Origin of the sequence: Streptomyces sp. NBC_00448, from assembly GCF_036014115.1 — a bacterium.
In the GTDB taxonomy this organism is placed as follows: Bacteria; Actinomycetota; Actinomycetes; order Streptomycetales; family Streptomycetaceae; genus Actinacidiphila.
The window spans coordinates 1,952,663-2,179,132 of sequence record NZ_CP107913.1 but is presented as its reverse complement, the minus strand read 5'-3'; the positions used below and the strand labels follow the sequence as shown (position 1 = coordinate 2,179,132).

The window sequence follows — 226,470 nt, the reverse complement described above, 5'->3', positions numbered from 1 at the left end:
GACACGGGCACGCTGCGCCCGGAGCAGGTCAGTTTCGGCAAGCTCAACAACGTGCGCGAGGCGATCGAGATCTGCCGCACCGCGCGCACCATCCTGGGCGCCAACGGCATCTCGCTGGAGTACCCGGTGATGCGGCACGCGACCAACCTGGAGTCCGTGCTCACCTACGAGGGCACGGTGGAGATGCACCAACTCGTACTGGGCAAGGCACTCACGGGTTTCGATGCCTTCCGCGGGTGAGGCGTTGCCCACGGAAGGCGGTGGCCACCGGTCCCGGCCGGTGTGCGGCCGGAACCGGTCTCAGTTCTGGTTGAAGAAGCCGTCGCCACCGCGGCGGGAGTCGGCGTTCATCACGGAGTAGTCGGCCGGGGTCAGCAGGAACACCCGGGTGGCCACCCGCTCGATGGACCCGCGCAGGCCGAAGGTCAACCCGGCGGCGAAGTCCACGACGCGCTTGGCGTCGGAGGGCTCCATCGCGGTGAGGTTGACGATCACCGGCACGCCGTCTCGGAACAACTCACCGATACCGCGCGCGTCCCGGAAGCCGTCGGGCGTCACCGTGGCGATCCGCCGGCCCTCCCCCTCGGCCGACTCGGTGGCGATCCGAACCCGCGGGTCGGTCACCCACGTGTCGGCGCGCTCCGGGCCCTCGCCGTAGTCGGCGTACTCCTCGTCGTAGTAACCCTCGCCGCCGTTGTCGTCGACGAGGCCAAGCCAGGCACTCGCCCGTCGAACCGAACCCATGGACGCCTCCTCTCTCGCACGCGGTCTGTACCGTCCGCTTAGTCCTATCGTCATCCATGATGAGGGTGATGCGCCAAGGGGATAGGCGCCACGCAGGCGCTTTGTGACGGTACTGGCACACACGATAGTGGCGCACCGTCAAGCAGGGGCAGGCATCGGAGAGCTGACGATGCGATGGGAACGTCCTCCACGATCGGGTGATTTCGGGGGCCGTACGGCCGTACGGAAGCGGGGGACCGCACCGATAACATGACCGCCGGTCGGGTTCTGAAACCTGACCGAAGGTCAAAGTGCAGGTGGCGGTGGGCGCATGGCGGCCGGCGGACCATCCGAGGGGTGGTCGCCGCCCCGTCCCGCCGCACCGCGAGTTCCGGGTCCGACGGGGGAGTGGGAAGCGTGTTCGGAATCATTCGGCCTTGCCGGCATCGGATGTCGGAGGGCATGGCGGCTTCATGGCTGGCGCATCTGTGCGGTCTGTGCCTCGCCTTGCGCGACGGACATGGGCAGTTCGCCCGTGTCGCTACTAATTACGACGGTCTGATCATCTCTGTGCTGGTGGAGGCGCAGTCCACGCTCACCGCCGACCAGCGACGCACCGCGGGGCCCTGCCCGCTGCGCGGCATGCGCACCGCGCCCGTCGCGAAGGGCGAGGGCGCCCGGCTGGCCGCGGCGGTCTCGCTGGTGCTGGCGTCGGCGAAGGTGCGCGACCATGTCGAGGACGGGGACGGCGCGTTCGGCCGCCGCCCCGTCGCTCGCGCGGCTCGCAAGGTCGCCCGCCGCTGGGACCAGGCCGGCGCGCGGACCGGCGGCGACCTCGGCTTCGACACCACGCTGCTGCTCGACGCGGTCGGCCGGCAGGGCGAGGTCGAAGCCGCGGCCGGGCCCGGCAGTTGCGTGCTGGCCGTCACCGAACCCACCGAGACCGCCACCGCCGCGGCCTTCGCCCACACCGCGGTCCTCGCCGGCCGGCCGGGCAACACCGCCCCGCTTCAGGAGGCCGGACGGCTGTTCGGCCGCCTCGCCCACCTCCTCGACGCGGTCGAGGACCTGGCCGAGGATGCCCGAACAGGCGCCTGGAACCCGCTCACCGCCACCGGCACCGACCTCACCGAGGCCCGGCGACTGTGCGACGACGCCCGCCACGGCATCCGGCTCGCCCTCCGTGACGTCGACTTCGCCGACACCGCCTCGGCCCGGCTGGCCCACACCCTGCTCGTCCACGAACTGGAACGCTCCGTGGACCGGGCGTTCGGCGCAGGCAACTGCCCGCACGGCCCGGCGGCGCAGGACGGCAACCCGTACACCGGGAACCCGTACACCGGCAGCCCCTACGCACCGGGTGCGCCGAACCAGCAGCCCTACCCGCCCGGGCAGCCGGGTGCACCGGGCGGCCCCGGAGGCTTCCCGCCGCCGCCCGAACCGCCGCGCCGCCGCGGCCTGCTCGCCGGTTGCCTGGTCTACACCGGCCTGTGCTGCACCTGCCGGCTGTGCTGCACCGACCACGAGGACGCCTGGACCGGCCGGCCGCGCGAGTCCTGGTGCAGTTCCTGTGGGGACTGCGCTGACTGCGGCGACTGCTGCCAGTGCTGCGAATGTGGCGACTGCTGCGATTGCTGCGACTGCGGGTGCGGGTGCGACTGCTGAATCGGGCTGCCGAGGGCAGAGGTGTGCGCCGGTGGCACCCGGCACCTGGCAGCCGCTCCGGCCTCGCGCCCCGGATGCCGCCGGGCCCCGCGCCCCGGATGCCGCCGGGCCCCGCGCCGAGAATCACCCCGGGCCCCGCAGCGGACCGCCCCGGCCACGCTGTCCTGCTCTTCGTCGATCGATCACATCGCGGTCCACTCCTGTCCTGAATCGCTGCCAGACTGAACGACATGCTGGAAACGTCGGCACGCCTGCTGCGTCTGCTCTCCCTCCTCCAGTCGCGTCGTGACTGGACGGGACCCGAACTTGCCGAGCGCTTGGAGATCACCGCCCGCACGGTCCGGCGGGACGTCGAACGGCTGCGTGCGCTCGGCTACCCCGTCCACGCCACCCCCGGCACAGCGGGTGGCTACCGGCTGGGTGCGGGCGCCGCCCTGCCGCCGCTGCTGCTCGACGACGAGGAGGCCGTCGCGGTGGCGCTGTGCCTGCGGACCGGCGCGGTCGGCGGCGTCGAGGGCATCGAGGAGACCTCGGCGCGGGCGCTGACCAAGCTGGAGCAGGTCCTGCCGTCACGGCTGCGGCACCGGGTGCAGGCGATGCAGGCCGTCACTGTGCGCCCCGCGCCCGCCACGGCGACGGTCCGCCAGGAAGTGCTGACCTCCATCGGCGCCGCCTGCCGGGACCGTGAACGGCTGCGGTTCGACTACCTCGACCACGGCGGCGCCGGCAGCCGCCGCACTGTCGAGCCCTACCGGCTGGTCCATCACGGCCGTCGCTGGTACCTCCTCGCGTTCGACACCGACCGGGACGACTGGCGGACTTTTCGCGTGGACCGGATCGAGCCCAAGTCGCCCACCGGCCCGCGCTTCACCCCGCGTGAACTTCCCGACGACGCGGCTTCCTATGTCGCCGAGGGCGTCACCTCCCGTGCCTACCGCTTCCAGGCCAGGGTGGTGCTGCACGCGCCCTTGGAGACCATCGCCGTACTCGCCTGGTCCGGTTTCGGCTCCCTCACGGCACGGGGGCCCGACACCTGCGAACTGACCACCGGATTCGAGTCAATGGACGCGCTGGCGATGTTCATCGGCATGACCGGGGTGGAGTTCGAGGTGAAGGAGCCACCCGAACTGGCCTCGCACCTGGCGACTGTGTCCGGCCGGCTGGCCCGCGCGGCGCGACGCGGAGAGCCGGGCGACGGACCCTAGTCCAGGGCGCCGCTCGTGCCGCCCTGCGTGCGGCCCCAGCCGTAGGCACGGTCGGCTCGCAGGCGTATGACCAGCCTCCCGTCGGCCACCATCGCCGCGCGGTACTCCTCCCAGTCCGGATGCTCACCGGCGATCGCTCGATAGATCTCGACCAACTCGTCGACGGTGGCGTCGTGCGGATCGGCGGCCACCGGGGTCAGCTCCGCCTCTCCCTCGGCGACCAGGTACGCGCCCAGGTCGGGGGTCGTGACATAGAAGCTCGCCCGCGGATCGCGGCGCAGATTACGGGTCTTGGCCCGGCTGTCGGTGGCCGAGACGCGGATGTACCGGGTCGATTCGTCGTAGATGAACGTCACGTTGGACAGCTGGGGCCTGCCGTCCTTCTTGAGGGTGACGAGCACTCCGTTCCGCTGTTCCTTGAGCAGGTCCAGCAGCGGGCTGGTGGCGGGGGCCGGGCTCATGATCGCTCCTGGGTGGGGTGTGGTGCTGACGGATACCGGTCGATTACTGCCTGTGCATGGGAAAACGCACCGTGACCGGTTGTTGTTCCTGCTCGAATGCCGAATCGCACGGATTCACTCTTCCGGGTGGCCGGAGTTTCGCGAGTCCGGCTCCGCCAGCGGAAATGCCATCACGGACGCCCCGATACCGACCGTGCCCGCGGCGTGCGGTGCCTGGGCGGCGTCGTGCAACTCGTCGAACAGCGCGGCCAGTCGCCGCCGGAAGCCGTCCCACACCTCCGGTGCCACCCACAACTCCAGGTCCGACGTGACGCCTTCCGCGTCCGGTGCCCGCCGCGCCGCGCGATCCCGCATGTTGTGGGCGAGCGCCTCCGCGAGCAGCGGGGCGGCCTCGTGCCGCTGGTCGGACAGCGGCGAGGCGTGCACCGCGCGATAACGCCGTTCCCTGCCGCCGCGGTTGGACCGCACCTCGGCGAGTTCGACCAGCCCGACCGCGTCCAGCCGGCGCAGGTGCTGACTGGCCAGAGCGTGCGATACGCCCAGTTCGCGGGCGAGTTCGGCGGCCGACAGCGGCACGTTCCAGACCAGGGAGACCATCCGCAGTCGCAGCGGGTGGGCCAGGGCGCGCAGGAGGGGGTCGGTCGCCGTCATGGGCCCATTACACCGTGCCGTCGGGTGACGCGCCGACTGCCATGTCGAGCAAGGGCCCTGCCGGAGTGGTGGAGGACGCGGGGGTTGCTCCCGAACTCCCAATCAATATATTGGGAGTCATGACGGTAAGAAGGGTCCTGGGGGACCGCACCGCGACCACGTGCCTCGGCGGGGTACTGGTCTCCGGATTCGGTGACTCGGCGATGATGCTGGTCGCCGGGATCTGGGTGAAGACGCTGACCGGCTCCGACAGCCTTGCCGCCGCGGTGACCTTCTGCGTGTGGGGGCCCACTCTGGTGGGCCCGGTGCTCGGCACCGTCGCCGACCGGGTGCGCCGACGGTCGCTGCTGATCTGGACCAACGCGGCCCTCGCCGCGCTGCTGCCGGTCCTCCTCGCAGTGCGCACCGGACGGGACGTGTGGCTGCTGTTCGCCGTGTTCACCCTGATCGGGGCCGCCTCGGTCCTGACGGACGCGGCGGAGGCCGGCATCGTCACCGCCGCGATCCCGCCCGATCTGCGCGGCGACTTCAACGGCCTGCGGATGACGGTGAACGAGGCGATGAAACTGCTCGCCCCGCTCGCCGGCGCCGGGCTCTTCCTGCGCTTCGGCGGCGGCTCGGTCGCCGTGCTCGACGCGGCCACGTTCGTGCTCGCCGCCCTCGCCTTCGCCGCGCTGCGGGTCCGGGAGCAGCCCCCCGCCCCGGCTGCGGGCGGTTGGCGCGAGCAGACCGCGGAGGGCATCCGGCACCTGCGGAGCGACAGGTTGTTGCTGCGGCTGGTGGCCGGCGGCGCCGTCGCGATGTTCCTGTCCGGGGTGAGCAGCGCCGCCATCTACGCGATGACGGATTCGGGACTGCACCGCCCGCCGGCGTTCGTCGCCGTTCTCTACGCGGTGCAGGGCAGCGGTTCGATCGTCGCCGGTGTGGTCTCCGGAGCGGTCATGCGCCGCCTGCCGGAACGCGTCTTCGCCGCCACCGGGCTGATGCTGTTCACCGCGGGTGCCGCCGTGCGGGCCGTACCGTCCCTGCCGGTCTGCCTCGTCGGGACCCTGGCCATCGGGGTCGGGCTGCCGTGGGTGATCGTCGCGGCCTTCACCACCGTGCAGCAGCGCACCGGTCCCGAACTGGTCGGGCGGGTGGCAGCCGCGGCGGGCACGGTCGTCTTCGCGCCGACCGCGGTGGCCGCCGCGGTCGGCGCCGGAATGGTCGCCGTCGTCGACTTCCGCGTACAGCTCGTTGCGGTCGGAGTCGCGGGCTGGCTGGCGGCCTGGTTCGTGCTGCTGCGTCGTCCCCGGACCGGCCTCGCGGAGGCGGAGGGCGTCCTTGCGCCCGATCCTGATCCCGTGCCTGGTCCTCGTCCCGTTTCCGGGTCCGGCTCCGAGACCGATTCCGGCACCGGTTCCGTTCCCGCCGCCGGGCCTGTTCCCGGGGCGTGAGCCCGCGGTCGCCGGGCTCGGTTCCGGGGACCCGCCGCCGCCGGGAAGCGTCCGTCCGGCGTCAGCGTCGGGGGAACCGGCGGCGGACGCGCTCCGGGCGGCGCGGACACGGTGAGCGGAGTGAGGGCATGTGCGAGGACCCTCGGCGCGTATGTCGACCATCGCCTCGGTGGCTGAGGCGCCCGGCTCTCGCACCATGACCCGACCGAGCCGAACCGCTGCGCCTTCGACGGAGGCCGGATCGGGCTCCGTCCCCGTTTCCGCCCCGGAACGTCGCCCCTCGACACCTTCGCGCCCCTCGTCACGTGTGGGGCGCTGAATGCGGCTCGACGGACTCGGCATATTGTGTGGGTATCTGCCGCTCATGGTCTCCGCCCGGTTCGTCGCGCCGAGGGAACGGGCGGGCTGGTCCTGTCGTCTGTCCTGGCTGAGAGCTGGTGGAGTGTGCGCGGTGGCGTCGAACTCGGCCCCGAGTCCCTGACGGTGCTCTCCCCGCCCGCTGAGACCTTCGCGGACGGCTGCGCCGCGGAACTGACCGCGCCTCTGCTCGGGTATCTGGAGTCCGTGTGCGCCTCGGACGACAGGTTGGGCGTGCTGATGCGCCATGCCCTGCTGCCCGGGGGGAAACTGCTGCGCCCGCTGCTCCTGCTGGAGACCGTCGCGGCGCTGGGCGGCGATCCGGGCGCGGCGCTGCCGGCTGCCGCGGCCCTGGAGATGCTGCACGCCGCCACGCTCGTGCACGACGACATCATCGACCAGGACGCGTTGCGGCGTGGCCGCCCCAGCGTGGCCGAGCGGTTCGGCCAGGCCGACGCCCTGGTGGGCGGGGACGCAATGATGTGCGCCGCGCTCGGGCAGGTCCGGGCGCTCAACTCCAGCGGTTACGGCTCGGAGCAGGCCCTCCGGGTGCTGGATGTGATCAGCACGGCCGCTGTCGAGGTCAGCCGGGGCCAGATGATGGAAGCCGATCTGGCCGGGCGCATGGACTGCGCCATGGCGCAGTACCTCCGGATGGTCAGGCTCAAGACCGGCGCCCTGCTCGACGCCGCGACCCGTGCCGCCGCCGTACTCACCGGTGCGAAGGCTCCGCACGCCCGCGCGCTGGCCCGGTTCGCCGACCATCTCGGGGTCGCGTTCCAGATGCAGGACGACCTGCTGCCGTATGCCGACGACGTCCGGGCGGCGGGCAAGCCCGCGCTCAGCGACCTGCGCAACCGGCGCCCGACCCTGCCGGTACTGATCGCCTTCGGCAACGCGGCTCCCCAGCAGCGTCTGTTGCTGCTGGACTTGTGGCGGCGGCCCGCGGAAGACGCCCAGCACGCCCTGGCCGAACTCCTGGAAGCGGGCGGTGCGCTGCGTGCCGCCCGGGCCACCGCGGCCGACCACCTCGCGGCCGCGCTGGCCGCACTGGAGGACCTGCCGCCGGGCCGCCACCGCGACCATCTCGCCGCCATGGCCGGATGTCTGGCCGCCCGGCGGTCCTGAACGTGTGATGCCCTCGGGCGGCATCGGTATGCCTTTGCCCCGCCGCCTTCCATCGACGCTCGCCGGCTCCTCGCTCGCCCGTGCCTCACTGCCCCGGCCCGGGGACCAGAGCGCCGCCGCCCGCCCGGTCCCCGTGACGCCCCGACCCTGCCGCCACGGGCAACCGCCGGCCCTCCAGCAGTCCGTGGCCCACGCCCTGCGTCCGAGGCGGTCGGTCCGCCGAGTTATGGCAGTCCCAGGGCGGCCCAGATCCCGCGGCGAGTCGCTCCGCCTCCCAGCGCAAGCGGTAGCCGCAGGTCGCCGTCTTCCACCGTCGCCGAGGAACCGCCCCGTAGGACGTCGTCGGCAGCAGGGGGTGAAGTGCGGGTGGTATGGGCAGGGACCGCGTGCCGCCCGAGCTCACCGGCACGCCGCCTACGGAGAGGGTCGACATTCTTCTGAGAACCGAACGCACAGACGCTTCACGCGGCTCTATGGTCAGGAGCTTCTCGACTCCCTCGTCGCCATGGGTGCTTGTTGGGGGGCGGCCGAGTCTGTTCGGCGCGGCATTTTTTACTCACGCGTAGCTAGTCAGCGGCTTTCTACTCATGCGTAACTTGTCACGAGTCCAGCAAAGTGATCCGGATCACACGCTGTTGGGTGTCGTTGTCGTGCCCACCTTCCCTGACCTGTGAGGAGATCACATGAGGCTGCCCTGGAGACGGCTTCTGGCCGTGTTCGCGCTGACGACCGTGATGGCGGTCGCGCCCACCGCTGTCGCCTCCGCGTCCGCCGGCTCCGCACCGACCAGCGGTTGGAACAACTACTCCTGCCGACCTTCCGCCCAGCATCCCCGCCCCGTCGTCCTGGTGCACGGCACCTTCGCCAACGGCACCGACAACTGGCTGGTCTTCGCCCCCTATCTGGTGGCGCGAGGCTACTGCGTCTTCTCCTTCGACTACGGCATGCTCCCCGGTGAGAACCTGATCGGCGGGCTGGGTCCGATCGCCGACTCGGCGCAGCAACTCTCCGACTTCACCGATCGGGTGCTGTCGGCCACCCACGCCGCCAAGGTCGACATCGTCGGCCACTCGCAGGGCGGCATGATGCCGCGCTACTACCTGAAGTTCCTCGGCGGCGCGGCCAAGGTGAACGCCCTGGTCGCCCTGGCTCCCGACAACCACGGGACCACGCTTGACAGGCTGACCGCGCTGCTTCCGTACTTCCCCGGTGCGGCCGACTTTCTCCAGGCCGATCTCCCCGGTCTCGCCGACCAGGTGGCCGGATCGGACTTCCAGCGCACGCTGAACGCCGGCGGCGACACCGTGCCCGGCGTGCACTACACCGTGATCTCCACCATCTACGACGAGGTCGTCACGCCGTACACGACGCAGGCGCTGTCCGGTCCGAACGTCCGCAACGTGGTGCTTCAGAACCTCTGTCCGGTCGACGTCTCCGAGCATGTCGCCATCGGTCTGACCGACCGCATCGCGTTCCACGAGGCGGCGAACTCGCTCGATCCCGCGCACGCGACCCCGACCACCTGCCTGTCGGCGTTCAGTTAGCCCAGGGCGGGGATATTCGCGAGCCGTCGGCCAGTGAAGCCTGCAATCCGATGCTCGTGGTCACCCAGAGAGCGGCCGGCTCCTCCGCGGGATTGGCGATCCCCAACGAGGAGCCGGGCGGGGCGACGGCGGCGTCGCCGGCCGTGAGGGTCCGGGTCTCCCCGTCGATGGTCAGCTGCAGAGAACCGGACAGGACGAGGAAGACCTCCTCGCGTGAGATCCGGTGTGCCGGCGCGGAGGAGGCGGCCGGCAACTCGCAGCGCCAAGCGCACAACTCCTCGCTGCCGCGGGCGGGCGATGCGTACGAGACGAAGCGGGCACCGTGCAACTCGTGGACCGCGGCGTCTGCGGCAGGGATGAAAGACATGACGAACCTCCTCCGGGCGCGGCCCGGCGTCGCTGGATGAGCAAGAAGCTTGCGCAATCTCCTTGCCTATATGTTCAAGGAGCTTGCGTTCTGTGTCAAGGTGATTTCGTGAAGGACTCCGATGCAATGAGCCTGACCGCCGCGCTGCTCGTCGCCGCCGGGTCGCTCGTCCAGGACATACACAACGGTGTGGTGGCGAGGGGTTTCACCGACCTGCGCCCGACCCACGGCTTTGTCTTCGCCCGGCTCGCCCCGGCCGGTGCGACGGTCACCGAGGTCGCCGAACACCTCGGGTTCACCCGTCAGGCCGCCAGTCAGATCGTGGACGAGCTGGAGCAGAAGGGGTACGTGGAGCGGCGGCTGCACCCGGACGACGCCCGTGCCCGGCTCGTCCTGCTCACCACCCGCGGTCGGCGCTGCACCGAGGCCGCCGAAGCGGCCGCCGCCGAAGCCGTGTTGCCCTGGGAGGAGATCCTCGGCGAACGCCGGCTGCTCACACTGCGGGACGAACTGGTACGCCTCGCGCCCACCGGACCGATCCGCCCCACGTGGTGAAGGCCGTTCGGCGGAGCCGCTGAAGGTGTCGGTGGTGGGTGGGAGGCTCTTCCCATGAGCATCGATGCAGACGCGCGACAGTACTGGGACGCCGCCGCCGACCACTTCGACGACGAGCCCGACCACGGCCTGCGCGACCCGGATGTCCGCTCGGCATGGGCGACGCGGCTGCGGTCCTGGCTGCCCGCGACGCCGTCCGACGTGCTCGATCTCGGCTGCGGCACCGGAAGCCTCGCGCGACTCGCGGCCGCCGACGGGCACCGGGTCACCGCGGTGGACCGGTCGGAGCGGATGGTCGCGCTCGCCCGCGCGAAACTCTCCGGCACGGACGCGCGGGTGGTCGTCGGTGACGCGAGCCACCCGCCGGTAGGGGGCGGTGGCTTCGACGTCGTCCTCGTCCGCCATGTGCTGTGGGCCCTGCCGGACCCGGGCGCCGTACTGCGGCGGTGGGCCGACCTGCTGCGACCCGGCGGGCGGCTGGTCCTCGTCGAGGGCCGGTGGGGGACACCCCCGGTCGGTATCTCCGCCGGCATCCTCGCCGAACTCGCCGCGCCGCTCGGCGGATCGACCCAGGTCGAGCAGCTCGGACACGACACGGCGCTGTGGGGGCAGGAGGTCTGCGACGAGCGGTACGTGGCGGTGGTCCGGCCCGCGCCCCGAGCCTCCCGCCGGCACACCGAGGTCGTCGACGTCCATCTGCTCCTGCTGGGCGGCGAGGACGTGCTGCTCGCCCGCCGGGACGGCACCGGCTACGCGGACGGCCTGCTGCACGCGCCGTCCGGGCACCTCGAGGACGGCGAGGACGTCAGGGCCGGGATGATCCGTGAGGCCCGCGAGGAGATCGGGCTCGAGTTGGCCGCCGGCGAGTTGGACGTCGCGATGGTGATGCAGCACCGGGCGCCTGACGGACGGGCCAGGATCGGTTGGTTCTTCGTCGCGCACCACACGACCGGCGACCCCGAGCCGGTCAACCGCGAACCGGACAAGTGCTCGGAGCTCGGCTGGTATCCGCTGGACGCGCTGCCCGACGACATGGTCGCCTACTGCCGGGCGGCGATCGACGGTTATCGAGCCGGACACCGCTTCCTGCTCCACCTGCACGAGAGCGGGGACGCCATCGCCTACGCCCCTGACGGCCCGGCCCGGGCGGTGCCGCTGGCAACCGCGGCTGTGCCAGTATCCGGCGTATGAGCCTGAAGATCACGATCGATCCGGACGCGACCACCGCCCCGTACGAGCAGGTGCGCGGTCAGATCGCCGAGGAGGCCCGTGCGGGGGTCCTCCCGGTCAACTACAAGCTGCCCACCGTGCGGGGGCTGGCCGAGCAGTTGGGGCTTGCGGCGAACACCGTCGCGAAGGCGTACCGCGCGCTGGAAGCGGACGGGGTGATCGAGACCCGGGGCCGCCACGGCACGTACATCGCGGCGGGCGACGCCAGGACCCGCGAGGTGGCGGACGCCGCGACCGCTTACGCACAACGGGTCCGCCGCCTCGGCCTGGACCGCGACGCCGCCCGCGCCGCGATGGAGGAGGCGCTGCGCGCGGAGTACGGCGAGTAGGCCGTCGTCAGAGGTAGAGGCCGCCTTCCACCTGGGGCGGCACGGTGAGGGTCGGCGAGGCGCCGCGGCGCAGGGCGTACAACTCGGCGAGGCTGGCCCCCTCGCGGCCGATGCCCTCGCTGGTGCCGAGCCACCGCACCGCCTCGTCCCGGTTCAGTGGGCCGACCTCGATGCGGGCAAGGCAGCGGCCGGGCCGCACGACGGCCGGGTGCAGGCGCTCCAGGTCCTCGTTGGTGGTGATGCCGACCAGGACGTTGCGGCCCTGGCCGAGCAGCCCGTCGGTGAGATTGAGCAGTCGCGACAGTGCCTGGCCGGTCTCGTGCTTGGCCTGGCCGCGGATCAACTCGTCGCAGTCCTCCAGCAGGAGCAGCCGCCAGCGGCCGCCCTCGCTGTCGTCCTCGCCGATGGCGATGTCCATCAGGTAGCCCACGTCGGTGAAGAGCCGCTCGGGGTCCAGGACGCAGTCCACCTGGCACCAGTCGCGCCATGAGCGCGCCAGGGTGCGCAGGGCGGACGTCTTGCCGGTGCCGGGCGGCCCGTGGAGCAGGAGCAGCCGCCCGGTGACGTCGTCGGCGGTCATCTTCATGAGGCCGTCCATGGCGTCGGCGACCGGCGCCGAGTAGTTGCCGCGCAGCTCGTCCCAGGTGCCGGCGGAGATGTTCCGGGTGGTGCGGTGCGGGCCCCGCCGGGGGGAGACGTACCAGAAGCCCATGGTGATGTTGTTCGACTGCGGCTCCGGTTCGTCCTCCGCGTCATCGACCGCCGACTTCAGCACCCGCTCGGCGAGTTCGTCGGAGGTCGCCGTCACCGTGACGTCGGCTCCTCGGTTCCAGCGCGAGACCAGGACCGTCCAGCCGTCTCCCTCGGCCAGGAGGGCGCTGCGGTCCTTGTCGCGCGCCTGCCGCAGCACGGACGCGTCCGGCGGCAGCAGGGTGAGACCCGGCTTGACGCTCTCCAGCGAGCTGCTGCGGGCGAACGGCTGCTGCCCGGAGGTGAAACGCCCCAGGAACAAGGCGTCGACGACGTCGGACGGCGAGTCGCTGTCGTCCAGCCGCAGATGGACGGGCAGGGCCTGGAACGGATCGGCGGCCGCGGCGGCCTTCCCGTCCGTGGCGGGGGAGGTGGGCGGCACGTGCCTCCTCGGTGGGCGGGATGTGGCGGACATGCGGCCCATGATCCGGCACGGCGGGGCAATCGCCCAGCGCTTTTCGGTCCGAGTCGGACTTCCGTACAGACGTCCAAACCCCTCGATAGGGTTGATTTGCCGCACAACTGTCCGGGGATGAATCCAGTGAGGTCGACGGGGGTCGGGTGGCGGCTTCACGTTCGCCGACGTCCGGAGCGTCTTCGCCGGTCACGAACCGTGTTTCCGGTGTCGCCCTGGCCGAACAGCGTGACGCTTCCGACAGACGTGACCTGCCACCCGGCCGCGGCGGGCGGTCGGACGGTTATCTGCGGGTTTTCCGTGCACGGGCACGTTGCGGCACTGTTCCCCGCACGCCCGTTCCCGTGCCAACGCCCTTGAACGGAAGGTGAATCGGGCGACAGAGGTGGACGGGGGATGCGCACGTGACGTGACGGGGCGATAGGGTTAGCCTGCCCGTGCTGGGTACCCTCGACAGGGTGGGGAGAGTCATGGAACAGATAGCGATGCACGGCAGGCCCAGAGTGCCTGCCATCAACTGCGGTACTACGGCGTCCAGTGCGCGCCTGGACCGGCATCTCTCGATACTGGCCGGCCCTGCCGTGCCACAGCGCGAGACCGAGGAAGCCACCGTGCTGTTGCGGGAGTTGACCTCGCGCGACACCGTGCACACCAAGACCAACAGGGGTGCTCGGGTGTCCCTCTTCGCGCCGTTGCGCCGACTGCGGAGGTCGCTCTTCGGCAACCGTCGTTGAATCACGAGCAGTTCGCGTCCGTCCTGCTGTCCTTATGGTGGGGTGCGTGCGGCCGTCCTCCCCAGCGGCCGCAGCAGACCCACTGCACTCGCAGTCACAGCAGGGCGAACTGCCCGTCCGGGCCTTCTTCGTGGTGCTCCAGTACCGAGGCCGGCCTCCGCCTGGCCGCAGGCACCGGAAGGATTCCGGCCGACCGCAGCGTCACCGCGCCCGCTGTCCCCGTCCTGTCGACGCCCGCAGCCGCCACCAAACGCGCGGTGAAGTCCCGCAGCTCTTCCCGAAGCTGGGCCAGTAGCGTCAGCACGCTGATCAGCTCCAGCAGTTCCGAGGTCGTGGCCCGGGTCCAGGCGGCCGGGCGCAGGGCCTCCAGCGACCCCGGCTCCCCGGCTGCGACCCGCCGCCCGTACCACGCCTCCAGCACCCTTACTCCGCCTGTGGTGGCCTCCCAGGCTTCGGGCGCCACAGGAGCCACCTGGCCGGTGCCGATCCACAAGGCGCGCTCCTGGGGGTCGTACCTCAGATCGTCCGGCTGCGGCCGAGCGGGCAGCGGCGCCCTGACATAGGGCCGGCTGCCGCCGGGCGGTCGCAGCAGGCCGGTATCGCGGCCCTGCGCGGGATCGGCGTAACGGGTGCCTCGGGTGTGCAGCCACAGGGATCTGCGGCCCAACGCGGTTCCTTCATGCCACTGCTCCGGAGTGCGGGGGAGCGGTACGGCGCAGCCGCGGTGGCCGGGGCGGGCCACGGCGGCGATCCAGGCGAGCATGTCCTCGGCGGTGACATCGGTGCCCAGACGGGAGGCGAGCCAAGGGGTCAGGCCCGGCGCGACGTTCGGGTCGCGGCCGCCGGGACGCCGGTACAACGGCCGGATCAGGGCGGGCTTGCCGGCCGGTGAGCGTCCGTCGGGCAGCAGGGCGCAGAAGGCCACCGCGGCTTCCTCGGCGTCCGGCAGCGGGCTCTGCTCGATCGCGAAGACCTGCCGGTCGTCGGCGATCCGCCACAGTTCGGGCCGGGCGACGTCGATCAGCCGGTGGTCGGGTATCAGCCACTGCTGGTCGAAGGGTCCGTGCTGGATGCGTACCGGCTCCGGGCAGCGGCCGTCCTCGCGGGCGATCGCGGTGGTGGGGGTGTGGTGGCCGGGGAGTTGGGCGACCGGGGTGTGCGGGCCGCGGGCGCGGGTCGGGTGCAGCAGGGCGGTTCTGGCGGCGTCGTCCTGCGCGGCGGTGAGGAGTGTCCAGCGTGCTCGCAGGCAGGCGGGCTCGGGTGCCATCGGCCAGCCGCGGCCGATGCGCAGCGGGCGTACCGACCATGGCATCAGGTCGTGCAGCAAAGGCGCGTCATCGCTCACCGCATGCATGCTACTGACGGCCCTCAGGGTGCCTCCATCGTCACGGTGAAGGAGAACCGGTCGCCGCGGTAGTGAATGCGCACCACGTCGACGGCGCGGCCGGTCTCGTCGTAGGTCACACCGGTGTAGTGCAGTATCGGGCTGAGCAGCGGTACTTGCAGCAGGCGGGCGGTGTCCGGAGCGGCCAGCCTGGCCTCGACGGTGTCGGTGATCCGGCTGATCCGCACCCCCAGCACATCGCGCAGGACCTTCGTCATCGGCCAGCGCTCCAGGTCGGCGAGGTCGATACGAGCGGCGAGTTCGGGACGGACGTGGTTCTCGGCCCAGTTGGTGGGCTCGCCGGACTCGTCATGGCGCAGCCGCCGGAAGAAGACGGCCTCGGTGAGGTCGGGGAAGCACTCGGTCACTTCCGGAGGCAGGGCGGCGGGGCCGTGCGCCAGGATCGTGGTGCGCTCCCCGGACTGCTGGGCGACGATGGCGTCCACCGAGCCGAGGAGTTTCACGGGCGCTCCACGCAGCGCGGCCGGTTCGATGAAAGTGCCGCGCCTGCGGTGCCGGGATATCAGGCCCTCGGTCTCCAGTTCCTTCAGTGCCTGGCGCATGGTGAGCACGCTCACTCCGTAGTGCTGGGCGAGATCCTCCTCGGTGGGAAGGCGCAGCGGGGCGTCCTGTCGTCGGCCCAGTATCGAGGCGCGCAGGGACTGCGAGACCTGGTACCACAGCGGCAGCCTGCGGTTGAGGACCAGCGAGTCGGGGGCGAAGGCGTTCACGGTCGGAAGTTTCTCTCAAGGCCCTCCCAGACCGCGTCGTATTGCTCCTGCCGGTGCCCCGCGCCCAGGGCGAACTCGGTCGGCACCACCGGCCAGCGCGTCTCGAACATGAACGCCAGTCCGTCGTCGATTTTCTGCGGGCGCAGTTCCGCGGCGCTCGCCCGGTCGAATGTCGTGCGGTCCGGGCCGTGCGCGGACATCATGTTGTGCAGCGAGGCGCCGCCGGGGACGAAGCCCTCGGCCTTCGCGTCGTACGCCCCCTCGACCAGGCCCATGAACTCCGACATCACGTTCCGGTGGAAGTACGGAGGGCGGAAGGTGTCCTCGCCGACCAGCCATCGAGGTGCGAACACCACGAAGTCGGCGCCCGCGAGCCCCGGGGTGTCCGACGGGGAGGTGAGGACGGTGAAGATGGACGGGTCGGGGTGGTCGTAGCTGATCGATCCCAGGACGTTGAAGCGGTGCAGGTCGTAGAGGTAGGGCACGTGGTTGCCGTGCCAGGCGACCACGTCGAGCGGGGAGTGGTCGTAGACGGCCGCCCACAGGTTGCCGCCGAACTTGTTGACCACCTCGGTGTCCTCCTCGCGGTCCTCGTAGGCCGCGACCGGGGCGAGGAAGTCCCGGGCGTTCGCCAGGCCGTTGGCACCGATCGGGCCGAGGTCGGGGAGCTGGAAGGGGCGGCCGTAGTTCTCGCACACGTAACCGCGGGCGGTCGGATCGAGGAGTTCCACCCGGAAGCGGACGCCGCGCGGGATGAGCGCGACGTGACCGGGTTCGGCCCGCAGCACGCCGAGTTCCGTACGCAGGAGCAGGGCGCCTTCCTGGGGGACGATCAGGAACTCGCCGTCGGCCGAGGAGAAGACGCGGCGGTCCATCGAGGTGTTCGCCGCGTACCAGTGGATGCCGATGCCCTCGCGGCGCAGCACGTCGCCGTTGCCCCCCACGGTGACCAGGCCCTGGACGAAGTCCGTGGGTTCGCCGGGGAGCGGGAGCGGGCCCCAGCGCAGCCGGTTGGGGTCGGGCTCCACGTCGTGGAACGGGGCGCTGCGCAGCGCCCCGTTCGGCACGCGGCGGAACGGGGGGTGGGCGGCGGACGGGCGGATGCGGTAGAGCCAGCTGCGGTGGTTGTGCGACCGGGGCTCGGTGAAGGCGGTGCCGCTGAGCTGCTCGGCGTACAACCCCAAAGGGGCCCGCTGCGGAGCGTTGCGCCCCACAGGGAGGGCGCCCGGCACCGCCTCCGTGCTGTGTTCGTTGCCGAACCCCGGCTGGTAGTCGAGGTCATTGTCGTCGTCGCTGTGCCTGGTGCCTTGCAACTCCATGCTCCACTCCCCGCCTTGCCGTCGTGATTCCTATGCTGAACCATAGGAATCACGACGGCAAGCCTCACCGCTCGCCTGTGGAAAACTCCGCGGCCGGGATGCGCGAGGCCAGTGCGCGTATCGTCGTCGCGGCGATCACGGCGTGGCCGCGCGCGGAGGCGTGCACCCGGTCGGCGCTGAACAGGTCGCGGTCGGCGGACGCCGGGTGCCCGTGCATCTGCACGACCAGGGCTCCGTGCCGGTCGGCGACCTCGCGGGTCACCTCGTTGAGCACCTCCACGCCCTTCTCCAGCGGTCCGCCGCGCAGTTCGGGTATGGCGTCGACGACGTTGGCGAGGGCATAGACGAAGAGTGTGGTGCCGGGCGCGCCCAGCGTGTCGAAGAGCCGGTCGAGTTCCGACGCAAGGGCGCGCGGGTCGAAGCCGGGCAGCAGCAGGTCGTTGCCGCCGCAGACGACGCCCAGCAGGTCGGGGGAGAAGGCGGCCGCGGGTTCGGCCTGTTCGGCGCGGACCTGCTTGGCGGTGAGCCCGCGCCTGCCCAGATTGAGGTAGGCCAGGTCGGGCACGGACCGGCGCAGCGCTCGGGCGAGTCGATCGGCCCAGCACGCGGTGCGGTAGCCGGGCACCGGATCGCCCAGGCCCTCCGCGAGGCTGTCCCCGACGACCGCCAGGCGCCTCCAGGGCGCGCCGTGCAGGACGGCGTCGCTCTCGGTGTCGCTCATGCAGTGCGGGTCGGTGGCTTCGCGCTCGAAGTCCTGGGCGCCGTCCACGGGAGGTGCGGTGTCGAAGGGCGGGAGCGGGTCGGCGGTCATGTCAGGACTCCTTGCCTGTGGACATGGTGCGGGACATGGCGAGGCCGACCACGGCGGAGGCGCCGGCCAGCAGCACGCAGGCCAGGTAGACGTCGCGGAACGCCTGCGGGCTGCCGAGCCGGTGGGTCGCGATGATCGCGCCGGTGGCAGCGGCACCGAGCGCGCCGCCCAACTGGCGCGCCGTGGTGCTCATTCCGATGCCTGAGGCGAACCGTGACGGCGGCACGGAGGTGGCGGCCGCGGTGGACAGGGCGGTCAGCGTCGCGCCGAACGCCGCACCGCCGATCAGCCCCATCGGCAGCCAGAGGGTCAGGAAGCTTGGTTCCGAACCGAGTTGCTGCCAGGTCCACACGCTCACCGCCGCGAACGCAGCCATTGCCGCGCCGATGACGAAGGGAAGCTGATGCGGCTTCGCCCGCTTGCCGACGACGACGGCTGCCAGCGCGGAGGTCAGGGCGCCGGGCGTCACCGCGAAGCCGGCCTTGAGCACCGAGTAGTGCCAGACGGTGGTGAGGAAGAGCGGGCCGCTCAACAACCAGGCGAAGAGGGCCGCGCCGGTGAAGGCGGACGCCGCCGACGCCACCGCGAACGTGCGGTTGCCGAAGAGGCCGGTCTCCACCGCCGGCGCGGGGTGGTGCGCGGAACGCCCCAGCGCGAGCGCGCCCAGGACGGCTCCGCCGGTCGTGGTGCCGATGGTCGCAGCGGAACCCCAACCCCAGTCGCTGCCCTTGGTGAGTCCCAGGACGAGCAGGGCGATGCCGGCGGTGAAGGCGGCGGTGCCGAGCGGGTCGGGCGGCTTCTGCCCTACGTCGGCGCGTTCCGGCAGACCGCGTATGCCGGCCGCCACGAGCGCGATGCCGACGGGGACGTTGATGAAGAAGACGGAGCGCCATCCGAAGACGTCGACCAGGACACCGCCCAGGGCCGGTCCGGCCGCGGAGGCCATCGAACCCGCCGCGCCCCAGGCGCCGATCGCCGCGGCGAGGCCGGCAGGCGGGGTGGTGGCCAGCAGCAGCCCCAACGCCGCCGGGATCATGCCCGCCGCGGCTGCTCCCTGCAGGGCGCGGGCGGCGATCAGGAACGGCAGGTCGGGCGCCGCCGCGCACAGCGCGGACGCGACGGTGAACGCGGTCAGCGAGAGCAGGAACACCCGCTTGCGGCCCAGGGCATCGGAGATCCGGCCCATCGGGGTGAGCAGGGCGGCGAAGAGCACCGCGAAACTGCTCACCACCCAGGACAGGTCGGAGATCCGCTCCGACGGAAACGAGGTGGCCAGGTCCGGGAAGGCGACGTTGACCACAGTGGTGTCGAGGAACGCGATGAAGGTGGCGCCCGCGCTCAACAGCAGGACGAGACCGGGCCGGAAGCCGCCGGCCGGTGCGCCGCGCGGCGGGTCGGCCGGCGTGTCGGTGCGGGAAGGGGGCTGGGGAGAGACGGGTGAAGCAGACGGGGTGGACGAGGCGGGTGAGGACATGGCCGTCCTTAGCCTTGCAGGGCAGATACATACTTGCGGTACGGAACATACATACCGAAGGTATGTATGTGTCAAGCGATGGCCTTGGCTAGGGTGGAAGCGGGCAAGGCAGCCGGTTCGATCGGCGGGCAAGAGTGGGAGGCAGGCCGTGGCGGGACCCAACGCAGGCGGAAGCGCACGGCGCGCCACCGGACAGGCGCGCGGCGTCGACGGCGACACCGTCTCGACGGCGCCGCGCCAGCGTCAGCGCGAGCGCTCCGACGCCACCGTCGACGACCTGGTCACCGCGGCCCGAACCCTGTTCGCCGCCGACGGGTACGGGGCGACCTCGCTGGACGCCGTCTGCGAGCGGGCCGGAGTCACCAAAGGCGCGCTCTACCACCACTTCGCCGGCAAGCGAGAGCTGTTCGGCGCCGTGTACGCGCGCGAACAGGAAGGACTCGCGGCCGCCATCTCCGCCGCCTACCTCAAGGTCGCCGACGACCCGTGGGAAGCGGTCTTCGCCGGCGGTCGCGCCTATCTCGAAGCCTCGCTCGATCCCGAAGTCCAGCGCATCACGCTCTTCGACGCGCCCGGTGCGCTCGGCTGGGAGACGATGCGCACACTCGGCGTCGACTGCCGCGAGTTGACCCTGCGGGGGGTGGCTCGAGCGATCAGGAAAGGGGCGATCCCGGACCGCCCGGCCGACCCCCTCACCTCGATGCTCTACGGCGGCCTCAGCGAGAGCGCGATGGCGGTCGCCCGCGCCGACGACCCGCGGGCCGCGCTCGCGGAGACCCTGGACGGCCTGCGCAGGCTCTTCGACGCCATCGCAAGGGGCTGAACCGCCGTGCCCGGGCCGGAAAACGTCCGCGGCGCACTGCGCCGTGCTCCCGTCCAGCGCCGCAGCACCGAACGCCTCGCCCGCATTCTCGACGCGTGCGCCCGCGAACTCGACGAAGGCGGCTACGAACGGCTCAGCACGCGCGCGGTGGCCGCGCGTGCGGGAGTGCCCATCGGCTCCGTCTACCGCTTCTTCTCCGACAAGCGCGCCATGACCGACGCGTTGGCCCATCGCAATCTCGACGAGTTCCTCGACCGCACGGCGGCGCGGCTGGCCGAGCCGGACGCCGGGACGGACTGGCGTGCCGCCGTCGACGTGCTGGTCGAGGAGTACACCGCGATGAAGCGGACCGCGCCCGGATTCGCGCTGGTGGACTTCGGCGTGCCGGGCGAAACCAACCAGGACCTCGCCGACCGGTTGCCGGCGCTGCTTGCCGACCGGCTCACCGTGGACCCGGCCGACCCGCGCTTGCGACTGGCGCTCACCGTTGCCGTCGAGGCCGCCGACGCCGCGATGCAACTCGCGTTCCGGACCACTCAAACAGGTGATTCGCGCGTGATCGCCGAGGCGAAAGTGCTGGTCAGGGCCTATCTCGGTACCGTGCTCGAATAGCGAACCAATTTTCGACGGGTGGCGGTGCCTACCGCCGGGTAGGTCGTTGTCGGAGCCACTCGGCACCCGTCGGGCGTGATCGACGAGGGTCGGCGAAGGGCGCACGTGGCCATCCATCACCTACGCGAACCCGGGGCCGCCGGGCAAGCACTGGTCATTAAAAACTATCGGCGCTAGTTTGGGCACTGGGCGCAGAGCAGCGATCTCGGAGGGCAGCGTGGACGGCAGGACGGATACGGCAGGCGGTGGCGAGCAGGTCCACCAGGGGCGCGACGAGCTCTACGTCGACGGGCGCTGGCGGCCCGCGGCGGCCGACGGGCGGATCGACGTCGTCAACCCGGTGACCGAGCAGGTCATCGCCCAGGTGCCGGCCGGCGACGCCCGGGACGTGGACGCGGCGGTGCGGGCGGCTCGGCAGGCGCTGCCCGGATGGGCGGCGACCGCACCCGGCGAACGCGCGGCGGTGCTCGCCGCGGCGGCGGAGCTGATGGCCGAGCGCCGCGACGAGATCGCCGCGACGATCGCCGCCGAACTGGGCGCGCCGCCCGCGTTCGCGACCGCGGTGCACACGGACATGCCGACCGCGGTGATGGGGCTGTTCGCCAAGCTTGCCGCCGAGCACTCCTTCGAGGAACGCATCGGCAACTCCCGGGTGCTGCACGAACCCGTGGGTGTGGTCGGGGCCATCACGCCGTGGAACTACCCACTGCACCAGGTCGTGGCCAAGGTGGCGCCCGCGCTCGCCGCGGGGTGCACCGTGGTCCTCAAACCGGCTGAGGACACTCCGCTCGTGGCCCAGCTGGTGGCGGAGATACTGGACGCGGCGGGCCTGCCCGCCGGGGCGTTCAACCTGGTCACCGGCCTCGGCCCGGTCGCGGGCCAGGCGCTCGCGGAGCACCCGGACGTCGATCTCGTGTCGTTCACCGGGTCCACCGCGGTGGGCAGGCGGATAGGTGCGGCGGCCGGCGGCGCGGTCAAGCGGGTCGCGCTCGAACTCGGCGGCAAGTCGGCGAACGTGATCCTGCCGGGCGCGGACCTGGCCCGCGCGGTCAATGTCGGTGTGGCGAACGTCTTCGCCAACTCCGGGCAGACGTGCAGCGCCTGGACCCGGATGCTGGTGGACGCGGCCCGCTACGACGAGGCGGTCGAACTGGCCACGAAGGCCGCCGCGAAATACGTGCCCGGCGAGCGGCTGGGCCCGGTGGTCAACGCGAAGCAGCGCGACCGGGTCCGCGGCTACATAACGAAGGGCGTCCAGGAAGGCGCCAGGATAGCGGCCGGCGGCAGCGACGCGCCCGACGACCTGACCACCGGGTACTACGTGCGCCCCACCGTCTTCGCGGACGTCGCCCCCGATATGACGATCGCCCAGGAGGAGATCTTCGGCCCGGTGGTGGCGCTCATACGGTACGAGGACGAGGAGGACGCGCTGCGGATCGCCAACGGCACGGTTTACGGACTGGCCGGGGCGGTGTGGGGCGCGGACGAGGCGGAGGCCGTCGCGTTCGCCCGGCGGATGGAGACCGGGCAGGTCGACATCAACGGCGGGCGGTTCAATCCGGCGGCGCCCTTCGGGGGCTACAAGCAGTCGGGAGTCGGGAGGGAGTTGGGCCCGCACGGGCTGGCCGAGTACCTCCAGACCAAGTCGCTGCAGTTCTGACCTTCCGGGTCCCCGCCCTGGGGTGCCGACCCTCCCTGGCTGCCGCCAGCCGGGTCCGCCCCTGGCACCCGCCAGCCAGGTCCCGCCCCTGGGTCCGGCCGCCCCCGGGTCCCCGCCCCCGGGTCCTGGCGCCCGGGAAAGCCGACAACTCGACAACCTTCGCAAGCAGCCCAGGAGACACCGTGGTCCGCGCCGCCGTACTGCCCGAAGTGAACGCCCCGCTGGTGGTCACCGACATCGAGTTGCCGCAGCCCGGGCCCGGCCAGGTGCGGGTGAAGCTGGCGGCGGCCGGGGTGTGCCACTCGGATCTGTCGCTGTCCAACGGCACCCTGCGACAACCCGTGCCCGCGGTGCTCGGCCACGAAGGGGCGGGCACGGTCGTGGAGGTGGGGGAGGGCGTCGCGCACGTGGCGGTCGGCGACCGGGTGGTGCTCAACTGGGCTCCGGCCTGCGGGTCCTGCCACTTCTGCGGGCTCGCCGAGCCGTGGCTGTGCGCGAACGCGGGCGCGGCGGCGGCGGCACCGTACGCGACGCTGGCCGTCGACGGGAGCGAGCTGTACCCGGGTCTGGGTACCGCGGTGTTCGCGGAGGAGACGGTGGTGGCGGCGAACGCGGTACTGCCGCTGCCGGAGGGGGTGCCGCTGGGCGATGCGGCGCTGCTCGGTTGCGCGGTGCTGACCGGTTACGGCGCGGTGCACCATGTGGCGGGGGTGCGGCCGGGGGAGTCGGTCGCCGTGTACGGAGTCGGCGGGGTGGGCCTGGCCGTTCTGCAGTCGGCCAGGATCGCCGGGGCGGACCGGATCATCGCGGTCGATGTGGCTCCGGGCAAGGAGGAGTTGGCCAGGGCGGCGGGTGCCACGGACTTCGTGGTGGCGGGTGAGGACACCGCCAAGCGGGTCCGCAAACTCACGGGAGGCTACGGTGCCGACGCGGCCGTCGAGTGCGTGGGCCGCGCCGACACGATCCGTACCGCGTGGTCGTCCACCCGGCGCGGCGGGCGGACCGCGGTCGTCGGTATCGGCGGACAGGATCAGCAGGTTGCTTTCACGGCGCTGGAACTCTTCTACTTCGGCCGTACGTTGTCCGGTTGTGTGTACGGCAACTGCGACCCGGCGAAGGATCTCCCCGTCCTCGCCGGGCACGCACGCGAAGGGCGGCTGGACCTCTCCGCTCTGGTCACCGACCGCATCGGCCTCGACGGCATACCGGATGCCTTCGAGGCGATGACTGCCGGGCGCGGCGGCCGGGCCCTGGTGGTGTTCTGACCGGCCGGGGTAGCCGGACGGACCGCCTGGCCGGTCGCGGAGCTAGGCGACCTGCGCCAGCCACGGTTCGTGCGCGCCGTCGAAGGGGCCCGAGTGCTCGGCGATCGCGTGCATCAGCCAGGACGCGGCCTGGCTGGCGGCGCGGATGACGTCGATGGGGTAGCCGTAATGCACCTGGTGCTCGGCGAACTCGTCCTCGTCGACGAGGACCGGGAGCGGGGCGTCGCGGTGGCGCAGGACGTCGAGGTCGAGGTCGACCATGGTGACCTCGGCTGCGGAGGGCCACTGTGGTGGGGTGGTGATGTCGCAGTAGATCTCGGTCTTGCGCGGGGCCGCGTTGAAGGTGGCGGTCCACCAGGCGTCGCGCGGGAAGAGGATGACGTGGGCTTCGGGCAGGGCCAGGGTCCGGCTGTGACCCTTGCATATGGTGCTGTCCGCGGGGAGGCCGAGCCAGGTTCCGTGTGCGTCCTCACCGAGCCGGCGCATCCGAAGGTTCCAGTGCAGGGAGCCGTCGTACTTGGTGTAGTTGACCTGGACGTGGGCGTCGGCGGGGATGTCGTCGAAAGCGGGCATGCGCGTCATCCTGTCATCGGAGGCGCGGCGGACTCAGCGGAACTGGAGGGCCAGTCCGTCGATGAGGGCACGTAGGCCGGTTTCGAACGCCCCCTCGTCGACCTGCTCGCGATGGCCGGCCAGCAGGTGGGCCTGGCCGAGGTGGGGGTAGTCGGCCGGGTCGTACGCCTGGGGGTCGCCGACGAAGCCGCCCGCGAAAGAGCCGAGCGCCGAGCCGGTGACGAAGTAGCGCATCAGCGCTCCGATCCGGGTCGCCTGGGCGGCGGGCCATCCCGCCTCGACCATGGCGCCGAAGACGGCGTCGGCCATTCGCAGTCCGGCGGGCCGCAGTCCGGGGCCGGTGGCGAGGAAGGGCACGATGTGGGGGTGCTCAGTGAGGGCGGCGCGGTAGGAGCGGCCCCAGGCGAGGAGGGCGGCACGCCAGTCGGGTCGGCCGTCCGGCGCGGGCGCGAACATCGACAGGTCGACCTGGGCGATGACCGTGTCGGCGGCGGCGTCGAGGATGGCCTCCTTGGTGGCGAAGTGGTTGTAGAGGGACGGCCCGCTGACCCCGAGCTTGGCGGCGAGGCGCCGGGTGGACAGCGCGTTCAGCCCCTCCTCGTCGATGAGGGCGAGCGCCGCCGTCACGATGCGGTCGCGGCTGAGGAGGGGCTTGCGGGGGCGGGCCATGCGGCACATAGTAGAGGCTGCCGGCGGAAAACTAGCGCCGGTAGTTTAGGGAAGTCCAGAAGGGCCGGGTGACCGCAGTGGACCTTGAGCTGTCCGAGGAGCAGGCCGCCGTCAAGGCGCTGGCCAGGGAGTTCGCCGACCGGGAGATCGCTCCGCACGCCGTCGAGTGGGATCGGGCGGAGAGCGTGGATCGCGGCATTGTGAAGAAGCTGGGCGCGCTGGGCTTCCTCGGCCTGACCATCGGCGAGGAGTACGGCGGCTCGGGCGGCGACCATCTCGCGTACTGCCTGGTCACCGAGGAGTTGGGGCGCGGTGACTCCGCGGTGCGCGGCATCGTGTCGGTCTCGCTCGGCCTTGTCGCCAAGTCGATAGCGCGCTGGGGCAGCGACGCCCAGAAGCGCGCGTGGCTGCCGCGGTTGACGGCAGGCGACGCGATCGGCTGCTTCGGCCTCACCGAACCCGGGACCGGATCGGATGCCGCCAACCTCACCACCCGCGCGGTGCGGGACGGTGACGCGTACGAGATCAGCGGCAGCAAGATGTTCATCACCAACGGCACCTGGGCCGATGTCGTGCTGCTCTTCGCGCGCACCGGCGGCGAGGGCCACCGGGGCGTGAGCGCCTTCCTGGTGCCGGCCGACGCCCCCGGGCTGACCCGCCGCGAGGTGCACGGCAAGCTGGGCCTGCGCGGCCAGGCGACGGCCGAGTTGGTGCTGGATGCGGTACGGGTACCGGCGGACGCGATGCTCGGGCCCGAGGGCAAGGGCTTCTCCGTCGCCATGTCCGCGCTCGCCAAGGGCCGGATGTCGGTCGCCGCGGGCTGTGTCGGCATCGCGCAGGCGTGCCTGGAGGCAGCCACCGGGTACGCCGGTCAGCGCGAGCAGTTCGGGGTGCCGATCGCCCGGCATCAGCTCGTCCAGGAGATGCTCGCCGACATCGCCGTCGACGTGGACGCCGCGCGGCTGCTCACCTGGCGGGTCGCCGACCTCATCGACCGCGGGCTGCCCTTCGCCACCGAGTCGTCGGTCGCCAAGCTCTACGCCAGTGAGGCCGCGGTGCGCTGCGCCAACAACGCGCTCCAGGTCTTCGGCGGGTATGGCTATATCGACGAATTCCCGGCGGGCAAGCTGCTGCGCGACGCCCGGGTGATGACGTTGTACGAAGGCACGAGCCAGATACACAAACTGCTGATCGGGCGGGCGCTGACCGGCATCTCCGCGTTCTAGCGCCGCAGCGGTTCCGGCGGCATCGGCATTGGTCGTATCGGCTCTGGCTCTGGCTCCGGCTGCCCTGGCCGGCCCGCCCGGCACGCCCCGCCCCGGTGCGGTCGCCGGCTCCTTCGCCTAAGCGCTTGCTCACCCATGGCGGTAGGGTGTGGCCCTGTCGACCAAGTGGGTGTGACGGGCGTGAGGAGCGTGCGATGACTGCGGAGGCGGCAACCGGCGAGGCGTGGGGTGACATCACCCCCGACGCCGCGAGGCGGCTGGTGATCGCCGCGGTCGAGGCGTTCGCGGAGCGCGGCTACCACGCCACCACCACCCGGGACATCGCCGGCCGGGCCGGGATGAGCCCCGCCGCGCTCTACATCCACTACAAGACCAAGGAAGAACTGCTCTACCAGATCAGCAAGGTCGGCCACCACCGGTCGCTGGCCATGCTGGAAGAGGCCCGCGACGCCGACGGCACTCCGGCGGAACGCCTCGCGGCGGCGGTCCGCGTCTTCGTCCGCTGGCACGCCGAGCATCACACCACCGGCCGCATCGTGCAGTACGAACTCGGCGCGCTCGCCCCCGAGCACTACCGCGAGATCGTCGTGCTGCGCCGGCGGAGCGAGGACGCGATCCGGACGGTCATCAAGGACGGTGTGGCGACCGGCGAGTTCGACGTGCCCGACGTCTCCGGGACCACGCTCGCGGTGCTGTCGCTGTGCATCGACGTGGCCCGCTGGTTCAGTCCGGGCGGCAGCCGTACACCCGACGAGGTCGGCGCGCTCTACGCCGACCTCGTGCTGAGGATGGTCCGCCGGATCGGCTGATCCGATGATCTTCCCGGCGCCCGGCGCCCGGCGCCCGGCGCCCGGCCCCCCGGCGGTGCGCCCGATGAACGCCTCGTAGATCCGAGGCCGGTTCAGAGGTAGAACCGCGCCACCGTCTCCGCGACGCACACCGGCTTCTCGCCGCCCTCGCGCTCGATCGTGACCTGGGTGACGAGCTGGACGCCGCCGCCCGCCTCCGACACCTCGGCGATCTTCGCGGTGGCCCGCAGCCGCGAGCCGACCGGCACGGGGGCGGGGAAACGGACTTTGTTGACGCCGTAGTTGACGCCCATCCGGACGCCTTCGACGCTGAACAGCCGCGGGGTCAGCGACGGGATCAGGGAGAGCGTCAGGAAACCGTGCGCGATGGTGGTGCCGAACGGGCCCTGCGCCGCCCGCGCGGGGTCGACGTGAATCCACTGGTGGTCACCGGTCGCCTCGGCGAACTGGTCGATCCGCTTCTGCTCGATCTCCACCCAGTCGGTCCAGCCGAGCTGCTCGCCGACGGCGGCACGGAGTTCGTCGAGCGACGCGAAGACGCGGGGCTGCGGCATGGCGGTGGCCTCCTGGGTAGCTGGTTTCCAAGCGCTTGCTCAGCATGGTTCGGCCCACCCGGGCATGTCAACGTGCCGCGGCCCCCACCCGTCGCGGTCGTCCGCCCCGTCGCGGTCGTCCCGCCCGTCCAGGCCGGCCGGTCACACTGCCACCCGCACCAGCGCGTCGAGCCGCCCCCGCAGCTCCGCCAAACCGTCGAGCTGCGCCGCCTGCCCCGCGATGTCCAGCGCGGCGATCCGGAACACCAGGTGACGGGCGCCCGCGGCCACGTACCGGCCGAGCTTGTCGACGACCGCGTCGGGCGTCCCCGCGGCGTTCGCCTGTATCTGCTCCATCTCCTCGACCGGGCGCCCGTAAGTGGCCCGGGCGTACGCGTCGAGTGCGGCACGGCCGCCGTCCGCCGCGCCCGTGAGCAGGACGTTCACGAACAGGGCGGGGGTGAACGCGGCGTCGGAACGTCCCGCAGCGGCGGCCGAGGCGCGGATCGCGGCCAGCCCCGTACCGTAGTCGGCCGGGTCGGGCGGGTAGGGGAACCAGCCGTCGTAGTGGCGGCCGGCGCGGGCCTGGGCGGCGGGGGTGGCGCCGCCCAGCCAGATCGGCGGACCCTGCGGGCGGAACGTGGGCGTGCCGGGCGCGAGGTCGTCGAAGTGCAGCACCTCGCCGTGGAAGGAGATCGGCCCCTCTCCGGTCCACAGCCGGCGCCACAGGGCGACGGTCTCGTCCAGGCGGGCGAACCGCTTCGGCCAGGGGGTGCCGGCCATCGCGTAGACGGGTGCGCCGAAGCGGCCGGGGAAGCCCGCGCCGACCGCGAGGACCAGGCGGCCGCCGGACAGCTGGTCCACCGAGGCGATGGTCTGGGCGGCGGTGACCGGTGGGCGCAGGGCCGGCAGCAGGGTGCCGGTGCCCAGCGTCACTCGTTCGGTGGCCGACGCGAGGGCGGTCAGCGCCGTCAGCGCCTCGATCCTCGGCGTCAGCAGCGAGTCGGTGACCCACAGGGAGTCGAAGCCGGCGCGTTCGGCATGGACCCCGAAGCGCAGCACGTCCCGCGGGCCGTCGTGCGGCGCCCACTGCGCCAGGGTGGTGGGCACGAAGACGCCGAGCCGCAGCGCGTCGTGATCCACGGGACGGGAGCCGGAGCCTGAGCGGGGGCCCGAGCTCGAACCGGAGCCCGGCTCGGTCGCAGAGCCGGCCGCAGAGCCGGTCGGGGAGCCGGCCGGGGAACCGTCGGCCGGAGAAGTGCACGTGTTCGTCATACGGCCGAGCGTCCGCGATCGAGGGCATGTCCTCAATTCCCGGCAGGGAATGGCAGATGGGCGGCCGCACCCGTTACAACGGGGGCGTGGACTTCCCCGAGGCGCTGCGCGCCAGCCGCAACCGGCGCCACCTCAGCCAGCTCGAACTCGCCTCCCGCGCGGGCACCACCCAGCGCCACATCAGCTTCATCGAGAACGGCCGCTCGGCGCCCGGCCGGGCCCTGGTGGCACGGCTCGCCGACTCCCTCGCGCTCCCGCTGCGCGAGCGCAACGGGCTGCTGCTCGCCGCCGGTTACGCACCCGTCCACCCCGAACACGACCTTGACGACCCGGCACTCGCCCCCGCGCTCGAAGCGCTCGACCACGTGCTCGCCGGGCACCTGCCCTACCCGGCGATCGTCGTGGACCGGCACGGCACGCTGGTCCGCGCGAACAGCGCGTTCGACGTGATGACGGAGGGCGTCGACCCGGCGCTTCTCGGCCCGCACGCCAACATCCTGCGGCTCGCCCTGCATCCGGGCGGACTCGCCCCGCGCATCCGCAACTTCCCGCAGTGGGCCCGGCACGTCATCGAGGCGCTCCGGGACGAGCAGCGCCGCAACCCCGACGCCCGCCTGGCCGCGCTCCACGCCGAACTGGCGTCCTACGTCGGCGAGTCCGCGCCCGGGGACGCCCAACTGCTGGGCTTCGCGGTGCCGATGGAACTGGAGACGGCGAGCCGCGGCCTGCTGCGCCTGATGACCACGGTCGCGGTCTTCGCGACGGCCGCGGACGTGACGATCGCGGAGCTGAAGCTGGAGGCGTTCCTGCCCGCCGACCGGGCCACTGCCCGGGCGCTCACCGAAGGGGCGGCGCGGGCCGCACCGGTGAGCTAGTTGTACTGACCCGTTAGGTTGGGGACGCGGCTGGCGGGTGGTTGGCCTTTGAGTGCGGTGTGTCCGCGGTGGTGATTGTAGGTGTGGAGCCACTGCTGATAGGCGGCGCGTCGTTCGGCGTCGGTGCGGTAGGGCTTCGCGTAGGCCCATTCGTCCAGCAGGGTGCGGTTGAACCGTTCGACCTTGCCGTTGGTCTGGGGCCGGTAGGGCCGGGTGCGTTTGTGTGAAATACCTTGCTCGGCAAGGGAGTTGCGCCACAGATGTGACTTGTAGCAGGAGCCGTTGTCGGTCAGGACCCGCTGGACGGTGATACCGGCGGCGGCGAAGAAGGCGTGGGCGCGCTGCCAGAACCCGACGGCGGTCTCTTTCTTCTCGTCGGCCAGGATTTCGCTGTAGGCCAGGCGGGAGTGGTCGTCGATGGCGTTGTGCAGGAAGCTCATGCCCGCCTTGGTGCGGTTCTTGCGGCCTGCTTGCCGGCCGAGGACCTTGTGGCCGCCGCCGTCGGGGATGTTGCCGAGTTTCTTGATGTCGACGTGGACGAGGTCGCCGGGGGCGGCGTGTTCGTAGCGGCGGATCACCCGGCCGGTGGCACGGTCCAGGTGGGCCAGACGGGCCAGCCGGTAGCGGGTCAGGACACGGTGCACGGTCGCCGGGTTCAGCCCGAGAAGGTAGGCGATACGGGCCGGTCCCCACCGGCGCAGGACACGGACCTTGATGATCCGCCGCTCGGTACGGGTCGGTGTCCGGCGCGGGCTGGAGTGCGGGCGCGAGGAGCGGTCGACCATCCCGGCCTCGCCCAGCTCCCGGTAGCGGGCCGCCCACCGCTGAGCCGTGGTGGGCGAGACCTGGAAGCGTTCGGCGGCCCGGCGCAGGGTCCACCGGTCGTCAACGATGCAGCGGGCCAGCCGCAGACGGCCGGTCTCGGTCAGAGGTGCATTACGGTGGGGCATGAGGGCCTTCTGATCGTTCGATGTCGATGTCGCAATCCACACCGAACCCGGAAGGCCCTTACTCGTTCAAGATCACCCCACCGTGATCACTGTCACCAACCTCCGTGGACAGAACAGCTAGTCCGCGGTGCGGGCTCCCCGGGCTCCACAGGCTCCACAGGCTCGGCGAGTTCGGCGGGTTCCCCGGGCTCCACGGATTCGGCGGAGCCGGGAGCTTCCGCCGGCTCGAGGCGCTCCGCGAGATGCGCCAGGAGCTGGAGCCGTTCGTACGAGGCCGTCCCCGGTTGCGCGTGGTACGTGATCAGCATCTGCCCGGGCGCCCCCGGCAGCGCCAACTTCTCGTAGTGCAGGTCGAGATCGCCGACCTGCGGGTGCCGGAGCAGCGTGACGCCGCTGGTCTTGAGTCGTACGTCCTGCCGGGCCCACAGCGTGCGGAACCGCTCGCTGCGCACGCTCAACTCGCCGATCAGCTCCATCAGTCGGGGGTCGTCCACCCCCGCGACCATGGATCTCAGGTAGGCGACGGTCTTCGCGGTCATCGCGTCCCAGTCACGGTAGAACTCGCGCATCTCCGGGTCGAGGAACGCGGCACGCAGCGTGCTGACCCCCGGGGCGAAGCACGGGTTGAGCGCGACGGCGAGCGGGTTCGCGGCCAGCGTCGTGAGATAGCGGCCGGCCACCATCGCGGGAGTGGTGGTCCAGTTGTCGATCAGCGACTGCACGCCCGGGCTGACCCGCTCCGGCCGTACGGGCCTGCGCCGGGCCGCCGGGCGCCGCGGCCGGGCGAGCGTACGCAGATACGTCTCGGCGTCGGCGTCCAGGTGCAGCGCGCGGGCGAGGGAGTCGAGCACCTGGTCGGAGGGGTGCTGGTCGCGGCCCTGTTCCAGCCGCAGGTAGTACTCCACGCTGATCCCCGCCAGCAGCGCGACCTCCTCGCGCCGCAGCCCGGGCACCCGGCGCCTGGTCCCCGCGGGCAGCCCCACGTCCTCGGGCCGCAGCCGCTCGCGGCGCACCCGGAGGTAGTCGCCCAGCTCACTCCGGGCCGCAGCCGCTCGCGGCGCACCCGGAGGTAGTCGCCCAGCTCACTCACCGTAGCCATGCGTCCCAGCGTACGGCGGGCGTACGGGGGTGTGCGCGGCTCAGCCTGTCCCTGCGGCTACCAGTGTCAGCAGGGTCTTACTGTCCGTGACGACCGGCCGCATGCTCGACAGCGTCGGCGGATGTCGACGCATCCCGCACCCGTCGGCAGTCGGGTCGGCCGGGCCGAGGACAGGAGCGAAGGACATGAGCGGCGAACGAGTACTGGTCACGGGTGGCTCGGGCTTCATCGGGGCGCACTGCATCGTGCGCCTGCTGGACGAGGGCTACCGGGTACGGACCACGGTCCGTTCCCTGGCGCGCGAGCCGGAGGTGCGCGCCATGGTGAGCGCGGGCCGGGCACAGGCGGCACGTGGCGCGGGCACGGCGGACGGCGGCGCGGACGCGGCAGACCCCGGCGCGGGCACGGCGGACAGCGGCGACGCGCTGGACTTCGCCGTCGCCGACCTGAGCGCGGACGACGGCTGGGCGGAGGCCGTCGCCGGGTGCGCGTACGTCCTGCATGTCGCCTCGCCCTTCCCGCCCGGCGAGCCCGAGCACGAGGACGACCTGATCGTGCCGGCCCGCGACGGCGCGCTGCGCGTCCTGCGCGCCGCCCGTGACGCGGGAGTCGAGCGCGTGGTGCTCACCTCCTCCTTCGGCGCGGTCGGCTACGGCCACCCGCAGACCGACGAGCCCTTCACCGAGGAGACCTGGACCGACGTCGAGGGCCCCGGCGTCAGCGCGTACGTGAAGTCCAAGACCCTCGCGGAGCGCGCCGCCTGGGAGTTCGCCGCGCGGGAGGGCCGCGGCACGGAACTGGTCGTGGTCAACCCGGTCGGGGTCTTCGGTCCCGTGCTCGGGCCCGACTACTCCGCCTCGATCGCGCTCGTCCGGCGCCTGCTCGACGGAGGGACACCGGGAGTGCCGCGGATGTACTTCGCGGTGGTGGACGTGCGCGATGTCGCCGATCTGCACCTGCTGGCCATGACCAGCCCGGCCGCGGCGGGGGAGCGGTTCGTGGCGGCGGCCGGCGACGTGACGTCCATGCGCGAGATCGCGGTGCTGCTGAAGGAGCGGCTGGGCGCGGACGGGGCGCGGGTGCCGACGAGGGAACTGCCCGACCGGCCGGTGCGGGCGGCGGCCCCGGTCGGCTCGGACGCCTCGGGCACGGTCCCGCACCTCGGCACGATCCGGCGCACGAGCAGCGCGAAGGCCCGCCGGCTGCTCGGATGGTCGCCCAGGTCGAACGAGGAGGCGGTGCTGGCGACGGCGGAGAGCCTGCTGCGGCTCGGCCGGGAGTAGGTGCGGCCGCTGGGGGACACGGGGGACCGGGGGGCGGCGCCCAGCGGACGGCCCAGGGGATATTGGGTGGCACCCAGGCCCCGGATCAGGCACGATGCGCGGGTTCCGCCCCCGTCGGGGGCCTGTACGGCCGAGGAGTCGCATGAGCCTGCGCCATCACGAGATCGCCGAGTCCGGGCACCGCATCCTGAACCCGATCACCGAGGAGAAGCTGATGCTCCTGGGTGAGGTCTGCCGGCTGGAGGAGGGGCAGCGGCTGCTCGATCTGGCCTGCGGGAAGGGGGAGATGCTCACCCGGTGGGCCGAGCGGTACGGCGTCGGGGGCGTCGGGGTCGACCTGAGCGAGGTGTTCCTGACCGCGGCCCGGCTGCGGGCGGCGGAGCTGGGGGTGGCCGAGCGGGTCGGTTTCGAGCGCGGGGACGCGGGGGCGTACCAGGCCGAGCCGGGGGCGTTCGACGTCGTGTCGTGCATCGGGGCGACCTGGATCGGCGACGGGGTCGGCGGGACCATCGAGCTGCTGCGGCGGGCGCTGCGCCCGGGCGGGTTGATGCTGATCGGGGAGCCGTATCTGACCGAGCCGGCGCCCGAGGAGGCGTTCGAGGCGATGGGGTTCGACCCGGAGGAGTTCACCTCGCTGGTCGGCACGCTGGACCGGTTCGAGGCGGCCGGCATGGAACTGGTGGAGATGGTGCTGGCGGACGGGGACAGCTGGGACCGCTATGTCGCGGAGCAGTGGTTCGCGATCTCGGACTGGCTGCGGGCGGTGCCGGCGGACCATCAGGACGCGGCGGACATGCGGGAGTTCCTGGCACACGGCCGCCGTACGCATCTGGAGTACCAACGCCGGTATCTGGGGTGGGGCGTGTTCGTGCTGCGGGAGGCGGCGCCGGGGGAGTGAGCGGGGAGAGGATGTCGGCTGGCGGCGCGAGCCGGGACAGGGCGGCGGCGCCGGGGAAGTGAGCGCCGGGGCACGGGTGATGTGCGGGGCTATCGTCACGTTCGCGGCATGTGGGGCGCCAGAGAAAATGAAAAGCTGACGTATGTTCATCTTCCGGGGAGCTGCGTACCGGCGGTAACCTCCGCGCACCGGTACCCGGAAGGAGAAGATATGCCGCTACGGACCCCACGACGGATCGGCACGCGCATCGGCAGGCGGGTCGGCACCTTGAGAACGGCGGCCGCCGCCGCGCTGCTGGCCCTCGGCGCCACACTGATGGCGCCCGGCGCCATGGCAGCGCACGCCGCGGACCCCACCACCGACTACTGCGGAGGCCAGTGCTCGGACATCCTGCCGCCCGGCGAGAACGGCAACGCCACGCTCGCCGACATCCTCGCCAACAAGGCGCTGGGCACCCGCCCCGCGCACACGATGGACCAGCTCGGGCCGTACTCCTCGCTCGCGACCGGGTATCAGGGCCTGACGGACGCGACGTTGAGCAACTTCTTCAACTCCTCGTCCTTCGGGGTGCCTTCGGACCAGGTGGCCTCGGTGATCAGCCCGCGCTCCGACGTCACGATCACCCGGGACAAGGCGACCGGGGTGCCGCACATCAAGGGCACCACGAGGGACGGCACCGAGTTCGGCGCGGGATACGCCGCGGCGCAGGACCGGTTGTGGCTGATGGACCTGTTCCGGCACGTCGGCCGGGGGGAGTTGTCGTCGTTCGCGGGCGGCGCGGCGGCCAACCGCGGCCTGGAGCAGGAGTTCTGGCAGCAGGCCCCGTACACCGAGGACGACCTGCAGGCGCAGGTCGACTGGCTGAGCAACAACAGCGGGGCGCGCGGGAAGCAGGCGCTGGCCGACGCGCAGGACTACATCGACGGCATCAACTCCTACATCACCGCGTCGAAGAACGGACGGTACTTCCCCGGCGAGTACGACCTGACCGGGCACGTCAACGCGATCACGAACGAGGGTGACATCGAGCCGTTCAAGCTGACCGACCTGATCGCGCTGGCCTCCGTGGTGGGCGCGCTGTTCGGTACCGGCGGCGGCGGAGAGGTGCAGTCGGCGCTGTCGCTGATGGCCGCGCAGCAGAAGTACGGCGTGCAGGACGGCACGAACGTCTGGGAGTCGTTCCGCGAACGGGACGACCCCGAGGCGACCTCGACCGTGCACGACGGCACGTCGTTCCCGTACGCGGGCAAGCCGGCCGACCCGCAGGGCGAGGCGCTGCCCGACCCGGGTTCCGTGGTGCCGGAGCCCCTGGTCTACGACGCGACCGGCGGGGCGACCCAGACCACCACCAAGAGCCCGGGGGTGCTGCCCTCGAACCTCTTCTCGGACCCGCGCAAGGGCATGTCCAACGCGCTGGTGGTGAGCGGCGCGCACACCGCGAGCGGCCATCCGGTGGCCGTGTTCGGCCCGCAGACCGGCTACTTCGCGCCGCAGTTGCTGATGCTCCAGGAACTCCAGGGGCCGGGGATCAGCGCGCGCGGCGCGTCGTTCGCGGGGCTCGGCATGTACGTGGAGCTGGGCCGCGGCCAGGACTACGCGTGGAGCGCCACCTCCGCGTCGCAGGACGTGACCGACACCTACGCGGTGCAGCTGTGCCAGGACGACACGCACTACATCCTGCACGGGAGTTGCGTGGCCATGGAGAAGCTGGAGCGCACCAACTCCTGGACGCCCACGCTGGCGGACTCCACGCCCGCCGGGTCGTACCGGATGCAGGTGTGGCGAACGGCGTACGGGCCGGTGATCTACCGGGCCACGATCGACGGGAAACCCGTCGCGTACACGCAGTTGCGCAGTTCCTACATGCACGAGGCCGACTCGATCATCGGGTTCCAGGAGTTGAACGATCCAGGGTTCGTGCATGACGCGGCGTCGTTCCAGAAGGCGGCGCAGGACATCAACTACACCTTCAACTGGTTCTACGCGGACTCCCGGCAGACCGCGTACTACAACAGCGGCACCAACCCGGTGCGGGCGGCCGGCGTGGACGCGTCGTTCCCGGTGTGGGGGACCGGCCCGTACGACTGGCAGGGCTGGGACCCGACCCACAACACCGCGGACTACACGCCGCCTTCGCAGCATCCGCAGTCCATCGACCAGGACTACTACGTCAGTTGGAACAACAAGCAGGCCCCCGGCTACACCTCGGCGACCTTCGGCAACGGCTCGGTGCACCGGGCCGATCTGCTCAACGACCGGGTCAAGGCGCTGGTGCAGGCCGGCGGCGTGACCAGGGCCTCGCTCGTCAAGGCGATGTCGGACGCGTCGCTGACCGACCTGCGCGGTGAGGACGTGCTGCCCGACCTGCTCCAGGTGATCAACAGCTCGCCGGTGACCGACAGCCAGGAGGCCACCGCCGTACAGCAGTTGACCGCGTGGGGTGCGGCGGGCACCAAGCGCACGGAGACCTCGGCCGGTTCGCACACGTACGCCAACGCGGACGCGGTGCGGATCATGGACGCGTGGTGGCCGCTGCTGATCCAGGGCGAGTTCGAGCCCGGGCTCGGCACCGACCTGTACAACGCGCTGGCGACGAACCTGACCATCGACGAGTCGCCCTCGGCCGGGCACGGTCCGACCGGCTCGCACGCGGGCAGCTCGTTCCAGTACGGCTGGTGGTCGTACGCCGACAAGGACCTGCGCAAGGTGCTCGGCCAGAGCGTGCAGGGTCCGCTGGCGCACACCTACTGCGGCGGCGGCCAGCTCGCGGCCTGCCGGGACATGCTGCTGTCCACCCTGAAGCAGGCGGCCGCCACCCCGGCGACCACCGTCTACCCGGGCGACGACGGCGGCTGCTCGGCCGGCGACCAGTGGTGCGCCGACTCGATCGTGCAGCGGCCGCTGGGCGGCATCACGGACGACCGGATCAGCTGGCAGAACCGGCCGACCTACCAGCAGGTGGTGGAGTTCCCCTCGCACCGCTGAGCACACCGGAGCCGCGCCGCTGAGCGCATCGGAGCAGATCTGCTGAGCGCACCGGAGCCACACCGGCACCCCCCGGGCTGCCGGAATCGTCAGGCGGCGCGGAGCCGTACGGCAGGAAGGGCCGGGTCCCGAGCAGGGGCCCGGCCCTTCCGCACGCCTCACGCGGCCCTTCCGTACGCCCCTTCCGCAGCGATGACCGACCGCTTAGTATGCAAAGGGCAGGCGAAGGGTCGAAACCTCGAGTCGAAGGAGACACGTCGTGGTCGTGGAAGCGCTGCGCGACGCCCGGGTGGTCGTCACCGGGGCCGGAGGCGGCATCGGCGCCGCGCTGGCCCGCCGATTCGCGGCCGAGGGCGCCCGGGTGGCCGTCAACGACCTCGACGCCGAAGCCGCCCGCGAGACCGCCGCCGAGATCGGCGCCGCGGTCGTGCCCGGCGACGCCTCCGACGTGGTGCCCGCCGCCCGGACCGCGCTGGGCGGCACCATCGACGTGTTCTGCGCCAACGCCGGTGTCGGCACCGGCGGCGGCCCCGAAGCGGACGACGCCGCCTGGGAACTGGCCTGGGACGTCAACGTGATGAGCCATGTCCGCGCCGCCCGCGCGCTGCTCCCCGACTGGCTGGAGCGCGGGTCGGGCCGCTTCGTGTCCACCGTGTCGGCCGCCGGGCTGCTGACGATGATCGGCGCGGCACCGTACTCCGTGACCAAGCACGGCGCGCTCGCGTTCGCCGAGTGGATGTCGCTCACCTACCGGCACCGCGGCATCCATGTGCACGCGGTCTGTCCGCAGGGGGTGCGCACCGCGATGCTCGCCTCCACCGGCCCCGCCGGGGACCTGGTGCTCGCGCCGACCGCGATCGAGCCCGAGGACGTCGCCGACGCGGTGCTCGACGGCATCGCGGCCGACCGCTTCCTGATCCTCCCGCACCCCGAGGTCGCCGGGTACTACGCGACCCGGGCCGAGGAACCCGAACGCTGGCTCGGCGGCATGAACAAACTCCAGCGGCAGTACGAGGGACAACTCGCCGCCGCCGAGGGAGGCGAGCGGGCATGACGACCTACGCCGACCAGCCCTGGCTGAAGCACTTCACCGAGGAGCAGCGCGCCGGGACCGAGCACCCGCCGTCCGTGCTGCACACCTTCCTCGCGTTCGCCGAGCGCGCGCCCGGCCGTCCCGCGCTGCGCTACTTCGACGGCACCCTGTCCTACGGCGAACTCGACACCCTCTCCGACGGCCTCGCCCGCCACCTGACCGTGCACGGCTTCGCCCCCGGCGACCGGCTCGCGATCATGCTCCAGAACGTGCCGCAGTTCGTGATCGGCCTGCTCGCCGCGTGGAAGGCCGGTGGCGCGGTGATCCCGGTCAACCCGATGTACAAGCGGCAGGAGTTGGCCCACATCCTCCGCGACGCTGACGCCGCGGCGATCCTGTGCGCGAACACCGCCTGGCAGGCGTACGTCCGGGACACCGCCGCCGACTCGCCGGTCCGGATCGCGCTGACCGCCGACGAGCACGACTTCCAGAGCCGGGACGACGCCCGGGTGCTCGGTGAGCGGCGGCCGCCCGTGCCCGCCACCGACGGCGCCCGGCCCGAGGACCCCGCGCGGGACGTCCTCGCCGTCGCCCGCGCCGGGGCCGGGGCCAGTCCCGTACGATCCGCCGCGGACCTGCCCGCCGCGGACCTGCCCCTCGCCGACCTGCCCCTCGCCGACCTGCCCCTCGCCGACCTGCCCGCTGCCGGCGACATCGCGCTGGTCAGCTACACCTCCGGCACCAGCGGTCGCCCCAAGGGCGCCCTCAACACCCACGGCAACATCTCCTTCAACGCCCACCGCCAGGTCCGCATCCAGCAACTCCCCGACGGCGCCGTGGTGTTCGCGCTGGCGCCGCTGTTCCACATCACCGGCATGGTCTGCCAGCTCGCCGCGGCCCTGGCCGGCGGGCACACCGTGGCGCTCACCTACCGCTTCGAGCCCGGCGTGGTGCTCGACGCGTTCCGCGAGTACCGCCCGGCCTACACCGTCGGCCCGTCGACCGCGTTCATGGCGCTGCTCGCCCGGCCCGACGCCGCGCCCGACGACTTCGCCTCCTTCCAGCTGATCTCCTCCGGCGGCGCCCCGCTGCCGCCCGCCGTCGTGGAGTCCTTCCGGGCCCGCTCCGGCGGCCGCTACCTCGCCAACGGCTACGGCCTGACGGAGTGCACCGCGCCGTGCGCGAGCGTCCCGCCGGGCTTGGAGGCCCCCGTCGACCCGGAGTCCGGCACCCTCGCGGTCGGCGTGCCCGGCCCCGGCACCGTGGTCCGCATCCTCGACGACGCGGGCGCCGAGGTGCCGATCGGCCAGTCCGGCGAGATCGCGGTCACCGGGCCGATGGTCGTACCGGGGTACTGGAACAAGCCCGAGGAGTCCGCGGCGGCGCTGCCCGGCGGGGAGTTGCTCACCGGCGACATCGGGTTCATGGACGAGGACGGCTGGCTCTATGTCGTCGACCGCAAGAAGGACATGATCAGCGCGTCCGGCTTCAAGGTCTGGCCGCGCGAGGTCGAGGACGTGCTCTACACCCACCCCGCCGTGCGCGAGGCCGCGGTCGTCGGGGTGCCCGACGCCTACCGCGGCGAGAGCGTCAAGGCGTACGTCAGCCTGCGGCCCGGCGCCGCCGCCGATCCGGCCGAGCTGGTCGCGTACTGCAAGGAGCGGCTGGCGGCGTTCAAGTACCCGCGGCAGGTCGAGGTGCTCGCCGAACTGCCCAAGACCGCCACCGGGAAGATCCTGCGCCGGGAACTGAAAACGGCGGCCGGATAGGGTCCATACCGGTCGGAATGCCGGCCGGCCGACCACAGGGCACGAGGAGAGGGCAGCAGCCATGGCACGCAGGGCGACGAGCGGCGGCAGCGCCGGCGACGGCGGTACGGGACCGGGCGCCACGACGGGTGCGGGACCCACGGGCGCCGTGCCCGAGCGGCTGCTCGCCGAGGCCACCCGGCTGTTCGCCGAACGCGGCTACGACCGCACCTCCGTCCAGGAGATCGTGGAGGCCGCCGGCGTCACCAAGGGCGCCCTCTACCACTACTTCGGCTCCAAGGACGACCTGCTGCACGAGATCTACGGCCGGGTGCTGCGGTTGCAGACCGAGCGGCTCGACGCGATCGCGGCCCGGCCGACCCCCGTCGCCGAGCGGATCGCCGAGGCCGCCGCCGACGTCGTCGTCACCAGCATCCAGAACCTCGACGACACCAAGATCTTCTTCCGCTCGATGCACCAACTCAGCCCGGAGAAGCAGAAGGCGGTACGCGCCGAGCGCCGCCGCTACCACGAGACGTTCCGCTCGCTGATCGAGGAGGGGCAGCGCGACGGCCACTTCCGGCCCGAGCTGCGGCCCGACCTGGTGGTGGACTACTTCTTCGGCTCGGTGCACCACCTCGGCACCTGGTACCACGCGGACGGCCCGCTCACCGCGGAGCAGGTCGCCGCGGAGTTCTCCGACCTGCTGCTGCACTCGGTGCGGCGGCCCTGACCCCTGGGAGACCCCCTGTGAAGGCATGGCGCGTCCACGAGACCGGCGAACCGCGCGAGGCGATGCGCCTCGACGACGTCCCCACCCCGCGGCCCGGCCCGGGCGAGGTGCTGCTGCGGGTGCGCGCCGCCAACGTGAACTTCCCCGACGCGCTGCTGTGCCGCGGCCAGTACCAGATCCGGCCGCCGCTGCCCTTCACCCCCGGCGTCGAGATGTGCGGCGAGGTCGCGGAGACCGGGGAGGGCGTGACCGGACTCGCCCTCGGCGACCGCGTCATCACCCCGGCCGCGCTGCCCGCCGGGGCGTTCGCCGAGTACGCGGTGGTGCCCGCGGCCGGGGTGCTGCCCGCGCCCGAGGCGCTGGACGACGCGGAGGCCGCCGCCCTCCACATCGGCTACCAGACCGGCTGGTTCGGCCTGCACCGCCGGGCCGCGCTGCGCCCCGGCGAGACGCTGCTGGTGCACGCGGCGGCCGGCGGGGTCGGCAGCGCGGCCGTACAACTCGGCAAGGCCGCGGGCGCCACCGTGATCGGCGTGGTCGGCGGGCCGGAGAAGGCCGAGGCCGCACGGGAGTGGGGCGCCGACGTGGTCGTGGACCGGCGCGCCGAGGACTTCGTGGCCGTCGTCAAGGAGGCCACCGGAGGGCGCGGCGCCGACGTCGTCTACGACCCGGTCGGCGGGGACGCCTACACCCGGTCCACCAAGTGCATCGCCTTCGAGGGGCGGATCGTGGTGGTCGGCTTCACCAGCGGGACGGTTCCCGCGCCCGCGCTCAACCACGCGCTCGTGAAGAACTACACGATTCTGGGGTTGCACTGGGGGCTCTACAACACCCACGACCCGGCGGCCGTCCGCCGTGCTCACGACGACCTCACGAACCTCGCTGCCGAGGGTGCTGTCAAGCCCCTCGTCAGTGAACGCCTTCCGCTCACCGCTGCCGCTGACGCGGTCCAAAGGGTCAGCGACGGCACGACGGTGGGCCGGATCGTCGTCATTCCGTGAGGCGCCGTCGCGGCTGCCCCGTCCTGTGAGTTGCCGGACCTTGCGGTCAAACTTGTGGCTGGTCGCGCAGTTCCCCTTGGTAGGTGCGGCTTTCTCCGCGGAATGAGCGTCACCTACCCAGGGGCGCTGGGGGTACCTCCCAGGCGAAGCTCTGGGGGAGGAACTGCGCGACCAGCCACCCACTCACAGGTGGCCCCTGAACCGACAGAACGCACCACCGCGGAGGGTCAGGCGTACCGCCCAAGCTCGCGCCGGGCGAGCGACCGCTTGTGCACCTCGTCCGGGCCGTCGGCCAACCGCAGCGTCCTGGTCGCGGCCCACAACTCCGCCAGCGGGAAGTCCTGGGAGACCCCGCCCGCGCCGTGCAGTTGGATCGCGCGGTCCACGATCCGCTGCACCGCCGCCGGCGTGGCGATCTTGATCGCCTGGATCTCGGTGTGGGCGCCCTGGTTGCCGACGGTGTCCATCAGCCAGGCCGTCTTGAGCACGAGCAACCGCAACTGCTCGATCTCCACGCGGGCTTCGGCGATCCACTCCTGGACCACGCCCTGCGCGGCGAGCGGCTTCCCGAAGGCGGTACGGGCGTTGGCGCGCCGGCACATCAACTCCAGCGCGCGCTCGGCCATGCCGATCAGCCGCATGCAGTGGTGAATCCGGCCCGGCCCCAACCGGGCCTGGGCGATGGCGAATCCGCCGCCCTCCTCGCCGATGAGGTTGCCGACCGGCACCCGCGCGTCGTGGAAGACGATCTCGGCGTGCCCGCCGTGGTCGCCGTCGTCGTACCCGAACACCCGCATGCCGCGCCGGACTTCGACGCCCGGGGTGTCGCGGGGGACGAGCACCTGGCTCTGCTGGCGGTGCCGGTCCGCGGCCGGGTCGGTCTTGCCCATCACGATGAGGATGGCGCACTTGGGGTTCATCGCCCCGGAGATGTACCACTTGCGGCCGTTGATGACGTACGAGTCCGCGTCGCGCTCGATCCGGGTCTCGATGTTGGTGGCGTCGGAGGACGCGACGTCGGGCTCGGTCATCGCGAACGCCGAGCGGATCTCGCCGGCCAGCAGCGGCTCCAGCCACTCCTTGCGCTGCGCCGGGGTGCCGAACTCGGCGAGCACCTCCATGTTCCCGGTGTCGGGCGCCGCGCAGTTGAGCGCGGGCGGGGCCAGGTGCGGGCTGCGGCCGGTGAGTTCGGCCAGCGGCGCGTACTGGAGGTTGGTCAGCCCGGCGCCGTGCTCGCCGGGCAGGAAGAGGTTCCACAGGCCCTGCGACCTGGCCTCGGCCTTGAGCCGCTCCACGATCGGAGGCGCGGTCCAGCGGTCGTCGCCGACGGCCTGCTCGCGCTGCTCGGCGAAGACCGGCTCGGCCGGGTAGACGTGCGCGTCGAGGAACGCCGAGAGCCGGGTGCGCAGCTCCTCGGTCCTGGTGTCGTAGCCGAAGTCCATGGGCGCTCAGTCCTCGTCTCGGGTGGTGGGGTGCCGCACGGTGGTGGACCGGCGCAGGGTGCTCAGGCCGCGGTCGATGAAGACCGGGACGACGCCGCCGATCCGGTCGAACCCGGCGCCGACGGTCTGGCCGAGGGTCCAGCGGTAGTGGATGCCCTCCAGGATCACGGCGAGCTTGAAGAAGGCGAAGGCGGTGTACCAGTCGACCGCCGTCACGTCGCGGCCGGACCGCTCGGCGTAGCGCGCGACGATCTCGCGGGAGTCGGGGTGGCCGGGGGCGCCGCCGGTGGTGGGCGCGGAGAGCAGGTCGCTGCTGCGCTGCTCGGTGTACATCACCAGCAGTCCGAGGTCGGTGAGAGGGTCGCCGAGAGTGGACATCTCCCAGTCCAGTACGGCGGTGAGCCGGCCGTCGGTGTCGATCAGCACGTTGTCCAGGCGGTAGTCGCCGTGCACGATCGCGGGCGCGGGGGAGTCGGGCATCGCCCGGCCGAGCGCGGCGTGCAGCTCGTCCACGCCCGCCAGTTCGCGGCTGCGGGAGGCGTCGAGCTGCTTACCCCAGCGGCGCAACTGCCGGTCGAGGAAGCCCTCGGGCCGGCCGAAGTCGGCCAGGCCGACCGCCGCCGGGTCCACCGCGTGCAGGTCCACCAGGGTGTCGACCAGGGTGTGCACGGCCGCCCGGGTGCGCTCGGGACCGATCTCCCGCAACTGCTCCTCGCTGCGGTACGGGGTGCCGGGCACGAACTCCATCAGGTAGAAGGGCGCGCCGATGACCTCCGGGTCGTCGCACCGCAGCAGGGTGCGCGGCACCGGCACCGGGGTGTCGGCGAGCGCGCTGATCACGCGGTGCTCGCGGCCCATGTCGTGCGCGGTGGCCAGCACATGGCCCAGCGGCGGCCTGCGCACCACCCAGGTGTCGGTGCCGTCGGTGACGCGGTAGGTGAGGTTGGAGCGGCCGCCCTCCAGCAGCTCGGCCCGCAGCTCGCCCCGGGCCAGGCCCGGGTGCTCCCGGTCCAGGTGGCGGCGCAGGCGGTCGAGGTCCAGGCCCGGGGGGTTGGCGGAAGCACTCATGCCGAGATCATACCGACTGGTCGGTATGCAGTCCAGTTCTTCGACGGTCGTCGCGGTCCGCCGCCGGGTCGCCCGGCCGCATTGACGGTCGCCGGTCCGCCCGCCTACCCTCGGTTCCATGGGTGAACGCGATTCATATATGCAGACGGCCGGTTCGGTGGATGCGACAGCCACGGCCCGCTCGGCGACCATCGCCGAAGTGCGGCTGACTCCCATCCTGATCGCCGATCCGCCGCTGCTCAACACCCAGGGTGTCCACCAGCCCTACACCCCGCGTCTCGTCATCGAGGTGGTCACCGCCGATGGCACCTCCGGCGTCGGCGAGACGTACGGCGACACCCGCTACCTGGACCTGGCCGCGCCGCTGGCCAAGGCGCTGCCCGGCCACCGGCTCAGCGACCTGAACGGGCTGTTCACGCTCGCCGAGCGGGTGTGCGGCGACCCCGAGCAGGTCTCCGACTCCGTCAGCAGCGGTGGGCTGCGCGGGGTGCAGACCGCGGACAAGCTCCGGCTGTCGGTGATCTCCGGCTTCGAGGTGGCCTGCCTGGACGCGCTCGGCAAGTCCCTCGGCCTGCCGGTGCACGCGCTGCTCGGCGGCAAGGTCCGCGACACCGTCGACTACAGCGCCTACCTCTTCTACCGGCTCGCCGAGCACCCGCAGGGCGCCGGCGAGCCCGACGACTGGGGCGCCGCCCTCGACCCGGCCGGCGTGGTCGCCCAGGCCCGCCGCTTCGCCGACACCTACGGCTTCGGCTCCTTCAAGCTCAAGGGCGGCGTCTTCCCGCCCGAGCAGGAGATCGCCGCCGTCCGCGCGCTCGCCGAGGCGTTCCCCGGCAAGCCGCTGCGGCTCGACCCCAACGGCGCCTGGTCGGTGGAGACCTCGCTGGAGGTCGCCCGCGAACTCGGCGACGTGCTGGAGTACCTGGAGGACCCGGCGAGCGGCACCGACGGGATGGCGCGGGTCGCCGCGGGCACGTCCGTACCGCTGGCCACCAACATGTGCGTCACGACCTTCCCGGAGATCCAGGAGGCGTTCACCCGCGGCGCCGTCCAGGTCGTGCTCTCCGACCACCACTACTGGGGCGGGCTACGCAACACCCAGCACCTGGCGGCGATCTGCCGCGCCTTCGGGGTGGGCCTGTCCATGCACTCCAACACCCACCTGGGCATCAGCCTCGCCGCGATGACCCACGTGGCCGCGACCGTGCCCAACCTCGACTACGCCTGCGACTCGCACTACCCGTGGCAGGTCGAGGACGTCATCACCGAGCGGCACGTCTTCACCGGCGGCCGGCTCACGGTCTGCGACCGCCCGGGCCTGGGCGTCGAACTCGACCGCGCCGCACTCGCGGCGCTGCACCAGCGCTGGCTGGACGACGACGGCACGATGCGCGACCGGGACGACGCCGCCGCGATGCGCAAGGCCGACCCGGAGTGGCGCACGCCGTCGGTGCCGCGCTGGTAGTCAGTGGTACGGCAGCCGGCGGTACGGTAACGCGCCGCGCGGCAGCCCGCGATACGGTGGCGCGCCGCACGGGATCGCGCCGCTTGACCGGGCCGCCTGACCGGGCTGCCTGACCGGACCGCGCCGGCCGGACCCGCTCATCGGGCGAGCGACTCCAGGATCTGCCGCACCGTCAACTCCGCGTCCCCGTCGATCGATACGACCGCGCCTGCCTCGCCCGGCTCCAGCGGCTCCAGCGCCTCGAACTGGGACTCCAGCAACCCGGCCGGCATGAAGTGACCGGTGCGGGCGCCCAGTCGGGCCGCGACGAGTTCCGGTGCCCCGTCCAGGTGCGCGAAGAGCAGCCCGGGCGCCGCCGCCCGCAGCCGGTCCCGGTAGCGCCGCCGCAGCGCGGAACAGCTCACCACGCCGCCGCGCGGCCCGCGGTCGGCGAGCCACTGCGCGATCGTGTCCAGCCAGGGCGCGCGGTCGAGGTCGTCCAGGGGCCGGCCCGCCGCCATCTTCGCGATGTTCGCCGCCGGGTGGAAGTCGTCCGCCTCGGCGTACGGCACGCCCAGCCGCGCGGCCAGCATCCCGCCGATCGTCGTCTTGCCGGACCCGGACACCCCCATGACCACGATGAGCGGGAGCGTTGCGGCAGGTCGGGCTGTCATGGGCCCCACTGAACACGTATGCGGGGTGCGTATTCAAGTGCGGGGCGGCCGGCGCCGGTGAGATCGTCGTCATATCGGCGTGCGGGCGTGCGGGCGTGCAGGGGTGCAGGCGTGCACGCGGTCGGTCGGTGGGTGGGCGGGCTGCTCGCGGTGGAGACCTACTTGCGGCGGCGGGCCGCGAAGACCAGCGCCGTGATCGCGACCACCAGGATCACGGCCACCACGACCAGCACCACGACGTGCCCGCCGCCCCCGCCCCCGCTCTCCCGCGGTGCCACGTCGGCCAGGATGATCGAGATCACTTCTCCCCCTCCGGGTTCCGGGGCGCGAGCCCCAGGATGAGCATGAGCAGCACCGGGAACTCCAGATACGCGTGGTAACTGGCGATCGCGGAGTAGAGCGAGGTGCCCTGGTCGTAGTCGCTGACGAAGAGGACGGCGAGCGCGGCGGTGCCGCCGATGCCCAGCGCCCAGGCCCAGCGCCCGGTGACCACCGGGACCCGCCGCTCGAAGGCGGCGGTCGCGTCGGGGGCGTAGCGGGGCATGAACCACACCCACACCAGGTAGTGCATCAGCGCCATGAACGCGAAGACCGTCACGAACCGCTGCCCGGCCTCGGTGTGCTGCCAGGCCGGCGGGGTGTACGACGACGACAGCCGCGCGGTCCACCCCGAACCCGCGCCCATCAGGCCGTCGAAGGCGCCCGAGAGCACCAGCGCGGGGATCAGCACGATCCAGCCGCACTGCACCGCGCGGAACAGCGTCCGGCCGCGCGGCATGTCGCGCGACCACTCCCACAGGAAGACCAGCGGCACCACGTTGTGCAGGTGGGTCAGCACCACGAAGTGGTAGGCGGGGAAGGCGAGCGAGGTCGCGGCGGCGCCCGCGATCACCGGCAGGGCGGCGGCCAGCCGCAGGGGCCGCGAGCGCAGCGCGTACCAGCAGGCCACGGCGAGCAGCACGTAGGCGAGCAGGATCTCCGCGGCCCGGCTCGCGGTGGACGGTGGCAGCAGCCGGACCAGCACGATGCCGGTGATCAGCGCGCCGAGCAGCCGCAGGAACGGCCCGTGCAGCAGACCGTCGAAGCGGCCTGCCATGTACCGGAGTTCGAGGACGTTGTGCAGGATGCCGAAGGTGGCGAGGCCCACCACGGCGGTGCCGGCCGGCAGCCGCAGCGCCAGGGCGAGCGTCACGCAGATCAGTACCGCGAAGCCGGCGATCGGCCGCAACCGGCCGGCCCGGCCGAGGTGTCCGCCGAGCCCGACGACGGGCAGCCCGCCGCCACGGCGAAGGGCGGCGCTGCCGCCTGTGCCGCCGCTCATGCCGCCCGCGCCGAGCCCGATCCCTGTACCCGTCGCGGCTCCGGCGCCCGCCACCGATCCGCTCGCCATCGGTCCCCTCCCCGTGACACGATCCGGTCGTGTCCTACCCGTCGGCTCTCGCGCTGACCATGGCGGTCGAGGTGCCGGTGTACGTGGCCGCGATCACCACGGCGTCCCCCGCGCGGTACGGCCGTACGGCGGCCGTCGCCGTCATGGTCAACCTTGTGACGCACCCGGTGCTGTGGTGGTTCCTGTCCCGGGTGCCGGCGGGCGGCTACTGGCCGGCGTTCACCGTCGCGGAGGGCGTGGTGTGCCTGGTCGAGGGCGCGTTGGCGGCGTGGTGGCTGCGGCTGCGCGGACCGGTGCCGTACGCGGCGTCGGTCGCGGCGAACGCGGCGTCGGTGATCGCGGGGATGCTGCTGCTGACGTGAACGGGCGTGAATGAGCATGAACGGGCGTGAACGGACCTTCCGGGGAGGCCAGTTGAGGTGCGACCGGGCGGCGGCGGGGCGTGTGGTGCGGCGGTCCGGCACCCCCGTGTGCGCCGGACCGCCGGTCGAGGCGCCGTGCCGGCTGCCCCGTTCCCTTCCCGCGTCGCCAACGGCCTTACGCGGAAGCTGTGTTGCGCTGCTCAGCCCGGGCCAGTCCCGGTCGTAGCGCCAGAGTGCCGACGCCCCCCGCGACGCCGAACGCCCCGACCGACCACCACAGGGCGCCCGGGCCGGCCGTCGCGTAGAGGGCCGGCCCGACGACGAGGGAGAGGAAGCGGGCCACCCCGCGGGCCCAGCTGAGCGCCGCCTGGTAGCGGGCCCGGGCGTGGCCGGGTGCGAGGTCGGCGACCACCGAGGTGCTGATGCCGCCCGCGCACACCTCGCCCGCACTCCACACCACGGCGGTCAGCACGAAGCCGCCCGTCGAGTGCGCGGTACCGGTCGCCGCCACCCCGACCGCCACCAGCGCGGACGCCGCCGCCCACACCACCATCCGGTCCCTGCGCGCCAGCCAGGCGTTGGCGAACGGCTGGCAGACCACCACCAGCAGCGCATTGACCACGGCGACCAGGCCGTACGCTCCCGCGGAAAGCCCGTGGTCGCGGATCGCCAGCGGCACGGTGAACTCCGTCTGCGCGTAGACGCATTCGCCCGCGACCGACACCACGACCAGCGCCAGCAGCATCCGGTCCCGCAGCACCACGCCGTAACCACCGGACGCCGTGGTCCGGTCGGCGTGACGCGACGGCTCCTTCGGCAGCGCGACCGCGGCGACCACCGCGAACCCCAGACAGGTCACCGCGTCCACCACGAACAGCAGCCAGAAGCCGTGGGAGATGAGGAAGCCGCCGAACGCGCCGGCCGTGGCCGCGCCGATGTTGATCGCCCAGTGGTAGAGCCCGTACGCGGCCCGGCGGCGGTCCGCACCGGCCGAGTCGGCGATCACCGCGGCCACGCCCGGCGTGTGCAGGTTCGCGGCGGCGCCCAGCAGCCCGGCGGCGATCGCGAGCGTGACCAGGCCGGGCGAGGCGAACAGCAGCGCCTGGCTGAGCGGCGTCGCGACCATCCCGGTCAGGATCGCCTGCCGCCGCCCCAGCCGGTCCGCGAACCACCCGCCGAGCACCGGCCCGACCAGCCCGCCCGCGCCCAGCGCGCCCAGCACGTAAGGCGTCTGGTCCGCGGTGACGCCGCGCGAGCCCAGGTAGAAGACGAGGAACGGCACGACCATGGTGCCGACCCGGTTGATCACGGTGCCGCTGAAGACCACCCAGAACGGGCCGGGCAGCCCGCCGAAGTGGCGTGCGGCGGCGGCCCGTACCCGCCGCGCCCCGCGGGGGCCGCCGCTCGGGAGCGGGTTCGGGTTCGGGTTCGGGTTGGGGAGCGGGGTCGGGGACGGCGGCGGGAGGGCGTCGGCAGTCCGAGGAGCTTGCCGTGGCGGAGCGGTCATGCGGGAATGGTGCGGTGGCCGGGCGGGTTGACGGCATTGATTCAGGCAGGGCTGAATCCGGGCCGGCGCAGCGCGCCGGCGGCGGGCGCGCGAGGCGAGCGGTGGGTCACCGCCGCAAGGGGGAAAGTCATGGCGGGAGCGGTCCGGTTCGCCTTCTCCGCGAGCGATGTGGCGCGGACCCGGTTCGCGCTGTCCCCGCTGTGGGAGGTCGTGGCGAGCGTGCGCACCTACCAACTGGCGGGCGGGCGGTCGGCCGTCGGCAGCGTGGCGGGCCGCCGATCGGCGCACCGGCGCTGGCTGGAGGCCGCGGTGCCGAAGGTCGCGGCGGCCGGGCTGGACCGCGGACTGCTCTTCGACCTGGTGCCGGCCACCGGCTACACCCCCGACTTCATCACCCCGCCACCGCCCGCCGCCGGCGCCGACCTCGCCGCCGAACTGCGGATGGTCGCGGCCACGCCGGTCGCCGAGATCCACCGCGAACTGCGGGCGTTCGGGCTGCGGACCGAGCGGATCGAGGCGATGTACGCCGACCCATCCGCCGGGATCGCCCGCCTCGTCGCGGAGCTCGACGCGTACTGGGCGGCGGCGCTCGCGCCGTGCTGGCCGCAGGTGCGGGCGGTGCTGGAGGCCGACGTCTTCCACCAGGCGCGCAGGCTGGCCGCCGACGGGGCCGAGGCCGTGCTCGGCGACCTGCACCCGCACGTGCGGTGGTCCGCGGGCACCCTGACCATCTCCGAGATGGCCTGTGCCGCAGGTCTGGACCTGGCGGGGCAGGGCCTGGTGCTGGTGCCGTCGGTGTTCACCCGGTCGGGGGTCACCACGTCGGCCGGCTCGCCGGCCGCCAAGCAGCTCTTCTACCCCAGCCGCGGGTGGGGCTCGGTCTGGTCGGCGGAGCGGCCCGCGGTGCCGGACGCGGTCGCGGCGGTGCTCGGCCGTACCCGGGCGCTGCTGCTCGCGGAACTGGCGGTGCCCGCGTCGACCAGCGACCTCGCCGGGCGGACCGGGCTGTCCGCGGGCGGGGTCAACCAGCACCTGACGGCGCTGCGGGACGCGGGCATCGTCTCGGCGCACCGCTCGGGGCGGTCGGTGCTGTACATGCGAACGGCGGTGGCGGAGTCCCTTCTGGCGGCGGCGGTCGGCTGAGCGGACCCTCCGGGGCGCCTCCGGAGCGTACTTCCGGCGCGAACACGCGGCGAGCCGGCCGTCCTGCGGGGCACCGTCCTCAGGTGCGCCGGTGCAGGAGTTGGCGGTACGCCTCCAGGCCGTCGGGGACGAACTCCCAGTCGGCGAGCCGCCGTTGGAGCTCCTCCTCGGGGAGGAAGTCGTGCCAGGCGACCTCTTCGGGCTGCGGGCGTACCGGGCCGTCGACCTGTACCTCGTAGACCGTGGACCACCAGCTGCCGGGGCCGGGGTCCCGCGTGTAGAGGAACGTGAAGAGGCGGGTGGGCTGCGGCAGCCCGGACACGCCCAGTTCCTCCTCGGCCTCGCGCAGCGCCGTCGCGTCGTAGGACTCGCCCGCGCCGACCACGCCGCCGACGAACATGTCGTACAGGGACGGGAAGACGAGCTTGCGGGCGGTGCGGCGGTGCACGAAGATCCGGCCCCGCGGGTCGCGGGCCAGGATGAACGCGCAGCGGTGCCGTAGCCCGCGGGCGTACGCCTCGCCGCGCGGGGAGGTGCCGATGACGTTGTCGTCCTCGTCGACGATGTCGATGACCTCGTGCACCGACAGCAGGCCGCCGTCGTCGTCGGGACCGGAGGGGCTGCCGGGGGCGGGGTTCGCGGGCGGTTGGCTCATGCCGTGATTGAACCACCGGCCGGCCGGGCCGCTCCGGTCGGCACCGCGGGCGCCGCGGAGCGCAGTTCGCGGATCAGGGCGCGTACCGGGAGGGTGCGGGCCAGCTCCGGGGTGGTGGCGTAGCCGACCTGGCGGGTCGGGCGGCGCGGTCCGAGGTCGGTGACCGCCACGGTGTCCGGCGCGCCGACCAGGGCCAGCGCGGGCATGACCGCCATGCCCAGGCCGCGGGCCACCATCGAGAGCACCACGCTGTCGTCGCCCGCGTCCACCGTCGCCCTCGGTATCCAGTCCTGCTCCGACCACCAACGGCGGGTGTAGGAGGAGCAGTTCTCCGCCCAGTCGATCAGCGGCAGTCCGCGCGGGTCCGCGGCGCCCACCGGGTGCACCAGCGCGTACGGCTCGTCGAACAGCGCGGCCGCGACCAGCCCGGTGGTGTCGGTGGCGGCCGCGTCCAGCGTCGCGATGGCGAGGTCGGCCCGCCCGTCGGCGACCTCTCCCACGGTGCCGCGGCCGAGATCCGGCACGATCCGCACCTTGGGGACGAGGCCGGGATGGCGGGCCGTGAGCCGCGCGAGCGCCACGGGCAGCACCTGTACGGCGGCGCTGCGGAACGCGGCGATCCGCAACGGGCCGGTCACCTCACCCGTTGCCGCGCCCCGCGCCTCGTCGCCCAGCGACTCCAGCAGCCGCAGGATACGGCGGGCCTGCGCCGCGGCTGCCTCGCCCGCCGCGGTCGGACGGGCGCCGTGCCGGCCGCGGTCGAAGAGCACCACCCCGGTCTTCCGCTCGCACGACCGGACCGCGTGCGACACCGCCGACTGGGTCATGTCCAGGTGGCGGGCGGCGGCGGTGAAGCTGCCGTCGCGCGCCACCGCCACCAGGACGCGCAGTTCGGGGACGGCGAGCAGGCGCGGGTCGGGCGAGGGGGACACGGCGGATACGGCGGACACGGTCACACCCGGCAGCGTACGTCGGGCAGCCGCCTTCCATGAACACCGCTCATGGAAGCCGGCCATCCATCGACGGCGGCGTCTGCCGGTGCCTGCCGCGCCCGCCTAGCGTCACCCGCATGACCGCACCGCAGACCGGCCCCAGCCGTAGGACCACGGCCCCCGCCGCCCGCCTCGCCACCACCGTCCACCAGGTCGCCCGCCCCACCGGGATGCCGACGCCCGCCGACTTCGCGTACGTCGAGCACCCCGTGCCGACCGCCGAGCCCGGCACCGCACTGGTCGAGAACATCCTCCTGTCCGTCGATCCGTACATGCGCGAGTCGATGGAGGAAGGCGGATGGCAGCTCGGGACGCCGCTCGAAGGCCGCTCCGTCGGCCGGGTGCTGCACTCCCGCACGCCCGGCCTCGCCCCGGGCGATCTCGTCTTCCACCGGGCCGGCTGGCGGACCCACGCCGTGCTCACCGCCGACGAGGTGCGGGTGCTGCCGCGGGTCGACGGGGCGCCGCTGCGTGCCTGGTTGAGCGTGCTCGGCGGAACCGGCCTGACCGCGTACACCGGCCTGACCCGTGCTGCCCGACTCCAGCCCGGGGAGAGGGTGTTCGTGTCGGCCGCGGCCGGGGGAGTGGGCACCGCGGTCGGCCGGTTCGCCCGGTTGATGGGCGCCTCGGCCGTCTACGGGAGCGCCGGCTCCGCCGCGAAGGTCGAGCACCTGGTCCGGAACCTGGGCTTCGACGGTGCCTTCGACTACCACGACGGCCCGTTCGCCGAGCAGTTGGCGCGGATCGCGCCCGAGGGAATCGACGTCGGCTTCGAGAACGTCGGCGGCTCCCAGTTGGAGGGGCTCATCGCCAACATGCGCGAGCACGGCCGGATCGCGTGGTGCGGCAGCATCGCCCAGTACAACCACCCCGACCGCCCGCCCGCCGCTCCCCGCAACCTGTACGACCTCGTGCACAAGGCGGTCCGGCTCGAAGGGTTCCTCGTCCGGCACCACCGCGCGCTTCAGGGCGAGTTGGAGGAATTCCTGGTGCCGCACCTGCGCTCGGGCGCCGTCGTGCCGGACGACACCGTCGTCGAGGGCGTCCGCGGCACCGTGGACGCCTTCATCGGGGTCTTGCGCGGCGACAACACCGGCAAGATGATCGTCCAGGTCGGTGACCCGGAAGCGAAGTGACGGGAGAGTACGGTGACCAGTGCGGCGAACGGTCCGGTGGGCACGACCGCTCCGGGTGAGGCGTCGACGTCCGGCCGCGGCCGGACCGCGCCGCTGCGGATCGCCAACTGCTCCGGCTACTACGGCGATCGGCTCGCCGCCGCCCGCGAGATGGTCGAAGGCGGCCCGATCGACGTACTGACCGGCGACTACCTCGCCGAACTCACCATGCTGCTGCTGTGGAAGGCCCGGCGGCGCGACCCCGACGGCGGCTACGCGGTCTCCTTCCTCGCCCAGATGCGCGACGTGCTGGGCACCTGCCTGGAGCGCGGCATCAAGGTCGTGGTCAACGCCGGCGGCCTCAACCCCGCCGGGCTCGCCGCCAAACTCCGCGAACTGGCCGCGGCCGCGGGGCTGCGGCCCGCCGTCGCCCATGTCGAGGGCGACGACCTGCTCGGCCGGCTGCCCGAACTCCAGTCCCGCGGGCACGAGTTCGCCCACCTCGCCACCGGCCGCCCGCTGGCCTCCGCCGGTGTCGAGCCGGTCACCGCCAACGCCTACCTCGGCGGCTGGGGCATCACCCAGGCGCTGCGCTCCGGCGCCGACGTGGTGGTCTGCGGCCGCGTCACCGACGCCTCCCTCGTCGTCGGGCCCGCCGCGTGGGCGTTCGACTGGGCCGCCGACGACTGGGACGCGCTGGCCGGCGCGGTCACCGCGGGCCACATCATCGAGTGCGGCACCCAGGCCACCGGCGGCAACTACTCCTTCTTCACCGAGATCCCCGACCCGGTCCACCCCGGCTTCCCGATCGCCGAGATCCACCCGGACGGCTCCAGCGTCATCACCAAGCACCCCGGCACCGGCGGCGCCGTCACCGTGGGCACCGTCACCGCCCAACTCCTGTACGAGACAGGCCATCCCGCCTACCTCAACGCCGACGTGGTGGCCCGCTTCGACACCGTACGGCTCACCCAGCAGGGCACCGACCGGGTCGCGGTCGGCCCGGTGACCGGGGAGCCCGCGCCCGACACCCTCAAGGTCTGCGTCAACCACGTCGGCGGCCACCGCAACTCCGCGGTCTTCGTGCTCACCGGCCTCGACCTCGACGCCAAGGCCGACTTCGCCGAAGCAGCGCTGCGCGACGCCACCGGTGGCCCGGCCGCGTTCGCCGGGTACGACCTGCGGCGCGAGCACGGCCACGAGGTCGACCGGCTCACCCTCACGGTCAAGGACCCCGACCCCGGCAAGGTCGGCCGCGGCTTCTTCTCCGCCGTCGCCGGCACCGCGCTGGCCGGCTACCCCGGCCTGTACCTGGAGCACGCCACCGCCCGGCCCACCGAGTACGGCGTGTACTGGCCCGCGCTGATCCCGGCGCAGGAGGTGCGGGCGGTCACGGTGCTCGCCGACGGCACCCGGCTGCCCGTGCCGGCGGCACCGCTGCGCGGGGACCCGTCCGGGGGCCGTCCTGACGACGGCGCGCCCGGCCGCGGGTCCGCCGACCCCGGGTCGCCCGGCCGCGTACCACCTGGCCGGGGAGCGCCCGGCGGGGTCTCCGCGGGCCGCGTCCCGCCCGGTCTGCGCCCCGACGCCGTCCCCCCGCCGCCGTCGCCGGTCGCGGGCCCGCAGCGGCCCGAGCGCGCGGAACCGTACGGCGGACGGCCCGGCGCGGCGCACGGCAGGACCGTACGGTTGCCGCTCGGCACGCTCATCGGGGCGCGGTCGGGGGACAAGGGCGGGGACGCCAACGTCGGGCTGTGGGCCCGCGACGACGACGCGTACGCCTGGCTGCGCGAGTACCTCGACGTGCCCCGGCTGCGCGCGCTGCTGCCCGAGGCCGCCCGGCTGCCGGTCAGCCGCTACGAACTGCCCCACCTGCGGGCCCTGAACTTCGTCGTGCACGACCTGCTCGGCGACGGCGTGGCCGCGTCCACCCGCGCCGACCCCCAGGCGAAGGCGCTCGGCGAGCGGCTGCGCGGCCGCTTGGCGGACATACCGGAGCGGCTGGTGGAGCCGCCTCGGCCGCCGCGGGCACGTCCGGGGGCATGATCGGGCCATGAGCAATCTCGATGTGAAACCGTCCGCCAGCGTCTGCGGCGGCCGCGAGGACGTCTCCGCCGCTCCGGTCCACGAACTGCTCACCGGCCGCACCGTGCCGCTCGGCGAGAGCACGCAGGTACGCCGGTTGCTGCCCAACCTCGGCCGCCGGATGATCGGCGCCTGGTGCTTCGTCGACCACTACGGCCCCGACGACATCGCCCGCGAACCGGGAATGCAGGTGCCGCCGCACCCGCACATGGGGCTCCAGACCGTGAGCTGGCTGCACGACGGGGAGGTGCTGCACCGCGACAGCCTCGGCAGCAAGCAGACCGTACGGCCCAGGGAGTTGGGCCTGATGACCTCGGGGCGGGGCATCTCGCACTCCGAGGAGTCCCCCCGCGACCACGCCCGCTACCTGCACGGCGCCCAACTGTGGGTCGCGCTGCCCGACTCCCGCCGGCACATCGCGCCCGCCTTCGAGCACCACACCGAACTCCCCGAGGTCACCGCGCACGGCCTGCACGCCACCGTAATCCTCGGCGAGCTCGACGGCGCGGCCTCGCCCGGCACCATCCACAGCCCGCTGGTCGGCGCCGACCTCACCCTCGCCGAGGGCACCGCCGCGCGCCTGCCGCTCCAGCCCGACTTCGAGTACGCCGCCCTCGCGATGTCCGGCCAGGCCGACGTCGACGGGGTCCGCCTCACCCCCGGGTCCCTCCTCTACCTCGGCGCGGGGCGCCGGGACCTCCCCCTCCTCGCCGACACCTCCGCGTCCCTCATGCTCCTGGGCGGCGAGCCCTTCGCCGAGAAGATCGTCATGTTCTGGAACTTCGTCGGGCGTTCGCACGAGGATATCGCAGAAGCTCGCGAGGAGTGGAATGAGAGCACCAGATTCGGCGAGGTCCACGGCTACGACGGTGACCGCCTACTCGCCCCGGAACTCCCGCCAACTCCTTTGAAGGCGCGCGGCCGTGAGCGCTGACCTGCAGTTTCCTTGATACTCCTGGCCCGCTCGGCGCAATCGCATCGAGCGGGCCCGGAGCCAGATCGTGTCCGCCGACAGGCTTGGGCTCGCTGGGCTCGGAATGCCCGCAGGGCGCTTCGCGGGATTCGTATGTGCGTACGAGTGTGACAGGGTGCGCCAGGACCGATGCTGACCCAATGCTGACTTTACTGACTCGTAGTCAGCTCGGTTCCGGCTGTGCTTTCGCCCCGTCACCCCACCTCGTGGGCTGGGATCGCCAGGGTGGCGACCAACCCAAGATGCGCCGTTGCCGGTCCCTTGAGCTCGGCGGGCAAGGTTCGGCCGAGCGGTGACGATCTTGCAGGGAGAGGCGGTCTGAACCGACACGGCGCGTTGCCTGCCGTTGTCGGTTACAGGAGATCGCGCAGAGCTGCGCCGGCGTGGTTCACGGCTGCGGTGAGGGTTTGGAGATGACTTGCTGGGAGATGCCCGGCGCCGAGTCCTGAGCTGGTGAGTACGGACTGGAGCTTTTGCGTCTGCTCGGTGTCGCGGTACAAGGGCGCTGCGCCGTGGTTCAGGACTTCCTGGGCGGCGTAGGCGTCGAGGACGGCCGCGTTGGTGATGGCGTCCGGTAGGAGAGCAGCGTCGGGGTGGGAACAGTCGGGGAGTAGTTCGAGTGCGGTGAGTGCGTTGTGGCAAAGGGAGTCCCTGTTCGATGAGCAGGGGCTTCTTCGTGTGCGGGGCATGGTCGCGGAGGGGTAGGGGCAGGCAGCGGGCGGCTTGTTGTTGATCGAGGAGGTTGTGATGCCGTCGGTGCTGGGGTTGATGGAGCGGCGTGAGGCGCGGGCGAGGCAGGAGCTGGAGTCCTGGACGGAGGTCCTGGAGCAGGCTCAGGCGGAGGTGGATGCCGCGCGGGAGCGGGTCGAGCGGGCCCGGGTGGGGCGGGAGGAACTCGTGTCGGTGCTGGCCGAGGAGAGCGCGGTGAATACGCCGGTTTCTGTGCCGTCAAGTGGTGAGGTGGCTGCCGCTGGGGGATCGAACGGTTCAGGCCCGGTGCGTGGTGGACGGCCGCCGGTGTGGCGGCCGGGCATCGGTGAGGAGGTGCTCAGCGGCGTGTATCGGGAGGTGTTCGCCGCGGTGGTGGCCGCTTCGGGGCCGGTGAACGGGGTGGAGCTGACCCGGGCGGTGGGCCGGGAAGCGGAGATCAAGAACGAGGTAGAGAAGATCCGACACCGTGCCTACGTGCTGGAGAAGCGGGGCTGGCTGCTGCGGGCGGAGGACGGACGGTTCACGCCGCCGCCGGAAGCAGCCGCTCGGGACGCTTCTCCGGCCAGCGCGGAGCGTCTGCGGCCAGGCGCCGGGACAGCCTGATGGTGGCTGCCCACCACACCATCTGGGCGTGGTGATCGGGGCGGCGTTCGTGGTCGCGGTTGAGGCGGCGTGAGCGGGAGAGCCAGCTCAGCGTGCGCTCCACCACCCACCGGCGGGCCAGTACAACGAATCCGCGTTGTCCCTCGGAGCGGCGCACGACCTCGATCCGCACCCCGCGGCGGGCGAACGCCTTCGCCAGCGCCGGGCCCTGGTAGGCGCTGTCGACCCACACCAGCTTCAGCAGCCGGCCCGGCTCGGCCATGAATGCCTCCAGCAACGCCGGGGCGGCTTTGGAGTCGTGCACGTCGGCCGTGGTCACGGTCACCTCCAGGAGCAGGCCCTCGGTGTCGGTCAGGATGTGACGTTTGCGGCCGTCGCGTGACTTGCCGCCGTCGTATCCGCGACTGCCCTCGCCGACGGTTTCGGAGGCGTCCACCGACTGACTGTCGATGATCCCCCACTGGGCTCGGCGTTGCGGCCTGAGCGTTCCCTCGCCGAACGTCGCAGGCGTTCGTACAGCTCACGCACGTAGTCGTAGGACCGCCAGCGGCGGAAGAAGTCGTAGACCGCCCGCCAGTACGGGAAATCGACCGGCAGGGCCGTCCACTTCACACCGTTGTCGACGAGGTAGCGCACAGCGTCGAGCATCTCGCGATGGCAAAACGCCTCCGGGCGTCCGCCCCGTTTCAGGAGCCAGGCCGGCACCGGCATCACGGAGCGGACCTCGGCCCACTCCGCGTCCGTCATGTCACTCGGATAGCAGCCTGCCCGTCGCCCCGCGGCGATCGAACCGAACCGGTGCACGTAGCAGTGACACCCAAGGGTGACCGTGGTGGACGCAGGCACGGCAGAGATGGTCAACTCGTCCGACAACGGGCCTCCTTGCTCGTGACCGGCCTCAACAACCACGTCACTACCAAGGGGCCCGTTTCTCTATGCCCACGACCGCACCGGCATCTCTGTCCGAATGATCACCCGCACCGCGGGCTTCGAACGAGATCCGGTTTGCCACAACGCACTGAGTCTCCTGTCATGGCCAATCGCGGCAGCGGCCGGTGGGTGTGTCAATTTAACGGCTGATCTTGGTTGTTGGGGTTCAGTTGTTGGCCGGGGTGAGCCGGCCTTCGAAGGCGATCTGGAAGGCGTTCAGGGGTGCCTTCCAGCGCATGGTCCAGCGCTTGCGGCCCTTGCCGGTCGGGTCCAGGCTCATCAGCGCCATGTAGACGCACTTCAAGGCGGCGGCCTCGGTGGGGAAGTGCCCGCGGGCCCGGACAGCCTTGCGTATCCGGGCGTTGACGGACTCGATGGCGTTCGTCGAGCAGATGACGGTCCGGATCTCGACGTCGAAGGAGAGGAAGGGCACGAACTCCGCCCAGGCGCTCTCCCAGAGCCTGATGATCGCCGGGTACTTCTTTCCCCAGGCGTCCTGGAACTCTGAGAAGCGTTCGGCGGCAGCGCTCTCACTCGACGCGGTGTAGACGGGCTTGAGCGCCTTGGCGATCTTGTCCCAGTCCGCGCGCGAGGCGTATCGGAAGCTGTTGCGCAGAAGGTGAACGATGCAGGTTTGCACAATCGTTCGAGGCCAGACCGTCTCGACCGCATCGGGCAGGCCCTTGAGGCCGTCGCAGACCAGCATCAGCACGTCGTCCAGGCCGCGGTTCTTCAGCTCGGTGAACACCTGCAGCCAGTACTTCGCGCCCTCGCCGCCGTCGCCGGCCCAGATGCCCAGGATGTCCCGGGTGCCCTCGACGGTGACGGCCATGACGACGTAGACGGGCCGGTTGGCAACCTTCCCGTCCCTGATCTTCACGTTGATGGCGTCCACGAACAAAACGGGATAGACGCGGTCGAGCGGCCGGTTCTGCCATTCGGCCATGCCTTCCATCACCTGGTCGGTGATGGTGGAGATGGTCTGCTTGGAGACCTCGGCGCCGTAGATCTCGGCCAGGTGAGCGGAGATCTCCCCGTGGGTGAGGCCCTTCGCCGACAGCGACAGCACCATCTCGTCCACGCCGGTCAGCCGCCGCTGCCGCTTCCTGACGATCTGCGGCTCGAAGCTGCCCTCCACATCCCGGGGCACCTTGACCTCGACCGGCCCGACATCCGTCAGCACGGTCTTCGCCCGGGTGCCGTTGCGGCTGTTGCCGCTGTTCCGGCCAGCTGCATCGTGCTTGTCGTAGCCGAGGTGATCGGTAATCTCGCCTTCCAGGGCGGACTCCAGCACCCGCTTGGTCAACTGCTGCAGCAGCCCGCCCGCACCGGTCAGCTGCATGCCCTCCCTCCGGGCCCGGTCGACCAGCATCGCGATCAACTGCTCGTCCGACGTGGCCGCACCGACCGGCTCAGCCACGGACTCGTGCTCGATCGTCATCTCACTCACTTGGCGTCTCCATGATCAACAGATCCTCCGTTTATTAGACACTCCCCGGCCGGTGTATTCCGACGACGTTCGCAGGTGGAAGGCTTGGGAGGGAGGCGAATGGTCGGCACTTGTTGAATGGCTACAACCTACGTGTTGGGTCCGAACCGGGCGATCCATCGGGTTCGACTCCGGACGCTGGTTCTCTGAGTTGTGCCCCCAGAACATTAGTCTCTCCGGGCAAGACAGTTGGTCGTGGCCAGGATCATCCCTCTGACAGTCACGTGGGAGAGGGCATGGGAGCGCAAGGGGAGCGCGGACGCCTTTGGACGTCCCAGCATGAGCCAACATGACTGAGCCTCATGCATGCTTCCTGATCAGGCAAAACGAGACTCAGCGGTACTGCCAGACATAATGTGTCACGATCGCTGGCGTACTCGTAATGCGTAGGTCCCCTGCGGACCGTATTGGTTTCTGATCGTCGCGGGGAGGGCGGAGGTCAGTGAGGTTTTCTCAGCGAAGATCATTTCCAGATTCCGTTGAGGACGAGTGCGGCGCGGGCTATGTCGCCGATCCGGCTGGGGCTGAGTGAGACGTGCTTCAGCGCCCGCCAGCGTTCCTTGAGTTCGGCGGCGGCGCGTTCGCCGAGGGCGCGCAAGTCCCTGATCAGGGTGTTCGTGGTGCGGGTGTCAGTGTGGAGGGCTTGTTCGGACTTGCCCTTGGGGCGGCGGACCGGGACGTGGATGCCGATGCCGGCGCCGATGTAGCCCTTGTCGGCGAGGGTCGGTAGCCCGTCGGTAGCGGCCTTGTACAGGGCGGGCAGGGCGTGGATGCGGGCGGCGGTGATGTCGGGTGTGGAGCCGGGCTCGACGTCGGAGACCCACAGCGGGGTTCCGTCCGGGGCGGACAGGAACTGCACGTTGCCGCCGAATGCCTTGTGTTTCTGGCTGAACCAGAGGTCGTTGCCGTTGTCGCGGACGCCTGCGAGGCGGTCGGACTCGATGAGCGTGCCGTCCAGGATCACGTGCGTCATTCCGTCCCGCCTGCAGCGGTTGAGGACGTCGTGCAGGTCGGGGGCCTGTTCCGCCAGGACATCGATGCCTTCGTGGAGGTAGCGGTAGCCGGTGGCCTGCGAGACGCCAGCGTCGCGGGCCAGGCAGTGCACGCAAGCCTTCCCGCGGAACCAGCGCAGGACCAGCAGGGCCTGGCGGAACGGACCCAGCGCCCGCGACCCCCGCGGGGTGCGCAGCCGTCGCCGGTGGGCGGCCAGCAGTCGTGAAAGGTGCTCCACGACGTGGCGCGGGACGTCGAGCGTGGCAACATAGGTGACCAACGTGAAGCCTCTGGCGGTTCGGACGAGTTCTTGTGGTGAGACCTGTCCTACCAGGGGCTTTACGTCTGCCCACGACCAGGATGGGTTCGTCCGATCCGCCCAAGGGCGAGCGGTTCACAACGTTTCGCGAAGATCATTTCGCTGAGAAAACCTCAGTGCCTCCGCCCTCCGTAGGGGTCACCTTCGAGGCCGATTTGGCCGTCATCGTGGGGGAGTGGGGCAGCTGTTGCGGTGCGCCCTCGGTGAGCCCGGTGTGAGCCCGGACGCCTTCGGAACTGGTGATATCACGTGCCGCGAGCCGGATCGTCTGTTCTTCTGGCCTGCACAGATGGGATCAGGGAGGACTACGCGTCATCGTCCGGTACGGAATCTGGGCGACTCATAAACCCTAGGTCCGTGATCGGCGGTGACGGAGCTGCTGCCACGTGGCTTTGCCGGGCGGATGGGTTCGCCGACGGTCGGGTGCGAGCCTTGGTGCGCTGCACTGCCCTGCCAACGTCGCCTCCCCAGGACCTGATCCCAGGGACTTTTCAGGGACTTTCAGCTCTGTCGGAGGGACTTCCGAGGGACTTTCCGCCGTACAGGCACGAAAGGCTCCGACAGAGCTGAAAGACGGGAAGCCGCAGGTCAGGGCCTACGCGGTCAGCACTCGATGACGTTGACGGCGAGGCCGCCGCGGGCGGTCTCCTTGTATTTGACCTACATGTCAGCGCCGAACGGGGCGGCACGCCCCATCTGCCCGTTTCGGCAGCCCGGGCGGGATCCAAGACCGCGCCCGCGGCTTCACAAGGTCCTTCGGTCCGTCACCAAACAGCCACGTCTCGGTGTACGGCACACCGGCGTGGTTGGTCCACTCTTGCGTGGCACTCGGACAGGTCCGCGGGGTCAACTCGTACGCCCTGTATGACACGAGGTCCGGGAGCTATTCGATTCCCTTTATCGAAGAGTCTCGGCTGTGTCAAACCTCGGGCTGCGGGACACCGTTGTTGCTCCAGACGGTCGCCCCGGGTTCCGGTTGGCCGCGAGCGAGAGCGAGGAAGACATGGCGAGGCAGTTCATGGACGTCAAGGAGACGGCTGAGTATCTCAACGTGTCGGTGCAGTGGGTGTATCGGGAGGGGCCGCGGGTGGGGCTGGTGCCGTATCGATTCGGCAAGGGGGCGAACTCGAAGCTCCAGTTCAGGATTGCCGAGGTGCAGGCGTGGGTCCGCCAGCGGTGCGACAGCGCCTGAGGAACACTCTGGCGGCAGAAGCGGGGCCGGGCGCGTGGTGCGTCCGGCCCCGCGGTGTTCTACGCGGCGAGGCCGATGTCGAGGATCTTGGCGGCCTTGCTGATCGAACCGGGCATCAGGTGCCGGTAGACGCGGAAAGTGATGTCGACGCTCTTGTGGCCCATCCACTCCGCGACGTCGGTGATGGGGATGTTGTGGGAGAGGCAGTTGGACGCGAAGAAGTGGCGGAACCCGTAGACGACCATTCCGTCTGGGATATGGGCCTTTTCGTTGTTCTTGATGGCGCGCCACTGGTTCGACAAGCAGTAGTACGGATACGGGACGTCCGGGTTGCGCGGGTTGCGCAGGAGGTAGCCGTCAACCGTGCCATGTGTGTCGGCATACCACTCGATGGTCTGCTTCACGCGGGCGGGCAGGGGGACGTCCCGGTACTCGTCGGGCTTCCGGTGCTTGAGCCGAGCGTAGGTGTTCGTCGTCTGGTTGACCTGTTCGTGGACGCGGTAGACGTCCTCGGCGACGAGGTTCGCGAGGTTGACCGCTGCGGCTTCGCCGTTGCGCAGCCCGCATCCGCTCATGAGGTCGACGACTAGGCGGAAGGCGTCGTCGCCGGCGGTGCGGAGGTGGTGTAGTTGTTGCGGGGACGGGATGACCGCGCGTTTCGCGTCGTACTGCGGCGGCTTGACGCCCAGCACAGGGCTGTCGGCGTACAGGCCGAGACGGTGGGCGTCCAGGAGTATCGACTTGAGCTTGTCGAACGTGTTCGCCTGTGTCGCCAGCCCGACGTTGTTGCGTTCCATGGACTGGATGAAGCGGTCGACCACCTTGTGGTCGAAGCTGCCCATCCGCCGGCTGGTGAAGGCGGGAAGAAGGTGGTGATCGAGGAGTGAGTCGAGGTGGCGGAGGGAAGCCTGCGCGAGGTGCCGCTGGCTCGAACGCCACTCGGCGCTGTAGTCGGCGAAGGTCATGGCGCTGTACTTCTTGATCCGCTCGGCCTTGCTCCGGTTCTGGCGTTGGGCCTTCTTGGACGTGTAGATGTCCATCAGCCGTTCGACGGCGGCGTCCTGGGTCGGGAAGCCGGACTCCTCCGTCTGCTTGCCGGCCGCGTCGCGGTACCTGATGGTGTACGGGTGCGGGCACTTGGACCAGCGTGCCTCCGGGTGGTCGCAGGTCTTGAGGAACGTGCCCATTCCGCGTGCGAGAGTCCTGGTCGCCATCGTTCGTGCCCCTCCTCGGACCAATGCTGGCCCTTTGCTGACCCGCGATGGTCCATCACCCCTCTGACCTGGGGAGAGTCCACAAGTACGTGGTATGTTCTGGAACTTCGTCGGGCGCACCACCGAGGACATCGCGCAGGCCCGCGAGGACTGGCACACCGGCGACCGCTTCGGTGAGGTCCACGGCTACGACGGCGACCGCCTGCTCTCCCCGGACCTCCCGCCAACTCCTTTGAAGGCACGCGGGCGTGAGCGCTGACCTGTTGTTTCCGTGACGCTCCCGACCCGCTCGGCGCCTCCCTATCGAGCGGGTCAGGGGCCGGCTCGTGTCCGCCGACAGGCTTGGGCTCGCTGGGCTCGGAATGCCCGCAGAGCGCTTCGCGGGATTCGTATGTGCGTACGAGTGTGACGGGGCGCGCCAGGACCGATGCCGACCCAATGCTGACTTTGCTGACCAGCAGTCAGGCCGGGTGCTGCTTCGGCTGCCATGGGCAGAGACCCCGGCGTGCGAGCCCCGCCGTAGACGTGCCCCTGTCGGCCGGCGCATGCGAGGGCTGATCATGCTCACATCGGATGGGTGGTGTCGATCCGTGGCCCGATTGACGACGAGGCCGCCTCACCGACCCAGGGCCGTAGTCCAGCTCGGGGTGGCGGGCGGAGATCTCGATCAGCCGGTTGTACTTGGCGACGCGTTCGCCCCGGGCGGGCGCTTCGGATTTGATCTGGCCGCAGCCGGCGCCGACGGCCAGGTCGGCGATGAAGGAATCCTCGGTCTCGCCGGATCGGTGCGAGATCATCGCCGCGTAGCCGGCCTCACGGCAGACGTCGATGGGACTGCAACCCGACGGCCGCCGCGCCTTTTCCTCCACCTGGTTCCAGAGCGGCTTCCGCAGCTGGATCGCCGAGCTTGACCTCGGCGGTCACTACGTCGCCCACCAGGCCCGACATACGCCGGCCACCCGGCTGCTGCGGCACGGCGCGAGCCTGACGCGCATCCGCCGCTACCTCGGTCAGGTCTCCGACCGCATGGCCGAGCACTACGTCCACCTGACCCAGTCGGACCTGGACAACGTCCTCCAGCACGTATGGGTCACCGGACCCGGCACCGCCCACCCCGGCGAACTCCTCACCAGCGACACCACCCCGCTCACCCGCGAGCAGGCCCAGGCCCTGGCCATCGACCGCTCTCGCCGCAGCACCCCCGCCGAGGGCGGCTTCTGCACCTTCCAGCCCGTCGTCAACGGCGGCGGCTGCCGGCCGAGGGCGCCACGGACGACGCCACCGCCGACTACCTCCACCGCTACTTCGAGCCCACCGCCCGCGCCATCGACGGCCTGGACGAGGCCCTGGCCGGCCTGGGCCTCCTCGACGACGCCCTCGCCCTGGACCTGCGCAAACCCCAGGACTACTTCCACCGAGTGTGGTCCACGCCTTCCGCGCCGCCGACCTCGCCGACGCGGGCAGCGACGAGCCGGACGAGTACAGAGATACGGGCACAGCCGACGGCGATGCCCCCGAACAGGAAGCCCCATGAACACCGTCACTGTTCCCGAACCCCGCACCGCGGCGGCTCCGGCCGCCCGCCGCACGACCGAAGCCGCCCTTGAGCGCCTCCACCAGGCCATCGCCCGGCTCCGGCGCGAGAAAGCCCAGGTCAGCGTCGCCGCCGTCGTCCGCCGAGCGGACGTCTCACGCACCTTCCTCTACGACAACGTCGAGGCCGGAGCCGCGGTCGCCGCAGCGATGACGCAGGCCGGCGAACACCAATCCCGCACGCTCGCTGAACAGGACGACGAACGCGAGGCGACCTGGCGCGAACGCGCCCTGAACGCCGAGGACGCCCTCGAGGCAGCCCACACGGAGATCTTCACCCCACGCATACGGACCGGCGAACTCATCGGCCAGATAGGCGACTTGCAGGCTGATTGGCCCGAGGAAACCGTCCAGCGGATCGCCACCGAGAACACCAACCTCAAACAGCGCGTCCGCCAACTCACTACCGACAACCGCACCCTCGACGAACGACTCAAGGCCGCCGGCTCGAACCTGCGCTTCCAGGACCGGCGCGTCGCCGACCTCGAAGCCCGCATCGCCGAACCGGCACCGAAGTCCTGACCCTTCCCGCCCAGCCACTTCACGGCCCGTCCGCCGTCCTGGTGGGCGGGCCGTCCCACCGCCGGGCGGCGGTGACCGGATCGATGCCAAGTGGTCGGCCGATCAGTTGCTGTTCAGGCCGGTCCGTGAATGGCGGTCAGCTCATCAGGGCACGAGCACGATGCGCCCGCGCAGGCCGCGCGAGGCCAGGGTGTCGTGGGCTGCGGCGGCCTCCGAGAACGGCATCGTCCGGTCCACCCGCAGGGTGACAAGGCCGGCGTCCGCGAGGGCAGCCAGCTCGGCGAGTTGCACCGCGTCGCTGTGTACCTGGACCTGGGAGACACGGATACCGCGTTCCGCTGCTGGGCCGGCGCCGAGAACACTGACGAACGTGCCGCCGTCGCCTAGCGCACCGATCACTGATTCGCCCAAGGCCGCGGCGTCGACCAGCCCGGCGACTCCGCCGGGAACGGCCGCGCGGATCGCAGCGGCGGGGTCGTCAGAGCGCGGGACGAAGAGGCAGGCACCCAACTTGCGCACCAGTTCCTCGTCCTGGGCTCCGGCGACGGCGACGACGTGCAGGCCACGCTCGGCCGCCAGCTCGACGAGATAGCCGCCTACGGCGCCTGCGGCACCGGTGATCGCCACGGTCGCGCCGTCGGCCGCGGCGAGCAGGTCCAGCGCCTGCCGGGCGGTGAGTCCGTTCAGCGGAAGCGTCGCCGCCTGCACCGGGCTCGCGTGCCGGGGTGCGGCAGCGACGCCCGTGGCGGGCAGGACGACGTACTCGGCGTGTGTGCCGGCTTGGGTGTCCGGCCAGTCGGACAAGCCGATCACGGCGTCACCGACATCGAAGCTGTGGACGCCGCCGCCGAGGGCATCGACGATTCCCGCGACGTCGAGACCGGGAATGTAGTGGTCCCGCACGGGGACACGCGAGGCAAGTGCGCCGGAACGAATCAAGGCGTCGGCGGGGTTCAACGCGGCCGCCGAGACCCGGATACGGATCTGACCGTCGCCCGGCTCAGGGGTCGGGACCTCGCCGACGCGGAGCACGTCGGAGCCACCGTATTCGGACAGGATGACCGCACGCATCGTCACATCTTCTCTCTGAAGGTGTCCTGACCGGGCAGGCCCCGGCAAACTGTCCCTGGAACCCTGACGACTGGTTTCATATTCCGCCGGGGCCGCATGAGAAGCCAGTCGCCGCTTGAGCCGGTCGCGTCGGTGACGGTCCACGCGACCCGGCGCCCTGATGCCAGAACACGAACAGCAATACGAGAAGCTCGGGTTGATCCCTGACTTGGCCGACCCGTGGTCGCCTTGGCCGACGTGTCCGGCTATACCGGGGCCGAGGGCGTCACGCTGCTGATCGGCGGCACCGAGGCGCGGTCCACCGCCCCAAGCGGCCGGCCGCAAGGTGTCCGTGTCGGGTACGAAGAAGCCGAGCACCGAGAAGGCCGTGAAGTTCAGCGGCGGGCAGGGTCGTGAGCCATGGCCCGGCGCGATACGGCCCGGGCGGATGCAGCCGGTGGCCCGCCCGGCTGTCCGAGGGCGGCAGGCGGTCACGACGGGCGGCTCGGGCGCCCTGCCGAGTGGGACGATGTCGCGAAAGTGGGGGTCACTCGCGTTTCGGCAGAACGAAACTGCTCAGCGCAGGACGGCCGCCAGCAGGTCCGTGCCCAGCGTCGTCATCTCGGGCAGGTTGAGGGTGTACTGGACGTAGCGCCCGTGTCGCCGGGTCGTGAGCAGACCCGCGCGGCGCAGGACAGCGAGGTGGCGGGAGACCTCCGGAGGCGAGAGTTCCCAGGCGTGCGCCAGTTCACCGGTGGTGTGCGGGCCGCGGGCCAGGGTGCGCAGCAGCCGCAGCCGTACCGGATGCGCGAGTGCTTCCAGCCGTAGCGTGACTGTTTCCAGCGGCACCGGCTCCGAGGGGCTCGGCTCGGTCACGGGGTACTGCACCACCGGGTGCCACCCGGGCGCGTGGACCGCTACCAGGTGCGGGCGGCCGAAGACGCTGGGGACGAACGTGACCCCGGTGCCGTGGGCGGTGGTCACTCTGTCCTGGAGCTTGTCCACGATGATGCAGTTGCCGTCCGGTGCCAGGGTGACGGCGCCGGAGACCGATGCGAGCGCCGCCCCGACGCCCTGGCGCTTCAACAGGTCGTTCTTCAGGCGCAGATCGGTGGCGAGTTGCACGGCGACGCCCGTCCAGGCGGTGTCGAAGAATGCCTCGGCGCACTGTTCGAGGGTGTGACGCACCCGTGCCCGCACCGCGGCCGGGTCCGCGAGCAGCCGTTCCGCGAAAGCCTCTTGGAGTGCGCCGCGGGCCTGGGCCAGGTCCAGGGCGCGCTCGCGCGCCGTCGCGTCGGCGAGCGGCGACGGACCGGCGAAGTGGACCCGGTTGCTGCCGCACGTGGTGATGAGCGCTGCGGTCACATAGGTTTCGTCGTCGATCCGGTCCACGTCGTCCAACTCCTCGGCGAGGGTCGGCCGGGGACGGGCAGGAACCAGGAAGTCGGCTCGTGAGGAACGCCAGAGGAACTCCGCTTCCCTGAGCCGCTCGGCCAGTTCCGGCCGCAGCCCGGCCCAGACACCCCCGGCCCAGCCGGCGAGTTGCGGGTGATGTGCGGGTTCGGCCAGCACGTGCAGCATCGCGGTCAGCTCGGCCAGCGGGGAGGCGGCGAACCGCAGTTGCCCCGACGGCGGGCCGCCGATGTCGATTCTCAACGTCATCCCCACATCATGGCTGGTCGCATGGCCGACGACCGCGTCGATTGACGGTGTCCGTCAACTGACGTGCCCCTGCCTGGGGGCCGAACGCACCGTTGGCTCCATGGCAACCACCAGCAAGATCCATCCGCGTGCTCTCGTCCGTGCCTCCGGAGGCCCCCGCTATGCCGTCGCCCTGGCCGTGGACGCGCTCGGCACCGGCTTGCTGCGTCCCTTTCTGCTGCTCTACGGGGTGGCGGTGCTGAGGCTGTCCGTGTCGGCCACCGGCATCGCCATGACGGCAGGCAGCGTCGTGGCTCTGGTGTGTATGCCCGCGGTGGGGCGATGGCTGGACCGGGGCGCACGCAGCACGGTCGTGGCGGCGTCGATGCTGGTACGGGTGCTGGGGGTGGCGCTGCTTCTGGCCACCCCGGCGGGGCACCCCTGGCTGTTCGGCACAGCGGCGCTCTTCCTCGGCATCGGCAACCAGGCGTGGCCGGCTGCCCATGCGGCCCTGGTGGCCACGGTGGCCCACGGCCGCGAACGCGACGCCGCTCTCGCAGGGGGCCGTGCGCTGCGCAACGCCGGCCTGGGCGCCGGTGGACTCCTTGCCACCGCATGTGTGGCGGGTGGCACCACCGCGTTGCAGGTGCTGGCGGCCCTCACCGGCCTCGCCTACCTCGCCGCGGCGGCCTTGGCATGGTCGGTCCGTCTGCGCGCGTATCCGGCCGCTGCCGCGGCCGAGGACCGGGACGACGAGCCCGCACCCCGGATGCGCGTGCTGCTGGCTGCCAACGTGATCTACGTCTTCTGCCTCAACATCCCCGAAATCGCGCTTCCCCTGGTCCTGGTGACTCGGTTGCACGCTTCCCCGGTGTGGTCGGGGGCCGTTTTCGTGGCCAACACGGTGCTGGTGGTCACCCTGCAGGTTCCGGTCACCGTCTTCATGTCCCGCTTCTCCCGGCGGACCGTGCTGGCCCTCTCCGGCGTGGTGCTGGCCGCGTCCTACCTCGGCTTCCTCGCGGCCACCTCACTGGGACACGGCTGGGGTGCCCCGGCCGTCGCCGTGGTGTCCGTGGTCTGCACCATCGGCGAGATCATCTACGCCGGCAGCGCCACCGCACTCGTCACTGTCCTCGCCCCGGCCCATGTCCTGGGGCGCGCCCTCACCCGCTTCCAGCTCTCCACGGGCTTCGGCCTCGCCGTCTCCCCGGCGATCGTCACCGCTCTCGCCTCCCGCGGCTCGGCCGCCCTCTGGGGCAGCCTCGCCGCCGCGACCCTCCTTTCCGCCTCCGCCGTCGCCACCGAGAAGGATCAAGGAACGCGGCCCAGCGATTACCGCCGTCCGGCGCGAGCCGGCGCGTGAGCCCGGCGATCGATGCGGGAGACGGTTCGAAGCAGAGGCGAACACGCCGACGAGTTCCGAGGAGAACCCCATGCCGAACACCGCACACCGCCCGCCGGAGCGCGCGGACGGTCCCGTGTCCGACACTCCGGTCGTCCTGGTCCACGGCTCTCATCAGCAGCCCGCCCCGTACGAGCCACTGGCCCCCGCCTCGAACCGATGCCCACCAGCGCGACCGTGCCCGGCGTCGGCACGCTCCCGCTGCCGGACAGCACCGCGGTCGTCCAGGACTTCGCCAACCGGGCCGAGGTGCCACCTGTGGTCGTGGGGCATTCGTTCGGCGATGCGGTCGCCGACATCACCTTCCGCGTCCACCGGCACCTGATGCCCGGTTCGATCAGCAAGGCAGCGGTAGACGTCCTCAGTATCGACTTGAGCTTGTCGAACGTGTTCGCCTGTGGCGCCAGCCCGACGTTGTTGCGCTCCATGGACTGGATGAAGCGGTCGACCACCTTGTGGTCGAAGCTGCCCATCCGTCGGCTGGCGAAGGCGGGAAGAAGGTGGTGATCGAGGAGCGAGTCGAGGTGGCGGAGGGAAGCCTGCGCGAGGTGCCGCCGGCTTGAACGCCACTCGGCGCTGTAGTCGGCGAAGGTCATGGCGCTGTACTTCTTGATCTGCTCAGCCCTGCTCCGGTTCTGGCGTTGGGCCTTCTTGGATGTGTAGATGTCCATCAGTCGTTCGACGGCGGCGTCCTGGGTCGGGAAGCCGGACTCCTCCGTCTGCTTGCCGGCCGCGTCGCGGTACCTGATGGCGTACGGGTGCGGGCACTTCGACCGGCGTGCCTCCGGGTGGTCGCAGGTCTTGAGGAACGTGCCCATTCCGCGTGCGAGAGTCCTGGCCGCGATCGTTCGTGCCCCTCCTCGGACCAATGCCGGCTGTTTGCTGACCCGCGATGGTCCATCACCCCTCTGACCTGGGGAGAGTCCACAAGTACGTGGTATGTTCCGGAACTTCGTCGGGCGCACCACCGAGGACATCGCGCAGGCCCGCGAGGATTGGAATGATCCTTTGAAGGTCCGCCGAGGAGGTCCTCGTTTACAGCGCGGCGCCGACGGGTGCGTCCTACCGGAACTCGGCAGGGGGGGACGACCGGAGATCGGATGATCTCAGACCTCGGATCGGCCGCGCACGTCAGGCGGGCGGGCCGGCGGCTGCTCGGTGAGCGACAGACCGGTCAGGGCTGCCGCCGGTGCGGTGTCGTCCACGCTGGGGCCGAGCCACTCGCACATGAACACGGTGGCGTCGTCCTGGAGGTCTCCGTCGTGGTAGTCCATGACGGCCTGGATGAGGCGGCGCAGGGTTTCCGGGACCGGCAGTTGGTCGGCGTGCCGGCGGATGAGGAAGTCGGTGAAGCGCTCGACGCCGAACTCGCTTTCCCCGGGGCGGTGGGCGTCGGTGATGCCGTCGGTGTAGAGCACGATCCGGTCGCCCGCCTGCAGTTGCTCGCGGCAGACGGTGGTGGGCAGGCCCAGCTCGGTGCCCATGGGATGCCCGGGGGGACACTGCAGGTGGCTGCTCCAGCGGCTGCCTCGGATGAGGATGGGCGGATGGTGGCCGCGGTTGATCCAGCTCAGCACACCGGTTCGGGTGTCGAGGGTGGCGAGGATTCCGGTCACGTACCGACGGTGCTCGTACTGATCGACGAGCGCGGCTTCCACGGCCTCGCCCTTGGCGACGAGCCCGGCCCCCTGGCGGCGGGCGTTGCGGCAGGCGCCCAGCGCCAGCGCCCCGCACAGCCCTGCGGCCGTGTCGTGCCCCATCGCGTCGAAGAGGGTCAGATGCACCAGGGGACCGTCGAGCGCGTACTCGTACACGTCTCCGCTGATCCGGTAGGCCGGCTCCAGCGCCGCGGAGATCACGACGCGTCCGTCGGCGTACGTGCTCGGCGGCATCAGGTTCCACGCCATCTCCGCTGCGATGGTCATCGGCTCCGTCCGGGTCAGCCGGGCCAGGGTGTCGCTGGAGGTGCGCTTGGCGACGATCAGCAGGGCGAGCAGTGCGGCGAGACGGTCGGCGTCCTCACGGGCGCGGTCGTCGTCGTATGCGGAACACACGCGCAGCGCACCCAGGCGTTCGGTGCCGTCCACCAGTGGGAGCCACCATTCCGTCTGTGCCGCTTCGTGCGGCACGGCGGAGATCGAGCGCCCGTACTGGTACGCCCGGCCGGCAGCGGTGCCCTCGATCCGGATGTCCGTGTCGCTCCCCGGCGGGGCACCGTCCTTTCCGGCCAGCAGGTGCAGTTGATAGCGAGTGACGTCAGCCACGTAGATGAGCACGTCGGTGAAGCCGGCGGCCCGGGCGAACTCGCTCGCCTTGTCCGCGACCGCGTCGAGCGGCATGAGGTGGCTGGCGTCCAGCAGGTCGGCGAGCATGGCCCGCCCACCGGCCTCTCGGTCCGTGTCCACGGTTTCCCCCTTCGCGGGAGGCTAGGACAGCGCCGTTCCTGACCAGGCTACGACGAAGGCGGTGCCGACCTGCCGGGCGCGAGTGCTGAGCCGGCAGGCCGGCCCTGGATCATTGCGGAGAGGAGCGGGCCGGTCGCAGTACGCGTCGGGCGGAGCCGCTCATGATTCGGGTGGTGGGGCCCGCGGAGCGGCGCGGGAGGCGTTGGCACCGGGGGCGCCGTGGACCCCGCCGCCCGGGTGGTCGGTCGACCAGGCGAGACAAAGGCCCCTGACCGGGGTCTCGGGGCCCACACCTGCCGCGGGGACCGCTCGATCAGTTGGTACCGAACCGCCATCACCCCTCCAAAGGGGAATCCGCATTCCGCCCACACGTACGCACGCACCGAGGATCTGCGGGCCTTTGTCGAGGGTACGAAGGGTCGCCGGTTACCGCCGGAAGACCGGTGCCCCGGGCGCGGGGGTGGCCCTGGAACTGGGCGGGGAACCCTTGAGGTCGCCCCGGCGGGAGAGGGCGACGTCCGCGTCCGTCCGGTGACTGATCCGGCCGGGCCGGTCGAGGAGGCCCTCGCCGGGTCGTGCGGCGCGCATCCCGGCGAGGGCCTCCTCGTATGCGCCCCGGTTCCGCCGGGGAGTGCGTCGAAGACGGCGTGTGACCAGCCGTCCCATGGCGCGGAGCACCCTGTCGAGGTCGCGGAGCGTGCGCCGAGCCTGGCGACAGCGGGCGGAGAGCGACGGGGGTACGGCCCCGTCAGCCGGTTGCGCCCGTGCCGCCGTCGTCGGCGCCGGCGATGACGCCCACGGTCCCGCCGCCGTCGTCGCCGCCACCGGTGACGCCCACGGTCCCGCCGTCGTCGCCGCCGCTGGTGCCGCCGCCCGTGCCGCCGTCGTCTCCGGAGGTGGCACCGTTGATCGCGCCCTCGACCACGCCGACGGTCCCGCCGTCGTCGCCGCCGCTGGTGCCGCCGCCCGTGCCGCCGTCGTCGGCGCCGGCCGTCACACCCGCGGGCCCGCCGTCGTCGCCACCACCGTCAGTGCCGCCACCGTTGCCCGTGGAGCTCTCGGGAGTGGGGAGCCCCGGGGTGAAGTCGGCCGCGTTCTCATCGGTGTCGCCGAGCAGGACGCCGCGGGCCACGGATGTGGTGGCGCTCGCCCCGACGGCCGGGCCGCTGCCCTCGTGCACGACAGCGTTGCCGTAGCCCACCAGGTCCTTGACCCGCGGGTCGGCGGCACAGTCGGCGGCCGTCAGGCAGGTGAGCGGAGCAGTGCCCGAGACCAGCGCGACGGTCCCGTCCGTGGCGGACAGGTTGATCGAGCCGGCGGCGTCGGGGGCCGGGAGCGGAAGGGAGCCGCCGGTGTTGGCCCACTCCTGCACCAGATATCGGGCGCCCCCGACGAGCGTGCCGGTCAGCGGCGTGGCGCGCCACGTGGAGGTCTCGGCCGGCGTTCCGCGCAGGTACTGCACGCTGTAGCCACTCAGATCCAGCGTCGACGCACCGGCGTTGGCCAGTTCGATGAAGTCGTTGGTGTACGTGGCACCGGAGTTGCCGCCGCCTCCGTACACTTCGGCGATCACGGCGTCGGAGGACGGCGTGGCGGACGCCGAGTGCACCGCGATACCGGCCAGCACAACGGCGCCGGCCACTCCGATCGGCACGACGCTCCTGCGAAGCCGGAGCCGGGATCTGGCCGCCGTGACGTCGGCATGCGTACGTATGGAGTGAGGCTGCGTGGCCTCCGAAGGGCGCGACACCGTGGTTCTCCTTCACCTGCGAGGGACATGACGGCGCGTCCGGCCCGGAGGGGCGGGTACGTGGGCGCCCAAACCCCAAGGTATGCGCGTAGACGGGGCGGTGCAGGGATTCTTCGAAGTTCACCGGTGAATCCGTGCATTTCCTCGACACGGGACCGTGGGCCGGGCTCACCACGAATGACGCCTTCGCGTCGTACCGCGGCGGTTCGGCTCCCGGCGCCAGGGTGTACCGCCTGCTCTCCCCGAACCTCCCGCCGACGCCCCTGAAAGCACCCGGGCGAAAGCGCTGACCTGTTGTTTCCGTGACGCTCCCGACCCGCTCGGTGCCTCCATGTCGAGCGGGTCGGGGGTCAGCTCGCGTCCGCCGAAAGGCGTGGGTTCAGCACGCCCTGCTCAACTCGGCAGGTTCCACTGCTGAGCGGCGGTGCCGTTGCACGTGTAGGTCTGCACGGGGGTGCGGTCGGCGTTCGACGCGGCCTTCATGTCGACGCACAGGTCGGAGATGCCGGTGACCTGGCCGGTCGGGCCCGAGACACCGGCGGCGGGTGAGACCCAGGACTGGCCCGCCGTGCCGTTGCAGGTGTAGAGCTGGAGCTGGGTGCCGTCGGTGGTCGAGCCCTTCGGGAGCAGTTGGTCGACGCGGCTGCTGACCGGGGCGTTCGAACCGACCCAGGGGCATGCGCTCGACGCAGCGGGGGCGGCGTCCGCACGCGTCCGGGCGGAGGCCGGGACTTCGGCCGCCACGAGTCCGGCCGCGCCGAGACCCAGAGCGGTCACGGCGATGAGCACCTTGGCTCTCACACCTGGTAGGTGAGGCATGGGCATGGGGGGACATCTCCTTCTGGTGTGGGGGGAGTTGATACCTGGGGGGTGTGCCCGGACCACATGTGTCCTCGACCGCCCCGCGGCCCGCACCCGCCGGCGCCGGCGGCGCGACGGGCGGGCGCGAGCGCGCGGGTGGCGGGGTCAGCCGGCGGGGCCGGCGCTCAGTGGTAGGACCAGGACCACTTCTGGTTGGCGTCGCCGTTGCACGTCCACAGTTGCAGCGGGGCGCCGTCGGCGGTCTTCGCGCCGGTCGCGTCCAGGCACAGGCCGGACTTCTGGGCGACGATGGTGCCGTCGCTCTTGACGGTCCACTTCTGGGCGTCGCCGCCGTCGCAGTTCCACAACTCCACCTTGGTGCCGGGGGTGGTGTTGTCGTTGTAGACGTCGAGGCAGTCGGTGGCGCCCATGGTGCGCAGCTGACCGGAGTCGGTCAGGGAGAACTCCTGGTTGACGCCGCCGTTGCAGTCCCAGAGCTGCTCCTTGGTGCCGTTGAAGTAGACGTTGCCGCCGTCGGCGTCGATGCACTTGCCGGACTGGGCGCCGACCAGTTCGCCGGTGCCGCCCGTCCCGGAGGTGGGAACCGCGGAGATGCGCTTGGCGAAGACCTGTTCGTTGCCGCTCTTGACCACCCGGACGGCGGGGATGCCGTCCTGGTCGATCGCGATGAGCCGCTTGTTGGTCAGCAGCGCCTTGTCACCCGCGTCGAGATGGGTCAGGTCGGAGCCGACAGCTTGATCGTGCCGTAGCCGTAGCCGTAGCCGTAGCGGCCGCGCCGCTGCCACCGCGGACGATGTGTGCGGCGCGTTCTGGCAGGGGCGCGGATCAGGGGCACTCCGCGGTGAGGACCGCGAACTCCCACTGGCCGAGCGGACGGCGCAGGTCGAGGGCGCCGGCGGCGTACCCGATCGGACGGCGCGTGCCGCGAGCGTCGATCTGTACGCCGCCGGCCGGTGCGGGCATGCCGGCCGGCAGCCGTACGGTGACGGCGTCGACCTCGTCGGGCCCGGAGTTCCACACCACCAGCCGCCAGCGCGTGCCGTCGGTGAGGGCCTGCGGCGTCAGCCAGGGACCGCCGGAGACCCGGGCGTGGGTTCCCGCGCCGAGCCAGTCGACGGCGGCGGACAGTTGCGCGGCGCGCTGCGGGGTCATCCGCACCGCGGTGGTGGCAGGCCAGGGGCAGACCGCGACCCGTCCGCCCAGCGTGTTGCGGTGCAGCACCAGACCGGGGCCGACCGGGCGGCCCGCGCCGTCCACGATCCGGCTCGCGACCCGGGCGCCGGGCACGGGTTCACCGGTCACGACCGGCGGGTGGCCGTTGATGTGCGGGTCGACCGAGATCATCGCGCCCACCCGCAGCGAGAAGTCGGGGTCCTCGCACACCTCGCGCACCGGCAGCGGGTCCGTCGGGCCCAGCCGGCGCACGCCGTTCAGCCCGATCAGCTCTCCGTAGCCGCGTTCGGCGAGGATGCGCGCCGCGGTGCCGTCGAGCAGCAGGCCGCCGGCGAGCCAGCCCCGCACGGTGGCGTCGTCGTACGCCCACGCGGACTCGCCCGCGACCGCGTTGACCGGCGCGTCGCCCCGCAGGGTGACGGCGTGGCCGATCGCGCCGAGCCAGCCGGCCCATTCGCGGTGCGGTACGGCCAGCGCGCGCCAGTCGCCCTTCGCACCGCTGCCCTTCGCGCCGTCGCCGGTTCGCGCGGCCCGGCCGGTCTCCTGTGACCAGGGCACGCCGATCCCGACGGTGCGCAGCGACGTGTCGAAGGTGTCGGCCAGCCAGTCCAGCGCCGGGCGGACCTCGGCGAGGAAGCCGGCGCGCCCGGGGTCGTCGTCGGGGTGGTTGGTCAGGAAGTCGTAGAGGCTGATCGCCAGCCCGTCGCAGCCGAGGATGTGCGCGGTCGCCATCTGGGCGAAGGTCTGCCGGTAGGACTTGTTCCACTGCCCGTACGGCCAGCACTCGATCTCCGGATAGCTGACCAGGCCGGGCGGTTGCTGTGTGCGCTGGGCGTCCAGCAGCGCCGCGTACGTGGGCAGTGCCTCGGCGCCGGAGTCGGAGTAGCCCCAGAAGTGCGGCCGGTGCAGGTCGAATCCGGGCAGCCAGTCCGGCCGGCGCCGTCCCTCGGCCGCGTGCGCCTCGGGGGTGGAGGACATCAGTCCGAGGCGGACCCCGTGATCGGCGGCGATCTTCCGCCAGGCGCCGACCAGTTCGAGCTGGGTGCGTTCCCACATGTCCAGCCACAGCTCGCGCCACGGGTGGGGCGGGCCGGGCGCGGTGCATGCCGCGACCACCTCGTCGCGGGTCGCCCGCGTGCCGCAGGACCGGGCGAACTCGGCCAGGTGCAGCGGGCAGAAGCAGCCGCCCCAGTCCAGCGGTTCGTGGTTGTGCAGCCGGATGTCGTCCTCGATCCAGACCGCGTCGACGTCCTCGGCGACGTAGCGGCGCAGGGTCTCGGCGAAGTAGGCACGCCACCCCGGGTCCAGCGGGCAGACCACCACGTCGGCGGCGGTCCCGCGCTGGTCGACCATGGGCTGCCAGTCGTCGCGGCGCGGGCGCCCCCAGTCGCAGTGCCCGAGGGTATGGCCGGGGTTCAGGCTCACCGCGATGCCGGCGGATCGTACGGACGCGCGCCACGGCCGGGTGCGGTCGAGCCAGTGGCCGATCCGGTCGAGCGGCTCGTTGCCGTCGTTGAACTCCATGCCGAACAGGAAGACGCAGAGCTCGTCGGCGCCGGCCCGCTCGGCCAGCGCGACCATTCGCGCGGCGACCGCCGCCGGCTCGTCGGCCGGGTCCGCCTGGACCCGCAGGACATACCGCGTCCCCATCCGGCTCACCTCCACTCCGCAACCGGGCGGGAGGCCACGCCGCGGTCCTGTCGCCACCGGCTCGGCCGAGCCGGTCTTGCCCAGGGATCGTGTTACTTAGCTGCTAAGTTGTCAAGGGTGGCCCGGAAGGAGCCGCAGCTCACCGGCCGGATGTGGAGGAGGCGTTGTTCGCTTGCGGGTCGGATTCCGCCCGTGGGAACCCTCGGCTGTCCGGTGGGAACCCCGGCTGGACGGGCGACGCGGTCGGTTTGAAGGGGCGGGTGCCGGCCGGCCGAGCCCACGGTCTCCGCTGTCCGGACGGTGACCGTGGGAGGTGGGGCGGTCGAACGGACCCTGTCGAGGCGTCCGGTGCTCATGCCGACATGCTCCACGCGCACCCTGCCACGCGGGAATGCACGGATGCGGCAAGGACTTGGACGATTGTCGACAGGAGTGGTCGGGTGGATTCCGTCGCGCACTACCGCACGCCGCCGGAGGAGGTGCGGGCGCTGGGAATCGCCGTGACCGGCGCCGGCCGGATTCTGGACCACCCCCCTTCCCGGGTCGAACGCGCCCTGAACTGCCACGCCGGGGTCCTGGTGTACCAGGGATCGGGCTCCCTCGAACTGCATGGCCACCCCGGGCGCTACCGGGTGCGGCCCGGATCATTCATCTGGCTGCCCGCCGGCGTGCGCCACCGCTACGGCCCGTCGGGGAGCGGCTGGAACGAGTACTGGATCCTGTTCGAGGGGCCGGCGGCCAGGAGCTACGCCGAACTGGGATACCTCGGCGCGTCCTGCCCGGTCGTCGAACCGGCGGACGCCGCCGAGACCTTCGCCCAGTGCGTTCGACTGCTGGACCTGCTCGCCCGGCCGGAGTCCCTCGGCGGCCATGTGGCCGCCACGAGTTCGCTCCACGCGCTGATCAACGCCGTGGGCACCGGCCGGCGGAAGTCCGCCGAGCCGGGCCGCTTCCGGCGCGACCTCGGCCTGCGCGCCCTGCGCCTGCTGGACAACGCCGAGGGGCCGGTGCGGATCGGCTCGATCGCCAGGGAGTTGGCGGTCTCCCGGGACAGCCTCGCGGTGGCGGTCCGCCAGGCCACCGGCTCCACCCCGACGGTCTACCTGATGCGGCGTCGGATCGACCGGGCGAAGGCGCTGCTGGCCGATACCGACAGTCCGGTCTCCCGCATCGCCCGTGAGGTCGGGTATCCCGATCCCGCCTACTTCACCCGGGTGTTCACCCGGCAGGTGGGAGTCGCGCCGTCGGTCTTCCGCAGGCAGCAGCGCCGCTGATGAGCGGACGGCCGGGACCGGCGGGCACCCGGTCCTGGCCGCGCGTGGGACCGGCGCGCTCCTGACGGCTGTCTTGACAGGCGCAGCGCCCGACTCCAAGCTGTCCCTGCGTGAGCGGCCCTGCGCGGAACTGCCATTGTCCAAGCAGTTCCGATCATCCAGGGCTCTGCTCGCAGCGTTCCTGCCGCGGTGTCCGGTTGCCCATGTACTGCACGCAGCGAACCGACGTGATCGCCCCACCGGTTCCCCCGGCAACGACAGCCCCCGTCCCGGTCCCGCTGACGGCCGACGATCCTGCGCCTTGCCTGCCCTGTCCGCCCGCCTGCCCCGGCTGCCCGCTTGGTCACCTGCCTGTGCCGGGGCGGGGCCCCAGAGAAGGGACCACCCTTGCCACGCCTCCGAAGGGCGCTCGCGGCTGTCGCCGCGACCGCCTCGCTCCTCACCGTCGGCACCGTGCTGCCGGCCGTGGCGTCACCGGCGCCGGCCGCCGCCTCGTACACCGTCAGCATCGGCTCGACCAAGCCGTACGCCTACGCGGACGACACGCCCGCCAGCGGCTACATCGACAAGAACGGCACGTTCTACTTCCAGTCGTCCCACTCGCTGTACGGCGCGACCGACCCCCGTGAATGGGGCTTCTACACCGGGACCGACTTCGACACAGCGACCCCGGACACCACGCTCGACACCGCGGTGAACCCGGCCGACGCCAAGGACGCCAACAACGACACGACCTGGCGCTGCAACAACAGCCCCACCGGCCTGGAGGCGACGCCGGCTCCCACCGGCTCCGGCTACTCCCAGGCCAACTACTGCGACCTGCTCGGGGTCTGGGTCGACCCGGACACCGGCGACTGGTACGGCCTGGTGCACAACGAGTTCACCCCGCAGCCCTTCGGCGACGGACTGCACTACGACTCCATCGACTACGCCGTCTCCACCGACCAGGGGAAGGTGTGGAGCATCAAGGGCCACGCCATCACGTCCCCTTACCGCACCACCCGCGGTGACACCGCCACGTTCCCCCAGCAGACCTATGACTACGGCGACGGCGACCAGCGGTTCTACGTGGACACCGCGTCGGGCTACTTCTACGTCTACTACGGCTCGCGCATCGTGCCCAAGGGCGGCGTCGGCGGGAGCATGGGCGGCCTGGAGAACGTCGCGCGCGCACCCATCTCCGGCAAGATGGCGACCGGCAGCTGGCAGAAGTGGTTCGACGGCTCCTGGTCGCAGCCCGGTGTCGGGGGCAGGGAGAGCAACCTGGAGCCGGTCACCGCGGCCGACCCGACCGGCTACACCCCGGTGGCGGACGACTACGACCCGAAGAACACCGGGACCGTGGACCAGCAGATAGCGGCCGGTGAACTGCCCGACCAGTCACCGCTGTTCATCATGAACATCACCTACGACGCCTACCTCGGCCTGTACATCGGCGAGCCCGCGGTGGCCGCCGGAACGACCCAGTCGCAGAAGTACTACGCGACCGACAACCTGGCCACGCAGAAGTGGCACCTGATCGGCGACTCCGGCGGTTACACGTCCGGCTCCTGGTACCGCTGGTTCCTCGACAGCGCCAACAACACCAGTTCCACCATCGTCGGCAGGTCCTTCCGGTCGTACTGCGCCATCGCCTGCTCCCACTCCGACGGTGAGTACGCCAACGAGACGATCGACTCCAGCGCTCCCGCCGCCCCTCCGGTGGACCCGGCCGAGAGCTACCGCATCAGCAGCGGCACCGGCCGGGTGCTCGCGCAGGTCTCCGGCGGTTCGGCCACCACCTCGCTGACCGCGGGACGCCGTTCCGAGCGGGCGGACTGGTCCTTCGTCAGCAACGGCGACGGCTCGTACCAGATCGTGAACGCCGCCACCCGCCAGGCGCTGGGCGTCGACTCCCGCTCGACCGCGAGCCGGGCCTGGGGCACCGGGCCCACCGTCACCACGGTCGGCAAGAGCGGTCCCACCGTCGGCCAGGAGTGGTTCGTCGTGGCCGGCACCGATCCCCGTACCGGCAAGCCCACCGGGACCTACCGGCTGGTCAACCGGTACAGCGAGCTGGTGCTGGGCATGTCCGCGCAGCCCGGCCGGCTCGCCGAGACCACCCCGACCCGCAGTTGGACCGACCGCACCGGCGACGCTGTCGGCGGCAGCCGGTCCGCCGCCGAGCAGACCCTGTCGCTGACCGCGGCCGGGCCGGTTCCGGGTCCGGAGCAGGTCAGCGTCTACACCCCCGGCGCGCAGACCGCCACGGTCGGCACCGCCGCGTCGGTGCAGGTCAACGCGACCGACTCGGCGGGCCGGAAGCTCAGGTACGCGGCGTCCGGCCTGCCGACCGGACTGACCATCAGCTCCACCGGGCTGATCACCGGCACACCGACCGCCGCCGGCACCTACACCGCCACGGTGACCGCCTCCTCCGGCCGGGCCGGCGGCTCGACCAGGTTCGCCTGGACCGTCGACCCGCTGGCCGGGGATCTGAGCGGAACCCACACCGTCAGCCTGTCCGGCCAGGCACTGGAGGACCCGGACTCCTCGCAGGCCGAAGGGACGCAGCTGGACACCTCGGCGCTGACCGGAGGGCAGAACCAGAGCTGGACCTTCACCCGGCTGCCCGACGGCTCGTACACCCTCACCAACGGCTCCTCGGGCCAATGCGCCGCGGACAACGGGGGCTTCACCACGCCGGGCACCACCGTGATCCAGTGGCCCTGCCCCAGCAGCGTCAACCTGGACTGGCGGGTGACCGAACTCCTCTCCGGCGCCTACACCCTCACCAGCGTCAACAGCGGCCTGCTGCTGACCACCGCCTCGACCGCGAACGGTGCGCCGGTGACCCAACAACCCGACACGGGTTCGGCGTTGCAGCAGTGGACCATCGAGTAGATCCGCGGGAGAAGCAGGCGCTCGGCAGGGCTTCTCACCGGCAAGGCCCCCGGCGCACCAGCGCCGGGGGAGTTCTCCCCCCATCGGAGGAACGTGCATGTCCGCACGCGCAGCAGCGGCGATTCTCGGCGCCCTGACCGTCGCTCTGGCGACCCCACTCGTCCTGGCATCACAAGCGTCGGCCGCCACCGCGCCGACCACGATTCACGCTCCCGCGGCCGCGTTGCCGGTCGGCTCCTCCCACGCGGGCGCCGCGCTGCGCCCGGTGGTCGCCCCGACCCGTACGTCGTACTACGTCGACTGCGCGGCGACCACGGACGGGAACGGCACGTTGGCCAGACCGTGGAACTCGCTCACCGATGCCAACGCGCACACCTACCACGCCGGCGAGGCGCTGCGGCTCATGCGCGGCACCACCTGCACCGGGACCCTGTCCCCGAAGGGCTCCGGCAGCGCCGCGGCTCCGTTCACCATCTCCGACTACGGAACCTCCTCCGCGCGGGCCGTCGTCGACGGCGACGGCGCCCCCAACGCGGTCTACCTGTACAACGAGCAGTTCATCCAGCTCACCAACCTGGAGATCACCGATCAGGCCGCCCCGGGCACCAACCGGCGCGGCGTCGAGGTGGTGGCCCAGGACATCGGCGCGGCCCGGAACTACCTGCTGTCCCACCTGTACGTCCACGACATACGCGGTGACACCACCAAGGGCACCGACGGCTCGGCCGGCATCGACTTCGAGGTGCACGGCACCACCACACCCACCTGGTTCGACGGCGTGGTGATCCAGGACAACACCGTCGACGACGTCGACCGCAGCGGTATCACCGAGTGGTCCACCTGGGGCAACGACGCCGCGGTCAACGACCCGACCGACATGCCCGAGCCCCGCCACCCGACCAGGGGCCTGGTGATCCAGGGCAACACCCTGCACCGGATCGGCGGGGACGGCATCGTGGTCATCGACGCCGACAACTCCCTGGTGCAGTACAACACCCTGGCCGGCTTCCACCTGGAGCCCACCGGATACGACGCCGGAATCTGGCCGTGGGACGCCGACGACACCGTCTTCCAGTACAACGACGTCTCGGGCGGGGCCAGCACCAACGACGGTATGGCCTTCGACGTGGACCAGGGGACCTCGGGAACGGTCTACCAGTACAACTACAGCCACGACAACGACGGCGGCTTCATGCTGTTCTGCAACGCCGACGGAAGCACGACCGACGCCGTCGTCCGCTACAACATCAGCCAGGACGACTCCTACCGCGGCTTCGAGAACTGCTCGGGCGCGGTGTCCGGCATGCAGGTCTACAACAACACCCTCTACATCGGCCCCGGAGTCACCCAGACCGTGGTCAACGAGAACAACACCACCCCGCGCGACGTCTCCTTCAGCAACAACATCGTGGTCAAGTCAGGCAGCGGAAGCGCCTCGTTCAACCTGCGGTCCGGCGGCTACACCTTCCACAACAACGACTTCGTGAACCTGGGCGGCCTCCCGTCCGATCCGGGCGGAACCACCGCCGATCCGGCCTTCTGCGACCCCGGCGACGCCGGCGGCATCCGCAGCGCCACCGGCTACCGGCTGTGCGCCGGCTCCCCGGTGGCCGGCATCGGCGCGGCCGTCCGCGGCAACGGCGGCCGGGACTACTTCGGGGCCGCGGTGGCGCCCACCGCCGCCCCCAACATCGGCGCCTCCGCCGCGGCTCCCTCGGCCGGCGCGCCGAACCTGCTGCCCGACGGCGGCCTCGAAGCCGGCGACCTCAACGGCTGGAGCACCCGCGGCGCCACCGCCGCGCAGGACCCGGCGGCGCACAGCGGCGCCTACGACCTGTCCCTGAACGCCCCGTCCGGCAGCGCCGCGACCGCCGAGTACACCGTCACCGGCCTCCAGCCGAACACCGCCTACCAGTACACCGGTTGGGTACGCACCACAGGCGCCCCCACCTGGCTGGGCGTCAAGAACCACGGTGGCGCCCAGGTGTCCGCGTCCACCACCGCGACCGGATGGACCCGGCTGTCCGCGTCGTTCACCACGGGAGCGGGGGACACCAGCGCCACCGTCTTCTGCTACCTGCCCTCGACCGGCCGATCCACCTGCGACGACCTGTCCCTCACAGCCGGCCCCTGACCGCCCCGCGCAGGCGGGGGTGGGGTTTCAGCCTGAGGGCGAGCTCGCCGTGGTGGGCGTCGTCACGGCGGGGTGCGGTTCGGAGGGCGTGGGGGAGGGGCGGACGCCGGTGCGGGTGGCGCCGATGCCGGCGGTCACGACGAGGGCGACGCCCGCCGCGGAGGCGAGCGCGGGGACCTGGCCGAGCACCAGCAGGCCGGCGAGGAGCGCGACGGCCGGCTCCAGGCTCATCAGGGTGCCGAAGGCGGAGGTCGTGAGGCGGCGCAGGGCGAGGAACTCGAGGGCGAAGGGCAACGCGGCGCTCAGGGCGGCCAGCCCCAGCATCGCGGCGAGCAGCCTCCACGTGACGTGTGCCAGGTCGGAGGGCGCCGCGGCGAGGAGGCCGATGAGGCCGGCGACGGGCATGGAGACGGCCAGCCCGCCGAGGCCGGTCACGGAGTCGCCGACCCGCTGGGTCAGCAGGATGTAGGCCGCCCAGCAGGACGCGGCGGCCACGGCGAAGCCCGCGCCGGCCGCGTCGATGCCACCGTGCCAGGGTTCGGTCAGCGCGACGACACCGAGGGCCGCCAGGGCCGCCCAGCGGGTACGACCACGGCCCGGGCCGTGGAAGGAGCCGTAGAGGGACACGGCCAGCGGGCCGAGGAACTCCAGCGCGCTGGCTGTGCCGAGCGGCAGCCGCGCCACGGCGAGCATGAAGCAGATCATCATGCCCGCGCTGACCGCACCCAGCGCGGTGCACGCCCGCAGGTCGCGGCCGGTGAAGTCGCGCGGGCGGGGCCGCACCAGTACCAGAAGGAGCACACCGGCCCACGCCATACGCAGCCCCGTCGTACCCAGGGCGCCGAGCTGATCCACCAGCGGAACCGACAGCGCGAGCCCGAGCTGAACGGCGGACATGGAGGTCACGGCCATCAGGGCGCCGGTCGCGGACGCGGACAGGCGCGGACCGGTGGCGCGGTGGTTCGGCAGGCTCATGCACCCGAGTACATGATGTCCGGACCGTTCGTGTCCACGTGCCGATCATGAATGAACCGTTCGCCGCTCCGCGACAATCCAGGGATGGAGACACGACGACTGCGGATGCTGGTGGAGCTGTCCCGGCTGGGGTCCATGCGCGCGGTGGCCGACGTGCTGGGCACGACCACCTCGACGGTCTCGCAGCGGATCGCCGCCCTCGCCGACGACATGGGCACCGCGCTGACCGAACCGCACGGGCGCCTGGTCCGGTTGACGCCCGCGGGCCGCCGGCTGGCCGAGCACGCGGTGACGATCCTCTCCGCCGTCGAGGCGGCGCACCACGACCTCGCTCCGGGAGCGGAGCCCACCGGCACCCTGCGCGTCGCAGGCTTCGCCACCGCCATCCGCGCCCACCTGCTGCCCATCGTCACGGCCCTGGCCACGAGCCATCCCCGCCTCCGTGTCCTGGTCCGCGAACACGAACCCGCCGAGGCGCTGCGGCTCCTGGCCGAGGACGCGACGGATCTGGCCCTGACCTACGACTACAACCTGGCGCCCGCGGCCGAGGACCCCGTGCTGCGCGCCACTGCCCTGTGGACCGCGCGCTGGGGTCTGGGCGTCCCCGCGCATGCCGACATCCGAGAAGGGACGGCCGCGGAGGTCTTCGCCCGGTTCGCCGGGCAGGACTGGATCGTCAACTCGCGCAACACCGCGGACGAGACCGTCATCCGCACCCTTGCCTCCATGGCGGGCTTCACCCCGCGCATCACCCACCAGGCCGACAGCCTCGACCTCGTGCACGCCATGATCACCGCCGGGCTGGGTGTGGGCCTGCTCCCCGTCGGGACGGTCACGCTCCCCGCGGTGCGGCTCGTCCCGCTCGCCGCTCCCGACGTGGAACTGCGCGCGTACGCCGTCGCGCGCCACGGCCGCCTGGACTGGCCCGCCCTCGCCCTGGTCACCGACCTCCTGGTCAGGCGGTCCGCGCCCGGGGCGATGCTCAGTTGAGCGCCGGCCCGCACGACGCTGTCGCGGGTGGAGCCGCGCCCTCGTGAAGTGTCCGGCCGGCGGTCCGGTCCTGCCGATGAGTTCGCCGTCCTCGGACGGTCCACCCCACGACTCGACCGCTCTCGACAGGAGTGCCATGTCCACCATCCAGCCGGTGATCCTGACCGCCGCCCAGGACGTTCTGCTCGGCTTCTACACGCAGTTGTTCGGCGCCGAGGAGGTCTTCCGGGTGCCGGCGGAAGGCCCCGCCTTCTACCTCGGCCTGCGCATCGGCGACACCGACCTCGGGCTGGTGGCCAAGGACGACGCGGAGACCGGGGCCGTGCCGCGGATTCTGCTCAGCATCGCTGTCGACGACGTCGACGAGACGCTCGGCCGGGTGGTGGCGCTGGGCGGCTCGGTCAGCGGCGGCCCCAACGACATGCCGTGGGGACAGCGCGTCGCCCACATCCAGGACCCCGACGGCAACCCGTTGAACCTCACCCAGCCGATCCCGCAGGGGTGACGCCGCCGGACCGGGTTTCCCCAACCTTTACCGGCGCCGCCTTGTAGCCCCTGTGAGGGAGCTGTGAAGATCGCGGGGGTTTCTCGACGCCCTGGGGGTCCTGCGCATGTCGGCTCGTTCGGCGCGAACAACGGTGGTCGTGGCCGTCGCGGTGATGGTCATGGCCACCGCCTGCAACGGGCAGCGGGACGACCCGAACTCGCCGTATCGCGTGGGCGATCACTACACGGTGCTGCAGAGGTACGTCACCGACGGCGTCCACTGGCAGTTGGACGCCTTCATCGACGCCGATCAGGACGACAGCTTCTGCATGAGCCTTGACGACTCGCGGGGGCCGGACCACTCCGAGACGTTGCCGTGGGCGAACGGTGCGTGCGGCTTCGACGGTTCGGACTCCGGTGGGTACTACGGAGGGGGCCAGGCGCCGGGGCGCAACGCCTTCGCTTCCTACGGACCCGTTCCCGACGCGGCCGTAGGAGTGCGGGTGTCCACCGAACAGGTCGTCCCCACCCACCCGCTCCCGAAGGGGCACGGCCTGCCGGACGGGCGGTACTGGGTCGTCTACCAGCCGGCATCGTGGCCCGGAAAGGGCGCCAGGTCGGTGGACCCCCAGCCCCTGGACGCCTCGGGGCGAAAGGTCGCGTTCACCACGTTCTGAGCGGTGCGCGGCGGCTGTAGCCGGCCCTCGCAGGGCTCGGCGTGCGGACATCGGCGTTGCCGCTCGGGGGGAGTCGGGCCGAGCATATTCCAAGCACATGCTTGACATTGCCGGAAGCGCGGCCCATATTCCAAGCATGTCCTTGGAGAGAGATCCGCGGCGGGCACGGTTCCTGGACGACCCGCTGGCGATCCGGGCGATGGCACACCCCGTCCGGCTGGAACTGCGGGCCCTGCTCGGCAGGGAGGGACCGATGACCGCGGCCGAGGCCGCGCGTCGGCTCGGGATCAGCCAGGCCCTGACCTCGCACCACCTCCGTCAACTGGCCAAGTACGACTTCGTGGAGCCCGCGCCGAGCAAGGACAACCGCGAGCGGCCGTGGCGGCTGGTGTCGACCTCGCAGTCGTGGCGCGGTGCGGAACTCACGCCGGAGGGCGATGCCGCGGTGAGCGTCCTCGAACAACTCCTCGCCGAACGCGCCCTCGACCAACTCGCCACGTGGCAGCGGCAGCGGCCCGCCGAGGAGCCGAACTGGCGGGAGCACGCCGGCATCGACCACACCGGGGTCTACCTCACCGCCGACGAACTCGCCGACGTGGCCGGGCAGATGGCGGACCTGCTCCAGCGGTACGTCGACGAGCGTCCTATCGACGACAAGTCGACCCGCCCGCCGGGCAGTCGGCACGTGCAGTTCACCCGGATCGTCACGGTCTCGCCGCCCGTGCCCGCGGAGGAGCGATGAAGGACCACCGTCCGCTGCTCGTACGGCAGTTGGCGGCCCGAGCTGTTGCCGATCCGGGGTGGTCCCCGTGCATCAGGTAGCGCCTGCGGCACCGAGCACCGCCGGGGCGGGCGCGCGGACCGACCGCCGGTTCGCCATCTTCTGGTCGGGCCAGACCGTTTCGCAGTTCGGCGACCGGATCAGCGAGCTGGCGCTGCCGCTCATCGCGGTGGCACTGCTGCACGCGGACGCCCGGCAGGCCGCGCTGCTGACGGCGCTGATCTGGCTGCCGAACACCGTCGCGCCGGTGGTCGGCGCCTGGATCGACTCGCGCACCCACAAGCGGCTGATGATGATCGCGGCCGATGTGACGCGCGCCGCCGCCCTGTTGAGCCTGCCGGTCGCCTACGGGGCGCACGCGCTCGGGCTCGGGCAGCTGTACGTCGTCGGCGCGGTGACCGGGGTGGGGCAGACGGTGTTCGACGTCGCGTACCCGGCGTTCTTCGTGACGCTGATACCGCGGACCGGCTACGTGGCGGCCAACAGCCGGCTGAACATGAGCCGTTCGCTGTCGTACGTGGTCGGGCCCGCGGTCGGCGGCGCCCTCATCCAGGCGATCACCGCACCCGTCGCGGCGGCCGTGGACGCGGTCTCCTTCCTGTTCTCCGCGACCATGATCAGCCGGATCAGGACGGAGGGGCTGCCGCCCGCCTCGGACTCCCACCTGCCGTTGCGCAGGCGGATGGCCGCCGGCGCCCGGTTCATCTTCCGGCACCCGGTGCTGCGCGCCAGCCTCGCCTGCTCGACCACGATGAACTTCTTCATGTACGCCGCACAGGCGATCGTCATCCTGTTCGCCAACCGCGCGTTGGGCCTGCCGGCGGGCATGATCGGACTCTCCCTCGGGGCGGGAGCGGTCGGCGGCCTGGCCGGCGCGGTCCTGGCGCGCAGGGCCATCGGGGTCCTCGGCCTCGGCCGGACGATCATGCTGGGAGCCGCGCTGTACCCGAGCCCGCTGGTGCTGCTCGTCATGGCCGGCGGCCCGCACGGGAAGAGCTTCCTGCTGCTCGGCGCGACGGAGTTCCTGTCGGGACTCGGCGTGATGTTCTTCGACATCGGCAACAACTCGCTCAGGGCCGCCGTGACCCCCGACCATCTGCGCAGCCGGATCGCCGGCGCCTACAGCTCGATCAACTACGGTTCCCGGCCGCTCGGCGCGCTGGTCGGCGGCTGGCTGGCGACGGGGATCGGCATGCGGCCGACGTTGCTGATCGCGGGTGTCTGCGGCGCGGCGGGCAGCTTGCTGCTGCTGCCGTCCCCCGTTCCCGGCATCAAGGTCGTGCCGGAACCGGTCGCGGCGGGGGATCGTCCGGGGCCGGGAAGCAGCGGCTGAAGGATGTCCGGCCGCGGTGTCAGGGTTCCACCGGGCCGGTGAACTGCGGTTGCGCGGGGGCCCGGTCGGCGTGCGTGCGCAGCTCGTCGGCGTAGGTGCTCCAGTCGGCGCGGAAGAGGAAGTGGCCGACGCCGGGTACGAGGCGCAGGCGTGCGGTGGGGACTGCGGCGGCGATGGCGCGCGCGGCCGACGTACGCAGCAGCGGGTCGCGTTCGCCGTGCAGCACCAGGGTCGGCGCGGTGATCCCGGCCAGCGGCCCGCCGTGCCACTTCGCGCCGATCTGGCGGCTCTGCGCCTTCGCGTCGCGGAAGCTGGTGACCTGGTGTGCCGCCTCCTTGTCCACGAACTCGCGCACGTCGTGCTCGTCGATGTGCCGGTCGGGCGCGGCGAGCAGGCGGGCGACGGCGACGGCCAGGTCCAGGTTGCCCTGAGGGGTGTCGGGGTGGTGGAGCCGGGAGAACCGGGGCAGGAGCGGCAGGCGCACGTAGCGCAGGACGTTCAGGCCCTTCGCGTCGCTGGGGACGGCCGAGGACGTGATCAGGCTCAGCACGCGCTTCGGGTGGCGGATCGCGGTGCGCTGCGCCACGAGTCCGCCCATCGAGTGGCCGAAGAGGTGGGCGCCCTGCCAGCCGAGGGCGTCGAGGACGGCGACCGCGTCGTCGGCGAGGTCCTCGGCGCCGTAGGCGGGGGCGTCGCGGCGCAGCAGGGCCTTGAACGGCGAGCCGGCGCGCCGGTCCGGCAGGTGGGTGGACTCGCCCGCGTCGCGCTGGTCGTAGGCCACGACGTGGAAGCCGCGGCCGACCAGTTCGGCCACCAGGCCGTCCGGCCACCAGAACCGTGAGGTTCCCAGCCCTATGACCAGCAGGAGCGGGTCGCCGCCCGCACCGCCCAGGTCCTCGAAGGCGATCCGGATCTCGCCGTTGTGCGCATAGCGCGTCATCGTGTCCCTCCCATTCGCAAACGTCGTTCGCGAACAGCGTATGCGATAGATAGGCTGGCGGCAACGCGGGAGGTGGCGATGGCGGTGGCAGGGCAGAACGAGCCGGTGATCTGGATGCGGCCGGAGCAGGCGGCGGTCGGACGCCCGGCCGAACGCAGCCGCGCCGAGATCACCGCCGCCGCGGTGGAACTGGCCGACCGCGAGGGCCTGGACGCGGTCTCCATGCGCCGCGTCGCGTCGGCTCTGGGCACCGGCGCCGCCTCGCTCTACCGCTACGTGGCCACCCGCGACGACCTGCTCGACCTGATGACCGACAGCACCGCGAGCGAGTACGACCTGCCCGCGGCCAGCGGCGACTGGAAGGCCGATCTGCTCGCCATCGCCCACCAGGCCCGGCAGATCATGCGCCGCCACCCGTGGCTGCCCGCCATGGTCATGAGCCGTCCCACGCTCGGCCCCCACGGGATCGACCTCCTGGAGCACGTGCTCGACGTGCTCGCCGACCACCCGGCCGGCCCCGCGCGCAAGTTCGAGGCGTTCGCCCTCCTCAGTGGTCTGACCGCGTTGTTCGTACAGAACGAGATGGCTGCCGCGGACACCGGCGCCGCACGCCAGGCCGCCTACCTCCACCACGTCGCCGCCGCGGGCGACCACCCCCGCATCACCGCCCTCCTCGCGGCTTCCCCGCCCCACGGCAAACCCCGCGACCGCTTCGACACCGTCCTCGCCCGCACCCTCGCCGGCGTACTGGGCTGACGTCCACGGCGTTCACCGGCATCCGCCGCGGGCGATCACGCGCTTTGGCGGCGCGGGTCTCAAAGGTGGCTGGGCGCCGGCCGGGAAGGGCCCGTGGCAGCCGGTGGAGCGGGTGTGGGCAGCGGTTCGCGGTGCGGCCGGTGGGGGGCCGTGCCGGCTCTGCTCCGAGCGGCGCAGGAACGCTCCCACGCGATCCCGACAACGGCGGTGACCTGGCCTTACGAGTCCCGACGGCCCTACTGTCCTCCCGTCAGGAGGGGATGGCCGATGCATCAGGACAGGCGGTGTTGCGCCGTGGCGAACGAGCAGCCCGGAGCCGGGACTTGGACCGGAACCGGGGCCGGGGCGGTCGCGTCGGGGCGTGACCCGAGGGCGCTGCCCAAGGCGGAACTGCACCTTCACCTGCTGGCGGCCATGCGCCCGGCCACGCTGGCGGAACTCGCGTCGGATGCCGGACGTGAGGCCCCCGACCCGCGGGGGTTCGCCGACTTCGAGGGCTTCCAGCAGGTCTACGCGGCGGCCTTCGACGCGACGTCGGACCGCCCCGCCAACCTGCGGCGGGTGGTGACCGAACTGGTGGAGGACACCGCGGCCGACGGCGGCGTCTGGGTCCAGCCGCACTTCGACCCGCGTTCCTACGCGCACTTCGGAGCGCCGGAGGACGTCCTGGACCTGGTCCTCGACGCGGGCCGGCAGGCGGGCGCGCGCTGCGGCGTCGGGTTCGGGCTGACCCTGGCGGTGTCCCGCCACGCGACCCCCGCGGCCGCCGTGCGGCTTGCGCGCTTCGCCGCCCGGTACGCGGGGCGCGGCGTCCACGCGCTGGGGCTGACCGGCCACGAAGGGGCCCGCGGCACCGGGGAGTTCGCGGAGGCGTTCGCCATCGCCCGTACCGCAGGACTGACGTCGGCGCCGCATGCCGGAGAACTCCGCGGACCCGACAGCGTCCGCGCGGCGGTCGACCGCCTCGGCGCGACCCGCATCGCGCACGGCATCCGCGCCGTGGAGGACCTCGCCCTGCTGGAACTCCTGGCCGCGCGGGGCGTCTCGCTGGACGTCTGCCTGACCTCCAACCGGGTGCTGGGTCTGGTCCCCGACCTGGCCCGGCACCCGCTGCCCCGGCTGCTGGAAGCGGGTGTCCGGTGCTCGCTGGGGACGGACGACCCGTTGATGTTCGGGGCGTCGCTCACCGACGAGTACCGGACCGCCCGCGCGGTACTCGGGCTCACGGACCACCAGCTCGCCGCGATCGCCCGTTCCTCGCTCGAAACCAGCGACGCGCCGGCCGAGTCGATCACGGCGGCCACCGCGGGCGTCGACGCCTGGCTCGGCTGACGTCCGCGCCGGCCCGCGCGGGGCGTTCACCAGGAAGGCGGGGCGAATTTCGGGGGTGCGTACGCCGGAAGGCACCGCGGGGGGCGCGGTGCCTTCTGGTGGGGCTCGGTGGGTCAGGCGCTCAGGAGGAGCCAGCCCCCGAGGCCGCTGCACATGCTCGCGTTGAAGACGTCGGTGCGGAAGCCGGGCGGTACGGGTACGCCGGGGCAGATGTACTCGCCGACGCGGGCGAGTTGCTGGTACCAGATGCCGATGTTGCCGCAGCCGGTGCTGATGTGGCCGGTGAGCACGTAGCCGGTCGGGATCGGCGAGCCCGCGCAGACGTACTGGCCGTCGCGGGCCAGCTCCAGGAACCAGGTGTCGATGTTGGCGTTGCAGCCGTTGGCGGTGTGCATGGTGAGGACGTAGCCGGTGGGGATCGGTGACGTGGCGCAGATCCAGATGCCGTTCTGCACGGGCTGGATGTACCAGGCGCCGGCGCCGTTGCACCCGTTGGCCGCGCGGCTGGTGATCACGTAGCCCGCCGGTATGGGCGTGCCGGGGCAGACCCATCCGGCGTCCGCCGGAGTGACGTCCGCCGGAGTGGCGGCTTCGGGGGTCGAGGCGGAGGACGCGGAGGGGGAGGAGGCGGCGACCGGTGCCGCCTGGGGCGTCCGGGGCGCCGCACCGGCCGTGCCGGCGGCGGTGCCGGTGAGGACGGCCGCCAGCAGCGCGACCACCCCCACCGCGGCGGCGAGCCGGCTCCGGAGTGCCGTCGCCAGGGAACGGCCGAGCAGATGGCGATACTTGAGGGTCACTTCACACCAGTCCAATCGACAGGTCGATGAAGCGCCGGACGACGACCGTGCGGCACCGGGCTGTGGAACTGAAGTGACCCTAGTGGGAAGTGATGCGAATGGTCATCACCGGGTAAAGACGTCATCAACCTGGCCGGAAATCGACCGGGGAACCCGAGCGGGAAGCTGACCGGGGAACCCGAGCCGGGAACCCGAGTGGGGATCGGACCGCGGATCAAAGGTGCCGCGTGGACGGGAGTTCCCCGCGGTCCGACGCCGACACGGCAGATCGTCGCGTCAGAGGATCTGGATGGAGGCGACCTTCGGGGGGTTGTTCGGGAACGTGATGTCGTGCCAGCGATCGATCCTCACCGAGTCGCCGTTGGCGTCGTAGTAGATCAGGTCGTTGTTGCCCGTGACGATCCGGTCGACCCACCATCCGCCGAAGTCGGTCCGCCCGGCGTTCGCGTAGCAGTCCACGCTCTGCTGCCCGTCGAGGTGCGAGTAGATCTTCAGGAAGTTCTCCCCGCCGACGCACTCGACGTGGTCGATGGCGAAGGCGTTGCCGCTGGGCACGCCCAGTGTGAGCGTGGCGGCCGCGGCGAGCGCGAGAGCCAGGGACCGCGCCACCTTCTTGACTTTCGAGATCACGGATTTCTCCTTGCCTGCGCGGACCGGCGCACCTGCCGGCCCTGTCGGCGACGTCGCGCCATGGCGGAACGGTGCTTCGTCGAGCCGGCAGAGGACCGGTCGCGCACCAGGCCGGCCCCTCCGGCCGCACCTGTCAGGGAGGCGGCCGGAGGACCCGATGCACTCAACGTAGCGATCGCCACGCGCAGTTGGGCGGTAACACTCCGTGTCCGGACCGCCGCGCCGAAACATCACCCGACCGTGGCGGCCCGGGCGACCGACCCTAGGAACCCCCGTTGACGCAGAACAGTGCGGCGCTCGCCGCCTGCGCGTTCGCCGCCTCCCCGTTCGGCGCCGGCCAGCCGGTCACACGGAAGACCGCGCGCTCCCCGGGCAGCAGGGTGACCCTGCCCTGGTCGGTCTCGGCGTCAGGGTGCAGCCGGTCCGCCTGCAGCAGCAGGTCGCGTACGAGGCTGTGCGCGGTCACCTCGACCCGGGTCTCCTGGCGCGACCGGACGACCTCCACGGAGAAGTCGGCCCGCGGGTAGGCGAAGTCCTTGTCAGCGGCCCCGAACCACAGCGCCCGCAGCCCGTCGCAGTCGCCGACGAGGAACTCCTTGTGCCCGTCGAGAGGCAGCAGCTCGGCGGGGACGGGGAAGTGCGACACGCCGCGGGGCGCCACCTCGGCGCGGACGACCGCGTGTCCGGCCACGCTTCCGTCGGCGTGCACCCGCCGCAGTTCGATCACGGCGGTCCAGGGCCGCGCGGCCTGGTTCACCGCCACCAGCCGCGGGGAGTCCTCGCCCTGCTGGAACGTGAGCAGCCGGTCGGCGTAGAGACGGCGCAACTCGTGGAAGAGCGGTTTGCGGCGGCCGTAGCTGTCGACGGCGGCCCAAGAGGTCACCGGCCAGCAGTCGTTGAGCTGCCACAGCACCGTACCGGCGCAGGTCGGCCAGTTGGCACGCCAGTGCTCGACCCCGGTGGCCACCGCGCGGGCCTGGTTGAGCTGCGTCAGGTAATGCCACTCGTCGAACGACCGCGGTTCGCCGAAGACCGGTGCCAGCCCGCGGAGAAGTTTCCCGTTGCCGTCCTCCGCCTTCTGGTGGTGCAGCATGCCGGGGCTGTCGGCGCCGAGCGGCCGGTCGTGCACGGACTGCGTGATGGTGGCCATCGCGGGCGGCGCCTGCCAGCCGAACTCCGCGACGAACCGCGGCACGTCCGCGAGGTAGTCCGTGTAGGGGCGGCGGTTCCACTCCTCCCAGCGGTGCGCGGTGCCGTGCCGGGCGTCGTTGGGATGGATCGCCTCCGAGCCCGACCACGGCGAGCCCGCCCAGTACGGCCGGGTCGGGTCGAGTTCGGCGACCACCCGCGGCAGCAGGTCGAGGTAGTAGCCGCGCCCCCAGGAGGCCCCGGCCAACTCCTCCTTCCACGCCCAGTCCTCGTGGCCCCACAGGTTCTCGTTGTTGCCGTTCCAGAGCACCAGCGAGGCGTGCGGCATCAGGCGTACGACGTTGTCGCGGGCCTCCGCCTCGATCTCCGCGGGCAGCGGCCCCTCTTCGGGGTACGCGGCACACGCGAAGAGGAAGTCCTGCCAGACCATGAGGCCGAGTTCGTCGCACGCGTCGTAGAACGCGGCGTCCTCGTAGATGCCGCCGCCCCACACCCGGACCAGGTCGACGTTGGCCTCCTTCGCCTGGGCCAGCCGCTCCCGGTAGCGGTCGGCGGTCATGCGCGACACGAGCGCGTCGTCGGGAATCCAGTTGACCCCGCGGGTGAACACCGGCACGCCGTTGACGACGAACCGGAACGCCGAACCCCCCTCGTCCTCGGCGGTGTCGAGCTCCACGGTACGGAAGCCGATCCGCCGGCTCCAGTTGTCGAGCGGCTCCCCGGTGTCGGCGTCGGCCAGGTCCACGGTCAACGCGTGGAGCGGCTGGGCGCCGAGCGTGTGCGGCCACCACAACTCGGGCGCGGGCACGTCGAGTTCGACCGTCGCCCTGGCCGCGCCCGCGGGAACCGCCACCGTCGCCCGCACGCCGGCCACCGCCGCGTCCAGCCGCAGCTCCCGGGCGCCGCCCGCGGCAGTCCGCTCGAAGCCCACCTCCACGCGCACCCTGCCGTCCCCGCCCACCACGGTGACCTGCGGCGCCACCGAGTCGAGCCGGGCCGTGCTCCACCGCTCGATCCGCACCGGGCGCCATATCCCCGCCGTGACCAGCGTGGGCCCCCAGTCCCAGCCGAAGCTGGACGCCATCTTGCGCACGTAGTTGAAGGGCTCCGGATAGGCGTTGGGCCGGGCGCCGAGTTCGTCCTTGAGCGCTTCGGCCACCCGGTACGCCGAGGCGAACGCCACGACCAGGTCGGCCGCGCCGCCGGCGGTCGGCGCGGAGACGTCGAAGCGGTACCGGCGGTGCATGTTCGCGGTCTCGCCGAGCGGGCGGCCGCCCACGGACACGGTCGCGAAGGTGTCCAGCCCCTCGAAGACCAGGTCGGTCCGCTCGAACTCCGGCTCCGCGGCCGGCAGTCGGGTCCGGTACGACCAGTCGGTGCGGCCGATCCACGCGCACCGCTTCTCGTTGTCGTCGACATAGGGGTCGGCTATCGCGCGGGCGGCCAGCAGGTCGGTGTGCACGCACCCGGGCACCTGCGCCGCGAACTCCGCGCCGGCCACCCTCGCCGGCACGGCAACGGCGTCGTCGACCGCGGGGTCCGCCCGCAGCGTCCAGGGGTGGGGCAGGGGTGAAACGACCAGCATGGTGGGACTCCCGGAATCAGAGCGGCTCACGTCGTCGGTGCCCGTACCGCGAGGTCGGGCGGCTCCGGACCAACGTAGGCGTTCATCTGGACTCTGTCCATTAACCGCTCTAGTAGCAATGGGCGGCACGCGAGACTCGGCTTTCCGCGAGTGGGCAAAAGTGGTGAACTGCGCCTGGTGGTGGGGCTGCTGTGTGGCAGTGATGTTCGGCGCTTGGCCCTTCATGGAGCGGTTGAGCCAACAAAATGCCTGCTCGGAGCGGATGTTGACGAGCGATGGGATTCAGCCCTCGTAACGTTTAGATATCGGGGGGGATTCGCCCTCTTTACGGCCTGGAGTCCGCGTGGAACAGTGCCGGGGAACTGAACCGCTTCAGTGTTCGGTGCCAGGGGCTCGATGTGCGGGCGCGCGATGAAGGAGAGACACATGCGGAGAAGTGTTCTGTCGGCGATGGCGCTGGCCATGGCCGTCGCGGCCACGGCGACGGCCTGTTCCTCGTCGGGCAGCGGTGGCTCCGACACGGCCGTCGCGACAGCTCCGTCGGACCCGGCGTCCGTGTCCGGCACCATCACCGTGCTGACCAACCGCACCGACCTCATCGGCGACGGCACCATGAAGAAGTACGCCGCGCAGTTCGAGAAGGTCTATCCCAAGGTCCACGTCAAGTTCCAGGGTCTGACCGACTACGAGGGCGAGGTCAAGATCCGCATGAACACCAAGAACTACGGCGACGTGCTGCTCATCCCCACCGCCGTCGCCCGCACGGACTACCCCAAGTTCTTCTCCCCGCTGGGCAGCGCCGCCGACCTCGCCGCGAAGTACGACTTCACGGACTCCGGCACGGTCGACGGCAAGACGTACGGCATCGTCTCGTTCGCCTCCGCCAACGGCTTCGTCTACAACAAGAAGGTGTGGACTCAGGCCGGCATCACGACCTGGCCGACGACACCGGCGCAGTTCCTCTCCGACCTGAACAGCATCAAGTCGAAGACCAAGGCCACGCCCTACTACACCAACTACAAGGACGGTTGGCCGCTGACCGCGTGGACCAACGTCCTCGGGTCGGCGACCTGCGACCCGCAGGCGAGCAACGACCTGACCACGCAGGACCCGTGGCGTTCCGGCAGCGATCTGCGCACCGGCGACAGCCTGCTGTACGGCATCGTGCACGACAAGCTGTCCGAGGACGACCCGACCACCACGAACTGGGAGAACTCCAAGAACCTGCTGGCCACGGGCAAGGTGGCCTCGATGTGGCTCGGGACCTGGGCCGTCCCGCAGATGCAGCTCGCCGCGAAGAAGGCCGGCGTCGACCCGCAGGACATCGGCTACCTGCCCTTCCCCGCGCAGGTCGGCGGCAAGTACTGCTCGGTCGAGGCCCCCGACTACCAGTACGGCATCAACATCCACTCCGGCCACAAGGCGGCCGCTCGGGCGTGGATCGACTGGGTGGTCGACAAGTCCGGCTTCGCCACCGCCAGTTCCGGCATCTCCAGCGTCAAGGGCGCGACCCTGCCCGGCATCCTGAAGCCCTTCGAGTCCGCCGGTGTGAAGCTGATCGTGGAGAGCCAGTCGAAGACCCCGCAGGTCAACACCATCGACAAGGCGTCCGAAGTCGGCCTCCAGGCGCCGGACTACCGGCAGAAGCTGATCGACGCGGCGCGCGGGGCGGGAGGCGGCAGCCTCGACTCGATCCTGTCCGGCCTGTCGAAGAAGTGGAAGTCCGGCCGGCAGGGCGCCGGACTGTAGGGCGGCGGACCGGCCAACCCAGTTACGGGGAGCAGGAATTCAGGTACGGCGAGCCGCGACCCCAAGGTTCCGGGACGAGCAACCCAGGCACGGGGAGCGGGCCCGCCCCCGCTCCCCGTCGCCGCGACCGCCGCAGTCAGAGGAGCGAACCCTCATGAGCAGTACCCGTACGACCGCAGGCTCCGCCGACCGGGCCGGCGCGCCGCCGCGCAGCGGACGGGAGCCGTCACGACGGCGGCCCGAGCCCGGTGGCCGCGGACCACGGCCCCGATGGGCATGGGCGACACCGTGGCTCTTCCTCGCCGTGCCGGTCGGCATGCTGGCCGTCTTCACCTACGTACCGATCGTCAACATGATCGAGTACAGCTTCACCAACTGGGACGGCATCAGCCCGGAGCGGAACTGGGTCGGCTTCCGGAACTACACCGAGATCTTCACCCGGTCCGAGCTCTTCGAGGTCTTCTACGTCAGCATCTACTACCTGGTCGCGTCGGTGCTGCAACTCGTGCTGGCGCTGTACTTCGCCACCGTCCTCAGCTTCAACACCAGGCTACGGAACCTCTTCAAGGGGATTCTCTTCTTCCCCTACCTCATCAACGGGGTCGCGATCGGTCTGGTCTTCCTCTACTTCTTCCAGTCCGGCGGAACCCTGGACACCCTTCTGTCGATGTTCGGATTCCACGGCAGGCACTACTGGCTGGGGAACCCGGACCTGGTGAACATCTCGCTCTCCGGCGTTTCCGTATGGCGCTACATGGGCCTGAACTTCGTGCTCTTCCTCGGCGGAATACAGTCCATCCCCGGCGAACTCTACGAGGCCGCGGCCCTGGACGGGGCGAACAGGTGGGCGCAGTTCCGGTACATCATCGCGCCCAGCCTTCGGCCGCTCATCAGCCTCAGCGCCATCCTCGCCATCTCCGGCTCGCTCTCGGTCTTCGAGATCCCCTACATCATGACCGGAGGATCGGGGAAGAGCGAGACCTTCGTGATCGAGACGATCAAGGTGAACTTCGAATTCAACAAGACCGGGCTGGCGTCGGCGATGGCCGTGGTGCTGCTCGGCTTCGTGCTCCTGGTGACGTGGGTACAGCGTCGCCTCGTTCCCGACGAGAAACCGGATCTGGCATGAGTGCCCCAACTGCTGCCGCCCGCCGTCCCGCGCGGGCGGCGTGGGTCGCGCCGACCCTGAAGTACCTGTCGCTGGTGGCGGTCAGCGTGGTGATCGTGCTGCCGCTGGTCGCGGTCTTCCTCACCTCGCTGAAGACCCACAAGGAGATCGCGAACGGCAGCGGCGCGCTGACCCCGCCGCACGACTGGCTCAACTTCTCCAACTACAAGGTGACCTTCGACCAGGGGCACATGCTGCGCGGCCTGTTCAACACGGCCTTCATCCTCGTCGTCTCGGTGGCCGGCAGCGTGCTCATCGGCTCGGCCGCGGCCTACGCGATCGACCGGTACCGGTTCCGGTTCCGGCGGGCGATCCTCGCGGCGTTCCTGGTGGCCACCCTCGTGCCCTCGGTGACCACGCAGGTCGGCACCTTCCAAGTGATCAACCACCTGGGGCTGTTCAACACGCGGTGGGCGCCGATCCTGCTCTACACCGGCACCGACATCGTGTCGATCTACGTCTTCCTGCAGTTCATGCGGTCGATCCCGGTGTCGCTGGACGAGGCCGCGCGGATCGACGGCGCCTCGGCGTTCCGGATCTACTGGACGATCATCATGCCGCTGCTCAAGCCCGCGATCGCCACCGTGGTGATCATCAAGGGAATCCTCGTCTACAACGACTTCTACTATCCGTTCCTCTACATGCCGTCGGACGATCTCGGCACCATCTCGACCTCGCTGTTCCGCTTCAAGGGGCCGTTCGGCGCCGAGTGGCAGGACATCTGCGCGGGCGCGATCCTCGTGATCGTGCCGACGCTGCTGATCTTCCTCTTCCTCCAGCGCTACATCTACAACGGCCTGACCCAGGGGGCCACCAAGTAACGAGGCCCGCCGGGTCAGGCCGGCGAACGCGCCGGTCATGGGGGCCCGATCGCGAATGCGCGGGCCACGGAGGGGCCGGGATCGGCGAGAGCGCCGCGGCGCCTTAGGGTGCGGGGGAGCGATTCGACCGACGATGGGGATGGCCATGGCTGAGGCGTTGGTGCTGGGCGGCGGAGGCGTCGCCGGGGTGGCGTGGATGACCGGTCTGCTGGCGGGGCTGGCCGACGCGGGTCAGGATGCCACGGCGGCCGACCTGATCGTGGGGACCTCCGCGGGCTCGACCGTCGCGGCGCAGCTCGGGAGCGGGCTGAGCCTGGCGGAGCTGTACGCCCGGCAGGTCGAGCCGCAGTCGCAGGCCGCCGAGATCATGGTCGAGGTGGACCTGGCGGGCTTCGGTGCGCAGATCGAGGCCGTGCTGCGGGAGGCCACGACCGCGCAGGAGATCCGGCGCGCGGTGGGCGCGTTCGCACGGGGCGCCACCACCGTGCCGGAGGCGGAGCGACGCGCGGTGATCGAGTCGCGCCTGCCGTCGTACGACTGGCCCGCCCGCGCGATGAAGATCGTCGCGGTGGACGCGGAGAGCGGGGAGCCACGGGTGTTCGACAGGACGTCGGGCGTGGACCTCGTCGACGCTGTCGCGGCGAGCTGCGCCGTGCCCGGCGTGTGGCCGCCGGTGACGATCGACGGGCGCAGGTACGTCGACGGCGGGGTCCGCTCCAACGACAACGCCGACTACGCCGCCGGCGCCTCCCGCGTGCTGGTGCTCTCCCCGCTGGGAAGCGTCCAGTTGCTGCCGAGCGAGAAGCCGCTGGCGCAGGCCGTCGACGAGTTGCGCGCGGGCGGCGCCGAGGTCGTGGTCGTCGAGCCGGACGAGGCGTCGCACACGGCGATCGGCGAGAACCCGCTGGACCCGTCCACCCGTGGTCCGGCCGCGGCGGCGGGCCGCACCCAGGGTCGTGGCCTGACGATCGAGTGGACGACGGCCTGATCCGCTTCCTTCGCTGATCCGCCGACCCGATACGGCCCCGTCCCCCGGGACCGTACGACTGCCACGCCGGCGCGATCACGGTCGACGCCCGGAGGCCCTACGCGGGCCGCGCCGTGGAACCCCGCGGCACGAGGACGGGGCCCGGAGCCGGTTTCGACTCCGGCTTCTCCCCCTTCAGCGTCTCGAAGAGGGTCCTGGCGACGATGGCGCCGAAGCGGAAGACGTCGTGTCTCATCGCCGACAGCTTGGGCCGGACCAGTTCGCACAGTTGGGAGTCGTCCCAGGCCAGCAGCGACAGGTCGCGCGGCACGGCCAGGTCCATCTCGGTGGCGACGCCCAGACCCGCGACGGCCATGATGTCGTTGTCGTAGATGATCGCGGTCGGACGGTGCGCCGAAGCGAGCAGCTTGCGGGTGACCCGCGAGCCGTCGTCACCGGAGAAGTCGGTCGGGATCACGCGTACGTCGTCCATGCCCAGGTCCGCGGCGACGGCCAGGAACGCCTCGGTGCGCAGCGCGCTGTGGCCGAGCGCCTCAGGGCCGCCCACGCGTGCCACCGAACGGTGTCCCAGCGCGAACAGGTACCGTACGGCCTCCTCCATCGCACCGGCGTCCTCCGTCCACACCGCGGGAAAGGGGCCCGCCAGGGAGGGGTGGCCGACCGCCACCGCCGGCAGGCCGGCCGCCGCGAGCTGCTCGATCCGGGGGTCGTCCACGCGCAGGTCGACCAGCAGGCTCCCGTCGACCCGCCGGCTGCGCCACCACTCGCGCTGCACCTCCACCTCCGCCTCGACGCTGTCGACGAGCCGGAGCAGTAGCGAGTGGCCGTGCTCGACCAGCACGGACTCCACGCCGGCGATGAACTCCATGTAGAAGGGCTCGCGGCCGAGCATCGCCGCGGGCTTGGCGAGCACGAGCCCGATCGTGTGCACCCGCGCGCCGGACAGCGAGACCGCGGCGGTGTTCGGCGTCCAGCCCAGGCGGCCGGCCACTTCCATGATCCGGCGGCGCGTCGTGTCGGACACGCCGGGTCTGTCGTTCAGGGCCAGTGACACCGCCGCAGAAGAGACTCCCGCCTGCCGCGCGACGTCGCGGATGGTGACCCGACGTCCGACCTCCATGGACACAGCCCGTACTCCTCACAGCCAGAGACGACGCAGCCCGAGCCCGACGTCACATTCGTCCGCACCAACGTAGTTCGCTCCGACGGACTCTGTCCATAAAGCGCTTAAGTTGATCATCGTCCCTGCATGGCGCGGCGCCTCGGCGGTCGCCGGTCCGCCAGGTCAACGCTCCGGTCGCAAAGGTGACCTAGGCAGACCAACACGGCACCTTCGCGGGCCCTACGGTGATGCGGTCGGGGAGTTTCTGCCCAACTACTTGACACGCGTGCGGCATCCAGGCACTTTGCTGAAGACTTAACCGGTAAAGGCGGCAGCCCACCGACACCTCGACCGACGGCTCCATCGAACGGTTCCCCCGACCGCTCAGGACACGAGCGTCGGGGCCGGGTCCCCACACCCGTCGGGCCCGCCCATGCCATGCGATCAGGGAGAGCAAGTGACGTCGAGAGCGAAGCGATCGCCCACCGCGCTGGTGGCCGCGGCCGTCACGGTCCCCGTGGCGGCGCTGGTGTCACTCACCGGCTCCGCACGAGCGGGAGCGGCAGGCGCCACGGGCTTCGTACAGCGCTGCGGCACCGACTTCCGTGTGGACGGCAGGACCGCCTTCTTCGCGGCAGCCACCTCCTACGACCTGTTCACCCACGGCAGCGGCTCGGGCGACACCGAGACCCGGTACATGGACAGGTCCGCGATCGACCAGGGCATGTCCCGCGAACTCGTCTGACCCTCCCGGGTCCCGGGGCGGCTCCGCACCACCGCCACCCCGGGACCCGTCCCGCGACCTCGAACCTGTCGTCACCGACCAAGGAAGGCCCGTCCATGCCTGCTCACGACCGGCGCCATGACGAGACGCCGGCGGGGCCCTTGACCGCTGCCCTCGACATCGGCGGGACCAAGATCGCCTCGGCCCTGGTGACCGGCGAAGGCCGTATCGTCGCCCGTGCCCGGCGGGACACGCCCCGCACCACGGACGGCGCCGTCGTGCAGCGTGCCGTGACCGACTGCGTGCTCGCGCTCGCGGACCACCCCGAGTGGGGCCGCACCACGGCGCTCGGCGTCTGCAGCGCCGGCCCGGTCGACCGGGTGCTCGGTACCGCGAGTCCGGTGAACATCCCCGCCTGGCGCGACCATCCGCTGCTCAAAGCGCTGCGCGAGGTGCCGGCGCTGGCGGGGCTGCGGGTGGTCTACCACGGTGACGCCATCGCCATGACGGCCGCGGAACACCGCTTCGGCGCCGCGCGTGGGCATGCGAACGCCCTGTGCATGGTGGTGTCCACCGGCGTCGGCGCGGGCCTGATCCTCGACGGCCGGGTGCGGGCGGGCAGTACCGGGAACGCCGGGCACCTCGGGCACGTCACCGTGGATCTGGCGGGCGAGGACTGCCCCTGCGGCTCCCGCGGCTGCCTGGAGCGGCTCGCGTCGGGCGAGGGGATCACTCGGCACGCCCTCGCGTCGGGCTGGCGACCGGCCGGTGGCGAGCCGGCCGGCACCCGGTCCGTCGCGGACGCGGCACGCGGCGGCGACGTCCCGGCGCTGGCGGCGTTCGACCGCGCGGCGCGCGCCCTCGCCGCGGGCATCGCCGGTTGCGCCACCCTGCTGGAACTGGAGACCGCCGTCCTGGGCGGGGGAGTGATGCACGCCGCCGACCTGATGCTGCCGCGGATTCGCGCGCACCTCGTGCGCTACGCCGCGCTGCCGTTCGCCGGCCTCACCGTCCAGCTCTCCGCGCTCGGCGGCGACGCCGGACTCCTCGGCGCGGCCGCCCTCGCGCAGGACTGACGAGCGGGGGCCGCGGGGTCGTACCGCCGGGCGGGGCCGGCGGCAGCGCGGCGGCTCCGGCCGGCGGCACGACCGCGGGCCAATCCGGTTGCCGGGGCGCCGCAGGCGCTCCTACGGTGGGCGGGGTGACGGACGAATCCACGTGCGCGGCGCGGCTGTTGGACGCTCAGGCCAAGGCGGCGCTGCTGTTCGCCGAGATCGAGACCCGCAACCTGGTCGCATCCGGCCTGGGTGAACGCGAGGTCAGCGACCGGGTGCGCGACCTGGCGAACGAGATGTTCGGCACCACGCACTACTGGCACAAGCGGATCGTACGGTCCGGGCCCAACACCCTCCTGCCGTACCGCGAGAACCCGCCGGACCGGATCATCGGCGCGGACGACATCGCGTTCGCCGACTTCGGGCCGATCTTCGAGGAGTTCGAGGCCGACTTCGGGCGGACCTACGTCCTCGGCGACGACCCCGTCAAGCGCCGCCTGCGCGACGACCTGCCGCTCGTGTTCGCCGCGGGCCGGCACGCCTTCGAGGCGGACCCCGAGATCACCGGCAGGAAGCTCTACGCCGAGGTCGAACGGCTGGCGGCCGACGCGGGGTGGCAGCTCGGCGGCTGGCACGTCGGCCACCTGGTCGGAGCTTTCCCGCCCGAACACGACGACTTCGCGGACGTCGACTCCCACATCGTGCCCGCCAACGGCAAGCCGCTGCGCCGCACGGACGACGCGGGCCGGCTGCTGCACTGGATTCTGGAGATCCATCTCGTCGACCGCGAGCGCGGGTTCGGGGGGTTCTACGAGGAATTCCTCGACCTGTGAGGTGGGTTCGGCGAAGCCGCTGGAGCCCGGTGGGCGGGAGCCCGGCGGAGTCCGGTGGAGCCGTTGAAGCAACGACCGCTGCGGGGAACCCGGTTGACCCCCTTGACCCCGTTGACCCGGTTGGCTTCGGTTGACCCGTTGGCCCCCACCCCCTTCCGGTGACGCGCGCGGCTCCGGCCGACGGCAACCCGCCGTAGTGGAACGATCACGGCATGGACTTCACCGCCTGGCCCCCGCTGCTCGTCGTCGACGTCGAGAGCAACGGCCGCACCCCGCCCGACCTGGTCGAGGTCGCCGCCCTCCCGATCCGCGACGGCCGGCCGGACCCGGCCACGGCGGGCGCGTGGCTGATCCGCCCGCCCCGGCCCGTGACCCCGCGCGCCGGCCGGGTGCACGGCCTGACCGACGACGTCCTCGCCGGCCACCCCGCCTGGGATCGGGTCGCCGAAGAGGTACGGGGCCGGCTCGGCACGGCCTGGATCGCCGCGCACAACGCCCACGTCGACCACCGCGCCCTGTCCGCGCACCTGCCCGGCTGGACGCCCGACGGCGTCATCGACACGCTGCGGCTGGCCCGGACCACCCTGCCCGGCCTGCCGTCGTACACCCTCGACCACCTGATCGACCATCTCCACCTCGACCTTACGGCTGCCCCCGCGCGGCGCCACCGCGCGATCTACGACGCCTACGCGGCCGCCCGGTTGCTCCTCGCGCTCGCCGGGCGCTACCCGACCTGGCCCGCCCTGGTCGCCGTCGCCGTGCCCCCCGGCCTCCCCGGCGGCCCCGGCCCCCGACAGGACCCCACCTTGTGGTGACGCTCGGCTCCGCGAGCCCGGAAATGGAGTGGCCGAGGCAGCGCGAGGGCTGTTAGCGTCCGGGCACCGTGACATCGGCCGAGGAGGTGAGACCCGTGAACGCTGTATCCGCGTGGGTGCTCCCTCCGCTCGTCACGGTCGGGCGATTGACGTAGGTGTCGTCGGGAGCGCCTCGAACCCAAGGCACTCTCGAAGGGCAACACCCTATGTATGCAATGCAGTTCACCGCCGAGTCGTCGTCGAACGGCATGGTGGAGCGGGACTTCACCGTGGGCGGGGTGCCCGGCGTGCTCTGGTCGCCGTCATCCGGCGCCGGACGCGCGCCGCTGGTCCTGATGGGGCACGGCGGCGGCAACCACAAGAAGTCACCGGCGATGTCGGGGCGTGCGCTGCGCCTCGTGGCGGATGGCGGCTTCCACGTCGCCGTCATCGACGCGCCCGGTCACGGCGACCGGCCGCGTACGGCGCACGACGAGCGGGAGATCGCCGAGCTGTACCGGGCGAGGGCGGCCGGTGAGCCCGAGGGCCCGATCGTCGTCCGCTACAACGCCCACCTGGCCGAACGCGCCGTGCCCGAGTGGCGGGCGACCCTGGACGCGCTCCAGACGCTCCCCGAGATCGGGGAGGAAGGGCCGGTCGGCTACTTCGGCCTGAACATGGGCACCGCGATCGGCGTGCCCTTCACGGCCGCCGACCCCAGGATCACCGCCGCGGTCTTCGGGCTGCACTGGCCCGACGCCCTGGCCGACCCGGCGCGGCGGATCACCGTACCGATCGAGTTCGCGATGCAGTGGGAGGACGAGCACATCCCGCGCGCGTCGGCCCTCGCGCTGTTCGACGCCTTCGGCTCGGAGCACAAGACGCTGCACGTCAACTCCGGCAGGCACAAGGAGTTGCCGCGGTTCGAGGCCGACAGCGCGGTCCGCTTCTTCGTGCGCCACCTCGGCAGCACGGCCACCCCGGCCGCCTGACCCCATCCCCCGGGCGCCCGCCCCAGCGCGGGCGCCCACCGCCGAACCCCGGGGCCGAGCATGCGGGGCCGAGCATGGGAGACTTGCACGCGAAACCGTCCACGGGGGACCCTGGACCATGGGTCCGGACGAGTGGCACCTCACCGACGACATCGACGAACTCCTCCGCCACGCAGGGGACTTCCTGCGCTCGCGCCCCGCCCTGCACACGATTCCGCTGACCGTCATGGAGACGCTGCGAACCCGGGGAGCGGCCGCCTTCGGTGGCGTGGCACCCGTCTTCGGACGGCTGGAGCGCGCGGGCGAGGTCCGTGCGGTCCTCCACCTCCTCCGCCGGCTGAACCTCACCCCGCTCACCCCCGAGCAGGCCGACGCCCTCGCCGCCCACCTGGCCGGAACCGGTCGGCTCCTCACCGGCGTCAGCGCGGACCACGACACCGCCACCGCCTTCGCCGAAGCCTGGCAGCGGCACACCGATGCGACACCGACACCCCTCAGCCGGCTCCACCTGTACCGCCTCGCCTCGCTCACCCCTCCCCACCCGCTTCCCACGGGCCGGGCCCGAGAGGCGGGTGACCAGGACCACGAGCACATCGTGCGCTGGTGCGGCGAGTTCGTCGACGCCGTCGGTGAGGCGACCACCGTGGACGCCGCCGGTTGGGCCGCCACACGTTTCGCCGGCAAGCAGTACACCTTCTGGGAGACCCCGGACGGCGCCCCCGTCGCCATGGCCGGCCGGACGCCCTTGATCGCCGGCCAGATCCGCGTGGACCCCGTCTACACCCCCCTCCGCCTGCGCGGCCACGGCTACGCGGCCGCCGTGACACTCGCAGCCGGCCGCGCCGCACTCTCCGCGGGCGCGACCGACGTCGTCCTGTTCGCGGACGCGGCCAACCCCACCAGCAACCGCCTCTACCGCCGCATCGGCTTCCGCCCCCTCGCCGACTTCACCACGTACGACTTCGCGTAGAACCCCCGCGCGCCGAACCGCACTTCACGCGGACCGGCGCCCGGCTCAAGCGGGGGTGGGTGGGATGAGGACGGCGGCGCCGTTGACGCGGTCCGCGGCGAGGTCGGCGAGGGCCTGGTCGGCGTGGTCGAGGGGGTAGCGGGTGACGGTGGCGTGGATGCCGACGCGTTGGGCGGTGGCGAGGAAGTCCCGGCCGTCCTCACGGGTGTTGGAGGTGACGCTGCGCAGGTCGCGCTCCTGGAACAGGTGTTGCTCGTAGGTGAGTACGGGGATGTCGGAGAGGTGGATGCCGGCGATGGCGAGGGTGCCGCCGCGGTCGAGAGCCGCAAGTCCCACCGGCACCAGGTCGCCGACCGGGGCGAAGAGGATCGCCGCGTCCAGCGGCTCGGGTGGTGCGTCGTAGGCGTCACGGGCGGACGACGCACCGAGTTCCAGGGCGAGTTCGCGGGCCGCGGCGGAGCGGGTCAGCACGTGTACGGTCGCACCGTCGGCGAGGGCGACCTGCGCGGCGAGGTGCGCGGAGGCCCCGAAGCCGTACAGGCCCAGCCGGCCGCCGGGCGGGAGTGCGCTGCGCCGCAGCGCGCGGAAGCCGATGATGCCCGCGCACAGCAGCGGCGCCAGTTGTGCGGGGTCGGCGTCGCCGGGGAGCGGGTAGGCGAACGCCTCGGGCAGTACCGTCATCTCGGCGAAGCCGCCGTCGGCTTCCCAGCCGGTGTAGACGGAGGATGGGCAGAGGTTCTCGTGCCCGGCCCGGCAGTAGCGGCAGACCCCGCAGGTGCCGCGCAGCCACGCACCGCCCACCCGGTCCCCGACGGAGAACCGGCTCGCCCCGTCGCCCGTCGCGCTCACCCGGCCGACGATCTCGTGGCCGGGGATGGTCAGTGGCCGGTGCGGCGGCAGGTCGCCCTCCGCCAGGTGCAGGTCCGTACGGCACACCCCGCACGCCTCGATCCGCACCTGCACCTCGCCGGGCCCGGGTGACGGGACCTCCCGTCGTACCGGGCGCAGCGGCCCCGAAGCGATCGGACCCGGCTCGCTCACCGCCCAACCGCTCAGGTCCCCCGTGCGGGCGGCCTCGAACGCCATGCCTCCAGCATGCGCCCGCCCGTAGCGCCCGGCAATCGCGCCGCGGTGTCCTCACGGCCGGCGACGGCGCGCTCACTCGGGGTGCGACGGACGCGGCACGAGGGCGGTGACCTCCTCGTATCGTCCTGGTGCGCCTGCCGCGACGGGACGTTCGCACGCTACGGTCTGGTTGCGGCGATGATGCCGCGCGACGTGGACGTGACCGGGAACCGTGCGTACACCGGCGGCTGCCGGAATCCGCACGGCCCCGCACCGCGTGACAGCACCACCAACCGAGCGCACTGACAGGAGCCGAGGACTATGTCCGCTGACATCACGCTTCCCTTCGAGAAGGGCAGCCACGTGCTGTTCATAGGCGACAGCATCACGGATGCCGGCCGCCTGACGGACAAGCCGCCGTACGGCAGCGGCTATGTGAGCCTGATCCAGGCCCTGGTGACCGCCGAGGCACCCGAACTGGAGCTGCGCTGGAGCAACCGCGGGATCTCCGGCAACACGGTGCGCGACCTCGCGGCGCGCTGGCAGGCCGACGTCCTGGACGAGCGGCCGGACTGGCTCTGCGTGAAGATCGGCATCAACGACTGCTGGCGGGGCGTGGAGGGCAAGACGGAAGAGGCCGTGCCCGTCGGAGAGTTCCAGGAGACGCTCGCCGCGCTGCTGGACCGGGCTGTTGCGGCCACCGGCTGCCGCGTCGTGCTCGCCACCCCCTACCTCATCGAGGGTGACAGGTCCGACCCGTGGCGGATCGAGTCCGACCGTTACGTGGCCGCCACCGGCGAGGTGGCGCGCGAGCGGGGGCTGCCGCTGGTCGACGTCCAGGCGGCTTTCGACCGCGTGCTCGCGCACACCGTGCCCGCCGACTGGGCCCGCGACCGCGTCCACCCGGCGCTGCCCGGCCACGCGGTGATCGCGCGCGCCTTCCTCGACACCTTCCGTGCGCTCGCCGCGGGCGACGCCGGCGCGAACTGACCTACGACGGCGCCGCGTTCGGGCCCGCTCCCGGACGCGGCTGCCGCGACCTCGGGGCCGCCGTGGTCCCCGTTCTCAGTCGCCCGGGTCCGGCGAGTCCTTTGGACCCTCCGGCTCCTCCGGCGTCTCCACAGCCGCCGCGCGGCGCCGCGGGAGGCGGTGCGCCGCGACCGGCCGGCCGCCCAGCAGGTGCTCGGTCACGATCGTCCCGGCCGCGGCCGGGTCCACGTGCCCGTACCAGACGTCGTCCGGCTGCACGCTGAGCACAGGGGCCTGGTTGCAGGGGAACTGGCAGCCGGTCTGCACCACGAGGACGTCGTCGTCGCCGAGGCCGTGCTCGCCCAGCCCGCCCACCAGGACGCGAAGCGTCGCGTCCGCGCCCTTCGCGGTGCAGCGCGGCCCGCGGCACACCAGGACCTGGTGCCGGTGACCGGTCACCTCCTCCCACGCCGTGGAGGTCAGGCCGGGCTCCTCGCCGGTGATCGGCCGGACCGAGGACGCGACGGCGTCCACGGCGTCCGGCCCCTCCGCGAGCCGGGTGGCGACCAGGACGTCCGGCCGGCGCCCGCCGTGCTCGCGCCACCAGTGGGCGGCGACCCGGCGCAGCCAGGACGGGCCGGGGCCCGTGTCACCGCACCGGACCCCGACCAGCACGACCGTTTCGGCCCCCGCGTCGGCCAGCCGGGCCAGCTCGGCCGACAAGGACGGCTCGCCCTGCTGGAGGAACGCGATCGTCGCCCCGGACCGGCGGGCCCGGTCCAGCAGTTCGGCCCGGCGGCCGGCCTCCAGCACGGACATGCCCACCAGGACCAGGGCGCTGCCGTCACCGTTCATGGCGTGGACTCCTCACGCAGCACGCCGTTCCACCGGACGTGCGGCCGGTCGTGGCGGGGATGCCGTTCCACCGTCGCGTCCACCCCGTAGACGCTGCCGATCAGTTCCGCGGTCAGCACCTCGGCCACCGGTCCGTGGGCGACCAGCCGGCCGTCGAGCAGGACGGCGATCTCGTCGCAGTAGGCGGCGGCGAGTTCGAGGTCGTGCAGCGCCGCGACCGTGGTGACGCCCAGCCCGCGCACCGTCTGGAGGAAGCCCAACTGGTGGCGCAGGTCGAGGTGGTTGGTGGGCTCGTCCAGCAGCAGCACCTCGGGCTGCTGCGCCAGGGCCCGCGCGAGCTGGACCCGCTGGCGCTCGCCGCCGGACAGGGACGACCAGCTCCGGTCGAGCAGCCCGCCGACGGCAGCCGCGGTCGCGGCGGCGGCCACCGCGCCGCGCTCGCGGGCCGCCGCCGCGCCCGGCGGCACCGGCCACCGGCCGCGGTGCGGGGTCCGGCCCAGCTCGATCACCTGACGGGCCGTCAGTGGCAGTCCGGTGTCGGCCTGCTGCTCCATGAACGCCAGCCGCCGCGCCCTGTGGCGGGCCGGCAGCGCGTACAGGTCCCCGCCGTCCAGAAGGACGCGGCCCTCGTCGGGCCGGCGCAGGCCCGCCAGGGCCCGCAGCAACGTGGTCTTGCCGGCGCCGTTGGGCCCGAGCAGCCCGGTCAGCCGGCCGGGGGAGAAGCCGAGACCCACGTCCGACAGCAGGGTGGCGGCCCCGGCCCGTACCGCGATCCCCTCGCAGTGCAGCGCGACCGGCCGCCCCGCGGTCACGCCCGTCCTCCCGCCGCGGCCCCGCGCCCCTGCCGCCACAGCAGCCACCCGAAGAACGGCGCGCCGAGGCCGGCGGTGACCACGCCGACCGGGATCTCCCGGTCGGGGAGCACCGACCGCGCCACGACGTCGCTGCCGACCAGCAGCGCGGCGCCCAGCAGCGCGGACACCGGCACCAGGACGGTGTGCCGCGGCCCGCACAGCAGGCGGACGACGTGCGGCACGACCAGGCCGACGAACCCGATGACCCCGGTCTCGGCCACCAGGCACGCGGTCATCAGCGCGGCGGTGCCCACCAGCAGCCAGCGGACGCGTTCCACCGGGACCCCGAAGGAGCGGGCCGCGGTCTCCCCGAAGGCGAACGCGTCCAGGTCCCGGGCCGCCGCGATCATGAACGCCGTGCCGGCGACGGCGACCGCGGCCAGGAACAGCGCGGTGTGCCAGCGCACCCCGGCCACCGAGCCCAGCGTCCACTCCATGACGCCGCGGGCGGCGTCCCGGTCCCCGAGCACCAGCACCACGAACGAGGTGTAGGCGGCGCACATCTGCCCCACCGCGATGCCGGCCAGGACGGTCCTGCTGCCCGGCAGCGCCCACGAACCCGCGCCGGCCAGGGCCATGACCACGGCGGCGGCGAGCAGTGCGCCGGCGAAGGCGGCCGCCGGCAGCGCGAGCGCCGCCGCCGCGCCGGAGGCGCCGACGCCCAGCACCAGCACCGTGACCGCGCCGACCGCGGCACCGTCGGAGATGCCGAGCAGGTACGGATCGGCGAGGTCGTTGCCGGTCAGCGTCTGGAGGACGGCGCCGCAGACCGCGAGCCCGGCGCCGGTGGCGGCGGCGCCGACCACGCGCGGCAGCCGCAACTGCCAGACGATCTGGTCGTCCAGCAGCGTGACGTGGTGGTCGCCCATGCCCAGCCGGCGCAGCACGACATCGGCCACCACCCGCGGCGGTTCGTGCACCGAGCCGACGGCGAGGCCGAGCAGGCACATCGCCACCAGCGCGGCGGCGGCCACGGCGAGGGCCACCGCCGCGCGCCCCGGTCCCGCCGGGCGCGCGGTGAGCGGTTCGGTCGGCTGGTCGGCCGGGCGGCCGGTGGGCGGGTCGGCCGCCGTCACGACGCGGGGTGCAGCTTGGCCAGTCCGGCCGAGACCTGGGAGGCGCCGTCGGCCAGGAGCACGCCCGGCGTCGACTCCGAGAACGGTACGACGACGAACGCCCGCTTGCGGACGGCCGTCAGCCGGCTGAGCACGGGGTCGTGCTCCAGGTAGGCGATCTTCGACTTCGCGGTGTCCCAACCGGCGTCCGCGAGGACGATCGCGTCCGGGTTCGCGGCGGCCACCTTCTCCCAGCTGACGCTCTGCCAGCCGCCCGGCAGCGAGCCGAAGACGTTGTGCGCGCCGACGGCGTCGAGGATGAGCTGCGGTCCGCCGTGGCCGGCACCGACGAAGGGGGTCTTGGTGTCGGAGTCGTACCAGAGCACGTTCAGGCCCCTGCCCGCGCCCTGGGCGGCCAGGCCGGCCAGCGTCTTCTTCTGCCGCTGCTCGATGGCGGTGGCCCGCGCCGTCACCCCGAAGGCCTTGGCGACGTCCGTGAGTTCACCCCAGACCGCCGCGAAGGACGCGGCCGGCACCTGCTTGCTGTCGGCGCAGCCGAACGGCGACAGGTAGGAGGGGATGTGCTCGGCATCCAGCTCGGCCCGGGTGCCGGCGACCTTGTCGGTGAAGGCGCTGGCGTAGGAGGCGTAGAGGAAGTCGGGGTGTGCCGCGAGCAGCTTCTCCTTGGTCGGGTACTCCTTGCTGAGCACCGGAACGGAGTCGTAGGCCGCTTTCCACTGGGCCGGGATCGTGTCGTCGAGGTAGGCGGTGCCCGCCATCCGCGTCTGGAGGCCCAGGGCCAGCGCGACCTCGGTGGCGCCCTCGTTGAGGGTGACCAGGCGCTTCGGGGGTGTGGACACGGCCGTGGTGGCGCCGCAGCTGCGCACGGTCACCGCGGCGGGGTGGCCGGACCCGGTGGAGGTGGCGGGGCCCTTCGCGGCGGGGGCTCCCGTGCAGGCGCCCAGGGCGCCGAGGGCGAGCAGGGCCGTGGTGGAGGCGGCGAGTCGGGCGGCGCGGGCCCGGCGCGGGCGCGGGGCGCGGTCGGGTCTCGGGCGCGCCCGCCGGCGTATGAGCTGATCGATGCGGTGGAACGGGTGCAGCGCGCTGGTCGGCACGTGTTCTCCAAACCCTCGTGGAAGATGTCGCGCCGTGGCCGGTCTCCTGGCTTCCGCGTCAACGCTCCGCGGCCGGCCTTCCCAGGCGACCCGTCTCGGTCCCGCCCAGTGGCCCCGACCGTCTGCACGGTCGGCGAGGGCCGCGCAACTCCGCGGCTACAGTGGCGAGGGCCGCACCGGCTTCTCCACCGGTTTCCCGTGCACCACGGCAAGCGCACGCTACCAAACGCGACAACCCGCCCGACCAGCCGGAGGGTCCCAGGTCAGCGGGACGGGCGGTCGGGCATCGGCCCGGCGGTGGCCTCGACGCGCCGGGGCCCGGTGCCCGCACCGGAAACCGCCCGTCCGGCGCGACCCGGCTTCGCCGTCGCCCGCGAGCTCGACGCCCAGGGTCACCACGTCGTACTCACCGCCCGCGGCCGCGACGCGGCGGAACGGCCCGCGGCCGAACCACGGAGCGACGGACACGCGGGACTCGCCCTGGGCCTGGACCTGTCCGACCCCGCCGGTACGGCGGCAAGCGGCCAACCACCCCGCCCGGGCCTTCGGCCGCCGCGACGCCCTGGTCGACAAGCGCCGCGCCATGCCGAACGTCCGGCCGCTGTCCGGGCCGGACGCGTAGACGGACGCGGTGCACACCCCGCTGGACGTCGCCCCGCGCTCATCCCGCCCGCCGCAGACGCGTCGGGGCCGGACGCGAGCGAACGCGTCCGGCCCCGAGGAGAACTGACGAGACGTCAGCCCGGGATGATCGAGAACGACCCGCCGTTGAGGGCGGTCTCGGTGTACGGGCCGCTGTCGATGGCCTGCGGGTTGTAGGCGTCGAACGACTGGCCGTCGACGGTGATGCCGCTGAAGTCCTGCTCGTTGAAGGACGGGTAGCTGCCGGTGGGCGACTCGATCACGGCCTCCGCGCTCGCGTCGGACGCGTTGAGCGAGGACTGCGTGGTCTTCGACCAGCCCTTGGTGGTGTCGGCCAGCTTCAGGCTGTAGGAGCCGCCGCCGTTGTCGACCACGCTGGCGGTGAACACGTCGCCGGCGTCCACCGGTTCGTTGTAGTACACGGGCGAGGCCGGGTACATCTCGTACCAGCCCGAGTACTCGGGGCCGCCGCTGGAGCAGTCCACCTGGACGCCGGTCTGCTCGACGGTCTGCGAGCCGTAGCCGTCGATGCCTATCCACGGCGCGTACAGGTCGTTCGAGGAGTTGCAGGTGACCTGGGGCATCGTCCACGAGCCGGAGATGCTGGTGAACGAGCCCTGGGCGATGTAGCCGCCCCAGTTGCTGTCGCCGGAGAAGCCGTGCAGCGGCTGGGCGAAGTGGTGGGCGCCGAACTCGACGCTGGGGGCGGCGGCGCCGGCGGGACCGGCGAGGGAGGCGCAGGACAGGGCGAGCAGCGCGGCGGCGGCGGCCCTGGTGGGGGCTGCGGTGCGGAACTTGTGCATCCGGTGAACTCCAAAGGTGTGGGAGTTGCGAGGGTGGTGGGGGGAGTCGGCCTGCCGTCCGTGGCCCGTCTGGTTGTGGGGGAGGCTGGCCGACCAGGCCGGTGTAGTGATGCTGGCGCCGGGGGCGGGTGGCGTGGAAGGCCCCGGCTGTTACCGGATGGCGCAATGGCGTGAACATGACAACACTCGGAGTGGTGACAGACCTCGGCGGTGAAAGCGCCTGGCCCCAGCGGGAGTTCGGGCCCGGGACGGCCCGGGGACGGACGCCGGCCGCCCGCGGCCAGGAGACCGCGGGCGGGTGGGGGTCACGGATATGACGGCCGGTCAGCGGTAGTAGCAGCCGCTGTCGAGGTCCTCGATCAGGGTGGGGCCGTCGGGCGTCCAGCCGAGCAGCGTCCGCGTGACGTCGCTGCCCGCGGCCATGTCCGTTCCGTAGAACTTGGTGAGCCAGCCGAAGTGCTCGGCCGCTTCGCCGGCCGGGACGGAGGCGACGGGCAGGCCCAGGCACCGTCCGACGGCTTCGGCGATCCGCCGGGTCGGGATGCCGGTCTCGGCGGCGGCGTGCAGGGTGGTGCCGGCCGGCACCTGCCGGTCGAGGGCGAGCCGTACGACGCGGGCCGCGTCGCCGTGGTGGACCGCCGCCCAGCGGTGGGTGCCGTCGCCGATGTAGGCAGAGACGCCCTTGGCCCGCGCGGTGGCCACGAGCGCGGCCAGGAAGCCGGGGTCGCCGGCGCCGTGCACGGTGGGGGCGAACCGGGCGACGACCGTGCCGACCCCGCGGTCCGCGTACTCCAGCGCGAGGTTCTCGCTGCCGCCGCGCAGGGAGTCGACGCCGTGGAACGGCGATCTGTCCTGCTCGGTCGCGACCCGGCCCGGGGTGAGGAAGGCCAGGCCGGAGGCGAGGACGAAAAGCCGGCCGGTGCCGGCGAGGGCGTCGGCTATGGCCTGTACGGTGCCGCGCTCGGTCTTGTTGGTGCCCGCCTGGTCGGCGAAGTCGTGCTTGTTGGCGAGGTGGACGACGGCCTCGGCCGCGGAGGCCGCGGCACGGATGCCGTCCAGGTCGTCGAGGTCGCCCCGGACCACCCGGACGCCCTCCGTGCCACGCAACTTTCACAATAGGAGGTTGCGTAGGATGCAAACCATGTCCGAGCGGCTCGATCTGAACCTGCTGCGCGTGTTCGACGCGCTGCTCCAGGAGGGCAGCGTCACCGCGGCCTCCGAACGCCTGCACCTGTCCATCCCGGCGACCAGCCGGGCGCTGGGCCGGCTGCGGCGGGCGATGGACGACCCGATCCTGGTGCGGGCCGGCCGGGGGATGGCGCCGACCCCCTTCGCACTGCGTACCGCGCCGCGGGTGCGGTCGCTGCTCGACGAGGCGTCGGCGCTGATCAGTGGCGACCGCGAGGTCCCGATCGCCGAGCTCGAACGCACCTTCACGATCCGGATCAACGACGGCGTGGCCGCGACCCTCGCGGCCGCGGTGGTCGACGCCACGTCCGCGGTCGCCCCCGGTGTGATCCTGCGCTTCGTCGGCGAGGGCAGCGAGAGCGTCGAGGCCCTCCGTGACGGCTCGGTCGACCTGGACATCGGCGTCGGCGACGTGGCGGCCCCCGACATCCGCGGGGCCGTGCTCTACCGCGAACGGCTGGTCGGCATCGTCCGCGCCGACAGCCCGCTGGGCCGCAACCGCCGTCCTACGCTCGCGCAGTTGTGCCGGCATCCCCACGTCTCGGCCTCCCGCCGGGGGCGCACCCGCGGGCCGCTCGACGACGCGCTCGACGCCGCAGGACTGCGCCGGCACGTGGCCGCCGTCGTGCCCACCTTCGCGGTCGCCTCGCTGCTCGTCGCGTCGAGCGGCCACGTCGGACTCGTCCCGCAACGCCTCGCCGAGCAGTACGGCCGGGCCCTCGGTATCCGCTGGTTTCCGCTCCCCGCGGACCTGCCCGAACTCGACGTACGGCTCCTCTGGCACGCCCGCCTCGACTCCGACCCGGCCCAGCGCTGGCTGCGCGAGACCATCCGCGCCGCCCTGAAATGACCTCCAGCCAAAGGCGGATGGGCGCGGTCGAGGATGCGCGCGGGCCAATTCGGGCTTGGCGGCGCCGTGTTAGGGTGCGGGGAATTTCTCGCCGGACGGATGAGGTGGACGAATCGTGCGGCCTGCTGGAGACTCCGCGAACGACGTGGGCGAAGCGGCGAAAGCGGAGTTGGGGCGGCGGATCGTCGATGTCGCGCTCCTGCGCGGCGAGTTCGTGCTCAGCTCGGGAGAGGAGAGCGGCTTCTACTTCGACAAGTACCTTTTCGAGACCCGGCCCGAACTCCTCAGCCGCGTCGCCGACTTCCTGGCCGAGCGGGTACCGGAGGGCGTCGATGTGCTCGCGGGGCCCGAACTCGGCGGCGTCGCCCTCGCAACGGCGCTGTCGCTGCGCACCGGTCTGCCGTTCGTGATCGTGCGCAAGCGCTCGAAGGGCTACGGCACCGGGCGCCTCATCGAGGGCAGGCTGGCGCCGGCGGACCGGGTGCTGATCGTCGAGGACGTGGTGAGCACGGGCGCGGAGTCGATCCGTTCCGCCCGCACGGTCGCGGAGTGCGGCGCCACGGTGGTCGGCGTGCTCGCCGTGCTCGACCGCGAGCAGGGCGGCGCGCGGAACGTGGCGGACGCGGGATTCGCGTTCGACGCGGTGTACCGGCGCGGCGAACTCGCCATGTGACGGTGCGCGGGTGGCGGTGTGCGGGTGGCGGTGTGCGGGTGGAAGTGCGCGGTGCCTGCCCGCGGCTGCGCAGGTGGCGGTGCGTAGGTGACGGTGCGGGGAATCGCCCGGGAATCACCCGGGAACCGCCGGTGCGTACACTGTCGTCCCCCGGGGTAATTGAACATCGCAACCACATGTGTTTGCTGTTGCTTGGGGGAGCAATGTTGCGAATTCACTTCACTCCTGCGGATCTTGCCCGGGTCCGGGTGGCCAGGACCCCCGACCCGCTGTGGGAGACACTGCTCGGCCTCCAGCAGTTCATCGGGCGGGACCGCACTCCTCTGGTCTACGCGCGGTGGCGGAATCAGGCGCGCACGGAGATCACCCGGCGCGGGCTCGCGCCGATGGCCCGGCTGCTGGCGATGCTGGCCCCGCCCGGCGCGCCCTACTTCCCGGACTTCCTCAACCCCGTCGAGGCGGCCGACGGGATCGCCGAGGGCATCGGCGCGCTGCGCCGTACCCCACGCGGCCGGCTGCGCGCCGAGACCGCCGTGCTCGCGCGGACCTGCCCGCCGCCGGCCGCGGCGGCCGGGTGGCTGCGCGGGCTGGCCCTGGGGGAGCAGGACCGGCTGGACGAGATCGCGGACGCCTTCCGCGGCCTCCACGACGCGGTGATCGCACCCGACTGGACCGGTGTGGCGAAGGGCGTCGCGGCGGACCGGTCCGACCGCGCCCGGGCCGTGTTCGACGGCGGGGCGCACGAGTTGCTGCGCGCGCTGAAACCGGTCGGGCGGTGGGAGCCGCCCGTGCTGCACCTGACCTACCCGGAGGACCGCGACCTGCACTTACACGGCCGGGGTCTGTACCTGATCCCGTCATGGTTCTGCTGGCGCACCCCGGTGGCGATGGCCGACGCCGACCTGCCGCCGGTGCTGGTCCACCCGATCGAGCACACCCTGTGCGCCGGTCCCGGTGTGGGCCGCGCGCACCACGCCGACGCGCTGGCCCGCCTGCTCGGCGCCACCCGCGCCCGGGCCCTCGGCGCGCTGCTGGCCCCCGCGACCAACGGCGAACTCGCCTGCCGCCTGGAGACCTCCGCGGCCTCCGCCAGCAAGCACGCGAAGGCGCTGCGCGAGGCCGGGCTCGTCGTCAGCCGCCGCGAGGGCGGCAACGTCATCCACGCGGTCACGCCGCTCGGCGCGGCCATCCTCGACGGGGCGCTGCCGCTCGCCGCGCGCTGACACCACTTGCCGGGTGCCGCGCGCCGCTCCTGCCGAGCGCTGCTCGCCGACCATTCCCACCGAGCGTCCCGCCGACCTCCCGCCGGCCCCCGCGTCAACGCCCCTGCGCCGGCGGCTCCCGCGGATACTCCTTGCCCAGGCGCGCGGCGTCGGCGGCGCGGCGGGCGAGCACGGCGTCCTTGCCCGCGGCCATCTCCCGTAGCGCGGACCTGCGTTCGCGCACGGCGAGCCGGTCGAGGTAGAGGTGGCCGTGCAGATGGTCGGTCTCGTGCTGGAGGCAGCGGGCGAAGTAGCCGCGCCCCTCGACCGTGAGAGGGGTGCCGTCCTTGTCGCGCCCGCGCACCACCGCGCGGTCCGGCCGGGCGAGCGGCACATACGGCCCCGGTACCGATAGGCAGCCCTCCGGCTCCTCCACGAGCCGGCGGCGCGCGGCCGGCACCTCGTCCAGCACCGGGTTGAGGATGTGCCCGACGTGCCGCACTCCCCACTCGTCGGTGATGTCCCAGACGAACAGCCGCAGGTCCACGCCGACTTGGTTGGCCGCGATGGCCGCGCCGCCGGCGACGTGGTTGGTGGCGAACATGTCGTCGACCAGCCGGGCCAGGTCCGCGCCGCCGAATTCCACGACCTCGCGGCAGGGCCGCGCCAGCACCTCCTCGCCGACGACGGTGATACGACGCACCGTGCCGCGCTCGACCTCGGGAGCGACGCGGGGATACGAGGCGACCGGCCGGCCCTGGACCCGTACGCGTGCTCGCGCCTGCTCCCGCGCGGAAGCACTGCCCCCGAGCCCAACTGCCATGGCCGCCAACGCCCTTCACGTCCCGCCCGACCGAATGCTTTGCAAAGTAGCACGCTTTGCAAAGCGTGGTGGCCGCTCTTCCGCAAGGTGCGACGTCCGGTGAGTCCTCTTGAGCCGCCCCCGCGCTCGCACAGCCACGGCGAAGTGGCCGGCGGCTCACGGTGACCCGAGGGAGAAGGGCGCGGACCGGGGCAGCCGGAAGGCGCGGGGACCGGGGCAGCCGGAGGGGCGGGCCGACGCGTCAGCCCTGTTCTCCGGTGTCCGGGGGCGGCGGCAGCGTCGGGTGGTCAGGGATCGGATACAGGCCGACGGCGAACCCGTGGACCGTCTCGCCGGAACGCGGCAGCGCGTCGAACTCGTGGATCACCTGCTCGACGCGCGCCCAGAACTCGGCCGCCCGCTCCTCCGAGATCCGGGCCCGCCGGATGAACCCGCGCAACTGCCCGAGCTCGTAGGCCGCGGCCGATTCCTTCGCCGCCACCTCGAAGTCGTTGAAGTCCGGCGGCAGCGCGCCGTCGGCCGTCTGCCGGCCGAGGCCGACGAAGAACATCCGCGCGGTGCGGCCGTAGTAGCGCTCGTCGATCGCCCGGACCCGGCGGGTCCGCACCACGCGCAGCAGACCGGCTTTGGCCAGGACGCCGACGTGATGCGCGACGGTGCTCTTCGGTCGCTTGACCGCGGCGGCGAGTTCGGTGACGGTCGCGGCGCGCTCGTGCAGCAGGCCGAGGATGGTGGTGCGCAGGGGGTCGCTGATGGCCCGCACCTGCGCGGCGGTGGTGAGCTCGATCGTCTCGTCAAGGTCGTAGTCGGGAGTGTTGCTCGACATGGTCGGATGAGACTAGCATCGCCGATCGTTCGAGAAATTTGGATCGTTCACGAGTCGAAAGCAGGCAAGCCATGGCCGAGGTCGTGCTGTTCCACCACGCCCAGGGGCTGACTCCCGGAGTCGAGGCGTTCGCGGCCGAGCTCCGCCGGGCAGGCCACACCGTCCACGTGCCGGACCTCTACGAGGGGCATATCTTCGACACCCTGGAGCAGGGCATCGGTTACGCGAGCCGGACGGGGTTCGGCGCCGTCTTGGAACTCGGCGTCGCCGCTGCCGCGCCGCTCGGTGGCGAGGTGGTCTACGCGGGCTTCTCCCTCGGCGTCATGCCGGCCCAGCGCCTGGCCCAGACCCGCGCCGGCGCGAAGGGCGCTCTGCTGATCAGTGCCTGCCTCCCGGTGTCCGAGTTCGGCGAGGCCTGGCCGGCCGACGTCCCGGTCCAGGTGCACGGGATGGACGGTGACCCGTTCTTCGCCGACGAGGGCGACCTCGACGCCGCCAGGGAGCTGACCGCCGCCACCGAGCGTGCCGAGCTGTTCCTCTACCCCGGCAAGCAGCACCTGTTCGCGGACTCCTCACTGCCGTCCTACGACCGGGCCGCGGCCGAGTTGCTCACCCAGCGTGTCATCGAGTTCCTCGACGGCCTGCGGTAGGCGGGGTCCGCGTCGCGGGCATCCATCGTTCAGCGGCGGGTCACGGGGCGGCGACGCGGACGGCCGTGGTCGCCAGAGTGGTGTAGCGCATCGTGAAACCGCCACCCAGGGCGTCGATCGCGTGGCCGACCGATCCCAGGATCTCGGTCAGTTGGTCGGGGCGGAGCCGGGTGAGGCCGCCGGTGGTGGGGAGCAGGTCCAGCCACTGGTCGCGCGTGTAGGGCCGCTCCCAGTCGAACCGCCGGTGTTCCGGGTCGTCGAACCGCCCGGTCCCGCGGATGGTGTCGGCGATCTTGGCGTACCCCGCCTGGTACATCTCCAGCGGGCGTCGCGCCGGTTGGGTGCTGAACGGGGAGTCCGGCGCCACCCGGCGGTAGGCGGCGGCGAACGGCTCGGCCACCTCGGCGGGCGGCTCGAAGACGTGCCCGAAGATCGCCAGGAGCCCTTGCGGACGCAGGACTTGGGCCGCCTTCGCGGCGCCGGCAGCCGGGTCCACCCAGTGCCACGACTGGGCGGCGATCAGCGTGTCGAACGCTCGGCCGGCCGGCTCCCAGGCTTCGAAGGCCGCCACCTCGACCGGCAGACCGCGGGTCCGGGCGAAGCCGGCCATCCGCGCGTCCGGCTCGACCCCGAGCACGGTGCAGCCGGCCGCCTGGAACTGGCGGGCTGCGATGCCCGTGCCGCAGCCGATGTCGAGCACGTCGGACCCCGGGCTCCCGGCGGCGATCCGCGCCACCAGGTCGTCGGGGTAGGCCGGCCGGGCCCGGTCGTAGCGCTGCGGGTCCGTGCCGAAGGACTCGGCCATCTGCCGAGCCTGGTGCAGTGGCGCCGGTTCCGGTTGCTCTCGCGGTAGAGTGGGCATGCGTTCACTTTAGTGGGCAAGCGCCCATCTGCCAACGGATGACGGGCGACCGGCGTACGAGAGGATCGGTACGTGCCGACCGGGGTACACCTGCGCGACGCGCGGCAGCAGTTGTTCGACGCCGCGGAACGCGTGCTGCTGCGGGACGGCCCGGACGGGCTGACCAGCCGGGCCGTCACCGACGAGGCGGCCTGTGCCAAGGGCGTCCTGCACCGGCACTTCGCCGACTTCGACGCTTTCCTCACCGAGTTGGTGCTCGACCGGGCCGCACGGCTCGAGACGCAGGCGCGTGCGCTGCGCGAGGCCGTCGGCACCGGCACCGTGGCCGGCAACCTCACCGGCGCGCTGGCCACCTTGTTCGGGCCGGTTCCGGTGGCGATCATCCCGCTCATCACTTTCCGGGACGAGCTGCGCGCACGGCTGCGGCAGGCCAAGCCCGGCGGCGGCATCGCGATCCTCGCCCAGGTCGCGACCGCGGTCTCCGCCTACCTGGCCGACGAGCGAGCCCTGGGTCGCATCGCGGCCGACGCCGACATCGACTCGCTCACCCTCTCCCTGGTCGGCGGCGGGCATCTCCTGTTCGCGGACCGCGACCGCGATTCCGACCTCGACCGCGACCGTAACTCCGGCTCCGGCTCCGACCGCGAGCCCGACCTCGACCCCGACCCGCCGACCATGGCCGCCGTCGACAAGCTGGTGACCACGGTGCTGGCCGACGTCCTGCGACGGCGGCCCCGCCGGACCTGAGGTGCGGCCCGCTCGGCGGCCGGACCTGACGAGGGTCCGGCCGAACGTGTCGGCCGGAACCTTCTCCCGGCAGGTGTCCCGCAGGTGCCGGGCACGTGCCGGACGGCAGGGCTCGGCGGCACGGTTGAGCGGCAGAGTTGACGGGAGGACTCAGCCGCGGCCCATCCAGGTCGCGACGTCCGCCTCGTTGCCCTCCGGGTCGGCCAGCGTCCACCAGGCCGGCGCGTGCGCGTCGGAGATCAGCCGGCCGCCGGCGGTGATCGCCGCCGCGATCCGCTCCTCCGCCTGGTCGTGGGGGACGGTGACGTCGATGTGCAGGCGGTTGCGCTCCGTGCGCGGCGCGTCCATCGTCTGGAACCAGAACGGCGGTTGGCTGCCGCCCGGGTCCACCAGGTCCTTCTCGCCCGCCGACCGGTAGCCGAGCAGGGCGCGCCAGAAGGGCATCACCCGGGGGCCGACCAGCGCGTCGATCGCGACCTGGACGGACTTCAGCGCGCTCGGGTCGGCCGGCACGTCCAGTTCCCGCGCGGCCGCCGAGATCTGCCGGGCCAGTTCGACGTCGCGCTCGCTCAACCCGTCGACCTCGTGGGTCGTCAGACGCACCGTCACCCCCGGGTAGCGCAGGTCCACGTCGGGATGGTGGTTCGCCGCGTCGGCCAGGGCGCCGATCGCGTCCACCAGCTTGACGCCGGTCGCGAACGACCCGGTGCGGAAGTGCGCGCTCGCCCCCGCGAAGAGCACTCGCCAGTCATCGACGCCGGCCGCCTCGTGGAACTGCCTCGCTGTGATGCTTTCGACCATGCGCGGCAACGTAGCACCGCGGTCGCGCACTTCGCCGTCCCCGCGGCGGCGGGCCCGCGCCCGGGTCGCCCGATTCCACCCGAGCGGCCGTCCGACCTGCCGGTTCGCGCCGCGCCGAACCCCCCCGCCCGGGCTCGCGCGCAAACCCCGCACACTCCCCTCACGGACCCGCACGCGGGCCTCACCACACCCTCACTCCGACCTCGTGCGCCTACTCTTGCAAGCCGCTGCAAGGAATCGACGAAAATGGATTCGGATATTGCGGCTCTGTATCCCAGGGGTTACGGTCCTCTGCGTCGTGACCCACGCCACTCTGCTCCCTCGACTCCCTCCGGCTCCTTGAGTCCCACTCTGTCCGCCGTCCTGAGGCGGGCGCGGTGCCGCCGGTGGAGCCGACGGGGCGGTGTGCGGAAAGGAGCAAGACATGTCCCAACCCCTCCGAAGTCTCCGGCGGGCGGCCGCCCTCGGCGGCTGCGCCGCGCTGCTCGCCTCGGCGGGCGCCCTCGCGCTGAGCGCCCCTCCGGCGTTCGCCGCCGCGACCGGCGGCAGCGGCGCGAGCCTTCCCTACAGCGAGGTGCAGGCGGAGGACTCCGCCACCAACGGCTCGGTGATCGGCCCGAGTTACGCCCAGGGCCAGCTGGCCGACGAGGCGTCGAACCGCAAGGCGGTGACGCTGCAGGACTCCGGCGCGTACGTCACGTTCACCACGCCGGTCGCCACGAACTCGATCGACTTCCGGTACAGCATCCCGGACTCCGCGGACGGCTCGGTGTACACGGCGCCGCTGTCGCTGTACGTCGACGGCACCAAGCAGCCGGACTTCACGCTGACGAACGCGTACTCCTGGTACTACGGCAGCTATCCGTTCACCAACTCGCCGGGCAGCAACCCGCATCACTTCTACGACGAGGCGCACCGGCTCTTCGACACGACGTACCCGGCGGGCACCACCTTCAAGTTCCAGGTCGACGCGGGCGACAGCGCGTCCTCCTACACCCTCGACCTCGCCGACTTCGAACAGGTCGCCGCGGCACAGTCCCAGCCCTCGGGGTCTGTGTCGGTGGTCGACAAGGGCGCCGACCCGACCGGCGCGGCCGACTCCACGGACGCGTTCAACGCCGCCGTCAGCGCGGCCGGCGCGGGCGGCACCGTGTGGATTCCGCCGGGCACCTTCAAGGTCCCGGGCCACATCAGCGTCAACAACGTCACGGTCGCGGGCGCCGGCATGTGGTACTCCACCGTCACCGGCGCGGCTCCCGGCTTCTACGGCAACTCCGCGCCGTCGCCCAGCAGCAACGTGCACCTCAAGGACTTCGCGATCTTCGGCGACGTCCAGGAGCGTGACGACAACGCGCAGGTGAACGGGATCGGCGGCGCGATGAGCGACTCGTCGGTGTCGGACGTGTGGATCGACCACATGAAGGTCGGGGCCTGGATGGACGGCCCGATGGACAAGTTGAGTTTCAGCGGGATGCGCATCCGCGACACCACCGCCGACGGCATCAACTTCCACGGCGGGGTGACCAATTCGACGGTCACCAACAGCGACATCCGCAACACCGGTGACGACGGCATCGCCACCTGGGCGGACTCCTCGCTCGGCGCCGACGCCAACGACACCATCTCGAACAACACCGTCCAGTTGCAGATGCTCGCCAACGGCATCGCGATCTACGGCGGCCACGACAACACCGTCAGCGGCAACCTGGTGCAGGACACCGGGCTGACGCAGGGCGGCGGCATCCACGTCGGGCAGCGCTTCACCTCCACGCCGGTCGGCACCACCACGATCAGCGACAACACGCTGGTGCGGGACGGCAGCCTCGACCCGAACTGGCAGTTCGGCGTGGGCGCGCTGTGGTTCGACGGCAGCCAGGGCGCCATCACCGGCCCGATCAACGTCTCCGACCTGCTGATCAAGCAGAGCCCGTACGAGGCCGTGCAGTGGGTCGAGGGCACCATCAGCGGGGTCAGCCTGAACAACGTGACGATCAGCGGGGCCGGGACGTTCGCGCTCCAGGAGCAGACCGGCGGCGCCGCGACGTTCACCGGTGTCACCGCGACCGGGATCGGCGCCTCCTCGCCGGTCTACAACTGCGAGGGGAACAACTTCGCGGTCACCGACGGCGGCGGCAACTCCGGGATCGACGGCACCCCGTACTGCGGCGGCTGGCCGGCCCCGGTCTTCCCGTCCTGAGCCGGGAACCCGGGGCCTTGCCGCCCTGATCCACCTCCCCGGTGCCGCCGGGTGCGATCCGCACCCGGCGGCACCTTTCGTTCCGTCAAACGGCCGAACGAATTCCACATGTGAGGACGCGTGAACAATGTGCCGCGCAGGGGAGTTCGGACGGTTTCCGGTCATCTTCCGCTCGACGAGGAGTCGTTCGGCGTCCATATGGCACCTTGCTAATGAACAGGCGGCCGCCGGAATTCCGGCCGGCCGCCGGACGTTGGAAGGAGCCCGACACGTGACATCCGACGAATTCCCACGGCAGGCGGCACGGCAGACCCGGCGGCGGTTCCTCACCGTGACTGGCGCGGCCACCGCACTCGCCTTCGGGGTCAACGTGGCGCACGCGGAAGCGGCGAGTGCCGCCACCCCGCTGCCCGGCGACCCGTTCACCCTCGGCGTCGCCTCCGGCGACCCGCTGCCGGACGCGGTGGTGATCTGGACCCGGCTCGCCCCGCAGCCGTACGAACCGCTGGGCGGTATGCCGTACCACGCGGTCGACGTGCAGTGGCAACTCGCCGCCGACGAGCGGTTCCGGCACGTGCTGCGCTCCGGCACCGCGACCGCGCAGCCGGAGTACAGCTACAGCGTGCACGTGGACGTGCGAGGGCTCCAGCCCGGCCGGCACTACTGGTACCGGTTCAAGGTCGACGGCCACCTCAGCCCGGTCGGCCGCACCAGAACCGCCCCCGCGCCCTGGGACCACCCGGGCCGACTCAGATTCGCCGTCGCCTCCTGCCAGTCCTGGCCGGACGGCTACTACACCGCGCACGCCCACCTCGCCGCCGAGGACGTCGACGCGGTGCTCTTCGTCGGCGACTACATCTACGAGTACGGCATCTCTGCCGCCGGCGGTCTGCGCAACACCACCGACCCGGTGCCCGACCAGTTCCGCACCGAGGCCGACACCCTCGACCGCTACCGGCTCCAGTACGCGCTCTACAAGTCCGACCCCGACCTGCGGGCCGCCCACCAGAACACGCCGTGGATCGGCACCTGGGACGACCACGAGGTGCAGGACAACTACGCGGGCCTGTACTCCAAGAGCCTCGACCCGATCGACGACTTCACCGTCCGCCGGGCCAGCGCCTACCGCGCCTACTGGGAGCACATGCCGCTGCGCACCCCCGCGCCGCAGGGCCCGGACTACCTGCTCTACCGCCGCTTCACCTTCGGCCGGCTCGCCGAGATCAACGTGCTCGACACCCGGCAGTACCGCTCCGACCAGGCCGACGGCGACCTGTGGAAGCCGGACAACCCGGGCCGTGACGACCCCGCCCGCACCTTCGCCGGCGCTCAGCAGCAGCGCTGGCTGCTCGACGGGATGCGCGCCTCGCGCGCCACCTGGAACCTGCTCGCCAACCAGGTCGTGATGAGCCGGATGGACCTGGACGCCGGCGGCACCCCCACCTTCAACATGGACGCGTGGGACGGCTACACCGCCGAGCAGACGCGCATCCTCGACGGCCTGGCCGGGCTGCGCGCCCGCAACCCCGTGGTGGTCACCGGCGACGTGCACGCCGCCTACGCGATGGACATGAAGCGGGACTTCGACGACCCCGACTCGCCCACCATCGGCGTGGAACTCGTCGCCACCTCCATCAGCAGCGGCGGTAACGGCGTGGACGTCTCCGTCAACGGCCAGAACTTCCTCGACCACAACCCGCACCTGAAGCTCGTCAACGAGCGGCGCGGCTACATCGTGGTCGAGCTGACCCCGCACGAACTGCAGGCGTCCTACCGGGCGGTGCCGTACATCGACCGGGTCGGCGCGCCGATCAGCACCATCAGGAAGTTCACCGTCGAGGCCGGGCACCCCGGCCTGAACCCGGCGTAGGGGGAGACCATGCCGAAGACGTTCCTCGGGTCGGCGCGCCGGCGCGCGCTCGCCGTCGTCGCCGCTGTTGTCATGCTCGTGACGCTCGGTGCGGTGGCGCCCGCGCTGGCCGCCGCACCCGCCAGGGCCGGGGCGGCCCAGCAGCTCACCCTCGGCTCCGACGTCGACCACGTGCTGGTCGACCCGGTGCCCTGCGCCGTCCAGGGCTTCCAGCTCCGGTTCGGCAACGCGGGCAGCTCCGCGGTGTACGCCGACGCGTTCATCGACGCGCCCGCGCCGCTGACGGTCTCCCGGTCGCTGGTCTCCAGCTACCTGCCGTCCGGCTACACCCTGAAGGTCGAGATCGACGTCAGCGCGCCGCGGACGACCCCGCCCGGCGCGTACACGATCACCGTGCACGCCGGCGACCAGCAGCTGTCGCTGCCGGTCCAGGTCGAGCCCGCGCCGGTGAACGACACCGGCAACCTGGTGCGCTACATGCCGGTCTCCGCGTCCTCGGAGAACCTGCCGCACTACCCGGCCTGCGGCGCGGTGGACGGCGACCGCGACTCCGCCGACTGGGGCACCACCACCGGGTGGAACGACTCCACCAAGGGCAGCTTCCCCGACTGGCTCCAGGTCACCTTCGACGCGCCCGTCTCCGTCGGCCGGGTGGACCTGTACACCCTGGACTCGGCGAAGTACCCCGCCGCGGGCTACGGACTGTCCGCCTGGGACGTGGAACTTCAGGTCGACGGCTCCTGGCAGACCGCCGCCCAGGTACGCGACAACACCGCGGGCGAGGTCAGCTCGACCTTCGCCGCGCAGACCGCGACCGCCCTGCGCATCGTGACCCTGGCCAGCAACGAGGGCGTCACGTACTCACGGATCGTGGAACTGGAGGCGTACGCGTCCTGAGCACGCACGCGGGGGCGGGGCCTGGCGGCCCCGCCCTCTTGCGGTGTCCGGGGTCAGCCCCCGGCCCGGGCCGGCAGCTTCCAGTTCGGCCGCGGGAAGTGGCAGGTGTACCCGTCGGGGTACCGCTGCAGGTAGTCCTGGTGCTCGGGCTCCGCATCCCAGAACGGGCCGGCCGGCTCGACCTCCGTGACCACCTTGCCGGGCCACAGACCGGAGGCGTCCACGTCCGCGATGGTGTCCTCGGCGATCCGCTTCTGCTCGTCGTCCACGTAGTAGATCGCCGAGCGGTAGCTGAGGCCGATGTCGTTGCCCTGGCGGTTCTTCGTGCTGGGGTCGTGGACCTGGAAGAAGAACTCCAGCAGCGCGCGGTAGTCGGTCCGCTCTGGGTCGAAGTGGACCTCGATAGCCTCCGCGTGCGTGCCGTGGTTGCGGTAGGTGGCGTTCGGCACGTCGCCACCGGTGTAGCCGACCCGGGTCGCGGTCACGCCCGGCTGCCGGCGGATCAGGTCCTGCATCCCCCAGAAGCACCCGCCGGCCAGTACGGCCCTCTGCGTCTGCGCGGCCATCTCGGTCCTCCCACTCGTGGTCATCACGTCTGTCCACCGACGTCAACGTTTGCCGGGCCGGCTCGATTCCGTCCAGGGGACGCCGGCCGCGGGAAATGCGCCGGAAGGGTGGACTCGGCGGCGCGTGCGTGCGCCGGGAGCAGGGCGCGCGGCGGCCGGGCGCGACGCTGTGAGCAAATCGCCCAGCTCACCTCTCGGAGCCCCTGATGAAGCGCACCGCCAGGGCGGCCACCTGTGCCGCCGCAGCCCTGTTTGCCGCCGTGCTGACCGGCTGCTCGTCCGGCAGCAGTGCCACCTCGGCCGCCGGTTCGGCGTCGAGCGGCGGTTCCTCCGGGGGCGCCGCCTCGTCCAAGGCGGCCAGCGCGTCCGCCAAGGTGTCCTCCAAGGCGGCCAGCGCCTCCGCCACGGCCAGCGCGGCGATCGCGAAGGGGCAGGCCACCGTCGCCACCAAGACCGAGGGCAAGCTCGGCGCCATCCTGGTCGACGCCAAGGGCCGCACGCTCTACCTGTTCGACGCCGACAAGAAGAAGAACGTCTCCACCTGCACCGGCGCCTGCGCCGCGGCCTGGCCGCCCCTGCTCACCACCAAGGGCGCCGCCAAACCCGGCAAGGGCGCGGACAAGTCGCTGCTCGGCACGGCCAAGCGCTCCGGCGGCGCCACGCAGGTCAGCTACAACGGCCACCCGCTGTACTACTACGTCGGCGACACCAAGGCCGGCCAGACCAACGGGCAGGGCCTCAACCAGTTCGGCGCCCTGTGGTACGTCGTGAACGCCAAGGGCAAGCAGGTCACGAGCTGAGCCGGATGGCGGGCGAGCCCCACGAGAGGCGGCGCGGGCCCGGTGCCCGCGCCGCACTCCTGGCTCTCGGTGTCCTGGTGCCCATCGCGGTCGCCTTCGGGATCTACGCGTTCGGCAAGGAACACACCCCCGACTACAACAGCGGGATCTACGGGCAGCACGGCACCGACGCGGTCGACCTCAAGGCCAGGCTCGGCAGTGCGCTGCTCTGCCTCGTCCTCATCCAGTACGGGCTCGCGCTGTGGATGTTCGGCCGCATCCCCGGGGTGCGGGCCGCGCCGCATCCGGTGCGCACCGGACACCGCGTGCTCGGCTACTTCCTCTTCCTGTTCTCCCTGCCGATCGCGTTCCACTGCCTCGTCACCTACGGCATCGAGACCAGTTCCCCGCGCGTGGCGATCCACTCGTTCACGGGGTGCGCCTTCTACGGGGCGTTCGTGGCGAAGGTGATCGTGGTCCGCAGCAAGCGGCTGCCCGGGTTCCTGCTCCCGGTCATGGGCTCCCTGCTGCTCGTCGGGGTCGCGCTCCTCTGGTACACCGCGCCCTTGTGGGTGCTCAACGGCTACTCGGTCCCCGGCTTCTCCTCGTCGAGCTACGGCGTGGGCTGAAGCGGTTCGAACCGAGCCGGACCGGTCCGCCCGGGCGCGCCGGCGGCGGGCGACGCAGCACCGGGCGCCTCACGCGAGCCGGTTCACCACGGCCGCGAACAGCGCCGGGAAGCGCGCCGCGGCGGGCACGATGCGCGGGGCCGTCCCCGGGTTGCCGCGGGCCCGCAGCAGCAGGGTGGTGAGGGCGCGGTGCCGCCGCGACATCGCGCGCCACGCGCGTTCGTACGCCTCCGGCCGGTCGGACCGCACGCAGCGGACGAGTTCCGCGGCGCCGCGCACCGCGAGGGAGACGCCCTCGCCGGTGAGGGCGTCGACGTAGCCGGCGGCGTCGCCGACGAGCAGGACCCGGCCGGCGGCGCGGGCCCGGACCGGCTGCCGCAGGGGTCCGGCGCCGCGCACCGGGGTCGCAGCGGTGGGCGGCAGGCGGGCCGCGAGCGCGGGGAAGGCGGCGAGGTGGTGGTCGAAGGGCGCGCGGTCGCAGGTGAGGAGGGCGACGCCGACCAGGTCGGGCCCGACGGGCGTGACGTACGCCTCCGCGCGGGCGGACCAGTGCACCTCGACGCAGTCGGTCCACGGCGGCACCGCGAAGTGCCGGCGCAGGCCGTAGCGGGCAGGCGCGGGATCGGGCGGTCCGGACAGGCCCAGGGCGCGCCGGATGGGGGAGTGCAGTCCGTCCGCGGCGGCGAGGTAGCGTGCGGCGAGTCCGGCCGCGGTCACCCCGTCCGGGCCCTGCCGTACCGCGTCGATCCGCAACGGCAGTACGGGCACGCCGAGTTGGGCGACCCGGTGGGCGAGCGCCGCGTGCAGCTCGGTGCGCCGCACCCCCCGCCCGGGCCCGGCCCGGAAGTGCGCCTCGGCCTCGTACCGGGCGTCGACGTAGCGGATGCCGCGCAGCGGGCGCCCGCCGACGGCCACCCCGAGGTCGGCCAGCGCCCGTACGGCAGCGGGCATCAGCCCCTCGCCGCACGCCTTGTCCACCGGACCCGGCCGGGGCTCGGCCACCACCACGTCGAGCCCCGCGCGCGCCGCGTGGATCGCGGTGGCCAGCCCGGCCGGCCCGCCCCCGGCGACCAGCAGGTCGATCACGGCGCGGCCACCGCGACGGGCGGCGCCGCGTCGGGGGCGAGCGCCAGCGCCGCGTTCTCGCAGCGCAGCCGGACCGCGAGCAGTGGCGCGTCGAGCAGCGTGAAGCAGATCGCGGTGATCCAGGCGCCGTGCACCAGCGGCAGCGCCGCGCCCTCGACGACGACCGCGAGGTAGTTGGGGTGGCCCATCCACCGGTACGGTCCGCCGTCCACCAGCGGCAGCCCCGGCACCACGATCACCCGGGTGTTCCAGCGCGGCCCGAGCGTGCGGATGCACCACCAGCGCAACGCCTGTGCGGCCAGGGCGAGTACGAGCATCGGCCAGCCGAGCGCGGGCACGAACGGCCGCCCGCCCCACCCGGTCTCCACCAGGCACCCGGCCAGCAAGGCGGTGTGCAGCAGCACCATCACCGGGTAGTGGCCGCGGCCGTGCTCGACGCCGCCGCGGGCACGGCTCCACGCCGCGTTGCGCCGTGCGGTGGCCAGTTCGGCCAGCCGCTCGGCGGCGACCAGCAGCACCAGCACGGTGTACGCGGTGGACGGGGCGAACGACGTCATCGGCGGCCTACCAACGGAGAAGGACGAGTTCGGAGCTGAAGCCCGGGCCCATCGAGAGCATCAGGCCGGGGGTCCCGGGCAGCGGCAGGCGCCGGTCCAGGGTGTCGCGCAGGATGTGCAGCACGGAGGCGGAGGAGAGGTTGCCGACCTCAGCGAGCGAGCGCCACGTCAACTCCAGGGCGCGCGCGGGCAGATCGAGGGTCTCCCGGACCGCCTCCAGCACCTTCGGGCCGCCCGGGTGGCAGATCCAGCCCGTGACGTCCTCCGGTTTCAGGTCGTGGTCGGTGAGGAACTCCCGTACCTCCGGGCCGAGATGGCGCAGCACCGTGTCCGGCAGGTCGCTGCCCAGGACGATCCGGAAGCCGCTGTCGGCGATGTCCCAGCCGAGCAGGCGTTCGGTGTCCGGGTAGAGGTGGCTGCGGGTCGCCACCGTTTCGGGGCCCCGCTCGGGGCCCCGCGCCCGCGCCGCCGGGTGCTCCCGGCCGACCGCCACCAGCGCGGCCGCGCCGTCGCCGAAGAGGGAACTCGCCACCACGTTCGCGATGGACGGGTCACCGCGTTGCACCGTCAGCGAGCACAACTCCACGCAGAGCAGCACCGCCACGCCGTGCGGGTGCCCTTCGAGGTAGTCGTGCACCCGGGCGAGCCCCGCGGCTCCCGCGACGCAGCCCAGCCCGAAGATCGGGACGCGCTTGACGTGCGCGGGCAGCCCCCACCGGGCGGCCAGCCGCGCTTCGATCGACGGCACGGCCAGGCCCGTCACCGACGTCGACACCACCAACTCCACGTCGGCGGCGGCGATGTCCGCGCGGTGCAGGGCGCCCCTGACGGCTTCCTGCGCCAACTCCGTCGCCGCGCTCACGTAAGCGGCGTTCGCCTCGCCGAACCCGCCCAACGTGCCGTACCGCTCCAACGGCATCGCCAGGTACCTGCACTTCACCGTGGACGCCGCGTGGATACGGTCCAGCACGCCCCGGCCCTCCGGGCCCACCGCTCCCATCTCCACGAGGGCATCCCTGATTTCGTGCTGCGGGTACCGGTACGGCGGCAGCACCGCGTGGACGCCCACGATTCGGCTCATTGCCTCAGCATAGGAAGGACGGCGTCAAATCCGTCCAAACGTGGCCGTATCAACCCGCCGGGCTGCCCCGTTCTGCCGTTCCGGAACCTGGCGGCCGGTGCGGGGCCGGGCGCGCGGTTCTCCCGCGGAGGTCGGGAGCCGTGGTGACGGCGAGCCGTCACGGCGTACGGGAGCCCCGCCGCCTAGCGTGGTGGGGTGGCGGTCGACGCGGGTGCGGGTACGGGCGGGGTGGCGTGGGGGCTGGTGAAGGCGTCGCATCCGGAGCCGACCGTGGCGGTGACGGTGCTGGTGACGGCGCTCGCCGGGGCGTCGGGGCGGGGTGCGGGCGGCTGCGGGCTGGTCGCGGCCGCGGTGCTGAGCGGTCAGGCGTCGGTGGGCTGGTGCAACGACGTCGTGGACGTCGAACGGGACCGGGCGGCGGGCCGCACGGACAAGCCGCTGGCGGCGGGGGCGCCGACACGCGGCATGGCCGCGGCCGCGGCCGCGGGGGCGCTCGCCGTGTGCGTCGTGGCCTCGCTGGCCTGCGGGCTGGCGGCCGGCGCCGCGCACCTGACCGGGGTCGCGGCGGCATGGGCGTACAACCTGGGCGTGAAGCGCACCGCGCTGTCGTGGCTGCCGTACGCCGTCGGGTTCGGGCTGCTGCCCGCGTTCGTGACGCTGGGCCTGCCCGGGCACCCGGTCCCGCCGGGCTGGGCGGTCGCGGCGGGCGCGCTGCTCGGCGTCGGCGCCCACGTCACGAACGTGCTGCCGGACATCGACGCGGACCTGGCCGCGGGCGTGCGCGGCCTGCCGCAGCGGATCGGGCGGCGCCGCAGCCGCCTGCTCGCCCCGGTGCCGCTGCTGGCCGCGGCCGCGGTCCTCGTCTTCGGCCCGCCGGGGCCGGTCGGTCGCGCCGGGTGGGCGGCGCTCGCCGTGACCGGCGTGCTGGCGGTCGCCACGGTCCGCACCGCGGGCGCGGGCCGGCACAGCCGGCTGCCGTTCCTCACCACCTTGGCGATGGCGGTCACCGCCGTCACGCTGCTCCTCCTGCACGGCGACGCGCTGGCCTGACCGTACGAGCGGCGCGGGCCGCCCCCGCCGCCCGTACGGCCTCGCCGGTCAGGACGCCCGCAGCACCTGCGCCACGATCGGCCCCGCGGAGGTGTTGCCGAACCCGGCGTCGTGGACGACCGCGGCCACCGCCACGCCGCCCGCGTACGCGGTGAACCAGCCGTTGGTGGCGGCCTGGCCGTCGACCTCGGCCGAGCCGGTCTTCGCGCCCGAGTCGGAGCCGAAGCCGCTCATGACGCCGGTGGCGGTGCCGTTCGTGATGGCCGCGCGCATCAGCTGCCGCAGGTCGCCCGACACCCGGGAACCGACGCCGGCCGCGGAGATCCGGCCGTCGATCATGCTCGCGGCCACGATCCGCGGCTCGTGGAAGCTGCCGGTGGCCGCCGTGGCGGCGACCGACGCCATGATCATCGGGTTCGCCACCACCTTGCCCTGCCCGATCATCTCGGAGGTCAGCTCGTCGGGCCCGCTGCCGTCGGGGAAGCTCGGCTGGTCGTCCGGGGTGGCGGTGCCGATGTTCCACGGCTTGGTGAGCCCGAACTGGGCGGCGGTGTCCCGCAGTCCGGTGGCGCCGAGCGCGGGCGCCTGCGTGATGAAGCCGGTGTTGCAGGAGTTCGCGAAGTCCCAGCGCAGATCGGCGTTCGCGTTCTGCAGGCTCGGCGAGTCGTTCTTGTACATCCGGCCGTTGGCCACGTTGTCCGTGCTCTTGCACGGGGCGGACGAGCCGGGCCCCATGCCGCGTTCGAGCAGCGCGGCGGACGTGACGATCTTCATCGTGGAGCCGGGGGCGTCCGCGCCCTGGAGCGCGATGTCGGTGCCGCTCGGGTCGCTGTTGGCGACCGCCAGGATGGTGCCGTCGTAGATGTTCAGCGCGGTGACCCCGGCGCCGTTCTTGCTCTTCACCGCCTTCTCCGCGGCGGCCTGCACATCCGCGTCCAGCGTCGTCGGGAGCTTCTTGTTCCGGCCCTTGCGCAGCACCTTCAGCACCTTCCCGGCAGACCCGTCGCTGTGCTGCACGTAGGTCTCGATGCCCGCGGTGCCGCCCTTGACCTGGTCGCCGTGGCGGGACTTGAGGTCCTCGATGATCCGGGCCAGCGACGGGTAGCTCTTGCCGGTGAGCACCTTTCCGTGCCGGTCGGTGACATCGATCCCGGGCGACTTCGCGGTCCCGGTGACCACCGAGTCACCGTCCGCCAGCGCCGGGTTGAGCACGGAGGGCTTCCACGTGACGGCCACGTCGCCGGCGGAGTCGCGGTCCACGGTGAGCGCCGAGGCGTACGTCCAGGTGGACGTGATGCCGTCGTACGACAGGCGCGCGGTGACCGTGAACGACGCGCCGCCGGACGCACCGGTGGTCGGGGCGATGCCGCTGATCGCCACCGACGTGACGTGTCCCTGCTGGTGGAAGTCGGTGAGGTCGGTCGTCGCGGCGTCCGCCGCGTCCGTGGCGGCCGCCGCCTTCGCGGTCTGACCGGCGGCCCACGCGGTCAGGAACCTGTGCGCGGTGTCCGCGACCTGCTGGGCCGACGGCGGCTTCGGGGCCGACGTCGGGTCCGTGTTCGCCACGGTGCGCGTGCCCCCGCCGCCCCCCGAGCCGTCCAGCGCCGTGTACATGTTGTAGGCGCCGTAGCCGGCCACGCCGAACATCCCGGCGCAGACGGCGCCGATGATGCCTATCTTCACTCCTCTTGCAACGGGCACGGCCCGATCCCCCCTCGTGTGTGGACACCCCCGCGCGGAACGTTCCTGCGCGGTACAAGCGTATTGCGCGAGCGCGCCGCGCCCGCCCCTCCCGGGCACCTGCGTTCCGCCGGTCGCGGGACCACCTGCCGGCGGGTGGCGGCGCTGTTTTCGGCTCCCTTCGGTCTACGCGCCGCCGGCGTGGAAGAACTCCCAGTGGTGGCCGTCGAGATCGAAGAAGGCCCGGGTGTACATGGGGCTGTTCTCGTTGGTCTCCTCGGCGGTCCGGCCGCCGCCCGCGAGGGCCGCCTCGGCGATCCGGTCGACGTCCTGCCGGGTGTCGAGGAGGAGCGCGACGATCGCCTCACTGGAGGTCGCGGTGTCGGTGACGGCCTTGCCGGTGAACGTCCGGAAGTAGGGCTCGGTCAGCAGCATCGCGTAGATGTCGTCGCTGATGACCATGCACGCGGCCTTGTCGTCGGTGAAGTCCGGGTTGAAGGTGAAGCCGAGGCCGGTGAAGAAGCCCATCGACCGGGAGAGGTCCTTGACCGGGAGGTTGACGAAGATCTTGGTGGACATGGGGCCTGCTTCCAGGGTGCGGAGCGGGTGTACGCGTGCGGCCGGGTGCCGTACACCGGGGTAGACCGCTCCGGTCGGCGGAACTCATCGACGCGACGGGCGAAGGCTCTCCGGAAGGCCCTCCGCGCCGCCGTCCCGGGAACTCGGCGCAGCCGCCCCGGAAGCTCAGGGGCGCCCCGCGAGCAGCGTGTCCAGGACCCGGCCGAAGACCATCCGCCCCGCGAGGGACGTCACCGGGTCGAAGAGAGCGCCCGGCAGCCCGCGTACGCGCAGGTCCTCGCGCCAGCACACCCGGGAGCCGGCGCGGGTGGTGCCGGCCGCCGGCCCCACCTCGATCTCGGCCCAGCCGACGACCACCCGCCCGGTCTTCACCAGCCGGCACCGCCCGTGCCCGTCGCCCCCTGGCGGCTGCCACACCTCGACCCGCATCGGGTCGGCGAAACCGGCCCGGCCGACCCCGGTACGCGCCACGAACGCGGTGCCGACCCCCGACGGCGGCGGGGTCAGCACCTCGATACGGGTCAGCGGCACCGTGGCGGAGTGCCGTTCCCACGTGGTGAGCCGCCGCCACGCCTCGGCCGGCGGCAGGGCGGTGGTGCGCTCGATGACGAAGAGGGCCACCCGGCCAGCGTAGGCCGCGCCCTCATCCGCGGCGCGGGCTCACCACGCCGACGGGCGGTAGTCCTTGAGGAAGCAGCCGTACAGGTCCTCGCCCTGCTCGCCGCGCACCACCGGGTCGTAGACGCGGGCGGCGCCGTCGACCAGGTCGAGCGGGGCGTGGAAGCCCTCGGCGGCGAGCCGGACCTTGTCGGGGTGCGGCCGCTCGTCGGTGATCCAGCCGGTGTCCACGGCGGTCATGAGGATGCCGTCGGCGTCCAGCATCTCCTGCGCGCTGGTGCGGGTGAGCATGTTGAGCGCGGCCTTGGCCATGTTGGTGTGCGGGTGGCCGGGGCCCTTGTAGCCGCGGCTGAACTGCCCTTCCATGGCGGAGACGTTGACCACGTACTTGCGCCGGGCGGTGGCCGCCGCCATCGCCGGGCGCAGCCGGCTGATCAGCACGAACGGCGCGGTGACGTTGCACAGTTGGACTTCGAGCAGCTCGATCGGGTCGACCTCGCCGACGGTCTGCACCCAGGTGTTGGTGGGGTCGAGGTCCGGTACGAGGCCGCCGGCGTCGATCGCGGTGCCCGCCTCGATCCGGGCGAGCGAGGCGGAGCCGCTGACCAGGGCGAGGCCGGTGACCTCGTCGGGGGTGAGCAGTTCGCCGCGCGGCGAGGGCAGCGCGGCCGCGGTCCGCGCACCCGAGCCGAACTCGCCGAACACCTCGGCGGCGGGCAGCTCGCCCGCGGGCAGCGGCGCGGACTCCGCGGCGACCAGTTCGCTGTAGGCGCGCGGGGAGCGGCGTACGGTCTGGGCCGCGTTGTTGATGAGGATGTCCAGCGGGCCCGCGGCGGCCACCGAGTCGGCGAGCGCGACCACCTGGGCGGGGTCGCGCAGGTCGATGCCGACGACCTTGAGCCGGTGCAGCCAGTCGGCGCTGTCCGGCATCGCCTTGAAGCGGCGGATCGCGTCGTTCGGGAAGCGGGTGGTGATGGTGGTGTGGGCGCCGTCGCGCAGCAGCCGCAGCGCGATGTACATGCCGATCTTGGCGCGGCCACCGGTGAGCAGGGCGCGCCGCCCGGTCAGGTCGGTGCGGGCGTCGCGGCGGGCCCGGTTCTCGGCCGCGCACGGCGGGCACAGCTGGTGGTAGAACGCGTCGACCTCGACGTAGCGGGTCTTGCAGACGTAGCAGGAGCGGGGCCGCTCCAGGATGCCGGCGATCTCGGTGGTCACGGAGGTGCTGAGCTGGATGCCGAGCGTCTCGTCGTCGATCCGGTCGGCGGCGCCGGTGGCGGTGGCCTCGGTGACGGCCTTGTCGTTGGCGGTCTTGGCGGCCCGGCGCTCCTGGCGGCGGCGCTGCTTCACCGTGCGGTAGATCCCGGCGGTGGCCCGGCGTACGGCGACGGCGTCGGGGTGGTCGACGGGGAGGTCGTCCAGCTCGGCGAGCACGGCGAGGCACTGGGCGAGGCGGGCCGGGTCGATACCGGGGGCCTGCGGGGGTTCGGCAGCGTAGGGGTCGGTGCCCGAGGCCGCGCCCTGGGCCGGGAACTGCTCCAGACCCCGGAACCGGTCCGGGTCCGGGGTCTGGTCCAGGTCCTGTGTGGTCGCCGTCATGAAACCGCTGCTCTCCGTGTGATCCCCGTGGGTGCCGGGCCCCGCGTTCCCCGCCCGGTCATGGGGCGAACTTTACGTTTGCGGTGCGGGCAGCTCCAAACCCGTTCTCGGCGCACGCACCGCGCGGGCGCCGCGGCGTACCCGCGTACGTCACCGGAGCCGGGCCGGCCCGCCCGGAACCCGAGGCCCGAGGCCCGGCGGTATCCTCGGGGCGTTTGCATGATCACGTCGCACGAGCGCGCCACGTGATCACCGCCGGCCGCCCGTGGAGGTCCGTTGAGCCCCGCCGACCCGTTCGACCTCCCGCACGACGCGCTGTTCGGGGTGCACAACCTGCCGTACGGCGTCTTCAGCACGGCCGGCGACCCCCGGCGGCGGCTCGGGGTCCGCTACGGGGAGCACGTACTCGACGCGGGTGCGGCCGCCCGCGCCACCGGTGCGCCCGCCGACCTCGCGGAGCTGCTGGCCGCGCCGTCGCTGAACCCGCTGCTGGCCGCGGGCCGGCCGGCCTGGACGCGGGTACGGGCCGCGGTCACCGCGTGGCTGACCGAGCAGCGGCACCGCGCCGCCGTGGCGCCCTGCCTGGTCCCGCTCCCGGACACGGTCCCGTACCTGCCGTTCGAGGTCGCGGACTACGCCGACTTCTACGCCTCGGAGCACCACGCCTCCAACGTCGGCCGGATCTTCCGCCCGGGCGCCGACGCGCTGCCGCCGAACTGGAAGTACATGCCGATCGGCTACCACGGCCGGGCAGGCACCGTGGTGGTCTCCGGCACCGACGTCGTACGGCCCTGCGGGCAGCGCCGCGAGCCCGGCGAGCAGGTGCCCTCCTACGGGCCCTCGCTGCGGCTGGACATCGAGGCCGAGGTGGGCTTCGTGGTCGGCGCGCCCTCCGCGCAGGGCGAGCGGGTCGCGCTCGCCGACGCCGACGACCACGTCTTCGGCCTGTGCCTGCTCAACGACTGGTCGGCGCGGGACATCCAGGCGTGGGAGTACGTCCCGCTCGGCCCCATGCTCGGGAAGTCCTTCGCCACGTCCGTCTCCGCGTGGGTGACGCCGCTCGACGCGCTGCACCACGCCCGTACCTCCCCGCCGCCGCGTGCCCCCCGCCCGCCGGCCTACCTCGACGACGGCGCCGCGCGGCCGTCGGCCCTCGACATCGCGATCGAGGTACGGCTGAACGGGCATCTCGTCGCGCGGCCGCCGTTCGCCACGATGTACTGGACCTACCCGCAGATGGTGGCGCACCTCACGGTGAACGGGGCGAGCCTGCGGACCGGGGACCTCTTCGGGTCGGGCACCGTCAGCGGACCCGAGCGCGACACCCGCGGGGCGCTCATCGAGCTCACCTGGAACGGGGAGGAGCCGCTGCGCCTCCCCGACGGCTCCCAGCGGTCCTTCCTCCACGACGGCGACGAGGTCGTCCTCTCCGCGACCGCCCCCGGCCCGGCCGGCACCCGCCTCGCCCTCGCCGAAGTCCGCACCCGCATCGTCCCTCCCCTCCCCTGACCCCCGCGCCGCCACCAGCGCGGGCCGCACCTCACGGTCGAGACGCCGCGTCAGTTGCCTGAGGTCCGAGGCGAGCCGCGTCAGATCCTCCGGCGCGAGATCGGTGAGCCAACTCTCCCCGCACCCACGCACATTGACCACCGGCAGGCAGGCCTCAGGCGGTTCACGGTGTGCAGTCCAGCGTGGAGGAAAGGACCTCCTCCTCCAGGGCCCCGGCACCCTGGCGGGTGACTGCGGAGACGGGCAACGTGCGCCCGGCGAAGGACCTGCAGTGATGAACGTCGGCGACGCAGACCGCCGGCATTTCCTCGGGCACGTTGTGCGCGCTGGGGTCGCCCTCGGCCCAGTGAGGGAGGTGAGCTTCGACGGTGCGCCCGGCAACGCTGGCGATGGTCCACCGTCCCCCTGGGCCGCGGGAAACGGTGCGAGCGACCACCCCAGCGGCAGGTGGTCCCGTGAGCGGCGGGGCGGGGCGGCCCGGGGGTCAGGGGACCCTGGGGGGAGCGGTGCTGTCGCGGAGGACGAGTTCGCCGGCCACTTCGACGCGGGTGGTCTCGGGGACCTGGCCCGCGAGGAGTTGGAGGACCATGCGGGTGGCGACCGCGGCCATCTCCGGCAGCGGGGTGCGCACGGTGGTGAGCCGCGGGGTGACCCAGTCCGCGAAGTCGAGGTCGTCGAAGCCGACCACGCTGAGGTCGGCCGGCACGCGCAGCCCGAGGCGGTCGGCGGCGCGGTAGGTGCTGAGCGCCTGCTGGTCGCTGCCGGCGAAGATCGCGGTGGGGCGGTCCGGGAGGCGCAGCAGGTCGAGCGCGTGCTCGTACGCGGGCCCGTGCGAGAAGTCGCCGTAGCGGACCAGTTCGGGGTCGAAGGGCAGCCCGCCCTCGTCGAGCGCGGAGCGGTACCCGTCGACGCGGGCGCGCGAGGCGAGCCGGTCCGGGGGCCCGCCGATCACCGCGATCCTGCGGTGCCCCAGCCGGACCAGGTGCCGGGTGGCCGCGAGCCCGCCGGGCCAGTTGGTCGCCCCCACCCAGGGCACGCCGGGCGGCGGCTCCTCCGCGGGCGCGATCAGCGCGAACGGCAGCCCCAGCCGCCCCAGTTCGACCCGCTGCGCGTCCGTCAGCCCGGGCACGACGAGGATCGCGCCGCGGGTCGGCCGGTTGGCCAGTGCCTCCAGCCAGTTCCGGGCCTGCCCGCTCTCGCTCTCGTGCGCCGCCGACACCACCAGGCCCATGCCGACCGCGTGCAGCGCCTCCTCGGCTCCGCGCACCAGCTGGACCGCCCAGGGACCGTCCAGTTCCCCGATCACGAAGTCGATCAGCCCGCCGGCCGCCAGCGCGGTCGGTACGGCCCGCCCGCGCGGCGCGGTTCCGTACCCGTGCTGCTCCAGCAGCCGCTGCACCCGGGCCCGGGTGCGCGAGGCGACGTCCGAGCGCCCGTGCAGCACCTTCGACACCGTGGACACGGACACGCCCGCCTCGGCGGCCACCCGCGCCAGCCCGCCGGCGCCGCCTTCGCCGCCCGCGCCGCCTGCCTCCTCGGGTTCCGTGTCCCGCGCCATAGATCCCGTGCCCTTCGCCCGCCGCCTCGCCGTACCTGCCTGTCGGAGCAGTATCGCGAACCCGGCGCGGCGGCGGGCCCGCGGCACTCCCGGCGAACCCCGGCGGCCCGGGCGGCGTTGTCCTACCGTGGAAGGGCGGCACGGCAGCGGACCGGACGGGACGGGGTGGAACGGGTGGAAGCGGAACTCACCGCTCTCGCGGCTTCGGGGGCGACCTCGCTGGTGGGGCTGATGGTCTCCGACGCCTGGGGGCAGGTCCGCGGTCGGCTGGCCGCCTTCTTCGCCCGGGGCGGCGACGGCGGTACGGTCGGCGGCCAACTGGATTCCTCGCGGGCGGAGTTGGTGGCCGCTCAGCAGGCCGGGGACGCCGACACGGCGGCGGACGTGGCCGACGAGTGGCGCGCCCGGCTGCGGCGCGTCCTGCGCGCCGACCCCGCGGCGGCGGCCGAACTGCGGGCGCTGCTGGACGAGTTCGGATCGCCGGCCGGGAGCGGTTCGATCAGCGTGGTGCACAACACGTTCAGCGGCACCGCGTACAACAGTCCGGTCATCCAGGCCCGGGACGTCAACAACTCTTCCATCGGCGGCGCTTGGCCGACGCCCCCGGTGCACCCGACGCCCCCGGCGGCGCCGTCGGAGTGAGCCGGCCTCACCCGACCATTTCGGCCCGCCCGCTCACAGCGTGTGGTATCGGCCGTCGTGATAGAGCAGCGGGCGCTGCCGGACGCCGACATGGGCGCGGGTCACCCGGCCGATCACCAGTCGGTGGTCGCCCGCCGGGACCCGCGCCTCGATGTCGACCAGCAGCCAGTTGGACACGTCGTCGAGTACGGGTTCGGCGCCCGGAAGCGTGCTGAACCGGGTCGGCGCGGCGAACCGGTCGATGCCGCTGGTCGCGAACCGCCGGGCCAGGTGCTCGTGTTCTGCGGCCAGGAAGTGCACCACGGCGGTCGCGCTGTCCCGCAGGTGCGGCCAGCTCGACGCGGTTCCCGAGATGCCGAAGGAGAGCAGCGCGGGGTCGAGGGAGAGGGAGGCCACCGAGGTCGCGGTGAAGCCCGCGGGCCGGCCGGCCCCGGGCACGGTGACCACCACCACTCCGGCCGGATGGCCACGGAAGGCGGTCCTGAACTGCTCGGGTATCGAGGGCACTTCGGCGGCGCCCGGGGCGGTGTCGGAGGCGGTGTCGGCAACGGTCTCGGCGGTCATGCTTCTCCCAGGGTCACGGGTTGCTCGGAATGCTCGGGTCGGGCCGGGGTCGGGTCGGGCCGGTCGGGTCACCGTTCGGAGTGCGGACATATCGCTGCAAGGTTGCTGAAACCGCAGGTTGATACGCTCGCGAGATGGCCGACGTACTGGACATCGCCGCTCTGCGCACCTTCACGTCCATAGCCGACTGCGGCGGCTTCCACCGCGCGGCCGCGGCGATCGGGATGTCCCAGTCCGCGGTGAGCCAGCACGTGCGGCGGCTGGAGAAGGCGGTGGGGCGGCCGCTGGTCGAACGCGCAGGCCGCGTCACGCGGTTCACCCCGTCCGGTGAGACGCTGCTCGCCGAGGCACGGAAGATCCTCGCCGCCCACGACGAGGCGCTGGTCCGGCTCGGCCGCGGCGGCAACGGCGCCGGCACCCTCGTGGTCGGCTCCACCGAGCACGCCGCCGACCGCATCCTGCCCGCGATCACCGGCGTGCTCAAGGAGCACTACCCCAGCCGCGGCGTACGGTTCCGGCTGGACCGCAGCGCCCAGCTCAACGACGGCCTGGACCGCGGCGGCATCGACGTGGCCGTCTTCATCGGCGATGCCCGCGGCAGCGACAGCGTCCCGGCCGGCGCGCTTCCGCTGTCGTGGTTCTCCGCCCCGAACTGGCGGATGCCGGCGCCCGGCACGCCCATCCCGGTGGTCGTCATCGACCATCCCTGTACGATCCGCCGCCGCGCGCTGGACACCCTCGCCGAGCACGACCTGTCGTCGGCGGTCGTCGTGGAGGCGGCCTACCTCGCGGGCGTGATGAACGCGATCCGCGGCGGCCTCGGCGTCGGCCTGCTCGCCGATGTCGGCCCGCCCCCGGAAGGGCTCCAGCGGCGTGACGACCTGCCGCCGGTGCCGCCCGAGATGCTGCACCTGCGCACCCGGGCCGACGCCCCGCCGTGGCTGGCCGGGACCACCGCCGGCGCGGTCCGCGACCTGCTGGCCCACCGCGTCTGACCGCCCTCCGTCGGGGCTGTTCATTGGCTCTCCTCCATCCGATCGGGCTGCCTTGCCGCGCAGTTCCTCCCTTGAGGCTTTGCCTGGGAGGCACCTTCAGCGCCCCTGGTCGGCTGCACCTCTTGCGCGGCGAGCGGCCACGGACACGGGGCGCGGGGAACTGCGCGAGAACCGCCCACCGTCAGGTGGTCCCGGAACCGACAGCACCCACCACCCCGGGGGACCGGGCCACCCCGTCACGCGGCGACGGGTGTACCCCGGTGCGCGAGTTCCTGGCGGACCAGGGGCAGGACGTACCGTGCGTAGTCGATCGCGTCGTTGAGCGGGTCGTACCCGCGGATCGACAGCAGCTCGCACCCGATGTCGACGTAGTCCAGCAGCGCCTTGGCCACCGTCTCGTAGCTGCCGACCAGTGCCGTGGAACTGCCCGCCGCGTTGGTCGCGGTGACCAGCGGCGTCCACAGCGCGCGGTCGTGCAGCTCGCCGCGCGCGGCGACGTCGAGCAGCCGCTGCGAGCCGACGTTCGCGGGGCGGCCGTCCCCGGGGGCGGGGTAGCGCGCGCCCTTCGGGGTCGCCGCCACCGTCTCCTTGACCTGGCCGAGGATGCGGTGCGCCTTCTCCCAGGCGAGTTCGTCGGTGGCGGCCACGATCGGGCGGAACGAGACCCAGATCCGCGGGTGCGGGCGGCCCGCCGCGTCGGCCACGGCGTTGACGGCGGCGATCTGCTCGGCGGTCTCCTTGAGCGGCTCGCCCCACAGCCCGAAGATGTCGCCCTGCCGCCCGCCGACCTCGTACGCCTCCCGTGAGGAGCCGCCGACCGAGATGGGGATGGCGTCCTGGTACGGCTTGATGTCCGTGGCGAACCCCTCGAACCGGTAGTACTCTCCCGCGTGGCTGATCGGCCCGGTCGCCGCCCACACCTGGCGCAGCACCCGGATGAACTCCTCGGAGCGGGCGTACCGCTGGACCTTGGTGAGGTAGTCGCCCTCGCGGGCCTGCTCCGTGTCGTTGCCGCCGGAGATGATGTGCAGGCCGAGCCGGCCCTTGCCGATCCGGTCGATGGTGGCGAGCGCCTTGGCGACCCGGGTGGGGAAGACGAAGCCGGGACGGTGCGCGAGCATCGGCTTGACCCGCTCGGAGTTGTTCACGACGAACTGGGCGATCTGCTCGGCGTCGACGCCGGCGGAGCTGTAGGCGACCAGCGTCCAGTCGAAACCGCCGTCGTCCAGGGCCCGTACGAAACGGCGGGTGTAGTCGACGTCGAAGCCGGCGTGCCGGCCGCCGGCGGTGGCCTCGGTGGTGTTGGTGGTGTGCGTGGCGCTGATGAACTCGACGGGCATGGGCCTGGGCTCCGATCAGTTGGCGGGGGTCGCGGAGGCGGACGAGGTCGCGGACGGGTTCGCGTTCGGGTTCGGGTTCGCGGAAGTGCTCGCGGTGGGCGTCGTGGCAGTCGTGGCAGTCGTGGGCGCGAGGGCGTGCGGGAACGCGGAGGTGTCGACGGTGCCCGCCACCTTCACGTCGGTGGGGAGCGAGCCGATGGTGTGCATCAGGTCCGATACGGCCTGCACCTTGGCGGTGACGGCGGGGGAGACCGGCACCAGGGAGTCGGCGCCCTGCCCCACCACGGTCTTCGCCACGTCCAGGGGCACGCCGTTCTTCCGCGCGAAGACCTGGGCGTACTGGTCGCGGTGGGTGGCGGCCCACGCGTACGCCTCGGCGAGCCGGCCGAGGAAGTCGGCGATGGCCGCCTTGCGGGCCGGATCGGTCAGCGACGACTGCGCGGCCGAGATGAAGCCGATCCCGCTGGTACGGCCGTCCCGACCGTCCACCACGATCTTCGCGCCCTTCTGCACGGCGATGTCCTGGTAGATGCCGAACGTCGCCCAGTTGCCGATCTTCTTGGCGTTGAACGCGGCCTGCGCGGCGGTCGGCAGCAGGTACTGCACGTGGACGTCGGAGTACTTCAGGCCCGCGTCGGTGAGCGCCTTCGCCAGCAGGTACTCGGCGATGCTGCCCTTGGCCGAGGAGATCACGACGTCCTTGCCCTTGAGGTCCTGGACCGTCCGTACCGCGGAACCGGGCTGGGTGAGGATCGCGGTGCCGGAGCCGTCGGCCGACGAGGCGGCCACCAGCTTGATCTTCAGGCCGCCGCTGACCGCCTGGAGCGTGGGCAGGTCCGCGGCGCTGCCGGTGTCGACCTGGCCGCTCTGCATCGCCTGGAACAGCGGCGCCGCGCCCTGGAACTCGGCCCACTTCACCTTGTACGGGGTGTTCTTGAGGGTGCCGGCCGCGTTGAGCAGGGTCTGGAGTCCGTTGGCCTGGTCGCCGAGCGTCAAGGTCACGCCGGACAGGTCGGTGCCGCCGGACGCGGCCTTGACGTGGGTGTCCGTCTTCTTCGCGTCGCCGCAGGCCGCGAGGAGCGTGAGGCTGAGCGTGACGGCGGCGGCCGCGGCGAGGAGCCGCGGAAGGGGGCGGGGCATGGCTGTCCTCGGGGTTCGTGGAGCGCGGGATACGGGTACGGCGTGCCGCGGGTTCGGGGTGCCGATTTCGGGTGTCGAGCGGGAGCGGGCAGGGCGGTTCGGCGTACGCCGGTCGGAGTACGGGAGTTGGCGCGTGGAGCCGCTGTGGGGTCTACGGGTGCGGTGGGGGCGGGGCTACGCGTCGGCGGGGTCTGCGAAGTCGGCCGGGTCGGCCGGGCCTGCGGGGTCTGCCGGGTCGTTCGGGTCGTGCGGGCCGACGCCGAGGCGGGCGAGCAGCGACGTACGCAACGCGACGAACTCGGGTGCGCCGATGTCGCGTGGCCGGGGCAGGTCGACCACCGCCTCGTGGGCGATCCGGCCGTCCCGCATGACCAGCACCCGGTCGGCGAGCAGTACGGCCTCCTCCACGTCGTGGGTGACCAGCAGGACCCCGCAGTTGTGCCGGGACCACAACTCGCCCACCAACCTTTGGGCGTTGGTCCTGGTCAGCGCGTCGAGCGCGCCGAACGGCTCGTCGAGCAGCAGCAGGTCGGGTTGCCGTACCAGCGCGCGGGCCAGCGACACGCGCTGCGCCTCGCCGCCGGACAGCGTCTTCGGCCACACGGCGGCACGCTCGGTCAGGCCGACCTCGGCGAGGTAGCGCTCGGCGAGCGCGCGGTCGGCGCGGCCGGGCAGGCCCAGTACGACGTTGCGCCACACCCGTTTCCACGGCAGCAGCCGGGGCGCCTGGAAGGCCACCGCGCGGCGCCGCGGCACCGTGACGGTGCCCTCGATGTCGCGGTCGAGGCCGGCCAGCACCCGCAGCAGGGTGCTCTTGCCGCACCCGCTGTGCCCGAGCAGGGCGACGAACTCGCCCGGCCGGATGTCGAGGTCGAGCCCGTCGACGACCCGGCGCCGGTCGAAGGCGCGGACCAGGCCCCGGACGCGTACGGAGGTGTCGGGGCGGGCACCGGTGCCGGTCCCGTCCGCGGTGCGGGCCTCTGATGTGTCCGCGGTCGGGTGAGTCTGTGCGGTGGGAGTCGTCATCGTCATGCTCCGTCGAAGGATGCGCGCCAGGACAGCAGGTACTTGGTGCAGAGCCGCACGATCAGGTCGCTGATCAGGCCGAGCACCGCGTAGACCACCAGGCAGACCACGATCACGTCGGTCTGGAAGAACTGCTCGGCGTTGTTCATGAGGTAGCCGATGCCGTTGCTCGCGTTGATCTGCTCGGCGAAGACCAGGGCGAGCCAGGCGCTGCCGAGGGCGTAGCGCAGGCCGACCAGGGCGCCGGGCAGCGCGCCCGGCAGCACGATGTGCCGAATCTGGCCCCAGCGGGTGAGGCCCAACACCGTTCCCGCCTCGACCAGTTGGGGGTCCACGCCACGGATTCCGGCGTAGATGTTGAAGTACAGCGGGAAGGTCACCGCGATCACCACGAGCGCGATCTTGGGCTTCTCGTCGATGCCGAACCAGACGATGAACAGCGGGATCAGGCCCACCCAGGGCAGCGCGCGCAGCATGCCGACGGTGGAGTCGATCAGGTCCTCGCCGAGCCGGAACAGCCCGGCGAGCAGGGCCAGCGCGGTGCCCGCGACCGCGCCGATCAGGAAGCCCTCGATCACGCGCTGGGTGGACACCCTTATCGCGGAGCCGAGTTGGCCGTCGGCGGCCAGGTTCCAGCCCTTGTGGAAGACCCGCACCGGGGAGGCGAGGGTGTCGGGCGAGAGCACCCCGGTCGCGCTGAGCAGCCACCACAGCAGCAGTGCGCCGACCGGGCCCGAGGCCCGGCGCAGGGGCCGCGGCACCTGGCGGCGGCGCCGCTCGTGGGCCGGCCGGATCGTCTCCACGTCGCCGCTGCTCTCGGCGCTCTGGTCGCCGTCGTTCGCGGGTGGCGCGACGGGGCCGGTGTCCTCCGGCGGCTCCTTCGACAGGCGCGCGCCGCCTTCTGGCGTGGCGGGACAGCCGGTGCCGGTGCCGGTGCCGGCAGTCGCGGCGTTCGGCGGGCGGGACATCTCACTCGTGCTCATCGCAATCCCCCTTCGGGGCCGACGCGTTCGGGTGCGACGTCGGCATCGGACTCGGGCTCGGCAACGGCAACGGCAACGGCATGGGACGACGCATCGGCCGCGGCGCCGTCCGGCCGCACCAGCCGCAGCCGGCCCGAGCGCAGCGCGGCGAGTTGCCGGCCGCGGGCCACCAGCAGCACGTCGGCGCCCGTGCGGTGCAGCCCGGCGGCGAGCGTGACGCCCACCGCGCCCGCGCCGATGACCACGTAGCGCACGGGAGCCGGGCCCGGTCCGGCCGCGTCGCCGCTCATCGGGGCAGCTCTTCGGAGCTCGCGATGGGTGCCAAGTCCGCGCCGAGCCGCAGCCGTTCCAGGAACAGCACCACGGTCGCGGCGGCGGTGCGGTGCGAGATGTCGTTGAACGCGTCGTGCCGTCCGTCGGCGAGCGTCACCAACTCCGCGCGGGGCGCGGCCGCGTACGCCGTGCGCGCGGCGGCCGGCGGGCTGACCGGGTCGGCCGCGCCGTGCAGACCGAGCACCGGCACGGAGACCTTCGACAGGTCCGCGCGGTCGTACCACTCCCGCGGCAGCGGCGCGTACAGCGCGCCGCGCTCCAGCCGCCCCGGCTCGGCCAGCCGGCCCTGGTGGGTGGGGCACGCGGTGCGCGAGCCCAACTCCTCGGACCAGTCGGCGGGTTGGGCCGCCTCCACGTCCTTCGTCGGAAGCCCGGCCAGCACCAGCGCGTCGACCTCCACCTCACCGGCCGCCACCAGGCCCACCGCGAACAGCGCGCCCGCGTCCGACCCCGCCAGTACCAGCGGCTTCGCCGGCTCCCCTTCCGCCAACGCCTCCTTCACCTGACGCGCCGCCTCCCGCGGCCACCTGCTCGGGTCGGCCACCGCCCGCACCCGGTAGGCGTCCGCGGCGATCCGCGCGCCGAACCGCTCGTACAGCCGCGGGTCCTCGCCGCGGCCCGGCAGCAGCAGCACGGTGCCGCGCGGGTTCAGCGACGGCGGGATCTCCCATGACGTGGGGTCGGGCACGGTGCTCACGGAGCTCATGGCGGTGTCCTTGGGGCAGGGGCGCGGACCGCGCGGCGCTCGGGGCACGCGGCAACGCGACGGGGCAGGGGTGCCGGGGAACGGGGCGGGGTGGATACGCGTACGGCGCTGCGGTGACGCGTACCGCTGCGGTGGCGGGAGGCGCGCGAAGGGCCGCACCACGGGCGCGGGTTCGGTCACCCGCCTGCGGGGCCTGGCGGTCGGCCCGCTGCCGTGGAACGGCTCGGTTAGCCGCGGCGACAGCCGGCGGAGGTGCCGGTGCCGAAGTCGATGACCCTGCGCTGGGTGAGCAGCGGGGAACCGGCCGGCGCGGGCACCTCGACGAACGCGACACCGCGGGCCGGGCCGTGCCGGCCGGGCCTCTCCGCGAGCATGTGCGTCGTCATGCCAGGAAGCATGCAGGACGAATACGGCCCGCGTCCAACGATGATTCCTGATCGGGACCGATCACGTTTCCGAATCGATCCACCCCGGGGGTGCGGGGGTGCGGGGTACGGAGTGCGGGCTGCGGCCCATGCTGGTGAGGCCGGAGATCAGGCCGGACACCTCGGTGTGCAGGGTGGGTTCCCCGCCCGTCAGATGTACTTCGTCGGCGTCGAAAGCCTGGGCCATAGCCCAGCTTGCCGAGAATGGCGTGCGTGGCGTCGAAGTCGCTCACGGCCGTCTCGGGGCGTCGGCCTGGCCCAGCCCGGCCCCGTTCGGCGAGGCGCCGCACGGCGGCTGCGTGACGCGACCGGCTCGCGGTTCGCCGCCCACCGCCACCCGGCGCCCGCCCTCGCAGCCGCCATCGACGGCCATCGAGGGTCATCGGCGAGCGGCCGTGACCAGGCGGCCCAGGACGGGAAGCACGCTTCGCAGGTCGTCATCGTCCACGGTGGCGGTGGCCGCCGCCCGCGCGCCCGCCGAGCCGTTGAACGCCACGCTCAACCCGACGGATGCGAACAGCGGCAGGTCGGAGCGGCTGTCCCCGACGGCTGCGCAGGAACGGAGGGACAGCCCCGACTCTCGCGCCTGCGCGCGGGCGAAGTCCCGCTTGTCGTGCTCGTCGAAGTGACGGGCGACCCGGCCCGTGAACCGGCCGTCCGCGGTCTCCAGCCGCGGCCCGCAGAACGCGTGGAAGCCGAAGCGGTCGGCCAGGTGGCCGCCGACCGGAGACCAGGCGAGGGTCGCCAGCACGGGCAGCAGCTCGTTCCGCCGGCACCAGGCCACGGTCTCCGCGATGCCCGTGACCAGGGGAAGCCCGTCGAGCCAGCCGTTGACCCGTTCCTCGGGCGTACCCGCCCAGCCCGCGGCATCCAGCTCGGAGACCTGCCGGTTGTCCAGGGCGCCGCAGGCGTATGCGGCCTCGGCCTCGGCCAACTCGTCGCGGTGGCCGAGGAATCCGGCCAGGAAGACCGACGAACTCGTACCGGGGACGAGGGTGCCGTCGACGTCGAAGAACACGGCGCCCACGTGGTCGGAGGAGAACACCGCCCAAGGATGTCACCGGCGCGCACGATCGCGGACGCCGGCCTTCCGTGCCTGCCGCTACCGCCCTACGCGTCGCGCGGGGGTTCGATCTCGGCGAGCCAGGAGGTCAGGAGGGCCTCCAGGTGGGCGGCGTCGCCGGGCGGGAGCGCGTCCAGGAGGCGCCGTTCGTTCCGCATGTGCTCGGCGAACGCCTGGTCGATCAACGCGCGTCCGGCCGGGGTGAGTCCGACCACGCGGCCGCGCCCGTCGTCGGAGGCGCGGCGGCGGGTGACGAGGCCGCCGCGCTCCAGCCGGTCGATCCGCTTCGTCATCGCGCCGGTCGTGACCATGGTGTGCGCGGCCAGCTCGCCGGGTGCGCGTTCGTACCGCGGGCCGGCCCGGCGCAGGGCGGCGAGCACGTCGAACTCGCCCTCGCTCAGGCCGAATCGGCGGTAGACGACGCACAACTGCTCGGTGAGCAGCCCGGCGACGCGGTGCAGCCGCCCGATGACGCCCTGCGGCGAGACGTCGATCTCGGGCCGCTCGCGGGCCCATGCGGCCTGGATACGGCCGATGTGGTCCAGGGGGCGGCGGGTGCCGGGGGCGCCGGCGTCACCAGGGTCACCGGGGGCGGCCGGGCCGCCTGGGTCGGCCGGTTCTGCGGGGTGCGCGGGCATGCCTTCACTATAGCTTCCGTGGAAGGCATAATATCTTCCGTGGAAGCCAATATGCGATGGGTGCTGCTCGCGGCGGTCGCCCCGGTGGCCTGGGGTGCGAACTACTACGTCACCAAGGCGGCGCTGCCCCCGGGCGACCCGCTCTACGGCGGAGCGATCAGGGCGGTACCCGCCGGGCTGCTGCTCTTCGCGTTGCGCCGCAAGCTCCCCCGCGGCGCGTGGTGGTGGCGGTCGGCCCTGCTCGGAGTGCTCAACGCCGGCGGCTTCTTCGCCCTGGTCTACCTCGCCGCGCAGCGCCTGCCGACCAGCACCGCCGCGACCGTCATGGCGGCCTCGCCCCTGGTGATGGCGCTGATCGCCTGGCCGCTGATCGCCGAACGCCCGCGCGCCGCACACCTCTTGGGCGCCGCAGTCGGCATCGGCGGGGTCTGCCTGATGCTGTGGGGCGGCTCGGACGGCGCCGACCCGCTGGGCGTGGCGGCCTCCGTGGGCGCGATGCTGCTGTCCGCGCTCGGCTACGTGCTCGCCAAGCGCTGGGGCGCCGGCGTCGACGTACTGGCCTCCACCTGCTGGCAGTTGCTCGCCGGCGGCCTGCTCCTGCTGCCCTTCGCGGCGGTCTTCGAGGGCGCGCCGCCCGCCCTCGGCGCCCGGGCGCTGCTCGGCTTCGGGTACGTCGCCGTGATCGCCACCGCCGTCGCCTTCACGGCCTGGTTCGCGGCGCTGCGGCATCTGCCCGCCGCCACCGTCGGCCTGGTCGGGCTGCTCAATCCGGTGACCGGCGTGCTGCTCGGCACCGCGGTCGCCCACGAGCCGCTCACCGCGCGCCAACTCGCCGGCCTGCCACTCGTCCTGGCCGGTGTCCTGCTCGGCCGTCCGGGCGCGGCCCCCGCCCGCCGCCCGCGCCCGGCCGTCACGCCACCAGCCGCGGCCGAACCGTACGGGAGCGGCCCCGCCGAACCGGCCACCCGCCCACGGATCTTCGCCCCCGCCCGCCGCCCGTCCGCCCCGACGGCGGTCGGACCCGCATCCCGGACCGCGCCCGGCCCGCTCGCCGCCCGGCGCCCGTGGCGACGGCGCCCTCCGTCATGAGGGCGCCGGAGCCGGCTCGGTATCGCGGCGGTGGACCGGTCCGCGCCGTCACCCCGGGACGGGCATGACCAGCGTCCGCACGAAGTCGACGGCGCCTTCCCGCTGGTAGAAGCGCAGGGCGCCGGCGTTGCCCGCGATGACGGAGATCTTCATGACCTGGACGCCCGACCCGGCGAGACGCGTACGCACGGCCCCGACGAGGGCCTGACCGATCCCGGCGCCGCGCGCCTCGTCGTCGACCACGAGCGTCTCCAGCACGCCGACCCGGTCCCCCCACTGCCAGGACCCCGGAGCGTCGACCACCCGCACGCACGCGTAGCCCAGCAGGCGGTCCCCGTCGCGGGCGACCAGGATCGCGGCGAGCGGTTCCCGTAGCCAGTCGAGGTACTGTCCCCGCCGCAGGTGCCAGGACTCCTCGGGCGAGCGCACCGCGCCGAGGGCCGCCAGGTGTGCCGCCTCGCGACTGTGGTGGGCCAGGAGTTGCCCCCACAGGCTCTTCAGGCGGTCCACCTCGGCAGGGGCCAGGACCTCGATCGCGGGAGACATGCCAGGAAGCGTAGCCAGCGCGCGGGCTCCTCGGGCGCCGGTCCGAGGCCCCGGTCGAACCATCCGTACAGGGCTACGGGGGAGCCGTTCGGCGCCGGGCGGGTGCTCGGCGCCGGCGGTCCGCCGCGGACCGCAGCCCGCCGAGGCGCGCGGCGGGGTGTGCTCGAAGCGCTGCGTCCAGGCGGGTTCAGGCGCTGACGTGCTCAGGCGCTGACGTGCGTGTCCTTCGGGAGGTCGCCCGTCTCGCAGAGCGAGTGCAGGTCGTCGATCGCCTGGACGAGGAAGTGGTCGAGCGGGCGGGCGGACTGCTCGATCCACAGGTGGGTCGCCTGTCCGGCGACGGCCAGTGCGGTGCGGGCGGCGAGCGACGCGCACCGGTCGCCGACGCCGCGCCGGCCCAGCGCCGTGGTCATGGTGCAGGCCAGGGACGCGGTCTTGGCGAGTTCGCGTTCGCGCAGCGCCGGGGTCGCGTTGGCGAGCCGGTGCAGCGGCTCGGAGAGCGGCCGGTTGTCCTCCAGCAGCGGCGTGATCCGGCGGAACGCCCACAGCACCGTCGCGAGCGGACCGAGGGTGCCGGGCGCCTCCGCGACGGCGCGCTCCAGCGCGTCACGCAGGAAGTCCTCCTGGCCGAAGAGTACTTCGCGCTTGTCGGCGAAGTGCCGGTAGAAGGTCCGCTCGGTGACGCCCGCGTGCGCCGCGATCTCGGCGGTGGTGACCTGGTCGAAGCCGCGCTCCGTGTACAGGTCGAGAGCGGCCTGCTGGAGTCGTAGGCGCGCCGGCCGTCCATCCCGTGGCATCCCAGCAGCATAGGCCAATACCGGCAGAAGCCGACGTCAAGGTGGTCGGCCCGCCCCTCGTCGCGGCGGGGCGCCGGCGGATCGGCGGATCGGCGGGGCGCCGGATCGACGGCTCGACGGGGCGGTGGCGGGCGACAGGCCGACGGATCGGCATCCACGGCGTAGCGACAGTCTCTGACGTTACGTGCTACGTTGAAGGCCGTAGTGACAGTCCCTGTCGCTACGTGGAGCAGTGCCGAACCGGCTCAAGGGAGTTCATCGTGCATGTCTTCGTCACCGGAGGTTCCGGGCTGACCGGACCGACCGTCGTCGCCGAACTGGTCGCGGCCGGGCACAAGGTCACCGGCCTGGCGCGTTCCGACGCCTCGGCCGCGCGCCTGGAGGGGCTCGGCGCGACCGTGCACCGCGGCTCGCTGGAGGACCTCGACAGCCTGCGGGCAGGAGCGGAGGCGGCGGACGGCGTCCTGCACATGGCCTTCGGCGGCGACTTCGCCGACCCGGAGGACCTCATCAGGCGCGACCGCACCGCGATCGAGGCGCTCGGCGGGGCGCTCACGGATTCGGGCAAGCCGTTCGTCAGCACCTCCGGCACGCTGGTGATGCCCGTCGGCCGGGTGAGCGGCGAGCAGGACGCGCCCGACCCCGCCTCGATCGGGGCCTTCCGCATCCCGGGCGAGCGGGCGTGCCTGGGCTCCGCCGCGCGGGGAGTGCGCGCGAGCCTGGTCCGGCTGGCGCCCACCGTGCACGGTCCCGGCGACTACGGGTTCGTCCCGATGCTGGTCGCCGCCGCGCGCAAGACCGGCACCTCGGCCTACATCGGCACCGGCGCCAACCGCTGGCCCGCCGTCCACCGGGCCGACGCCGCCCGCCTGTTCAGGCTGGCGCTGGAGTCCGCTCCCGCGGGCAGCGTGCTGCACGGCGCGGCAGAAGGCGGCGTCGCCTTCAAGAGCATCGCCGAGACGATCGGACGGATGCTCGGCCTGCCCACCGCCTCCCTGGCACCCGAGGAGGCGGCTGAGCACTTCGGAAACCCCTTCATGGCCCGGGTGTTCGGCATCGACGCGCCCGTCTCCAGCGACGGCACCCGGCAGCTGCTCGGCTGGACGCCGACCCACCCGACGCTGCTGGAGGACCTGGAGCACGGCGACTACTTCACGCCGTCCGCCGCCTGACCGCCGCACCCGCCTGGCCGCAGCCCCCGCCTCCTCCTCCTGCGCCCCGCCGCCCGACCGCAGCCCCTGCCCGCCGTACTCCCGCTCGCCGCACCCCGGTTGCTCGACCCCCGCACCCACCCGCTGCAGGCACCCTTGTGGCGCGGCCGGTCGGAGCGCAGGGTGGAGAGCACGCGGCGGGGCCCGCGAGGCTCCGCGCGGATCGCGAAGGGGGCACCGAATGACGAACGGCATTGCGCGGCAGGCGGGTTGGGAGTTCACCGACGACCGGGGCAGCACCTCGTCCGGGCCGGGCGCGCCGCCGCGGGTGGTGGCGTACGTACGAGCCGGGGCGGCGCTGTGGGAGTACGGCGTGCGGCCGGTGGCGGTCTACGGGTCCGGCCACGACAGCGGCGCGGCCGCCGACCCGGCGAAGCTCGGCGGGCTCGACCCGCGCCAAGTCGCCTACCTGGGCGGGGGAGCGGACGTCGCGCCGGACGCACTGCGCGAGCTGCGCCCGGACGTGGTGGTGGACGTGACCTACGACGGGAAGGCGCCGTACGCCCTCGCGGAGTCCGTGGCCGAGGCAGCGGGCGTACCGGTGGTCGCGCTCGGAGTCGGCGGCGACGCGTCGCTGCGGACGATACTCGGCCGGTTCGCCGACCTAACGACGGCGTTCGGCGCGGAAGCCGGCGTCGTCGGCGGCGAACTCGCCCTCGCCGAGGAGGAGTTACGGGTTCTGGCGGTCGGCGAGGGAACCGCCCGGGTGGTCGCCCTGTCGCCGGGCGGGCCCGAACAGGTGCACCTGGCCCGGCCGGACACCTGGCCGGAGCTACGGCACCTCGCGGACCTCGGGGTGCGGATGGCCGACCCCGGCCGCGGTCCGGGCGTCAACTGGCGCACTGTGGACTGGGATCAGGCGCTGGCAGCAGTCGGCGGCGCCGGCGTCGTCCTCGCCGACACCCGCGCCAACGCCGCGCCGCTGTCCGCGCTCGCCGACATCCCCGCCTGGCAACGGCTGTCCCTCACCGCCCAGGTGCTGCCCTGGAACCCCGAACTCCCGCCCGCCCCGGGCGCGTACGCCACCTTCCTCCGGGCGGTCGCGGACGCCCTGCGGGCACAGGCGCGGGCGTCACAGTGACCGGAGTCGAAGCGCCGACCGGAGGCGCCGTTCCTTCGCCGCGCTGACGACCGGCCGTACGCCGTCCGGCGGGCGGTGCGGCGCCCCGGCACGTACCGCAGGGCGGGCGCCCCCCTCACCAGGAGGCGCCCGCCCGGCGGCGTACGACGACCGGCGTGCCGGCCGTACCGCGTCAGCCGGCGGCCGGTGCGGGCTGCTCGGCGCCGGCCGCCCCCTCGCCGTCCGCGCCGCCGGTCACCTGCGAACGGCCGCTGCCGGCAAGGTCGTTGCCGTCACCACCGTGGCCGCCGTCGCCCGGTCCGCCGCCCTGCGGGCGGACCCGGCCGAGCGCGCCCGGCGCCCACAGCCGCCGCCCCAGCAGCAGCGACGCCGACGTCACCAGGAACGTCCGCACCACGAACGTGTCCAGCAGCACCCCGACCGCGATCACGAAGCCCAGCTCGGCCAGTTGCACCAGCGGCATGTTCACCAGCACCGAGAACGTCGCCGCCAGCACGATCCCCGCCGAGGTGATCACCCCGCCGGTGGTCCGCAGCGCGCCGAGCGTGGCCTGCCGCGGCGGCGCGCCGTGCAGCGCCTCCTCCCGCATCCGGTGCATCAGGAAGATGCCGTAGTCCACGCCGAGGGCGACCAGGAACACGAAGCTGAGCAGCGCCAGCCCCGGATCGGTGCCGTGGAAGCCGAAGACCCGCCCGAAGACGAGCCCGCCGACGCCCAGCGCGGAACCCCACACGGCGATCACGGCGGCGGCCAGCAGCAGCGGCGCGACCAGGCTGCGCAGCAGCAGGATCAGGATCAGCACCACCGCCGCCAGCACGATCGGCACCACGATCGCGCGGTCCCGGCTGTTGGTGGACCGCAGGTCGATCTGCTGCGCGCTGGGCCCGCCGACGTAGGAGCCGTGCAGCGCCGACCGCAACTGCCTGATGGTCGCGGTCTCGGCGGCGGACTGCGGCGGGCTGTCGGCGGTGACGAAGAACTCGCTCCAGCCGCCGCCTGTGCGTCCCGGCCGGACCTCCGCCACGCCGCCGGTGCCGCGGGCGGTCCGCTCGGCCCCGGCCGCCGCCCCGGCCGGCGAGATCACCGTGATCGGCTGGCTCGCCTGGTCCGGGTATGCCTTGGCGAGGAGCCGCGCCGCCACGATCGAGTCCGGCCGGGTGGCGAAGCTGTCCTGCTGCTTCACGCTGCCCGGCAGGTGCAGCACGCCCAACGCCAGCGCGCCGAGCAGCACCACGCCGGAGACCAGCACCGCCACCGGCCGGCGGCCGACCAGCCCGCCGATCGCCGTGAAGCCGCCGCGCCGCTGCTTCGGCTCGGTGCCCGGCTCCGGCACCAGCGGCCAGAACAGCCGCCGTCCCAGCAGCACCAGCAGCGCTGGCAGCAGCGTCACCATCGCCGCCAGCGCGCTGAGCACGCCCACCGCGGCGGCCGGACCCATGCCGCGGCTGCTGTTGAGGTCCGCCGCCAGCAGGCACAGCATGCCCGCGGCCACGGTGCCGGCCGACGCCAGGACCGCCGGGGCGCACCGGCGCAGCGCGGTGCGCATCGCGTCGTACGGCCGGGCGGTGCGCCGCAGTTCCTCGCGGTAGCGGGCCACCAGCAGCAGCGCGTAGTCCGTGCCCACGCCGAACACGAGGATCGTCATCACCCCCGAACTCTGGCCGCTGACGGTGATCCCGAACGCCCGGTTGAGCAGGTACGTCACCGCCATCGACAGCACGTCCGCGGCGCCGGCCGCGAAGAGCGGCACCAGCCACAGCGCCGGGCTGCGGTAGATCAGGATCAGCAGCACCGCCACCACCAGCACGGTGGTGTAGAGCAGAGGACCGCCCAGCGAGCCGTAGACCTCCGCCGCGTCGGCGTCCAGCCCGCCCGGCCCGCCGACCTTCACCGTCAGCCCGTGCCCGCCCGTGGTGATGTCCCGCACCCCGTCGACGAACTTCCGCTTCGCATCGGAGTCCTGGCCGGGCTGGGTGCTGGAGACCGGGTACATCAGCGTGCTGCCGTCCTTCGACGGCACACCCGTCGGCACCCCGTCACCACCGAGCCGGTAGGTACGCGCCAGCCGGGCGGTCTGCCGGCCGGCCGTATCGCGGTCAGCCGCGGTGAGACCGCCGTCACGGTGGTAGACGATCACCAGGTCGGTGGCCTCACCACCCGGCAACTCCTGCTGGATCTCGGCGACCTGGGTGGAGTCGGCACTCGCCGGCAGATAGTCCACCACGCTGTCGCGCTGCACGTCCCCGAGCCGGCCGGCCAGCGGCACCGCCACGGCCAGCACCCCGATCCACAGCGCCAGCACCAGCCACGGCAGCCGCCGCACCCCCCGGCGCCCCCCTCCCGGACCACCGGCCCCCGGCCCGGCACCCGCCCCCAACTCTGCGGCCCTCATGGTGGGTTCCCCTCTCGACGGTCGTCACCCCGGGCACCCGGCGCCCGGACACCCGACCATCGTTTCCGGCCACGACGCCGCGATCGTCCCGCGTAGGACCGACTTCCCCCCGCCTCCCGAGCGGGTAGCCCGCCCCCCACTACCCCCACAGGAGTACGCCCGCGGGCGCCCCCGCCCCGTACCCCCGGCCGGCCGCACCCGGGTCCCACCCCCGGCGCCACCTGCCCCCAGCCCTGCCCTCAGCCCTGAACCCCACCCCCCTGCCCCCAGCCCCGACCCCCAGCCCTGAACCCCAGCCCCGAACCGCAGCCCTGGAGCCCTGGAGGGAGCGAGCGGGGGCGAAGGGGGCGGGGTTCGAGACGTTCGTATATTTGTGGCGCGAGGAGAGACAGTAACGATCGGAAACACCCGCAGGCGCCGTAAATATGCAGTCTCGAACCCCGCCACCGGAGCCCCAGCGACCCCCCGCCAACCAGCCCGCCCGCACCACCCGTTCTCCACCTCCCGCCCGGTCAGCCGAACCGCGGTAGTCCGCCCCCTCCTCATCCCACCCGCGGCGGTGCGTGCCCTCAGCCGTCCCACCGCCAGTCGGCCACCTCCGGCAGGTCGGTACCGTGGGCCCGAATCCAGCTCCGGTGCCGCAGCCGGGTGTCCTCCATCAACTGCCGTACGGGGGCGGCCCGTACGGCAAGCCCCGGCACGCGGTCGATGACGTCCATGACCAGGCGGTAGCGGTCGAGGTCGTTGCTGACGACCATGTCGAACGGCGTGGTGGTGGTGCCGATCTCCTTGTAGCCGCGCACATGCAGGTCGCGGTGGCCGGTACGGCGGTAGGCGAGCCGGTGGATCAGCCACGGGTAGCCGTGGTACGCGAAGATCACCGGCCGGTCGGCGGTGAACAGCGCGTCGTACTGCGGGTCGGACATGCCGTGCGGGTGCTCCTTCTCCGGCAGGAGACGGGCGAGGTCCACGACGTTGACGACGCGCACCGCGAGCTGCGGCAGGTGGTGGCGGAGCAACTGGGCGGCGGCCACAATCTCTTGGGTGGGCACGTCGCCGGCGCAGGCCAGCACGACATCCGGTTCGCGGGTGCCGTCCTCGGTGCCGGCCCACTCCCAGATGCCCGCGCCGCGGGCACAGTGCGCGCGGGCCTCGTCCATCGTCAGCCAGTCGAAGCAGGGTTGCTTGCCGGCGACGATGACGTTGACGTAGTCCCGTGATTTCAGGGCGTGTTCGGCGACCGACAGGAGGGTGTTGGCGTCCGGCGGGAGGTAGACGCGGACCACCTCGGGGGACTTGTTCAGGACGTGGTCGATGAAGCCGGGGTCCTGGTGCGAGAAGCCGTTGTGGTCCTGCCGCCAGACGTGCGAGGTGAGCAGGTAGTTGAGGGAGGCGATCGGGCGCCGCCACGGCAGTCTGCGGGTGGTGCGCAGCCACTTGATGTGCTGGTTGACCATGGAGTCGACGATGTGGACGAACGCCTCGTAGCAGGAGAACAGGCCGTGCCTGCCGGTGAGCAGGTAGCCCTCCAGCCAGCCCTGGCAGGTGTGTTCGGAGAGGATCTCCAGCACCCGGCCGTGCCGGTCGAGGTGCTCGTCGGTGTCCACCAGCCGCTCCTGCCAGGACTTGCCCGAGGCGGCGTAGACCGCGTCGAGGCGGTTGGAGGCGGTCTCGTCGGGGCCGACGATCCGGAAGTCGCGGCGCTGCGCGGTGTCGGCCATCACCTGCTCCAGCAACTGCCCCAGCACGCGGGTCGGTTCGTGCATGTCGGTGCCGGGCCGCTCGACCGCGACCGCGAACTCGTCCAGGTCGGGGACCGGCAGGTCGCGCAGCAGCAGGCCGCCGTTGGTGTGCGGGTTCGCGCCCAGCCGCCGGTCGCCGGACGGCACGCAGGCCAGCACCTGCTCGCGGGGGCGGCCGGCGTCGTCGAAGAGCTCGGTGGGGCGGTAGGACAGCAGCCACTCCTCCAGTTGCCGCAGGTGTTCGGGGTTGGTGCGGACTTCGGAGAGCGGGACCTGGTGGGCGCGCCAGGTGCCCTCGACCGGCAGGCCGTCGACCACCGCCGGGCCGGTCCAGCCCTTCGGGGTGCGCAGCACGATCATCGGCCAGCGCGGCCGGTCGACGCCGTCCGCCGCCGGGTCCCCACCCGTACGGGCCGCCTCCTGGAGCGCGGTGATCCGGTCCAGCGCGGTGTCCATCGCCGCGGCCATCGCACGGTGCACCGCGGCGGGTTCGTCGCCGATGACGTGGATCGGGTCGTGGCCGTAGCCGCGCAGCAGCGCGTCGAGTTCGTCCTCGGGGAGCCGGGCCAGGACGGTGGGGTTGGCGATCTTGTAGCCGTTCAGGTGCAGGATCGGCAGGACGGCGCCGTCGTGCCGGGGGTCGAGGAACTTGTTGCCGTGCCAGGAGGTGGCCAGTGGTCCCGTCTCGGCCTCGCCGTCGCCGATCACGCAGGTCACCAGCAGACCGGGGTTGTCGAACGCGGCACCGTAGGCGTGGGACAGGGCGTAGCCCAGCTCGCCGCCCTCGTGGATCGACCCCGGGGTCTCCGGTGCCACGTGGCTGGGCACCCCGCCGGGGAAGGAGAACTGGCGGAACAGTCGGCCCATTCCGGCGCCGTCCCGGGTGATGTCGGGGTAGGTGCGGCTGTAGCTGCCCTCCAGCCAGGAGTTCGCCAGCACCGCGGGGCCGCCGTGGCCCGGGCCCCACACGCAGATCGCGTCCAGGTCGCGGGCCTTCACCACCCGGTTCAGGTGGGTGTGCACCAGGTTCAGGCCGGGGGATGTGCCCCAGTGGCCCAGCAGCCTCGGCTTCACGTGCTCCGGGCGCAGCGGCTCCGTCAGCAGCGGGTTGCCGTCGAGCAGGTAGATCTGGCCCACGGCCAGATAGTTCGCCGCACGCCAGTGGGCGTCCAGCGCGGACAGTTCCTCGTCGTTCAGACCGGTGGGCATGGGGGTCCTTTGCGGCTCGGGTACGTCAGCAGTACCCGCTCACGGGTGGGCAGCCGACGGCGGCGCGTCCATTCGGGGGGCGCCCCGCCCCGCGGCTCCCCGCCGCGACGGTTCCGGTCCGCTCCCCGAGGCGGGGGCTAGCGGAGCACGTGGTGGCGGCCGATGGGGAGGACCAGGGGGGTGCCCGAGACCTCGTCGGAGACGACCCTGCAGTCGATGCCGAAGATCTCGCGGACCGTCTCCGCGGTGACGACCTCGCGCGGCGCCCCCTCCGCACAGATCTCGCCGTCCTTCATGGCGATGAGGTGGTCGCCGTAGCGGCAGGCGAGGTTGAGGTCGTGCAGGACGGTGACGACCGTGGCGCCGCGCTCGCGGTTGAGGTCGGTGACGAGGTCCAGGACCTCGACCTGGTGCGGCAGGTCGAGATACGTGGTGGGCTCGTCGAGCAGGAGCACGCCGGTGCGCTGGGCCAGCGCGACGGCGATCCAGACCCGCTGCCGCTGCCCCCCGGAGAGCTCGTCCACCGAGCGGTCCGCGAGATCGAGCGTGTCGGTCGCGGCCAGCGCCTCGGTGACCGCCTTGTCGTCTGCGGCGGTCCAGCGCCGGAACCACCCCTGGTGCGGGTAGCGGCCGCGTCCCACGAGGTCCACGACCCGGATACCGTCCGGCGCGATCGGCGTCTGCGGGAGTATTCCGAGCCGCTCGGCCACCTGCTTGGTCGGCAGGGAGTGGATGCTGCGGCCGTCGAGCAGCACCTCGCCCGCGCTCGGCGTGAGCAGCCGGGCCAGGCCCCGCAGCAGCGTGGACTTCCCGCAGGCGTTCGGGCCGACGATCATCGTGACCCGACCGGTGGGGATCTCGACGCTCACCCCGCGGACCACGGTCCGCTGCTCGTACCCCAGGTGCACCTCGCTGGCGGCGAGCGAACTCGGCGGGTCCGCGAGGGCCCGGCCGGGGACGTCCGGTGCGGCGGCGTCCGGTGCGGTTGCGTCCCGGTCGCCGGTCGTGGCGCCGGTCGTGGCGCCGGCGGTGGCGCCGGCGGTGGTGTCGGCCGTCGCTCCGGCCGCGGCGTCGGTATCGGTGTTGCTCAAGGGTTCAGCCTCCCTGGCCGACACGGTTGGCGCGGGCGAGCAGCCACAGCAGGGCGGGCGCACCCAGCACCCCGGTGACCACGCCGACCGGGAACTCGGTCGGCCCCAGCAGGTGTTGCCCGGCGAAGTCGCAGCCGAGCATGAGGGCGGCGCCGGTCAGCGCGGACAGCACCAGCGCCGGACCGCGGCCGTGCAGCAGCCGACGGGCGACCGGCCCGGACAGGAACGCGACGAACGCGACCGGCCCGGCGGCCGCCGTGGCCACGGCGGCCAGGCAGACCCCGGCGAGGATCAGCCCCAGCCGGCCGCGCTCCACCCGGACGCCCAGCCCCCGCGCGGCGTCGTCGCCGAGGCCGAGCGCGGGCAGCGTGCGGGCGGCGACGAACGCGGCCGGTAGCAGCACCACCAGCGGGTACAGCACCCCGCGCGCCCGCGGCCAGTCCGCGCCGTCGAGGCTGCCGGTCAGCCACAGCAGCGCCTGCTGCGCGGTGTAGACGTCGGCGCGGGTGAGCAGGAAGGAGACCACGCTGGACAGCGCCGCCGCGACCCCGATACCGACCAGCACCAGCCGGTAGCCGGTCACGCCCCGGCGCCACGCGAGCAGGTAGATCAGCAGCGCCGTCACCAGCGCCCCGGCCACCGCGGTCAGCGACACCGCCGTGCCCGACAGCGAGAACACCACGATCGAGATCACGGCCGCGGCACTGGCGCCCGCGGTGATCCCGATGACGTCGGGACTCGCCAGCGGATTGCGGATCAGCGACTGGAAGGTCGCCCCGGACAGCCCGAAGGCCGCACCCGCCGCGACTCCCGTCATCGCGCGCGGCATCCGCACCTGCACCACGATGAACCGGGTCCCGGCGTCGCCACCGCCGCCCAGCGTCCGCAGCACGTCCAGCACCGGGATACGGAAACTCCCCACCGACAGCGACGCGCAGAACAGCGCGAAGACCACCACCGCCATGGCGAGCGTGACCGCGCTCGCCCGCACCCGCGGCCGGCTGCGCGCGGCCCGTACGGCCCGCAGCGCCTCCGCGGAGACGCCCCGTCCGGGAGCCGCGCCCGCGCCGACCGCTCCGATGGCGGCCGGTCCCGTTCCCGTGGCCGCGGCGCGCGGCGAGGGGAGGCCGGTCCGGCTGCCGCCGGAGGCGTTCGCGGCCATCTACAGTCCCGCCAATCGGCTGCGGCGTACCAGGACGACGAGGACGGGCGCCCCGATCACGGCCGTGACGATGCCGACCTGGATCTCGCCCGGGCGGGCCGCGACGCGGCCGACCACGTCGGAGACGAGCAGGAGGGCGGGGGCGATCAGCATCGAGTACGGCAGTATCCAGCGGTGGTCGGGCCCGGTGAAGAAGCGCACGGTGTGCGGCACGGTGAGGCCGACGAAGGCGATCGGGCCGGCCAGGGCGGTGGCCGAGCCGCAGAGCAGGACCACCGACAGCGCGCAGAACAGCCTTGCGGCCGCCACGTTCTGGCCCAGGCCCCGCGCGGCGTCGTCGCCGAGGCCGAGGGTGTTGAGCAGGCGCCCGGAGCCGAGCGCGCACACCGCGCCCACCAGGACGAACGGCCCGGCCTGGTACGCGGTGGACAGCCCGCGCCCGGCCAGCGAGCCGACCTCCCAGAACCGGAACCGGTCGAACGTCGCGGTGTCGGTGAGCAGTACGGCGGTGGTCAGCGAGGACAGGCCCGCGCTGACCGCGGCGCCGGCGAGCGCGAGCTTGACCGGGGTGGCGCCCTCGCGGCCGAGCGAGCCGACGGCGTAGACGAGCAGCGCGGCGGCCGCGGCACCGACGAAGCCGAACCACACGTAGCCGGTGAAGGAGGTCACCCCGAAAACGCTGATCGCGGTGACGACGGCGAGCGAGGCGCCGGAGTTGACGCCGAGCAGGCCGGGGTCGGCGAGCGGGTTGCGGGTCAGGCCCTGCATGAGGGTGCCGGACAGGCCGAGCGCGGCCCCGGCGAGCAGCCCGATCACGGTGCGCGGCAGGCGCAGCGAGGTGACGATGACCTGGTCGGCGTTGTTCGGGTCGTGGTGGAACACCGTGTCCCACACGGTGCCCGGCGGCACCGACTTGGCGCCGATGGCGAGGCTGGCCACGACCGCGAGCGTGAGTACGGCCGCGGCGACGAGCAGCCCCGCGGACAGGGCGGTGGCGCGCCGGCGCCCCGGGACCGAGGCCGGGGCGGGGGCGCGCCGGACGGTTCCGGCGGGCCTGGTGGACCCACCGGACCCACCGGACCCGGCGGCCGGGGCGGGCCCGACTCGGGCGCGCGAGACGTTCATGGGGCTCTCCTCGGCGGACTTCCCTCCACGGGAAGTAAGGGGAGGCTAACCTAAATCTTTGCGGCCGACCGCACCCGCCCCCCGCGTGCTGCCCCATGAGACGGCGTCCATCCCGCGAAGGACGGTCGTCCAGTGTCGCTGGACGGACATCGCGCGCGGGGCCCTCGTCGCCTCGCGGTCGCCGGCGCCGGGTGCGTCCGGCCGGGCCGTGCGGCCGAAAGGGCTTGTGCGGACGGCGCGTTGACCGCTCGCGGGGCGGCTGGGCGGCCCAGTCGATCCGCCGCGTCGCTGTCGGGCTGGCGCTATCGGGCGTCCGAGCGGAGATTCCGCCGCCGGAGATTCCACTTAGGGTAGCCAAAGTTAGGTCACCCTAAGTTCTGGCTTGGTCCGCTCGCCGGCCGTGCCTGTCGCCGTACCGGAGGTCCCGATGTCCCTGCCGCCCCGCCCGCTCGCCGAGCCGGCCGCCGCATCCGACGGCGAGCCCACCGGCCGCCTCGCCGGCCGTCCGACCCGGCGCGGGCTGCTGACCGCGGGGGCCGCCGGCGCCGCGCTGTTCGGGCTCGCCGCCTGCGGCTCCAACGGCGGCGGTTCGGGCTCGGAGGGCGGCTCCGGCAAGGCGTCGAAGGGAAGTTCGGGCACCCGTACCGTCGACACCGCCAAGGGGCCGGTGAAGGTGCCGGCCGCGCCCAAGCGGGTGGTGGCGATCAACGACTTCCCGATGGCCGCGATGTTCGACCTCGGGCTGACCCCGGCGGGCGTCTTCAACGCGGGCGAGGAGTACGTCCCGCCGCGCGACCTCACCCGGTGGAAGGCGATACCCAAGGTCTCCGACGGCGTCGGCGGCGCCATCCAGGTGGAGAAGGTCGCCGCGCTCAAGCCCGATCTGATCATCGGCATCGACGCCCAGGCGAACCTCCCCTACGACCAGTTCACCGCGCTCGCCCCCACCGTGCTGCTCCCGTTCAGCAAGTCCAAGGCGCCCTGGCGCGACATGTCCGACCAGACCGCGGCCGTCCTCGGCGTCCCCGACGCCCTGACCAAGCTCAAGCAGCGCTACACCGAGCGCGCCGCCGCCATCAAGAAGGCGCACGCCGCCGTGCTCGCCCGCACCCGCTGGGACCTCCTCCAGGGCGGCTTCGACGAGGGCAACTGGTGGCTGTACGGGCACGGTTCGCCGATCGGCGGCATCCTCGCGGACGCGGGCGCCGTCTTCGCCACCGGCAGCACCCGGCTCGCTGAGCAGCAGTCCGTCTCCTACGAGCTGGTGACCAGCAAGCTCTCCGACGCCGACGCGATCTTCTACTACACGACCAACGACGGCAAGCCCGCCAACCTCGGCCTCAAGCTCTTCGCCCAGAAGTCGTTCCAGCAACTCGCCGCCACCAAGGCCGGCCGCCTCTTCGGCAGCGTCTACTTCCTGCCCGGCGGCTACGAGGACGCGATCGCGGCCCTCGGCGACTTCGAGAAGGCGCTCGGCTCGCTGTGACGCCCGGTGCGGAGGCTCAGCGCGCGGTGAAGTACGCGCCGGGGGTGCGGCCGGTCTCCTGGCGGAAGGCGGCGATGAAGGAACTGGGCGTGGTGTAGCCGACGTGGTGGGCGACCGCCGCCAACGGGCGGTCGGCCGCCATGTGTTCGAGCCCTGCCCGCAGCCGGGCCCGGGTCCGCCAGCGGCCGAAGGACATCCCGGTCTCGGCGCTGAACAGCCGGGCCAGGGTGCGGGCGCTGGCGCCGACCTCCCGGCCCCACTCCTCCAGCGGGCGGTGGTCGGCCGGGCGGGCGAGCAGCGCCTCGGCGACCTTCCGGGCCCGCCCGTCCTTGGGCATCGGCAGCTCGATCGTGGTCACCGTGACCGGTCGCACCAGGTCGAAGAGCACGGCCTCCGCCCGGGCCCGCGGCTCCGCGCCGAGGTCGGGGGAGCCGAGGTGGGTGATCAACTCCCGCAGCAGCGGCGGCACCCCGACCACGGTCGGCTGCGTCCAGCGCACCGGGCAGCGGTCCGGCAGCAGGTAGACGCTGCGCATCTGCGCCGGGCGGGTGGCCCCCGTGGTGTGTGGGACCCCGGCGGGTATCCACAGCGCCAGGGTCGGCGGCAGCACCCACGAGTGGTCCGCGATGTCCACGGTCAGCACGCCCGCCGGGGACCACACCAGTTGGTGCGTGGTGTGCTCGTGCTCGCCGAAGCGCTGGCCGCGGGCGAGGTCGAAGTTGATCACCCGCAGCGCCTCGGCGGGCGGGGCCGCGGGGCGCTGGGCGGGATGACTGTTCGGCGACATGGTCATCGAACATAGCGCATGACGGCCACGGCCGACCCGGGACCCATGGCACGGCGTGCGGAAGCGGAACGGGGGCACACGGTCGTCCAGGAGGCTGGTAACCATGGGACCGTTGCTCGTTGTGCTCTTGCTGGCACTGCTTCTGTTCGGATTCGGATTCGCCGTGCAGATCCTCTGGTGGGTCGCGGTGGTCGTGCTGGTGCTGTGGCTGCTCGGATTCCTGATCCGGCCGGGGTCCGGCTCCGGGAGGGGCCGCTGGTACCGGTGGTGAGACGCGCGCGGCCGACCGTCCGGCATACGACGGCCGCGCGTCGCGGTGGGCCGCTCCGATCGACCCGGAGCGGCCCACTGCCGTATCCGCGCCACCTCGAGGCCAACGGGGTGCGAAGTGCGGGCGGCGTACGGCAGGTTGCCTACGGCGTGCTGATACCGGCGCCGGTATCGGCGCCGGGTACTCCTAAGGCGCCTGATATGCGGCATGTTGCCCAAGGAGATCGGAGGGTGTGCCGGGCCGCGCGCACGGCCGTTCGCCCGGGACGGGGGCTACGCTCCGCCGGCGGGGGAGCCGTTCCACTCGGCGCGGTAGTCGGGGTGGGACGCCCACTCCGCGGCCAGCGCGACGAGGATCTGCGCGACGAAGAGCTCGCTGTCGCGGGCGTCGAGCCCGGGTGCGCCCTGCGCCAGGTGGCGTTCGCACTTGGCGACGATCGCCTGCTTGGCGGCGACCGCGCGGACCACCCGTGCCGGGTCGTGGTGGGCGGTGTGCGCGGCGAGCGGCGCCGCCATCTCGAACGCGGCGCCGCTGTCCACGACCAGGCGCGGCCCCTCGGCCGTCCACTGCCCGCCCGCGACGGCGCCGCCCCACGCGTACGTCAGGTCCTCCGTCATGCGGGCGCGTACGAAGGCCGTCAACTCCTCGATCACGCTGTTCCCTTCGGGTCGGTGCGCGGGCCCGGACACGTTACGCCCGCGGAGCGCGCCCCGGCGCCCCGCGGCGGGCCGGGGCTTCGACTCCTTCACCGCGCGGGCCTGGTCCGCCGCCGGTACGGCCGCGGGCACCTTACCCGTATCCAAGCGGGCGACCTCGGTCACGGGCGCCGGGCGGCGGCCGAACCGTCGGGCGCCCGCTCCTCGTGCGGCTCGGCGACGTCGAACGGGACGATGGTGGCCACGACGTCGGGCAGTCGGCCGACCGCGCGGGCGATGTGGTCCGCGGTGCGCCGGTGCAGCAGACGGCCGAGGATCGGGGAGTAGTTGCGCTCGGGGATCAGCAGGGTGACCTGGGCGCGCTGCTCGCGGATGCGGCGGTCGACCAGTTCGAGCACCGCGCGGCTGATCCGGCGGTCCGGGCACTCCACCATCTCCAGCCGCAGGTCGCCGACCTCGGTGCGGTTCCACTGCGCCGCCAGCCGCTTCGCCTCCTGGGCGTCGACCATGACGTGGACCGCGCGGATCTCGGTCGGCCGCAGCGCGCGGGCGTAGCGGATCGCCTTGAGCACGGCCAGGTCGACCCGGTCCACCAGGATGTACATCACCTGGCTGTCGGCGCGCGGTTGGGTGGCGTCGGCGGGCGCGGCCGCCAGCGCGGCGGCCTCCTCGCGGTAGCGCTTGTTCACCTTGATCAGCGCCCACACGCCGATCGGGAACACCAGCACCACCACCCACGCGCCCTCGGTGAACTTGGTCACCGCGAAGATCAGGGCGACCAGCAGCGACACCCCGCAGGCCAGGCCGTTGAGCGCGAGCTTCGCCCGCCACCTGCCGTCGCGCGACCTCCAGTGGTGCCGGACCAGGCCGGCGCCGGCCATGGTGAAGCCGGAGAACACCCCGATCGCGTAGAGCCCGACGAGCGCGTTCAGGCTGCCCTTGGTGGCGATCAGCAGCGTCAGCGACACCACGGTCAGCACGATGATGCCGTTGGAGAAGGCCAGCCGGTGGCCGCGCCGGGTGAGCTGGCGGGGCAGGAAGGAGTCCTCGGCCACGAAACTGGCCAGGAACGGGAAGCCGTTGAAGGAGGTGTTCGCCCCCATGTAGAGGATCAGCGCGGTCGCGAGCTGCACGAAGACCAGGCCCGCGGTGCCGTACCAGTTGCCGCCGAAGGCCCAACTCGCCTCCTGTGAGACCACGGTCGGGGTCTGCGCGACGTACGGCGTGGCGTGCGTGATGTGCGCGAGCAGGGACACCCCGAGGACGCCGGTGCCCAGGATGCAGGACATCGCGACCATGGTGCGGCGGGCGTTGGGGCCCTGCGGGCTGCGGAAGACGCTGACGCCGTTGGAGATCGCCTCCAGGCCGGTCAGCGACGAGCCGCCGTTGGCGAACGCGCGCAGCAGGATCAGCAGCGAGGCGCCGTAGAAGAAGCCGTGGGTGTCGGTGCCGAGGCCGACCATGCCCGGGGTGTGCACGTCGATGCGGGAGTGGTCACCGAGCAGGAAGCGGGTGAAGCCGGTGATGATCAGCAGCGCCATCGCGCTGATGAACAGGTAGGCGGGCAGGGCGAAGGAGCGGCCCGCCTCACGGATGCCGCGCAGGTTGCCCCAGCACAGCAGGAGCACCACCCCGATGGTGATGAAGAGCTTGTTGTCGTCCAGGGCGGTCAGGCGGGCGTCGCCCCACAGCAGGTGGATCAGCGACACCAGCGCGTCGGTGCCGGCCGCCGCCTGGACCGCGACGGTGACGATGTAGTCGATCAGCAGCGCGACCGCGGCGACCTGGGCGATCCGCGGTCCGAAGTTCTCCCGGGCCACCACGTAGGAGCCACCGGCCCGGGTGTAGGCCATCACCACGTCGCGGTAGGAGAGCGTCAGCAGCAGCAGGACACACAGGATCGCCGCGGTCAGGGGTATGAGCGCGGTGAACGCCGCGACGCCGATCGCCGGGATCAGCACCACCAGCATCTGCTCGGAGCCGTAGGCCATCGAGGAGATGCAGTCCGAGGCGAGTACGCCCAGCGCGATCGGGTTGGACAGCCGCTCGCCCTTCAGCTGCTCGGTGACCAGCGGCTTGCCCAGCAGGTGCTTCTTCACCCGGTACCCGTGGCTCTCGGGGAGCGCCGCGGTCGCGGGCCGGGTGGTGGACGACAGCATGGGCAGTCCGTTCGGGAATTCGAAAAGGTGGGCGGGCTTCCCTATCACTACTGCACGGAGTCGGGGCGAATCGGACATTCGGGGGTGCGGGCCGGGGATCTTAGCGCGTCCTTAACGCGTTTCCGTCTGGTGCCCCGCCGGCCGGGCGGGACGCGGCCGAGGGCGCCGCACTCTCGCTGGTCGCGCGCGATGCGCGGTCGCCGGGCGCCCTATGCTCGAAGGTGCCCGCGGAGCGCGAAGGCGGTGGATACGCGAGAGCGAGAGGGAGAGGTACCGGTGGCCACGTCGCACGGCGGCAGTCTGCGGATCTACCTCGGCGCCGCCCCGGGCGTGGGCAAGACCTACGCGATGCTCGGCGAGGCCCACCGCCGCCTGGCCCGCGGCACCGACGTGGTCGCGGCCTACGTCGAGGACCACGGCCGCCCCCGCACCCGCGAACTCCTCGCCGGCCTGGAGTCCGTCCCCCGGCGCCGCGTGGCGCACCGCGGCGCGGAGTTCACCGAGATGGACCTCGACGCGGTGCTGGCGCGCCGCCCCAAGGTCGCGCTCGTCGACGAACTGGCCCACACCAACGTGCCCGGCAGCCGCCACGCCAAGCGCTGGCAGGACGTCGAGGAACTGCTGCGGGCGGGCATCGACGTGGTCTCCACCGTCAACATCCAGCACCTGGAGTCCCTGGGCGACGTCGTCGAGGGCATCACCGGAGTGCGGCAGCAGGAGACCGTGCCCGACGAGGTGGTCCGGCGCGCCGCGCAGATCGAGCTGGTCGACATGGACCCCGACGCGCTGCGCCGCCGCCTCGCGCACGGCAACGTCTACGCCCCCGACCGGGTCGACGCCGCCCTGTCGCACTACTTCCGGCCCGGCAACCTCACCGCGCTGCGCGAACTGGCGCTGCTGTGGACCGCGGACCGGGTCGACGAGTACCTGCTGCGCTACCGCGCCGAGCACGGCATCGCCCAGACCTGGCAGACCCGCGAGCGCATCGTGGTCGGCCTCACCGGCGGCCCCGAGGGCGCCACCTTGATCCGGCGGGCCGCCCGGATCGCGGCGAAGGGGTCCGGCAGCGAACTGCTCGCGGTGCACGTGGTGCGCTCCGACGGCCTGGTCGGCGCGTCCGCGGGCGACCTCGGCGGGCAGCGCCGGCTGGTCGAGGACCTCGGCGGCAGCTACCACTCCGTGGTCGGCGGCGACATCCCCGCCGCGATGCTCGACTTCGCGCGCGGCGTGGACGCCACCCAGATCGTGCTCGGCTCCAGCCGCCGCAAAGCCTGGCAGTACGTCCTCGGGCCCGGGGTCGGCGCCACCGTGGCTCGTGAGTCCGGCGACATCGACGTGCACATCGTCACCCACGAGCACGTCGCCGGCGGCCGGCCCCGGCTGCCCGGGCGGCTGCCGATCGGCCTGGGCCGGGCCCGCGCGGTCGGCGGCTGGCTGATCGGCCTCGGCGGACCGCCGCTGCTCACCCTCGCGCTGCGCGCCGGCTCCGGCTCGCCCGGTCTCACCACGCCGCTGCTGCTCTTCCTCACCCTCACGGTCGCCGCCGCCCTGGTCGGCGGGGTCTTCCCGGCGATCGCCGCGGCCCTGCTCGGCTCACTCCTGCTCAACTACTTCTTCGCGCCCCCCACCCACACCTTCACCATCTCCGACCCGCAGAACCTGCTCGCCCTGGTGATCTTCGTCGCCGTCGGGATCGCGGTCGCCTCCGTGGTGGACCTCGCCGCCCGCCGCGCCCAACAGGCCGCCCGCAGCCGTGCCGAGACCGAGATCCTCGGCTACCTCGCCGGTGCCGTCCTGCGCGGCGAGGACGGCACCGACAGCATCACCGCGCTGCTCGACCGGGTGCGCGAGACCTTCGCGATGGAGTCCGCGGCGCTGCTGGAGTACCACGACGCGGACGCTTCCGGCCCGGTGGACGCCACCGTCGGGGGCGCCCCCGACGGAGGCACGGGCGCCACCGCGGCGGACGCGGACGGCGGCCCTGACGACGAGGGTGCGCCGCCCGCGGCCGGCCGCGGGGGCCGGGGCGGCCGGGCGGACGTGGGAGGGCGGATCGGTGCCTCGGGCGCCTCGGGTTCCTCCGGCAGCGCGGGAGGGGGCGGCCAGGCCGCACCGGCGCCCGGCGGGGCCGGCCGGGCGGGCGGCGCGGGGTGGCCGGGGCGGCAGGGCGGATGGCGTACCGCGGCCTCGGTCGGGCCGAATCCCGCGGTGGAACCCGAAGGGGCCGACGTGGAGGTGCCGGCCGGCGAGCGGCTGGTGCTGGCGCTGAACGGGCGGGTGCTGCCGGCCCAGGACCGCCGGGTGCTGGTCGCGTTCGCCGCGCAGACCGCCGCGCTGCTGGAGCGCAGGCGGCTGGCCGAGCAGGCCGCCCGGGCGCGCCGGCTCGCCGAGGGGAACCGTATCCGCACCGCGCTGCTCGCCGCGGTCTCCCACGACCTGCGCACCCCGCTCGCCGGCATCAAGGCGGCCGTCACCTCGCTGCGCTCCGACGAGGTGGACTGGAGCGCCGAGGACGAGGCGGAGTTGCTCGCCGGCATCGAGACCGGCGCCGACCGGCTCAACCACCTCATCGGCAACCTGCTCGACATGAGCCGGCTGCGCACCGGCGCGGTCAACGCGCTGCTGCGCGACATCGCCCTGGAGGAGGTGGTGCCGGCCGCGCTCGCCGAAGTGCCGGCCGACGCCGTACGGCTGGAGGTGCCGGAGGCGCTGCCGCTGGTGCGCGCCGACACCGGACTGCTGGAGCGGGCCGTCGCCAACGTGGTGGAGAACGCCGTCAAGTACAGCCCGCCGGGCGCCCCGGTCGTGATCAGGGCCGACCCGCTGGCGCTGCCGGACGGCACCCGGGTCGAGGTGCGGGTGATCGACCGCGGTCCGGGCGTACCGGAGGAGGCGAAGGACCTGGTGTTCGAACCGTTCCAGCGCTACGGCGACGCGCCCCCGGCCGGTACGGGCGTCGGGCTCGGCCTGGCGGTGGCCCGCGGCTTCACCGAGGCGATGGGCGGCACCCTGACCGCGGAGGACACCCCCGGAGGCGGCCTGAGCATGGTCTTCACGCTGCCCACCGCGCCCGGCGCCACCCCCGACCCCGATCTGCGAGAGGCAGTGCCCGAACGATGACCCGGGTCCTGGTAGTGGACGACGAACCCCAGCTGGTGCGGGCGCTGGTGATCAACCTGCGGGCCCGCCACTACGACGTGGACGCCGCGCCCGACGGCGCCGGCGCGCTGCGGCTGGCCGCCGCCCACAACCCCGACGTGGTGCTGCTCGACCTGAGCCTGCCCGACATGGACGGCGCCCAGGTGATCCGCGGGCTGCGCGGCTGGACCCGGGTGCCGATCATCGTGCTGTCGGCCCGGCACGCCTCCAAGGAGAAGGTCCAGGCGCTCGACGCGGGCGCCGACGACTACGTCACCAAGCCGTTCGGCATGGACGAGTTGCTGGCCCGGCTGCGTGCCGCGGTCCGCCGCGCCGAACCCGGCACCGGCGCGGGCGCCGACGACCAGGCCGTGGTCGTCACCGACGCCTTCACGGTGGACCTGGCCGCGAAGAAGGTGCACGGCAGCGGCGGCGCCGATGTACGGCTCACCCCCACCGAGTGGCACCTGCTCGAAGTCCTGGTCCGCAACCCCGGGCGGCTGGTCACGCAGACGCAACTGCTCCAGGAGGTGTGGGGGCCCTCCTACCGCTCGGAGACCAACTACCTGCGGGTCTACCTCGCGCAGTTGCGCCGCAAGCTCGAACCCGATCCGGCCCGGCCGCGCCACCTCATCACCGAGCCGGGGATGGGCTACCGCTTCGAGCCGTAGCCCATCCCGGGCCCGCGTCCGGGGCGTCCGCACCGGTCCGACCGGTCGCTGCCCGCCCCGTCCCGGCCCGCCCCGTCGCGGCCAGCGCCGCCAGCGTCCGCGCGAAGCGGGTGCCGGGCGCGAGCGCGGCCACCTCCCTCGCGTCCGCCGCGGTGTCCACGTCGCGCAGCACCGGCAGATCGCGGACGGCCAGCCCCGCCGCGAGCAGCCGGTCGCGCTGGGCCCGCCCGGTCCACGGCTTCGACATCGGCACCCCGCGCAGCAGCGCCGGGTCGGGGTCGGCCAGGCCCAGCGCCCAGAACCCGCCGTCGGCCGCGGGCCCGAACCACGCCGAGCACCCCCGCCAGGCGAACGGTTCCACCGCGGGCCGCAGCAGCTCCGGGGTGAGCTGCGGGGTGTCCATGCCCACCAGCACCGCCGGGCCCCGGCACATCCCGAACGCCGCCGCCAGCCGTTCGTCCAGCCCGCCCGCCACCTGCGGTACCACCTCGAACCCCGGGGGCAGCCACGGCCCGGGCGCACCGTCCAGCACCAGCACCCGGCGCGTCGCGGGCGTGCGCAGCACCGCCGACAGCGTGTCCGTGAGCGCGGCCCGCGCCAGCAGCGCCGCCTCGTCATGAGAGTGATAGGGCGTCAGGCGGGTCTTGACCCGGCCCGGCACCGGCTCCTTGGCGATCACCAGCAGGGTCGTCATCGCGCACCGGTCCGCTCCGTCGCCGGACGAGCCGCCGCCGGGGCCTGACCGCGCAGCCCGGCATGCGCGAACTCCCGCACCCCGTCGAGGAATTCGACCTGCGGGCGCCAGCCGATCTCGTCGCGCAGCCGTGCCGAGGACGCGGTGATGTGCCGGACGTCGCCGAGCCGGAACTCGCCGGTGACCACGGGTGCCGGGCCGCCGTGCGCGTCCGCCAGCGCCCGGGCCATCTCGCCGACGGTGTGCGGGGTGCCGCTGCCGGCGTTGAAGGCGCGGAAGGTACCCGGCGGTCGGCCCGAAACCGCCTCCAGAGCAAGGACGTTGGCCGCCGCGATATCGCGGACGTGCACGAAGTCGCGGCGCTGGCCGCCGTCTTCGAACACCCGCGGCGCCTCGCCGCGCGCGAGTGAGGAGCGGAAGAAGGACGCCACTCCGGCGTACGGGGTGTCGCGCGGCATGCCGGGACCGTAGACGTTGTGGTAACGCAGGGCGACGGCACGGCTGTCGGTGGCGCGCGCCCAGGACGCGGCCAGGTGCTCCTGGGCGAGCTTGGTCGTCGCGTAGACGTTGCGGGGGTCGGTCGGCGCGTCCTCGTCGACCAGCCCGGGGGCCAGCGGCGCGCCGCAGACCGGGCACGGCGGTTCGAAGCGGCCCGCCGCCAACTCCCCGGCGGCGCGCGGGCCCGGCGCGACCCGGCCGTGCCGCGCGCAGTCGTAGCGGCCCTCGCCGTAGACGACCATCGAACCGGCGAGCACCAGGTCGCGCACCCCGGCCGCGGCCATCGCGGCGAGCAGCACCGCCGTGCCGACGTCGTTGCAGTCGGTGTACGCCGGCGCGTCCGCGAAGTCCTTGCCGAGGCCGACCATCGCCGCCTGGTGGCACACCGCGTCCACGCCCCGCAGCGCGCCCGCGACCGCCGCGCCGTCCCGTACGTCGGCGTGCAGCCACCGCGCGGCGGGGAACGGCGGCAGCGCGGGAGGCACCGGGTGGGCGGAGGGCAGCAGGGCGTCGAGGACGACCGGTTCGTGCCCGCGGGCGGTGAGGGCGGCGACGATGTGGGAGCCGATGAAGCCCGCGCCGCCGGTGACGAGTACGCGCATGGCGCCGACCCTAGGGTCCGTGCCGGGCCCACAGGCGGCTGCGCGCGGGGGCGTCACAGGTCCGTAAGGACCCCGCTTCCGCTGCCGCGTCCTCATCCGGACGGGTCCGCGCGCGCCGGTCCTCGCCCGGGCCGCCGCGCCGCCCGCCACCGGCGCAGCGCGAACGCCGCCCCGGAGGCCGCGAAGAGCGCGGTGGTGATCAGCGCCCAGCGGCCGAGGAAGACGTCCGGGTCCAGCGCGGTCGCCGCCGCGTAGTGCGTCCTGGCCCCGCTGATCAGCGGCCAGTACACGAGCAGGAGCAGCAGGGACAGGAAGGCGGGCAACCGGATGTGGTCGACGACGGCGTTGCGCGAGCCGGAGCGCCGCGCGCCCAGCGCCTTGTGCAGCGCCCAGTCCGCGACCGCGTACGCCGGCAGCAGCACCAGGTCGTGCAGCAGCGCCGCGCCCACCACCCACTTCGCCACGTCGAACCAGTTCCGCTCCAGCAGCCGTTCGGCGGCGTACCCGCAGACCGCGAAGGAGGCGAGGAGGATGAGCAGGTGGGCGGGGGAGGCGCCGTACAGCGCCCGGAACCGCTCGATCGGACCGTGGCGCGGTGAAGTCGGCGTACGGCGGCGGGCAACCGGCTTACGACGGAGGGGAGTCGGCGTACGGCGGTGCGGCATGCGGCGGTTCATGCGCGGGCTCCGAAGGTCGTGGCGCCGAAGGTGAGTTGGCGTACCCACTTGGTGTTCATCACCCCGGGCGCGTTCGGCACGATGATCCGGGCCGGGTAGCCGTGGTCGTGGGACAGCTCCGCGCCGTTGACCCGCAGCGCCAGCAGCGAGCGCGGGTCGCGGACCTGGTTGGCGCGCAGCGCGACCGCCCGGAAGGACCCGGACAACTGCGCGGACTCCACGAACACCCCTGGCGGGTCGGTGGGGTGGCCGACCAGCGCCGCGAGGTCGGCCAGCCGCACCCCCTCCCAGTGCTGGTCCGACGTCGACCAGCCCTCGACGCAGGCGATCGGCAGCGCCGAGCCGTGCCGGGCCATCGCCCGCAGCTCGTCGAGGGTCAGCGACACCCGGTGGCCGTTGCCGGCGCCGTGCACCACGAGCCGCCAGCCCTCGCCCACGTCCTGCGGGCGGATGTGCGCCAGCGCCGCGGTCTTGTTGATCGGGAAGCCGTTCGGGCCCGTGCCCGGGTCGCGGCCGTGCGGCGCCAGCAGCGCGGTCTCACGCAGCGGCCCGCCGATGCTCTGGCCCGCGGTGACCACGAACAGCGCCACCGAGCCGAGCCCGACCATGCCCAGCGCCCCGCGCCGCGACATCGTCGGCGCCGCCGGATGCGTGGAGACCAGGCCGGAGTCGTCTTCGGCCTCCGGCACCGTACGGGAGGTCGGCGTGCGCAACTCGGCCCTGAAGTCCCGGCTGCGCAGGGCCCGTACGGTCCTCGGCAGCCGCAGCGCGACATGCGCGGCCACCGCGCCGAAGAAGACCCAGGCGCCGTAGAAGTGCAGCGGGTAGAACGACCCGGGGAAGAGGTAGTCCAGCTGCACGTTCAGCACGCCGGTGACGAACTCGAAGATCCCGCCGCCCACCAGTAGCAGCAGCGACAGCCGGTCCAGCGCGTGCGCGGGCGAGCGGACCGGCGGCAGCGTGAAGAGCTTCGGCACCACCGACCACAGCTTCGCCAGCAGCACCGGCACCAGCACGATCCCGAGCGTGACGTGCACGCCCTGGTCGACGCGGTACAGCCAGTACGGATGGGTCGGCCACGAGAAGAGGTAGAAGCCCAGCAGGCCCTTGCCCGGGGTCTTGTCGTTGACCGGCGACAGGTTCGGGTTGTAGGCGGCGTACGACAGCAGGCCGGTGAGGAACAGCACGGGGATGCCGACGAGCAGGACCACCCCGAAGACGGAGGTGAGCCAGGGGCCGCGCAGGGGGCTGCGCCAAGGGCCCTGCGGGAGGAGGGAGTTGAGGCGGGCGAGAGGCGAGGCGGGGGTGGGGGACGCGTCGTCGGCGGGGCGGGGGCCGGACGCGGGTGCGTCGGCGGCGCGGGGCGGGGTGGGCCCGGGCGGCGGCTGCGGCGAGGCCGGCTGCTTCGACGGCGGGTGCTCGGAGGGCGGGTGCTCGGAAGGTGGCTGCGCCGACGGAGGCTGCTCGGGCCGGTCCGGGGTGGGGTCGGAGGGGACTTCCATGGCCCGGACTGTAGGTCCGCGCGGTGCCGGAACCGGGGCTGCGACGTATGACGAAAGTCTGACGTCCTGGTGCGGGGCCGGGGCGCGACCGGTCCCGCTGCCTAGGGTGATGCGGGTGACCCTCACGCCCTCCAACACGCCCGCCAACCTGCACGAGCCCGGCGCCGAACCGCCGCGCGAACCCGGCGAACCCGGTGTTTCCGCTGTCCCCGCCGTCCCTGCCGTCCCCGCCGGACCGGTCGCGGCGCCCGCTGCCGGGCGCCGCCGGGACCTCGCCGCCGCCGGCGCCGGACTCGTGCTCTTCGCGGTCGTCGCCGTCGTCGGCACCCGGATCGAGCACCGTACCGGCAAGCTGCACGCCCCCTGGCCGCCGCTGCTCGCCACCTGGGACCCGCACGTCGGCCCCGGCACCCCCGCCGCCGTCGCGGTCGCCGTCCTGGCGGTCGGCTACGGGCCCCGGCTCGCCGAGCGGCTGCCGTGGCGGGCGCTGCCGTGGGCCGCGTGGGCGGCCGCCATGGCCTGGACGTGGTCGCTCGCGCTCGTGGACGGGTGGCGGCGCGGCGTGGCGAACCGGCTCACCACCCGCAACGAGTACCTCGTCGAGGTGCCGCGCTTCCGCCACGCGGGCGCCACGCTGCGGGACTTCACCCACCACATCCTCATCGGCTCGCCCGGCAACTGGAACGCGCACGTCGCCGGGCACCCGGCCGCCGCGGTGATGACCTTCGTCGGTCTTGACCGGATCGGGCTGGGCGGCGGCGCCTGGGCGGGCGCGTTCGTCATCACCACGGGCGCGTCGGTGGCCGCCGCCGTCCTGGTCGCCCTGCGCGCGCTCGGCTCGGAACGCGCCGCGCGGACCGCCGCGCCCTTCCTCGTCCTCACCCCCGGGGCGGTGTGGGTCGGCGCCTCCGCGGACGGCTACTTCGCCGCCGTCGCCGCCTGGGCGCTGGCGCTGCTGGCGCTCGCCGCCACCGGCCGGTCGCGGTCCCGGCGGGCCGCCGCCGCGCTCGGCAGCGGGCTGCTGCTCGGGCTCGCGCTCTACCTCTCCTACGGGCTGACCCTGCTGGTCGTGCCGGTCGTCGCCCTGCTCTGGTCCACCCGCACCCTGCGGCCCCTCCCGCTGGTCCTGCTCGGCGCCCTCGTCGTGCCGGTCTGCTTCACCCTGGCCGGCTTCGACTGGTGGGACGCCTACCGCCTGCTCAAGATCCGCTACTACCAGGGCGCGGGCGGTGATCGGCCGTACTCCTACTGGCTCTTCGGCGACCTCGGCACCGTCCTCGCGGCCGCCGGCCTCGCCTCCTTCGCGGGCCTGCGCCGCGCGCTCGCCGCCGGTCCGGGCGCGCTGCGCGCCCCGCGCCCCACCTCCGAGCCCGCACGGCCCTCTGGGCTCGCCAGGCTCGGTCGGCTCACCGGCTTCTCCCGGGCTTCCCGCTTCTCCGGGCCCTCCCGGCTCGACCCGGTCCTCCTCCTGCCCTGCGCCATGCTGCTCGCGCTCCTCGCGGCCGACCTCTCCGGCATGAGCAAGGCGGAGACCGAGCGGATCTGGCTGCCCTTCACCCTCTGGCTGCCCGCCACCGCGGCGCTCCTCCCCGCCCCCGACCGCCGCACCTGGCTCGCCGCCCAGGCCGTCCTGGCCCTCCTCCTCAACCACCTCCTCCTCACCTACTGGTGAGGGTCAGGCGCCCTTCGGTCAGCCGCCGTCCTTCCTTCCGCCGTCCTGATCATCCGCCTCGCGCGACAGCTCGCGTGCCGCTCGGAGGACCTTCGCCAGGCCGCTGAGGAGGGCTTCGCGTTCGGCCTCGGTGAGGTCAGCGGTGACCTTCTCCTCGATCAACCGCCGTTCCGCTTCCACCGGTTCACGCAGCGCGCGCCCCGCGTCGGTGAGCCAGAGGCGGACGAGGCGGTTGTCGCGGTCGTCACGGCGACGGGTGAGCAGCCCGGCGGCGGTCATCCGGTCGGCCATCTTGACGACGGTGGGCGTCGTGACGTTGAGCGCGGCGGCGACCTCGCCGGGCGTGCGGCCGTCCCGCTCCCACAACGCGGCGAGCAGGTGGTTCTGCCCGACGTGCAGCCCATGGCGTCGCATGGCCGCGTCGGCCAGGGCCCGGAGCGCCTTCGACGTACGGCCGTGCAGGTCCAGGAACTCCGACATCGCGGCCCCTCGGTGAGGTGCGGGAGCCAACGCCCGTCGCACACAGATCAGTTGACGGCTAATCATTCACCGGCTAACGTCTTCCTGAACTCGCTAGACGGCAAACGACTTTGGGGAGCCACGATGATACTGGTCACCGGTGCCACCGGGAACATCGGCCGGGAGCTCGTCCGCGAACTCGACGCGAGGGACGCGGAGTTACGCATCCTCGTCCGCGATCCCGCACGCGCCGCCGGACTGCCCGAGCGCGCCGGGCGCGCGGTCGGAGACCTGGGCGAACCCGCCACGCTGGCACCCGCGTTCGCCGGCGTCGACCGGGTCTTCCTGCTCACCCAGGGCATCGGCACCGACCACACCGCCGCGGCCCTCGCCGCCGCTGAGGCCGCCGGGGTGCGCCACATCGTGCACCTGTCCTCGTTCCACGTCGCCTTCGACCCGATGCCCGCGATGGGGCGCTGGCACCACGAGCGCGAGCGGCTCGTCCGCGCCTGCGGCATCCCCGCCACCTTCCTGCGCCCCGGCGGCTTCATGACCAACGCGCTCGACTGGCTCCCCACCCTCCGTGCGGGCAACTACGTCCTGGACCCGATCGGCCCGGGCCGCCACGCGCCGATCGACCCCGCGGACATCGCCGAGGTCGCCGCCCTCGCCCTGACCGAAGCCGGCCACCAGGGCCGGGAGTACGCCCTCACCGGTGACGAGACCTTCACCGTCGCCGAGCAGGTCCAGGTCATCTCCCGTACGGTCGGCCGTGCCATCGAGGTCCGCGCCGCCGCCACCCCGGCCGAGGCCGTACGGTCCCGCTTCCCGCACGGGGCGCCCCCGGCACTGGCCGACGCCGTCGCCGAGAGCCTCGCCCTCATGCGGGCCGACACGGTCGGGTTCCGTACGGACACCGTCCAGCGACTGCTCGGGCGCCGCCCCCGCACCTTCGCCGACTGGTGCGCACGTCACGCCGACGCCTTCCGCGCCGCCCCCGCCCCGGCCTGACCCGGGCCCCGGTCCAGGCCGCGACGGCGGGTGCGGGCAGGCGATTCGTGCGGGGGTGGGGCAGCCGATAAGGTGCCAGGTCACGGCCGGGCAGCCGGGCCCGCGCCGACGGGTCAGGAGGAACGCGTGGCACAGATCATCGCCGAGGTCTCAAGGACGTTCAACGAGTTCCTGCTGCTGCCGAACCGGACCCGGACCGACTGCTCGCCCGCGACGGTCGACCTGTCCGCGCCGCTGGTGCGGCATCGCGTGGGGGAGCGGTCGGCGATCGAACTGGGGTCCCCGTTCACGTCCGCGATCATGCAGGCGGTCAGCACCCCGGAGCTCGCGATCGCGCTCGCCCGCAACGGCGGGCTGAGCTTCCTGCACCACAACCAGTCGATCCAGGACCAGGCCGCGGCGGTCCGTCAGGTGAAGAACTTCAAGGCCGGGTTCGTCACCAGCGACACCAACGTCCGCCCGGACGACAGCCTCAGGCAGCTGGTCGCCATCATGCACCGCACCGGGCACAGCACCGCCGCGGTCACCGACGACGGCACCGCCACCGGCCGCCTGCTCGGGCTGGTGACCTCCCGCGACTTCCACCCGCAACGGCACGACCTCGACGGACCGGTGAGCGGTCGGATGACCGCCATCGCCGAACTGCCGCACGCCGCCGCCGACATCACGCTCTCCGAGGCCAACGCCCGGCTGTGGGACCAGCGGCTGGACTGCCTGCCGGTGCTGGACGACGAGGGCCGGCTGCAGCACCTGGTGTTCCGGTCGGACTACGCCGACAACAAGCGCTTCCCGCACCAGGCGGTGGACTCCGCCAAGCGGCTGCGGGTGGGCGCCGGCATCAACACCCACGACTACCAGGAGCGCGTCCCCGCGCTGCTCGAAGCGGGCGCCGACGCGCTGTGCTTCGACTCCTCCGACGGCTTCAGCGACTGGCAGGCGCAGGCCCTGACCTGGGTGAAGAAGCACTACCCGGAGATCCCGACCGGCGGCGGCAACGTGGTCGACGGCGAAGCCTTCACCTTCCTCGCCGAGGCCGGCGCGGACTTCGTCAAGGTCGGTGTGGGCGGCGGCTCGATCTGCATCACCCGCGACCAGAAGGGCATCGGACGCGGCCAGGCCAGCGCGGTGCTGGACGTCGCCGCGGCCCGGGACGCCTTCCGCGACCGCACCGGCGTGTATGTGCCGATCTGCTCCGACGGCGGACTCGTGCACGACTACCACGTGGCCCTGGCGCTGGCGATGGGCGCGGACTTCGTCATGATGGGACGCTACTTCGCCCGCTTCGACCAGGCCGCCGGCGCGAAACTCCCCACCCGTGACGGCTTCGTGAAGGAGTACTGGGGCGAGGGCTCGAACCGGGCCCGCAACTGGCAGCGCTACGGCCAGGGCGGCGAGGGGCTGATCTTCGAGGAAGGCGTCGACGGCTACGTCCCCTACGCCGGCGACCTCGACGAAGGGCTCGCCCTGACCATCGCCAAACTCAAGACGACCATGGTCTCCTGCGGCTCCGCCACGCTGCCGGAGTTCCAGTCCACGGCCCGGCTGACCCTGGTCTCCGACCAGAGCTTCCAGGAGAGCCACGCCAGCGTCACCCTGCGGGACACCCCGGCGACCATCGCCTGAGCGGTCGCGAGAAGCCCCGGACCGCGGGGTGTTCGGGCATGCGGCACGCGTCAGGTGCTCGCGCGTCAGCTGAACGCCCGCCGGGTGTAGGGGAGAAGGGCGCGCAGGGCGGGGGGAGGGGCCGGGCGCCAGACGAGGGAGAGATGGGTGGGGGCGGCGGCGCCGTCGAGGGGGTGGGCGACCAGCCGGTCGCGACAGCGCTCGGCCATGGACGCGCTGAGCACCCCCACCCCGAGCCCGCGCGCGGCGAGGTCCGCGATCGCGTCGGCCGCGCTCGCCTGGAAGGCGATCACCGGGTGGAGGCCGCCCGCCGCGCACGCCCGGTCGAAGACGGTCCGCAGCCCGGTCCCGGGCGGCATGCAGATGATCGGGTACGCGGTGACGTCGCGCAGCGCGAGCCGCCGCCGCCCGGCCAGCGGGTGGTCGGACGGTACGGCGGCGACCAGTCGCTCGCTGATCAGGGTGAGCGCCTCCAACCCGTCGGGCACGGCGCTCGCCGTCCCCACCAGCGCGAGGTCGAGCGCGCCGGACCGCACCTGCTCGACCAGCCGCTCGGAGTTCTCCTCCAGCAGCGCGATCTCGACGCCCGGGTGCGCGCGATGGAAACCGGCGAGCGCGTCGAACAGCGGGGTGAGGGTGCAGCCGATGACCATCCCCACCGCGAGCCGCCCGCGGATCACCTCCGTGACCTCGCCGACCGCCTGCGTCACGGCGCCGACGGCCGCGAGGGCGGCCCGCGCGTGTGCGAGCGCGGCCTTGCCCGCGACCGTGAGTGTCACGGCGCGCGCGGAACGGTCGAACAGCTCCGCGCCCAACTCCTGCTCCAGGCGGCGGACCTGCGCGCTCACCCCGGACTGGCTGATGTGGACTCGCTCCGCGGCCCGCGTGAAGTTCTGCTCCTCCGCGACCGCGACGAAGTACTCCAGCTGCCTCAGATCCATGACTGCTGATTCTAACTCGCATCAGAACCATGTGTTGGACTTCTGGCCGTGGCCGGACCACGCTGGGAGGCGGACACGGAAGCGGAACCACGAGCAGCAGCCGTACGAGAGGAGAACGCCATGCCGGAGTACGCCAAGGCCATGCGCCCCGAGGACATCACCCGCCTGTTCGTCGAACGGTCCAACGCCGGTGACGCGGACGGGGTCGCCGCGCTCTACGCGCAGGACGCGGTGCTGGCGTATCCGCCCGGCGGGCAGACCGTCGGACGCGAGGCGATCAGGGCGCTCTGGGCGAAGGTACTGGCGAACCGGCCGCACTTCGCGCCCGAGCAGCCGCTGCCGACGCTCGTCAACGGGGATGTCGCGCTCACCTCCACGGCCCCTCGGGACGGGGCCGGCGCCCGCGCCCAGGTGGTCCGGCGCCAGCCCGACGGCAGCTGGCTCCGTATCCTCGACCAGCCCGAGTTCGTCACCCCCGAGGGCTGACGGGGCCGGCCAGCGGGTGGTCAGCGGGTGGGGGTGGGCCAGGCGACATCGTCCACGGCCAGCCACGACTCGCGGGTCACGGCCGACGGGGTGACCCCGGCGAACGCCATGACGTCGCGGTGGAGGTGGGGCTGGTCGGTGTAGCCGCACTCGGCCGCGACCCCGGCCGCGGCCTCCCCGGCGACCAGGCGGTGCACCGCCCGGTCGAAGCGGACCAGCCGCGCCGCGCGCTTCGGCGGCAGCCCGAGCTGCGCACGGAACCGGGACCACAGCCGCTTGCGGCTCCAGCCGACCTCGCCCGCCAGCCGCTCGACGCGTACGGTGCCGCCGCCGGCGACGATCCGCCGCCACGCCCACGCCACCTCCGGGTCGACCGGCGCCCGTGCGCCGCGGCCGCGTTCGAGCAGTTCCTCGGCCAACGCGAAGCGCTGCTCCCAGGATGCGGCCTCGCTCAACCGCTCGCGCACGCGTGCCGTCGCCGCCCGGCCCCACACGTCGTCGAGGGCCACGAAGCCGTCGAGGTCGGCCGGGGACACGCCGAGCAGGGTACGGACGACCGGCGGCGAGAGGCGGATCTGCAGGCACTCGACGTCCTTGCCCCGCACCCACACGGCCCCGCCGGACCCCAGCCCGGGGCCGGCGACCAGGCTTCCCCGCTGCCGCCGCCCGGCCGCGTCGGCCACGATCGGCGAGCCCGCGCCGAACTCCACCGCCAGCATCACCGACGGGTGCGGGATCACCCGCTGGCCGACCGAGGCCGTGCCGCCGTCCCGGAAGCCGGCCATGCCGACCCCCGCCAGCCGGCCGCGCCGCGCCGGGCCGACGACATCCCACACGGACGCGCTGCCGTACCTGCTCCCGGACGCGCGGCCGTCCCCGTTTCCGGACGTGCCGCCGGACCCGCTTTCGTACCCCCCGGACCGCATACGTCCATGCTAGGCCGCCCCGGCGGGCCGGAACATTCGTCCAAGACGTAGGGGGTGCGGGGGCGGCACAGTCGGCCCATGACCACTGAGGACCTGCTCTTCCCCGTCGAAGGAGGGGACCTCCATGTACGGCAGGACGGCCCCCGCGACGCCCCGGCACTCGTGCTCGTGCACGGGCTCGCCGCGTCGGCGCACTGGTGGGACGCGATCGCGCCGGAACTGGCCCGCGCGTACCACGTCGTCCGGATCGACCTGCTCGGCCACGGCCGTTCGGCCGCGCCGGAGGGACCCGGCTACCGGATACCCGAGCACGCGCGGCGGGTCGGCGCGGTACTGGACCGGCTCGGCGTGCGGCGGGCCGTCGGGATCGGCCACTCGACCGGCGGCCTGGTGGTGACCGCGCTCGCCGACGAACGGCCCGGCCTGGTGGCCGCGTTGGCGCTGATCGACACCGGGCCCCGGCTCGACGCGTTCCTCTCGGACGGGTTCGCGGGGCGGCTGGTGCTCGCTCCGGTCCTCGGGCCGCTCCTGTGGCGGGTCCGCACCGACGGCCTGATCCGCCGTGCGCTGAGCACGGGCTTCAGCCGCCCCGGCTACGCGATCCCGCAGCAGATCGTGGACGACGCGCGGGCCATGACCCTGCACGGGACGGTCGCGACCGGGCGGGGCGCCGAGGAGTTCCTGCGGCGGCGCGCGGTCCCGGCGAGACTGGCCGTCCTGGCGAAGCCGCTGCTGGTGCTCTTCGGCGAGCAGGACCACCGCTGGCGGCCGTCTTCCGCCGCCGACTACACATCAGTTCCCGGCGCGCGGGTCGAACTGCTGCCCGGCCTGGGCCACTCACCGATGCTGGAGGACCCGCAGCAGACCCTCACCCACCTCCTGCCCTTCCTCGCCACCCACGCTCCGAGCCCGAACTAGCCTTTTCCGCCAAGGGCGTTGCGGGTCGGCGGGTGATCGGGCCAGGTGACCGCGTACGCCGGGTCGCGGCCTGTGCCGGCGCGGACCCAGCGGAGCAGTTCACGGATGATGCCCGCGTTGCCCATCGCCCATCCGGTCAGCGGTTCGAGCGCGCTCGGAGTGGCCCGGTGCTCGACGTTCGACCAGCGGGCGCCGCCCTCGTCCACGGTCGCCCGGGAGACCAGGTCCGCGACGAGGACGTCCGCGAACGCGAGCCCCGTGCCTTCCTCGACGTGCCGGTCGCAGGCCAGCGCCAGCACCCCCGCCGTCCCGCAGCAGCGGCCGCTGTTGTCCCAGAAGCCGGGGCGTGACCGCTCGGGCAGGCCGGAGCGGGTGACGGTGGACCAGCACCGGTCGGCGAGCGCCGACCACGCCGGGTCGCCGAGGACCTCACGCAGCAGGCGGAAGACCTGCGCGTCGCCGGCCGGGCCCTGGCACCAGCCGTAGCTGTACCGCTCGATACGGTCCGGCTGGTCCTGCGGGTCGGAGTGCGGGACCAGGAAGCCCTCCGGGCCGGCCTCGTTCCGGGCCACGACGTCCGAGGCGCCGGCTGCCGCGAGTTCGACCAGGTCGGGGCGGTTCGCGGCCCGGCCGACGGAGGCCAGGGCGTGGACGACGCCCAGCGTGCCGTGCGAGAGGTGGTGCTGCCGGGCGGCCCTTCCGACCCGCGTCTCCCAGTGGACGCCTGCCCGGGTCGGTTCCGCCGTGCGCAGGTAGGGAGTCACCGCGAGCACGGCCAGTTCGACGTCGCCGGTCGCCAGCGCGCCGAGGGCGATGCCGGCGTTGCCGCCGAGCAGGTCGAACTGCGGTCCCCAGCGCGTCCCGTCGAACCGTGCGCGCACCCGGTCCAGGGCGCGGTCGGCGGCGGTGCCAGCGGCCGTGTCGCCCAGCACGTCGTGCACGGCGCGCAGCGCGACGGCCATCCCGGTCAGGCCGAAGTACAGCGAGCTGAGCTCCCACTCCCCGACCGCGGCGGCGATGCTGCGGGCACCGCGCACGGCGGCGTCGCCGTAACGGTCGTCGAGAAAGTGCCCGCGCGCCTCCAGGAGGGCCAGCACGATGCCCGAAGTGCCGCTGTAAAGGGTGGGATTGAGCTCGTCGTCACTCGGCCTGGTGGTCCAGGCCAGACCCCCGCCGGGGCCTCCGCCCGGGTCCGTACCCGGACCTCCGGCCGGGTCCCCGCCCGCGGTACTTCGCGAGCACCCCAGGAGCCAGTCGAGCGCCCCGGTCGCCAGAGCCTCGGCGTCATCCGGTCGAGTCGTCGCCACGGCACCAACCGTACCGGCGGGTACGCTCCGCATCGACAGGTTGACGTGTCGACCGAGGAGGAGCCCCATGCCGCTCATGCCCGACGGGTGGGAGGAGGGGCTGCTGCCCCAACTCACCGAGCTGTACAAGGACCTGCACGCGCACCCGGAACTGTCCTTCCAGGAGCGGCGGACCGCGGCAAAGGCGGCGGAACTGCTCGCGGCCGCGGGGTACGACGTGACGACGGGTGTCGGGGGCACCGGGGTGGTCGGGGTGCTGGCCAACGGCCCGGGGCCGACCGTGATGGTGCGCGCCGACATGGACGCGCTGCCGGTGCGGGAGGAGACCGGCCTGCCGTACGCGAGCACGGTACGGGCCCGGGCCGAGGACGGCGAGCAGGTGCCGGTGATGCACGCGTGCGGCCACGACATGCACACCGCGTGCCTGGCGGGCGCGGCGACGGTGCTGGCCGGGGCGAGGGCGGAGTGGTCCGGCACCCTGCTGGTGGTGTTCCAGCCCGCCGAGGAGCGGATGCGCGGCGCGCAGGCGATGATCGAGGACGGCCTGTTCGAGCGGTTCCCGCGCCCCGACATCGTGCTGGGCCAGCACGTCGGCCCGCTGCCGGCCGGGTGGATCGGCTACCGCGAGGGCACGGTGATGGCCGGCGCCGACACCGCCGTCATCCGGCTGTTCGGCCGGGGCGGCCACGGCGCCCGGCCCGAGAGCACCGTGGACCCGGTGGTGATGGCCGCCGCGACCGTGCTGCGGCTGCAGGGGATCGTCGCCCGCGAGGTGCCGCCGCAGGAGTCCGCGGTGGTCACGGTGGGCCGGCTCCAGGCGGGCAGCAAGGAGAACGTCATCCCCGACACCGCGGAACTGGGCGTCAGCCTGCGGTCGTACAACGACGAGACAAGGCGGCTGCTGCGGACGGCGGTGGAGCGGGTCGCGCGCGGGGAGTCGCTGGCCGGCGGCGCCACCCGGGACCCCGAGATCACCTGGGACACCCCGGCGCCGGTGCTGGTCAGCGACCCGGAGGCGACCCGCGCGGTGGTGGCCGACCTCGCCGGGCACTTCGGCGCCGACCGGATGCTGCCGATGCCGCTGGTGACCGCGAGCGAGGACGTCGGCCTGTTCGGTACGGCCGCGCAGGTGCCGACGGTCTTCTGGTTCTGGGGCGGCCTGGAGACCCAGAGGGTGCTGGACGCGCTGGCCGACGGCACCTTCGACCAGTTGCCCGGCAACCACTCCCCGCGCTTCGCGCCGCTGATCGACCCCACCCTCGGCGCGGGTGTCGAGGCGCTGACCGTGGCCGCCCTCGGCCGCTTCGCCGCCGCGAAGCCCTGACCGGGACGGGCAGTTGCCGGGTATCGGGCATCGCGGCCGTGGTGTCCGACCCGGCCGATAGGCTGCGCGGGTGAACTCCGGACAAGCCACCTTCAGCAGTGCGGTCGCCGACTTCGAGGCAGCCGTGCGGGCCCGCGACTCCCAGGCGTCGGGAGACGCGTTCGGGCTGCTCCAGCAGACCTTCCACGACGCCGACGATGCCGAACTGGCAGCCGTGGCACCCCGGTTGGCGACACTTCTGCCCGAAGTGCCGCCCGGGCCGCGGTCGGTGGTCGCGGTCGTGATCGGCGCGGCCGTGGAGCGCGGCGCCGACCCGCTCGCCTGCGCGCCGACCGTGCTGGCCGGGGTCGGCGAAGCCCTCGCCGGCGCCGAGGAGTTCACCACCCGGTGGGCGGCCACCGGCGGCGGCGACCTGCCCGACCCGGAGCACTCCGACCCCGAGGACGCCGTCTTCGACCGGGTCGGCCAGCCCGCCACCGAGGCGTGGTGGACGCTGCCGCAGTGGGAGATGGCCGCGGTTGCGGTCCTCAACCACAAGCCGGTCCGGCTCGCCCTGCCCGACCGCGCCGCGCTGATCGATGCGGCCGAGCGGGTCGGCGACGCCACCGGCGGCGGCCTGAAGTACCTGCGCTACATGCTCGCCGTCCTGGACGACGAACCGCTGGTGGTGCTGCACCGCGAGAGCGGCACCGGCTACCGGGTCCGGATCAGCGGCCTCGGCGACAACTTCCAGCTGCACACGCTGCTGGCCGGCGAACTCGTCGGCGGCGGCCACGTCCCCGGCACCGCGCCGAGCGACCTGGCCGTGGCCGTCTGCCGCGCCGGGACCGGCGACACCGACACCACCGGCTCGTTCAACCTGGTGGCCCCTGACGGCACCTGGATCTGGAACGAGGGCATCCCCGCCGACATCCCCGTCGTCGACGGCGTCCGCCTCCTCGTCCTCGACCCCCCGCCGTACGAACGCGCCTGGCCGGCCGGCCGCCTCTTCTCCAACATGCCGGGCGACCTCGTCCTCGAAGCCGCCCTCCCCGCCTCGGAAGCGGCCGAGTGGCTCGCCAGGACCTCCCCGGCCAAGGACGTGTGACCCCGCGTTCCGGGGCGCTTTGCGCCTGTCGGGCGAATCGGCCGCCCGCGCGGCGTCGGGGGTCCCGCGGGGCCGCCATACTGGGGGCCAGGCAGGTCCGGTACGGTCCTCCGCCCGGTGACGGCGTGGGGGACCGCCGCCGCACGAGTGGCGCGGGGCGGAACGGAAAAAGGGGACTGGGACAGGAGTGAGGCCGGTGCAGCGCATCAACTTCGACGATCCGGACGTCGGCAAGGACGAGGATCTGCGCGTCGTGTATCGGAACGAGCTGTACACCGGAGAGGTGGAGGAGTTCGCCGGCGAGGCCCGAGTCGCGCTCAGCACCTACCGCGAGGGGGTGCCCGACGGCCCGACCGTCGAGTGGTACCCGGACGGCACCCTCCGCTCGAAGGGCTCGCTGCGGATGGGCCAGGTGGTCGGCGAGTTCAAGGACTGGCACCCCAACGGCGTGCTCGCCGTCAGCCGGGTCTTCGACGAGCGCACCACCCTCCTCGAGCACTACGAGTGGGACCGCGACGGCCTGCCCACCATGACCTGGCGCATCGCCGACCAGGCGACGGAGCACTCCGCCTGGTAGCGGCCCTTGGAACGCACGAGCGGTGCCGGTCGGGTTCGACCGGCACCGCTGCTGTGTGCGCGAGACGGCCGCCTACTGGACGGTGACCGCCACGTCCGCGTCCTTCGCGGGGGTGCCCGTCGGGTCCTTGGCGCTTGCCGTGAGGGTGTGCGGGCCGGCGGTGAGGGCCTGGGACGGGGTGCAGGTCCAGGTGCCGTCGTCGGCCGCGGTGGCCGCGCAGACGGGCGTGGAGTCCTCGGCGGTGACGGTGACCTGGGCGTCGGGCTCGCTGGTGCCGGTGAGCGCCGGGGTGGCGCTGACGGTCGCGCCCGGCGCGGGGGAGGTGAGGGTGACCGGCGGGGCGAAGGCGGCGGTGTCGGGCACCCCGTCGCCGGTGATCTTCACCGCGACGCTGTGCACGGTGACCTGCCCGCCGCCGTTGCGCAGCCGGAAGTCGGCGGCGGAGTGCTGCTGCCCGCCGAAGTAGGCGTCCGCCACGGTCACCGTCGCGGTCTTCCAGGTGTCGCTGCCGGTGAGGGCGATGGCGGGCGCGGACTTGTAGGGGTTGGCGGTGCCGTCGTCGTACTGCACGTTGAACGAGCCGGCGCCCTGGTCGTAGTAGGAGACGGTGAACTCGGCGGTGTAGACGCCGGCGTGGGCGACGGTGTCGTCGATGTCGAAGTAGATGTTGGAGTCGGTGCTGGTGCGGGCGCTCAGTCCGTCGACCACCGCGGCGGTGGTCGGGCCGTCGAAGCCGCCGGAGGGGGTCTCGTCCTCGCTCATCCCGTAGGCGTGGTTGGTGGCGCCGACCACCGCGCCCACCACGGCGGTGCCGGGCGGCAGGTCGGAGGCGTCGAAGCCGACCGCGGCCGAGGCGTCACCGGTCAGCCCGGTCGGGTCGGTGACCGTCGCGGTGGCGGTCTGCTGCCCGGCGGTGAGCCCGCCGTCGGGGGCGCAGCTCCACGCGCCGCCCGCGTCGGCGGTGCCGGTGCACAGCGTGCGGTCGCCCTCGTGCACCGTCACGGTGCCGTTCGGGACGGCCGTGCCCGCGAGCGCGGAGTCGAGCTTCACGGTGCCGCCGTCGCGCGGGGTGGTGATCGCGGGCGCCGGCGGGAAGGCGCGCCGGTCCGGCACCCACGCGCCGGTGACGGCAACGGCCGTGCTGTGCACGGTGATCGGGGTGGCCGAGTGCAGCCGCAGGTCGGCGCCGGCGCTTTGCAGCCCGCCGAAGTAGGCGCCGGAGAGCGTGAATTCGGCCGTCCTCCAGGTCTTGGTGTCGTGCAGCGCCACGGTGGTGGCCGCCTGCTGGTAGGGGTGGCGGGGGCCGGCGTCGTACTGGAGCGCGAGCGTGCCGGTGCCGGCGTCGTAGTAGGAGACCGTCACCTTCGCGTCGTACTTCGCCGTGGCGGCGGTGTCGTCGGCGATGCCGAAGTAGAGGTCGCTGCCGGTCGACTTGGTGCCGGTGCCGGTGCCGGTGGTGCGCGCGGTCAGGCCGGCGACGGTGCCGGCGGTGGTGGTGGCGCCGGCCGAGCCGGTGTAGTCGAGCTGGGTCAGCCCGAAGGAGGCGTTGGTGTCGCCGAGTACGGTGCCGACGGTGGACGTGCCGGAGGTGGAGGCGTGGTCGAGGCCGATCTGCACGCCGCCGAGGTGGCGTGCCGCGGTCGGGGCGCTGCCGGTAACCGGACGGTACGGCAGGGCCGTGGTGGGCGCGGCGACCTGCTGGACGAGGTACGAACCGCCCTTGCGGACCGGCACGTCGAGCAAAGCGGGGGTGCCGGCCTTGACCACGGTGCGGCCGGTGCGGCCGTCCACGACCTCGACCCGCTGACCGGGCCAGGGGTTCTTCACCTTCAGGGTGCCGGTGCTGCCCGCCTCGATCGCGGCGGTGACCAGCTTGCCGTCCTGCACCTGCACGTCGGCCTTGTTCTGGTGCTGGAGGTAAACGCTGCCGCTGCCGTCCCAGTCGCTCGGCCAGGCCGGTGCGAAGCGGACGATGCCGTCGTAGTCCTGCGCGAGCGCTTCGTCGACCGCTGTCGCGGCGCCCGACTCCTGCTCGATGTACGGCTGGTAGCCGACGCTGTTGCCGAGGTCGGCGAAGCCGTTCGGGTAGACCTGGTGGGCCTCGGTGATCGAGACGAGGTCGGCGCGCACCTCGGCGGGGTCCTGCAGCCGGGCCGCGTCGATCGCGTCCATCGACCAGTCGTTGCCGCCCTTGTTGGGCCGGTGGTCGTACGAACGCTGCTCCAGTGCGAAGAGGTCGGTGTCCTGGTCGCTGACCGTGTTCCACGGCCACAGCGGCTCCAGTTCGATGTTCTCGCCGTTTCGGCGCTGGGCGGCGGGCTGGTAGGAGATCGCGATCATGTCGGTCCCGGTGGCGTCCGCGGCCTGCGTCTGCGCCTGCGAGTAGTCCGGGTTGAGCAGTTGGGTGCGGGTGGCCTGGTCGGTGCGCGGGTACGGCGGGATCTGCGTCTCCGCCTTGGCGACCTGCTGGAGCAGTGCCGCGTCGGTGGTCTTCGCGGTGCCGAGCGCCTGCGCCGCCTGCGTGATGATCGGGAACAGGGTCCGGTCGACGGCGATGTCGGTGGTCGGGTCCTGCACCGCCCACTGCGTCTCGTGCGCGTTGGCGTCGGCGTGCAGCAGCCCGTCCTTGCCGACGGTCTGGTACGCCAGTTGGAAGGCGAGCGTGGACTTCATGAAGGGGAAGTACTTCTTCAGCGCGGCCTTGTCGCCGGTGGCCTGGTACTGCTCCCACATGTACAGCGCGACCTCGGGGCCGCTGGAGATGTCCAGCGCGTTCCAGTTCGGCGAACTGGCCTCGCTGCAGGACGCGTTGGCGCCGGGCGTCAGGTCGCCGCCGTTGCCGTTGAAGCGCATCGTCTCCGGTACGCAGGAGCCCGGCAGGCCGCCCATCGCGGTCTTCGTCCACGCCTCGATCTGCGCGGTGTCGTCGGCGTACATGTCGAAGATCGGCGTGTTCAGGGCGTAGTTGCCCGACGACATGTTCGCCGAGATCTGGGTGCGCAGGTTCCACAGCCAGTACGCGGACGGGGTCCAGGTCTGGGTGTCCTTGTCCCACGCGAACATGTCGGCCTCGCCGGCCTGGCTGCCCGGGAGGATGCCCTTCTTCATCGACGCCGCCTCCTCGTAGAGGTACAGCGTGCGCAGGTTCTCGAGGTAGGCGGCGCTGCCGTCGGCGGAGTCCATCTCGACGAGGCCCGAGTGCGTCCAGTAGCCGTCCCACCAGCGGTCCTGGGCGGCGAGCAGGGACGTCTCGCGGGCGGTCGCGTCGCCGCCGATCACCGCGGCGGCGGTCCTCGCGGGCGTGCGGGTGGCGGTGCCGCCGGCCCAGCCGGGGGCGGCGACCACGACGCGGAAGGTGCCGTCGGCGTTCGGCTTGAAACTCGTGCTGATCCGGGTCGGGCCCGCCACGGTGGTGCTCACCTGTCGGCCGCCGGCGGTGAGCGCGGCGAGGGTGCCGAAGGTCTTGCCGCTGCCGCCCGAGCCGCCGTCCACCCAGGTCTCGGCGAGGGTGCCGGTGCGGTCGGTGACGGCCGCGGCCGGCTTGCGGGGCGACCACAGGTCGATCGAGGCGGTCTGGGCGATCGACGGGTCGGCGCCGGAGACGTCGACGACCAGTTCGTCCTTGCCGGCGGCCACCCATGCCTTCAGCGACATGCCGCCGCCGGACTCGCGCAACACGCCGTCGCTGACGTCGAGTCGGCCGTGGAAGTCGGCGGCGTGCGAGATCGCCGACAGGCCGGGGATGGTGAGTTGCCCGGGCGACTTGCGGTTCGGCATGGTGTCGGACCGGTTGAGCTGCGCGGTGAAGCCGCCGGCCGCCCAGGCCGCCACGCCCAGCGAGCCGTTGCCCAGCGGCGTCGACGCGGTCGGGTCGGTGTTGGGGGAGCCGAGCACGATGTCGGAGCGGGACGCCACGCCGGTCGGGTCGAGGTGGAACGCGCCCTGCCGCCAGGCGGTGCCGGCCGCGGTCCCCTTTCCGGTGTCTGCCGCGGCTGCCTGCGCGCCGGCCGCGCCGGCCAGGACGCTGCTCGCCAGCGCGGCGAGCAGCGCCGACCAGAGGGCGAGACCCCGCCGTGACGGAGCTCTTCGACTACGGGAGATGACCTGCACGATGCCCTCCAGGGCTGCACGACGCTTGGTGAGCGTCCGGCTTGAGTTCGTTCCTCGGTGCTCCAGAAGTGCTCCGATGAATACGCCATCACCTGGGCGTAGTTGACGGGAGCCATCGCGCTCGCCTCGCGACGGTGCCCATGAACATCGGATGACTGCCGTTGTAGTCCATCGATGTCATCGCCGTAAAGACCTCGGTGCGCGCCGGATCGCACCAGCCGGCCGCCGGGTGGTGCCGTCGGGCCGGCATTCATCTCGCCGAGGCAAGTTGTATAGCCAACTTTGCCAAACTGCTGGTCGTCACTCGGCGGATGTTCACCCGGAGTTGGTGTCCGCTCGCTTCGATGGGCGGGCTGGGGGCTGCTGCCTCCGGTCCCGATCTCCGAGTGTCCACACCCGTGTAAGGAGCTTCATGGACCGCGATCCGATCACCCCGAGGCCCGAGTCCGAGCCTGGCGACAGATCCGCGACGGCCGGCGCCAGCCGCCGCCGGTTCCTCCAGGGCACCGGCGTCGCCGCGGGGACGCTGGTGCTCGGCGGGACCGCCGCGGCGGGCAGCGCCCAGGCCGCCGCGAAGCCGGCGGGCGCCCACGGCGCCGCGAAGCCGGCGCACGGAAAGCCGCAAGGCTTCCACGGCGACATGTCCGACCTGAAGCACGTCGTGATCCTGATGCAGGAGAACCGGTCGCTCGACCACTACTTCGGCGCGCTCCCCGGCGTCCGCGGCTTCAACGACAAGCAGGCGCTGCGCTTCCAGGACGGCACCACCGTCTTCCAGCAGAAGGACGGCAACGGCAACCGCGTCACCCCGCAGGTCGACGACGGCGCCTGGGGCAACGACCACGGCGCCTGGGGCGACGTCGCCCACCGCACCTGGGACCAGTGGGTGCGGCACAACGGCGCCAGCTGCATGAACTACCACAGCGACGGCTACATGGGCTTCTACCACTCGGTCGCCGCTCAGTACACCATCGCCGACCAGTACTTCTGCTCCGAGTTCGGGCCGACCGACCCCAACCGGAAGTACCTGTGGAGCGGCACCGCCAACAGCGAGACGGGCAACATCGACGAGTCGAACTACTCCCGTCCCTGGATCACGGTGGCCGAGCAGCTCCAGCAGGCCGGCATCGACTGGCGGCTGTACTCGGACAACAGCGGCGACGGACGGCAGGGCTACATCAGCTCCTGGGTCGGCGACTACGGCGACAACGAGCTGAAGTACTTCAAGGGGTTCGACCCGGAGGGGCTGAACGCCGACGACCCGAAGCTGCGGCCCGGCACCGGCCTGATCTGGCGCGGCAACGCCACGTACTACGCCGGTCATACCGCGCCCGACGACGACTCCGACCAGAACCTCGACGCGGTCCTGAAGAACTTCCACGACTCCTGCCAGCCCGGCGCGGAGCACCCGCTGCCGGCGGTCTCCTGGATCGTGGCGCCGTACGGCTGGTCCGAGCACCCGGGCGCGGACAGCCAGCACGGCGAGCGCTACGTCAAGAAGGTGCTCGACAGCCTGCAGAGCAACCCCGACATCTGGAACCACACCCTCTTCATCCTCAACTACGACGAGAACGACGGGAAGTTCGACCACGTGCTGCCGCCGTGGCCCGAGGCGGGCACCGCGCGCGAGTACGTCGGCGACTACCCGCTCGGCTTCGGTGCGCGGGTGCCGATGCTGCTGGTCTCGCCGTGGACCCGCGGCGGGCACGTCGCCTCGGAGGTCTTCGACCACACCTCGACGATCAAGTTCCTGGAGACCTGGGCGGCCCACCTGCGCAAGCCGTTCCGCAGCCCCAACATCAGCGACTGGCGGCGCTCGATCGCGGGCGACCTGACCAGCGCGCTCGACTTCGCCCACCCGCAGCCGGGGCCCGCCACCTTCCCGGACCCGCTCGCCGAGCAGCCGGTGTCGATCGCCGCCGGCCACATGAAGCCGCGCCCGCTGGGCTTCCACCCGCACGCCACCGTCTCGGTGAACCCGGCGACGGGGAAGGTCACCGCCACGATGACCCTGACCGGCGGCCCCAAGGACAAGGCGCTGAGCTTCCAGGTCTTCCCCGACAAGTACCAGGCGTTCACCAGCACGCCGTTCACCGTCACCGCGCACAAGCCGCGCGAGTACACCTGGGACGCCAACGCCACCGGCGGCGAGTACGCGTTCTCGATCTACTCCAACGACGGCTTCGTGCGCTCCTTCGCCGGCTGGGTCGCGCCCGCAGGCAAGGGGCACGCCGCCCTTCCGCGGGTGGGCGTCGACCTGGTGAAGGGCGAGGCCAGGCGCGAGGCTCAGGTGAGGCTCACGTTGCACAACGACGGCACCGAGCCGGTGCGTTACACGCTCACCCCGCACGACTACCTCGGCCGCACCCAGCAGGTCACGGTGGCCCGTGGCAAGACGAAGGTCGTCAGCTGGCCGACCCAGGAGGGCTACTACGACGTGGTCGTCACCGCCGACGCCGACGCCGCCTGGACGCAGCGCTACGCCGGCCGGATCGCCACGACCACCGTGCCTGAGTAGTACCGCCGGCAGCACCCGGCGGTACGCCGGCGGTACCGGCAGGCCGTGGCCCAGCGCCATGGCCTGCCGACGCCGTCGCGGGCGCGGGAGGCGACGCGCGGCGGCCGGACGCGAGGGCACTTCGGTCCGATCCCTTGACTTCATCCGGGCACGGCAGTGTCATGTTCACGCGCTTGGTTCTGCTGACTTCTGATCAACTCTCCCCACTTATCCGAACGTTTCCCCACACGCCGGCCGCCGAAACGCTCACCTCTGCACCCTTTCGCCCCCATCCGAAAGGAACCCCCCATGCGCAGATACGCCCTGTTCGGTTCCCCGCTCCGGACGGTGGTCGCGGCCGTCGTCCTCGCGGTGCTCGCCGCCCTCGGCCTCGGCCCGGTCGCCGCGCCGGCCGGTGCCGCGACCGCCACCACCATCTCCGTCGACGGCACCAGTGGCGGCCGCACCTTCGACGGCATCGGCGCGATCAGCGGCGGTGGCGGCAACAGCCGGCTGCTGACCGACTACCCGGCCGCCCAGCAACAGCAGATCCTCGACTACCTCTTCAAGCCCGGCTACGGCGCCGACCTGCAGATCTTCAAGGTCGAGATCGGCGGCGACACCAACTCCACCGACGGCTCGGAGTCCAGCCACGAGCACACCAGCGGCGCCGTCGACTGCACCACCGGCTACGAGTGGTGGCTGATGGAGCAGGCCAAGGCCCGCAACCCCGCCATCAAGCTCTACGGCCTGGCCTGGGGCGCCCCCGGCTACCTCGGCGGCGGCAACTTCTGGTCCACCGACACCGTCAACTACCTCGTCGACTGGCTCGGTTGCGCCAAGTCCCACGGCCTGACCATCGACTACCTCGGCGGCTGGAACGAACGCGGCTACAACGTCGCCTGGTACGAGCAGTTGCGCGCCGCCCTCGACAGCAACGGCTACTCCGGCACCCAGATCGTCGGCGCCGACAGCGACTGGTCGGTGGCGAACGACGTCGCGTCCGACTCCGCCTTCGCCGCCAGCGTCTCCGTCATCGGCGCGCACTACCCGTGCGCGGGAGGCGACGGCGGCAGCGCCGACACCTGCCCCAGCACCAGCACCGCCGTGGGCACCGGCAAGCCGCTGTGGGCCAGCGAGAACGGCTCCCAGGACCGTGACTCCGGCGCGCCCGCGCTGATCCGCTCCTTCACCCGCGGCTACATCGACGGCAAGCTCACCGCCTACATCAACTGGCCGGTGGCCGCCGCCGTCTACCCGAACCTGCCGTACGACACCGACGGCCTGGTGCTCGCCGACCAGCCCTACTCCGGCGCCTACAGCGTCGGCAAGAACCTGTGGGCCACCGCCCAGATCACCCAGTTCACCTCGCCCGGCTGGAAGTTCGTGGACGCCGGCTCCGGCTACCTCGGCGGCGACGAGTCCAACGGCAGCTACGTCACCTTGAAGTCCGCGAGCGGCAGCGACTACTCCACGGTCATCGAGGCCACCACCGCCACCGCGGCGCAGACCGTCAACGTGCAGGTCTCCGGCGGCCTTTCCACCGGAGCGGTGCACGTGTGGGCGACGAACGTGAACAGCGCCACCTCCGGTGACAACCTCGTCCAGCAGTCCACCCTCACCCCGTCCGGCGGCGCCTACTCGCTCACCGTCCAGCCCGGTTACGTCTACACCCTGACCACCACCACCGGGCAGGGCAAGGGCACCGCCCAGGGGCCGGCCGCCAAGCCCCAACCGCTGCCGTACTCCGACGACTTCGACGGCGACCAGGTCGGCCAGCAGCCCGCCTACCTCGCCCAGCAGCAGGGCGCCTTCGAGGTCACCGGCTGCGCCGGCGGCCGCGCCGGGAACTGCGTCACCCAGCAGGCCGCGACCAAGCCGATCGAGTGGGACGGCGACTCCGCGCCCTACACCTTCGGCGGCGGACCCGGCTGGGCCAACTACACGGTGGCCGCCGACACGCTGATCCGGCAGCCCGGCGCGGTGCAACTCCTCGCCAGGGTCGGCAACCAGGCGGGCTTCAACCCGGCGAACATCGACGCCTACTACCTCCAGGTCTCCGACACCGGCGCCTGGTCGATCCTGCGCAACAGCTCCAGCGGCATCAGGACCACCCTGGCCTCCGGCACCACCACCGCGCTGGGCACCGGCACTTGGCACCACCTCGCGCTGACCGTCAACGGCAGTACGCTCACCGCGGCCGTCGACGGGACCACCGTCGGATCGGCCACCGACTCCTCGTACGCCACCGGCATGGTGGGCCTGGGCACCAACGGCTACCAGACCGACCAGTTCGACAACCTCACCGTCACTCCGGTCGGCAGCACCGGCACCGTCACCGGTCACATCGTCTCCGGCGCCGGGGTCGACAAGTGCCTCGACGACAACACCGGTTCGTCCGACAACGGCACCGTGGTCCAGATCTACGACTGCAACACCAGCGGTGCCCAGAACTGGACCGTCCCCGCGCCCGGCGGCGCCGGCGCGGGCACCGTGCAGATCAACGGCAAGTGCCTGGACGCCACCGACAACGGCACCGCCGACGGCACCCTCGTGGAGCTGTGGGACTGCAACGGAGGCGGCAACCAGCAGTGGCTCCCGCAGATCGGCACCCTCTACAACCCGGTGTCCGGCAGGTGCCTGGACATCCCCAAGGGCGACACCACCAACGGCAACCAGCTAGAACTGTGGGACTGCAACGGCGGTTCCAACCAGCAGTGGCAGCTGCCGTCCTGACCGACCGGCGGTGAGCAGGCGGGCCGTGGGGCCCGGGCGCGTCTTGTCCGCGCGCCCGGGCCCCACGGCCGTTCCCCGAGCAAGTGAACGTTACCAGCCGGCGGGGCAGTGTCCGGCCGTCGCCGCCGACCTGTCAAGACCCGTGCGGGCAGTGGCTGATTCCCCGGAATTCCAGGGAGTTCGGGCCCGATCGCGTTTACTGCCGGAGATATTGACATGCCGTCAGGTCGCGCCCACACTCACGGAAAACTGAGAACGTTACCAAGGGCGCCTGGAGGCGGTCGCGATGACAGACCCCCTGCTCGAAGCGAGGAAGGTGACCAAGCGCTATGGGCACGTCCACGCGCTCCAGGGCGCGGACTTCACCGCGTACCCCGGCGAGGTCGTCGCGCTGATCGGTGACAACGGCGCCGGCAAGAGCACGCTGGTCAAGACGCTCTCCGGGACCATCCGGCCGGACGAGGGCGAGGTGCTGGTGGACGGCGTGCCGGTCCAGCTCACCAGCCCGCTGGACGCCCGCGGCCACGGCATCGAGACCGTCTACCAGGACCTCGCGCTCGCCCAGGACCTGGACGCGGCCGCCAACCTGCACCTGGGCCGGGAGTTGTACCGCGGCGGCCTGCTCGGTCGGCTCGGCGTGCTGGACCGGGCCGCGATGCGCCGCTCGGCGGTCGCCGCGTTCCGTGAACTCGGCGTGGACCTGCGGGACGTGAGCGTGCCGGTGGCGGCGCTGTCCGGCGGCCAGAAGCAGTCCGTGGCGGTCGCCCGCGCGGTCGCCTTCGCCAACCGGATCATCTTCATGGACGAGCCGACCGCGGCGCTGGGCGTCGTCCAGCGCGGCCGGGTGCTCGACACCGTCAGACGGGTCCGCGACCGCGGCATCGCCGTGGTCCTGATCAGCCACAACATGCCCGAAGTGCTCTCCGTGGCCGACCGGGTGGAGGTGCTGCGGCTCGGCAGCCGGGTGGCCCGGTTCACCGCCGCCGACACCACCGTGGAGGAACTCGTCGGGGCGATGACCGGCGCGCTGGACGCGGCCGGCAAGGAGGGCGCGGCATGAGCGCGGGAACCCCCGTCAAGGACGGCACGGCCGCTCCCACCGACCGGCCGCGCGGGCGCGGCGTACCGCCCTGGCTGCGGCGGCTCGCCGACGTCAACGAGGTGTGGACCTTCGGCGTGCTGCTGCTGCTCGTGGTGTTCTTCACCGCGGCCCGCCCCAGCACCTTCCTGACCAGCTACGACGTCACGCAGATCGCCACCAACGCGGCCATCTACCTGGTGCTCGCGGTCGGCATGACCTACGTCATCATCGTGGCCGGCATCGACCTGTCGGTCGGGTCGGTGCTGGTGCTGTCGGCGGTGCTGTCGGCCGAGTACACCATCCACCACGGCGGCGCGAAGGCCGGCTGGGGCACCATCGCGGTCAGTACGGTGATCGCGCTCGCCACCGGCCTGGTCTGGGGCGGGATGCAGGGCTGGCTGGTGGCCAAGGCGAAGGTGCCGCCGCTGATCGTCACGCTGGGCGGGTTCGGCGCCGCGCTGGGCATCGCCGAGATCATCACCGGCGGCCAGGACCCCACCGGCGCCGTCTCCGGCCACCTCCAGCACGCCATCGGCTTCGGCAAGCTCTTCGGCCAGATCCCCTGGCTGGTCGTGATCGCCTTCGCCACCACCCTGGTCTTCGGGCTGGTGCTGGCCTTCACCCGCTTCGGCCGCTACACGTACGCCATCGGCTCCAACCCCGAGGCCGCCCGCCGGGTCGGCATCAACGTCGACCGGCACCTGGTGCAGGTCTACGCCCTGGTCGGCCTGCTGTCCGGGCTCGGCAGCGTGATGTGGCTGGCCTACTTCGGCACCACCTCCATCGCCGGGCACGCCACCGACAACCTCACGGTGATCACCGCGGTCGTGCTCGGCGGCGCCAGCCTCTTCGGCGGGCGCGGCACCGTACTGGGCACCCTGATCGGCGTCTTCATCCCGGCGGTGCTCAGCACCGGGCTGATCATCATGGGCGTCCAGCAGTACTGGCAGGACGTCGCGATCGGTGTGGTGCTGGTCGCCGCGGTCTATCTCGACCAGTTCCGCAGGCGCGGGCGCGAGCGCGCCTGAACGCGCGGCCGACCCGAAGCCGTATCCGCGACCGCGCCGAAGCCGTATCCGCGACCGCGCCGGAGGCCGTACCCGCGTCCGTATCCGCGGCCAGGCCCTTCTCCGGCGCCCCGTATCCGCAGCAAGCCCGGCTCACGCACAGAAAGAGGTCCAGCATGCGGCACATCAGCAGACCCACGACGCTCGTGGGGGCCTGCGCGGTCCTCGCGCTCGTGGCCGCGACCACGGCGGCCTGCGGCGGCGGGTCCTCCGGTTCCGGCGGCAAGTCGCTGGAGATGATCACCGGCGTGAAGAGCGACCCGTTCTACATCACCATGGCCTGCGCGGCGCAGCAGGAGGCGAAGAAGCGCGGCGTGAAGCTGACCGTCAACGGCTCCGCGCAGTGGGACGTGTCCGTGCAGCGCCCGATCATCGACTCGGTCGCCGCCAAGCACCCCGCCGGGCTGCTCATCGCACCGGTGGACACCGCCGCGCTGACCCCGTCGCTGTCCCAGATGCAGAACGGCGGCACCAAGATCGTGCTGGTCGACACCACGGTCAGCGACGCCTCGATCGGGGTGTCCCGGATCTCCTCGGACAACGTGGCCGGCGGTCGCGCCGCCGCCAAGTCGCTGGCGCGGCTGATGGGCGACAAGGGCTCCGCGATCGTGATCAGCGTCAAGCCGGGGGTGTCCACCACCGACGAGCGCACCAAGGGCTTCGACGAGGAGATGAAGGCGAACCACCCGAACATCAAGCTGCTGCCGGTGCTCTACGACAACGACCTGCCGGCCACCGCGGCTTCGCAGATCCAGTCCACGCTGGCCGCGCACCCCGACCTCGGCGGTGTCTTCGCGGGCAACACCAACACCGCGCAGGGCATCTCCACCGGGCTGCAGGCCGCGGGCAAGCAGGGCAAGGTCCAGGTCGCCGCCTTCGACGCCGAACCCGACGAGGTCACCTCGCTGAAGAACGGCACGCTGGACGTCCTGGTCGCACAGGACCCGGCGAAGATCGGCACCGAGGGCGTCGACCAGGCGCTCGCGGCCATCGACAAGAAGAAGGTGACCGCCTCCATCGGCACCGACATGGTCGCCATCACCAAGGCCAACCTGAACTCGCCGTCGGTGAGCAAGTACCTCTACAAGGCGGGCTGCTGACCGCGAGGCCCCCGCGTGAGCGGCCGCCCGCCCGGTGCCCCGCCGCGGGCACCCGGGCGGGCCGCCGCACCCGGCGCCGTATCCACTGCCGCACCCCGTGCCGTACCCGGTGCCGTCCGCGGGGGAGGCAGGCGACGGTCCGCCGGCGCGCCCTGTCATGATGGCGGGCCGGGCGGGAAACGCCGTCCGCGCCATCACCACCGGCGGCCCCGGGCCAGGGCCGGCGGCCCGGGAGCGCCCGATGAGGAGAGCCGTGAAGCGCCCGACGATGAAGGACGTGGCCCGCGCCGCCGGAGTCAGTCCGATGACCGTCTCCCGTGTCGTCTCCGGCGAGCCCGGGGTGTCGCCCTCCACCGCGGCCCGGGTCGAGCGCGCCGTCCGCAAGCTCGGCTACCAGCGCAACGACAACGCCCGCCACCTGCGCCAGAAGAACCTCGGCACCTCCACCATCGGCCTGGTCGTCGACGACCTCGCCAACCCCTTCTACGCGCTGATGGCCCGCTCGGTGGAGGACGAGGCGCACCGCCGCGGCTACGTGGTGCTGGTCGGCAGCACCAACGACGAGCCGCATCGCGAGCGCGAGGTGATAGCGGCCTTCACCGCCCGCCAGGTGGACGGCCTGATACTGGTGCCCACCATCGGCAGCCACGGCTTCCTCAAGCAGCCGATGGCGGCCGGCACCCAGGTGGTGTGCGTGGACCGCCCGGCGGACGGCCTGGAGGTGGACAATGTCACCGTCGACAACCAGGCCGGCGCGCAACGCGCGGTCACCCACCTGCTCGGCCACGGCCACACCCGCATCGCCTACCTCGGCGACCGGTACGACATATGGACGCAGGCCGAGCGGTTCGCCGGCTACCGCGACGCGCTCGCCGCCCACGGGCTGCCGATCGACGAAACTCTGGTACGGCACGGGTTGCGCACGAGGAAGTCGGCCGGCGCCGCCGTCGCCTCCCTGCGCGACCTGCCCGACCCGCCGACCGCGCTGTTCACCAGCAACGACCTGATCACCCTCGGGGTGCTCGACGCCGGCCACACCACGCCGCTGGCCCTGGTCGGCTTCGACGACCTGCCGCTCGCCGAGCGCCTCGACCCGCCGCTGACCGTGGTCAGCCAGGACCCGGTGGCGCTCGGCGGCACCGCGGCCAACGTGCTCTTCTCCCGGATCGCCGGCGACCGCTCCGCGCCGCGCTCGGTGGTGCTGCTCACCCGCTTCATCGTGCGCGCGTCGGGCGAGAAGCGGGTGCGCATGGCATCCAAGCGGTGACGCCGAAACGTCACGGCGGAACGTCACGACTGAAGGGCTGAAGGGCCGAGGCGCTGAGGCAGGAAGAGCCGAGGCCGGCCGCCCGCGCGGCACGGTTCCGCGACCCGGGGACGGGCGCCGCCCGGAGCCGGGGAGGACCCCGGCCGGCGCCCCGCACATGGGCCGGTCAGAACCCGTCAGGGCCGCCCAGGGGTCAGCCGCAGCGTCAGGATCTGGAACGGCCGCAGCGTCAGCCGCACTTCGGGACCCGCCGCCGCGCAGCTCCCGTCGTCCGTGACCGGCCGCTCCAGCAGGTCGGTGACGGCCACCGACGCGAGGGCGAACGACGGCGTCAGCGTGGCCCGGGCCCGCTTGCCGTGCGCCTCGTACAGCCGCACCAGCACATCCCCCGACCGGTCGTCGGCGAGCTTGACCGAGGTGATGACGACCCCCTCGTGGTCCACGGCCACCAGTGGGGCCACCGCGGCCGCGCCCGGCACCGTACGCTCCGGCAGGTTGAGCCGGTAGCCCTCGCGGATCGCGTCCGGGACCCGGGCGCCGATCACGAACGCGTACCGCAGCCGGTGCCGGCCCTGGTCCTGCTCCGGGTCGGGGAAGCGGGCCGAGCGCAGCAGCGACAGCCGCACCGTGGTGGTGGTGCCGCCGTCCGCCCGCACATCGCGGGTGATGTCGTGGCCGTAGGTGGAGTCGTTGACCAGCGCGGCACCCCAGTCGGGCTCGCCGACGTGCAGGAAGCGGTGCGCGCACACCTCGAACTTGGCCGCGTCCCAACTGGTGTTGACGTGCGTGGGCCGCTCCACGTGGCCGAACGGGATCTCGGCGGTGGAGTGCGCGGCCCGCACGTCCAGCGGGAAGGCCGCCTTGAGCAGCTTCTCCCGCTCGTGCCAGTCGACCACGGTCTCGATGTCCACCTGCCGGCTGCCCTCGCGCAGGGCCAGCACCTGCTCGACCCGTGAGTCGCCGAAGCTGCGGACCACCCGCACCCCGCCGCCCGTGCCGTCCGGCCCGCCTTCGAACGCGGCCACCGAGTCGGCGTCGGTCAGGTCGCGCACGCTGTGGCGGTAGAAGGCGTCGAGGTCCCAGGCGTCCCAGCGGTTGGGGAAGTCCTGGTGGAGTTGGAGCAGGTTCGCGGTCGCACCCGGCGGCAGCGCCTCCCGCTCGGCCGGGATGTCGTACGCCGAGGTGATCAGGCCGCGGCCGTCGATCGTGATCCGCACCAGGCCGTTGTCGAGGACGAAGCCGTCGCCCGACGGCACCGGGCGCACCGTGGCCGGGCCGGCGGCGCGGAGTGCGGCGCCCATCGCGGGCACTCCGTCCCGGGCGTGCGGCGCCGCGTTGAACACCACGTCGCCGCTCTCGCCGCCGTCGTCGGCCGCGGCCAGCGCGCGCTGCGCGGTGTCCACCAACTCCCGCAGCTCACGCCCCACTTCGACGTACGTCCGCTCCGCCTCCCGGTGCACCCACGCGATCGACGTGCCCGGCAGGATGTCGTGGAACTGGTGCAGCAGCACCGTCTTCCACAACCGGTCCAGCGCGTCGTACGGATACGGCGCGCCGGTGCGCAGCGCGGCCGTCGCCGACCACAACTCGGCCTCCACCAGCAGGTGTTCGCTGCGCCGGTTGCCCTGTTTCGTGGCGAGCTGGCTGGTCAGGGTGCCGCGGTGGAACTCCAGGTACAACTCGCCCACCCACACCGGCGCTTGCGGGTACTCCGCGAACGCCTTCGGGAAGAACTCGGCCGGCCCCTCCACGCTCACCCGCGGTGAACCCTCCAGACTGGCCAGCCGGGAGGCCCGTGCCAGCATCTCCCGGGTGGGCCCGCCGCCGCCGTCCCCGTAGCCGAACGGCACCAGCGAGCGGTGGGTGTGCGCCTTGTCCCGGAAGTTGCGCTCGGTGTGCGCCAGCTCCGCCCCGGTCAGGCCGCTGTTGTAGGAGTCGACCGGCGGGAAGTGGCTGAAGATCCGGGTGCCGTCGATGCCCTCCCAGAAGAAGGTGTGGTGCGGGAAGGCGTTCGTGGTGTTCCAGGAGATCTTCTGGGTGAGGAACCAGCGCACCCCGGCCAGCTTCATCAACTGCGGCAGCGCCGCGTTGTAGCCGAAGGTGTCCGGCAGCCACATGTCCTCGGTCTCCAGGCCGAACTCGTCCAGGTAGAACCGCTTGCCGTGCACGAACTGCCGTACCAGCGACTCGCCGCCGGTGATGTTGGTGTCCGGCTCCACCCACAGGCTGCCGGTCGGCAGGAACTGCCCGGTCTTCGCCTTCTCCTGAGCCCGCGCGTACACCTCAGGCCGGTGCTCCTTCAGCCACGCCAGCTGCTGCGCCTGGCTCATCACGAACCGGAACTCCGGGTGGTTGTCCATGAGTTCAGTGACGTTGGAGACCGTCCGCGCCACCTTGCGCACGGTCTCGCGCAGCGGCCACAGCCAGGCCGAGTCGATGTGCGCGTGGCCGACCGCCGAGATCCGGTGCGCACCGGTGCCGGCCGGTGCGGCCAGCGCCGGGATGAGCGCCTTGCGCGCGGCGGCCGCGCTGCCGCTGATGTCCTGCAGGTCGACCAGGTCCAGCGCGTCCTCGACCGCCCGCAGGATCTGCCAGCGCCGGGTGGACTGTTCGGGCAGCTCGTGCATCAACTCGCCGAGCACGTCCAGGTCCTGGACCAGCTCGAAGACGCCCGCGTCGAAGACCGCGAGGTCCGACCGCCGTAGCTGGTAGAGCGGTTCGCCGGCCGGCGGGCGCCCCCCTCGGTCCGTACCCCCGCCGCCGTCACCGTCCTCGGCGCCGTCCGCCAGCCAGCCGGCCCGGTCGCCCGCGGACGTCACGCCGAAGGTGAGCTGGTCCGGGCCGGTGTGCATCACCACCGGGTTGGCGGCGGCCTCGACGTAGAACAGCACCTCCTCGCCGCCGCGGGCCGGGGACGCGACCGGCAGATGGGTGTTGCGCGGGTTGAGCGCCTTCACCGCGGTGCCGTCCGGCCGGTAGGCCAGGCCCTCGGTGGAGAAGCCGGGCTCGGTGGTGCCGAAACCCAGGTCGACGACCGCTTCCACCGGCAGCCCGGCCCACCCCTCCGGCACCCTGCCGCTGAGCTTGAACCAGCTCGTCGACCAGGCCGGCCCCCACCGGTCGCCGACCCGCGCCGGGGCGTACTCGGCGGCCAACCCGGCGCTGACCGGCACCGGTTCGCCCGGCACGTGCCAGACCTCGACGGCGAGTGGCACCGTACGGGCATGGACGGCAGGGCGCAGGCGCTGGTTCAGCACGCGGTGCAGCCGCTCCTCGGTGCTGGCGGGGTCGCTGTGCATGGAAGGGGGCCCTCCCTCTCGGTGGGTGCGTGCCCGGGGTCGGCCGGGCGGGTCGAATCGGGCTCGGGTCAGCCCTTGAGCGCGCCGCCCAGCGCGAAGCCGCCGCCCAGCCGGCGGGCGAGCACCAGGTAGAGCATCACGACGGGAATCGAGTACAGGATCGAGAATGCGGACAACTGCCCGTACTGCGTGTAGTCGTGGGCGCTGAGGAAGTTGAAGACGCTCACCGAGGCGGGCAGCTTCTCCGGCGTCAGCAGCAGGATGAAGGGGACGAAGAAGTTCCCCCACATGCTGATGAAGGTGAAGATCGTCACCACGATCACGCCCGGCCACATCAGCGGCAGCACGATCCGCCACAGCACCTGCATGGAGTTGGCGCCGTCGATCCTGGCCGCCTCCTCCAGCACCACCGGCACGCCGTCCATGAAGTTCTTCATCAGCCAGATCCCGAACGGCAGCGCGGACGCGGCCAGGAAGAGCGTGGTGGCCGGCATCGAGTCGATCAGGTTGACCTGCACGAACATGCTGTAGACCGGGATCATCACCGCGGTGATCGGCAACCCGGTGCTGAACAGGATGGTGTAGAGGAACGGCCGGCGCAGCCGCGAGCGGAACCGGGACAGCGGGTAGGCGGCCAGGATCGAGCACACCACGCAGACCAGGGTGCCGCCGCCGCACAGCAGCAGGCCGTTGAGCATCGGGCGGAACGTCGTGTCGTAGGTGAGCACATGGCGGAAGTTGGCGGTGGTCGGCGACGGCACCGACAGCTTGAACGACGCGTGCGCGTTGAAGGACGCCAGCACCATCCACAGCAGCGGCACCAGGTACAGCACCGAGAACAGCAGCAGGACGACGTTGATCGTGCCCCGGCTGGCCCGCGCCCGGTTCCGCCGGGAGCGCCCGGGACGCGTACGGTCCGCGGCCGGCGCCGCCGCGATCGGCGGACTGTCGGTGACGGCCATCAGTTCTCCTCGACTTTCAGCATCCGGATGTACACCGCCGAGAACAGCGCCCCCACCACCAGCAGCACCAGCGCGATCGCGGTGCCGTAGCCGATCAGGCTGTTCTGGAAAGCCTGCTGGTACATGAAGATCGGCAGCGTCTCGGTCTTGTTGCCCGGACCGCCGCGGGTCATCGTGTAGATCAGGCCGAAGACCGACAGCGTCTGCAGCGTGATCAGCATCAGGTTGGTCAGGATCGAACGCCGGATCACCGGCAGCGTCACCCGCCACAGCCGCTGCCACGGGTTCGCGCCGTCCACCTCCGCAGCCTCCACCAACTCGCGCGGCACATCACCGAGCGCCGCGGAGAACACCAGCATCGAGAACGCGGTGCCGCGCCACACGTTGGCGATGCACACGGCCAGGATCGGCAGCGTGTAGAGCCAGTTCTGCTGCGGCAGGTGCAGGAAGTGCAGGATCGCGTTGAGCGAGCCCTGCTGGAAGAAGAACGCGTACATCAGGTAGCCGGCCACCACCTCCGGCAGCACCCAGGCGGAGATCACCACGGCGCTGGTGAAGGACCGCACCGGCTTGGACGCCTTCTCCATCAGCACGGCCAGGGCCAGCCCCAGCGTGTTCTGCCCGATCACCGCCGAGCCGACCACGAAGATCAGGGTCAGCTCGACCGCGTTGGTGAAGTCGGGGTCGCCGAAGGCGCGGGAGAAGTTGTGCAGTCCGGTGAAGTGGGTGCCCGACGCGCCGGTGAGCTGCATGTCGGTGAAGGCGTAGTAGACGCAGTACCCGATCGGTCCGGCGAGGAACACCACCAGCAGCACGACGGACGGCAGTACCGGCAGGCCGCGCAGCAGCCCGGCGACCGGGGCGGGCAGGGGCGTGCGGTCGGCCTTGCCGCCGCCGGCTCCCCTGCGGCCGGCGGCGGGGGCGGTGGACGAGGTCACTGGGCGCCCTGGACGGTGTTGCTCGCGCCGACCGCGGACTTGACATCGTTGTCGAACGTACTTGCGGCCTTGTCGACGGACGCTTGACCGGTCGTCACCGACTCCATCGCCTTCTGGATGGCGCTGGAGACCTGCGTGTACGCGGGCACGCCGGGCCGGTAGTAGGTGTCGGCGACCAGCGAGCTGAGGAATTCGTTGGTGGGCAGCGCCTTGAGGTACTTCGGGTCGGCGGCGACGTCCTGGCGGACCGGGATGGTGGCGTTGACGTTGTTCCACTGCGCCGAGGCCGACTCGGTCTCCAGCGACTGGAGGAACTTCCAGGCGAGATCGGTGTTCTTCGCCTTGGCCGGGATCGACCAGGCCCAGCCGCCGGACATGCTGACCTTGCCCTTGCCCTGGCCGTTCTGGGTGGGCATCGCGGTCTCGGCCATCGTGGTCTCCCACTGCGGCCACGGCTTCGGGCCGGTGCGAATCCAGTTGTTGGGCATCCAGGAGCCGTCGATGTCGATGGCGAGCTTGCCCTGCGGGATCATCTCGGTGCCGACCTGGGCGCCGATGTTGACGCCGAGCGCCGTCTGCACCTTCGGGCCGAGGTTCTCGCTGTAGACGGTGTGCAGGAAGTTCAGCGAGTCCTTGAAGCCGGAGCTGCCCACCACCCACTTCTGCTGCGCGGCGTCGTAGAGGGAGTTGCCGCCGGCCGGCGTGCCGTACAGCAGCATCTCGAAGCCCTGCATGGAGGACTGCTCGCCGCCGGCGGTGCCGGTGTACAGGTTCATCGGGGTGACGCCGGGCACCTTGGCCTTGATGGTGCGGGCCGCGGTGAGCACGTCGGCCCACGTCTTGGGCTGCCACGGGAGTGCTATCCCGGCCTGCTTGAGGAGCGTCTTGTTGTACCAGATGCCGCGGGTGTCGGTGTTGTCCGGGACGCCGTAGGTCTTGCCGTCCTTGGCGTACTTCATCGCGGCCTTGGACGCTGCCGCGTACTGGCTCCAGTCCTTCCACGTCGCCAGGTAGCTGTCCAGCGGCTTCAGATAGCCGCTGGCCACATCGGAGTTGATGGTGGCGGTGTCCTCGTAGACCAGGTCGGGCGCGGTCACGGGGGAGCGCATCATCAGCTGGATCTTGGTGTAGTAGTCGTTCTCGCTCGCGGTGACGGGCACGAGTTTGACCGTGGTGCCGGGGTTCGCCTTCTCGAACGCCTTGACCTGCGTGGCCAGGAAGTTCGGCTGCACCGTGTTGCTGCTGTTCAGCTGCTTCTGGTAAACGACCTTGATCGTTTTGCCCGAACTGCCGGAACCGGAACCGCAGCCTGACGCGGTCGCGGCCAGCACTGCGGTGACAACGGCGATGCCGGTGGCAACGGTGAGTCTCGTGCGCACGCTCAACCTCCGGAGGAGTGCCCGAACGGGGCCCGCGACCGGTGTTGGCGGGCGCGGGACGGGTACGGGTCGCGGGTGTGCCACGGAGCGCCCCGGATGAGAAACCCCATGACAACCAGGGCGGACGGCGCCCTGGTTGTCGGCGAAGCTAAATCCAATGGATGGAGTAAGTCAACGCTTCTGACATGTAAACTTCCCGCCGTCGGGGGGTGCGGAAGCGGATGCGGGGCGCGCGGAACGGCGGGGCGACGGGCGTGTTCGCGGGCTTGCGGGCGGCGTGTGCGCGGCAGGACGGGGGAGTGCGGCGGGCCAAGCGGAATGGGGATGCGGCGCCGTCGGCGGAGCGAGGACCCGGGCCCGGGGCGGGCCTTGGGCGCGGGGCGGGAGGCGTGACGCGGCGAGGAGAGGACGTGAGACGGTGACGCAGGGTGGAACCAACCTGCCCCGGGTGGGGGGCTACAACCAGGCCGTGATCCTGGACGCGATCAGGACCGCGGGGCAGGTCAGCCGGGTCGAACTGGCGCCGCTGACCGGGCTGACCAGCCAGACCGTCTCCAACGTGGTGCGCCGGCTGCTGGCGGCCGGCCTGATCACGGAGTCCGGGCACGCCCCTTCCAGCGGCGGCAAACGCCGTACCCTGCTCTCGCCGCGCGCCGACGGGGCCTTCGCGGTCGGGGTGCAACTCGATCCGGACGCCGCGGTGATCGTCGTGGTCGACCTGGCCGGTGAGGTGCTGGCCTCGCGCCGGGTCAAGCTCGTCCACCCCGGCGAGCCGGCCGACGTGGTGGCCCGGGTGGCCGCCGCCGCGCAGCGGCTCACCGCCAGGACCCGGGTGGACCCGGCCCGGCTGCTGGGCACCGGCATCGCCACGCCCGGCCCGATCGACGGCACCGCCGGGGACGTTGTGCTCCCGCCGAACTTCCCCGGGTGGGGCCGGGTGCCGCTGCTGAAGATGTTCGGCGCCGCCACCGGGATGCCGGTGGCGATGGACAACGACGCGACCGCGGCGGCCATAGGCGAACGCTGGATCGGCGGCCGGGCCCGGGCCGGCAGCTTCCTCTTCGTCTACCTCGGCACCGGCATCGGCGCCGGCATCGTGCTCAACAACACCGTGCTGCACGGGGATTCGAGTAACGCGGGGGAGTTCGGGCACATGGCCGTGGAACCCGGCCACCGGGTCTGCCACTGCGGCGGCACCAACTGCCTCGGCCCGTACGTGAGTCCGTCAGCGGTGCTGGCCGATCTGCGGGAGCGGCACGGCCGTTCGGTCGCCGAGCGGCTCGGGCTCGCCCTCGCCGACGCGTCCGTGCACGCGGACTGGAAGCTGCTGTGCCGGGCCGCCCGCCGTGGCGATCCCGCGGCCTGCGACGTCATCCGGATCGCCGCCGCCCGTATCGGCCAGGCCGCGCGGGGCGCGGTCGCCCTCCTCGACGTGGACCGGGTGGTGCTGGGCGGGGAGGCGCTGCGCGGCATCGAGGCGATCATGTGCGAGGAGGTCGAGGCCGCCGTCAACACGACCTCGGTGGCCCGGGCGATCCGCCGCGTCTCCGTCGAGCGCAGCGTGATCGGCGAGGCGGTGGGGGCGGTGGGCGCGGCGTCCCTGGTGCTGCACGGCACGTACGCGCCGGGCTGGCGGATGCTGACGCAGCCGTCACCGTAGTGGCTTGCCGGGCGGGGGTGCCGGCCCGGCCCGGGGTGCCGGCGCGGGCAGGGACGTCAGGGTGACGGGGACCGCGAGGAGGGCGAAGGCGCTGATGGCGTTGAGCGCGGCGGGCAGCCCGAGTGCGGCGCCGGTTCCGGCGGAGTTCGCGGAGCGGTTGTCGCGCTCGCCGCGGGCGCTGAAAGTGACACAACGGCTCGCCGCGAAGCACCGGTTGGACGTCACGCTCGTACGGGAGCGGCTGCGCGGTGCCCTCGTCGGGCTGGGCCCGGTGCTCGGCGGCGAACCCGGAGAGCGGGACCTGGATCGCCTCCTGGACCTGCTCCTGCTCTCCGGGGTGGACCTCGGGGACGCGGACTGAGCTGCGGGTGGCCCGTGTTGGGGTCCCCAATCCGCAACGGGACTACGCCACCGGGTTGGTGGGGGCAGCGGGGCAGGGGGTCTGCTCGGCTTCGGCCTGGGCGGCGGCCTGGATCGCGGCCTGTTCCAGGCGGTTTCGGTGCTGCTCCCACCAAGCCGGCTCGTTCTGGGGCACGTCGAGGTTGTTCGCGGCCATTCCCACGCTGCCGTCCAGGAGTTCGCGGAGGATGTCGGCGTGGCCGGCGTGCCGGTGGGTGTCGGAGATCACGCGTACCACGGCATGGTGCAGCGTGATCTCGCCACGGCCCTCCGGCCACCACGGGACCGTGCCGACCGTGTCCAGCGGCAGCGCCTCGATCGTCGCGTCGGCGTGCGCCCACGCCCGGCGGTAGTTGTCCACGATGAGCGCGCGTGACTCGTCGGCGGTGGCCCACATGTCGTCCGTGGGCTCGGCGTTCTCGTCCATCCAGGGCGCGAGCATGCCGGACGGCCGCCCGAAGGTGTCACCGAGGTAGCCCAACTCCGCGGCGGTCACGTGTTTGACCAGGCCCAGGAGATTGGTGCCCGTCGGCGTCAACGGGCGGCGGGCGTCGTACTCGGACAGGCCCTCGATCTTCCACAGCAGGGCGTCCCGGGCGGACTGGAGGTAGAGATGGAGTTCGGGTTTGGCATCCGTCGCGGTCATCGGGCCAGTCTGCCGTTCACGTGAGCGCCGGGCATTCCCTTTCCGGGGCCACCAGCTAGGGCGTGTGTGGAGTTGTGATCTCGTGGGGTCCCGGCCTGGGAGGGCCGGGCTCCTTGGGGTAGAACGGTAGGGTGTCTCGACCTCAACTTTCGGATGCCGAGTGGGAGTTCGTCTCCCCGTTTCTGCCGGTCGGTGAGTACGGTCCGTATCCGGAGAACCTGCGGGCGCACTTCGAGGGCGTCGTGTGGCGGTTTCGGAACGGGGCGAAATGGCGGGAGTTGCCCGAGCGGTTCGGGCACTGGTCCACCGTGTACGGCCGGTTTCGGCAGTGGCGGGATGCCGGGGTGTTCACTGCGGTGTTCCAGGGTGCGATCGCCGAGGCGGCGAGGCGGGGCCTGGTGGACTTGTCGCTGGTCAGCGTGGACTCGACCACGGCGAGGGCCCATCATGATGCCGCCGGGATGATCATGGAGCCCGGGACTCTGGACGCATTGGAGAAGGCCGCCGCTGAAAAAGGGGAGCCAGCGGGGAACAAGACGGGCAGATAGGTCTGGAGCGGGAGGAACGACGGCGCGTGAGGCGTCGCCGCAGAGTCCGGCTCGCCGCCGCTGACCTGGGGCGTTCCCGCGGCGGACTGACCACGAAGACGCACCTGTCCTGCGTTCCGCAGTGCCTGCCCCTCTCGCTCAAGATCACCGCAGGTCAGGCGGGAGACAGTCCGCAGTTCATCCCCGTCCTGGACAAGATCCGCGTCCCCGGCCCGGTCGGCCGACCCCGCACCCGGCCCGGCGCAGTCGCCGGCGACAAGGCGTACTCCTCCCCGCAAGAACCGTGCTCACCTGCGCAAACGCGGGATCAAAGCGGTCATCCCCGAGAAGAAGGACCAGGCCGCCCACCGCAAGAAGCGCGGCTCACGTGGCGGACGGCCCGTCACCTACGACAAGGAGCTGTACAAGCTCCGCAACAGCGTCGAACGCACCATCAACAAGATCAAGGACTGGCGCGGCCTCGCCGTCCGCTACGACAAAAAGCCTGGAAGCTACCAGGCCGGACTCGAATTATGCGCCGGCCTGCTCTGGATCCGACACCTCGGATCACAGTCTTGATCACAACTCCATACAGACCCTAGGAGCTGTTCGGGGTTCGGATCATGTGGTTGAGGTGGGTTGCTTCAGCCACATGATCGAGCCTCGGAGGTGGAGTCCGTCCTCGAAGCTCTCCGCGCTCTGGTTGTAGCAGGTGGCCACGTCGCGCCAGGTCTTGACTCTCTGGAAGCAGCGGTCGGCGGTGTTCCGCTCCTCAAGCGGTCCTACCTGCGCAAGCACGGCATCAAGGCGGTCGTCCCGGAGAAGCACCGCGAGTAGCGGTTCTTCCGGGAGTAAGGCGGGGCTGCCCACGCCGATCCTCTCGGCACCAAGCGCGCTGCGGAGGTTCAGTGCACATCGCACTCCGCAGGGGCACGCCTGGACTGGACGATATGCTGCACGGCGAGTTACGGGCACCCGATGATCCTCGGGGGTGGGTGCTACCGGGCCTGGAAGGCAGTGAACTGCCCCAGGACGTTGCCCCGTGTGTCGTAGAAGGTGACCTTCTTCAGTTGCTGCCACGGCTGGGTGACCAGGGGGCCGTTGCCGAGGTCGGCGTACCAGACCCCCGTGGAGGCGTCGGTTGTTGCGTGCAGGATCTGCCCGCTGACGGTCTCGGCTGTGGTGATGACCTCCACCCGCACCGGGGCCCCTGCCGCCTGTAGGGCGTACGTACCGGTGAGGTATCGCCTTCCGGACATAGTGCTGCTGTCGAATTCGACGCCGGCCTCGGGCCCGGTCGCTGCGCTGCGGCCCCACTGCCCCGTGGCGGGCGTTACCCAGGAAACCGGAAACAGGGTTCCGCTCTGCCCGCCGCCCCCGTTCGCGGGCGGTGCCCCCAGAGTCACCCGCGCCCCTGAGGGGAGCATTACCGCCGTACCCGGCGCGGCCACCCGGGGGGCAGGCTCCGCCGTGGCACTGGCGGCGGGCGACTCCGGCACCGGTGCGGGTCCGGTCAGGTGCACCGCGACAGCCGTCAGGGGTGCCAGCAACAGGGCGCAGCCAGCGGCCGTCAGTACGGCGGTGCGGCGGCGCCTGACCCGTCCCGTGCGGTGGATCCGGGCCAGCGGGACAGGTGAGGGGGTGATGGCGTCGGCGGCCCGGATGAAGGTCTCACGCAGTCGTTCGGTGTCGGATTCGGGCATCATCGGTGTTCTCCGTCGGCGGTGAGGAGGGAGAGGGCGGGGTGGGCGCGCAGGGCCACCAGGGCGCGCCGGGTATGGGTCTTCACCGTTCCCGGCGAGCAGCCCAGAACGCCGGCGATCTCAGCTTCGCTCAGGTCTTCGAGGAACCGCAGCACCACCACCGCGCGCTGCCGCGCGGGCAACGAAGCTAGGACCTGGGTGAGCGCGGACCAGTCCTCGACCGCCTCGGCGTGGCCGCCCACTGCGTGGTGCGTGTGCTCGGGCAGGAAGGGCATCAGCAGCTGCGTCACCCGCCGCCTGCGCACCCGGCTGAGGTTGTTGTTGACCAGCGCCCTGCGCACGTACGCGTCGATCTCACTCGCAGGGATGCGCCGCCACCGGCCGTAGACCTTGGCCAGTGTCGTCTGCACGAGGTCCTCGGCCTCGTGGAAGTCACCAGTGAGCAGGTGCGCCATCCGCACCAGCCGCGGCCAGGCCGTGGCGGCATAGGCGTCGAAGCCGTCACCGGGCTCGTGTGTCACGACGTGCATGTTCCTTACGTTTTAGGTGGGCCGATCCCCACCGGTGGGACAAGGGTGTGCCCGGTGGAAGCCGGGCACACCCCGATGTCACTTCCCGGGGAGAGCGGCGCACCCGCCCGAGCCACTACCGGTGCCGCCGCACCCTACGCCATCAGTGTGGCCGTTCGAACGATCACCGCTGCCGCCGGTCACGCCGTTGCTCGAGCCGGTACCAGCGTGGCCGCTGCTGCCGGTCAGGACCGACGCCGACGCCGACGGGGACAAGGCATACACCGTCGTCGGCACACCCGCGAACGCGGCCACCGTCGCGACGGCCACCATGTACTTCTTCAACCGAGACAAAGAATCTCCCCTTGCGGATCGTACGGACGGGAGAAGGGATCCTTCTCCACCCACTACAACCCCGAACGCCCCTCACTGGGAGGACACGAATCCCAAGATTTTTAGACGCCCCTATACCTGCCATCACCCCGGTCCTACCCAGGCAGACCGAAAGGCCGGTCCGGACCGGGGTCACAAGCCGTGCCTGGGCTAGCCTCGATCTTGCATGAGGGTCCGTCAGCTTGCTGACGGGCCCTTTGTGGCGAGTGTTGGTGGGGAATTTCGGAGTCTGCGCAGGTTGAGTGCCCGGCTGTCGCGTCGGGTGTGCGCCGGGTTCCACGGCTCCGGTGGACTGGTGCTGCTCGCAGGGGCGGGAAGGTGCTGGTCAGCCGGGGTTCGGTAGGGACTGGAGCCGGTCCAGGGCATCGGTGATCACGTCAGTCCAGGGCCAGTGCCTGGCCAGGCGGAGGTAGCGGCGGCGGCCGGTGGTGACGAGCTGGGCGGCGGTGGAGAACAGCCGAAGCCGCAGGCGGCGGGGCTCCCAGAGCCGGGCTTGGCCGGTCAGGGCGAGCAGGGGCATCCAGGTCAGCAGGTCGAGGGCGATCTGGATGATCTCCAGCCAGATCTGGCTCTGCACGGTGTCGTGGAGAGGGAGATTGCGCAGACCGGTGGCACGGGCGGCGCGGATGCGGTCCTCGGCGCGGGCCCGCTGCCGGTGGCGTAGTTCGAGGGCGGCGATCGCCTCGCTGGCCGAGTTGGTGGCGAAGCAGGTCAACCGCATGCCGTCGGCGTCGGTGAACCGCAACTGGGCCCCGGGGTGGGTGAGTCGGCCCGCAGCGCGGTGCCGGTGTTGCCACCGGTCCGTTTCTGCGGACCGCTCGCCGAACCCGGCGTGCGCGTTTCCACGCACCGGGCTCTCCACGGTCTCTGCCGTCAGGCGTGGTTGGCCAGGATCCAGGGGTTCGGGATCTTATTGCCGCGGTACCGGTACCTTTCGGTTGGCACCCGGCCGAGGTTGAACAATTCGATCCCGTCCGATGAGGGCATCAGCCACCGGCCGGTGTGGTCGGTGAGATGCCTTCGCAGGTCGGTCCAGCTCCAGCGGTGCAGCCGCATCCACCACCGGGCAATCCGCCGCCAGACGAAAATGGCGAGAGTCTGCAAGGTGCTCTTCGCGACTGCATATCTGAAGTAGTTGGACCAGCCGCGCATGATCCGGTTGAGCCGTCTCAGCACGTCCCTGGGTGGCTGTTGCGACAACCTGTGTGTCAGGGCACGAATCTTGTCCTTCAAGGACCGGATGGGCCGGTCAGCTATGAAGGTATAGACGTACCACTTGTCCGTACCTCGCTTGCGTTTCCACTGGAGGCGGAACCCAAGGAAGTCGAACCCTTCGCTCATGTGCACGACGCGGGTCTTGGCTTCGGAGAAACGAAGTCCCAGCGGCGCGAGCACATCAGCAATTTCCTCGCGCAGGACTTCCGCATCGTCACGGCTGCCGAACACGAGCACGACGAAATCATCCGCATAGCGGATGATCCGCCAGTTCGGCAATCCCCTCCGGCGACGGAGGGCGCGACTTACGGGGCTGGCCATCGTCCCACCCGGCCGCCATGGGCCATGGGCATGCTCATCGAGCACGCTCAGGGCGATGTTGGCTAGCAGGGGGGACAGGATGCCTCCCTGCGGCGTGCCGGTCGGGTTGTCCTCGAAGTGACCGGTTTCAGTCATCACCCCGGCCTTGAGGAACGCCTTGACCAGCAGCAGCACGCGCTTGTCCTTCACCCGGGTCCGCACTCGGTCCATGAGGGCCGTGTGGTCGATCGAGTCAAAGCACGCCTCGATATCCGCATCCAGCACCCAGCGGTAGCCTTTGTTGCCGAAATACTGAATCTCCGCGACCGCGTCGTGTGCCCTTCGCTTCGGCCGGAATCCGTACGAGACCGGCAGAAAGCCGGCCTCGAAGATCGGCTCCAGCACGAGCTTCAGCGCCGCCTGAACGACCCGATCCGCAATGGTCGGAATCCCCAGCTTCCGGACTTTGCCGCTGCCGCCCGGCTTGGGGATCTTACGCTCCCGCACCGGAAGCGGACGAAACGATCCGTCTTTCAGCTGGGTTTGCAGGTCGTCCAGGAATCCGGACACACCGACGCCCTCCTCGATATCGGCGGCGGTCAGGCCGTCGACTCCAGGAGTTTTCGCGCCGGTGTTGCCCGCGACCCGATCGAACGCCGCCAGCAGCGTCGCCGGGTCGTGCACGAAGTTGAACAGGTCGTCGAACCTGCGGCCGGAGTCGGCCGCCGCCCAACGGTGAAGCTTGGCCTGCATCCTCGATACCCGGGCGCGCGGCCCCACCGGGTCCATCGCATTCGCGGCGCCGATGTTCACCGACGCGTCTTTCGACATTGCAGCCTCCTTCCCTTCTCGAAACCGTTGCCGTCCTTCCCCATGTGCCGGGCTTTCCCCGGCTCGGAGTACTACGACGGCTCCGCCCCATCCCGGCCCGATCTGCGGTCGGTGCGCTCAGCCGCCCGGTCGGGTTGGCGGCCCGGCCGGGTGGCAGGACCCGGATGGTTCCCGTGTTCACTGTGATTCGCTCGACGGAGGAGGAGCCCGACTCTGTCCCTGCGGCATCACCACGGCTACCCCGCAGCACTTCACCGTGGTCTCCCGGCCAGCCGTCCTATCCGGCCCAGGAGTTACCCGCCGATATCCGACGGGTTGCGCACCGCCCCCGGCCCATATCCACCAGATTCGAGCCGGTGCAAGATGAAGGGACGTAAACGCCGGTTCCTCTCGTACTCCTTTCCGTCCCGCTCGCCGGACCCGCACCATCTGGCAGTGCTGACACGTCCCGGCTTTGTCAGGGCTGCTTCCCGCCCTCACCGGCACCACCCGGATCAGACTGCCCTCAGCTCCACCGTCCTGCTGCGACAGGATCAGCGACGAAGGTCTCCCACCTCCGTTCGAATCAACAGCGCCTCACGGCGCACCGGCCGTTCCTTGCGCACGATCAGCCGCAGGCCCTTCGGCCGGCCCGTCAGGCAGTCGCCGGCGAGTTCGGCCACCCAGGCGCCGTCGCGGATGTCGCCGTCGGGTTCCACGGCCGGCGTCCAGGCCGAGGCCGGGACCTTCAGGACGGCCTGGTGGACGGCGTCGGTGATGGTCATCCCGACCGAGTACGACAGCCACCGCCCGCGCCGGGCCAGCCAGGCGACGAACTCGTGGGTGCCGCCGCCGGAGTCGGTGCGGATCAGCGTCTGACGCCCCCGCCGGAGCCGTTTCGGCAGCTGGGCCAGGGCCAGTTTCGTGGCTTCGATGTGGTCGGCGGCGGTGTTGGAGCCGGCGTTGCCGGGCCGCATCAGGCCCACGACCGGCTCGCCGGACCCGCCCCGGCCGTGGTCGACGAACCCCATCAGCGGGTGGTGCCCGAAGGTCTTCTTCCAGGTGGCGGCGGCGTTCTCCTTCTCGGAGTGCGCCAGGACGAGGACCCCGTCGAGGTCCACGATCACCTGCCCGTCCGCGTCCGGCGCGGCGTTCCCGGCCAACCGCCAGACGTGTTCACGCACTTCGGCACGGCCGGTGCGCAGCGCGGCCAGGACCCGCTTGCCGCCCGAGGCCAGCTGTCCGACCAGGCGAGAGACCGTCGGGTCGGAGGCCACCGGCCCGAACACGGCTGGCTCAGCCCGCAACAGGGCCACGTCGGCCAGGCAGTCCCCGCCCAGCGCGACGGCAAGCGCCACATCGAGCAGGATCTTTCCCGGATCGTGCACCGCCCGCGGCTTGCGCCACGGCTCAAGCGCCGCCGACATCGCCGCATCCAGACCGGTCTTGCGGGCCGCCTCGACCAGCAGCACCGCACCGGCCTGCGAAATCACTCCGCGACCACCGCCCTCGGCGCGGACACGCGGATAGAACCCGATACGCTTCTTCACCTGGAAAGTGCCTCCGGCGGTGGCCGGAACAAGGACCTCAGCAATCCTCATTCTCGCTGGTCAGAGGCACTTTCTACGTTCATGATCACCAGATGGACAGCCCACCTCGGAAAGCGCGAGGTTAGGAAACGCCCTTGCGCAACGACGCGAGGAGGCGGTCAAGGTCCCCGCGTGCCGTGTATGTACGGATCGGGTCGATGTAGTCGCGTGACTCGATGATTTGACCGTCCCGCACACGCATGACGAAGACGCAGGGCACCTTGGACCTGGAGTCGTCCGGCAACGTGAACTCATAGGCGAACTCGGCGACGATCACTTCAGGATCGGCGGTCTCGTGAACGACGACATCGACGACCCGCCTCTTCGGCAAGGACTCCTGAGCTTCCGGCGGCACCGTGAAGTGCTCCCGGAGCGCACGCCGACTCGTCAACGGCTCGGACTCCGGCGTCGCCATCGGATGCCGGACATCGGTGACCTCGCCGTACAGGTCAGGCAACTCGCTTGAGTTCCCGTCGGCGACCCCATGAACAAGCCGGAGAAACACCTCACGCGGACTCAGACTCACACGACCCCCAAGTAATACGCACAGGCAGGTAACGATCATTATCGCCTGATGCGGGCCGGTGTTGCAGACTGTCTCGACCAGCAGCACCTCACCCGTCTGATCCCACGGCCGTCGCGCTGGACGCGGACATGCAGATACAGGTCAGCACTCTTCATCCGAGAAGTGCGCTTCCGCAGCAACGGCCAGGAGCCTCCACAGGTCTCATCTGTGCAGGTCAGGAGCGCTCCTCGCATCTATGATCAAGCGGTAGACGGCACTGCTCGTGAAAGCCCGAGGCTAGGAGCTGCTTGGGATTCGGATCTCCTGTCGTGCTGGCTGCTGGTAGAAGTCGGGTGTGGCGCGTTTTGATGTGACAGATGCCGAGTGGGCTCGGATCGAGCCCCTCCTGCCAGTTGCGGCGACAGGGCCGCTGCCCCGGCGGGTGCGGGATCAGTTCAACGGGGTGGTCTGGCGTTTTCGTACCGGGTCGGGTTGGCGTGCTGTCCCGGAGCGGTACGGGCCCTGGTCCACGGTGTACTCGCGGTTCAACAGCTGGGCCCGGGCCGGTGTCTTCCAGGGGTTGATGGACGCGTTGCTCGCGGTGGCTGCCGGACGGGGCCTGGTCGGGCTGGAGCTGGTGAGCGTGGACTCCACGGTCGTACGCGCTCACCAGGACTCCGCCGGCTTGGCTGTCGCCGGGGAGACTCTGGACGCCCTCGAACCGGCAGTGAGCCTTCTCCAACCTGCTGATGAGTACGCGCAGTTGGGGTGACAACGAGGCGAAGCCCCTGGTATTGCGTCCTGAACATGGAAGGAAGCTGATTGTAGGGGAGCTTCTGAAAATGGTGCTGTGCGGAAGATGAAGGTTTCGTGGCCCTTCGGAGCCGCCCTTCGGGGGGAGGCTTCAAACCGCCTCATGCTGCGTTGGATTGAAGACCGTCGTGGTGAGCGATGAGGAAAAGGCGCCGTGAGAGGCGTCAGGTGGGGATCGGGAAGACGAACGTAAGTGAATCGCTGCTGACGTGTCGAAAGGCTTACAGACGACATCGAAACCGGGGTGTTATCAGAACTCCGGGATGAGCCTGGCGAGTGCCCGTTTATTGGCCAGGCGGTGTCCGGCATGCAGGCGACGTGAGTCCGGTCTGCGGCTTCCGCATGGAACAGGAGAAGGCAGGTCCCGATACTGCCCGCCGCGTAGCGGTGGGCGACAGGGAGTGCCCCAAGTAGCAGACACTGCGAGGGGTCGAGTACCGATGCGGGTCCTGCTGGCGGACCGGCCCGTAGTAGTGGTGAAGTCCCTGTAACGGGGGTGGAGCGAAGGGGCCGGGTCGTTCGTGACTGTGTTGATCGCATCAACCGGATGTTCTCCGGGAGGAGTTCGGTGGACCAGTTGAAGTCACAGGTCAAGCCGTTTGATATCTCGAAGTGGGAAGTCAAGGAAGCATGGGAGGAAGTCAGGGCGAATAAGGGCGCACCTGGAGTGGACGGACAGAGCGTCGACGACTTCGAGAAGGATCTGAAGAACAATCTTTACAAGGTCTGGAACCGTATGTCGTCCGGCTCGTACTTCCCTCCGCCGGTGCGTGCGGTGGCTATTCCCAAGCCGCACGGAGGTGAAGAGAGAATGCTTGGCATTCCCGCTGTCGCCGACCGTGTGGCCCAGACTGTGGCGGCCCGGCATCTGATGCGCCGAGTGGACCCTGTGTTCCACCCGGACAGCTACGGATACCGTCCCGGACGGTCAGCCTTGGACGCGGTGGAAAGGTGCCGGGACCGCTGTTGGAAACGGGACTGGGTGGTCGAGTTCGACATCGCCAAGTTCTTCGACAGCGTGCCTTGGGACCTGCTGGTCAAGGCGGTGGAAACGCACACCGACGCCGTTTGGGTGAAATTGTATGTGCGGCGGTGGCTCGCTGCCCCGCTCGTCATGCCCGACGGCTCCCTGCTGGAGCGGGGGCGCGGGACCCCGCAAGGGGCCCCGGTGTCTCCCGTCCTGGCGAACCTGTTCCTGCACTACGCGTTCGACACCTGGATGGCGCGGGAGTTCCCGACCGTCTGGTTCGAACGCTATGCCGACGATGCGGTACTGCACTGCGTCACCGAGCGGCAGGCCCGCCAGGTGCTGGCCGCGCTCGCGAACAGGATGGTCGAAGTCGGGTTGCAACTGCACCCGGACAAGACCCGGATCGTCTACTGCAAGGACGGCGTCCGCCGCGGCTCGTTCGAGAACACGGCGTTCACGTTCCTTGGGTACACGTTCCGTCCCAGGGGAAACAGGAACCGGTTCAACAGGAAGTTTCTGGCGTTCGAGCCGGCGGCCAGCAGGGACGCTCTGAGGAGGATCGGGCGGGAGGTGCGTTCCTGGCACCTGCACACCCGTTCCGATCTGTCCCTCAGCGAGCTCGCCCGCAGGATCAATCCCGTGGTGGCGGGATGGATCAACTACTACGGCCGCTTCAGGCCGTGGGAGCTGCATCCCTTCTTGATGCGCATCAACGCCTACCTGGTGCGCTGGATCCGCCAGAAGTACAAACGGCTCGCGGCTAAACGGAAAGCCACTGCGAAGCTGCGGGAGATCGCCCAGCGGTACCCCCGCATGTTCGCGCACTGGCGTTTCACCGTGGACGCCGCTCTGATCTGACGATCAGAGCGACAAGAGCCGTGTAACGGGCGACTGTTACGCACGGTTCTGTGAGAGCCGAGGGGTGAAATTCCCCTCGGCTACTCGGCGATGGGTTTTCGACCAAGAGAACCGTCTCCACCAGAGGCTTCGCATGCTTGTCTACCCGTCCGGCGTGGACGTGTCCAGTTCCGCCCTCCGCTTCCTTGCAGATCAGCTGCGGCGGCATCGCCGGGCCATCAACTCCCGCTGGCGACGGCTGCCCGCCGGCCGCCAAGCCCTTCTCACCCTCGCTCACCTGCGCGTTGGACACACCTACGCCCAACTCGCCACCGGGTTCGGCGTGGGGCTCGCGACCGCATACCGCGATGTCGCCAAGGCCGTTGAGCTCCTGGCCGTCCTCGCCCCCACTCTGGCCGACGCCGTCCGCACTGCCTCGCAGAAGGCGTTCGTGCTCCTGGACGGCACACTCCTGCCGATCGACCGCATCGCCGCGGACCGGCCCTTCTACTCCGGGAAACACAAGAAACACGGCATGAACGTGCAGGTTCTCACCGATCCGTTCGGCCGACTGCTGTGGGCCTCGCCGGCCCTGCCCGGAGCCGTCCACGACGTCCGAGCGGCCCGCGAACACGGCATCATCGATGCCCTGGACCGGGCCCACGTCACCTGCTGGGCCGACAAGGGCTACCGCGGCGCTGGCGGCACAGTCCGCATCCCGTACTGGGGGCGATGGGAGACGCTTTCCCCGGGGCAGAAGGCGGTGAACCGCTCCCACGCGAAGATCCGCGCACTCGTCGAGCAGGCCATGGCGACCCTCAAGAACTGGCGGCTCCTGCGCAAACTCCGGTGCTCCACCACACGCATCACAGCCCTCGTCCAAGCCGTCCTCACCCTACATCTGGTCAGCTCAGACCGATGATGGAAAAGGCTCAATGCTTCCCGACAGGGTGGCGTCCGGCCGTAGTGATTGCACGGCTCCAGAGTCACCAGCGCCTTTCCGCCCTCGGCGTGTTTCCCGGCGTCGGTGAGGGCATTTACCTCCGCATGCGAATTCCCCTTGCGGACATGGTATCCCTCGCCGACCGTTCGTCCCTCGCTGTCGAGGATGGCGCATCCAACCGGCGGATTCGGACTTGTCGATCCTAATCCCTGAGCGGAAATTGCAATAGCACGCCGCATGGCTGCCAACTCATGGGTGTTCACCGCGCCACAACTCCGGATCTTCCCCGATTGCGTCAAACAGTTCAGTTACGGCAGGCGAGATATGGACCGCCCCGAGTGCGTTGATCGCAGATACGGTCTCGCGCATCGTACGCGCCGATCTCGCCGGCAGTGTCCCGAACGAGGAGCCCACGACCGGCTGCCGCTGTGTGAAACCGGCGGCCGGGACGGCAGGGGAGCGTCAGGAACCTGTCGCGGCTCGGTCGGACTCGCTGCGCAGGACGCAGAATTCGTTGCCTTCGGGATCGGCGAGGATTGCCCACCCCGAGCCATCGGGGTTGCGGTGGTCGGCGACAAAAGTGGCACCGAGGCCGAGCAGCCGTTCCACCTCCTGATCGCGTGAGGTCTCGGGGCGCAGACACAGATGGAGCCGGTTCTTGACCGTCTTCGGCTCCGGTACCTGGTTGAAGTGCAGTACCGGGCCCTCCGCCAGCAGCACCTGGGTCTCCGGGTCGCCCGGCCGGTCCTCCGGATTCAGCGGCCGCCCGGTCACCTTGCTCCAGAACCGCGCCAGTTCGTACGCATCCGCACAGTCGATCGCCACGTTCTGCACTACCGAGACCATGCGTGACATCCTCCCATCCGCCTAGGACATTGGTCCGAGCCCGCGCCTGATGCCGTCCCCCCGGCCGGCTGATCCAATGGGCCGATGAACGCCCTCCCACCGACCGACCCCGGCCCGGCCGTCCGCGAGCGCCTGGACCAGGAACGCAACGTCTGGCTCTGCACGGTACGGCCGGACGGCTCCTCGCACGTCACGCCCGTCTGGTTCGTCTACGAGGCCGCGCGGTGGTGGATCGGCACGGACGACTTCTCCGTCAAGGTCAGGAACATCCGGCACGAGCCGCGCGTCTCCCTCGCCTTGGAGGACGGCCGCTTCCCGGTCGTCGCCGAAGGCACCGCCCGGCTGACCTCCACCCCGTTCCCACCCGACATCGTCGCCGCGTTCCAGCAGAAGTACGCCTGGGACGTCACCGCCCCCACCCGCCCCGCCGGCACCCGCCTCCTCCTCGAAGTCCCCGTCCACCGCTGGCTGCTGTCGGGCACGGCGCAGTGAGCACGGCACCCGATGCCGAACGCCCCCGCGTGGACTCGGGCCGGGGTTCCCACCACGTGCTCCGTGGTGGCCTCGGTCAGCCGGACTCCGACCGGCTCGGCGAACGGCGTGAGCCTGAGGAGCGTCCGGCGCGCCGGACCGGGCACTGGATGTTTCGGCGGGCTTCGGTCTCTGGGGTCTGGCAGCCAGCCTTTCCCACCTCTCTCCGCTTGGTTACGCCCAGCCGGCGATGACGTCGCGCCCTTGAGGGATGACGAGGTCGAGGAGGCCGGGGAAGCGGGCGTCGAGGTCGTCGCGTCGGAGCCGATTCAGCCGCCTCGTCCCTTC

General features: G+C 72.3%; 205 protein-coding genes, 5 pseudogenes and 1 riboswitch (2 of these 211 only partly in view). Of the genes and pseudogenes, 100 read left to right on the top strand and 110 right to left on the bottom strand.

Annotated features, from left to right (window positions below; translation table 11 throughout):
* A protein-coding gene (locus OG370_RS09275; RefSeq protein WP_328462465.1) for an acyl-CoA dehydrogenase family protein crosses the window boundary here: on the top strand, positions 1-240 show its 3' portion. The gene continues 951 nt to the left of window position 1, outside the view; only the last 240 of its 1,191 coding nucleotides appear in the window; its start codon lies off the left edge, out of view; the stop codon is at positions 238-240.
* A gap of 60 nt (positions 241-300) precedes the next feature.
* Here OG370_RS09275 and OG370_RS09270 read toward each other — a convergent pair whose 3' ends face one another.
* Positions 301-744 carry a cell division protein SepF gene (locus OG370_RS09270; protein WP_328462463.1) on the bottom strand — a complete coding sequence of 148 codons (444 nt, stop codon included), beginning with the start codon at positions 742-744 and terminating at the stop codon, positions 301-303.
* Between the two features lie 396 nt (positions 745-1,140).
* On the opposite strand from OG370_RS09270, the gene OG370_RS09265 reads away from it, so the two are divergent.
* Both OG370_RS09265 and OG370_RS09260 read left to right on the top strand, forming a co-directional pair.
* Positions 1,141-2,388, top strand: a complete 1,248-nt coding sequence (locus tag OG370_RS09265) for a DUF5685 family protein (RefSeq protein ID WP_328462461.1) — start codon at positions 1,141-1,143, stop codon at positions 2,386-2,388.
* A 230-nt stretch (positions 2,389-2,618) separates the two neighbouring features.
* On the top strand, positions 2,619-3,593 hold the full coding sequence (locus OG370_RS09260) for a helix-turn-helix transcriptional regulator (protein WP_328462459.1): 975 nt from the start codon (positions 2,619-2,621) through the stop codon (positions 3,591-3,593).
* Here OG370_RS09260 and OG370_RS09255 read toward each other — a convergent pair.
* A complete protein-coding gene (locus tag OG370_RS09255; RefSeq protein WP_328462457.1) occupies positions 3,590-4,054 on the bottom strand; it encodes a PPOX class F420-dependent oxidoreductase in 465 nt (154 codons plus the stop codon). The genes OG370_RS09260 and OG370_RS09255 overlap by 4 nt on opposite strands.
* A 114-nt stretch (positions 4,055-4,168) precedes the next feature.
* Positions 4,169-4,705 (bottom strand): ArsR/SmtB family transcription factor, encoded by a 537-nt coding sequence (locus OG370_RS09250; RefSeq protein WP_328462455.1) that lies wholly within the window; start codon positions 4,703-4,705, stop codon positions 4,169-4,171.
* Between the two features lie 119 nt (positions 4,706-4,824).
* Here OG370_RS09250 and OG370_RS09245 point away from each other — a divergent pair, with 119 nt between their 5' ends.
* From OG370_RS09245 to OG370_RS09235, 3 genes are all read left to right on the top strand, one after another.
* Positions 4,825-6,141, top strand: coding sequence for an MFS transporter (locus OG370_RS09245; RefSeq protein WP_328462453.1), 1,317 nt, complete (start codon positions 4,825-4,827; stop codon positions 6,139-6,141).
* Positions 6,142-6,585: 444 nt separating this feature from the next.
* A complete protein-coding gene (locus OG370_RS09240) occupies positions 6,586-7,626 on the top strand; it encodes a polyprenyl synthetase family protein (protein ID WP_328462451.1) in 1,041 nt (346 codons plus the stop codon).
* Positions 7,627-8,309: 683 nt separating this feature from the next.
* Entirely contained in the window at positions 8,310-9,170 is an 861-nt protein-coding gene (locus tag OG370_RS09235; protein WP_443060636.1) for an esterase/lipase family protein, read from the top strand.
* Here OG370_RS09235 and OG370_RS09230 read toward each other — a convergent pair.
* Positions 9,163-9,537, bottom strand: coding sequence for a cupin domain-containing protein (locus OG370_RS09230; protein WP_328462449.1), 375 nt, complete (start codon positions 9,535-9,537; stop codon positions 9,163-9,165). The two genes, OG370_RS09235 and OG370_RS09230, sit on opposite strands and share 8 nt — an antisense overlap.
* Positions 9,538-9,645: 108 nt before the next feature.
* Here OG370_RS09230 and OG370_RS09225 point away from each other — a divergent pair, with 108 nt between their 5' ends.
* Genes OG370_RS09225 through OG370_RS09215 form a run of 3 tightly spaced genes read left to right on the top strand, consistent with a single transcriptional unit; the run spans position 9,646 to position 11,651 of the window.
* Positions 9,646-10,092, top strand: coding sequence for a MarR family winged helix-turn-helix transcriptional regulator (locus OG370_RS09225; RefSeq protein ID WP_328462447.1), 447 nt, complete (start codon positions 9,646-9,648; stop codon positions 10,090-10,092).
* A 54-nt stretch (positions 10,093-10,146) separates the two neighbouring features.
* Positions 10,147-11,283 carry a methyltransferase domain-containing protein gene (locus OG370_RS09220; RefSeq protein WP_328462446.1) on the top strand — a complete coding sequence of 379 codons (1,137 nt, stop codon included), beginning with the start codon at positions 10,147-10,149 and terminating at the stop codon, positions 11,281-11,283.
* Positions 11,280-11,651, top strand: a complete 372-nt coding sequence (locus OG370_RS09215) for a GntR family transcriptional regulator (RefSeq protein ID WP_328462445.1) — start codon at positions 11,280-11,282, stop codon at positions 11,649-11,651. The genes OG370_RS09220 and OG370_RS09215 overlap by 4 nt, the downstream gene beginning before the upstream one ends.
* A 7-nt stretch (positions 11,652-11,658) precedes the next feature.
* Here the strand turns inward: OG370_RS09215 and OG370_RS09210 are convergent, their stop codons facing one another.
* On the bottom strand, positions 11,659-12,825 hold the full coding sequence (locus OG370_RS09210) for a DUF5925 domain-containing protein (protein WP_443060635.1): 1,167 nt from the start codon (positions 12,823-12,825) through the stop codon (positions 11,659-11,661).
* Positions 12,826-13,286: 461 nt separating this feature from the next.
* Between OG370_RS09210 and OG370_RS09205 the strand changes: the two genes are divergently transcribed.
* On the top strand, positions 13,287-13,550 hold the full coding sequence (locus tag OG370_RS09205; protein WP_328462442.1) for a hypothetical protein: 264 nt from the start codon (positions 13,287-13,289) through the stop codon (positions 13,548-13,550).
* Between the two features lie 94 nt (positions 13,551-13,644).
* Here OG370_RS09205 and OG370_RS09200 read toward each other — a convergent pair whose 3' ends face one another.
* From OG370_RS09200 to OG370_RS09180, 5 genes are all read right to left on the bottom strand, one after another.
* Positions 13,645-14,904, bottom strand: a complete 1,260-nt coding sequence (locus tag OG370_RS09200) for a type ISP restriction/modification enzyme (RefSeq protein WP_328462440.1) — start codon at positions 14,902-14,904, stop codon at positions 13,645-13,647.
* A 14-nt stretch (positions 14,905-14,918) separates the two neighbouring features.
* Positions 14,919-15,665: a GntR family transcriptional regulator gene (locus OG370_RS09195; protein ID WP_328462438.1), complete on the bottom strand. Its 747-nt coding sequence runs from the start codon at positions 15,663-15,665 to the stop codon at positions 14,919-14,921.
* Positions 15,662-16,984: a homogentisate 1,2-dioxygenase gene (gene hmgA, locus OG370_RS09190; RefSeq protein WP_328462436.1), complete on the bottom strand. Its 1,323-nt coding sequence runs from the start codon at positions 16,982-16,984 to the stop codon at positions 15,662-15,664. The genes OG370_RS09195 and hmgA overlap by 4 nt, the downstream gene beginning before the upstream one ends.
* A 64-nt stretch (positions 16,985-17,048) precedes the next feature.
* Positions 17,049-17,795, bottom strand: coding sequence for an SGNH/GDSL hydrolase family protein (locus OG370_RS09185; protein ID WP_328462434.1), 747 nt, complete (start codon positions 17,793-17,795; stop codon positions 17,049-17,051).
* 1 nt (position 17,796) lies between these two features.
* Positions 17,797-19,269: an MFS transporter gene (locus OG370_RS09180; RefSeq protein ID WP_328462432.1), complete on the bottom strand. Its 1,473-nt coding sequence runs from the start codon at positions 19,267-19,269 to the stop codon at positions 17,797-17,799.
* Between the two features lie 148 nt (positions 19,270-19,417).
* On the opposite strand from OG370_RS09180, the gene OG370_RS09175 reads away from it, so the two are divergent.
* The 4 genes from OG370_RS09175 (at position 19,418) to OG370_RS09160 (ending at position 23,629) form a co-directional block, all read left to right on the top strand.
* Positions 19,418-20,092, top strand: a complete 675-nt coding sequence (locus OG370_RS09175; RefSeq protein WP_328462430.1) for a TetR/AcrR family transcriptional regulator — start codon at positions 19,418-19,420, stop codon at positions 20,090-20,092.
* A 6-nt stretch (positions 20,093-20,098) separates the two neighbouring features.
* On the top strand, positions 20,099-20,704 hold the full coding sequence (locus tag OG370_RS09170; protein ID WP_328462428.1) for a TetR/AcrR family transcriptional regulator: 606 nt from the start codon (positions 20,099-20,101) through the stop codon (positions 20,702-20,704).
* A gap of 217 nt (positions 20,705-20,921) precedes the next feature.
* Positions 20,922-22,364: an aldehyde dehydrogenase family protein gene (locus OG370_RS09165; RefSeq protein ID WP_328462426.1), complete on the top strand. Its 1,443-nt coding sequence runs from the start codon at positions 20,922-20,924 to the stop codon at positions 22,362-22,364.
* A gap of 182 nt (positions 22,365-22,546) precedes the next feature.
* Entirely contained in the window at positions 22,547-23,629 is a 1,083-nt protein-coding gene (locus OG370_RS09160; protein ID WP_328462424.1) for a zinc-binding dehydrogenase, read from the top strand.
* Between the two features lie 42 nt (positions 23,630-23,671).
* Here OG370_RS09160 and OG370_RS09155 read toward each other — a convergent pair whose 3' ends face one another.
* Entirely contained in the window at positions 23,672-24,202 is a 531-nt protein-coding gene (locus OG370_RS09155; protein WP_328462422.1) for a DUF402 domain-containing protein, read from the bottom strand.
* 33 nt (positions 24,203-24,235) lie between these two features.
* On the bottom strand, positions 24,236-24,871 hold the full coding sequence (locus tag OG370_RS09150) for a TetR/AcrR family transcriptional regulator (RefSeq protein ID WP_328462420.1): 636 nt from the start codon (positions 24,869-24,871) through the stop codon (positions 24,236-24,238).
* Positions 24,872-24,948: 77 nt separating this feature from the next.
* Between OG370_RS09150 and OG370_RS09145 the strand changes: the two genes are divergently transcribed.
* Both OG370_RS09145 and OG370_RS09140 read left to right on the top strand, forming a co-directional pair.
* Positions 24,949-26,097 carry an acyl-CoA dehydrogenase family protein gene (locus tag OG370_RS09145; protein WP_328473924.1) on the top strand — a complete coding sequence of 383 codons (1,149 nt, stop codon included), beginning with the start codon at positions 24,949-24,951 and terminating at the stop codon, positions 26,095-26,097.
* A gap of 194 nt (positions 26,098-26,291) precedes the next feature.
* Complete coding sequence (locus OG370_RS09140) at positions 26,292-26,906, top strand: TetR/AcrR family transcriptional regulator (RefSeq protein ID WP_328462418.1); 615 nt, start codon at positions 26,292-26,294, stop codon at positions 26,904-26,906.
* A 92-nt stretch (positions 26,907-26,998) separates the two neighbouring features.
* Here the strand turns inward: OG370_RS09140 and OG370_RS09135 are convergent, their stop codons facing one another.
* Together OG370_RS09135 and OG370_RS09130 are read right to left on the bottom strand one after the other, a co-directional pair.
* Entirely contained in the window at positions 26,999-27,460 is a 462-nt protein-coding gene (locus OG370_RS09135; RefSeq protein ID WP_328462416.1) for a MaoC family dehydratase, read from the bottom strand.
* Positions 27,461-27,601: 141 nt separating this feature from the next.
* A complete protein-coding gene (locus OG370_RS09130; RefSeq protein WP_328462414.1) occupies positions 27,602-28,582 on the bottom strand; it encodes an LLM class flavin-dependent oxidoreductase in 981 nt (326 codons plus the stop codon).
* Positions 28,583-28,800: 218 nt separating this feature from the next.
* Here OG370_RS09130 and OG370_RS09125 point away from each other — a divergent pair, with 218 nt between their 5' ends.
* Positions 28,801-29,589, top strand: a complete 789-nt coding sequence (locus OG370_RS09125; RefSeq protein ID WP_328473923.1) for a helix-turn-helix transcriptional regulator — start codon at positions 28,801-28,803, stop codon at positions 29,587-29,589.
* On the opposite strand, the gene OG370_RS09120 is transcribed toward OG370_RS09125, so the two are convergent.
* The gene (locus OG370_RS09120; protein WP_328462412.1) at positions 29,586-30,539 is read right to left on the bottom strand and encodes an IS481 family transposase; all 954 of its coding nucleotides are present in this window, start codon (positions 30,537-30,539) and stop codon (positions 29,586-29,588) included. The two genes, OG370_RS09125 and OG370_RS09120, sit on opposite strands and share 4 nt — an antisense overlap.
* A gap of 92 nt (positions 30,540-30,631) precedes the next feature.
* Positions 30,632-31,570: a helix-turn-helix domain-containing protein gene (locus OG370_RS09115; RefSeq protein ID WP_328473921.1), complete on the bottom strand. Its 939-nt coding sequence runs from the start codon at positions 31,568-31,570 to the stop codon at positions 30,632-30,634.
* A 253-nt stretch (positions 31,571-31,823) separates the two neighbouring features.
* Between OG370_RS09115 and OG370_RS09110 the strand changes: the two genes are divergently transcribed.
* From OG370_RS09110 to OG370_RS09080, 7 genes are all read left to right on the top strand, one after another.
* Positions 31,824-32,921: an SDR family oxidoreductase gene (locus tag OG370_RS09110; protein ID WP_328462410.1), complete on the top strand. Its 1,098-nt coding sequence runs from the start codon at positions 31,824-31,826 to the stop codon at positions 32,919-32,921.
* A gap of 142 nt (positions 32,922-33,063) precedes the next feature.
* Complete coding sequence (locus tag OG370_RS09105; RefSeq protein WP_328462408.1) at positions 33,064-33,819, top strand: SAM-dependent methyltransferase; 756 nt, start codon at positions 33,064-33,066, stop codon at positions 33,817-33,819.
* Between the two features lie 210 nt (positions 33,820-34,029).
* Positions 34,030-36,804: a penicillin acylase family protein gene (locus OG370_RS09100; RefSeq protein ID WP_328462406.1), complete on the top strand. Its 2,775-nt coding sequence runs from the start codon at positions 34,030-34,032 to the stop codon at positions 36,802-36,804.
* Positions 36,805-37,069: 265 nt separating this feature from the next.
* Positions 37,070-37,858: an SDR family oxidoreductase gene (locus OG370_RS09095; RefSeq protein ID WP_328473919.1), complete on the top strand. Its 789-nt coding sequence runs from the start codon at positions 37,070-37,072 to the stop codon at positions 37,856-37,858.
* Positions 37,855-39,606 (top strand): AMP-binding protein, encoded by a 1,752-nt coding sequence (locus OG370_RS09090; RefSeq protein WP_328462404.1) that lies wholly within the window; start codon positions 37,855-37,857, stop codon positions 39,604-39,606. The genes OG370_RS09095 and OG370_RS09090 overlap by 4 nt, the downstream gene beginning before the upstream one ends.
* 61 nt (positions 39,607-39,667) lie before the next feature.
* Positions 39,668-40,318 (top strand): TetR/AcrR family transcriptional regulator, encoded by a 651-nt coding sequence (locus tag OG370_RS09085; RefSeq protein WP_328462402.1) that lies wholly within the window; start codon positions 39,668-39,670, stop codon positions 40,316-40,318.
* A gap of 17 nt (positions 40,319-40,335) precedes the next feature.
* A complete protein-coding gene (locus OG370_RS09080; protein ID WP_328462400.1) occupies positions 40,336-41,319 on the top strand; it encodes an NADPH:quinone oxidoreductase family protein in 984 nt (327 codons plus the stop codon).
* Between the two features lie 227 nt (positions 41,320-41,546).
* Here OG370_RS09080 and OG370_RS09075 read toward each other — a convergent pair whose 3' ends face one another.
* Positions 41,547-42,761, bottom strand: a complete 1,215-nt coding sequence (locus OG370_RS09075) for an acyl-CoA dehydrogenase family protein (protein WP_328462398.1) — start codon at positions 42,759-42,761, stop codon at positions 41,547-41,549.
* Between the two features lie 6 nt (positions 42,762-42,767).
* Complete coding sequence (locus OG370_RS09070; protein ID WP_328462396.1) at positions 42,768-43,829, bottom strand: phosphotransferase family protein; 1,062 nt, start codon at positions 43,827-43,829, stop codon at positions 42,768-42,770.
* Between the two features lie 139 nt (positions 43,830-43,968).
* Between OG370_RS09070 and OG370_RS09065 the strand changes: the two genes are divergently transcribed.
* Positions 43,969-45,294, top strand: a complete 1,326-nt coding sequence (locus tag OG370_RS09065; RefSeq protein ID WP_328473917.1) for a glucarate dehydratase family protein — start codon at positions 43,969-43,971, stop codon at positions 45,292-45,294.
* Between the two features lie 137 nt (positions 45,295-45,431).
* Here OG370_RS09065 and OG370_RS09060 read toward each other — a convergent pair whose 3' ends face one another.
* The 3 genes from OG370_RS09060 to OG370_RS09050 all read right to left on the bottom strand — a co-directional run bounded on the left by OG370_RS09060 (position 45,432) and on the right by OG370_RS09050 (position 47,337).
* Positions 45,432-45,947, bottom strand: a complete 516-nt coding sequence (locus tag OG370_RS09060) for a gluconokinase (RefSeq protein WP_328462394.1) — start codon at positions 45,945-45,947, stop codon at positions 45,432-45,434.
* Positions 45,948-46,105: 158 nt separating this feature from the next.
* Entirely contained in the window at positions 46,106-46,249 is a 144-nt protein-coding gene (locus OG370_RS09055) for a hypothetical protein (RefSeq protein WP_328462392.1), read from the bottom strand.
* Positions 46,246-47,337, bottom strand: a complete 1,092-nt coding sequence (locus tag OG370_RS09050) for a hypothetical protein (RefSeq protein WP_328462390.1) — start codon at positions 47,335-47,337, stop codon at positions 46,246-46,248. The genes OG370_RS09055 and OG370_RS09050 overlap by 4 nt, the downstream gene beginning before the upstream one ends.
* Positions 47,338-47,366: 29 nt before the next feature.
* On the opposite strand from OG370_RS09050, the gene OG370_RS09045 reads away from it, so the two are divergent.
* Positions 47,367-47,699, top strand: a complete 333-nt coding sequence (locus tag OG370_RS09045) for a hypothetical protein (RefSeq protein ID WP_328462388.1) — start codon at positions 47,367-47,369, stop codon at positions 47,697-47,699.
* A 175-nt stretch (positions 47,700-47,874) separates the two neighbouring features.
* Here the strand turns inward: OG370_RS09045 and OG370_RS09040 are convergent, their stop codons facing one another.
* Positions 47,875-49,206 carry an MFS transporter gene (locus OG370_RS09040; RefSeq protein WP_328462386.1) on the bottom strand — a complete coding sequence of 444 codons (1,332 nt, stop codon included), beginning with the start codon at positions 49,204-49,206 and terminating at the stop codon, positions 47,875-47,877.
* A 129-nt stretch (positions 49,207-49,335) separates the two neighbouring features.
* Here OG370_RS09040 and OG370_RS09035 point away from each other — a divergent pair, with 129 nt between their 5' ends.
* Positions 49,336-50,349, top strand: coding sequence for an ArsR/SmtB family transcription factor (locus OG370_RS09035; protein WP_328462384.1), 1,014 nt, complete (start codon positions 49,336-49,338; stop codon positions 50,347-50,349).
* Between the two features lie 79 nt (positions 50,350-50,428).
* Here OG370_RS09035 and OG370_RS09030 read toward each other — a convergent pair whose 3' ends face one another.
* Positions 50,429-51,004 (bottom strand): NUDIX hydrolase, encoded by a 576-nt coding sequence (locus OG370_RS09030; RefSeq protein ID WP_328462382.1) that lies wholly within the window; start codon positions 51,002-51,004, stop codon positions 50,429-50,431.
* Complete coding sequence (locus tag OG370_RS09025; RefSeq protein ID WP_328462380.1) at positions 51,001-51,960, bottom strand: LysR family transcriptional regulator; 960 nt, start codon at positions 51,958-51,960, stop codon at positions 51,001-51,003. The genes OG370_RS09030 and OG370_RS09025 overlap by 4 nt, the downstream gene beginning before the upstream one ends.
* A 113-nt stretch (positions 51,961-52,073) precedes the next feature.
* On the opposite strand from OG370_RS09025, the gene OG370_RS09020 reads away from it, so the two are divergent.
* The 4 genes from OG370_RS09020 to OG370_RS09005 all read left to right on the top strand — a co-directional run bounded on the left by OG370_RS09020 (position 52,074) and on the right by OG370_RS09005 (position 57,483).
* The gene (locus OG370_RS09020; RefSeq protein WP_328462378.1) at positions 52,074-53,132 is read left to right on the top strand and encodes an NADP-dependent oxidoreductase; all 1,059 of its coding nucleotides are present in this window, start codon (positions 52,074-52,076) and stop codon (positions 53,130-53,132) included.
* A 36-nt stretch (positions 53,133-53,168) separates the two neighbouring features.
* Positions 53,169-55,157, top strand: a complete 1,989-nt coding sequence (locus tag OG370_RS09015) for an acyclic terpene utilization AtuA family protein (RefSeq protein WP_328473915.1) — start codon at positions 53,169-53,171, stop codon at positions 55,155-55,157.
* A 7-nt stretch (positions 55,158-55,164) separates the two neighbouring features.
* Positions 55,165-56,130, top strand: a complete 966-nt coding sequence (locus OG370_RS09010) for a pirin family protein (protein WP_328462376.1) — start codon at positions 55,165-55,167, stop codon at positions 56,128-56,130.
* 786 nt (positions 56,131-56,916) lie between these two features.
* Positions 56,917-57,483, top strand: coding sequence for a hypothetical protein (locus OG370_RS09005; RefSeq protein WP_328462374.1), 567 nt, complete (start codon positions 56,917-56,919; stop codon positions 57,481-57,483).
* Here OG370_RS09005 and OG370_RS09000 read toward each other — a convergent pair.
* The 4 genes from OG370_RS09000 to OG370_RS08985 form a co-directional block, all read right to left on the bottom strand.
* Positions 57,401-57,919 carry an IS5 family transposase gene (locus OG370_RS09000; RefSeq protein WP_328462372.1) on the bottom strand — a complete coding sequence of 173 codons (519 nt, stop codon included), beginning with the start codon at positions 57,917-57,919 and terminating at the stop codon, positions 57,401-57,403. The two genes, OG370_RS09005 and OG370_RS09000, sit on opposite strands and share 83 nt — an antisense overlap.
* Positions 57,835-58,194, bottom strand: a complete 360-nt coding sequence (locus OG370_RS08995; RefSeq protein WP_328473913.1) for a transposase — start codon at positions 58,192-58,194, stop codon at positions 57,835-57,837. Before OG370_RS08995 ends, OG370_RS09000 begins: the two co-directional genes overlap by 85 nt.
* Positions 58,195-58,579: 385 nt before the next feature.
* Complete coding sequence (locus OG370_RS08990) at positions 58,580-59,785, bottom strand: IS256 family transposase (protein WP_328473911.1); 1,206 nt, start codon at positions 59,783-59,785, stop codon at positions 58,580-58,582.
* A gap of 580 nt (positions 59,786-60,365) precedes the next feature.
* Entirely contained in the window at positions 60,366-61,175 is an 810-nt protein-coding gene (locus OG370_RS08985) for a transposase family protein (RefSeq protein WP_328462371.1), read from the bottom strand.
* Between the two features lie 1,042 nt (positions 61,176-62,217).
* On the opposite strand from OG370_RS08985, the gene OG370_RS08980 reads away from it, so the two are divergent.
* Complete coding sequence (locus OG370_RS08980; RefSeq protein ID WP_328462369.1) at positions 62,218-62,406, top strand: helix-turn-helix transcriptional regulator; 189 nt, start codon at positions 62,218-62,220, stop codon at positions 62,404-62,406.
* A gap of 59 nt (positions 62,407-62,465) precedes the next feature.
* Here OG370_RS08980 and OG370_RS08975 read toward each other — a convergent pair whose 3' ends face one another.
* Entirely contained in the window at positions 62,466-63,620 is a 1,155-nt protein-coding gene (locus tag OG370_RS08975; RefSeq protein ID WP_328462367.1) for a tyrosine-type recombinase/integrase, read from the bottom strand.
* Between the two features lie 94 nt (positions 63,621-63,714).
* Between OG370_RS08975 and OG370_RS08970 the strand changes: the two are divergent.
* Positions 63,715-63,879: pseudogene (locus OG370_RS08970) on the top strand (pirin family protein); the annotation flags it as partial.
* Between the two features lie 370 nt (positions 63,880-64,249).
* On the opposite strand, the pseudogene OG370_RS08965 reads toward OG370_RS08970, so the two are convergent.
* Positions 64,250-64,444, bottom strand: a pseudogene (locus tag OG370_RS08965) (phosphopyruvate hydratase); the annotation flags it as partial.
* A 4-nt stretch (positions 64,445-64,448) separates the two neighbouring features.
* Between OG370_RS08965 and OG370_RS08960 the strand changes: the two are divergent.
* Positions 64,449-64,616: pseudogene (locus OG370_RS08960) on the top strand (site-specific integrase); the annotation flags it as partial.
* Between the two features lie 41 nt (positions 64,617-64,657).
* On the opposite strand, the gene OG370_RS08955 reads toward OG370_RS08960, so the two are convergent.
* Entirely contained in the window at positions 64,658-65,035 is a 378-nt protein-coding gene (locus tag OG370_RS08955) for a hypothetical protein (protein ID WP_328474894.1), read from the bottom strand.
* A 115-nt stretch (positions 65,036-65,150) separates the two neighbouring features.
* Here OG370_RS08955 and OG370_RS08950 point away from each other — a divergent pair, with 115 nt between their 5' ends.
* Positions 65,151-65,735 carry a DUF6262 family protein gene (locus OG370_RS08950; RefSeq protein ID WP_328473909.1) on the top strand — a complete coding sequence of 195 codons (585 nt, stop codon included), beginning with the start codon at positions 65,151-65,153 and terminating at the stop codon, positions 65,733-65,735.
* Between the two features lie 144 nt (positions 65,736-65,879).
* Here the strand turns inward: OG370_RS08950 and OG370_RS08945 are convergent, their stop codons facing one another.
* Together OG370_RS08945 and OG370_RS08940 are read right to left on the bottom strand one after the other, a co-directional pair.
* Complete coding sequence (locus OG370_RS08945) at positions 65,880-66,806, bottom strand: NADP-dependent oxidoreductase (protein ID WP_328462365.1); 927 nt, start codon at positions 66,804-66,806, stop codon at positions 65,880-65,882.
* A 555-nt stretch (positions 66,807-67,361) separates the two neighbouring features.
* Positions 67,362-68,447 (bottom strand): helix-turn-helix domain-containing protein, encoded by a 1,086-nt coding sequence (locus tag OG370_RS08940; protein ID WP_328462363.1) that lies wholly within the window; start codon positions 68,445-68,447, stop codon positions 67,362-67,364.
* Positions 68,448-68,547: 100 nt separating this feature from the next.
* Between OG370_RS08940 and OG370_RS08935 the strand changes: the two genes are divergently transcribed.
* Complete coding sequence (locus OG370_RS08935; RefSeq protein ID WP_328462361.1) at positions 68,548-69,789, top strand: MFS transporter; 1,242 nt, start codon at positions 68,548-68,550, stop codon at positions 69,787-69,789.
* Positions 69,790-69,987: 198 nt separating this feature from the next.
* On the top strand, positions 69,988-70,335 hold the full coding sequence (locus OG370_RS08930; RefSeq protein WP_328462359.1) for a hypothetical protein: 348 nt from the start codon (positions 69,988-69,990) through the stop codon (positions 70,333-70,335).
* Positions 70,336-70,934: 599 nt separating this feature from the next.
* Here the strand turns inward: OG370_RS08930 and OG370_RS08925 are convergent.
* The 6 genes from OG370_RS08925 to OG370_RS08900 all read right to left on the bottom strand — a co-directional run bounded on the left by OG370_RS08925 (position 70,935) and on the right by OG370_RS08900 (position 77,628).
* Positions 70,935-72,200: a PP2C family protein-serine/threonine phosphatase gene (locus tag OG370_RS08925; protein WP_443060853.1), complete on the bottom strand. Its 1,266-nt coding sequence runs from the start codon at positions 72,198-72,200 to the stop codon at positions 70,935-70,937.
* Positions 72,201-72,659: 459 nt separating this feature from the next.
* A complete protein-coding gene (locus tag OG370_RS08920) occupies positions 72,660-72,821 on the bottom strand; it encodes a hypothetical protein (RefSeq protein WP_328462355.1) in 162 nt (53 codons plus the stop codon).
* 160 nt (positions 72,822-72,981) lie between these two features.
* Positions 72,982-73,887 (bottom strand): lamin tail domain-containing protein, encoded by a 906-nt coding sequence (locus OG370_RS08915; RefSeq protein ID WP_328462353.1) that lies wholly within the window; start codon positions 73,885-73,887, stop codon positions 72,982-72,984.
* A 489-nt stretch (positions 73,888-74,376) separates the two neighbouring features.
* Positions 74,377-74,760, bottom strand: coding sequence for a ricin-type beta-trefoil lectin domain protein (locus OG370_RS08910; RefSeq protein ID WP_328462351.1), 384 nt, complete (start codon positions 74,758-74,760; stop codon positions 74,377-74,379).
* A gap of 209 nt (positions 74,761-74,969) precedes the next feature.
* Positions 74,970-75,590 carry an RICIN domain-containing protein gene (locus OG370_RS08905; RefSeq protein WP_328462349.1) on the bottom strand — a complete coding sequence of 207 codons (621 nt, stop codon included), beginning with the start codon at positions 75,588-75,590 and terminating at the stop codon, positions 74,970-74,972.
* Positions 75,591-75,630: 40 nt separating this feature from the next.
* Positions 75,631-77,628 (bottom strand): hypothetical protein, encoded by a 1,998-nt coding sequence (locus tag OG370_RS08900; RefSeq protein ID WP_328462347.1) that lies wholly within the window; start codon positions 77,626-77,628, stop codon positions 75,631-75,633.
* A 440-nt stretch (positions 77,629-78,068) separates the two neighbouring features.
* On the opposite strand from OG370_RS08900, the gene OG370_RS08895 reads away from it, so the two are divergent.
* From OG370_RS08895 to OG370_RS08885, 3 genes are all read left to right on the top strand, one after another.
* Positions 78,069-78,902, top strand: coding sequence for a helix-turn-helix transcriptional regulator (locus tag OG370_RS08895; protein ID WP_328462345.1), 834 nt, complete (start codon positions 78,069-78,071; stop codon positions 78,900-78,902).
* A 387-nt stretch (positions 78,903-79,289) separates the two neighbouring features.
* The gene (locus OG370_RS08890; protein ID WP_328462343.1) at positions 79,290-81,785 is read left to right on the top strand and encodes an RICIN domain-containing protein; all 2,496 of its coding nucleotides are present in this window, start codon (positions 79,290-79,292) and stop codon (positions 81,783-81,785) included.
* A gap of 97 nt (positions 81,786-81,882) precedes the next feature.
* A complete protein-coding gene (locus tag OG370_RS08885; protein WP_328462341.1) occupies positions 81,883-83,919 on the top strand; it encodes a carbohydrate binding domain-containing protein in 2,037 nt (678 codons plus the stop codon).
* 27 nt (positions 83,920-83,946) lie between these two features.
* Here the strand turns inward: OG370_RS08885 and OG370_RS08880 are convergent, their stop codons facing one another.
* Complete coding sequence (locus OG370_RS08880; RefSeq protein ID WP_328462339.1) at positions 83,947-84,894, bottom strand: EamA family transporter; 948 nt, start codon at positions 84,892-84,894, stop codon at positions 83,947-83,949.
* A gap of 84 nt (positions 84,895-84,978) precedes the next feature.
* Between OG370_RS08880 and OG370_RS08875 the strand changes: the two genes are divergently transcribed.
* From OG370_RS08875 to OG370_RS08855, 5 genes are all read left to right on the top strand, one after another.
* Complete coding sequence (locus OG370_RS08875; RefSeq protein ID WP_328462337.1) at positions 84,979-85,884, top strand: LysR family transcriptional regulator; 906 nt, start codon at positions 84,979-84,981, stop codon at positions 85,882-85,884.
* Between the two features lie 136 nt (positions 85,885-86,020).
* The gene (locus OG370_RS08870) at positions 86,021-86,389 is read left to right on the top strand and encodes a VOC family protein (protein ID WP_328462335.1); all 369 of its coding nucleotides are present in this window, start codon (positions 86,021-86,023) and stop codon (positions 86,387-86,389) included.
* Between the two features lie 106 nt (positions 86,390-86,495).
* Positions 86,496-87,047 carry a hypothetical protein gene (locus tag OG370_RS08865; RefSeq protein WP_328462333.1) on the top strand — a complete coding sequence of 184 codons (552 nt, stop codon included), beginning with the start codon at positions 86,496-86,498 and terminating at the stop codon, positions 87,045-87,047.
* Between the two features lie 136 nt (positions 87,048-87,183).
* On the top strand, positions 87,184-87,789 hold the full coding sequence (locus OG370_RS08860; protein WP_328462331.1) for an ArsR/SmtB family transcription factor: 606 nt from the start codon (positions 87,184-87,186) through the stop codon (positions 87,787-87,789).
* A 67-nt stretch (positions 87,790-87,856) separates the two neighbouring features.
* Positions 87,857-89,161: an MFS transporter gene (locus OG370_RS08855; RefSeq protein ID WP_328462329.1), complete on the top strand. Its 1,305-nt coding sequence runs from the start codon at positions 87,857-87,859 to the stop codon at positions 89,159-89,161.
* Between the two features lie 19 nt (positions 89,162-89,180).
* Here OG370_RS08855 and OG370_RS08850 read toward each other — a convergent pair whose 3' ends face one another.
* A complete protein-coding gene (locus OG370_RS08850; protein ID WP_328462327.1) occupies positions 89,181-90,101 on the bottom strand; it encodes an alpha/beta fold hydrolase in 921 nt (306 codons plus the stop codon).
* A gap of 84 nt (positions 90,102-90,185) precedes the next feature.
* Here OG370_RS08850 and OG370_RS08845 point away from each other — a divergent pair, with 84 nt between their 5' ends.
* Both OG370_RS08845 and add read left to right on the top strand, forming a co-directional pair.
* A complete protein-coding gene (locus OG370_RS08845) occupies positions 90,186-90,857 on the top strand; it encodes a TetR/AcrR family transcriptional regulator (RefSeq protein WP_328462325.1) in 672 nt (223 codons plus the stop codon).
* A 294-nt stretch (positions 90,858-91,151) separates the two neighbouring features.
* Positions 91,152-92,189: an adenosine deaminase gene (add, locus tag OG370_RS08840; RefSeq protein WP_328462323.1), complete on the top strand. Its 1,038-nt coding sequence runs from the start codon at positions 91,152-91,154 to the stop codon at positions 92,187-92,189.
* A 113-nt stretch (positions 92,190-92,302) separates the two neighbouring features.
* Here the strand turns inward: add and OG370_RS08835 are convergent, their stop codons facing one another.
* The 3 genes from OG370_RS08835 to OG370_RS08825 all read right to left on the bottom strand — a co-directional run bounded on the left by OG370_RS08835 (position 92,303) and on the right by OG370_RS08825 (position 96,350).
* Positions 92,303-92,986: a hypothetical protein gene (locus tag OG370_RS08835; protein WP_328462321.1), complete on the bottom strand. Its 684-nt coding sequence runs from the start codon at positions 92,984-92,986 to the stop codon at positions 92,303-92,305.
* A gap of 276 nt (positions 92,987-93,262) precedes the next feature.
* Positions 93,263-93,616, bottom strand: coding sequence for a beta/gamma crystallin domain-containing protein (locus tag OG370_RS08830; protein WP_328462319.1), 354 nt, complete (start codon positions 93,614-93,616; stop codon positions 93,263-93,265).
* A 262-nt stretch (positions 93,617-93,878) separates the two neighbouring features.
* The gene (locus OG370_RS08825) at positions 93,879-96,350 is read right to left on the bottom strand and encodes a glycoside hydrolase family 2 protein (RefSeq protein ID WP_328462317.1); all 2,472 of its coding nucleotides are present in this window, start codon (positions 96,348-96,350) and stop codon (positions 93,879-93,881) included.
* 426 nt (positions 96,351-96,776) lie between these two features.
* On the opposite strand from OG370_RS08825, the gene OG370_RS08820 reads away from it, so the two are divergent.
* From OG370_RS08820 to OG370_RS08805, 4 genes are all read left to right on the top strand, one after another.
* Positions 96,777-98,099, top strand: coding sequence for an ABC transporter substrate-binding protein (locus OG370_RS08820; protein WP_328462315.1), 1,323 nt, complete (start codon positions 96,777-96,779; stop codon positions 98,097-98,099).
* A gap of 154 nt (positions 98,100-98,253) precedes the next feature.
* Positions 98,254-99,228 carry a carbohydrate ABC transporter permease gene (locus OG370_RS08815; RefSeq protein WP_328462313.1) on the top strand — a complete coding sequence of 325 codons (975 nt, stop codon included), beginning with the start codon at positions 98,254-98,256 and terminating at the stop codon, positions 99,226-99,228.
* Positions 99,225-100,088: a carbohydrate ABC transporter permease gene (locus tag OG370_RS08810; RefSeq protein ID WP_328462311.1), complete on the top strand. Its 864-nt coding sequence runs from the start codon at positions 99,225-99,227 to the stop codon at positions 100,086-100,088. The genes OG370_RS08815 and OG370_RS08810 overlap by 4 nt, the downstream gene beginning before the upstream one ends.
* Positions 100,089-100,233: 145 nt before the next feature.
* Positions 100,234-101,076 (top strand): patatin-like phospholipase family protein, encoded by an 843-nt coding sequence (locus OG370_RS08805; protein ID WP_328462309.1) that lies wholly within the window; start codon positions 100,234-100,236, stop codon positions 101,074-101,076.
* Between the two features lie 97 nt (positions 101,077-101,173).
* On the opposite strand, the gene OG370_RS08800 is transcribed toward OG370_RS08805, so the two are convergent.
* On the bottom strand, positions 101,174-102,196 hold the full coding sequence (locus OG370_RS08800; RefSeq protein ID WP_328462307.1) for a LacI family DNA-binding transcriptional regulator: 1,023 nt from the start codon (positions 102,194-102,196) through the stop codon (positions 101,174-101,176).
* Positions 102,197-102,635: 439 nt separating this feature from the next.
* Between OG370_RS08800 and OG370_RS08795 the strand changes: the two genes are divergently transcribed.
* The 6 genes from OG370_RS08795 (at position 102,636) to OG370_RS08770 (ending at position 107,546) form a co-directional block, all read left to right on the top strand.
* Complete coding sequence (locus OG370_RS08795) at positions 102,636-102,923, top strand: hypothetical protein (RefSeq protein ID WP_328462305.1); 288 nt, start codon at positions 102,636-102,638, stop codon at positions 102,921-102,923.
* A 95-nt stretch (positions 102,924-103,018) separates the two neighbouring features.
* Positions 103,019-103,978 (top strand): ROK family protein, encoded by a 960-nt coding sequence (locus tag OG370_RS08790; RefSeq protein WP_328462303.1) that lies wholly within the window; start codon positions 103,019-103,021, stop codon positions 103,976-103,978.
* 125 nt (positions 103,979-104,103) lie between these two features.
* Positions 104,104-104,790, top strand: a complete 687-nt coding sequence (locus OG370_RS08785) for a M24 family metallopeptidase (RefSeq protein ID WP_328462301.1) — start codon at positions 104,104-104,106, stop codon at positions 104,788-104,790.
* A gap of 212 nt (positions 104,791-105,002) precedes the next feature.
* Positions 105,003-105,605, top strand: coding sequence for a 3'-5' exonuclease (locus OG370_RS08780; RefSeq protein WP_328462299.1), 603 nt, complete (start codon positions 105,003-105,005; stop codon positions 105,603-105,605).
* Positions 105,606-105,811: 206 nt separating this feature from the next.
* Entirely contained in the window at positions 105,812-106,576 is a 765-nt protein-coding gene (locus OG370_RS08775) for an alpha/beta hydrolase (protein WP_328462297.1), read from the top strand.
* Between the two features lie 118 nt (positions 106,577-106,694).
* The gene (locus OG370_RS08770) at positions 106,695-107,546 is read left to right on the top strand and encodes a GNAT family N-acetyltransferase (protein ID WP_328462295.1); all 852 of its coding nucleotides are present in this window, start codon (positions 106,695-106,697) and stop codon (positions 107,544-107,546) included.
* Positions 107,547-107,591: 45 nt separating this feature from the next.
* Here the strand turns inward: OG370_RS08770 and OG370_RS08765 are convergent, their stop codons facing one another.
* A complete protein-coding gene (locus OG370_RS08765; protein ID WP_328462293.1) occupies positions 107,592-108,632 on the bottom strand; it encodes a zinc-binding alcohol dehydrogenase family protein in 1,041 nt (346 codons plus the stop codon).
* Positions 108,633-108,932: 300 nt separating this feature from the next.
* Here OG370_RS08765 and OG370_RS08760 point away from each other — a divergent pair, with 300 nt between their 5' ends.
* Entirely contained in the window at positions 108,933-109,601 is a 669-nt protein-coding gene (locus tag OG370_RS08760) for an SGNH/GDSL hydrolase family protein (RefSeq protein WP_328462291.1), read from the top strand.
* Positions 109,602-109,676: 75 nt separating this feature from the next.
* Here the strand turns inward: OG370_RS08760 and OG370_RS08755 are convergent, their stop codons facing one another.
* From OG370_RS08755 to OG370_RS08730, 6 genes are all read right to left on the bottom strand, one after another.
* Positions 109,677-110,435, bottom strand: a complete 759-nt coding sequence (locus OG370_RS08755; RefSeq protein WP_328462289.1) for a (2Fe-2S) ferredoxin domain-containing protein — start codon at positions 110,433-110,435, stop codon at positions 109,677-109,679.
* On the bottom strand, positions 110,432-111,247 hold the full coding sequence (locus tag OG370_RS08750; RefSeq protein WP_328462287.1) for an ABC transporter ATP-binding protein: 816 nt from the start codon (positions 111,245-111,247) through the stop codon (positions 110,432-110,434). Before OG370_RS08750 ends, OG370_RS08755 begins: the two co-directional genes overlap by 4 nt.
* A complete protein-coding gene (locus OG370_RS08745) occupies positions 111,244-112,365 on the bottom strand; it encodes a FecCD family ABC transporter permease (protein ID WP_328462285.1) in 1,122 nt (373 codons plus the stop codon). The genes OG370_RS08750 and OG370_RS08745 overlap by 4 nt, the downstream gene beginning before the upstream one ends.
* Positions 112,362-113,459: an ABC transporter substrate-binding protein gene (locus OG370_RS08740; RefSeq protein WP_328462283.1), complete on the bottom strand. Its 1,098-nt coding sequence runs from the start codon at positions 113,457-113,459 to the stop codon at positions 112,362-112,364. The genes OG370_RS08745 and OG370_RS08740 overlap by 4 nt, the downstream gene beginning before the upstream one ends.
* 19 nt (positions 113,460-113,478) lie before the next feature.
* Positions 113,479-113,682: riboswitch (cobalamin riboswitch) on the bottom strand.
* 514 nt (positions 113,683-114,196) lie between these two features.
* Positions 114,197-114,904 carry a G1 family glutamic endopeptidase gene (locus tag OG370_RS08735; RefSeq protein ID WP_328462281.1) on the bottom strand — a complete coding sequence of 236 codons (708 nt, stop codon included), beginning with the start codon at positions 114,902-114,904 and terminating at the stop codon, positions 114,197-114,199.
* Positions 114,905-115,228: 324 nt separating this feature from the next.
* Positions 115,229-116,011 carry an NAD-dependent epimerase/dehydratase family protein gene (locus OG370_RS08730; RefSeq protein ID WP_328462279.1) on the bottom strand — a complete coding sequence of 261 codons (783 nt, stop codon included), beginning with the start codon at positions 116,009-116,011 and terminating at the stop codon, positions 115,229-115,231.
* A 34-nt stretch (positions 116,012-116,045) separates the two neighbouring features.
* On the opposite strand from OG370_RS08730, the gene OG370_RS08725 reads away from it, so the two are divergent.
* The 3 genes from OG370_RS08725 to OG370_RS08715 all read left to right on the top strand — a co-directional run bounded on the left by OG370_RS08725 (position 116,046) and on the right by OG370_RS08715 (position 118,838).
* Complete coding sequence (locus OG370_RS08725) at positions 116,046-116,942, top strand: LysR family transcriptional regulator (protein WP_328462277.1); 897 nt, start codon at positions 116,046-116,048, stop codon at positions 116,940-116,942.
* A gap of 115 nt (positions 116,943-117,057) precedes the next feature.
* Positions 117,058-117,615: an orotate phosphoribosyltransferase gene (gene pyrE, locus OG370_RS08720; protein ID WP_328462275.1), complete on the top strand. Its 558-nt coding sequence runs from the start codon at positions 117,058-117,060 to the stop codon at positions 117,613-117,615.
* Between the two features lie 203 nt (positions 117,616-117,818).
* Positions 117,819-118,838, top strand: a complete 1,020-nt coding sequence (locus tag OG370_RS08715) for a transcriptional regulator (protein WP_328462273.1) — start codon at positions 117,819-117,821, stop codon at positions 118,836-118,838.
* A gap of 94 nt (positions 118,839-118,932) precedes the next feature.
* On the opposite strand, the gene OG370_RS08710 is transcribed toward OG370_RS08715, so the two are convergent.
* Both OG370_RS08710 and OG370_RS08705 read right to left on the bottom strand, forming a co-directional pair.
* Positions 118,933-119,640, bottom strand: a complete 708-nt coding sequence (locus OG370_RS08710; protein ID WP_328462271.1) for a peptide deformylase — start codon at positions 119,638-119,640, stop codon at positions 118,933-118,935.
* 241 nt (positions 119,641-119,881) lie between these two features.
* Entirely contained in the window at positions 119,882-120,466 is a 585-nt protein-coding gene (locus tag OG370_RS08705) for an ArsR/SmtB family transcription factor (protein ID WP_328462269.1), read from the bottom strand.
* A gap of 71 nt (positions 120,467-120,537) precedes the next feature.
* Between OG370_RS08705 and OG370_RS08700 the strand changes: the two genes are divergently transcribed.
* The gene (locus OG370_RS08700) at positions 120,538-121,116 is read left to right on the top strand and encodes a dienelactone hydrolase family protein (RefSeq protein ID WP_328462267.1); all 579 of its coding nucleotides are present in this window, start codon (positions 120,538-120,540) and stop codon (positions 121,114-121,116) included.
* 40 nt (positions 121,117-121,156) lie between these two features.
* Here OG370_RS08700 and OG370_RS08695 read toward each other — a convergent pair whose 3' ends face one another.
* Positions 121,157-121,978 carry a class I SAM-dependent methyltransferase gene (locus tag OG370_RS08695; RefSeq protein WP_328462265.1) on the bottom strand — a complete coding sequence of 274 codons (822 nt, stop codon included), beginning with the start codon at positions 121,976-121,978 and terminating at the stop codon, positions 121,157-121,159.
* A gap of 72 nt (positions 121,979-122,050) precedes the next feature.
* Between OG370_RS08695 and OG370_RS08690 the strand changes: the two genes are divergently transcribed.
* Entirely contained in the window at positions 122,051-122,725 is a 675-nt protein-coding gene (locus OG370_RS08690; RefSeq protein ID WP_328462263.1) for a TetR/AcrR family transcriptional regulator, read from the top strand.
* A 150-nt stretch (positions 122,726-122,875) separates the two neighbouring features.
* On the opposite strand, the gene OG370_RS08685 is transcribed toward OG370_RS08690, so the two are convergent.
* Positions 122,876-123,526, bottom strand: coding sequence for a VOC family protein (locus OG370_RS08685; RefSeq protein WP_328462261.1), 651 nt, complete (start codon positions 123,524-123,526; stop codon positions 122,876-122,878).
* Positions 123,527-123,950: 424 nt separating this feature from the next.
* Between OG370_RS08685 and OG370_RS08680 the strand changes: the two genes are divergently transcribed.
* The 3 genes from OG370_RS08680 (at position 123,951) to OG370_RS08670 (ending at position 128,490) form a co-directional block, all read left to right on the top strand.
* The gene (locus tag OG370_RS08680) at positions 123,951-125,723 is read left to right on the top strand and encodes a glycosyl hydrolase family 28-related protein (protein ID WP_328462259.1); all 1,773 of its coding nucleotides are present in this window, start codon (positions 123,951-123,953) and stop codon (positions 125,721-125,723) included.
* Positions 125,724-125,994: 271 nt separating this feature from the next.
* Positions 125,995-127,593, top strand: a complete 1,599-nt coding sequence (locus tag OG370_RS08675) for an alkaline phosphatase D family protein (RefSeq protein ID WP_328462257.1) — start codon at positions 125,995-125,997, stop codon at positions 127,591-127,593.
* Between the two features lie 9 nt (positions 127,594-127,602).
* Positions 127,603-128,490 (top strand): discoidin domain-containing protein, encoded by an 888-nt coding sequence (locus OG370_RS08670; protein WP_328462255.1) that lies wholly within the window; start codon positions 127,603-127,605, stop codon positions 128,488-128,490.
* A gap of 53 nt (positions 128,491-128,543) precedes the next feature.
* Here OG370_RS08670 and msrA read toward each other — a convergent pair whose 3' ends face one another.
* The gene (gene msrA / locus OG370_RS08665; protein WP_328462253.1) at positions 128,544-129,056 is read right to left on the bottom strand and encodes a peptide-methionine (S)-S-oxide reductase MsrA; all 513 of its coding nucleotides are present in this window, start codon (positions 129,054-129,056) and stop codon (positions 128,544-128,546) included.
* Positions 129,057-129,262: 206 nt separating this feature from the next.
* Here msrA and OG370_RS08660 point away from each other — a divergent pair, with 206 nt between their 5' ends.
* Both OG370_RS08660 and OG370_RS08655 read left to right on the top strand, forming a co-directional pair.
* On the top strand, positions 129,263-129,856 hold the full coding sequence (locus OG370_RS08660) for a COG4315 family predicted lipoprotein (protein ID WP_328462251.1): 594 nt from the start codon (positions 129,263-129,265) through the stop codon (positions 129,854-129,856).
* Between the two features lie 5 nt (positions 129,857-129,861).
* Positions 129,862-130,464 carry a DUF6529 family protein gene (locus tag OG370_RS08655; RefSeq protein ID WP_328462249.1) on the top strand — a complete coding sequence of 201 codons (603 nt, stop codon included), beginning with the start codon at positions 129,862-129,864 and terminating at the stop codon, positions 130,462-130,464.
* A gap of 69 nt (positions 130,465-130,533) precedes the next feature.
* On the opposite strand, the gene OG370_RS08650 is transcribed toward OG370_RS08655, so the two are convergent.
* From OG370_RS08650 to OG370_RS08640, 3 genes are read right to left on the bottom strand one after another with little or no spacing between them, the layout of a single operon-like run.
* Positions 130,534-131,550: an NAD(P)/FAD-dependent oxidoreductase gene (locus OG370_RS08650; protein WP_328462247.1), complete on the bottom strand. Its 1,017-nt coding sequence runs from the start codon at positions 131,548-131,550 to the stop codon at positions 130,534-130,536.
* Positions 131,547-132,107: an isoprenylcysteine carboxyl methyltransferase family protein gene (locus tag OG370_RS08645; protein ID WP_328462245.1), complete on the bottom strand. Its 561-nt coding sequence runs from the start codon at positions 132,105-132,107 to the stop codon at positions 131,547-131,549. The genes OG370_RS08650 and OG370_RS08645 overlap by 4 nt, the downstream gene beginning before the upstream one ends.
* A 7-nt stretch (positions 132,108-132,114) precedes the next feature.
* Positions 132,115-133,188 carry a type III polyketide synthase gene (locus tag OG370_RS08640; RefSeq protein ID WP_328462243.1) on the bottom strand — a complete coding sequence of 358 codons (1,074 nt, stop codon included), beginning with the start codon at positions 133,186-133,188 and terminating at the stop codon, positions 132,115-132,117.
* A 195-nt stretch (positions 133,189-133,383) separates the two neighbouring features.
* Between OG370_RS08640 and OG370_RS08635 the strand changes: the two genes are divergently transcribed.
* Positions 133,384-134,238: a UbiA family prenyltransferase gene (locus tag OG370_RS08635; RefSeq protein WP_328462241.1), complete on the top strand. Its 855-nt coding sequence runs from the start codon at positions 133,384-133,386 to the stop codon at positions 134,236-134,238.
* Between the two features lie 48 nt (positions 134,239-134,286).
* Here OG370_RS08635 and OG370_RS08630 read toward each other — a convergent pair whose 3' ends face one another.
* From OG370_RS08630 to OG370_RS08615, 4 genes are all read right to left on the bottom strand, one after another.
* Positions 134,287-135,921 carry a penicillin-binding transpeptidase domain-containing protein gene (locus OG370_RS08630; protein ID WP_328462239.1) on the bottom strand — a complete coding sequence of 545 codons (1,635 nt, stop codon included), beginning with the start codon at positions 135,919-135,921 and terminating at the stop codon, positions 134,287-134,289.
* A 183-nt stretch (positions 135,922-136,104) separates the two neighbouring features.
* On the bottom strand, positions 136,105-136,497 hold the full coding sequence (locus tag OG370_RS08625; RefSeq protein ID WP_328462237.1) for a VOC family protein: 393 nt from the start codon (positions 136,495-136,497) through the stop codon (positions 136,105-136,107).
* Positions 136,498-136,662: 165 nt separating this feature from the next.
* The gene (locus tag OG370_RS08620; protein ID WP_328462235.1) at positions 136,663-137,118 is read right to left on the bottom strand and encodes an SRPBCC family protein; all 456 of its coding nucleotides are present in this window, start codon (positions 137,116-137,118) and stop codon (positions 136,663-136,665) included.
* 39 nt (positions 137,119-137,157) lie between these two features.
* A complete protein-coding gene (locus OG370_RS08615; RefSeq protein ID WP_328462233.1) occupies positions 137,158-138,711 on the bottom strand; it encodes an SDR family NAD(P)-dependent oxidoreductase in 1,554 nt (517 codons plus the stop codon).
* A gap of 276 nt (positions 138,712-138,987) precedes the next feature.
* On the opposite strand from OG370_RS08615, the gene fahA reads away from it, so the two are divergent.
* Positions 138,988-140,220 carry a fumarylacetoacetase gene (gene fahA / locus OG370_RS08610; RefSeq protein WP_328462231.1) on the top strand — a complete coding sequence of 411 codons (1,233 nt, stop codon included), beginning with the start codon at positions 138,988-138,990 and terminating at the stop codon, positions 140,218-140,220.
* Between the two features lie 484 nt (positions 140,221-140,704).
* Here the strand turns inward: fahA and OG370_RS08605 are convergent, their stop codons facing one another.
* Complete coding sequence (locus OG370_RS08605; protein WP_328462229.1) at positions 140,705-141,778, bottom strand: LacI family DNA-binding transcriptional regulator; 1,074 nt, start codon at positions 141,776-141,778, stop codon at positions 140,705-140,707.
* Positions 141,779-141,952: 174 nt separating this feature from the next.
* Between OG370_RS08605 and OG370_RS08600 the strand changes: the two genes are divergently transcribed.
* A complete protein-coding gene (locus tag OG370_RS08600) occupies positions 141,953-142,420 on the top strand; it encodes a hypothetical protein (protein ID WP_328462227.1) in 468 nt (155 codons plus the stop codon).
* Positions 142,421-142,453: 33 nt separating this feature from the next.
* Here OG370_RS08600 and OG370_RS08595 read toward each other — a convergent pair whose 3' ends face one another.
* Positions 142,454-142,984 (bottom strand): flavin reductase family protein, encoded by a 531-nt coding sequence (locus OG370_RS08595; RefSeq protein WP_328462225.1) that lies wholly within the window; start codon positions 142,982-142,984, stop codon positions 142,454-142,456.
* Between the two features lie 134 nt (positions 142,985-143,118).
* Here OG370_RS08595 and OG370_RS08590 point away from each other — a divergent pair, with 134 nt between their 5' ends.
* Positions 143,119-143,979: a LysR family transcriptional regulator gene (locus OG370_RS08590; protein WP_328462223.1), complete on the top strand. Its 861-nt coding sequence runs from the start codon at positions 143,119-143,121 to the stop codon at positions 143,977-143,979.
* 236 nt (positions 143,980-144,215) lie between these two features.
* Here OG370_RS08590 and OG370_RS08585 read toward each other — a convergent pair whose 3' ends face one another.
* The 10 genes from OG370_RS08585 to OG370_RS08540 all read right to left on the bottom strand — a co-directional run bounded on the left by OG370_RS08585 (position 144,216) and on the right by OG370_RS08540 (position 151,633).
* A complete protein-coding gene (locus tag OG370_RS08585; protein WP_328462221.1) occupies positions 144,216-145,319 on the bottom strand; it encodes an LLM class flavin-dependent oxidoreductase in 1,104 nt (367 codons plus the stop codon).
* A gap of 15 nt (positions 145,320-145,334) precedes the next feature.
* The gene (locus OG370_RS08580; RefSeq protein ID WP_328462219.1) at positions 145,335-146,459 is read right to left on the bottom strand and encodes an ABC transporter substrate-binding protein; all 1,125 of its coding nucleotides are present in this window, start codon (positions 146,457-146,459) and stop codon (positions 145,335-145,337) included.
* 174 nt (positions 146,460-146,633) lie between these two features.
* Positions 146,634-147,491 carry an ABC transporter ATP-binding protein gene (locus tag OG370_RS08575; RefSeq protein WP_443060634.1) on the bottom strand — a complete coding sequence of 286 codons (858 nt, stop codon included), beginning with the start codon at positions 147,489-147,491 and terminating at the stop codon, positions 146,634-146,636.
* The gene (locus OG370_RS08570) at positions 147,488-148,468 is read right to left on the bottom strand and encodes an ABC transporter permease (RefSeq protein ID WP_328462217.1); all 981 of its coding nucleotides are present in this window, start codon (positions 148,466-148,468) and stop codon (positions 147,488-147,490) included. The genes OG370_RS08575 and OG370_RS08570 overlap by 4 nt, the downstream gene beginning before the upstream one ends.
* Positions 148,465-148,758, bottom strand: coding sequence for a ketopantoate reductase family protein (locus OG370_RS08565; RefSeq protein ID WP_328462215.1), 294 nt, complete (start codon positions 148,756-148,758; stop codon positions 148,465-148,467). The genes OG370_RS08570 and OG370_RS08565 overlap by 4 nt, the downstream gene beginning before the upstream one ends.
* Complete coding sequence (locus tag OG370_RS08560) at positions 148,755-149,507, bottom strand: alpha/beta hydrolase (RefSeq protein WP_328462213.1); 753 nt, start codon at positions 149,505-149,507, stop codon at positions 148,755-148,757. Before OG370_RS08560 ends, OG370_RS08565 begins: the two co-directional genes overlap by 4 nt.
* A 227-nt stretch (positions 149,508-149,734) precedes the next feature.
* Entirely contained in the window at positions 149,735-149,893 is a 159-nt protein-coding gene (locus OG370_RS08555; RefSeq protein ID WP_328462211.1) for a hypothetical protein, read from the bottom strand.
* Positions 149,894-149,954: 61 nt separating this feature from the next.
* Entirely contained in the window at positions 149,955-150,119 is a 165-nt protein-coding gene (locus OG370_RS08550) for a hypothetical protein (protein ID WP_328462209.1), read from the bottom strand.
* A 192-nt stretch (positions 150,120-150,311) separates the two neighbouring features.
* Positions 150,312-150,977, bottom strand: coding sequence for an HAD family hydrolase (locus OG370_RS08545; RefSeq protein WP_328462207.1), 666 nt, complete (start codon positions 150,975-150,977; stop codon positions 150,312-150,314).
* Positions 150,978-151,042: 65 nt separating this feature from the next.
* Positions 151,043-151,633: a MarR family winged helix-turn-helix transcriptional regulator gene (locus tag OG370_RS08540; protein ID WP_328462205.1), complete on the bottom strand. Its 591-nt coding sequence runs from the start codon at positions 151,631-151,633 to the stop codon at positions 151,043-151,045.
* A 51-nt stretch (positions 151,634-151,684) separates the two neighbouring features.
* On the opposite strand from OG370_RS08540, the gene OG370_RS08535 reads away from it, so the two are divergent.
* A complete protein-coding gene (locus tag OG370_RS08535) occupies positions 151,685-152,722 on the top strand; it encodes a DMT family transporter (RefSeq protein ID WP_328473905.1) in 1,038 nt (345 codons plus the stop codon).
* 48 nt (positions 152,723-152,770) lie between these two features.
* On the opposite strand, the gene OG370_RS08530 is transcribed toward OG370_RS08535, so the two are convergent.
* Entirely contained in the window at positions 152,771-153,268 is a 498-nt protein-coding gene (locus OG370_RS08530) for a GNAT family N-acetyltransferase (RefSeq protein WP_328462203.1), read from the bottom strand.
* 203 nt (positions 153,269-153,471) lie between these two features.
* On the bottom strand, positions 153,472-154,065 hold the full coding sequence (locus OG370_RS08525) for a TetR family transcriptional regulator (RefSeq protein ID WP_328462201.1): 594 nt from the start codon (positions 154,063-154,065) through the stop codon (positions 153,472-153,474).
* Positions 154,066-154,325: 260 nt separating this feature from the next.
* On the opposite strand from OG370_RS08525, the gene OG370_RS08520 reads away from it, so the two are divergent.
* Both OG370_RS08520 and OG370_RS08515 read left to right on the top strand, forming a co-directional pair.
* The gene (locus OG370_RS08520) at positions 154,326-155,237 is read left to right on the top strand and encodes an SDR family oxidoreductase (RefSeq protein ID WP_328462199.1); all 912 of its coding nucleotides are present in this window, start codon (positions 154,326-154,328) and stop codon (positions 155,235-155,237) included.
* 220 nt (positions 155,238-155,457) lie between these two features.
* On the top strand, positions 155,458-156,357 hold the full coding sequence (locus OG370_RS08515; RefSeq protein WP_328462197.1) for an ABC transporter substrate-binding protein: 900 nt from the start codon (positions 155,458-155,460) through the stop codon (positions 156,355-156,357).
* A 172-nt stretch (positions 156,358-156,529) separates the two neighbouring features.
* Here OG370_RS08515 and OG370_RS08510 read toward each other — a convergent pair whose 3' ends face one another.
* The 5 genes from OG370_RS08510 to OG370_RS08490 all read right to left on the bottom strand — a co-directional run bounded on the left by OG370_RS08510 (position 156,530) and on the right by OG370_RS08490 (position 165,078).
* On the bottom strand, positions 156,530-158,749 hold the full coding sequence (locus OG370_RS08510) for an MMPL family transporter (protein WP_443060633.1): 2,220 nt from the start codon (positions 158,747-158,749) through the stop codon (positions 156,530-156,532).
* Between the two features lie 569 nt (positions 158,750-159,318).
* Positions 159,319-161,700 carry a phosphoketolase family protein gene (locus tag OG370_RS08505; RefSeq protein WP_328462195.1) on the bottom strand — a complete coding sequence of 794 codons (2,382 nt, stop codon included), beginning with the start codon at positions 161,698-161,700 and terminating at the stop codon, positions 159,319-159,321.
* A gap of 137 nt (positions 161,701-161,837) precedes the next feature.
* Positions 161,838-162,608: an ABC transporter ATP-binding protein gene (locus OG370_RS08500; protein WP_328473901.1), complete on the bottom strand. Its 771-nt coding sequence runs from the start codon at positions 162,606-162,608 to the stop codon at positions 161,838-161,840.
* 187 nt (positions 162,609-162,795) lie between these two features.
* A complete protein-coding gene (locus OG370_RS08495) occupies positions 162,796-163,953 on the bottom strand; it encodes a FecCD family ABC transporter permease (RefSeq protein ID WP_328462193.1) in 1,158 nt (385 codons plus the stop codon).
* Positions 163,954-165,078, bottom strand: coding sequence for a FecCD family ABC transporter permease (locus tag OG370_RS08490; protein ID WP_328462191.1), 1,125 nt, complete (start codon positions 165,076-165,078; stop codon positions 163,954-163,956). It lies immediately after the preceding gene.
* 427 nt (positions 165,079-165,505) lie between these two features.
* On the opposite strand from OG370_RS08490, the gene OG370_RS08485 reads away from it, so the two are divergent.
* A complete protein-coding gene (locus tag OG370_RS08485; RefSeq protein WP_328462189.1) occupies positions 165,506-166,564 on the top strand; it encodes an ABC transporter substrate-binding protein in 1,059 nt (352 codons plus the stop codon).
* Between the two features lie 16 nt (positions 166,565-166,580).
* Here the strand turns inward: OG370_RS08485 and OG370_RS08480 are convergent, their stop codons facing one another.
* The gene (locus tag OG370_RS08480; protein ID WP_328462187.1) at positions 166,581-167,351 is read right to left on the bottom strand and encodes an AraC family transcriptional regulator; all 771 of its coding nucleotides are present in this window, start codon (positions 167,349-167,351) and stop codon (positions 166,581-166,583) included.
* Positions 167,352-167,454: 103 nt separating this feature from the next.
* Here OG370_RS08480 and OG370_RS08475 point away from each other — a divergent pair, with 103 nt between their 5' ends.
* Positions 167,455-167,622, top strand: a complete 168-nt coding sequence (locus OG370_RS08475) for a hydrophobic protein (RefSeq protein WP_328462185.1) — start codon at positions 167,455-167,457, stop codon at positions 167,620-167,622.
* A 272-nt stretch (positions 167,623-167,894) separates the two neighbouring features.
* Here OG370_RS08475 and OG370_RS08470 read toward each other — a convergent pair whose 3' ends face one another.
* On the bottom strand, positions 167,895-168,425 hold the full coding sequence (locus OG370_RS08470) for a DUF6221 family protein (RefSeq protein ID WP_328462183.1): 531 nt from the start codon (positions 168,423-168,425) through the stop codon (positions 167,895-167,897).
* 14 nt (positions 168,426-168,439) lie between these two features.
* A complete protein-coding gene (locus tag OG370_RS08465; protein ID WP_328462181.1) occupies positions 168,440-170,437 on the bottom strand; it encodes an APC family permease in 1,998 nt (665 codons plus the stop codon).
* Between the two features lie 276 nt (positions 170,438-170,713).
* Here OG370_RS08465 and OG370_RS08460 point away from each other — a divergent pair, with 276 nt between their 5' ends.
* A complete protein-coding gene (locus tag OG370_RS08460; RefSeq protein WP_328462179.1) occupies positions 170,714-173,557 on the top strand; it encodes a DUF4118 domain-containing protein in 2,844 nt (947 codons plus the stop codon).
* Entirely contained in the window at positions 173,554-174,246 is a 693-nt protein-coding gene (locus OG370_RS08455) for a response regulator (protein WP_328462177.1), read from the top strand. The genes OG370_RS08460 and OG370_RS08455 overlap by 4 nt, the downstream gene beginning before the upstream one ends.
* On the opposite strand, the gene OG370_RS08450 is transcribed toward OG370_RS08455, so the two are convergent.
* From OG370_RS08450 to OG370_RS08435, 4 genes are all read right to left on the bottom strand, one after another.
* Positions 174,209-174,940 (bottom strand): TIGR04282 family arsenosugar biosynthesis glycosyltransferase, encoded by a 732-nt coding sequence (locus OG370_RS08450; RefSeq protein WP_328462175.1) that lies wholly within the window; start codon positions 174,938-174,940, stop codon positions 174,209-174,211. The genes OG370_RS08455 and OG370_RS08450 overlap by 38 nt on opposite strands.
* Positions 174,937-176,040 carry an NAD-dependent epimerase/dehydratase family protein gene (locus tag OG370_RS08445; protein WP_328462173.1) on the bottom strand — a complete coding sequence of 368 codons (1,104 nt, stop codon included), beginning with the start codon at positions 176,038-176,040 and terminating at the stop codon, positions 174,937-174,939. Before OG370_RS08445 ends, OG370_RS08450 begins: the two co-directional genes overlap by 4 nt.
* Positions 176,041-176,132: 92 nt before the next feature.
* Positions 176,133-176,717, bottom strand: a complete 585-nt coding sequence (locus tag OG370_RS08440) for a hypothetical protein (protein WP_328462171.1) — start codon at positions 176,715-176,717, stop codon at positions 176,133-176,135.
* Entirely contained in the window at positions 176,714-178,219 is a 1,506-nt protein-coding gene (locus tag OG370_RS08435) for a molybdopterin-dependent oxidoreductase (RefSeq protein WP_328462169.1), read from the bottom strand. The genes OG370_RS08440 and OG370_RS08435 overlap by 4 nt, the downstream gene beginning before the upstream one ends.
* A 109-nt stretch (positions 178,220-178,328) precedes the next feature.
* Between OG370_RS08435 and OG370_RS08430 the strand changes: the two genes are divergently transcribed.
* A complete protein-coding gene (locus OG370_RS08430) occupies positions 178,329-179,891 on the top strand; it encodes a hypothetical protein (protein WP_443060632.1) in 1,563 nt (520 codons plus the stop codon).
* Positions 179,892-179,909: 18 nt separating this feature from the next.
* Here the strand turns inward: OG370_RS08430 and OG370_RS08425 are convergent, their stop codons facing one another.
* Entirely contained in the window at positions 179,910-180,371 is a 462-nt protein-coding gene (locus OG370_RS08425) for a MarR family winged helix-turn-helix transcriptional regulator (protein WP_328462168.1), read from the bottom strand.
* A gap of 123 nt (positions 180,372-180,494) precedes the next feature.
* Here OG370_RS08425 and OG370_RS08420 point away from each other — a divergent pair, with 123 nt between their 5' ends.
* A complete protein-coding gene (locus OG370_RS08420) occupies positions 180,495-181,361 on the top strand; it encodes an NAD(P)H-binding protein (protein WP_328462167.1) in 867 nt (288 codons plus the stop codon).
* A 126-nt stretch (positions 181,362-181,487) separates the two neighbouring features.
* Positions 181,488-182,984: an IMP dehydrogenase gene (locus tag OG370_RS08415; RefSeq protein WP_328462166.1), complete on the top strand. Its 1,497-nt coding sequence runs from the start codon at positions 181,488-181,490 to the stop codon at positions 182,982-182,984.
* A 65-nt stretch (positions 182,985-183,049) separates the two neighbouring features.
* Here OG370_RS08415 and OG370_RS08410 read toward each other — a convergent pair whose 3' ends face one another.
* Positions 183,050-183,925, bottom strand: a complete 876-nt coding sequence (locus OG370_RS08410; RefSeq protein ID WP_328462165.1) for a LysR family transcriptional regulator — start codon at positions 183,923-183,925, stop codon at positions 183,050-183,052.
* A gap of 120 nt (positions 183,926-184,045) precedes the next feature.
* Between OG370_RS08410 and OG370_RS08405 the strand changes: the two genes are divergently transcribed.
* Positions 184,046-184,411: a YybH family protein gene (locus OG370_RS08405; RefSeq protein WP_328462164.1), complete on the top strand. Its 366-nt coding sequence runs from the start codon at positions 184,046-184,048 to the stop codon at positions 184,409-184,411.
* 20 nt (positions 184,412-184,431) lie between these two features.
* On the opposite strand, the gene OG370_RS08400 is transcribed toward OG370_RS08405, so the two are convergent.
* Positions 184,432-185,337, bottom strand: a complete 906-nt coding sequence (locus OG370_RS08400; RefSeq protein ID WP_443060631.1) for a helix-turn-helix domain-containing protein — start codon at positions 185,335-185,337, stop codon at positions 184,432-184,434.
* A gap of 78 nt (positions 185,338-185,415) precedes the next feature.
* Between OG370_RS08400 and OG370_RS08395 the strand changes: the two genes are divergently transcribed.
* The gene (locus OG370_RS08395) at positions 185,416-186,255 is read left to right on the top strand and encodes an alpha/beta fold hydrolase (RefSeq protein WP_328462163.1); all 840 of its coding nucleotides are present in this window, start codon (positions 185,416-185,418) and stop codon (positions 186,253-186,255) included.
* Here OG370_RS08395 and OG370_RS08390 read toward each other — a convergent pair.
* Positions 186,252-187,562, bottom strand: coding sequence for a lanthionine synthetase LanC family protein (locus OG370_RS08390; protein ID WP_328462161.1), 1,311 nt, complete (start codon positions 187,560-187,562; stop codon positions 186,252-186,254). The two genes, OG370_RS08395 and OG370_RS08390, sit on opposite strands and share 4 nt — an antisense overlap.
* Before the next feature lie 67 nt (positions 187,563-187,629).
* On the opposite strand from OG370_RS08390, the gene OG370_RS08385 reads away from it, so the two are divergent.
* The 3 genes from OG370_RS08385 to OG370_RS08375 all read left to right on the top strand — a co-directional run bounded on the left by OG370_RS08385 (position 187,630) and on the right by OG370_RS08375 (position 190,550).
* Complete coding sequence (locus OG370_RS08385; protein ID WP_328462159.1) at positions 187,630-188,886, top strand: amidohydrolase; 1,257 nt, start codon at positions 187,630-187,632, stop codon at positions 188,884-188,886.
* 70 nt (positions 188,887-188,956) lie between these two features.
* The gene (locus OG370_RS08380) at positions 188,957-189,973 is read left to right on the top strand and encodes a hypothetical protein (RefSeq protein WP_328462157.1); all 1,017 of its coding nucleotides are present in this window, start codon (positions 188,957-188,959) and stop codon (positions 189,971-189,973) included.
* A 196-nt stretch (positions 189,974-190,169) separates the two neighbouring features.
* On the top strand, positions 190,170-190,550 hold the full coding sequence (locus OG370_RS08375; RefSeq protein ID WP_328462155.1) for a toxin-antitoxin system YwqK family antitoxin: 381 nt from the start codon (positions 190,170-190,172) through the stop codon (positions 190,548-190,550).
* Between the two features lie 72 nt (positions 190,551-190,622).
* On the opposite strand, the gene OG370_RS08370 is transcribed toward OG370_RS08375, so the two are convergent.
* On the bottom strand, positions 190,623-194,660 hold the full coding sequence (locus OG370_RS08370) for an Ig-like domain-containing protein (protein WP_328462153.1): 4,038 nt from the start codon (positions 194,658-194,660) through the stop codon (positions 190,623-190,625).
* Positions 194,661-195,072: 412 nt separating this feature from the next.
* Here OG370_RS08370 and OG370_RS08365 point away from each other — a divergent pair, with 412 nt between their 5' ends.
* From OG370_RS08365 to OG370_RS08340, 6 genes are all read left to right on the top strand, one after another.
* On the top strand, positions 195,073-197,178 hold the full coding sequence (locus OG370_RS08365; protein ID WP_328462151.1) for an alkaline phosphatase family protein: 2,106 nt from the start codon (positions 195,073-195,075) through the stop codon (positions 197,176-197,178).
* 288 nt (positions 197,179-197,466) lie between these two features.
* The gene (locus OG370_RS08360) at positions 197,467-199,893 is read left to right on the top strand and encodes a ricin-type beta-trefoil lectin domain protein (RefSeq protein ID WP_328462149.1); all 2,427 of its coding nucleotides are present in this window, start codon (positions 197,467-197,469) and stop codon (positions 199,891-199,893) included.
* Between the two features lie 286 nt (positions 199,894-200,179).
* On the top strand, positions 200,180-200,953 hold the full coding sequence (locus OG370_RS08355; RefSeq protein WP_328462147.1) for an ATP-binding cassette domain-containing protein: 774 nt from the start codon (positions 200,180-200,182) through the stop codon (positions 200,951-200,953).
* Positions 200,950-202,002: an ABC transporter permease gene (locus OG370_RS08350; protein WP_328462145.1), complete on the top strand. Its 1,053-nt coding sequence runs from the start codon at positions 200,950-200,952 to the stop codon at positions 202,000-202,002. The genes OG370_RS08355 and OG370_RS08350 overlap by 4 nt, the downstream gene beginning before the upstream one ends.
* A 155-nt stretch (positions 202,003-202,157) precedes the next feature.
* The gene (locus tag OG370_RS08345; RefSeq protein ID WP_328462143.1) at positions 202,158-203,141 is read left to right on the top strand and encodes an ABC transporter substrate-binding protein; all 984 of its coding nucleotides are present in this window, start codon (positions 202,158-202,160) and stop codon (positions 203,139-203,141) included.
* A 253-nt stretch (positions 203,142-203,394) separates the two neighbouring features.
* A complete protein-coding gene (locus OG370_RS08340) occupies positions 203,395-204,408 on the top strand; it encodes a LacI family DNA-binding transcriptional regulator (protein WP_328462142.1) in 1,014 nt (337 codons plus the stop codon).
* A 176-nt stretch (positions 204,409-204,584) separates the two neighbouring features.
* On the opposite strand, the gene OG370_RS08335 is transcribed toward OG370_RS08340, so the two are convergent.
* From OG370_RS08335 to OG370_RS08320, 4 genes are all read right to left on the bottom strand, one after another.
* Positions 204,585-207,707 (bottom strand): alpha-mannosidase, encoded by a 3,123-nt coding sequence (locus OG370_RS08335; protein WP_328462141.1) that lies wholly within the window; start codon positions 207,705-207,707, stop codon positions 204,585-204,587.
* A 68-nt stretch (positions 207,708-207,775) separates the two neighbouring features.
* A complete protein-coding gene (locus OG370_RS08330) occupies positions 207,776-208,669 on the bottom strand; it encodes a carbohydrate ABC transporter permease (protein WP_328462139.1) in 894 nt (297 codons plus the stop codon).
* Positions 208,669-209,607, bottom strand: a complete 939-nt coding sequence (locus OG370_RS08325; RefSeq protein ID WP_443060630.1) for a carbohydrate ABC transporter permease — start codon at positions 209,605-209,607, stop codon at positions 208,669-208,671. Before OG370_RS08325 ends, OG370_RS08330 begins: the two co-directional genes overlap by 1 nt.
* Positions 209,604-210,986: an extracellular solute-binding protein gene (locus OG370_RS08320; RefSeq protein ID WP_328462137.1), complete on the bottom strand. Its 1,383-nt coding sequence runs from the start codon at positions 210,984-210,986 to the stop codon at positions 209,604-209,606. The genes OG370_RS08325 and OG370_RS08320 overlap by 4 nt, the downstream gene beginning before the upstream one ends.
* 418 nt (positions 210,987-211,404) lie before the next feature.
* Here OG370_RS08320 and OG370_RS08315 point away from each other — a divergent pair, with 418 nt between their 5' ends.
* Both OG370_RS08315 and OG370_RS08310 read left to right on the top strand, forming a co-directional pair.
* The gene (locus OG370_RS08315; protein WP_328462135.1) at positions 211,405-212,646 is read left to right on the top strand and encodes an ROK family transcriptional regulator; all 1,242 of its coding nucleotides are present in this window, start codon (positions 211,405-211,407) and stop codon (positions 212,644-212,646) included.
* Between the two features lie 61 nt (positions 212,647-212,707).
* Positions 212,708-213,007 carry a hypothetical protein gene (locus tag OG370_RS08310; protein WP_328462133.1) on the top strand — a complete coding sequence of 100 codons (300 nt, stop codon included), beginning with the start codon at positions 212,708-212,710 and terminating at the stop codon, positions 213,005-213,007.
* A 42-nt stretch (positions 213,008-213,049) separates the two neighbouring features.
* On the opposite strand, the gene OG370_RS08305 is transcribed toward OG370_RS08310, so the two are convergent.
* Positions 213,050-213,691 (bottom strand): DinB family protein, encoded by a 642-nt coding sequence (locus OG370_RS08305; protein WP_328462131.1) that lies wholly within the window; start codon positions 213,689-213,691, stop codon positions 213,050-213,052.
* 131 nt (positions 213,692-213,822) lie between these two features.
* Between OG370_RS08305 and OG370_RS08300 the strand changes: the two are divergent.
* A pseudogene (locus OG370_RS08300) lies at positions 213,823-214,797 on the top strand (IS5 family transposase).
* A gap of 42 nt (positions 214,798-214,839) precedes the next feature.
* Here OG370_RS08300 and OG370_RS08295 read toward each other — a convergent pair.
* From OG370_RS08295 to OG370_RS08265, 7 genes are all read right to left on the bottom strand, one after another.
* Positions 214,840-215,088 (bottom strand): hypothetical protein, encoded by a 249-nt coding sequence (locus tag OG370_RS08295; RefSeq protein ID WP_328462129.1) that lies wholly within the window; start codon positions 215,086-215,088, stop codon positions 214,840-214,842.
* Between the two features lie 128 nt (positions 215,089-215,216).
* Positions 215,217-215,477, bottom strand: a complete 261-nt coding sequence (locus OG370_RS08290; protein WP_328462127.1) for a hypothetical protein — start codon at positions 215,475-215,477, stop codon at positions 215,217-215,219.
* Positions 215,478-215,920: 443 nt separating this feature from the next.
* The gene (locus OG370_RS08285; RefSeq protein ID WP_328462125.1) at positions 215,921-216,442 is read right to left on the bottom strand and encodes a SigE family RNA polymerase sigma factor; all 522 of its coding nucleotides are present in this window, start codon (positions 216,440-216,442) and stop codon (positions 215,921-215,923) included.
* A 706-nt stretch (positions 216,443-217,148) separates the two neighbouring features.
* On the bottom strand, positions 217,149-217,673 hold the full coding sequence (locus tag OG370_RS08280; RefSeq protein WP_328462123.1) for a transposase: 525 nt from the start codon (positions 217,671-217,673) through the stop codon (positions 217,149-217,151).
* Positions 217,674-217,696: 23 nt separating this feature from the next.
* The gene (gene ltrA / locus OG370_RS08275) at positions 217,697-219,169 is read right to left on the bottom strand and encodes a group II intron reverse transcriptase/maturase (protein WP_328462121.1); all 1,473 of its coding nucleotides are present in this window, start codon (positions 219,167-219,169) and stop codon (positions 217,697-217,699) included.
* Positions 219,170-219,702: 533 nt separating this feature from the next.
* On the bottom strand, positions 219,703-220,698 hold the full coding sequence (locus tag OG370_RS08270; protein WP_328462119.1) for an IS1380 family transposase: 996 nt from the start codon (positions 220,696-220,698) through the stop codon (positions 219,703-219,705).
* Between the two features lie 121 nt (positions 220,699-220,819).
* Positions 220,820-221,350, bottom strand: coding sequence for a nuclear transport factor 2 family protein (locus OG370_RS08265; protein WP_328462117.1), 531 nt, complete (start codon positions 221,348-221,350; stop codon positions 220,820-220,822).
* 247 nt (positions 221,351-221,597) lie between these two features.
* On the opposite strand from OG370_RS08265, the gene OG370_RS08260 reads away from it, so the two are divergent.
* The 3 genes from OG370_RS08260 to OG370_RS08250 all read left to right on the top strand — a co-directional run bounded on the left by OG370_RS08260 (position 221,598) and on the right by OG370_RS08250 (position 224,784).
* Complete coding sequence (locus OG370_RS08260; protein ID WP_328462115.1) at positions 221,598-222,014, top strand: IS5 family transposase; 417 nt, start codon at positions 221,598-221,600, stop codon at positions 222,012-222,014.
* 609 nt (positions 222,015-222,623) lie between these two features.
* Positions 222,624-223,883: a group II intron reverse transcriptase/maturase gene (ltrA, locus tag OG370_RS08255; protein ID WP_328462113.1), complete on the top strand. Its 1,260-nt coding sequence runs from the start codon at positions 222,624-222,626 to the stop codon at positions 223,881-223,883.
* Between the two features lie 133 nt (positions 223,884-224,016).
* Positions 224,017-224,784: a transposase family protein gene (locus OG370_RS08250; protein ID WP_328462111.1), complete on the top strand. Its 768-nt coding sequence runs from the start codon at positions 224,017-224,019 to the stop codon at positions 224,782-224,784.
* Positions 224,785-224,795: 11 nt separating this feature from the next.
* On the opposite strand, the pseudogene OG370_RS08245 reads toward OG370_RS08250, so the two are convergent.
* Together OG370_RS08245 and OG370_RS08240 are read right to left on the bottom strand one after the other, a co-directional pair.
* Positions 224,796-225,044: pseudogene (locus tag OG370_RS08245) on the bottom strand (bifunctional diaminohydroxyphosphoribosylaminopyrimidine deaminase/5-amino-6-(5-phosphoribosylamino)uracil reductase RibD); the annotation flags it as partial.
* Positions 225,045-225,267: 223 nt separating this feature from the next.
* The gene (locus OG370_RS08240; RefSeq protein WP_328473893.1) at positions 225,268-225,651 is read right to left on the bottom strand and encodes a VOC family protein; all 384 of its coding nucleotides are present in this window, start codon (positions 225,649-225,651) and stop codon (positions 225,268-225,270) included.
* A gap of 84 nt (positions 225,652-225,735) precedes the next feature.
* Between OG370_RS08240 and OG370_RS08235 the strand changes: the two genes are divergently transcribed.
* Positions 225,736-226,143, top strand: a complete 408-nt coding sequence (locus tag OG370_RS08235) for a pyridoxamine 5'-phosphate oxidase family protein (RefSeq protein ID WP_328462109.1) — start codon at positions 225,736-225,738, stop codon at positions 226,141-226,143.
* Between the two features lie 213 nt (positions 226,144-226,356).
* Here OG370_RS08235 and OG370_RS08230 read toward each other — a convergent pair whose 3' ends face one another.
* Positions 226,357-226,470, bottom strand: partial view of an ArsR/SmtB family transcription factor gene (locus OG370_RS08230; protein ID WP_328462107.1) — the 3' portion only. 234 nt of this gene lie beyond the right edge of the window; only the last 114 of its 348 coding nucleotides appear in the window; its start codon lies off the right edge, out of view — the gene reads right to left on this strand; its stop codon occupies positions 226,357-226,359.

What these genes read in the sequence shown, in the direction of transcription:
- OG370_RS08935 (WP_328462361.1), top strand. Translation starts at nt 68,548, where the DNA reads ATGGCAACCACCAGCAAGATCCATCCGCGTGCTCTCGTCCGTGCCTCC.
- OG370_RS08305 (WP_328462131.1), bottom strand. Translation starts at nt 213,691, where the DNA reads ATGACCGCGACGGATGCCAAACCCGAACTCCATCTCTACCTCCAGTCC.
- OG370_RS08505 (WP_328462195.1), bottom strand. Translation starts at nt 161,700, where the DNA reads ATGCCCACCGGTCTGAACGACGAGGAACTGTCCGCGCTGGACGCCCAC.
- OG370_RS09150 (WP_328462420.1), bottom strand. Translation starts at nt 24,871, where the DNA reads ATGGCCCGCCCCCGCAAGCCCCTCCTCAGCCGCGACCGCATCGTGACG.
- OG370_RS08455 (WP_328462177.1), top strand. Translation starts at nt 173,554, where the DNA reads ATGACCCGGGTCCTGGTAGTGGACGACGAACCCCAGCTGGTGCGGGCG.
- OG370_RS08555 (WP_328462211.1), bottom strand. Translation starts at nt 149,893, where the DNA reads ATGACGACGCACATGCTCGCGGAGAGGCCCGGCCGGCACGGCCCGGCC.
- OG370_RS09205 (WP_328462442.1), top strand. Translation starts at nt 13,287, where the DNA reads ATGGAACAGATAGCGATGCACGGCAGGCCCAGAGTGCCTGCCATCAAC.
- OG370_RS08345 (WP_328462143.1), top strand. Translation starts at nt 202,158, where the DNA reads ATGCGGCACATCAGCAGACCCACGACGCTCGTGGGGGCCTGCGCGGTC.
- OG370_RS08930 (WP_328462359.1), top strand. Translation starts at nt 69,988, where the DNA reads ATGCCCACCAGCGCGACCGTGCCCGGCGTCGGCACGCTCCCGCTGCCG.
- OG370_RS08790 (WP_328462303.1), top strand. Translation starts at nt 103,019, where the DNA reads ATGCCTGCTCACGACCGGCGCCATGACGAGACGCCGGCGGGGCCCTTG.
- OG370_RS08995 (WP_328473913.1), bottom strand. Translation starts at nt 58,194, where the DNA reads ATGCCGGTGCCGGCCTGGCTCCTGAAACGGGGCGGACGCCCGGAGGCG.
- OG370_RS08565 (WP_328462215.1), bottom strand. Translation starts at nt 148,758, where the DNA reads ATGAGCGGCGACGCGGCCGGACCGGGCCCGGCTCCCGTGCGCTACGTG.
- OG370_RS08420 (WP_328462167.1), top strand. Translation starts at nt 180,495, where the DNA reads ATGATACTGGTCACCGGTGCCACCGGGAACATCGGCCGGGAGCTCGTC.
- OG370_RS08540 (WP_328462205.1), bottom strand. Translation starts at nt 151,633, where the DNA reads ATGCCCGCGCACCCCGCAGAACCGGCCGACCCAGGCGGCCCGGCCGCC.
- OG370_RS08530 (WP_328462203.1), bottom strand. Translation starts at nt 153,268, where the DNA reads ATGTCTCCCGCGATCGAGGTCCTGGCCCCTGCCGAGGTGGACCGCCTG.
- OG370_RS08495 (WP_328462193.1), bottom strand. Translation starts at nt 163,953, where the DNA reads ATGGCCGCGAACGCCTCCGGCGGCAGCCGGACCGGCCTCCCCTCGCCG.
- OG370_RS08990 (WP_328473911.1), bottom strand. Translation starts at nt 59,785, where the DNA reads ATGCTGGTCGACCGGGCCCGGAGGGAGGGCATGCAGCTGACCGGTGCG.
- OG370_RS09035 (WP_328462384.1), top strand. Translation starts at nt 49,336, where the DNA reads ATGGCGGGAGCGGTCCGGTTCGCCTTCTCCGCGAGCGATGTGGCGCGG.
- OG370_RS08550 (WP_328462209.1), bottom strand. Translation starts at nt 150,119, where the DNA reads ATGGCCCAGGCTTTCGACGCCGACGAAGTACATCTGACGGGCGGGGAA.
- OG370_RS08410 (WP_328462165.1), bottom strand. Translation starts at nt 183,925, where the DNA reads ATGGATCTGAGGCAGCTGGAGTACTTCGTCGCGGTCGCGGAGGAGCAG.
- OG370_RS08950 (WP_328473909.1), top strand. Translation starts at nt 65,151, where the DNA reads ATGAACACCGTCACTGTTCCCGAACCCCGCACCGCGGCGGCTCCGGCC.
- OG370_RS08535 (WP_328473905.1), top strand. Translation starts at nt 151,685, where the DNA reads ATGCGATGGGTGCTGCTCGCGGCGGTCGCCCCGGTGGCCTGGGGTGCG.
- OG370_RS08330 (WP_328462139.1), bottom strand. Translation starts at nt 208,669, where the DNA reads ATGGCCGTCACCGACAGTCCGCCGATCGCGGCGGCGCCGGCCGCGGAC.
- OG370_RS08680 (WP_328462259.1), top strand. Translation starts at nt 123,951, where the DNA reads ATGTCCCAACCCCTCCGAAGTCTCCGGCGGGCGGCCGCCCTCGGCGGC.
- OG370_RS08440 (WP_328462171.1), bottom strand. Translation starts at nt 176,717, where the DNA reads ATGAACCGCCGCATGCCGCACCGCCGTACGCCGACTCCCCTCCGTCGT.
- OG370_RS09005 (WP_328462374.1), top strand. Translation starts at nt 56,917, where the DNA reads ATGCCGTCGGTGCTGGGGTTGATGGAGCGGCGTGAGGCGCGGGCGAGG.
- ltrA (WP_328462121.1), bottom strand. Translation starts at nt 219,169, where the DNA reads ATGTCGAAAGACGCGTCGGTGAACATCGGCGCCGCGAATGCGATGGAC.
- OG370_RS09065 (WP_328473917.1), top strand. Translation starts at nt 43,969, where the DNA reads ATGCAGACGGCCGGTTCGGTGGATGCGACAGCCACGGCCCGCTCGGCG.
- OG370_RS08360 (WP_328462149.1), top strand. Translation starts at nt 197,467, where the DNA reads ATGCGCAGATACGCCCTGTTCGGTTCCCCGCTCCGGACGGTGGTCGCG.
- OG370_RS08595 (WP_328462225.1), bottom strand. Translation starts at nt 142,984, where the DNA reads ATGACCGCCGAGACCGTTGCCGACACCGCCTCCGACACCGCCCCGGGC.
- OG370_RS08860 (WP_328462331.1), top strand. Translation starts at nt 87,184, where the DNA reads ATGTCCTTGGAGAGAGATCCGCGGCGGGCACGGTTCCTGGACGACCCG.
- OG370_RS08585 (WP_328462221.1), bottom strand. Translation starts at nt 145,319, where the DNA reads ATGCCCGTCGAGTTCATCAGCGCCACGCACACCACCAACACCACCGAG.
- OG370_RS08405 (WP_328462164.1), top strand. Translation starts at nt 184,046, where the DNA reads ATGCCGGAGTACGCCAAGGCCATGCGCCCCGAGGACATCACCCGCCTG.
- OG370_RS08760 (WP_328462291.1), top strand. Translation starts at nt 108,933, where the DNA reads ATGTCCGCTGACATCACGCTTCCCTTCGAGAAGGGCAGCCACGTGCTG.
- OG370_RS09155 (WP_328462422.1), bottom strand. Translation starts at nt 24,202, where the DNA reads ATGCCCGCTTTCGACGACATCCCCGCCGACGCCCACGTCCAGGTCAAC.
- OG370_RS08605 (WP_328462229.1), bottom strand. Translation starts at nt 141,778, where the DNA reads ATGGCGCGGGACACGGAACCCGAGGAGGCAGGCGGCGCGGGCGGCGAA.
- OG370_RS08945 (WP_328462365.1), bottom strand. Translation starts at nt 66,806, where the DNA reads ATGCGTGCGGTCATCCTGTCCGAATACGGTGGCTCCGACGTGCTCCGC.
- OG370_RS08685 (WP_328462261.1), bottom strand. Translation starts at nt 123,526, where the DNA reads ATGGTCGAAAGCATCACAGCGAGGCAGTTCCACGAGGCGGCCGGCGTC.
- OG370_RS08940 (WP_328462363.1), bottom strand. Translation starts at nt 68,447, where the DNA reads ATGACGTTGAGAATCGACATCGGCGGCCCGCCGTCGGGGCAACTGCGG.
- OG370_RS08885 (WP_328462341.1), top strand. Translation starts at nt 81,883, where the DNA reads ATGTCCGCACGCGCAGCAGCGGCGATTCTCGGCGCCCTGACCGTCGCT.
- OG370_RS08570 (WP_328462217.1), bottom strand. Translation starts at nt 148,468, where the DNA reads ATGAGCACGAGTGAGATGTCCCGCCCGCCGAACGCCGCGACTGCCGGC.
- OG370_RS09140 (WP_328462418.1), top strand. Translation starts at nt 26,292, where the DNA reads ATGACTGCGGAGGCGGCAACCGGCGAGGCGTGGGGTGACATCACCCCC.
- OG370_RS09070 (WP_328462396.1), bottom strand. Translation starts at nt 43,829, where the DNA reads ATGAGTGCTTCCGCCAACCCCCCGGGCCTGGACCTCGACCGCCTGCGC.
- OG370_RS08350 (WP_328462145.1), top strand. Translation starts at nt 200,950, where the DNA reads ATGAGCGCGGGAACCCCCGTCAAGGACGGCACGGCCGCTCCCACCGAC.
- OG370_RS08435 (WP_328462169.1), bottom strand. Translation starts at nt 178,219, where the DNA reads ATGGAAGTCCCCTCCGACCCCACCCCGGACCGGCCCGAGCAGCCTCCG.
- OG370_RS08705 (WP_328462269.1), bottom strand. Translation starts at nt 120,466, where the DNA reads ATGTCGAGCAACACTCCCGACTACGACCTTGACGAGACGATCGAGCTC.
- OG370_RS08425 (WP_328462168.1), bottom strand. Translation starts at nt 180,371, where the DNA reads ATGTCGGAGTTCCTGGACCTGCACGGCCGTACGTCGAAGGCGCTCCGG.
- OG370_RS09040 (WP_328462386.1), bottom strand. Translation starts at nt 49,206, where the DNA reads ATGACCGCTCCGCCACGGCAAGCTCCTCGGACTGCCGACGCCCTCCCG.
- OG370_RS08770 (WP_328462295.1), top strand. Translation starts at nt 106,695, where the DNA reads ATGGGTCCGGACGAGTGGCACCTCACCGACGACATCGACGAACTCCTC.
- OG370_RS08235 (WP_328462109.1), top strand. Translation starts at nt 225,736, where the DNA reads ATGAACGCCCTCCCACCGACCGACCCCGGCCCGGCCGTCCGCGAGCGC.
- OG370_RS08590 (WP_328462223.1), top strand. Translation starts at nt 143,119, where the DNA reads ATGGCCGACGTACTGGACATCGCCGCTCTGCGCACCTTCACGTCCATA.
- OG370_RS08615 (WP_328462233.1), bottom strand. Translation starts at nt 138,711, where the DNA reads ATGACGGCGACCACACAGGACCTGGACCAGACCCCGGACCCGGACCGG.
- OG370_RS08560 (WP_328462213.1), bottom strand. Translation starts at nt 149,507, where the DNA reads ATGAGCTCCGTGAGCACCGTGCCCGACCCCACGTCATGGGAGATCCCG.
- OG370_RS08815 (WP_328462313.1), top strand. Translation starts at nt 98,254, where the DNA reads ATGAGCAGTACCCGTACGACCGCAGGCTCCGCCGACCGGGCCGGCGCG.
- OG370_RS09245 (WP_328462453.1), top strand. Translation starts at nt 4,825, where the DNA reads ATGACGGTAAGAAGGGTCCTGGGGGACCGCACCGCGACCACGTGCCTC.
- OG370_RS08775 (WP_328462297.1), top strand. Translation starts at nt 105,812, where the DNA reads ATGTATGCAATGCAGTTCACCGCCGAGTCGTCGTCGAACGGCATGGTG.
- OG370_RS08240 (WP_328473893.1), bottom strand. Translation starts at nt 225,651, where the DNA reads ATGGTCTCGGTAGTGCAGAACGTGGCGATCGACTGTGCGGATGCGTAC.
- OG370_RS09100 (WP_328462406.1), top strand. Translation starts at nt 34,030, where the DNA reads ATGCCGCTACGGACCCCACGACGGATCGGCACGCGCATCGGCAGGCGG.
- OG370_RS09030 (WP_328462382.1), bottom strand. Translation starts at nt 51,004, where the DNA reads ATGAGCCAACCGCCCGCGAACCCCGCCCCCGGCAGCCCCTCCGGTCCC.
- OG370_RS08450 (WP_328462175.1), bottom strand. Translation starts at nt 174,940, where the DNA reads ATGACGACCCTGCTGGTGATCGCCAAGGAGCCGGTGCCGGGCCGGGTC.
- OG370_RS08870 (WP_328462335.1), top strand. Translation starts at nt 86,021, where the DNA reads ATGTCCACCATCCAGCCGGTGATCCTGACCGCCGCCCAGGACGTTCTG.
- OG370_RS08445 (WP_328462173.1), bottom strand. Translation starts at nt 176,040, where the DNA reads ATGCGCGTACTCGTCACCGGCGGCGCGGGCTTCATCGGCTCCCACATC.
- OG370_RS09270 (WP_328462463.1), bottom strand. Translation starts at nt 744, where the DNA reads ATGGGTTCGGTTCGACGGGCGAGTGCCTGGCTTGGCCTCGTCGACGAC.
- OG370_RS09250 (WP_328462455.1), bottom strand. Translation starts at nt 4,705, where the DNA reads ATGACGGCGACCGACCCCCTCCTGCGCGCCCTGGCCCACCCGCTGCGA.
- OG370_RS08525 (WP_328462201.1), bottom strand. Translation starts at nt 154,065, where the DNA reads ATGCCACGGGATGGACGGCCGGCGCGCCTACGACTCCAGCAGGCCGCT.
- OG370_RS08465 (WP_328462181.1), bottom strand. Translation starts at nt 170,437, where the DNA reads ATGCTGTCGTCCACCACCCGGCCCGCGACCGCGGCGCTCCCCGAGAGC.
- OG370_RS08920 (WP_328462355.1), bottom strand. Translation starts at nt 72,821, where the DNA reads ATGCGCGCCGCACGACCCGGCGAGGGCCTCCTCGACCGGCCCGGCCGG.
- OG370_RS08980 (WP_328462369.1), top strand. Translation starts at nt 62,218, where the DNA reads ATGGCGAGGCAGTTCATGGACGTCAAGGAGACGGCTGAGTATCTCAAC.
- OG370_RS09220 (WP_328462446.1), top strand. Translation starts at nt 10,147, where the DNA reads ATGAGCATCGATGCAGACGCGCGACAGTACTGGGACGCCGCCGCCGAC.
- OG370_RS08875 (WP_328462337.1), top strand. Translation starts at nt 84,979, where the DNA reads ATGGAGACACGACGACTGCGGATGCTGGTGGAGCTGTCCCGGCTGGGG.
- OG370_RS08810 (WP_328462311.1), top strand. Translation starts at nt 99,225, where the DNA reads ATGAGTGCCCCAACTGCTGCCGCCCGCCGTCCCGCGCGGGCGGCGTGG.
- OG370_RS08640 (WP_328462243.1), bottom strand. Translation starts at nt 133,188, where the DNA reads ATGAGCCGAATCGTGGGCGTCCACGCGGTGCTGCCGCCGTACCGGTAC.
- OG370_RS08670 (WP_328462255.1), top strand. Translation starts at nt 127,603, where the DNA reads ATGCCGAAGACGTTCCTCGGGTCGGCGCGCCGGCGCGCGCTCGCCGTC.
- OG370_RS09090 (WP_328462404.1), top strand. Translation starts at nt 37,855, where the DNA reads ATGACGACCTACGCCGACCAGCCCTGGCTGAAGCACTTCACCGAGGAG.
- OG370_RS08290 (WP_328462127.1), bottom strand. Translation starts at nt 215,477, where the DNA reads ATGTCCGGAAGGCGATACCTCACCGGTACGTACGCCCTACAGGCGGCA.
- OG370_RS08355 (WP_328462147.1), top strand. Translation starts at nt 200,180, where the DNA reads ATGACAGACCCCCTGCTCGAAGCGAGGAAGGTGACCAAGCGCTATGGG.
- OG370_RS08975 (WP_328462367.1), bottom strand. Translation starts at nt 63,620, where the DNA reads ATGGCGACCAGGACTCTCGCACGCGGAATGGGCACGTTCCTCAAGACC.
- OG370_RS09085 (WP_328462402.1), top strand. Translation starts at nt 39,668, where the DNA reads ATGGCACGCAGGGCGACGAGCGGCGGCAGCGCCGGCGACGGCGGTACG.
- OG370_RS09215 (WP_328462445.1), top strand. Translation starts at nt 11,280, where the DNA reads ATGAGCCTGAAGATCACGATCGATCCGGACGCGACCACCGCCCCGTAC.
- OG370_RS08645 (WP_328462245.1), bottom strand. Translation starts at nt 132,107, where the DNA reads ATGACGTCGTTCGCCCCGTCCACCGCGTACACCGTGCTGGTGCTGCTG.
- OG370_RS09010 (WP_328462376.1), top strand. Translation starts at nt 55,165, where the DNA reads ATGAGCAATCTCGATGTGAAACCGTCCGCCAGCGTCTGCGGCGGCCGC.
- OG370_RS09075 (WP_328462398.1), bottom strand. Translation starts at nt 42,761, where the DNA reads ATGGACTTCGGCTACGACACCAGGACCGAGGAGCTGCGCACCCGGCTC.
- OG370_RS09235 (WP_443060636.1), top strand. Translation starts at nt 8,310, where the DNA reads ATGAGGCTGCCCTGGAGACGGCTTCTGGCCGTGTTCGCGCTGACGACC.
- OG370_RS08395 (WP_328462163.1), top strand. Translation starts at nt 185,416, where the DNA reads ATGACCACTGAGGACCTGCTCTTCCCCGTCGAAGGAGGGGACCTCCAT.
- OG370_RS08900 (WP_328462347.1), bottom strand. Translation starts at nt 77,628, where the DNA reads ATGGGGACGCGGTATGTCCTGCGGGTCCAGGCGGACCCGGCCGACGAG.
- OG370_RS09260 (WP_328462459.1), top strand. Translation starts at nt 2,619, where the DNA reads ATGCTGGAAACGTCGGCACGCCTGCTGCGTCTGCTCTCCCTCCTCCAG.
- OG370_RS09210 (WP_443060635.1), bottom strand. Translation starts at nt 12,825, where the DNA reads ATGGGCCGCATGTCCGCCACATCCCGCCCACCGAGGAGGCACGTGCCG.
- OG370_RS08475 (WP_328462185.1), top strand. Translation starts at nt 167,455, where the DNA reads ATGGGACCGTTGCTCGTTGTGCTCTTGCTGGCACTGCTTCTGTTCGGA.
- OG370_RS08805 (WP_328462309.1), top strand. Translation starts at nt 100,234, where the DNA reads ATGGCTGAGGCGTTGGTGCTGGGCGGCGGAGGCGTCGCCGGGGTGGCG.
- OG370_RS09050 (WP_328462390.1), bottom strand. Translation starts at nt 47,337, where the DNA reads ATGGCGAGCGGATCGGTGGCGGGCGCCGGAGCCGCGACGGGTACAGGG.
- msrA (WP_328462253.1), bottom strand. Translation starts at nt 129,056, where the DNA reads ATGGCCGCGCAGACGCAGAGGGCCGTACTGGCCGGCGGGTGCTTCTGG.
- OG370_RS09105 (WP_328462408.1), top strand. Translation starts at nt 33,064, where the DNA reads ATGAGCCTGCGCCATCACGAGATCGCCGAGTCCGGGCACCGCATCCTG.
- OG370_RS09110 (WP_328462410.1), top strand. Translation starts at nt 31,824, where the DNA reads ATGAGCGGCGAACGAGTACTGGTCACGGGTGGCTCGGGCTTCATCGGG.
- OG370_RS09120 (WP_328462412.1), bottom strand. Translation starts at nt 30,539, where the DNA reads ATGCCCCACCGTAATGCACCTCTGACCGAGACCGGCCGTCTGCGGCTG.
- OG370_RS08850 (WP_328462327.1), bottom strand. Translation starts at nt 90,101, where the DNA reads ATGACGCGCTATGCGCACAACGGCGAGATCCGGATCGCCTTCGAGGAC.
- OG370_RS09230 (WP_328462449.1), bottom strand. Translation starts at nt 9,537, where the DNA reads ATGTCTTTCATCCCTGCCGCAGACGCCGCGGTCCACGAGTTGCACGGT.
- OG370_RS08710 (WP_328462271.1), bottom strand. Translation starts at nt 119,640, where the DNA reads ATGGCAGTTGGGCTCGGGGGCAGTGCTTCCGCGCGGGAGCAGGCGCGA.
- OG370_RS08755 (WP_328462289.1), bottom strand. Translation starts at nt 110,435, where the DNA reads ATGAACGGTGACGGCAGCGCCCTGGTCCTGGTGGGCATGTCCGTGCTG.
- OG370_RS08480 (WP_328462187.1), bottom strand. Translation starts at nt 167,351, where the DNA reads ATGTCGCCGAACAGTCATCCCGCCCAGCGCCCCGCGGCCCCGCCCGCC.
- OG370_RS08715 (WP_328462273.1), top strand. Translation starts at nt 117,819, where the DNA reads ATGTTGCGAATTCACTTCACTCCTGCGGATCTTGCCCGGGTCCGGGTG.
- OG370_RS08820 (WP_328462315.1), top strand. Translation starts at nt 96,777, where the DNA reads ATGCGGAGAAGTGTTCTGTCGGCGATGGCGCTGGCCATGGCCGTCGCG.
- OG370_RS08385 (WP_328462159.1), top strand. Translation starts at nt 187,630, where the DNA reads ATGCCGCTCATGCCCGACGGGTGGGAGGAGGGGCTGCTGCCCCAACTC.
- OG370_RS08725 (WP_328462277.1), top strand. Translation starts at nt 116,046, where the DNA reads ATGTCCGAGCGGCTCGATCTGAACCTGCTGCGCGTGTTCGACGCGCTG.
- OG370_RS08485 (WP_328462189.1), top strand. Translation starts at nt 165,506, where the DNA reads ATGTCCCTGCCGCCCCGCCCGCTCGCCGAGCCGGCCGCCGCATCCGAC.
- OG370_RS08400 (WP_443060631.1), bottom strand. Translation starts at nt 185,337, where the DNA reads ATGCGGTCCGGGGGGTACGAAAGCGGGTCCGGCGGCACGTCCGGAAAC.
- OG370_RS09060 (WP_328462394.1), bottom strand. Translation starts at nt 45,947, where the DNA reads ATGACAGCCCGACCTGCCGCAACGCTCCCGCTCATCGTGGTCATGGGG.
- OG370_RS08515 (WP_328462197.1), top strand. Translation starts at nt 155,458, where the DNA reads ATGACGAACGGCATTGCGCGGCAGGCGGGTTGGGAGTTCACCGACGAC.
- OG370_RS08865 (WP_328462333.1), top strand. Translation starts at nt 86,496, where the DNA reads ATGTCGGCTCGTTCGGCGCGAACAACGGTGGTCGTGGCCGTCGCGGTG.
- hmgA (WP_328462436.1), bottom strand. Translation starts at nt 16,984, where the DNA reads ATGGAGTTGCAAGGCACCAGGCACAGCGACGACGACAATGACCTCGAC.
- OG370_RS08765 (WP_328462293.1), bottom strand. Translation starts at nt 108,632, where the DNA reads ATGGCGTTCGAGGCCGCCCGCACGGGGGACCTGAGCGGTTGGGCGGTG.
- OG370_RS08365 (WP_328462151.1), top strand. Translation starts at nt 195,073, where the DNA reads ATGGACCGCGATCCGATCACCCCGAGGCCCGAGTCCGAGCCTGGCGAC.
- OG370_RS08735 (WP_328462281.1), bottom strand. Translation starts at nt 114,904, where the DNA reads ATGCACAAGTTCCGCACCGCAGCCCCCACCAGGGCCGCCGCCGCCGCG.
- OG370_RS09200 (WP_328462440.1), bottom strand. Translation starts at nt 14,904, where the DNA reads ATGCATGCGGTGAGCGATGACGCGCCTTTGCTGCACGACCTGATGCCA.
- OG370_RS08575 (WP_443060634.1), bottom strand. Translation starts at nt 147,491, where the DNA reads ATGACGATGACGACTCCCACCGCACAGACTCACCCGACCGCGGACACA.
- OG370_RS08700 (WP_328462267.1), top strand. Translation starts at nt 120,538, where the DNA reads ATGGCCGAGGTCGTGCTGTTCCACCACGCCCAGGGGCTGACTCCCGGA.
- OG370_RS08780 (WP_328462299.1), top strand. Translation starts at nt 105,003, where the DNA reads ATGGACTTCACCGCCTGGCCCCCGCTGCTCGTCGTCGACGTCGAGAGC.
- OG370_RS08250 (WP_328462111.1), top strand. Translation starts at nt 224,017, where the DNA reads ATGCTTGTCTACCCGTCCGGCGTGGACGTGTCCAGTTCCGCCCTCCGC.
- OG370_RS09185 (WP_328462434.1), bottom strand. Translation starts at nt 17,795, where the DNA reads ATGACCGCCGACCCGCTCCCGCCCTTCGACACCGCACCTCCCGTGGAC.
- OG370_RS08625 (WP_328462237.1), bottom strand. Translation starts at nt 136,497, where the DNA reads ATGTCCACCAAGATCTTCGTCAACCTCCCGGTCAAGGACCTCTCCCGG.
- OG370_RS08655 (WP_328462249.1), top strand. Translation starts at nt 129,862, where the DNA reads ATGGCGGGCGAGCCCCACGAGAGGCGGCGCGGGCCCGGTGCCCGCGCC.
- OG370_RS09020 (WP_328462378.1), top strand. Translation starts at nt 52,074, where the DNA reads ATGACCGCACCGCAGACCGGCCCCAGCCGTAGGACCACGGCCCCCGCC.
- OG370_RS09255 (WP_328462457.1), bottom strand. Translation starts at nt 4,054, where the DNA reads ATGAGCCCGGCCCCCGCCACCAGCCCGCTGCTGGACCTGCTCAAGGAA.
- OG370_RS08925 (WP_443060853.1), bottom strand. Translation starts at nt 72,200, where the DNA reads ATGCTCGCCGACCTGCTGGACGCCAGCCACCTCATGCCGCTCGACGCG.
- OG370_RS08800 (WP_328462307.1), bottom strand. Translation starts at nt 102,196, where the DNA reads ATGGAGGTCGGACGTCGGGTCACCATCCGCGACGTCGCGCGGCAGGCG.
- OG370_RS08510 (WP_443060633.1), bottom strand. Translation starts at nt 158,749, where the DNA reads ATGAGGGCCGCAGAGTTGGGGGCGGGTGCCGGGCCGGGGGCCGGTGGT.
- OG370_RS09180 (WP_328462432.1), bottom strand. Translation starts at nt 19,269, where the DNA reads ATGTCCTCACCCGCCTCGTCCACCCCGTCTGCTTCACCCGTCTCTCCC.
- OG370_RS09135 (WP_328462416.1), bottom strand. Translation starts at nt 27,460, where the DNA reads ATGCCGCAGCCCCGCGTCTTCGCGTCGCTCGACGAACTCCGTGCCGCC.
- OG370_RS08580 (WP_328462219.1), bottom strand. Translation starts at nt 146,459, where the DNA reads ATGCCCCGCCCCCTTCCGCGGCTCCTCGCCGCGGCCGCCGCCGTCACG.
- OG370_RS08825 (WP_328462317.1), bottom strand. Translation starts at nt 96,350, where the DNA reads ATGCTGGTCGTTTCACCCCTGCCCCACCCCTGGACGCTGCGGGCGGAC.
- OG370_RS08490 (WP_328462191.1), bottom strand. Translation starts at nt 165,078, where the DNA reads ATGAACGTCTCGCGCGCCCGAGTCGGGCCCGCCCCGGCCGCCGGGTCC.
- OG370_RS08335 (WP_328462141.1), bottom strand. Translation starts at nt 207,707, where the DNA reads ATGCACAGCGACCCCGCCAGCACCGAGGAGCGGCTGCACCGCGTGCTG.
- OG370_RS08880 (WP_328462339.1), bottom strand. Translation starts at nt 84,894, where the DNA reads ATGAGCCTGCCGAACCACCGCGCCACCGGTCCGCGCCTGTCCGCGTCC.
- OG370_RS08430 (WP_443060632.1), top strand. Translation starts at nt 178,329, where the DNA reads ATGCGGGTGACCCTCACGCCCTCCAACACGCCCGCCAACCTGCACGAG.
- OG370_RS08695 (WP_328462265.1), bottom strand. Translation starts at nt 121,978, where the DNA reads ATGCCCACTCTACCGCGAGAGCAACCGGAACCGGCGCCACTGCACCAG.
- OG370_RS08660 (WP_328462251.1), top strand. Translation starts at nt 129,263, where the DNA reads ATGAAGCGCACCGCCAGGGCGGCCACCTGTGCCGCCGCAGCCCTGTTT.